215 protein-coding genes and 1 tRNA gene (2 of these 216 running past the window's edge) are annotated in these 230,686 nt (G+C 51.8%); 100 read left to right on the forward strand and 116 right to left on the reverse strand.

Annotated elements, in window-relative coordinates; genetic code table 11:
• The 11 genes from LG202_RS06970 to glyA all read right to left on the reverse strand — a co-directional run.
• On the reverse strand, positions 1 to 738 hold the 5' portion of the coding sequence (locus LG202_RS06970) for a sensor domain-containing diguanylate cyclase (protein WP_230347668.1). The gene continues 711 nt to the left of window position 1, outside the view; the window shows 738 of its 1,449 coding nt (coding positions 1-738); its start codon is at positions 736 to 738; its stop codon lies beyond the left edge, outside the window.
• Positions 739 to 752: 14 nt separating this feature from the next.
• Positions 753 to 1,079 (reverse strand): cell division protein FtsB, encoded by a 327-nt coding sequence (gene ftsB / locus LG202_RS06975; protein ID WP_230347669.1) that lies wholly within the window; start codon positions 1,077 to 1,079, stop codon positions 753 to 755.
• Positions 1,076 to 2,359, reverse strand: coding sequence for a phosphopyruvate hydratase (eno, locus tag LG202_RS06980; protein ID WP_230347670.1), 1,284 nt, complete (start codon positions 2,357 to 2,359; stop codon positions 1,076 to 1,078). Before eno ends, ftsB begins: the two co-directional genes overlap by 4 nt.
• A gap of 39 nt (positions 2,360 to 2,398) precedes the next feature.
• The gene (kdsA, locus tag LG202_RS06985; RefSeq protein ID WP_230347671.1) at positions 2,399 to 3,238 is read right to left on the reverse strand and encodes a 3-deoxy-8-phosphooctulonate synthase; all 840 of its coding nucleotides are present in this window, start codon (positions 3,236 to 3,238) and stop codon (positions 2,399 to 2,401) included.
• A gap of 2 nt (positions 3,239 to 3,240) precedes the next feature.
• The gene (locus LG202_RS06990; protein WP_230347672.1) at positions 3,241 to 4,878 is read right to left on the reverse strand and encodes a CTP synthase; all 1,638 of its coding nucleotides are present in this window, start codon (positions 4,876 to 4,878) and stop codon (positions 3,241 to 3,243) included.
• A 180-nt stretch (positions 4,879 to 5,058) separates the two neighbouring features.
• Positions 5,059 to 6,519 (reverse strand): NAD(P)H-hydrate dehydratase, encoded by a 1,461-nt coding sequence (locus LG202_RS06995; protein ID WP_230347673.1) that lies wholly within the window; start codon positions 6,517 to 6,519, stop codon positions 5,059 to 5,061.
• A gap of 29 nt (positions 6,520 to 6,548) precedes the next feature.
• Positions 6,549 to 7,652, reverse strand: coding sequence for an S-methyl-5-thioribose-1-phosphate isomerase (gene mtnA / locus LG202_RS07000; protein ID WP_230347674.1), 1,104 nt, complete (start codon positions 7,650 to 7,652; stop codon positions 6,549 to 6,551).
• A 601-nt stretch (positions 7,653 to 8,253) separates the two neighbouring features.
• Positions 8,254 to 9,054 (reverse strand): TatD family hydrolase, encoded by an 801-nt coding sequence (locus LG202_RS07005; protein WP_230347675.1) that lies wholly within the window; start codon positions 9,052 to 9,054, stop codon positions 8,254 to 8,256.
• Positions 9,055 to 9,064: 10 nt separating this feature from the next.
• Positions 9,065 to 10,189, reverse strand: a complete 1,125-nt coding sequence (ribD, locus tag LG202_RS07010) for a bifunctional diaminohydroxyphosphoribosylaminopyrimidine deaminase/5-amino-6-(5-phosphoribosylamino)uracil reductase RibD (protein WP_230347676.1) — start codon at positions 10,187 to 10,189, stop codon at positions 9,065 to 9,067.
• A 138-nt stretch (positions 10,190 to 10,327) separates the two neighbouring features.
• A complete protein-coding gene (nrdR, locus tag LG202_RS07015; RefSeq protein ID WP_230347677.1) occupies positions 10,328 to 10,774 on the reverse strand; it encodes a transcriptional regulator NrdR in 447 nt (148 codons plus the stop codon).
• A gap of 82 nt (positions 10,775 to 10,856) precedes the next feature.
• Positions 10,857 to 12,104: a serine hydroxymethyltransferase gene (gene glyA, locus LG202_RS07020; RefSeq protein ID WP_230347678.1), complete on the reverse strand. Its 1,248-nt coding sequence runs from the start codon at positions 12,102 to 12,104 to the stop codon at positions 10,857 to 10,859.
• A gap of 238 nt (positions 12,105 to 12,342) precedes the next feature.
• On the opposite strand from glyA, the gene LG202_RS07025 reads away from it, so the two are divergent.
• Genes LG202_RS07025 through LG202_RS07045 form a run of 5 tightly spaced genes read left to right on the forward strand, consistent with a single transcriptional unit; the run spans position 12,343 to position 17,091 of the window.
• The gene (locus LG202_RS07025; RefSeq protein WP_230347679.1) at positions 12,343 to 13,866 is read left to right on the forward strand and encodes a fumarate hydratase; all 1,524 of its coding nucleotides are present in this window, start codon (positions 12,343 to 12,345) and stop codon (positions 13,864 to 13,866) included.
• Positions 13,867 to 13,883: 17 nt separating this feature from the next.
• Positions 13,884 to 14,951 carry an NADH:flavin oxidoreductase/NADH oxidase gene (locus LG202_RS07030; protein WP_230347680.1) on the forward strand — a complete coding sequence of 356 codons (1,068 nt, stop codon included), beginning with the start codon at positions 13,884 to 13,886 and terminating at the stop codon, positions 14,949 to 14,951.
• A 49-nt stretch (positions 14,952 to 15,000) separates the two neighbouring features.
• Positions 15,001 to 15,195 carry a Fe-S cluster assembly protein IscX gene (gene iscX, locus LG202_RS07035; protein WP_230347681.1) on the forward strand — a complete coding sequence of 65 codons (195 nt, stop codon included), beginning with the start codon at positions 15,001 to 15,003 and terminating at the stop codon, positions 15,193 to 15,195.
• A gap of 43 nt (positions 15,196 to 15,238) precedes the next feature.
• Positions 15,239 to 16,612, forward strand: a complete 1,374-nt coding sequence (locus tag LG202_RS07040) for a phosphomannomutase/phosphoglucomutase (RefSeq protein WP_230347682.1) — start codon at positions 15,239 to 15,241, stop codon at positions 16,610 to 16,612.
• 2 nt (positions 16,613 to 16,614) lie between these two features.
• Entirely contained in the window at positions 16,615 to 17,091 is a 477-nt protein-coding gene (locus LG202_RS07045) for a retropepsin-like aspartic protease family protein (protein WP_230347683.1), read from the forward strand.
• On the opposite strand, the gene LG202_RS07050 is transcribed toward LG202_RS07045, so the two are convergent.
• Entirely contained in the window at positions 17,072 to 17,659 is a 588-nt protein-coding gene (locus LG202_RS07050; protein ID WP_230347684.1) for a GNAT family N-acetyltransferase, read from the reverse strand. The genes LG202_RS07045 and LG202_RS07050 overlap by 20 nt on opposite strands.
• Positions 17,660 to 19,291 carry an alpha-D-glucose phosphate-specific phosphoglucomutase gene (locus LG202_RS07055; protein ID WP_230347685.1) on the reverse strand — a complete coding sequence of 544 codons (1,632 nt, stop codon included), beginning with the start codon at positions 19,289 to 19,291 and terminating at the stop codon, positions 17,660 to 17,662.
• A 118-nt stretch (positions 19,292 to 19,409) separates the two neighbouring features.
• Between LG202_RS07055 and LG202_RS07060 the strand changes: the two genes are divergently transcribed.
• Positions 19,410 to 19,485, forward strand: a tRNA-Lys gene (locus LG202_RS07060).
• Between the two features lie 100 nt (positions 19,486 to 19,585).
• Here LG202_RS07060 and LG202_RS07065 read toward each other — a convergent pair.
• Together LG202_RS07065 and LG202_RS07070 are read right to left on the reverse strand one after the other, a co-directional pair.
• Positions 19,586 to 20,587, reverse strand: a complete 1,002-nt coding sequence (locus LG202_RS07065; protein ID WP_230347686.1) for a phage integrase — start codon at positions 20,585 to 20,587, stop codon at positions 19,586 to 19,588.
• 1 nt (position 20,588) lies between these two features.
• Positions 20,589 to 20,888, reverse strand: coding sequence for a hypothetical protein (locus LG202_RS07070; RefSeq protein ID WP_230347687.1), 300 nt, complete (start codon positions 20,886 to 20,888; stop codon positions 20,589 to 20,591).
• Between the two features lie 260 nt (positions 20,889 to 21,148).
• Between LG202_RS07070 and LG202_RS07075 the strand changes: the two genes are divergently transcribed.
• Entirely contained in the window at positions 21,149 to 21,856 is a 708-nt protein-coding gene (locus LG202_RS07075; RefSeq protein WP_230347688.1) for a DUF4145 domain-containing protein, read from the forward strand.
• A gap of 496 nt (positions 21,857 to 22,352) precedes the next feature.
• On the forward strand, positions 22,353 to 22,835 hold the full coding sequence (locus LG202_RS07080) for a hypothetical protein (RefSeq protein WP_230347689.1): 483 nt from the start codon (positions 22,353 to 22,355) through the stop codon (positions 22,833 to 22,835).
• A 252-nt stretch (positions 22,836 to 23,087) separates the two neighbouring features.
• Here LG202_RS07080 and LG202_RS07085 read toward each other — a convergent pair whose 3' ends face one another.
• Positions 23,088 to 23,594, reverse strand: coding sequence for a Crp/Fnr family transcriptional regulator (locus LG202_RS07085; protein ID WP_230347690.1), 507 nt, complete (start codon positions 23,592 to 23,594; stop codon positions 23,088 to 23,090).
• A gap of 180 nt (positions 23,595 to 23,774) precedes the next feature.
• Here LG202_RS07085 and epsA point away from each other — a divergent pair, with 180 nt between their 5' ends.
• Complete coding sequence (gene epsA / locus LG202_RS07090; protein ID WP_230347691.1) at positions 23,775 to 24,548, forward strand: XrtB/PEP-CTERM-associated transcriptional regulator EpsA; 774 nt, start codon at positions 23,775 to 23,777, stop codon at positions 24,546 to 24,548.
• Between the two features lie 278 nt (positions 24,549 to 24,826).
• Here epsA and cheZ read toward each other — a convergent pair whose 3' ends face one another.
• The 15 genes from cheZ to flhD form a co-directional block, all read right to left on the reverse strand.
• Positions 24,827 to 25,489: a protein phosphatase CheZ gene (cheZ, locus tag LG202_RS07095; protein ID WP_459724542.1), complete on the reverse strand. Its 663-nt coding sequence runs from the start codon at positions 25,487 to 25,489 to the stop codon at positions 24,827 to 24,829.
• 1 nt (position 25,490) lies between these two features.
• Positions 25,491 to 25,889, reverse strand: a complete 399-nt coding sequence (gene cheY, locus LG202_RS07100) for a chemotaxis response regulator CheY (protein WP_230347692.1) — start codon at positions 25,887 to 25,889, stop codon at positions 25,491 to 25,493.
• A gap of 71 nt (positions 25,890 to 25,960) precedes the next feature.
• Positions 25,961 to 27,028, reverse strand: a complete 1,068-nt coding sequence (locus LG202_RS07105; protein ID WP_268867576.1) for a protein-glutamate methylesterase/protein-glutamine glutaminase — start codon at positions 27,026 to 27,028, stop codon at positions 25,961 to 25,963.
• 58 nt (positions 27,029 to 27,086) lie between these two features.
• Entirely contained in the window at positions 27,087 to 27,698 is a 612-nt protein-coding gene (gene cheD, locus LG202_RS07110) for a chemoreceptor glutamine deamidase CheD (protein WP_230348067.1), read from the reverse strand.
• Positions 27,699 to 27,700: 2 nt separating this feature from the next.
• A complete protein-coding gene (locus LG202_RS07115; protein ID WP_459724543.1) occupies positions 27,701 to 28,579 on the reverse strand; it encodes a CheR family methyltransferase in 879 nt (292 codons plus the stop codon).
• On the reverse strand, positions 28,579 to 30,486 hold the full coding sequence (locus tag LG202_RS07120) for a methyl-accepting chemotaxis protein (RefSeq protein ID WP_230347695.1): 1,908 nt from the start codon (positions 30,484 to 30,486) through the stop codon (positions 28,579 to 28,581). The genes LG202_RS07115 and LG202_RS07120 overlap by 1 nt, the downstream gene beginning before the upstream one ends.
• Positions 30,487 to 30,550: 64 nt before the next feature.
• Positions 30,551 to 31,078, reverse strand: a complete 528-nt coding sequence (locus tag LG202_RS07125; protein ID WP_230347696.1) for a chemotaxis protein CheW — start codon at positions 31,076 to 31,078, stop codon at positions 30,551 to 30,553.
• Between the two features lie 11 nt (positions 31,079 to 31,089).
• Positions 31,090 to 33,459, reverse strand: coding sequence for a chemotaxis protein CheW (locus LG202_RS07130; protein ID WP_230347697.1), 2,370 nt, complete (start codon positions 33,457 to 33,459; stop codon positions 31,090 to 31,092).
• A 66-nt stretch (positions 33,460 to 33,525) separates the two neighbouring features.
• Positions 33,526 to 33,891 carry a response regulator gene (locus LG202_RS07135; RefSeq protein WP_230347698.1) on the reverse strand — a complete coding sequence of 122 codons (366 nt, stop codon included), beginning with the start codon at positions 33,889 to 33,891 and terminating at the stop codon, positions 33,526 to 33,528.
• Positions 33,892 to 33,964: 73 nt separating this feature from the next.
• The gene (locus LG202_RS07140) at positions 33,965 to 34,513 is read right to left on the reverse strand and encodes a chemotaxis protein (RefSeq protein ID WP_230347699.1); all 549 of its coding nucleotides are present in this window, start codon (positions 34,511 to 34,513) and stop codon (positions 33,965 to 33,967) included.
• Between the two features lie 70 nt (positions 34,514 to 34,583).
• A complete protein-coding gene (gene motB / locus LG202_RS07145; protein WP_230347700.1) occupies positions 34,584 to 35,507 on the reverse strand; it encodes a flagellar motor protein MotB in 924 nt (307 codons plus the stop codon).
• A gap of 15 nt (positions 35,508 to 35,522) precedes the next feature.
• Positions 35,523 to 36,383, reverse strand: a complete 861-nt coding sequence (motA, locus tag LG202_RS07150; RefSeq protein ID WP_230347701.1) for a flagellar motor stator protein MotA — start codon at positions 36,381 to 36,383, stop codon at positions 35,523 to 35,525.
• Between the two features lie 157 nt (positions 36,384 to 36,540).
• Positions 36,541 to 37,344, reverse strand: a complete 804-nt coding sequence (locus LG202_RS07155) for a class I SAM-dependent methyltransferase (protein ID WP_230347702.1) — start codon at positions 37,342 to 37,344, stop codon at positions 36,541 to 36,543.
• A gap of 38 nt (positions 37,345 to 37,382) precedes the next feature.
• Positions 37,383 to 37,931: a flagellar transcriptional regulator FlhC gene (gene flhC, locus LG202_RS07160; RefSeq protein WP_230348068.1), complete on the reverse strand. Its 549-nt coding sequence runs from the start codon at positions 37,929 to 37,931 to the stop codon at positions 37,383 to 37,385.
• A gap of 56 nt (positions 37,932 to 37,987) precedes the next feature.
• Positions 37,988 to 38,305 (reverse strand): flagellar transcriptional regulator FlhD, encoded by a 318-nt coding sequence (gene flhD, locus LG202_RS07165; RefSeq protein ID WP_230347703.1) that lies wholly within the window; start codon positions 38,303 to 38,305, stop codon positions 37,988 to 37,990.
• A gap of 565 nt (positions 38,306 to 38,870) precedes the next feature.
• Here flhD and flhB point away from each other — a divergent pair.
• From flhB to motD, 7 genes are read left to right on the forward strand one after another with little or no spacing between them, the layout of a single operon-like run.
• Positions 38,871 to 40,016: a flagellar biosynthesis protein FlhB gene (gene flhB / locus LG202_RS07170; protein WP_230347704.1), complete on the forward strand. Its 1,146-nt coding sequence runs from the start codon at positions 38,871 to 38,873 to the stop codon at positions 40,014 to 40,016.
• Positions 40,017 to 40,019: 3 nt separating this feature from the next.
• The gene (gene flhA, locus LG202_RS07175) at positions 40,020 to 42,092 is read left to right on the forward strand and encodes a flagellar biosynthesis protein FlhA (RefSeq protein WP_230347705.1); all 2,073 of its coding nucleotides are present in this window, start codon (positions 40,020 to 40,022) and stop codon (positions 42,090 to 42,092) included.
• Complete coding sequence (gene flhF, locus LG202_RS07180) at positions 42,089 to 43,483, forward strand: flagellar biosynthesis protein FlhF (RefSeq protein ID WP_230347706.1); 1,395 nt, start codon at positions 42,089 to 42,091, stop codon at positions 43,481 to 43,483. The genes flhA and flhF overlap by 4 nt, the downstream gene beginning before the upstream one ends.
• The gene (locus LG202_RS07185) at positions 43,480 to 44,304 is read left to right on the forward strand and encodes a MinD/ParA family ATP-binding protein (protein ID WP_230347707.1); all 825 of its coding nucleotides are present in this window, start codon (positions 43,480 to 43,482) and stop codon (positions 44,302 to 44,304) included. The genes flhF and LG202_RS07185 overlap by 4 nt, the downstream gene beginning before the upstream one ends.
• A 15-nt stretch (positions 44,305 to 44,319) precedes the next feature.
• Entirely contained in the window at positions 44,320 to 45,054 is a 735-nt protein-coding gene (locus tag LG202_RS07190; protein ID WP_230348069.1) for an RNA polymerase sigma factor FliA, read from the forward strand.
• Positions 45,036 to 45,776, forward strand: a complete 741-nt coding sequence (locus LG202_RS07195) for a flagellar motor protein (protein ID WP_230347708.1) — start codon at positions 45,036 to 45,038, stop codon at positions 45,774 to 45,776. The genes LG202_RS07190 and LG202_RS07195 overlap by 19 nt, the downstream gene beginning before the upstream one ends.
• Positions 45,777 to 45,788: 12 nt before the next feature.
• Positions 45,789 to 46,589: a flagellar motor protein MotD gene (gene motD, locus LG202_RS07200; RefSeq protein WP_230347709.1), complete on the forward strand. Its 801-nt coding sequence runs from the start codon at positions 45,789 to 45,791 to the stop codon at positions 46,587 to 46,589.
• Between the two features lie 41 nt (positions 46,590 to 46,630).
• Here motD and LG202_RS07205 read toward each other — a convergent pair whose 3' ends face one another.
• The 3 genes from LG202_RS07205 to flgA form a co-directional block, all read right to left on the reverse strand.
• A complete protein-coding gene (locus tag LG202_RS07205) occupies positions 46,631 to 47,080 on the reverse strand; it encodes a flagella synthesis protein FlgN (protein ID WP_230347710.1) in 450 nt (149 codons plus the stop codon).
• Between the two features lie 29 nt (positions 47,081 to 47,109).
• Positions 47,110 to 47,412: a flagellar biosynthesis anti-sigma factor FlgM gene (gene flgM / locus LG202_RS07210; RefSeq protein WP_230347711.1), complete on the reverse strand. Its 303-nt coding sequence runs from the start codon at positions 47,410 to 47,412 to the stop codon at positions 47,110 to 47,112.
• Positions 47,413 to 47,565: 153 nt separating this feature from the next.
• On the reverse strand, positions 47,566 to 48,273 hold the full coding sequence (gene flgA, locus LG202_RS07215) for a flagellar basal body P-ring formation chaperone FlgA (RefSeq protein WP_230347712.1): 708 nt from the start codon (positions 48,271 to 48,273) through the stop codon (positions 47,566 to 47,568).
• Between the two features lie 240 nt (positions 48,274 to 48,513).
• Between flgA and flgB the strand changes: the two genes are divergently transcribed.
• The 11 genes from flgB (at position 48,514) to flgL (ending at position 58,604) form a co-directional block, all read left to right on the forward strand.
• On the forward strand, positions 48,514 to 48,909 hold the full coding sequence (gene flgB / locus LG202_RS07220) for a flagellar basal body rod protein FlgB (protein WP_230347713.1): 396 nt from the start codon (positions 48,514 to 48,516) through the stop codon (positions 48,907 to 48,909).
• A gap of 24 nt (positions 48,910 to 48,933) precedes the next feature.
• On the forward strand, positions 48,934 to 49,338 hold the full coding sequence (flgC, locus tag LG202_RS07225) for a flagellar basal body rod protein FlgC (RefSeq protein ID WP_230347714.1): 405 nt from the start codon (positions 48,934 to 48,936) through the stop codon (positions 49,336 to 49,338).
• A gap of 31 nt (positions 49,339 to 49,369) precedes the next feature.
• Positions 49,370 to 50,056 carry a flagellar hook assembly protein FlgD gene (locus LG202_RS07230; RefSeq protein WP_230347715.1) on the forward strand — a complete coding sequence of 229 codons (687 nt, stop codon included), beginning with the start codon at positions 49,370 to 49,372 and terminating at the stop codon, positions 50,054 to 50,056.
• 33 nt (positions 50,057 to 50,089) lie between these two features.
• Positions 50,090 to 51,343 carry a flagellar hook protein FlgE gene (flgE, locus tag LG202_RS07235; RefSeq protein WP_230347716.1) on the forward strand — a complete coding sequence of 418 codons (1,254 nt, stop codon included), beginning with the start codon at positions 50,090 to 50,092 and terminating at the stop codon, positions 51,341 to 51,343.
• Positions 51,344 to 51,386: 43 nt separating this feature from the next.
• A complete protein-coding gene (gene flgF, locus LG202_RS07240) occupies positions 51,387 to 52,127 on the forward strand; it encodes a flagellar basal-body rod protein FlgF (RefSeq protein ID WP_230347717.1) in 741 nt (246 codons plus the stop codon).
• 74 nt (positions 52,128 to 52,201) lie between these two features.
• Positions 52,202 to 52,987 (forward strand): flagellar basal-body rod protein FlgG, encoded by a 786-nt coding sequence (flgG, locus tag LG202_RS07245; protein WP_230347718.1) that lies wholly within the window; start codon positions 52,202 to 52,204, stop codon positions 52,985 to 52,987.
• 26 nt (positions 52,988 to 53,013) lie between these two features.
• Positions 53,014 to 53,685 carry a flagellar basal body L-ring protein FlgH gene (locus LG202_RS07250; RefSeq protein WP_230347719.1) on the forward strand — a complete coding sequence of 224 codons (672 nt, stop codon included), beginning with the start codon at positions 53,014 to 53,016 and terminating at the stop codon, positions 53,683 to 53,685.
• A gap of 8 nt (positions 53,686 to 53,693) precedes the next feature.
• Complete coding sequence (locus LG202_RS07255) at positions 53,694 to 54,794, forward strand: flagellar basal body P-ring protein FlgI (protein WP_230347720.1); 1,101 nt, start codon at positions 53,694 to 53,696, stop codon at positions 54,792 to 54,794.
• Positions 54,795 to 54,803: 9 nt separating this feature from the next.
• Entirely contained in the window at positions 54,804 to 55,682 is an 879-nt protein-coding gene (gene flgJ, locus LG202_RS07260) for a flagellar assembly peptidoglycan hydrolase FlgJ (RefSeq protein ID WP_230347721.1), read from the forward strand.
• Positions 55,683 to 55,737: 55 nt separating this feature from the next.
• A complete protein-coding gene (gene flgK, locus LG202_RS07265; protein WP_230347722.1) occupies positions 55,738 to 57,675 on the forward strand; it encodes a flagellar hook-associated protein FlgK in 1,938 nt (645 codons plus the stop codon).
• A gap of 14 nt (positions 57,676 to 57,689) precedes the next feature.
• A complete protein-coding gene (gene flgL, locus LG202_RS07270) occupies positions 57,690 to 58,604 on the forward strand; it encodes a flagellar hook-associated protein FlgL (RefSeq protein WP_230347723.1) in 915 nt (304 codons plus the stop codon).
• Positions 58,605 to 58,654: 50 nt separating this feature from the next.
• On the opposite strand, the gene LG202_RS07275 is transcribed toward flgL, so the two are convergent.
• Positions 58,655 to 59,815, reverse strand: coding sequence for a cupin domain-containing protein (locus LG202_RS07275; protein WP_230347724.1), 1,161 nt, complete (start codon positions 59,813 to 59,815; stop codon positions 58,655 to 58,657).
• Positions 59,816 to 59,895: 80 nt separating this feature from the next.
• On the opposite strand from LG202_RS07275, the gene LG202_RS07280 reads away from it, so the two are divergent.
• On the forward strand, positions 59,896 to 60,357 hold the full coding sequence (locus LG202_RS07280; protein ID WP_230347725.1) for a peroxiredoxin: 462 nt from the start codon (positions 59,896 to 59,898) through the stop codon (positions 60,355 to 60,357).
• 14 nt (positions 60,358 to 60,371) lie between these two features.
• On the forward strand, positions 60,372 to 60,851 hold the full coding sequence (locus tag LG202_RS07285) for an FKBP-type peptidyl-prolyl cis-trans isomerase (protein ID WP_230347726.1): 480 nt from the start codon (positions 60,372 to 60,374) through the stop codon (positions 60,849 to 60,851).
• Between the two features lie 111 nt (positions 60,852 to 60,962).
• On the opposite strand, the gene LG202_RS07290 is transcribed toward LG202_RS07285, so the two are convergent.
• From LG202_RS07290 to LG202_RS07300, 3 genes are all read right to left on the reverse strand, one after another.
• The gene (locus tag LG202_RS07290; RefSeq protein ID WP_230347727.1) at positions 60,963 to 61,211 is read right to left on the reverse strand and encodes a hypothetical protein; all 249 of its coding nucleotides are present in this window, start codon (positions 61,209 to 61,211) and stop codon (positions 60,963 to 60,965) included.
• A 108-nt stretch (positions 61,212 to 61,319) separates the two neighbouring features.
• On the reverse strand, positions 61,320 to 63,845 hold the full coding sequence (gene mutS, locus LG202_RS07295) for a DNA mismatch repair protein MutS (protein ID WP_230348070.1): 2,526 nt from the start codon (positions 63,843 to 63,845) through the stop codon (positions 61,320 to 61,322).
• Between the two features lie 201 nt (positions 63,846 to 64,046).
• Positions 64,047 to 66,206 carry a TonB-dependent receptor domain-containing protein gene (locus LG202_RS07300; protein ID WP_230347728.1) on the reverse strand — a complete coding sequence of 720 codons (2,160 nt, stop codon included), beginning with the start codon at positions 66,204 to 66,206 and terminating at the stop codon, positions 64,047 to 64,049.
• 327 nt (positions 66,207 to 66,533) lie between these two features.
• On the opposite strand from LG202_RS07300, the gene LG202_RS07305 reads away from it, so the two are divergent.
• Both LG202_RS07305 and LG202_RS07310 read left to right on the forward strand, forming a co-directional pair.
• Positions 66,534 to 67,871: a histidine kinase gene (locus LG202_RS07305; protein ID WP_230347729.1), complete on the forward strand. Its 1,338-nt coding sequence runs from the start codon at positions 66,534 to 66,536 to the stop codon at positions 67,869 to 67,871.
• 5 nt (positions 67,872 to 67,876) lie between these two features.
• Positions 67,877 to 68,515 carry a response regulator gene (locus LG202_RS07310; protein ID WP_230347730.1) on the forward strand — a complete coding sequence of 213 codons (639 nt, stop codon included), beginning with the start codon at positions 67,877 to 67,879 and terminating at the stop codon, positions 68,513 to 68,515.
• Positions 68,516 to 68,735: 220 nt separating this feature from the next.
• Here LG202_RS07310 and LG202_RS07315 read toward each other — a convergent pair whose 3' ends face one another.
• From LG202_RS07315 to LG202_RS07325, 3 genes are all read right to left on the reverse strand, one after another.
• Positions 68,736 to 69,377, reverse strand: a complete 642-nt coding sequence (locus tag LG202_RS07315) for a response regulator (protein ID WP_230347731.1) — start codon at positions 69,375 to 69,377, stop codon at positions 68,736 to 68,738.
• Positions 69,374 to 70,732, reverse strand: coding sequence for an ATP-binding protein (locus LG202_RS07320; RefSeq protein ID WP_230347732.1), 1,359 nt, complete (start codon positions 70,730 to 70,732; stop codon positions 69,374 to 69,376). Before LG202_RS07320 ends, LG202_RS07315 begins: the two co-directional genes overlap by 4 nt.
• A gap of 311 nt (positions 70,733 to 71,043) precedes the next feature.
• Positions 71,044 to 71,850 carry an inositol monophosphatase family protein gene (locus tag LG202_RS07325; RefSeq protein WP_230347733.1) on the reverse strand — a complete coding sequence of 269 codons (807 nt, stop codon included), beginning with the start codon at positions 71,848 to 71,850 and terminating at the stop codon, positions 71,044 to 71,046.
• 118 nt (positions 71,851 to 71,968) lie between these two features.
• On the opposite strand from LG202_RS07325, the gene LG202_RS07330 reads away from it, so the two are divergent.
• The 10 genes from LG202_RS07330 (at position 71,969) to fdx (ending at position 80,162) form a co-directional block, all read left to right on the forward strand.
• The gene (locus LG202_RS07330; RefSeq protein WP_230347734.1) at positions 71,969 to 72,721 is read left to right on the forward strand and encodes an RNA methyltransferase; all 753 of its coding nucleotides are present in this window, start codon (positions 71,969 to 71,971) and stop codon (positions 72,719 to 72,721) included.
• A gap of 40 nt (positions 72,722 to 72,761) precedes the next feature.
• Positions 72,762 to 73,514 carry a serine O-acetyltransferase gene (cysE, locus tag LG202_RS07335; protein WP_230347735.1) on the forward strand — a complete coding sequence of 251 codons (753 nt, stop codon included), beginning with the start codon at positions 72,762 to 72,764 and terminating at the stop codon, positions 73,512 to 73,514.
• 100 nt (positions 73,515 to 73,614) lie between these two features.
• Positions 73,615 to 74,085, forward strand: a complete 471-nt coding sequence (iscR, locus tag LG202_RS07340) for a Fe-S cluster assembly transcriptional regulator IscR (RefSeq protein WP_230347736.1) — start codon at positions 73,615 to 73,617, stop codon at positions 74,083 to 74,085.
• Positions 74,086 to 74,100: 15 nt separating this feature from the next.
• Entirely contained in the window at positions 74,101 to 75,249 is a 1,149-nt protein-coding gene (locus tag LG202_RS07345) for a cysteine desulfurase family protein (protein WP_230347737.1), read from the forward strand.
• Positions 75,250 to 75,259: 10 nt separating this feature from the next.
• On the forward strand, positions 75,260 to 76,477 hold the full coding sequence (locus LG202_RS07350) for an IscS subfamily cysteine desulfurase (protein ID WP_230347738.1): 1,218 nt from the start codon (positions 75,260 to 75,262) through the stop codon (positions 76,475 to 76,477).
• Positions 76,478 to 76,599: 122 nt separating this feature from the next.
• Complete coding sequence (gene iscU / locus LG202_RS07355; RefSeq protein ID WP_230347739.1) at positions 76,600 to 77,001, forward strand: Fe-S cluster assembly scaffold IscU; 402 nt, start codon at positions 76,600 to 76,602, stop codon at positions 76,999 to 77,001.
• A gap of 14 nt (positions 77,002 to 77,015) precedes the next feature.
• The gene (iscA, locus tag LG202_RS07360; RefSeq protein WP_230347740.1) at positions 77,016 to 77,339 is read left to right on the forward strand and encodes an iron-sulfur cluster assembly protein IscA; all 324 of its coding nucleotides are present in this window, start codon (positions 77,016 to 77,018) and stop codon (positions 77,337 to 77,339) included.
• Between the two features lie 66 nt (positions 77,340 to 77,405).
• Positions 77,406 to 77,939: a Fe-S protein assembly co-chaperone HscB gene (gene hscB / locus LG202_RS07365; protein WP_230347741.1), complete on the forward strand. Its 534-nt coding sequence runs from the start codon at positions 77,406 to 77,408 to the stop codon at positions 77,937 to 77,939.
• Between the two features lie 9 nt (positions 77,940 to 77,948).
• Positions 77,949 to 79,817 carry a Fe-S protein assembly chaperone HscA gene (gene hscA / locus LG202_RS07370; RefSeq protein ID WP_230347742.1) on the forward strand — a complete coding sequence of 623 codons (1,869 nt, stop codon included), beginning with the start codon at positions 77,949 to 77,951 and terminating at the stop codon, positions 79,815 to 79,817.
• A gap of 3 nt (positions 79,818 to 79,820) precedes the next feature.
• Positions 79,821 to 80,162 carry an ISC system 2Fe-2S type ferredoxin gene (gene fdx / locus LG202_RS07375; protein ID WP_230347743.1) on the forward strand — a complete coding sequence of 114 codons (342 nt, stop codon included), beginning with the start codon at positions 79,821 to 79,823 and terminating at the stop codon, positions 80,160 to 80,162.
• 23 nt (positions 80,163 to 80,185) lie between these two features.
• Here fdx and LG202_RS07380 read toward each other — a convergent pair whose 3' ends face one another.
• Both LG202_RS07380 and LG202_RS07385 read right to left on the reverse strand, forming a co-directional pair.
• Complete coding sequence (locus tag LG202_RS07380) at positions 80,186 to 83,545, reverse strand: EAL domain-containing protein (RefSeq protein WP_230347744.1); 3,360 nt, start codon at positions 83,543 to 83,545, stop codon at positions 80,186 to 80,188.
• A gap of 153 nt (positions 83,546 to 83,698) precedes the next feature.
• Positions 83,699 to 85,123: a porin gene (locus tag LG202_RS07385; protein ID WP_230347745.1), complete on the reverse strand. Its 1,425-nt coding sequence runs from the start codon at positions 85,121 to 85,123 to the stop codon at positions 83,699 to 83,701.
• 511 nt (positions 85,124 to 85,634) lie between these two features.
• Here LG202_RS07385 and LG202_RS07390 point away from each other — a divergent pair.
• Positions 85,635 to 86,300 (forward strand): carbonic anhydrase, encoded by a 666-nt coding sequence (locus tag LG202_RS07390; protein ID WP_230347746.1) that lies wholly within the window; start codon positions 85,635 to 85,637, stop codon positions 86,298 to 86,300.
• A 39-nt stretch (positions 86,301 to 86,339) separates the two neighbouring features.
• The gene (locus LG202_RS07395; RefSeq protein ID WP_230347747.1) at positions 86,340 to 87,902 is read left to right on the forward strand and encodes a SulP family inorganic anion transporter; all 1,563 of its coding nucleotides are present in this window, start codon (positions 86,340 to 86,342) and stop codon (positions 87,900 to 87,902) included.
• Between the two features lie 62 nt (positions 87,903 to 87,964).
• On the opposite strand, the gene LG202_RS07400 is transcribed toward LG202_RS07395, so the two are convergent.
• The 3 genes from LG202_RS07400 to prfB form a co-directional block, all read right to left on the reverse strand.
• A complete protein-coding gene (locus LG202_RS07400; RefSeq protein ID WP_230347748.1) occupies positions 87,965 to 88,516 on the reverse strand; it encodes a bactofilin family protein in 552 nt (183 codons plus the stop codon).
• Between the two features lie 375 nt (positions 88,517 to 88,891).
• Positions 88,892 to 90,352 carry a lysine--tRNA ligase gene (lysS, locus tag LG202_RS07405; protein WP_268867624.1) on the reverse strand — a complete coding sequence of 487 codons (1,461 nt, stop codon included), beginning with the start codon at positions 90,350 to 90,352 and terminating at the stop codon, positions 88,892 to 88,894.
• Positions 90,353 to 90,417: 65 nt separating this feature from the next.
• A protein-coding gene (prfB, locus tag LG202_RS07410) for a peptide chain release factor 2 (RefSeq protein ID WP_230347750.1) occupies positions 90,418 to 91,522 on the reverse strand; the annotation gives its coding sequence in 2 pieces (ribosomal slippage) (positions 90,418 to 91,440 and positions 91,442 to 91,522; 1,104 coding nt in all).
• A gap of 156 nt (positions 91,523 to 91,678) precedes the next feature.
• On the opposite strand from prfB, the gene LG202_RS07415 reads away from it, so the two are divergent.
• The 5 genes from LG202_RS07415 to pstB all read left to right on the forward strand — a co-directional run bounded on the left by LG202_RS07415 (position 91,679) and on the right by pstB (position 96,469).
• Positions 91,679 to 92,557, forward strand: coding sequence for a trypsin-like serine protease (locus LG202_RS07415; RefSeq protein ID WP_230347751.1), 879 nt, complete (start codon positions 91,679 to 91,681; stop codon positions 92,555 to 92,557).
• Between the two features lie 89 nt (positions 92,558 to 92,646).
• Positions 92,647 to 93,669, forward strand: a complete 1,023-nt coding sequence (locus tag LG202_RS07420) for a PstS family phosphate ABC transporter substrate-binding protein (protein WP_230347752.1) — start codon at positions 92,647 to 92,649, stop codon at positions 93,667 to 93,669.
• 93 nt (positions 93,670 to 93,762) lie between these two features.
• Positions 93,763 to 94,704, forward strand: coding sequence for a phosphate ABC transporter permease subunit PstC (gene pstC / locus LG202_RS07425; protein WP_230347753.1), 942 nt, complete (start codon positions 93,763 to 93,765; stop codon positions 94,702 to 94,704).
• 2 nt (positions 94,705 to 94,706) lie between these two features.
• Positions 94,707 to 95,645, forward strand: coding sequence for a phosphate ABC transporter permease PstA (gene pstA, locus LG202_RS07430; RefSeq protein ID WP_230347754.1), 939 nt, complete (start codon positions 94,707 to 94,709; stop codon positions 95,643 to 95,645).
• Positions 95,646 to 95,689: 44 nt separating this feature from the next.
• Complete coding sequence (pstB, locus tag LG202_RS07435) at positions 95,690 to 96,469, forward strand: phosphate ABC transporter ATP-binding protein PstB (protein ID WP_230347755.1); 780 nt, start codon at positions 95,690 to 95,692, stop codon at positions 96,467 to 96,469.
• 93 nt (positions 96,470 to 96,562) lie between these two features.
• On the opposite strand, the gene LG202_RS07440 is transcribed toward pstB, so the two are convergent.
• From LG202_RS07440 to LG202_RS07450, 3 genes are all read right to left on the reverse strand, one after another.
• Positions 96,563 to 97,471, reverse strand: coding sequence for a GIY-YIG nuclease family protein (locus tag LG202_RS07440; protein ID WP_230347756.1), 909 nt, complete (start codon positions 97,469 to 97,471; stop codon positions 96,563 to 96,565).
• 204 nt (positions 97,472 to 97,675) lie between these two features.
• Positions 97,676 to 98,929, reverse strand: coding sequence for a D-amino acid dehydrogenase (locus tag LG202_RS07445; RefSeq protein ID WP_230347757.1), 1,254 nt, complete (start codon positions 98,927 to 98,929; stop codon positions 97,676 to 97,678).
• Between the two features lie 73 nt (positions 98,930 to 99,002).
• Positions 99,003 to 100,208: a glycosyltransferase gene (locus LG202_RS07450; RefSeq protein ID WP_230347758.1), complete on the reverse strand. Its 1,206-nt coding sequence runs from the start codon at positions 100,206 to 100,208 to the stop codon at positions 99,003 to 99,005.
• A 108-nt stretch (positions 100,209 to 100,316) separates the two neighbouring features.
• Here LG202_RS07450 and LG202_RS07455 point away from each other — a divergent pair, with 108 nt between their 5' ends.
• Positions 100,317 to 101,018: a hypothetical protein gene (locus LG202_RS07455; RefSeq protein WP_230347759.1), complete on the forward strand. Its 702-nt coding sequence runs from the start codon at positions 100,317 to 100,319 to the stop codon at positions 101,016 to 101,018.
• A 22-nt stretch (positions 101,019 to 101,040) separates the two neighbouring features.
• On the opposite strand, the gene LG202_RS07460 is transcribed toward LG202_RS07455, so the two are convergent.
• Positions 101,041 to 101,409, reverse strand: a complete 369-nt coding sequence (locus LG202_RS07460; protein ID WP_230347760.1) for a diacylglycerol kinase — start codon at positions 101,407 to 101,409, stop codon at positions 101,041 to 101,043.
• Positions 101,410 to 101,540: 131 nt separating this feature from the next.
• Here LG202_RS07460 and LG202_RS07465 point away from each other — a divergent pair, with 131 nt between their 5' ends.
• A complete protein-coding gene (locus tag LG202_RS07465) occupies positions 101,541 to 102,374 on the forward strand; it encodes a zinc dependent phospholipase C family protein (RefSeq protein ID WP_230347761.1) in 834 nt (277 codons plus the stop codon).
• Positions 102,375 to 102,878: 504 nt separating this feature from the next.
• Here the strand turns inward: LG202_RS07465 and LG202_RS07470 are convergent.
• The 5 genes from LG202_RS07470 to rlmE all read right to left on the reverse strand — a co-directional run bounded on the left by LG202_RS07470 (position 102,879) and on the right by rlmE (position 108,388).
• Positions 102,879 to 103,418 (reverse strand): phosphatase PAP2 family protein, encoded by a 540-nt coding sequence (locus LG202_RS07470; protein ID WP_230347762.1) that lies wholly within the window; start codon positions 103,416 to 103,418, stop codon positions 102,879 to 102,881.
• A gap of 62 nt (positions 103,419 to 103,480) precedes the next feature.
• Positions 103,481 to 104,842: a phosphoglucosamine mutase gene (glmM, locus tag LG202_RS07475; protein WP_230347763.1), complete on the reverse strand. Its 1,362-nt coding sequence runs from the start codon at positions 104,840 to 104,842 to the stop codon at positions 103,481 to 103,483.
• 31 nt (positions 104,843 to 104,873) lie between these two features.
• A complete protein-coding gene (gene folP / locus LG202_RS07480; RefSeq protein WP_230347764.1) occupies positions 104,874 to 105,713 on the reverse strand; it encodes a dihydropteroate synthase in 840 nt (279 codons plus the stop codon).
• 86 nt (positions 105,714 to 105,799) lie between these two features.
• Positions 105,800 to 107,692: an ATP-dependent zinc metalloprotease FtsH gene (ftsH, locus tag LG202_RS07485; RefSeq protein ID WP_230347765.1), complete on the reverse strand. Its 1,893-nt coding sequence runs from the start codon at positions 107,690 to 107,692 to the stop codon at positions 105,800 to 105,802.
• A gap of 72 nt (positions 107,693 to 107,764) precedes the next feature.
• Positions 107,765 to 108,388, reverse strand: coding sequence for a 23S rRNA (uridine(2552)-2'-O)-methyltransferase RlmE (rlmE, locus tag LG202_RS07490; protein WP_230347766.1), 624 nt, complete (start codon positions 108,386 to 108,388; stop codon positions 107,765 to 107,767).
• A 42-nt stretch (positions 108,389 to 108,430) separates the two neighbouring features.
• Between rlmE and yhbY the strand changes: the two genes are divergently transcribed.
• Positions 108,431 to 108,718: a ribosome assembly RNA-binding protein YhbY gene (gene yhbY, locus LG202_RS07495; RefSeq protein WP_268867579.1), complete on the forward strand. Its 288-nt coding sequence runs from the start codon at positions 108,431 to 108,433 to the stop codon at positions 108,716 to 108,718.
• Between the two features lie 57 nt (positions 108,719 to 108,775).
• Here the strand turns inward: yhbY and LG202_RS07500 are convergent, their stop codons facing one another.
• From LG202_RS07500 to LG202_RS07535, 8 genes are all read right to left on the reverse strand, one after another.
• Entirely contained in the window at positions 108,776 to 109,231 is a 456-nt protein-coding gene (locus tag LG202_RS07500; RefSeq protein WP_230347767.1) for a DUF4149 domain-containing protein, read from the reverse strand.
• Positions 109,232 to 109,243: 12 nt separating this feature from the next.
• On the reverse strand, positions 109,244 to 109,720 hold the full coding sequence (gene greA / locus LG202_RS07505) for a transcription elongation factor GreA (RefSeq protein ID WP_230347768.1): 477 nt from the start codon (positions 109,718 to 109,720) through the stop codon (positions 109,244 to 109,246).
• Between the two features lie 137 nt (positions 109,721 to 109,857).
• Positions 109,858 to 113,064: a carbamoyl-phosphate synthase large subunit gene (gene carB, locus LG202_RS07510; protein ID WP_230347769.1), complete on the reverse strand. Its 3,207-nt coding sequence runs from the start codon at positions 113,062 to 113,064 to the stop codon at positions 109,858 to 109,860.
• Between the two features lie 5 nt (positions 113,065 to 113,069).
• Positions 113,070 to 114,200 carry a glutamine-hydrolyzing carbamoyl-phosphate synthase small subunit gene (gene carA, locus LG202_RS07515; protein ID WP_230347770.1) on the reverse strand — a complete coding sequence of 377 codons (1,131 nt, stop codon included), beginning with the start codon at positions 114,198 to 114,200 and terminating at the stop codon, positions 113,070 to 113,072.
• A gap of 212 nt (positions 114,201 to 114,412) precedes the next feature.
• The gene (gene dapB / locus LG202_RS07520; protein WP_230347771.1) at positions 114,413 to 115,216 is read right to left on the reverse strand and encodes a 4-hydroxy-tetrahydrodipicolinate reductase; all 804 of its coding nucleotides are present in this window, start codon (positions 115,214 to 115,216) and stop codon (positions 114,413 to 114,415) included.
• A 48-nt stretch (positions 115,217 to 115,264) separates the two neighbouring features.
• Complete coding sequence (locus LG202_RS07525; RefSeq protein ID WP_230347772.1) at positions 115,265 to 115,951, reverse strand: outer membrane protein assembly factor BamE; 687 nt, start codon at positions 115,949 to 115,951, stop codon at positions 115,265 to 115,267.
• Between the two features lie 180 nt (positions 115,952 to 116,131).
• Complete coding sequence (gene recN, locus LG202_RS07530) at positions 116,132 to 117,790, reverse strand: DNA repair protein RecN (RefSeq protein WP_230347773.1); 1,659 nt, start codon at positions 117,788 to 117,790, stop codon at positions 116,132 to 116,134.
• A 55-nt stretch (positions 117,791 to 117,845) separates the two neighbouring features.
• On the reverse strand, positions 117,846 to 118,709 hold the full coding sequence (locus LG202_RS07535; RefSeq protein ID WP_230347774.1) for an NAD kinase: 864 nt from the start codon (positions 118,707 to 118,709) through the stop codon (positions 117,846 to 117,848).
• A gap of 173 nt (positions 118,710 to 118,882) precedes the next feature.
• Between LG202_RS07535 and hrcA the strand changes: the two genes are divergently transcribed.
• From hrcA to LG202_RS07575, 8 genes are all read left to right on the forward strand, one after another.
• Positions 118,883 to 119,905 carry a heat-inducible transcriptional repressor HrcA gene (gene hrcA / locus LG202_RS07540; protein WP_230347775.1) on the forward strand — a complete coding sequence of 341 codons (1,023 nt, stop codon included), beginning with the start codon at positions 118,883 to 118,885 and terminating at the stop codon, positions 119,903 to 119,905.
• A gap of 79 nt (positions 119,906 to 119,984) precedes the next feature.
• Positions 119,985 to 121,019, forward strand: a complete 1,035-nt coding sequence (gene hemH, locus LG202_RS07545; RefSeq protein WP_230347776.1) for a ferrochelatase — start codon at positions 119,985 to 119,987, stop codon at positions 121,017 to 121,019.
• A gap of 74 nt (positions 121,020 to 121,093) precedes the next feature.
• The gene (gene rfaD / locus LG202_RS07550) at positions 121,094 to 122,074 is read left to right on the forward strand and encodes an ADP-glyceromanno-heptose 6-epimerase (RefSeq protein WP_230347777.1); all 981 of its coding nucleotides are present in this window, start codon (positions 121,094 to 121,096) and stop codon (positions 122,072 to 122,074) included.
• Between the two features lie 18 nt (positions 122,075 to 122,092).
• Complete coding sequence (locus tag LG202_RS07555; protein ID WP_230347778.1) at positions 122,093 to 122,656, forward strand: D-sedoheptulose 7-phosphate isomerase; 564 nt, start codon at positions 122,093 to 122,095, stop codon at positions 122,654 to 122,656.
• 23 nt (positions 122,657 to 122,679) lie between these two features.
• Positions 122,680 to 124,146, forward strand: a complete 1,467-nt coding sequence (hldE, locus tag LG202_RS07560; protein WP_230347779.1) for a bifunctional D-glycero-beta-D-manno-heptose-7-phosphate kinase/D-glycero-beta-D-manno-heptose 1-phosphate adenylyltransferase HldE — start codon at positions 122,680 to 122,682, stop codon at positions 124,144 to 124,146.
• 3 nt (positions 124,147 to 124,149) lie between these two features.
• On the forward strand, positions 124,150 to 125,175 hold the full coding sequence (gene waaF, locus LG202_RS07565; RefSeq protein WP_230347780.1) for a lipopolysaccharide heptosyltransferase II: 1,026 nt from the start codon (positions 124,150 to 124,152) through the stop codon (positions 125,173 to 125,175).
• A 3-nt stretch (positions 125,176 to 125,178) separates the two neighbouring features.
• On the forward strand, positions 125,179 to 126,315 hold the full coding sequence (locus LG202_RS07570) for a glycosyltransferase (RefSeq protein WP_230347781.1): 1,137 nt from the start codon (positions 125,179 to 125,181) through the stop codon (positions 126,313 to 126,315).
• 11 nt (positions 126,316 to 126,326) lie between these two features.
• Positions 126,327 to 127,496, forward strand: coding sequence for a hypothetical protein (locus LG202_RS07575; RefSeq protein WP_230347782.1), 1,170 nt, complete (start codon positions 126,327 to 126,329; stop codon positions 127,494 to 127,496).
• Between the two features lie 28 nt (positions 127,497 to 127,524).
• Here LG202_RS07575 and LG202_RS07580 read toward each other — a convergent pair whose 3' ends face one another.
• From LG202_RS07580 to LG202_RS07635, 12 genes are all read right to left on the reverse strand, one after another.
• The gene (locus LG202_RS07580) at positions 127,525 to 128,580 is read right to left on the reverse strand and encodes a CgeB family protein (protein WP_230347783.1); all 1,056 of its coding nucleotides are present in this window, start codon (positions 128,578 to 128,580) and stop codon (positions 127,525 to 127,527) included.
• Complete coding sequence (locus LG202_RS07585; RefSeq protein ID WP_230347784.1) at positions 128,577 to 129,557, reverse strand: glycosyltransferase family 9 protein; 981 nt, start codon at positions 129,555 to 129,557, stop codon at positions 128,577 to 128,579. The genes LG202_RS07580 and LG202_RS07585 overlap by 4 nt, the downstream gene beginning before the upstream one ends.
• 38 nt (positions 129,558 to 129,595) lie before the next feature.
• Positions 129,596 to 130,720 carry a glycosyltransferase gene (locus tag LG202_RS07590; protein ID WP_230347785.1) on the reverse strand — a complete coding sequence of 375 codons (1,125 nt, stop codon included), beginning with the start codon at positions 130,718 to 130,720 and terminating at the stop codon, positions 129,596 to 129,598.
• Positions 130,721 to 130,724: 4 nt separating this feature from the next.
• A complete protein-coding gene (locus LG202_RS07595; protein ID WP_230347786.1) occupies positions 130,725 to 131,414 on the reverse strand; it encodes a protein kinase family protein in 690 nt (229 codons plus the stop codon).
• Complete coding sequence (locus LG202_RS07600; RefSeq protein WP_230347787.1) at positions 131,408 to 132,076, reverse strand: HAD family hydrolase; 669 nt, start codon at positions 132,074 to 132,076, stop codon at positions 131,408 to 131,410. Before LG202_RS07600 ends, LG202_RS07595 begins: the two co-directional genes overlap by 7 nt.
• 86 nt (positions 132,077 to 132,162) lie before the next feature.
• Positions 132,163 to 132,792 carry a bifunctional 4-hydroxy-2-oxoglutarate aldolase/2-dehydro-3-deoxy-phosphogluconate aldolase gene (gene eda / locus LG202_RS07605; protein ID WP_230347788.1) on the reverse strand — a complete coding sequence of 210 codons (630 nt, stop codon included), beginning with the start codon at positions 132,790 to 132,792 and terminating at the stop codon, positions 132,163 to 132,165.
• A 193-nt stretch (positions 132,793 to 132,985) separates the two neighbouring features.
• A complete protein-coding gene (gene edd / locus LG202_RS07610; RefSeq protein WP_230347789.1) occupies positions 132,986 to 134,800 on the reverse strand; it encodes a phosphogluconate dehydratase in 1,815 nt (604 codons plus the stop codon).
• A gap of 143 nt (positions 134,801 to 134,943) precedes the next feature.
• Complete coding sequence (locus tag LG202_RS07615) at positions 134,944 to 136,662, reverse strand: carbamoyltransferase family protein (RefSeq protein WP_230347790.1); 1,719 nt, start codon at positions 136,660 to 136,662, stop codon at positions 134,944 to 134,946.
• An 18-nt stretch (positions 136,663 to 136,680) separates the two neighbouring features.
• Positions 136,681 to 138,165 (reverse strand): lipopolysaccharide kinase InaA family protein, encoded by a 1,485-nt coding sequence (locus LG202_RS07620; RefSeq protein ID WP_230347791.1) that lies wholly within the window; start codon positions 138,163 to 138,165, stop codon positions 136,681 to 136,683.
• Positions 138,158 to 139,861 carry a phosphoethanolamine transferase CptA gene (cptA, locus tag LG202_RS07625; RefSeq protein WP_230347792.1) on the reverse strand — a complete coding sequence of 568 codons (1,704 nt, stop codon included), beginning with the start codon at positions 139,859 to 139,861 and terminating at the stop codon, positions 138,158 to 138,160. The genes LG202_RS07620 and cptA overlap by 8 nt, the downstream gene beginning before the upstream one ends.
• Positions 139,862 to 139,894: 33 nt before the next feature.
• Complete coding sequence (gene rfaP, locus LG202_RS07630; protein ID WP_230347793.1) at positions 139,895 to 140,731, reverse strand: lipopolysaccharide core heptose(I) kinase RfaP; 837 nt, start codon at positions 140,729 to 140,731, stop codon at positions 139,895 to 139,897.
• Positions 140,728 to 141,888 carry a glycosyltransferase family 4 protein gene (locus LG202_RS07635; RefSeq protein ID WP_230347794.1) on the reverse strand — a complete coding sequence of 387 codons (1,161 nt, stop codon included), beginning with the start codon at positions 141,886 to 141,888 and terminating at the stop codon, positions 140,728 to 140,730. The genes rfaP and LG202_RS07635 overlap by 4 nt, the downstream gene beginning before the upstream one ends.
• Before the next feature lie 70 nt (positions 141,889 to 141,958).
• Between LG202_RS07635 and waaC the strand changes: the two genes are divergently transcribed.
• The 5 genes from waaC to LG202_RS07660 all read left to right on the forward strand — a co-directional run bounded on the left by waaC (position 141,959) and on the right by LG202_RS07660 (position 148,213).
• The gene (gene waaC / locus LG202_RS07640) at positions 141,959 to 142,909 is read left to right on the forward strand and encodes a lipopolysaccharide heptosyltransferase I (RefSeq protein ID WP_230347795.1); all 951 of its coding nucleotides are present in this window, start codon (positions 141,959 to 141,961) and stop codon (positions 142,907 to 142,909) included.
• 121 nt (positions 142,910 to 143,030) lie between these two features.
• Complete coding sequence (gene grpE, locus LG202_RS07645; RefSeq protein ID WP_230347796.1) at positions 143,031 to 143,558, forward strand: nucleotide exchange factor GrpE; 528 nt, start codon at positions 143,031 to 143,033, stop codon at positions 143,556 to 143,558.
• A 122-nt stretch (positions 143,559 to 143,680) separates the two neighbouring features.
• Positions 143,681 to 145,603 carry a molecular chaperone DnaK gene (gene dnaK / locus LG202_RS07650; protein ID WP_230347797.1) on the forward strand — a complete coding sequence of 641 codons (1,923 nt, stop codon included), beginning with the start codon at positions 143,681 to 143,683 and terminating at the stop codon, positions 145,601 to 145,603.
• Between the two features lie 74 nt (positions 145,604 to 145,677).
• Entirely contained in the window at positions 145,678 to 146,805 is a 1,128-nt protein-coding gene (gene dnaJ / locus LG202_RS07655; RefSeq protein ID WP_230347798.1) for a molecular chaperone DnaJ, read from the forward strand.
• A gap of 178 nt (positions 146,806 to 146,983) precedes the next feature.
• A complete protein-coding gene (locus tag LG202_RS07660; protein ID WP_230347799.1) occupies positions 146,984 to 148,213 on the forward strand; it encodes a Bcr/CflA family multidrug efflux MFS transporter in 1,230 nt (409 codons plus the stop codon).
• A 71-nt stretch (positions 148,214 to 148,284) separates the two neighbouring features.
• Here the strand turns inward: LG202_RS07660 and hchA are convergent, their stop codons facing one another.
• From hchA to LG202_RS07735, 15 genes are all read right to left on the reverse strand, one after another.
• Positions 148,285 to 149,148, reverse strand: coding sequence for a glyoxalase III HchA (hchA, locus tag LG202_RS07665; RefSeq protein ID WP_230347800.1), 864 nt, complete (start codon positions 149,146 to 149,148; stop codon positions 148,285 to 148,287).
• Positions 149,149 to 149,392: 244 nt separating this feature from the next.
• Positions 149,393 to 151,078, reverse strand: a complete 1,686-nt coding sequence (leuA, locus tag LG202_RS07670; protein ID WP_230348072.1) for a 2-isopropylmalate synthase — start codon at positions 151,076 to 151,078, stop codon at positions 149,393 to 149,395.
• 483 nt (positions 151,079 to 151,561) lie between these two features.
• A complete protein-coding gene (locus LG202_RS07675; RefSeq protein ID WP_230347801.1) occupies positions 151,562 to 152,557 on the reverse strand; it encodes an alpha/beta hydrolase in 996 nt (331 codons plus the stop codon).
• A 97-nt stretch (positions 152,558 to 152,654) separates the two neighbouring features.
• Positions 152,655 to 154,082 (reverse strand): efflux transporter outer membrane subunit, encoded by a 1,428-nt coding sequence (locus LG202_RS07680; protein WP_230347802.1) that lies wholly within the window; start codon positions 154,080 to 154,082, stop codon positions 152,655 to 152,657.
• Positions 154,079 to 157,222: a multidrug efflux RND transporter permease subunit gene (locus LG202_RS07685; protein ID WP_459724580.1), complete on the reverse strand. Its 3,144-nt coding sequence runs from the start codon at positions 157,220 to 157,222 to the stop codon at positions 154,079 to 154,081. The genes LG202_RS07680 and LG202_RS07685 overlap by 4 nt, the downstream gene beginning before the upstream one ends.
• 34 nt (positions 157,223 to 157,256) lie before the next feature.
• Entirely contained in the window at positions 157,257 to 160,373 is a 3,117-nt protein-coding gene (locus LG202_RS07690; protein ID WP_459724581.1) for an MdtB/MuxB family multidrug efflux RND transporter permease subunit, read from the reverse strand.
• Between the two features lie 11 nt (positions 160,374 to 160,384).
• A complete protein-coding gene (locus LG202_RS07695; RefSeq protein WP_230347804.1) occupies positions 160,385 to 161,755 on the reverse strand; it encodes an MdtA/MuxA family multidrug efflux RND transporter periplasmic adaptor subunit in 1,371 nt (456 codons plus the stop codon).
• Positions 161,756 to 161,933: 178 nt separating this feature from the next.
• A complete protein-coding gene (locus tag LG202_RS07700) occupies positions 161,934 to 163,130 on the reverse strand; it encodes an acetate/propionate family kinase (protein WP_230347805.1) in 1,197 nt (398 codons plus the stop codon).
• A complete protein-coding gene (locus tag LG202_RS07705; protein ID WP_230347806.1) occupies positions 163,127 to 164,083 on the reverse strand; it encodes a bifunctional enoyl-CoA hydratase/phosphate acetyltransferase in 957 nt (318 codons plus the stop codon). The genes LG202_RS07700 and LG202_RS07705 overlap by 4 nt, the downstream gene beginning before the upstream one ends.
• A gap of 104 nt (positions 164,084 to 164,187) precedes the next feature.
• On the reverse strand, positions 164,188 to 164,586 hold the full coding sequence (gloA, locus tag LG202_RS07710) for a lactoylglutathione lyase (RefSeq protein WP_230347807.1): 399 nt from the start codon (positions 164,584 to 164,586) through the stop codon (positions 164,188 to 164,190).
• A gap of 559 nt (positions 164,587 to 165,145) precedes the next feature.
• Positions 165,146 to 165,397, reverse strand: coding sequence for a YfhL family 4Fe-4S dicluster ferredoxin (locus tag LG202_RS07715; RefSeq protein ID WP_230347808.1), 252 nt, complete (start codon positions 165,395 to 165,397; stop codon positions 165,146 to 165,148).
• Positions 165,398 to 165,416: 19 nt separating this feature from the next.
• Positions 165,417 to 165,899 (reverse strand): pantetheine-phosphate adenylyltransferase, encoded by a 483-nt coding sequence (gene coaD / locus LG202_RS07720; protein WP_230347809.1) that lies wholly within the window; start codon positions 165,897 to 165,899, stop codon positions 165,417 to 165,419.
• 49 nt (positions 165,900 to 165,948) lie between these two features.
• The gene (rsmD, locus tag LG202_RS07725; RefSeq protein ID WP_230347810.1) at positions 165,949 to 166,506 is read right to left on the reverse strand and encodes a 16S rRNA (guanine(966)-N(2))-methyltransferase RsmD; all 558 of its coding nucleotides are present in this window, start codon (positions 166,504 to 166,506) and stop codon (positions 165,949 to 165,951) included.
• A complete protein-coding gene (locus tag LG202_RS07730; protein ID WP_230347811.1) occupies positions 166,493 to 167,830 on the reverse strand; it encodes a M16 family metallopeptidase in 1,338 nt (445 codons plus the stop codon). Before LG202_RS07730 ends, rsmD begins: the two co-directional genes overlap by 14 nt.
• Positions 167,820 to 169,142, reverse strand: a complete 1,323-nt coding sequence (locus LG202_RS07735; protein ID WP_230348074.1) for a M16 family metallopeptidase — start codon at positions 169,140 to 169,142, stop codon at positions 167,820 to 167,822. Before LG202_RS07735 ends, LG202_RS07730 begins: the two co-directional genes overlap by 11 nt.
• A 327-nt stretch (positions 169,143 to 169,469) precedes the next feature.
• Between LG202_RS07735 and ftsY the strand changes: the two genes are divergently transcribed.
• Genes ftsY through LG202_RS07755 form a run of 4 tightly spaced genes read left to right on the forward strand, consistent with a single transcriptional unit; the run spans position 169,470 to position 173,137 of the window.
• Positions 169,470 to 170,480, forward strand: coding sequence for a signal recognition particle-docking protein FtsY (gene ftsY / locus LG202_RS07740; RefSeq protein WP_230347812.1), 1,011 nt, complete (start codon positions 169,470 to 169,472; stop codon positions 170,478 to 170,480).
• A gap of 24 nt (positions 170,481 to 170,504) precedes the next feature.
• On the forward strand, positions 170,505 to 171,161 hold the full coding sequence (gene ftsE / locus LG202_RS07745; protein ID WP_230347813.1) for a cell division ATP-binding protein FtsE: 657 nt from the start codon (positions 170,505 to 170,507) through the stop codon (positions 171,159 to 171,161).
• A complete protein-coding gene (gene ftsX / locus LG202_RS07750) occupies positions 171,158 to 172,057 on the forward strand; it encodes a permease-like cell division protein FtsX (RefSeq protein ID WP_230347814.1) in 900 nt (299 codons plus the stop codon). The genes ftsE and ftsX overlap by 4 nt, the downstream gene beginning before the upstream one ends.
• 30 nt (positions 172,058 to 172,087) lie before the next feature.
• Positions 172,088 to 173,137: an energy transducer TonB gene (locus tag LG202_RS07755; protein WP_230347815.1), complete on the forward strand. Its 1,050-nt coding sequence runs from the start codon at positions 172,088 to 172,090 to the stop codon at positions 173,135 to 173,137.
• 61 nt (positions 173,138 to 173,198) lie between these two features.
• Here the strand turns inward: LG202_RS07755 and LG202_RS07760 are convergent, their stop codons facing one another.
• The 4 genes from LG202_RS07760 to LG202_RS07775 form a co-directional block, all read right to left on the reverse strand.
• Entirely contained in the window at positions 173,199 to 173,705 is a 507-nt protein-coding gene (locus tag LG202_RS07760) for a GNAT family N-acetyltransferase (protein WP_230347816.1), read from the reverse strand.
• 88 nt (positions 173,706 to 173,793) lie between these two features.
• Positions 173,794 to 174,570 carry a ferredoxin--NADP reductase gene (locus LG202_RS07765; RefSeq protein WP_230347817.1) on the reverse strand — a complete coding sequence of 259 codons (777 nt, stop codon included), beginning with the start codon at positions 174,568 to 174,570 and terminating at the stop codon, positions 173,794 to 173,796.
• A 31-nt stretch (positions 174,571 to 174,601) separates the two neighbouring features.
• Entirely contained in the window at positions 174,602 to 175,531 is a 930-nt protein-coding gene (locus LG202_RS07770; protein WP_230347818.1) for an electron transfer flavoprotein subunit alpha/FixB family protein, read from the reverse strand.
• Complete coding sequence (locus LG202_RS07775) at positions 175,531 to 176,277, reverse strand: electron transfer flavoprotein subunit beta/FixA family protein (protein ID WP_230347819.1); 747 nt, start codon at positions 176,275 to 176,277, stop codon at positions 175,531 to 175,533. The genes LG202_RS07770 and LG202_RS07775 overlap by 1 nt, the downstream gene beginning before the upstream one ends.
• Before the next feature lie 113 nt (positions 176,278 to 176,390).
• On the opposite strand from LG202_RS07775, the gene LG202_RS07780 reads away from it, so the two are divergent.
• The 6 genes from LG202_RS07780 (at position 176,391) to LG202_RS07805 (ending at position 182,063) form a co-directional block, all read left to right on the forward strand.
• Positions 176,391 to 177,317 carry a LysR family transcriptional regulator gene (locus tag LG202_RS07780; RefSeq protein ID WP_230347820.1) on the forward strand — a complete coding sequence of 309 codons (927 nt, stop codon included), beginning with the start codon at positions 176,391 to 176,393 and terminating at the stop codon, positions 177,315 to 177,317.
• Between the two features lie 10 nt (positions 177,318 to 177,327).
• Positions 177,328 to 178,977, forward strand: a complete 1,650-nt coding sequence (locus LG202_RS07785) for an electron transfer flavoprotein-ubiquinone oxidoreductase (RefSeq protein WP_230347821.1) — start codon at positions 177,328 to 177,330, stop codon at positions 178,975 to 178,977.
• A 535-nt stretch (positions 178,978 to 179,512) separates the two neighbouring features.
• Positions 179,513 to 180,037 (forward strand): DUF2380 domain-containing protein, encoded by a 525-nt coding sequence (locus LG202_RS07790; RefSeq protein ID WP_230347822.1) that lies wholly within the window; start codon positions 179,513 to 179,515, stop codon positions 180,035 to 180,037.
• 96 nt (positions 180,038 to 180,133) lie between these two features.
• On the forward strand, positions 180,134 to 180,913 hold the full coding sequence (locus LG202_RS07795) for a hypothetical protein (RefSeq protein WP_230347823.1): 780 nt from the start codon (positions 180,134 to 180,136) through the stop codon (positions 180,911 to 180,913).
• A gap of 8 nt (positions 180,914 to 180,921) precedes the next feature.
• A complete protein-coding gene (locus LG202_RS07800) occupies positions 180,922 to 181,476 on the forward strand; it encodes a TetR/AcrR family transcriptional regulator (protein ID WP_230347824.1) in 555 nt (184 codons plus the stop codon).
• Positions 181,477 to 181,583: 107 nt separating this feature from the next.
• A complete protein-coding gene (locus LG202_RS07805; RefSeq protein ID WP_230347825.1) occupies positions 181,584 to 182,063 on the forward strand; it encodes a cupin domain-containing protein in 480 nt (159 codons plus the stop codon).
• Positions 182,064 to 182,174: 111 nt separating this feature from the next.
• Here the strand turns inward: LG202_RS07805 and serA are convergent, their stop codons facing one another.
• Positions 182,175 to 183,407: a phosphoglycerate dehydrogenase gene (gene serA, locus LG202_RS07810; protein WP_230347826.1), complete on the reverse strand. Its 1,233-nt coding sequence runs from the start codon at positions 183,405 to 183,407 to the stop codon at positions 182,175 to 182,177.
• A gap of 233 nt (positions 183,408 to 183,640) precedes the next feature.
• On the opposite strand from serA, the gene LG202_RS07815 reads away from it, so the two are divergent.
• The 6 genes from LG202_RS07815 (at position 183,641) to LG202_RS07840 (ending at position 191,352) form a co-directional block, all read left to right on the forward strand.
• Positions 183,641 to 185,050 (forward strand): FAD-binding oxidoreductase, encoded by a 1,410-nt coding sequence (locus LG202_RS07815; RefSeq protein ID WP_230347827.1) that lies wholly within the window; start codon positions 183,641 to 183,643, stop codon positions 185,048 to 185,050.
• A gap of 304 nt (positions 185,051 to 185,354) precedes the next feature.
• Entirely contained in the window at positions 185,355 to 185,822 is a 468-nt protein-coding gene (locus tag LG202_RS07820) for a formate dehydrogenase subunit gamma (RefSeq protein ID WP_230347828.1), read from the forward strand.
• Positions 185,819 to 187,369, forward strand: a complete 1,551-nt coding sequence (locus LG202_RS07825; protein ID WP_230347829.1) for a formate dehydrogenase beta subunit — start codon at positions 185,819 to 185,821, stop codon at positions 187,367 to 187,369. The genes LG202_RS07820 and LG202_RS07825 overlap by 4 nt, the downstream gene beginning before the upstream one ends.
• A gap of 76 nt (positions 187,370 to 187,445) precedes the next feature.
• Positions 187,446 to 190,295 (forward strand): formate dehydrogenase subunit alpha, encoded by a 2,850-nt coding sequence (gene fdhF, locus LG202_RS07830; protein ID WP_230347830.1) that lies wholly within the window; start codon positions 187,446 to 187,448, stop codon positions 190,293 to 190,295.
• 2 nt (positions 190,296 to 190,297) lie between these two features.
• Positions 190,298 to 191,134, forward strand: coding sequence for a formate dehydrogenase accessory sulfurtransferase FdhD (gene fdhD / locus LG202_RS07835; protein WP_230347831.1), 837 nt, complete (start codon positions 190,298 to 190,300; stop codon positions 191,132 to 191,134).
• A gap of 2 nt (positions 191,135 to 191,136) precedes the next feature.
• Positions 191,137 to 191,352 carry a formate dehydrogenase subunit delta gene (locus LG202_RS07840; RefSeq protein ID WP_230348075.1) on the forward strand — a complete coding sequence of 72 codons (216 nt, stop codon included), beginning with the start codon at positions 191,137 to 191,139 and terminating at the stop codon, positions 191,350 to 191,352.
• A gap of 91 nt (positions 191,353 to 191,443) precedes the next feature.
• Here LG202_RS07840 and LG202_RS07845 read toward each other — a convergent pair whose 3' ends face one another.
• Positions 191,444 to 191,944 (reverse strand): Spy/CpxP family protein refolding chaperone, encoded by a 501-nt coding sequence (locus LG202_RS07845; RefSeq protein WP_230347832.1) that lies wholly within the window; start codon positions 191,942 to 191,944, stop codon positions 191,444 to 191,446.
• Between the two features lie 207 nt (positions 191,945 to 192,151).
• Between LG202_RS07845 and LG202_RS07850 the strand changes: the two genes are divergently transcribed.
• Both LG202_RS07850 and LG202_RS07855 read left to right on the forward strand, forming a co-directional pair.
• On the forward strand, positions 192,152 to 192,850 hold the full coding sequence (locus LG202_RS07850) for a response regulator transcription factor (RefSeq protein WP_230348076.1): 699 nt from the start codon (positions 192,152 to 192,154) through the stop codon (positions 192,848 to 192,850).
• An 18-nt stretch (positions 192,851 to 192,868) separates the two neighbouring features.
• On the forward strand, positions 192,869 to 194,224 hold the full coding sequence (locus tag LG202_RS07855; RefSeq protein ID WP_230347833.1) for an ATP-binding protein: 1,356 nt from the start codon (positions 192,869 to 192,871) through the stop codon (positions 194,222 to 194,224).
• Here the strand turns inward: LG202_RS07855 and LG202_RS07860 are convergent.
• Positions 194,211 to 194,522 (reverse strand): hypothetical protein, encoded by a 312-nt coding sequence (locus LG202_RS07860; RefSeq protein ID WP_230347834.1) that lies wholly within the window; start codon positions 194,520 to 194,522, stop codon positions 194,211 to 194,213. The two genes, LG202_RS07855 and LG202_RS07860, sit on opposite strands and share 14 nt — an antisense overlap.
• Before the next feature lie 263 nt (positions 194,523 to 194,785).
• Here LG202_RS07860 and LG202_RS07865 point away from each other — a divergent pair, with 263 nt between their 5' ends.
• Both LG202_RS07865 and LG202_RS07870 read left to right on the forward strand, forming a co-directional pair.
• Positions 194,786 to 195,205, forward strand: coding sequence for a MarR family transcriptional regulator (locus LG202_RS07865; RefSeq protein WP_230347835.1), 420 nt, complete (start codon positions 194,786 to 194,788; stop codon positions 195,203 to 195,205).
• Positions 195,205 to 196,356, forward strand: a complete 1,152-nt coding sequence (locus LG202_RS07870) for an MFS transporter (protein WP_230347836.1) — start codon at positions 195,205 to 195,207, stop codon at positions 196,354 to 196,356. Before LG202_RS07865 ends, LG202_RS07870 begins: the two co-directional genes overlap by 1 nt.
• Before the next feature lie 80 nt (positions 196,357 to 196,436).
• On the opposite strand, the gene LG202_RS07875 is transcribed toward LG202_RS07870, so the two are convergent.
• Positions 196,437 to 196,766, reverse strand: coding sequence for a cupin domain-containing protein (locus tag LG202_RS07875; RefSeq protein WP_230347837.1), 330 nt, complete (start codon positions 196,764 to 196,766; stop codon positions 196,437 to 196,439).
• A 123-nt stretch (positions 196,767 to 196,889) separates the two neighbouring features.
• Here LG202_RS07875 and LG202_RS07880 point away from each other — a divergent pair, with 123 nt between their 5' ends.
• Together LG202_RS07880 and LG202_RS07885 are read left to right on the forward strand one after the other, a co-directional pair.
• Complete coding sequence (locus LG202_RS07880; protein WP_230347838.1) at positions 196,890 to 197,207, forward strand: DUF4144 domain-containing protein; 318 nt, start codon at positions 196,890 to 196,892, stop codon at positions 197,205 to 197,207.
• Positions 197,208 to 197,210: 3 nt separating this feature from the next.
• Positions 197,211 to 197,423, forward strand: coding sequence for a DUF3820 family protein (locus tag LG202_RS07885; RefSeq protein ID WP_230347839.1), 213 nt, complete (start codon positions 197,211 to 197,213; stop codon positions 197,421 to 197,423).
• An 8-nt stretch (positions 197,424 to 197,431) separates the two neighbouring features.
• Here LG202_RS07885 and LG202_RS07890 read toward each other — a convergent pair whose 3' ends face one another.
• From LG202_RS07890 to LG202_RS07910, 5 genes are all read right to left on the reverse strand, one after another.
• Positions 197,432 to 198,205, reverse strand: a complete 774-nt coding sequence (locus tag LG202_RS07890; protein WP_230347840.1) for a phosphatase PAP2 family protein — start codon at positions 198,203 to 198,205, stop codon at positions 197,432 to 197,434.
• Positions 198,192 to 200,126 carry an LTA synthase family protein gene (locus LG202_RS07895; RefSeq protein WP_459724606.1) on the reverse strand — a complete coding sequence of 645 codons (1,935 nt, stop codon included), beginning with the start codon at positions 200,124 to 200,126 and terminating at the stop codon, positions 198,192 to 198,194. Before LG202_RS07895 ends, LG202_RS07890 begins: the two co-directional genes overlap by 14 nt.
• Before the next feature lie 658 nt (positions 200,127 to 200,784).
• The gene (locus LG202_RS07900; protein WP_230347841.1) at positions 200,785 to 201,057 is read right to left on the reverse strand and encodes a RasGAP domain-containing protein; all 273 of its coding nucleotides are present in this window, start codon (positions 201,055 to 201,057) and stop codon (positions 200,785 to 200,787) included.
• A gap of 337 nt (positions 201,058 to 201,394) precedes the next feature.
• The gene (locus tag LG202_RS07905; RefSeq protein WP_230347842.1) at positions 201,395 to 202,216 is read right to left on the reverse strand and encodes a PEP-CTERM sorting domain-containing protein; all 822 of its coding nucleotides are present in this window, start codon (positions 202,214 to 202,216) and stop codon (positions 201,395 to 201,397) included.
• Between the two features lie 63 nt (positions 202,217 to 202,279).
• Positions 202,280 to 203,032: a PEP-CTERM sorting domain-containing protein gene (locus LG202_RS07910; RefSeq protein ID WP_230347843.1), complete on the reverse strand. Its 753-nt coding sequence runs from the start codon at positions 203,030 to 203,032 to the stop codon at positions 202,280 to 202,282.
• A 156-nt stretch (positions 203,033 to 203,188) separates the two neighbouring features.
• Between LG202_RS07910 and LG202_RS07915 the strand changes: the two genes are divergently transcribed.
• The 7 genes from LG202_RS07915 to rpoH all read left to right on the forward strand — a co-directional run bounded on the left by LG202_RS07915 (position 203,189) and on the right by rpoH (position 210,461).
• The gene (locus LG202_RS07915; RefSeq protein WP_230347844.1) at positions 203,189 to 205,390 is read left to right on the forward strand and encodes a TonB-dependent receptor; all 2,202 of its coding nucleotides are present in this window, start codon (positions 203,189 to 203,191) and stop codon (positions 205,388 to 205,390) included.
• A gap of 85 nt (positions 205,391 to 205,475) precedes the next feature.
• Positions 205,476 to 206,231, forward strand: coding sequence for a ZIP family metal transporter (locus LG202_RS07920; protein ID WP_230347845.1), 756 nt, complete (start codon positions 205,476 to 205,478; stop codon positions 206,229 to 206,231).
• A 45-nt stretch (positions 206,232 to 206,276) separates the two neighbouring features.
• Positions 206,277 to 206,819 carry a DUF2796 domain-containing protein gene (locus tag LG202_RS07925; RefSeq protein WP_230347846.1) on the forward strand — a complete coding sequence of 181 codons (543 nt, stop codon included), beginning with the start codon at positions 206,277 to 206,279 and terminating at the stop codon, positions 206,817 to 206,819.
• Positions 206,820 to 206,851: 32 nt separating this feature from the next.
• On the forward strand, positions 206,852 to 207,520 hold the full coding sequence (locus LG202_RS07930; protein ID WP_230347847.1) for an ATP-binding cassette domain-containing protein: 669 nt from the start codon (positions 206,852 to 206,854) through the stop codon (positions 207,518 to 207,520).
• On the forward strand, positions 207,517 to 208,785 hold the full coding sequence (locus LG202_RS07935) for an ABC transporter permease (protein ID WP_230347848.1): 1,269 nt from the start codon (positions 207,517 to 207,519) through the stop codon (positions 208,783 to 208,785). The genes LG202_RS07930 and LG202_RS07935 overlap by 4 nt, the downstream gene beginning before the upstream one ends.
• Before the next feature lie 36 nt (positions 208,786 to 208,821).
• Complete coding sequence (locus tag LG202_RS07940) at positions 208,822 to 209,430, forward strand: DUF3299 domain-containing protein (protein WP_230347849.1); 609 nt, start codon at positions 208,822 to 208,824, stop codon at positions 209,428 to 209,430.
• Positions 209,431 to 209,603: 173 nt separating this feature from the next.
• A complete protein-coding gene (gene rpoH, locus LG202_RS07945) occupies positions 209,604 to 210,461 on the forward strand; it encodes an RNA polymerase sigma factor RpoH (protein ID WP_230348078.1) in 858 nt (285 codons plus the stop codon).
• Positions 210,462 to 210,672: 211 nt separating this feature from the next.
• Here rpoH and ccoS read toward each other — a convergent pair whose 3' ends face one another.
• Positions 210,673 to 210,879 (reverse strand): cbb3-type cytochrome oxidase assembly protein CcoS, encoded by a 207-nt coding sequence (ccoS, locus tag LG202_RS07950; RefSeq protein WP_230347850.1) that lies wholly within the window; start codon positions 210,877 to 210,879, stop codon positions 210,673 to 210,675.
• On the reverse strand, positions 210,876 to 212,834 hold the full coding sequence (locus LG202_RS07955) for a dynamin family protein (protein WP_230347851.1): 1,959 nt from the start codon (positions 212,832 to 212,834) through the stop codon (positions 210,876 to 210,878). The genes ccoS and LG202_RS07955 overlap by 4 nt, the downstream gene beginning before the upstream one ends.
• Before the next feature lie 193 nt (positions 212,835 to 213,027).
• Here LG202_RS07955 and LG202_RS07960 point away from each other — a divergent pair, with 193 nt between their 5' ends.
• The 5 genes from LG202_RS07960 to LG202_RS07980 all read left to right on the forward strand — a co-directional run bounded on the left by LG202_RS07960 (position 213,028) and on the right by LG202_RS07980 (position 217,957).
• Positions 213,028 to 213,402 carry a gamma-butyrobetaine hydroxylase family protein gene (locus tag LG202_RS07960; protein ID WP_230347852.1) on the forward strand — a complete coding sequence of 125 codons (375 nt, stop codon included), beginning with the start codon at positions 213,028 to 213,030 and terminating at the stop codon, positions 213,400 to 213,402.
• 15 nt (positions 213,403 to 213,417) lie between these two features.
• Positions 213,418 to 214,158, forward strand: coding sequence for a bifunctional demethylmenaquinone methyltransferase/2-methoxy-6-polyprenyl-1,4-benzoquinol methylase UbiE (gene ubiE / locus LG202_RS07965; protein WP_230347853.1), 741 nt, complete (start codon positions 213,418 to 213,420; stop codon positions 214,156 to 214,158).
• Between the two features lie 31 nt (positions 214,159 to 214,189).
• Complete coding sequence (locus tag LG202_RS07970; protein WP_230347854.1) at positions 214,190 to 214,777, forward strand: ubiquinone biosynthesis accessory factor UbiJ; 588 nt, start codon at positions 214,190 to 214,192, stop codon at positions 214,775 to 214,777.
• An 11-nt stretch (positions 214,778 to 214,788) separates the two neighbouring features.
• Positions 214,789 to 216,333 (forward strand): ubiquinone biosynthesis regulatory protein kinase UbiB, encoded by a 1,545-nt coding sequence (gene ubiB, locus LG202_RS07975; RefSeq protein WP_230347855.1) that lies wholly within the window; start codon positions 214,789 to 214,791, stop codon positions 216,331 to 216,333.
• Between the two features lie 142 nt (positions 216,334 to 216,475).
• Positions 216,476 to 217,957 (forward strand): high affinity choline transporter 1, encoded by a 1,482-nt coding sequence (locus LG202_RS07980; RefSeq protein WP_230347856.1) that lies wholly within the window; start codon positions 216,476 to 216,478, stop codon positions 217,955 to 217,957.
• A gap of 18 nt (positions 217,958 to 217,975) precedes the next feature.
• On the opposite strand, the gene LG202_RS07985 is transcribed toward LG202_RS07980, so the two are convergent.
• The 11 genes from LG202_RS07985 to LG202_RS08035 form a co-directional block, all read right to left on the reverse strand.
• Entirely contained in the window at positions 217,976 to 218,962 is a 987-nt protein-coding gene (locus LG202_RS07985) for a vWA domain-containing protein (RefSeq protein ID WP_230347857.1), read from the reverse strand.
• On the reverse strand, positions 218,959 to 219,495 hold the full coding sequence (locus tag LG202_RS07990; RefSeq protein ID WP_230347858.1) for a hypothetical protein: 537 nt from the start codon (positions 219,493 to 219,495) through the stop codon (positions 218,959 to 218,961). Before LG202_RS07990 ends, LG202_RS07985 begins: the two co-directional genes overlap by 4 nt.
• Positions 219,480 to 220,460 carry a vWA domain-containing protein gene (locus LG202_RS07995; protein ID WP_230347859.1) on the reverse strand — a complete coding sequence of 327 codons (981 nt, stop codon included), beginning with the start codon at positions 220,458 to 220,460 and terminating at the stop codon, positions 219,480 to 219,482. The genes LG202_RS07990 and LG202_RS07995 overlap by 16 nt, the downstream gene beginning before the upstream one ends.
• Complete coding sequence (locus LG202_RS08000) at positions 220,457 to 221,362, reverse strand: nonribosomal peptide synthetase MxaA (RefSeq protein ID WP_230347860.1); 906 nt, start codon at positions 221,360 to 221,362, stop codon at positions 220,457 to 220,459. The genes LG202_RS07995 and LG202_RS08000 overlap by 4 nt, the downstream gene beginning before the upstream one ends.
• Complete coding sequence (locus LG202_RS08005) at positions 221,359 to 222,222, reverse strand: DUF58 domain-containing protein (RefSeq protein ID WP_230347861.1); 864 nt, start codon at positions 222,220 to 222,222, stop codon at positions 221,359 to 221,361. Before LG202_RS08005 ends, LG202_RS08000 begins: the two co-directional genes overlap by 4 nt.
• A 3-nt stretch (positions 222,223 to 222,225) precedes the next feature.
• Positions 222,226 to 223,257: an AAA family ATPase gene (locus LG202_RS08010; protein ID WP_230347862.1), complete on the reverse strand. Its 1,032-nt coding sequence runs from the start codon at positions 223,255 to 223,257 to the stop codon at positions 222,226 to 222,228.
• 258 nt (positions 223,258 to 223,515) lie between these two features.
• Positions 223,516 to 224,334: a bifunctional DNA-formamidopyrimidine glycosylase/DNA-(apurinic or apyrimidinic site) lyase gene (gene mutM, locus LG202_RS08015; RefSeq protein WP_230347863.1), complete on the reverse strand. Its 819-nt coding sequence runs from the start codon at positions 224,332 to 224,334 to the stop codon at positions 223,516 to 223,518.
• 9 nt (positions 224,335 to 224,343) lie between these two features.
• Positions 224,344 to 225,225 carry a DUF4340 domain-containing protein gene (locus tag LG202_RS08020; RefSeq protein WP_230347864.1) on the reverse strand — a complete coding sequence of 294 codons (882 nt, stop codon included), beginning with the start codon at positions 225,223 to 225,225 and terminating at the stop codon, positions 224,344 to 224,346.
• A complete protein-coding gene (locus tag LG202_RS08025; protein WP_230347865.1) occupies positions 225,222 to 226,595 on the reverse strand; it encodes a GldG family protein in 1,374 nt (457 codons plus the stop codon). The genes LG202_RS08020 and LG202_RS08025 overlap by 4 nt, the downstream gene beginning before the upstream one ends.
• Before the next feature lie 12 nt (positions 226,596 to 226,607).
• On the reverse strand, positions 226,608 to 227,354 hold the full coding sequence (locus LG202_RS08030) for an ABC transporter permease subunit (RefSeq protein WP_230347866.1): 747 nt from the start codon (positions 227,352 to 227,354) through the stop codon (positions 226,608 to 226,610).
• A 31-nt stretch (positions 227,355 to 227,385) separates the two neighbouring features.
• A complete protein-coding gene (locus LG202_RS08035; RefSeq protein WP_230347867.1) occupies positions 227,386 to 228,318 on the reverse strand; it encodes an ABC transporter ATP-binding protein in 933 nt (310 codons plus the stop codon).
• Between the two features lie 362 nt (positions 228,319 to 228,680).
• On the opposite strand from LG202_RS08035, the gene LG202_RS08040 reads away from it, so the two are divergent.
• Complete coding sequence (locus LG202_RS08040; RefSeq protein ID WP_230347868.1) at positions 228,681 to 230,369, forward strand: tetratricopeptide repeat protein; 1,689 nt, start codon at positions 228,681 to 228,683, stop codon at positions 230,367 to 230,369.
• A 1-nt stretch (position 230,370) separates the two neighbouring features.
• Positions 230,371 to 230,686, forward strand: the 5' portion of a protein-coding gene (lolB, locus tag LG202_RS08045) for a lipoprotein insertase outer membrane protein LolB (protein WP_230347869.1). 287 nt of this gene lie beyond the right edge of the window; the window shows 316 of its 603 coding nt (coding positions 1-316); it begins with the start codon at positions 230,371 to 230,373; its stop codon lies off the right edge, out of view.

Genomic DNA, 230,686 nt, shown 5'->3' on the forward strand with positions numbered 1-230,686 from the left:
GCTGCCTCCATGATTGCCCTCTTTTGCCAGCACTTGCTGGAAAATTCCAGCCAACCCCGGCTTTTTATGCATACTATGCCCGACAGCATGTTGCTTGCTGCCTGATAGGCGAATAACGCCATCTGGATCGACAAAATAGACATCCCGTTTGAATCTCTCCTGGTAATGGCTGATGAGCTTTTGCACCGAATCTACGGTCAGCCCAACCCCAACTGCCCCCAGATATTGACCTGCATAATCTTGTACCCGGTAATTGATGAAAATAGTTAAGGCATCGGCATGGGCCATATCCTTATCTACATTAATCTCATAGGGGTTCTGCATCTCGCGCACACGGTAATACCAGACATCCCGCTCCTCACCAGGCTTGACCTGTTTAAGGATGCCTTTGCCGTAGTAATAATTGCTAGTGCGATCAGAGACAAGGAAGGTAACGAAGGCACCATATTGTGTCTGTACTTCCTGCAAGTAACGACTGATCTTGTCTACCTCTGCCTCACCATCAAGCACCCAATCCCGCAGGAAAGTATCTGAAGCCATCATGGACGATATAAAAATCGGCCTGATCAGGTCTTTCTGGATCTCAGAATAGATATTGTCAGAGCTTAGAGGCAGTGTGCTATCAACAATGGCATTGTGGATAGACAAGCGTGATACATGGTAACTAACCAGTGAAGTGGCAATAAAGCCGGTTGCCAGAATGGCAATAATGAGGAAGATCAGCTTATGTCTGCTCATAACAGCAGGACAGCTTACTCATGTTGACCAGTTGTCGGCGCAACTGGCTGTGGTGTTGGGCTAGAGGGTATCTGGTCTATCACTTGATAGAACACTTCATCCTGCTTGATCATGCCCAGTTCACTTCGTGCCCGCTCCTCAATCGCAGTATTACCCTGCTTGAGGTCGCGCACTTCAGCATCCAAGGTATCGTTGCGCAGCTTCAACTCGGCATTGCTGCTCTTCTGCGCAACGATTTTCTGGTTTAAATCCCAGACCCTCAGCCAGCTACCTTTACCCAGCCACAGCGGATACTGTAGCAAGGCAATCAAGGCCACAAAGATGAGGGTGAGGAGTTTCACTTCAGGTTATAGAACGCTTCTTTGCCTGCATAGCTGGTGGCATCGCCCAACTCTTCCTCAATGCGCAGCAACTGGTTGTACTTGGCAATACGCTCGGAACGTGACAAGGAGCCAGTCTTGATCTGCAAGGCATTGGTTGCCACGGAGATATCAGCAATAGTGGTGTCTTCTGTCTCACCGGAGCGATGCGAAATCACTGCAGTATAGCCAGCGCGCTTGGCAGTCTCGATGGTAGTGAAAGTCTCAGTCAAGGTACCGATCTGGTTCACCTTAATCAGCACGGAGTTACCCACACCCTTCTGGATACCTTCGCGCAGGATCTTGGCATTGGTCACGAACAGATCGTCACCCACCAGCTGTACCTTCTTGCCCAGGCGGTCAGTCAACAGCTTCCAGCCATCCCAGTCGTGCTCGGACATCCCATCTTCAATGCTGACGATGGGATACTTGTCTACCCAGGTCGCCAGGTAGTCGGTGAACTGCGCGGAAGTCAGTTGCAGGCCTTCGGATTCCAGGTGATAGAGGCCATCCTTGTAGAACTCGGAACTGGCGCAATCCAGTCCCAGCAGGATGTCGCGACCTGGCTCGTAGCCAGCGGCAGTAATCGCTTGCAGGATGTATTGAATCGCAGCTTCGTTGGATGGCAGATCAGGTGCAAAGCCACCTTCGTCACCCACGGTGGTTGCCAGGCCTTCGTTGTGAAGGATTTTCTTCAAGGCGTGGAATACTTCGGCACCTGCACGCAGGGCTTCACGGAAAGTCGGCAGGCCAGCAGGAATGATCATGAACTCTTGCATGTCCACGCTGTTTTCAGCGTGTGCGCCACCGTTGATGATGTTCATCATTGGGGTAGGCAGTTGCATGAAACCAGAACCACCCAGGTAGCGGTACAACGGCAAGCCGGATTCTTCTGCAGCAGCGCGAGCGCATGCCATGGAAACAGCCAGGATCGCATTGGCGCCCAGGCGGCTCTTGTTCTCTGTACCGTCGAGATCGATCAAGGTCTGGTCGATGAAGCTCTGCTCTTCCACGTCCAGGCCAATAATAGCTTCGGTGATTTCAGTGTTGACGTTTTCAACAGCCTGCAACACGCCCTTGCCCAGGTAACGTGCAGCATCGCCATCACGCAACTCAACGGCTTCCTTGGTACCAGTAGAAGCACCGGAAGGCACGGCAGCACGGCCAATCACGCCGGATTCGAGCAGGACATCTACCTCAACAGTGGGATTACCGCGGGAATCAATAATCTCGCGGGCAATAATATCAACAATTGCACTCATGCTTTATTTCCTCAGTTTGAATTTGGATTTTGTGCCGGCTTACAGCGTATGCTCAATAAAGCCGGCTTTTTTCACCACACGGTCGAGGTCGACCAACACTTCCAGCAAAGCCTTCATCCTGGGCAGAGGCCAGGCATTGGGGCCATCGGACAAAGCCTTGGCAGGGTCAGGATGAGTTTCCATGAATACCCCTGCCACACCGCTTGCCACGGCTGCACGTGCCAACACGGGCACGAACTCGCGCTGGCCGCCACTCTTGTCCCCTTGGCCACCAGGTTGCTGGACTGAATGCGTGGCATCGAATACCACCGGGCAATTCGTCTCGCGCATAATGGCGAGTCCACGCATATCAGAGACTAAAGTATTGTACCCAAAAGAAGCACCGCGCTCGCACACCATGATGGTATCTGCGCCGCCATTAGCTTCTTTTGCCTTTTGCACTACCTGTTTCATGTCGCCGGGTGCCAAGAACTGGCCCTTCTTGATGTTCACCGGCTTGCCAGACTTGGCACAAGCAGTGATGAAATCAGTCTGGCGGCAGAGAAATGCCGGGGTTTGCAGCACATCCACCACGGCCGCCACATGCGGCACCTGATCTTCAGTATGCACATCCGTCAGGATGGGCACACCGATCTGGCGACGCACTTCATCCAGTATCTTCAGGCCCTCATCCATGCCAAAACCACGGAAGGTCTTGTTAGAGCTGCGATTGGCCTTATCGTATGAAGACTTGTAAATGAAGTTAATGCCCAAGGCAGTTGTCAGCTCTTTTAACTGGCCTGCGGTCTCGATCGCCATTTCCTGCGATTCAATCACACATGGGCCAGCAATCAGGAACAAGGGTTGGTCTATGCCCACCTCAAAACCGCAAAGTTGCATGATTAAGCCTTTCTCGCTGCCTGATTGGTCAGGGCAGCCTCAATATAGGCATTAAACAGCGGATGCCCGGTACGTGGGTTGGAGGTGAACTCGGGGTGGAACTGGCAAGCCACGAACCATGGATGCACGTTGCCTGGCAACTCCACCATCTCACATAGTTGTTCAGTGGGCGTACGTGCGGACACAATCAGGCCAGCTTTTTCCAGCTGATCAACATAGTTGTTGTTGACTTCATAACGGTGACGGTGACGCTCGTTCACTTCTGCACCGTAAATAGCAAATGCCTTGGTATCCGGCACAATAGGACACTTTTGTGCGCCCAAGCGCATGGTGCCACCCAGGTCAGAATCTTCACTGCGCTGCTCGACTTTGCCGTCTGCACCCTTCCACTCGGTAATCAAGCCAACCAACGGATGCGGGGACTTGGGATCAAACTCGGTACTGTTGGCATCCTTGAGTTTGGCGACATTACGCGCGAACTCGATCACGGCCAACTGCATGCCCAGGCAGATACCCAGGTACGGGGTCTTGCTCTCGCGTGCATAACGAATTGCAGCAATCTTGCCTTCGGTACCACGCTTGCCGAAACCGCCCGGCACCAGGATGGCATCCATCTTTTCAAGTTCAGCAGTGCCTTGCTTTTCCACATCCTCAGAATCGATATAGTGGATATTCACCTTGGACTCATTATGAATACCAGCGTGAATCAGGGCTTCGGTGAGTGACTTATAGGACTCGGTCAGATCAACATACTTGCCGACAAAAGCAATATTGACTTCGTGCTTGGGGTTCTTAAGCGTGTGGACGATACGGTTCCAGCTCGATAAATCTGCAGCACGCGCCAGCAGGTTCAGCTTGTGGCAGACGATTTCGTCCAGCATCTGCTCATGCAACATGCGGGGAATACTATAGATAGTGTCAGCATCCATCACCGAAATCACCGCTTCATGCGGCACATTGGTGAACAAGGCGATCTTGCGCTTTTCGTCTTCTGGAATGGCGCGATCAGCACGACAAAGCAGGATATCCGGCTGGATACCAATCTCACGCAACTCCTTCACGGAGTGCTGGGTAGGCTTGGTCTTGAGTTCGCCAGCGGTGGGAATCCATGGCAACAGCGTCAGGTGCATGAAACAGGTGTTATTACGGCCCTCTTCAATGCCCATCTGGCGGATAGCTTCAAGAAAAGGCAGGGACTCGATGTCACCCACGGTGCCGCCAACCTCAACGATGGCAACATCAGCGCCTTCTGCGCCACGCTTGACGTGGGCCTTGATCTCATCAGTAATGTGCGGAATAACCTGTACGGTCTTGCCCAGGTATTCACCGCGACGCTCTTTCTTGATCACGGTTTCATAAATCTGGCCGGTAGTAAAATTATTGCGCTTGCCCATGCGTGCGCTGATGAAGCGCTCATAGTGCCCAAGATCCAGGTCAGTCTCGGCACCGTCATCGGTGACGAACACTTCGCCATGCTGGAACGGGCTCATGGTGCCTGGGTCGACGTTGATATAGGGGTCAAGCTTGAGCATGGTCACCTTGATGCCACGCGATTCGAGAATTGCGCCTAAGCTGGCGGCTGCAATGCCTTTACCTAAAGAGGAAACAACCCCGCCGGTAACGAATACAAATTTGGTCATGGAATAAAAACTTTGGACATTGCGGACGGGGCTAGATTTTACTGCAAACGCCTATTACCCACAAATGGGAAATCCGCGCAACACAGTGGCAATTCAAGCCTTGTGATTAATATTCAACCAGTAAGGCCACACTCTTGCATGATTGCTTAACAAGCAATCATGCCTAGCGACTGCCTGCCTTCATTCTCGGCCATATACCCACTCATTGAGCAACGCCCGTGCAGACATCCCCACCTCACTGGCTGTTAAGCCGATGGGGCCTGTGCCACGCTCAAGCAACGCATCAGCAGCAGCGCCATGCAAATAGACGCCCAGCAGCACAGCCTGCTCCATGGGCATTGCCTGCGCAAGCAATGCAGCAATGATGCCGCACAAGGTATCGCCCATGCCCGCGCTTGCCATCCCGGGGTTGCCACTCTGGTTGATAAACCAGCGACCGTCAGGCAAGGCAATGATGCTGCCACAGCCCTTGAGCACGATGATAGCTTGATAGCTGTGCGCCAACTTCAATGCACTAGCGATACGGTCAGCCTGCACCTCAGCATTACTGCAAGCAAGCAAAGTTGCCGCCTCGCCAGGGTGCGGCGTAAGCACAGTGCTGCCCGGCGCACGTTGCCGCAGCCTGATGTGGAGTTCAGGGTGATCAGCCAGCAGGTTGAGGGCATCCGCATCCAGCACCATCGGCATGAGCTGCGGCAGTACCTCATGCAACGTCGCCAGCGCTGCACTTGAATTCCCCAAGCCGGGGCCAATCACCAACACACTGGATAGCGCGGGCACAGATGCAACATCACGCAACATCAGTTCGGCCTGTGTTGTATCCAGCGCCAGAGGTTGCTGTGAAAGCAAGCCACAATAGACGCGCCCCGCACCCAATAGCAGCGCCGCCCTGGAAGCGAGGATGGCCGCACCCACCATATATTCAGCACCACCAATCACCCCCACGCTACCATGGCTACCCTTGTGGCTGTTGCGCCTGCGTGTACGAGGCAAGGCTGGCGGCTGATCAATCAATACACCTGCAGCATCAGCATGCCCAGTATCCAAACCCAATGTATCCAGATGCACTTCCCCGACATGATCCGGGCCATCCAGGGTAAACAAGCCGGGTTTGAGGCCGATGAAACTCAAGGTATGGCTGGCATGAATAGCGGCACCCAGCACACGCCCCGTTGTCATGCATAAGCCACTGGGAATATCGAGGGCAAGCACTGGCAGTCCCAGCGTGTTCACTTGCTCAATCAGTGCACGATAGCGGCTGTCCAACGGGCGCGATAAACCAATACCAAACAATCCATCGATGACCAACTGCCAATGGCCATGTGCGGGCATCTCAGCGCATAACTCACCACCTGCAGCCAACCAGTCATCATAGGCAGCGGCGGCATTGGGAGGCAGGGTTTCCCGTTGGCCGGTAAACACCACCGTCACTTGATGCCAGGCCGCCTTGAGATGACGTGCCGCCACCAGCGCATCACCGCCATTATTCCCTGGCCCGGCCAACACCAGTACGCTGTACTCATGTGACTGCAATAGCCTACCTGCCAAGCCAGCAGCTGCAAGGCCGGCTTTTTCCATCAGACTTTCTGCAAGATGTTGCTGCTCGATTTCCCGCAGTTGCGCTAGGTCATATAGATGCATGGGCTGGTTTTACCTGAAATCAAATCGGCTTAAATTGGATCAATACGCTGCAGCATATCGTGCAAATCTTTGGGCGCATAGCAACCATGCTCGGTGATAATAGAGGTCACCAGCCTGGCAGGTGTGACATCAAACGCAGGGTTGGCGGCCGCACTGCCCTCGGGTGTTACGCGAACATACTCCACCGTACCCGCAGAGGTGAGACCAGCCATCATATGCACTTCATCTGCTGGGCGCTCCTCGATCGGGATATCCCTGATGGCATCTTCAAGCTGCCTGTCTATTGTTGGCGTAGGCACCGCCACGAAAAATGGCACTTGATTATCTGCCGCAGCCAATGCCTTAAGATATGTGCCTATCTTATTGCACACATCGCCTACCCTGCTCACACGATCTGCACCGACAATGACACAGTCCACCTGTCCACGCTGCATCAAGTGGCCACCAGCGTTATCGCAAATCACCGTGTAGGGCACGCCGTGCTGCTGCAACTCCCAGGCGGTCAGGCTGGCACCCTGGTTGCGCGGGCGGGTTTCATCCACCCACACATGAATATCCATACCCGCATCAAAAGCGGCATAAATCGGGGCCAACGCTGTCCCCCAATCCACCGTTGCCAACCAACCCGCATTGCAGTGGGTCAGAATATTCAAGCGCCCGGGCTTATCTGCTGCCAGGGCTTGCAACATGGCCAGTCCATGCTGGGCGATAGACTGATTGATACGCACATCTTCATCTGCTATCCGTGCGGCCTCTAGCCAAGCATGTTCACAGCGCAGGGCCTCCGGTATGGCCAACAGCTCGCGCATCATGCGATCCACTGCCCAGCGCAAATTGACTGCTGTCGGGCGGCTTGCCAGTAAGCTGCTAGCAGCCACCTGCAAAGCCTCATCAGTGGCAGATTGCTGACTGGCGAGTGCCATACCATAAGCCGCGGCCGCACCGATCAAGGGAGCCCCGCGCACCTGCATCCTGCGGATAGCATCGGCCATCTGTTGCACGGAGTTCAGTGTCAATATCTGCCATGCATGCGGCAAGGCTGTCTGGTCAATAATGGCGACATGGTAATGCCCGGGCAGCGCTTCATCACTCACTGGCCAGATAGTGCGAAATAATTGTTGACCTATCTTCATTTTTCTACTTGGAAACAAGAAATATTACTATCCACAAAATCTGTGGATAATTTTGTGGATAGCTGTGACTTAAAAGTGTAACCATTGTAATTACAAGGGGTTATACGCATTGCTCATTTTTTACACCAAAACACAACTCATTGATTTATATATAAAAAATATATGTACTTGGATTTATTGATATTCTCATGAAAAGTTTAAGTAATACTTGAGCTTGTGTGCACAACTTGACAAAGAACACGACCCAGATCCCACAATCAGCACAGGATGAATGAACAATTCATGGCAATCTGAGAAGCACGCAGAAAATTCCACTTCATACTTTTCACCACGACATCTTTCATGCATGGACTGACTCAATTGCAAACGTCCCTTATCGCCTCCAACCTCAGGTAATGCGTCGAAAATATCCTGAATCAGCTATTTGCTGAGCTATCCACAAAATCTGTGGATAATTGTGTGGATAGCTGTGACTTAAAAGTGTAACTTCCCAATTTATAATGCTTTTTTTTGATCGCACAAAAAATGAACTTATTTTTTATTACTTTAAAATCATGAACTTAATTCAAGTCATTGGATTGTTAACATTTTTTAACATCGCTTAAAGTATCACTTGAGGTGATGTGCATAACCGAGCAAGGTTCGGCAAAATGTCAAGCGCATTTTTTGTGGTTGAATGGATGATTGATTCAACCGGCTCTTGCCTGATCTCTGCCAGCACTTCGGCAATACGCACCAACTGATCTGGCTGGTTACGTCCTTGATGTCCCAACCATGATGGCGGGATGTCTGGCGCATCGGTTTCGAGAACAATGGACTCCAATGGCAGCACTTTAGCCAAGTGGCGTATCTTGAGTGCCCGCTCATATGTCATTGCACCGCCGAACCCGAGCTTAAACCCCAGCTTGATAAACTCCTGCGCCTGTTGCAGGCTACCATTGAAGGCATGGGCAATACCACGCACTTTAAAGCGCCGCACCTGTTTCAGCACTTGGTCCACCGAGCGCCTGACATGCAACAGCACTGGCAAGTCATATTCCCGCGCGAGCTTGAGCTGCTCAATAAAGAAAAACTCCTGACGTTCTCTATCATAATGCTCGATGAAAAAATCCAGGCCTATCTCCCCGACAGCCACTATCTCGTGACGGCATCGCTGAATTTCCTCAGCCAAAATGGCTACATCCTGCGGTTGGGATTGATCAACAAATAATGGATGTATGCCCAGAGCCATGGCACACCCCTGATACTGCGCAGCCAGCGCTTGCACTGACGAAAAATTGCGACGAAAGACAGCAGGTACCACGATAATCCCAACGCCTGCTGCCCAAGCAGCTTGTGCAACAGCTGCACGATCATGGTCAAACTCGGGAGCATCCAGGTGGCAATGGGTATCGATCAGCATTATTCCTCGGCTACATCACGGGCTTGGCGCGTATAAACCAATCCACACCCACCTGGCGAGAATCCAGTGTTTGTAATTGGATTTTCTGCTGCATGCTTTGCAACTCGGCCATCGCGAACATATTGCGGGCATCACCACCGAGCAGTATCGGCGCGTAATACAACAGCAATTCATCCACCAGCCCAGCATTTAACAGGCCGCCATTCAATACCGCCCCGGCCTCAACCATGACGTCATTAATCTGGCGCTGTGCCAGGCCATGCAGCATTGCGGCCAGATCAACTCGACCACCCTCACCAGGTAAAGCCAATAACTCAACCCCAGCGTCCTGCAAGGCTCGCTCCCGCTCGGGCAGGCTCACTGCATGCACGACCACTACTCGACCAGCCTGCAAGATGGCTGCTGTTGGTGGCATGCGTAATTGACTATCGACAATAATGCGCCATGGCTGCACGCCGTGCCGCTTTTGCAACAGATCGGTATCGCGAACAGTAAGTAGCGGATCATCCGCCAGTATGGTGCCCACACCAGTGAGTATCGCGCAAGACTGCGCACGCCATTGCTGCACATGCTGGCGAGCGTCGGGGCCAGTAATCCATTTGCTTTCCCCATTATTGAGGCCAGTCTTGCCATCCAGGCTGGCGGCAATCTTGCTGCGTACCCAGGGACGTTGCCTGGTCATGCGTGAGATAAACCCAGTATTTAATGCTTTGGCTTCATGCTCCAATAAGCCGGAAGCGACTTCAATACCATGTTCAGCCAACCGCCTCAGGCCATTGCCTGCCACCAACGGATTAGGGTCTTGTATGGCGGCAACCACACGCTTGACGCCCGCTTTTACCAACGCATCAGCACATGGCGGCGTACGCCCGAAGTGACTACACGGCTCCAAAGTTACGTATACATCAGCACCTGCTGCATACTCCCCAGCCATCCTGAGCGCATGCACCTCTGCATGCGGCTCCCCGGCCTTCAGATGCGCGCCATAGCCCACGATGTTGCCATCCTTGACGATCACGCAACCAACGCGCGGATTGGGGCTGGTGCCATATAAGCCCTTGGCTGCCTCACGCAAGGCAAGACTCATATATTGATAGTCAGCAGCAGAAAAAACAGGTGGGGTATTGATGATCATGATGGCCTCATGATAATAGCTGGCAAGGCCAAGAGACAAGACACGTGCCATCGCTATGAGTCAAAGCGGGTGATAAAAAGAAAAACGGCAGTACTCCGGCAACAAAATAATAAAGCCGACAACTGTCGGCTTTATTAATCAATCTAGGTCGCGGATGACGTTACTGAAATCGCCAACATCCTGAAAGCTTCGATAAATGGATGCAAACCGGATATAGGCGACTTTATCCATGGCTTTCAACTCCTGCATCACCATCTCACCAAGATCACGCGCAATAATTTCACGCTCTCCCTTGGCAAGGATTTTCTGGATAATGCGCTCCAAGGCATGATCTACATATTCGGTAGGCACTGGGCGTTTATGCAAGGGACGAGTAAAAGACAGGCGCAATTTGTCGCGATTGAACTCCTCGCGATTACCGTTCTGCTTGACCACCTGGGGCAAATGCAACTCTGCAGTTTCATAAGTGGTAAACCGCTTATCGCAAGCATTGCAACGGCGGCGGCGGCGAATGGAGTCACCTTCCTCGTTGACACGGGAATCGATCACTTGCGTATCGTCGGCACCGCAAAAGGGGCACTTCATGGCGTCACTTAAATCCCTAGGCTTGCAAAGAAGAGGTGAAAACCGCGCACTAGCAGCAAGCCAGTGCGCAAGTCATCAAGAGTTAAGCGCCGTAAACCGGGAAGCGTGAAGTCAAGGCATGCACCTTGGCCTTGGTCGCGGCAATCACGGATTCATCCGTCGGATTATCCAGAATATCGGCAATCAAGTTAGCCACTTCGGCAGCTTCTGCCTCTTTGAAACCACGCGTAGTGATGGCAGGCGAACCAATGCGGATGCCAGAAGTCACGAATGGGCTTTCTGGATCATTCGGAATCGCGTTCTTGTTCACGGTGATGTGTGCCTGGCCAAGATAGGCATCAGCAGCCTTGCCCGTCAGTCCCTTGGGACGCAAGTCAACCAGGAACACATGCGACTGTGTACCACCGGAGATAATACGCAAGCCACGTGCAGCCAGGGTCTTGGCCATGGTGTCGGCATTCTTCAGCACTTGCTCTTGGTAAGTCTTGAACTCAGGTTGCGCAGCTTCCAGGAAAGCCACCGCCTTACCAGCAATCACGTGCATGAGCGGACCACCCTGCAGGCTAGGGAATACGCTGGAATTCAGCGACTTCTCAAACTCTGCCTTGGCCATAATCAAGCCGCCACGCGGGCCGCGTAAGGTCTTGTGGGTAGTGGAAGTCACGAAATCCGCATGTGGCACTGGATTAGGGTAAACACCAGCAGCGATCAAGCCTGCATAGTGAGCCATATCCACCATGAAATAAGCGCCGACCTTCTTGGCGATTTCCGCCATGCGCGCCCAATCAAAACGCAGCGCATAAGCAGAAGCACCACCAATCAGCAGCTTGGGCTTGGTTTCCAGCGCAATACGCTCCATTTCGTCGTAATCAATCTCTTCCTTGTCATTGAGGCCGTAAGCCACAATATTGAACAACTTGCCGGAGAGGTTGGCTGGCGAACCATGGGTCAAGTGACCACCATGACCCAAGTTCATGCCCATGACGGTGTCACCAGGTTTAAGAATGGAGAAATACACGGCCTGATTCGCCTGGGAACCAGAATGTGGCTGGACGTTGGCATATTCAGCACCGAAGAGCTTTTTCAGGCGATCAATCGCCAGTTGCTCAATTTCGTCAACAAACTCACAGCCACCATAGAAGCGCTTGCCTGGGTAACCTTCTGCATACTTGTTGGTCAGTTGCGAACCCTGCGCCTGCATCACTGCAGGGCTGGTGTAATTTTCGGAGGCAATCAGTTCAATGTGTTCGTCCTGGCGATGACGCTCAGCTTCCACATACTTCCACAGATCGGGATCAACAACGCTCAGGTTTTTGGCCGTGCTAAACATGTTCTATATCTCGGGTATAAAAATGAATAAGCCGGATTTTAACATGTTCACCGCGCAACAGCTTTGAAACAGATTCACAGCGGATGAAAATGATTCATCATGCCCAGCAGTCAGCCACACTCCCCCGTGCTGACGCATCTGGTTTTCAAGGCGCTGTGCGGGCCTGATGTGACTAAGGGCCTTTTTCTCTCGCTCAGGTATAATTCACTATTAAATATTCCAGTTGAATTTCCGCGCCATGGCCGTCATCCGCCAAGAAGATTTCATCAGCAGCATCCACCAGGCATTGCAATACATCGCCTGCTATCACTCGCCCGACTTTCTTGCCGCCATGCACGATGCATGGCAACGTGAACCCTCTCCCACAGCGCGTGATGCCATTGGGCAAATCCTCATCAACTCCTACCTCTGTGCACAAGGGCAACGTCCACTGTGCCAGGATACCGGGATTGTGGTGGCCTTTGTTTCCATTGGCATGAGCGTGCAATGGCAGACCAGCATGAGCTTGCAGGACATGGTGGATGAAGGTGTGCGCCGCGCCTACCTTGACCCTGACAACCGACTGCGTGCTTCCATTGTGCGAGATCCGGCAGGCAAGCGCCCCAACACCCGCGATAACACGCCATCTGTCGTGCATGTCGAGATGGTGCCGGGCGATACGGTGGAAATTCATATTGCTGCCAAGGGTGGCGGCTCGGAAAACAAATCCAAGCTCGCCATGCTGGAGCCTTCTGACGACATCGTCGAATGGGTGCTGAAAACCGTCCCGGAAATGGGCGCTGGCTGGTGCCCGCCCGGTGTGCTCGGTATCGGCATTGGTGGTACCGCAGAAAAAGCCATGCTACTGGCGAAGCAATCCTTGTTTGCGCCTATCGACATCCAGGCTTTAAAAGCCCGTGGCCCACACACCCGTGCTGAAGAGCTACGGCTGGAAATTTATGAAAAAGTGAATCGCCTGGGTATTGGCGCACAAGGCCTGGGCGGCCTGACCACAGTGCTGGATGTGAAGATATTGGAAGCGCCTACCCACGCCACCTCCCTGCCTGTCGCCATCATTCCCAATTGTGCTGCCACCCGCCACGTCCACTTCACCCTGGATGGCAACGGCCCTACCCAGCTTCCCATACCGATACTGGAAGACTGGCCCCAAATTGCACTGGATGCCAGCACCCCCATGCGCCGCGTCAACCTGGACATGCTCACGCAAGCTGATATTGCAACGTGGCAGCCTGGCGAGAAACTCCTGCTTTCGGGAAAATTGCTTACGGGGCGCGATGCTGCCCACAAGCGCATCGTAGACTTGATTGCACGCAATGAACCTATGCCAGAGGGGCTGGATTTCACCAACCGCTTTATCTACTACGTTGGCCCGGTCGACCCGGTTGGGGACGAAATCATCGGCCCCGCAGGCCCCACCACGGCCACACGTATGGACCGCTTTACCGACACCATGCTGACCAAGACCGGCCTGCTCGGCATGATAGGCAAGGCCGAACGTGGCGAAGTCACGGTACAAGCGATTAAGCAACATCAGTCGGTATACCTGATTGCTATCGGCGGCGCGGCTTATCTGATCTCGCAAGCGATCAAGGCATCCCGTGTGGTCGCCTTTGCCGATTTGGGCATGGAAGCCATTTATGAGTTCACGGTTGAGGATATGCCAGTCACGGTAGCCGTGGATAGCCAAGGTCATTCCGTGCATGACTCAGGCCCCGCCGAATGGCGCCCCCGAATTGCCAACATCCCCATTTTCAGCGAATAACTTAGGACTCAAGACACATGGCCAAGCTGTTTACCCCCATTCGCTTTCGCGAGACCGAGATCAAGAACCGTATTTTTGTCGCGCCCATGTGCCAGTACTCTGCCGACGACGGCATTGCCAACCACTGGCACCTCGTACACCTGGGAGGGTTGGCAGTAGGCGGCGCAGGCCTGATTATTGTCGAAGCCACGGCTGTGGTACCCGAAGGACGTATTACTCCGCGCTGCCTGGGTTTGTGGTCTGATGCCCATACTCAAGCATTCAAGCCGATTGTCGATTTTATCAAGCAACAAGGTGCCGTCCCTGCTATCCAGATTGGCCATGCCGGACGCAAGGCCTCGTGCGATGTTCCCTGGCGCCATGGCAAGTTCCTGCCGCAAGAGCAAGGTGGCTGGCAAACCGTAGCACCATCGGCAATTGCTGTGACACTCGCGCATGGCGTACCGCTTGCGCTTGATCATGACGACATTCAGCAGATCGCAAGCCAATTCCGTGCCGCAGCCGAACGTGCATTAGAGGCAGGCTTTGAGGTACTGGAGCTGCATTGTGCCCACGGCTATCTATTGCATGAGTTTCTTTCCCCCTTGTCGAACCAGCGTGATGATGAATATGGCGGCAGCCTGGAAAATCGTTGCCGCCTGGTGCTCGACATTGCCCGTGATCTGCGTGCATTATGGCCGCAGGACAAACCGGTATTCGTACGTATTTCAGCGACTGATTGGGTCGAAGGTGGCTGGGATATTGAGCAATCGATACAACTCTCTAAATGGCTCAAAGACATCGGCATCGACCTGATAGATTGCTCCAGCGGTGGCTTGACCCTGGATGCCAAGATTCCTGCCGGGCCGGGTTACCAAACCGAATTCGCACAACGTATCCGCCATGAAGCCGGAGTTGCCAGTGGTGCCGTTGGCCTAATTACCTCTGCCCTGCAAGCTGAGCATATCCTCGTCTCAGGTCAGGCAGATGTAATCATGCTCGCACGCAAACTATTAAGCGATCCGCATTGGCCATTGCACGCGGCAAAAGAATTGCGCACGGATGTCACATGGCCAGATCAATATGTTCGTGCCAAGGATATTTAATCAATGACAGCTGCCAGCGAGCGCCGGCACGCCACTGAAAGGAAACACAATGAAATGGACTGATAGCCAGCGTATCGCTGAGGAGCTATACGATCAGTATCCGGACGTAGACCCGAAAACTATCCGCTTTACCGACCTCTATAACTGGATACTGGAGCTGGAAGACTTCGACGATGAACCAGAGAAATGCGGCGAGCGCATCCTGGAAGCTATCCAGATGGCCTGGATAGAAGAAGCAGAATAACCCACATATTCACAACGTATTCAGCATCAATCAAGGGAGCACCATGACAGCACCAAAAGAAATCTTCAAGGCTTACGATATTCGCGGCATTGTCGGCAAGACGCTTACACCTGAGATCGTCGAAGCCATTGGTCACGCGATTGGCAGCGAAGCCGCACTGCGCGACCAGAAAACCATCTGCATTGGCTATGATGGCCGCCTTTCGGGCCCCGAGCTTGCTTCAGCGCTGTCGCGCGGTATCCGCAAAAGCGGCCTGGATGTGATCAACCTTGGGCTGGTCGCCACCCCGATGGTGTACTTCGCCGCCTATCACCTCAATACTGGCTCCGGTGTCATGGTCACCGGCAGCCACAATCCACCTGAATACAACGGCCTGAAAATGGTGGTCGCTGGCGAGACGCTATCTGGCGATACCATCCAGCGTTTGCGCGCACGCATTGATAACAACGATTTCGTCCATGGTAGTGGCACAGAGAGCAGCCACGACATTGCCCCGGCCTATATCGAGCGCATTGCCTCCGACATCAAGCTCAAGCGCCCCCTCAAACTCACCGTGGATTGTGGCAACGGCGTGCCTGGCGCATTTGCTGGCAAGCTTTACCGTGCACTGGGTTGTGAGGTGGAGGAGTTATTCTGCGAAGTTGATGGACATTTCCCTAACCATCACCCGGACCCTTCAGTCCCAGAAAACCTCAAAGACCTGATCAACAACCTGCTCACAGGCCAATCAGAAATTGGCTTTGCCTTTGATGGCGATGGTGATCGCCTGGGCGTCGTCACCAAAGATGGCAAGATCATCTATCCAGACCGCCAACTGCTGCTGTTTGCAGAGGATGTGCTCAAGCGCAACCCTAAAGCCACTATCATCTACGACGTGAAATCCACACGCAACCTCGCACCTTGGATCAAGCAACGCGGCGGTGAACCGCTGATGTGGAAAACCGGGCACTCTCTGGTCAAGGCCAAGATGAAGGAAACAGGTGCCGCACTGGCAGGCGAAATGAGTGGGCATGTCTTCTTCAAGGAGCGCTGGTATGGCTTTGATGACGGTTTGTATTCCGGTGCACGCCTGCTGGAAATCCTCAGCCAGTTTGATGATCCTTCCGCTGTACTCAATGCGCTGCCAGATAGTGTCAGCACTCCAGAACAGCACATCAACATGAAGGAAGGCGAGCCGCACCAGCTGATCAGCCAGCTACAGGCCAGCGCCAAGTTTGACGGAGCCGATGAAGTCATCACGATTGACGGCCTGCGTGTGGAATACAGCGATGGCTTTGGCCTCATGCGCCCATCGAACACTACGCCCGTTATCGTACTGCGCTTTGAAGCAGATAATGCCGAAGCCCTCAAGCGCATTCAGGAACAGTTTCGCAGCGTTATTCTCGCCGCTGCGCCTGACGCCAAATTGCCATTCTAGGCATGAGCAGCGCACGCCTACTTTGGCTAGTCGTCTGGCTGGGATTGGCAAGCGCGGTCTACTATTTGGCAGATCGCGCCCTCAATCCCAACAAGCTGAGCATTCTCGGCGATGCGCCTAGCGTTACCCTGCAACGCGGGCTGGATGGCCACTATCGCTCTGAGGCACTCATTAATGGTGTGAAGGTCAATGTACTGGTAGATACTGGCGCCACCGGAGTGGCTATTTCTCAACGCATTGCAGATCGCCTGCAACTACAGAGCAAGCAGGCTATTCGCACGTCAACCGCGAATGGTGACACCGTCGCTTACATGACCCGGCTCAATAGCGTACAACTGGGCGGCGTCAAGGCTCACGATGTCGCAGCCGTGATTGCTCCTGGGCTGGATGGCGATATATTGCTGGGCATGTCATTTCTGGCTCGCATGGATGTGCGCCTGTTTCAAGGCAAGATGACAATTACCCAGGTTGAGGAATAGCCCGCTCTTCACACTGTTGCAGCCATCGCTGACGATCAAGGCGATATAGCACATGAGGTCTTAATCGCGGTATGTCGGCAACAGCAGGATGATCGAAATTACCACGACTATCCTGCTGCATGCCGAGGCGCTCCATCAAGGCGCGCGAGCGACAATTTTCCACGGTGGTAAATGCCACGATCTGTTCCAGCGCCAACTCACGAAACCCAATTCCCAGTGCAGCCTGCGCAGCCTCAGTGGCATAGCCCTGACCCCAATAGGTACGCGCCAAGCGCCAGCCAATCTCGACGCACGGCTTGAACGGTAAATCGTACGAGGGAATATGCAAACCGACGAAACCGATAAAGCAATGGCTTAGCCTTTCTTCCACAGCCCACAACCCCCAACCACGCTCTGAAATCAAACTGGCACAACGGTTTGCCATGGCATCGCTTTGCGGCCGATCAAGCACCTCCGGGAAATACGCCATCACCTCAGGGTCAGCGTTGAGTGCAGCAAATGGTGCAAAATCTTGCTCGTGCCATTGCCGCAATACCAATCTCTCTGTCGCAATCTCCAGATACTGCATTTAGGTAATGACTGTTGGTTGCTCGCGACCACTACGTTGCTTGAGCTCAGAAATTTGCTCGGCAATCCCGATCAACTCAGCAAGGGCATGCTGGGCATCCTGGTCATGCTGCGAGATATCCGCATCGAAAGACTCCAGGTAAATACGCAGCGTTGCGCCAGCCGTCCCTGTCCCGGAAAGGCGAAACACAATCCGCGACCCATCCTCGAACAAAATGCGTATACCCTGCTTCTGACTGACGCTGCCATCGACGGGATCGGTATAACTGAAATCATCGCATGTCTTTACGATATAGCGGCCCAGCGTTTTCCCAGGTAGTGAAGTAAACTGGGCACGGATGTGATCAATCAAGTCATTGGCGGCATCACTGGGCAACTCCTCGTAATCATGCCGGGAATAGACATTGCGCCCAAATCTGGCCCAATGTCGTTTGACGATGGTCTCCACTGGCTGGCGCTTGATCGCGAGAATATTGAGCCAGAACAGCACCGCCCACAGGCCGTCTTTTTCGCGCACGTGGTCAGACCCCGTGCCGAAACTTTCCTCGCCACACAACGTCACCTTGCCAGCATCCATCAAATTACCAAAGAACTTCCAGCCTGTAGGAGTTTCAAAACAGGGGATATCCAACTCCTCGGCAACCCTATCCACCGCAGCACTAGTGGGCATTGAACGCGCTACACCAGCAATCCCTTGCCCATATCCCGGAGCAAGTCTCGCATTAGCCGCAATGAGTGCCAAGCTATCCGAAGGCGTCACGAAGAACTGCTTGCCCAAAATCATGTTGCGATCACCATCACCATCCGAAGCGGCACCAAAATCTGGTGCATCATCACCGAACATGATTTCGACCAAATCATGCGCATAAGTCAAATTGGGATCAGGATGCCCGCCACCAAAATCAGGTAATGGATCAGCATTTATTACCGCACTACTAGGAGCGCCCAGGCGATCAACAAGAATAGCGCGTGCATAAGGCCCAGTCACCGCGTGCATAGCATCGAAGCGCAAGCGGAATCCACTTGCCAATAGCTGTCGAATGGCTTCAAAGTCAAACAGCGTTTCCATCAGTGCCACATAATCCGTGACAGAGTCGATGATCTCGACTTTCATGCCTGCAATCTCTGTTTCACCCACCACATCAAGTGCGACATCAGGTGCATCCACAATCTTGTACTGCGCCAACTCCTTGCTGCGTGCAAAAATCGCCTCTGTTACATTTTCTGTCGCAGGCCCGCCATTAGCAGCATTGAACTTAATGCCAAAATCCCCTTCTGGCCCACCGGGGTTATGGCTAGCAGAGAGGATAATGCCACCAAAAGTTTGATATTTGCGAATGACGCAAGATGCAGCAGGGGTAGATAATATGCCGTCTTTGCCGACCAATACACGCCCTACGCCATTGGCCGCAGCCATCTTGAGAATAATCTGTATTGCCTCAACATTATAGAAGCGTCCATCCCCCCCCACTACCAATGCTGCACCAACAGGCATTTTGACTGCATCAAAAATGCTCTGCACAAAATTTTCAAGGTAATGTGGTTGCTGAAATACTGTAACGCGTTTGCGCAAACCAGAAGTACCTGGCTTCTGATCATGAAACGCTTGTGTAGTGATGGTATGAATGGCCATAAATTGACTTTCGGGGGGTGTAGAAACAATAAAAATAAAAGAGCTAAGTTACTCGAATAATTTACCAGTTTCAAGTTGACACATGCTCAAAACCCGCGCATAATCTCGTTCCTCGATTGGGGCATTAGCTCAGTTGGTAGAGCAGCGGACTCTTAATCCGTTTGTCGTAGGTTCGACCCCTACATGCCCCACCAGTCAAAACAAAGGGTTAGCAAACGCGCTAACCCTTTCGTGTTTTCAGGGTGTCAACCTACTGACAACCCATTATAGTGGCCTAAAGACCTACAAAGCCATCTAATCCAGATTCATCATCGGGTTCAACTTCCTAGCCTCCTGTAAGTGATCGGGGGAAAGGTGTGCATAGCGCATCGTCATGGTCAGGCTGCTGTGTCCCAGTAGCCTTTGAAGAACCAGGATGTTTCCACCGTTCATCATGAAGTGGCTGGCAAAGGTATGGCGTAAGACATGCGTCATTTGCCCATCTGGCAGCGCTAGCTGCGCTCGTTTCACCGCCTCCCGGAATGCGTTATAGGAGTACTGAAACAAGCGCCCATAACCGCTCATGAGCTTGTCCTGCGCTTTCAGCTCCTTGATCAGGAACTCGGGGATCGGTACAGATCGATTCTTCCCTGACTTCGTATTGCTGAAATGCACCATCCCATCCCGCACCTGACTTGGCTTCAATTGCTCGGCCTCACTCCATCTTGCCCCTGTAGACAAACACACTTTCGCAATCAGCAAGGTATCTCGGCTCTTGGATTGTTCGAGTGCAGCCAGCAAGCGCTTGATATCCTCCTTGGACAGGTATGACAACTCCCGCTCTGGCACCTTGATCTGTCTTACTGCTGACAAAGGGTTTTCGCCATTCCAGTGTCCAAGCCGCTTGGCCTCGTTAAACACACTGCGCAGATACGCATGCTCACGGTTGATCGTATTCGGTGCAATACCGGCCTCTGCACGAGCCTTGCGATAGTGCGCAAACATCCCGGTCGTGAAACGGTCGAGGTAAGGATTGCCCAGGGCAACGCAAAGCGCTTTCAGGCGGTTGTAGGTATCCTGCCCGGCCCGTAAGTTGGCTCCATGATGCTCGTACCAAATATCAACCAGCTCGGACAACCTGCGCAGATCGCGCTTTGCAGGTTGCCACTCTGGCGTGGTCAAGACCTTGGACTTCAACCAAGCCTCATAAGCCAAAGCCTCGCTCTTGGTTCCCAGCGTCTTACGGAACCGTTTAGATCCTCGCCCACCTGGCTGAATATCGACTAGCCAGCCACCCTCCATTTTTTTAATGGCCATCTCATTGTCCTTCCTTGTGGTGCTCGCATAATTCCTCTACATGCTTGCTGATCACGTTCAGCAATACATGCTGCGCACAAAGAATGTTTTCCAGGAGCACGGGCTGCAGACCTGAATACTCATGCTCGGTATCTCGAGCCAGGTTCATTTCCGCAATGCTGCGCTCGATAAGATGGGCAACACCCATGGCGCCATACGCTGCGGTGAGGGCTTGGGCTGCTTTGTTTTGGATGTGGCGTCCGCCGTATTCGGCTTCCACCCAGAATTTCCCATTGAGGGGATTGGATTGATGACTGGTCATGATGACCTCCTGTAGTTTAGAGAGAGGCCACCCGATTGCAATACGGGGTGGCGGGCGCACTCTCGGTCTACAAGAAACCGCGTCTGGGCTTCCCTTTCGGTTTTATATACCCAGTCTCAACCCCGCCATAAAAGCAATAGACGTAAAAATAGCCGCGAGCTGACGGGGCGACAGGCCGCTTGTAGTTTTGAGAGGAGTTCAGGATAGGGTTTAATGTAAGATGTTGTCAAGCAAAGACGTGTAATGGTTAAAGGGAGTATATGAAGAATTTTTCTTGGCGCTGTCCATACTGCAATCACAATGCAACGATTACAGAAGATCACTACAGTAGTGAAATGCATTGGTTCAAACATAACAACCGATATGGCGCAATGGGCTTCATTTCGGAAATCATTACCTGCCCTAATGATGCATGTAAAGAGTTTACGGTAATGGCAACCTTATCCAAGGTTACTCATAATGGAACTCGATGGGTTGCTAAAGATAAACCGTTTTTCCATAGTTTGCTAAAACCTCAGTCGGCAGCTAAACCTTTTCCAGACTATATACCTATACAGATTATTCAAGATTATCAAGAAGCATGTGCCATTGTTGAGCTGAGTCCTAAAGCCTCAGCCACACTATCGAGGCGTTGTCTGCAAGGAATTATTAGAGATTTCTGGAAAATTTCCAAGTCAAGATTGGTTGATGAAATTGAAGCTTTAAATGGCAAGGTTGATGAAGCTACATGGCATGCAATTGACTCTGTTAGAAAAATTGGAAACATTGGCGCGCACATGGAGAAAAACATTGATCTTATTATTGATGTTGATCCAGAGGAAGCAAGAATGCTCATAGGTTTAATAGAGGTGTTGTTGGCAGAGTGGTATATCCATCGACATGAAAGAGAAGAGCAAATGAGTCGAATAGTTCAAATCGCGCAAGAAAAACAATCTGTAAAACCTGATCCCACTTTTACTAAAGCATAGCCGCCCCAGTTATCCATAGCGCAGCGCATACGACGCAAGCGCTGTGGATAACTGGAAAGGGGCGGCGGGAATAGACCTGATCAGGTAAATCCCGAAAAGCAAAGGCCGTTGCGTTGTGCCAGCCAGGGGCGGCTATACGCAACGGCCTTTTGCTATCTGGATTATCAATGAGGTCAAAACCATAAGAAATTCAAATAACCTCGTTACTCCCCTTTGTCCCCCATTAGTTTTTACCCCATTGATTCCTTCCGGTGGCAGCGCATGATATGCGCACCTATCAACGGGTTCACCCCGCCAAACAAGGAGGAGCAATGGGCAAAAAAATGCAGTTTTCGCTACACCCCATTCATTCCTCCCCCCCCCAAGGTAATACGGGGGGAAAGCCAAATCTACCGTATCTAACGTAAGGATTCAGCACTGGCGCGGCTTCTTACCCAAATCATGTATGTGCATTGCCTGTGCTAATGCATGTGCAGTGTATGTGCCGGAGAAAAGCATGAAAAAAACAGTGAATATGACGATCAGGATTAGCCCTGATTTAAAGGCTTCTGCAGATGAAGCATGTGAGTATCTGGGCCTAACGCTTTCGATGGTCATGAGGACTGCTTTGCAGAACGTGGTGAGGGACTATCACGCTAAGAGGATCAAGGACACGGAATATGCCCGGTTCTTCCACCAGGGCGATCTGGCAGAGCGTGCTCAAGCTGCTTTAGAAAGGGAGTTACAACAGGAGGCGGCTGCTGGATCACAAAAGACAGGTAAGCGGGTTGTAGCACCTACACTGAATGATCTGGTAAGGAATCAGGCAAGTGTCCAGGACGAAAAAGAACCTGAGCCTCCAAAGGTAGATCGTTATGCAAGACCCAAGCGTTATGAAAACGGGCCACGCATCAATGAAGAGGGTGAAATAGATCCTGCCACCCTGACGAGGAAAATGCGAAGGGCATGGGAACGGGATAAGGCCAAGGGTAGGATTTAGTGGCAACCAGTTGTCGACAAATTTGGAATCTATAGAGGTGGTCAGGCATCCGTAGTGCCTCAAAACCCTTGCGTAGTATAGCTTTGTGCAATGAAGAGCTTTATAAAATGACTCTCTTAATCCGTTTGTCGTAGGTTCGACCCATACATGCCCCACCAATCATAAAAAATCCCGCTTCAGCGGGATTTTTTTCGTACTTCTACTTCATTTCGCTTTAGACATAGTATGTATGTCTAAAGCGAAATAGAAAATTCAAACTAGTTCGCCAAGTGTCTTAGGCAAGAACCTATCTGAGCTCTCTCGGAAACGGGCTGTCAAAAGCTGTAGCAACCTCACCAATACCTTGTTGCCAAGTTTAGGCATATTCGCAAGCAATTGATAAAGAGAATCTCTGGTCAACACGGCAAAATCTGTTGGTTGGTTGGTCAAGCAACTCGCAGAGCGTGGCAAACCATCAATCATAGACATTTCACCAATAATAGCCCCCGCCCCCACCATGGCAATGGTCTGGATTCCTTTATTCGGGATGTCTTTGATGACATTCACCTCGCCGGTCAGGATCAAGAGTAAATAATCGCCCACATCCCCCTCTGTCAATAATTGACAGTCTCTAGGGGCGGCATAGCATTGCATGTAGGAGCACAAATACCGTACCTCTTCATCGGTAAAATCACCAAACAGCTTGATTGTATTCACAATCTCGAGGATTTCTTCGACGTATTTATCAGCACCACCCAAATGCACCAGATCAGGATACATGTAATTTTTGCCCTTGAATGAAAGGAATATATCAATTATCCGTAAACTACTTATGGTAATTATTTAGATAAATAGCCTCAAAAACTCTCATTACTCAAGTTATTTGCGTCATAATAATGCAAGAATATGGATGACACAAAAGATTAGACTTGAATTGCTTAGTAAATTATAACCGAGCACATGTCCTTAAATAAAAACTTAAACGATATCGAGAAAAGCCAATTAATTGAGCTTATGCACGAATCCTTGAGAATTCGCTCACACTTTGAGCTTTTTCTCTGGATGCAGGGAAAACTCCAGATTTTCCTTCCGCATGAAATCATGATCACGGCTTGGGGAGACTTTTCACTTGGAGTGATTTACTTCAATATTGTCTCGCCCCTGCCTGGCATTCGCTCCGATAAAATAGCCAGTCATGAAATCAACAAGTTTCTACAAAACCTGTTCATGTACTGGTTAAACAATGCCAAGGCTCCGTTCACGCTAGCAGCTGCCGATAACATCCTGCATGACTGCGAGTTCTCAAACGCTGAGTCCAATTACTATCTCAAAAACATGAAATCCGGCTTGGTACACGCCATCAAGGATCATCGTGGACGGCACGATTGCCTCTACGTGCTACTAAGCTCCAATGTGAGCTTCCCTCCGGCCTCGCGCCCTATGCTAGAAGCACTGCTTCCCTATATTGACAGCGCTCTTCGCCAAATCGAACATCTGCCAGAACAACAACCGACGACTATCAAAATAGAACCTGAGCAAAAAGACGATAGCCTCAATATTTTGTCTGGTCGAGAGTTAGAAATCATGGATTGGGTGACGAAAGGCAAAACCAATCAAGAAATTGGCATGATCCTCGACATTAGCGCTTTTACTGTCAAAAACCACCTGCAACGCATTTTCAAAAAATTGAATGTGCTCAATCGCGCACAAGCCGTTTCGAAATTTCGCAAGTAAACGCTTTCCAACAACGACACACCAAAAAAGCTGCGGTATCCACAGCTTTGCCAATATCCCAGGCCACCTACCATCCACTACTCTAGCTTATGCTTACCCTACGGAACATCCCCTGAAAAACGTGGTGTACTGCGTGCTTTTTGCACATTTTATTGTGTTACTTCTAAGTACAGATAGTCGCTGATCATCATAGGCGGAACAATAGGCCGATTGGACTAGCCACCGATCAATCATGCGCCATGCCAGCATGGCTCAAACAAGTCTCACAAAGACCAAGCTCAAAAACCAAGACTATCAAGTAAGTCATCTACTTGCTCTTGACTAGCTACAACATCAATTGCAGTTTCAGGATTAATCTGAGGACCATTCATCAGGTTATTACTTTCATTTTCTTTTTTAACGACAGCCCCTGGAGAAAAGTCTATGAGAACCTGGACTAGCTGCTGCTCTATTTCCTGCGCAAGCTCAGTAATTTTTTTGATGACTTGACCAGTTAAATCCTGAAAATCCTGAGCCATCATGATGTCAAGCAGCTGTGCCTTGGTTGCATCGGTATGACCTACAGTCTTGGTCAGGAACGCCATGGTTTCATCCGCCACCTGATCATAATCTTTTTTGAGTGAAGGAACGGTCAGGATATTTTTCCATCGCGCTTCCAGACTTGTCGCCTCCTGATTCAACTCATCTTGCAATGGGCTCGCAATGTCTGTCGCATTCAAGACTCGCTCGGCCGCCTGCTCTGTCATACGAGCGACATAATTCAATCTATCCCTCGCATCAGGAATGCCGTGTGCGGCTTGTTCCAGCAGCTTGTCGAAACCCAAGCCACGCAAACTTTCATGCAGATTGCGCGTCAACAAGCCAATACGGTGCAGCATTTCATCATGCTGCAATTGCAAGTCACCCTCGCCCTGCGATACGTTGTGAAGCGCCTCGCTCATATCAGCCCCCTGCTTTTTCAAGCTTTTCAAAGATTTTGCTCAGCTTCTCATCCAGTGTCGCTGCAGTGAAAGGTTTCACCACATAGCCATTCGCACCAGCTTGAGCGGCTGCAATAATATTTTCCTTCTTCGCTTCAGCAGTTACCATTAATACTGGTAATGATGACAGTGCTGGATCGGCGCGGATTTGCTGCAACATGGTTAATCCATCCATATTCGGCATGTTCCAATCAGACACCACAAAATCGAAACTGCCACTTCTCAACTTCGCCAAAGCCATGACACCATCTTCGGCCTCATCAACATTGTTGTAACCCAGTTCCTTCAGCAGGTTACGTACAATACGTCGCATGGTGGAAAAGTCGTCGACCACCAGAAATTTGGTATTGGGATTTGCCATTCGTTACTCCATTCAACTTTTATTTGTATTGCCAGAAATACCAAACTACTTAGTTAAACGGTATTTCAACACTAAACTCGCAATGCTCGTGCGCTATTGGCAGCAAGATACTGCAAAACCTTGCCAGGCATATCAGACAACGAACTCACCTCGTCCACGCCACCCGTAGCAATAGCCTCCTTGGGCATGCCAAACACAACGCAGCTTGCTTCATCCTGAGCATAATTGTAAGCGCCAGCCTGCTTCATTTTCAGCATGCCTTCGGCACCATCTTTACCCATGCCGGTGAGAATAACACCAATTGCATTTTTACCCGCACTGCTTGCCGCGGAACTAAACAAGACATCCACTGAAGGACGATGTCGACTGACAGGAGGCCCATCATCCAACTGAGTCACATAATTCGCCCCGCTACGCGCCAACAACAAGTGAGAATGCCCTGGTGCAATATACGCATGGCCAGGTAAAACACGTTCACCACCTTTAGCCTCCTGCACAGAGATTTTGCATAAGGTATTCAACCGATTAGCGAATGACTGCGTAAACCCCGCAGGCATATGCTGGGTAATCAATATCCCTGGACAATCCGAGGGCATTTGCATCAGGAAGGATTTGATCGCCTCCGTGCCACCTGTAGAGGCGCCGATGATGATGAGCTTTTCACTACTGATCAATGGGTTCCCAATAGAGGGCAAGCCAGCATTACCCGGTGTTGGCGTCAACGGCGTTCTAGCAATTAACCGTGCCCTTGCCGCGGCTCGGATCTTATCTGCAATCATTTCACTATATTCATGCATGCCGCTGGCAATAGACATTTTGGGCTTAGTAATAAAATCCACGGCTCCTAGCTCCATGGCGCGCATGGTAATTTCTGAACCGCGCTCTGTCAGGGAGGAAATCATTACCACTGGGGTCGGACGCAAGCGCATGAGGCGCTCCAGAAAATCCAAGCCATCCATTTTCGGCATTTCCACATCCAGAGTCAGCACATCTGGATTTTTCTGCTTGATCATTTCCCGTGCAATCAAGGGGTCTGGAGCTGCTCCCACTACCTCCAGATCAGGTTGCTGGTTGATGATTTCAGTCAATAAACTCCTAATCAGCGCTGAATCATCAATGATAAGAACTTTTATGGTCATCACATTGCCTTTTTATTGAATTATTGCGTGGCACTGGTCTCCTCCCAGTCACCATCGATTAAAACAACTCTACATCGCCAGCCACCTTGTTGGTCTTGAGCTTGTTGGCATAGCTTTCTTCACGCGATATCAGAGTATTGTTATGCATTTGTTTGAGTTTCTTGACTAAGACTCGCCCTGTTTTAGGGAAAAAATAAACTTTGCGGGGATAAATATCATTTAAATCCTCCCCCACGATGCGAATATTCTCGTCGCGCAAATATTTCTTCACAAAAACTGCATTTTTCTCGCCGACATTGATTGCAGTAAATCCACTCAACACATTGCCACCACCAAAAACTTTGGCTTCTAGGTTTTCTCTGCGTGCGCCCTGTTTCAACAATTGGTTGATCAACACTTCCATGGCATACGTTCCATAGCGAGCAGACTCTGAAACAGGATTGTTCGCATCAGCAGCGCTACCTTCAGGTAGCATGAAATGATTCATGCCTCCAATGCCTGACACCCTATCGCGAATACATGCAGAGACACAGGACCCTAGCACAGTCACAATCACGAGATCCTTGTTTGTTGTGTAATACTCTCCTGGCAAAATCTTGGCAGCTTCACAATTGAAGGTTTTATCAAAATATAAATTGGTGGCCAACTGCTCTTCTATTGGACTGGCCATACTCAACCTCCACGCTGATTGAGGGTATATACCGTCTTGCCTAGGAGCCTGAATGCATCAGTCGCATAAAGGAAGTTTTCAGAATGCCCCGCAAACAGTAAGCCGTTAGGCTTCATAAGCGGAACAAAGCGCTTGAGAATAGTGGATTGAGTTGGTTTATCAAAATAAATCATGACATTACGACAGAATATCGCGTCAAACTGACCATTAACAGGCCAACTACTACTAAGTAGATTTAATGGCTTGAAGGTGATCAATTTACGCAAATCATCGCGTACACGTACTAGGCCCTGTTGCCTACCTGTTCCTCGCAAAAAGAACTTTTTCTTCTGCTCCATGGGCAGCTTTTCAATACGGTCATCGCTATAAATTCCCGCCGCTGCAGTTGCCAAGACATTAGTATCAATATCGGTAGCAATGATCTCGACTGGGGGACGCAAAGTGCCAAATGCTTCGCACGCTGTCATGGCCAGACTGTAAGGCTCCTCACCTGTTGAACTCGCACAGCACCAAATAGAAATCGGCTGTGCTGCCTTACGAATATGTTCGGCCAGGATAGGAAAGTGATGATGTTCGCGAAAAAATGAAGTGAGATTTGTCGTCAATGCATTCGTGAATGCCTCCCACTCATCAGAGGCAGCCTCGCTTTCCAGCATATCCAGATAACGAGTGAAATTGGAAATACCTGTAGCCCTCAACCGCCTAGCTAAACGGCTATAGACCATTTCATGCTTGGAGTCTGAAAGGGAAATGCCCGCTGCTTGATAGATCAGCTTACGAACACGGGAAAAATCCGCCTCGGTAAACTCAAACTCCTTGCCAGCATTTGCCTTGGTTACTGTACTTGCACTCAATTCAGCACTCCTCTGTGCACTTACCATCAAAACTCTTCCCATTCATCACTGGAAAGATCTGGCCCAATCACTTTTTTGGGTGGTACAGATTTGGCAGCAGGAGTGGAAGCAGTACCCACGTCCTTACTCTTGGCTTTCGTCGCCATGGCTATCTTTGGTTTTGCCACTGTTGCTCCAGCCTCAATCTTCGGTTTTGCGATGGCAGTGACTTTAGCCTGTACTATGGATTGGGGCTCCTGTAACACATCCCGACCATTGCCAAGCTTGAAAACACTTGCTGCACGCTCAAGTTGGGACACATCTCCTTTCAATGCTTCTGCGGCTGCAGCCGACTCCTCAACCAAAGCAGCATTTCGCTGAGTAACTTCATCCATCTCATTCACGGCATGGTTCACTTGATCGATACCAGAACTTTGCTCGGTAGAGGCTGCGGATATTTCCGCCATGATATCGGTTACATTACGCACGGAAGACACGATTTCGGCCATGGTCGTCCCCGCTTGGTCAACAAAGACCACACCTGCTTCGACCCGCTCCACAGAATCGGAAATCAACCCCTTGATTTCCTTCGCTGCAGCGGCTGAACGTTGTGCCAGATTGCGGACTTCGCTTGCCACCACGGCGAACCCACGCCCCTGTTCGCCGGCACGGGCTGCTTCAACAGCAGCATTTAAGGCCAAGATATTGGTCTGGAAAGCGATGCCATCAATTACGCCGATAATATCCACAATCTTGCGGGAGCTTTCCTTGATCGAACCCATGGTGCTCACAACCTGATCTACCACTTGCCCACCACGTACTGCAGATTCAGAGGCTGTAATCACCAACTGGTTAGCTTGCCTTGCATTGTCAGCATTTTGACGTACGGTAGAAGTCAGCTCCTCCATAGAACTCGCTGTTTCTTCCAAGCTTGAAGCCTGTGACTCAGTACGCGAAGAGAGATCAGCATTACCAGAGGAAATTTCGCTGGTTGCCACCAGCATCGTATCTGTACTGCCTCGTACTTCTGTCACCAGCTTGCGTAACTCTTGAATCATGAAGCGAATGCCAACCAGCAACTTGCCTGGTTCATCAGACGCATTCTCGTTGATCATATCGAGCAGATCGTTCGGCCGCGGTGCCAGATCGCCCTTTGAAACACGTCCAATCACTCGAATGCCGTAATTGATCGGCTCGATGATGGAGACTGTAATAACCCTGGCAAAGATCACTCCCATCAATATAGCCACTAAGCCAAGAACAATAATCAAGATACGCCCTTGAATACTGGAACTCTTGTTGGCTGCTGCCAGCTCTTGAGCTCGGTTACGTTCATATTGCAACAACTGGCTCATCGCATCTTGATAAGCATCGCGAGCAGATTGAAATTGGCTATCTACGCTCTCATAGAATGCTTTTTCATCGGACATCAGCTTGTTGGTCACATTACGCTTTTCTTCTAGGCTTACCTGCTCATTTGTCAGCCACCGTTCAAGCGCTGCTACCCGGATATTTAACGCAACCCTCACCTTGAAAGCTTCAGTGCGTACATTGCGATAATCTTCTCGTGCCTTGTTAACTTTCTCCAGAAAAGGCTGATATTCTGGCTCTTTCATAGACTCCAAAGCTTGAGCCTGTAACTTGTCTACCTCTTTTGAATACTCATCCATCTTACGCAGGAAATAGGCCTCCTGATCTTGGCTGCGATTCCTGATATAGGCAACCGCGTTGATGATATTCATATTGGTATATAACTTCCAATCGTTCAACAGTCCTTGCTTAGTCGCAGATTCAGCAACGATGGCATCTGTACGATTGCTCATAGAAGTCATCAACACCAAGCTGAGAATCACAATGGCTCCCAGCAACACCAGCAGAGATCCAAAACCGATCACCAAGCGCCTAGTGATTTTCTGGCCATACATATAGTTCATTAATGGATTCAGTAGCTTCATTTCTAATCTCCGCCCTTCAAGTTCAATCAGGTCTGTATCTATATACTTTTTTTATAATTGGTTACTAAGCGCCAGCGACAATATGATCAACCAAGCCCATTTCAGAACTGGTCATCAGCTTGTCGATATCTACCAGGATCAGCATCCTGTCATCCAGCGTACCCAACCCAATCAGGTAATCTGTACTCAGAATAGATCCCATCTCCGGTGCTGGCTTAATCTGCTGTGGGCTCAATGTCGTCACGTCAGAAACGCTATCCACCACAATCCCGGTCACGCGATTATTGATATTGAGAATAATGACAACCGTAAACTGATCATAGGTAGGCGTCCCCAGGTTAAACCTGATACGCATATCAACAATAGGCACAATAATGCCCCGCAGGTTAATCACGCCCTTGATGAAGTCAGGCGCATTAACAATCCTGGTGACACTTTCATATCCGCGAATTTCCTGCACCTTGAGAATATCGATGCCGTACTCCTCACTTCCCAGCGTGAAAGCTAAAAACTCACTGCTTTCAACTTGCGCTGCCCCTGATGGAACCGGTTGTGACTGATTCTCTGTTTTACTGCTTGTTGGTTCTAACATGACAACACCTCTTAATGAATGGAAGCTTCCGTGATCAACTGCCTACTGGAGCGCAATAAGTTGGTCACATCAAGAATCAGGGAAACACCACCATCACCGAGAATGGTAGCGCCAGAAATACCTGCAACCTTACGGTAATTCGACTCAAGGTTTTTGACGACAACCTGCTGCTGCCCAACCAGCTCGTCCACGAATAATGCAGCCTTTTTGCCATCGGCCTGAACCACGACCAAGATACCGTCCTCAGGTTCACGATAAAGCGGCTCAATATCAAACATCTGATATAACGGAATCAAGGGGAGATAATCCTCACGCACCTTGACCAGACGGCCCTGCCCTGTCACATCTTTGACATCGCTAGCAGATGGCTGCAGTGACTCGACTACAAAGCTCAGCGGCAGAATGTATACCTCCTCACCTACACGTACCGACATACCATCAAGAATCGCCAAGGTTAACGGCAAAGAAATGGAAATCGTCGTGCCATACCCCGCAGCAGAACGAATATCTACCACGCCACCCATGGCAGTGATATTGCGCTTTACCACATCCATACCCACGCCACGACCAGAAACATCCGTGACCTTTTCCGCTGTAGAGAATCCAGGAGCAAAGATCAATTGCCAAACATCCCCGTCGGGCATGTTATCTGACACATTCAGACCAGAGGATTTTGCCTTGGCAAGAATACGCTCACGATTGAGGCCACCTCCATCATCACTCACCTCAATCACGATATTGCCGCCCTGGTGGCCCGCAGAAAGTGCAAGCCGCCCGATAGGGTTTTTGCCAGCAGCAGCACGCACCTCGGGGGACTCTACGCCATGGTCAATACTATTGCGCACCAAGTGTGTCAAAGGATCAACAATGCGCTCTATCAAGCCTTTATCCAGCTCAGTAGCTGCTCCATTGGTGACAAACTCAACCTTCTTGCCAAGCTTGCTGGCAAGATCCCGTACCATGCGGGGAAACCTGGAAAATACATAATCCATCGGCATCATACGGATCGACATTACGGCCTCTTGCAGATCCCGAGTATTACGAGTCAACTGCCCAACACTATTGAGTAATCGCTCATGCAACATGGGATCCAGTGATCCTGTGCGTTGCTCTATCATGGCTTGTGTAATGACCAACTCCCCGACCAGATTGATCAGTTGATCGACCTTCTCAATACCAACACGAATAGATGTTGTCTCCTGGCTGGCTGCGGCCTTATCTGCTTCTCGACGTGGCGCAACACGCTTATTTTCCAGCGGAGCCTCCTTCACCTGAACAACTGTTTCAGGCTTGGGCACTGGATCAGGGGCCACCTTTGCGACATGATTGGAGTCAAACAATCCAAAATCCCCCTCATCCAGAGGATTAGCTTTTGCCTGGGCTGGCTGTGGCTGGATAGCTTCCACTTCAGGAGCAGCCTCTTGCGTAGTCACCCTGATCTTATCTACATCCACGACAAATGAACTGACAGCAAGGATACTGTCGCGACTTTCCTCAGTTTCCAACCACAGAGCATGTAGGTTACCCACGACCGGCTGCACAAATACTTTGCCCAGCAACTCAAGCTCGGCTATCAAGGTCGCCCAATCCTTTTCCAGGACTTCTGGCACTTCAATCAAAAAGCCCGACTGGCCGCTAACAGTGTTTTTACCCTGAGCCTGGCTGACAAGATTATCGGCACCAAGCTCAGTAATGCTTAAATCATCGGCGTCAATAATAAAAGAGCAAATTGCCACGATATTGTCCACGCTTTCCTCCGTGGCAAGCTTAAGCACATGCCGCTTACCCTCAGGAGGTAAGGATTCCACTTCCCCAAGCAGCTTTAGCTCTTCCGTCAGGGCAATCACATCCTTTTCTGGCAACTCAGGAAGTTGCACCTGATATTGCTTGGTCGCACTATCTACCTGGGTCGCCGCCTTAGTAGGCTTGATTTCTTCAGACTTTTCTACAGCCAAAGACAATGCCTGCGGAGGGGGGGCAATCGCTTGTCCGCCTTCTTGCGCCAGGGTATGCAATGTCACCTTGATATCACTCACCGCATCCTCATCAACCGCGCTACCATTGCGATGACCATCCAACTGCATTTTCAAGATATCCTTGGCAGCGAGAAACACGTCTACATGCTCAGCCTGTAACTTCATCTCGTTCTTACGAATCCGATCAAGTAGGTTCTCAAGCACATGAGTAATTTCGGTCATGTCGGTCATGCCAAAAGTCGCCGCGCCGCCCTTGATGGAGTGTGCTGCGCGAAAAATGGCATTGAGATCCTCAGAACTCGGGTTCTCAATATCAAGTTCGAGTAGCAAACGCTCAGCTTCAGCCAGCAATTCATCCGACTCATCGAAGAACACTTGGTAAAACTGGCTCATATCAATTGTCATTGTTCAACTCCAGATTGGTTCATGCTGACTCCCCACAAGGAGACGCCTTTTTGCAATACACTCACATCATCCAATGACGCGCTGAACAACATCCAGTAAACGCTTGGGATCAAATGGCTTGACCAACCACCCTGTTGCTCCAGCAGCCTTACCTAATGCCTTCATTTCATCACTAGACTCTGTTGTTAACATTAATATCGGCACTTTCTGGTAAGAACTGAGGCTACGCAGCGATTTAATCAGCGTTAGGCCATCCATTCTCGGCATATTCTGGTCGGTCAGCACCAGATCCACGACTTGGGTCTGCGCCTTGCTCAGTGCATCCTCCCCGTCAACAGCCTCTATCACTTGATATCCAGCGGCATTCAGGCTGAATACCACCATCTGTCTCAACGACCCGGAATCATCGACAGCAAGTATTGTTTTTCCCATATCATTCAATCCTCGTTCTTGCGCGCCTGCGCGCTCCCTGGCACGTAACACCTGACATCATTAAAAGAACAAACTAAAACAGCTCAATATCACCTGCTCCCATATGCTGCTGATTCACGGATGACTGCAAATCACGATGCATAGAGGCACGTCTTTCGTTGAGGGATTCACTCATCCGTTGCAAAATAGCCGCAATATCTTCATGTGAATGCCCTGAAACCAGAGACTCATGCTGATCGGCCATGCCAAGGAGCAACAGCTTTAGCCCGCCTACACGTGCAAGTGCACGCGTTAGCAATTGGTTGGTCATGTCCTCAAACTGCATGCCCGTGACAACCCGATTGACTTCACTTTCAATCTGGCGGCTATACATCGCCACCTCGGCGATATGTTGCTGGGACAGCTGCGTACTCACACTTAAACTCAACAATATTTGCTGCTGTGCCTGGGCCGCCCGGTTGATAGACATAAAGCCATCCACCAACATGCTTATTGCCTCATGCAATAATCCATTGGCACGACTGAGGTCTGTTTCAACATGCTCAAGATGCTCTTCACCCCAGCCCCCCAGGCTGACCAGTAACTCTTTTAATTCATCTATGGGTATAGTCTGACTTACCATATAAGCTATCCTGTCCAGACTGCCTTCAGTCTGTGAAAAAACAAGAGAAAATCCTACTTGATTAATATCATCACTGGTTAAAGCTTTCCGTCAAAGCAGGGACTTCACCAGCTTTCTCTACTTCGGCAGAACCGTTGTCACTGATTGTCTCCTCTTCAGTCTTCTTGTTCATGATGATAATGCTGATTCGACGATTAACGGGATTCAATGGATTATCCTTATCGAACAACACAGCAGAGGATAACCCCACTACACGCAATACTTTTTCTTCTTTCATTCCACCAGAAACCAACTCACGACGTGAGGCATTGGCACGATCCGATGATAACTCCCAGTTACTATAAAAACGCTCGCCACTAGGATAAGGCGCTGCATCAGTATGTCCGGAAAGACTGATTTTATTGGGTACGTCATTCAGCAATTGACCAATCTCGTGCAGAATTTGCCGGGCGTATGGCTGCAACTCTGCCTTGGACGAAGCAAACATGGGGCGATTTTGCTCATCCACAATCTGGATACGCAATCCCTCTGTCGTAATATCCAGCAACAACTGCTTTTTAAAAGGTTGCAAGGTAGCACTTGAATCAATGGCTTGCTCAATGCGTTTTTTCAGCTCCTTGAGTTTCTGCATCTCAGCCTTGGCTACCGCTTCCTTTGCTGTCTTAAGGTCTGGCTTTTTCTTGGAGGTAATATCATCAGCTTTTCTGATCTGGCCTTGAGACTTAGTCATATCAGTACCACCACCCTTGAGCACACTCTCACTAGCACCAACAGATGCTCCGCCTTGCATCGCTACTTTCAGGGGTGTCTTGAAATACTCCGAAATTCCCTCAAGATCTGATTTGCTGGTGGAGCCCAACAACCACATCAAGAGAAAGAACGCCATCATTGCCGTCACAAAGTCGGCATACGCTATTTTCCACGCACCACCATGATGACCACCGCCGTGCTTGTTAACACGCTTGACGATAATTTTGACGTTTTCCTGGGCCATATTGCTCTCCGCGTACTAACGTGCCTTGGCCTGTTTTACATGGGCTTCAAGTTCAGCAAATTCTGGGCGCTCTGTCGAATACAACACTTTACGACCAAACTCCACGGCAATCGCAGGGGCATAACTGTTGAGACTGGCAAGAAAAGTGACCTTCGCACATTGAAACATCTTGGAGGACTCATCTGCCTTGCGCTCAAGCAAACTAGCCAAGGGACCTACAAAACCATACGCAAGAAGAATCCCAAGAAATGTTCCTACCAGGGCATGAGCAATCAGCATCCCCAACTCACTGGGCGGCAAGCCGACTGATTCCATGGTATGCACCACCCCCATGACCGCAGCCACGATACCGAAAGCAGGCATACCATCTCCCAAGCGAGCAATACAGTGAGAAGGCACCATACTTTCATGATGGTGAGTGTCAATTTCGTTATCCATGAGATTCTCGATCTGAAATGCATCCATGTTGCCCGACGACATCAATCGCAGATAATCACAGATAAAATCCATCAGATGATGGTCAGACAGAACATCGGGATACTTGGAAAATATCTGGCTGCTCTCAGGGTTTTCGATGTCGCTCTCGATCGACATCATCCCGTCACGGCGAATCTTGGTGAGAATTTCGAAAAGTAGCGCCAGTAAATCCATATAGCGCGATTTGGTATATTTAGAGCCCTTGAAAACAGTAGGCAAGGCTTTGAGGGTTGCCTTAATGGCTTTGGCATCATTTCCAACGAGGAATGCCCCGATAGCTGCCCCCCCGATCATGAGAAGTTCCAATGGTTGAAACAAGGCTGCCAAATGCCCTCCTGCCATGGCAAACCCACCAAAGACACTTCCCATTACTACCAGATACCCCGCTATCACCAGCATATCAGCAAGCTCCGCTCGGGTTTCACAGACCCGACTTTTAAGTTCTTTTCAGCATAGCAATCAAGCGGATGTTCTGATCGCGGTAATTGAAATGCAATAACCCTTTATATCTGAACCATCATGGCCTGACTGCCTCCTAAAGCGCAATGTTGCACGCTTATAATTCCCATACAAAAATACTGGCAGCATCTGCATCCAGCCTATCTTGAATCTGAAATTTAGGAGGCACTCCCGGAATTTCAAACTCATAGCTGATCAGCAAACTTCCTGCCTGCATTTCCTGTGCAGCTTTGTGCCAAAGATCAGGCATTGCCGCTGGGGAAAGGTACGCAAAGACGATGTCGTACTCAGAAAGGTTAACGGCCTGGTAATCACCATACTTGAATATTGCGGGGGATTTTTTTAGTGTGCCCAATAAGACGCTAATCAGCCATGGTAAAGGAGCTAGCTCAATTCCGACACATCTAGAGAGAGGACACTCTCGTGCCAGATACATCACAAGCCCCCCCATGCCACTCCCGATATCAAGCACCTTGACGGATTTGTCTTGAGGTATCAACTCCTTAACTTTGCGCCAAGTCACAGGCAGGGATGGATAAAAAGGCACCTGAGTACGGTAAGTGCTCCAAAACAAAGCCAAGGTAAAACAAAATGCCAGCAAATATATCCATGCTGGCAATTGCCATTGCAACATGACTAGAATAGCCAGTGGAAAAAACAGATGTATCAGGCGCCACCATACAGCCATTGCAGCAATAACCGACAAAGCACTGGCAAATAAGCCCTGCATCACAAACAAGCCCCAGACCGGGAAAATCTCACCCTCCAACCACCACTGGAGTTTAGATGCCCCACAGACCATGCCCAAAGCTACTAGTTGAATAAAAAAAGCCAGGATAGCGGGGGGAAACCGCTTCCTGGCACCACTCAACTTCCGGCCTACCCCTTGCTTACGCAGCACGGGCAAAATCCTTAAAAAGCTTTAACTCCATACCTGCACTATGCAATCAATGCAGCAGCCAACTCCTTGGCCTTTTTGGTCTTGCCTGCACGAGAAGGAACATGGCAAAGATTGCATTGATATTGATCATGTAAATCGTAGGCATTGACCACAAACTCGCCCCCACAGCAACTACAGCGCTGCATTTTCAACATATTGCTATCAAGGAAACGTACGAGCGTCCAAGCACGCGTTAGCGACAACACCACCTCATCGTCAGGCTCACTGCCCACTTGCTGCAAATACAGCTTATAGGCCTTCATCACGGCCGAAATCCCCGTCACTGCTGCATGCTGAATCAGGAAGTGATAAATGTTCACAAAAATAGAAGAATGAATATTAGGCTGCCAAGTGAGAAACCAGTCAGTCGAGAATGGAAGCATACCCTTAGGCGGCGACATCCCCTTGATTTCCTTATATAACTTGATCAAACGCTCACGAGACAATGTTGTCTGAGACTCAAGCAGTTGCAGCCTTGCACCCAGATGAATCATTTGAATTGCCAATTGAATTTGCTCGGCTTCATTGATGACACTCTTGCTCATGATACTCCCCAATAGCTTAATAAACTGAACGCAACAGCCGACTTTATTTTTAAAACCGATCAGGCTATTTCTTCAACACCCTGGCCTGCCATCAAGATAGCTGCATGCGCTTGCGCCTGCATCCGGTCCTTGGTGTAGCTGGTCAACATACCAAGAATCGCAGCGTCATCGAAACGGAAGCGGGTCAGCATCATATTGAAGCTGCTGAGCTTGAGAAGTTGTGCATTACTTAGGCTTTCCAGCAGGTCTGCAATGTCCTGACTCAAGCCCAGACGAAAAATTGCAGTCGCTTTATCTGCACGAATCATTTGTTGCGCAAGCATCAGATAACTGAGGTTAGCATCTTTGATTTCCGCCATGATTTCTTGTTCGTTCATTTTCCAGCTCCCTTGCTTGAAAAGTCAGCGCCGCTAAATGCAGTGCAGGTGAGGCGTACTTTGAACTTTTTAAGATGAGGCAAAAACTGGTGTTCGTCGGTTTTTTTCGTAAGACGAGCGAGCATAGCCGATACAGTGTTTGTCTTACAAACACTGTATCGGCCTTGGGAGACAAGACTTTTAAAGGAGGTGAAACGTTAATTCTTAACTACAAACTAAATTCAGCGAACTACATCCTTTAAAAAATATTTTGGCAATCATATCCACTTAACGGCATGACTAAATCAATCTTTAGGGTAAAGTTATGAAAATTTTTGATAATTTCATAAGTTATTGATTAATAATAAATAAATTGATAAATTTTTTACTCTCTTATTTGGTTAACGGCGAGGTTTTTCCAAACTTTAGGTTTTTTTGAAAATTTTTTTAAACTTTTCTATCAGGAATAACTGGTTTTCCCCCTTCTATTCTTCGATTCCATTATTTTCTTCGTGACGAATAATGCAGCCATCAATGCAAGACAGCATGTCATTCACGCTGTCTTCATCAAGAAGGATAGAAAAGCATGGCGCAAGATAGTGATTTGGAAAAAACAGAACAGCCCACGCCGCGACGCATAGAAAAGGCGCGCGGGGATGGTGATGTTCCTCGCTCACGTGAGTTTTCCACTTGTGTTGTGCTGATGACTGGAGGTTTGGGCCTAATGATGATGAGCGGCCGCCTTAATCAAGCCATGCTGAGCAATATGAGTAGCAATCTGCGCGTCAGCCGTGAGGCTGCATTTGATTTCAGTTTGTTGCTCAGCAAAATTGCCAACGGCATCCTGGATTTGCTGATCGCTTTTGCCCCATTGGTCTTGTTGTTATTGATTGTGATTGTGGGAGCCCCAGTGCTGGTCGGCGGGTGGAACTTCAGTAATAAAGCCTTTATGCCAAAGTTTGGCAAACTCAATCCACTCAATGGCATCAAGAATCTATTTTCAAAAAACTCTCTGGTTGAGTTGGTCAAGGCCGTTTTAAAAGCAACTTTAGTAGGTACGGTTTCTTATATGGTGATGTCTCACGACTTTGACACCATCCTTTCTCTAGCAACACAACCACTGGAAACAGGGATTGCCCAGGTAGATGGCATTCTGATTAAAGGCTTCCTATTTATAGTGTCCGCACTGGTATTGATTGCCCTGATTGATGTGCCTTATCAACGCTGGAGCTATACCAACAAGCTCAAGATGACTAAGGAAGAGGTCAAGCAAGAAGCGAAGGAAAGCGATGGCAACCCGCAGATCAAGGGACGTATTCGTCAGCAACAACGTGAAATTGCACGCCGCCGCATGATGTCGGAGATTCCAAAAGCAGATGTCGTGATTACCAACCCGACTCACTATGCTGTAGCGATTAAATATGATGATCACTCCATGGGTGCCCCTCGCGTCATTGCAAAGGGTGCTGATGACATTGCCCTCAAGATCAGGGAAATTGCCAGCGAGCATAAAGTGCCTACGCTGGAATCCCCGAAACTGGCACGTGCACTATTCGCTCATACGGAATTAGGCGACGAAATCCCGCAAGCCCTGTATGCAGCGGTGGCAGAAATTCTCGCCTACATCTTCCAGCTTCGTCATTACAAGACCCATGGCGGCTATTACCCCGATATGCCTAACGCACTGGATGTTCCTGATGCCATGGATCCGCACCTGAAAGGAGCAAACTAAGTCATGAATGCCTTCAAACTCCCTTCATGGTTGAATGGCGGCGCCTCCATGGCAGCTCCACTGATTATCATCATGCTGCTCGCGATGATGATTCTGCCCTTGCCAGCCATCGCTCTGGATGCCTTGTTCAGCTTCAATATTGCACTTTCTATCCTGGTATTACTGGTCGGTTTGCAAACCTCAAAACCGCTGGATTTCATTGCATTTCCTACCATTTTGCTGGTTACCACCATGCTGCGTCTTTCGCTTAACGTCGCGTCGACCCGCGTGGTATTGACGGAAGGACACACAGGCCCAGATGCAGCAGGTAAAGTAATCGAGGCATTCGGCCATTTCCTGATCGGTGGTAATTACACCGTGGGTATCGTGGTATTTATTATCCTGACGATCATCAACTTTGTCGTCGTCACCAAGGGTGCTGGCCGTATTGCCGAAGTCGGCGCACGCTTTACTCTAGATGCGATGCCCGGTAAGCAAATGGCGATTGATGCTGATTTGAATGCCGGCCTGATTGGGGAAGAAGAAGCCCGCAAGCGTCGTAAAGAGATTGGTCAAGAAGCCGAGTTTTATGGTGCGATGGACGGTGCCAGCAAGTATGTACGCGGCGATGCCGTGGCAGGCATATTGGTTATTGTAATCAATATCCTTGGCGGACTGATCGTCGGCATGATCCAGCACGACCTGAGTTTTGCCGATGCGGTGAAAAACTACACTCTGCTCGCGATTGGTGATGGCTTGGTAGCACAGATCCCAGCCCTCATCATTTCAGTGGCAGCTGGTGTGGTGGTATCCCGTGTGGCCGATGACCGCGATATCGGCAATCAATTGACGGAACAGCTCTTCGCCAATCCACGCGCCATCTATATCACCGCAGCCATTATTGCGGGCTTGGGATTGATTCCAGGTATGCCACATTTCGCCTTCCTGCTATTGGCAGGCTTACTCGCTGGCGTTGCTTATATGGCCGAGAAAAAACAGCAGACCCAGGAAGCCGAGCCTGAAAAAGCGCCCGCTCCAGTCGCTGACTCTCCTGAAGCTAGCTGGGATGATGTGATGCCTGTTGACGTGATTGGCCTGGAAGTAGGCTATCGCTTGATTCCTCTGGTAGACGTTGCCCAAGGTGGTGACTTGCTTAAGCGCATTAAGGGGTTACGCAAGAAATTTGCTCAGGAAGTTGGCTTCCTGCCACCCCCCATCCACATTCGCGACAACCTGGAACTGCGCCCTGCAGGCTATCGCATCACCTTGAAAGGTGTCGAGATCGGTAGCGGCGAATCTTTCCCAGGACAATATCTGGCGATTGATCCAGGCAATGTGACTGGCCCCTTGAGCGGCACAGCAACCACTGACCCTGCTTTTGGTTTGCCCGCTGTCTGGATTGAAGCTGGAATGCGTGATCAGGCGCAAGCCATGGGGTATACCGTGGTTGATACCAGCACCGTAATCGCTACACACCTCAATCACATGATTACATCCCATGCCGCGGAACTGTTAGGTCGCCAAGAAGTACAACAGTTGCTGGACCACGTGGGCAAGGAGTCTCCCAAACTGGTGGAAGACCTGGTGCCCAAAGCGCTCAGCCTATCCAGCGTACAGAAAGTGTTGCAGAACCTGCTGGTCGAAGGCGTGCATATCCGCGACATGCGCACCATTATCGAAACCCTGTCCGAGCATGGCCCACGCATCCAGGATACCGATGAGCTCACATCTTTAGTCCGCATTCAGCTAGGCCGTGCGATTGTGCAGCAGCTATTCCCTAGTGGTAATGAAGTACCCGTGATGACGCTGGATCACAACCTGGAGCGCTTGCTGATGCAGGCATTACAAGCCAGCGCTAATGGTGGTGCGGCCATTGAGCCTGGCTTGGCAGAAACCCTCTCCACCCAAACTGCCAATGCCGCCAAGCAACAAGAACAAATGGGCCTGGCCCCCGTGCTGCTAGTACCCGGCTCATTACGCACTGCATTATCCAAATTCCTGCGCCGTGCCACCCCGCGCTTGCGCGTGCTCTCGCATGAAGAACTTCCTGACACCAAAACCATACGCGTTACCAGCCTGATTGGAGGCCAAGCATGAACATCAAACGTTACTTCGGAAAAAACTCCCGCGAAGCCTTAAGCATGGTTAAGCAAGAACTGGGAGCCAATGCCGTCATTCTCTCCAACCGTGCCGTTGAAGGTGGTAACGAAATTCTCGCTTTCCGTGAGGAAGATATGGCCACATTGGTAGCGCGCGATAAACCAAAGCCGATAGCCGCAAAACCACAGCCCCAGACACCGGTTGGCGAAGAAACCCTGGTGTCTATGCTGAGCCGCAATCAGCGCATACTGAAAACCGCAGAGCCGCTGAATCATCAGGCATTGCAACAACAGCGTGCCCAGGCGGCCAGCAAACAAACCACACCACAAGCTCAACCGAAGGCTGTGGCTGCACAAGTCGCCAAGCCCGTGGTCAAGAACACTGCCAAACCGGTACGTGAGCAAATTGAGCAAGACAAGCTGAGCCAGCGTGAAATGGCGCAAATGATGCAAGAATTGCGTTCCATGCGTGGTGCCATCGAATCGCAGCTGACTGAGATCACTTGGGCCAATATCCAGCAGCGCGACCCTATTAAATCCAATGTGCTGAGCAAAATGATCTCCGCAGGGTTCAGTGCCGGCCTTTCTCGCCAAATTGCCGAGAAAGTACCTGCAGGCCACAGCGAAGCAGAAGCAAGCAAGTGGCTGCACAATGTGATTAGCAGCAACATTCACACCATCACCGACGAACAGCAAATCCTCGACCAGGGTGGTATTTATGCGCTGGTTGGCCCGACTGGCGTCGGCAAGACCACGACAACTGCCAAGCTGGCAGCACGCTTCGTGATGAAACATGGCGCTGGCAAGCTGGCGCTCATTACCACCGACTCCTATCGTATCGGTGGACACGAGCAATTGCGTATTTACGGCAAGATCCTCGGCGTGATGGTACATGCCGTCAAGGACGAAGCTGATCTGCGCATCGCCCTCAATGAACTCAAGGGCAAGCATACTATCCTGATCGACACCGTTGGCGTGAGTCAGCGTGATCGCATGGTGGCGGAACAAATTGCCATGCTCTCCAAGACAGGCTTGCCGATCAAGAAAATCCTGTGCATGAATGCCACCAGCTCTGGCGAAACCCTGGCTGATGTCATGGATGTCTACAAACGCTGCGGCCTCGATGGTTGCATCCTCACCAAGCTTGACGAGGCAGCGTCCATCGGCAGTGCACTCGACATCATCATGCGTGAGCGCCTCAGGCTTTATTACGTAGCCAACGGTCAGCGCGTCCCTGAAGACATCCATATTGCTAACAACACTTTCCTTGCACACCATGCCTTTAAGATGGCGCGCAAGAAGGCAGAACAATTTCAGTTTCGTGATGCAGAGATGCCATTCCTGATGGCGAATGTCGCCAGTAGCAATGTGACAGGAGACCGAGCATGATCCATGCACATAAAGATCAGGCATCAGGCCTGCGTCGCATGATGGCAGGCCCAAACCCCAGAGTCATCTCCCTGCTTTCAGCCGCCAGCAAAGCAGAACATGCCAGATTGATGACTAACCTCGCAGCGTCATTACATCGACAGGGCAACAAGGTATTGATTGTGGAAGCAACCAGCGCCTCCATGAATGAAGTCAGCCATTATGGCATTAATGGCGACCAAGGCACCCTACTCGAAGCTATCATGCGGCCAGAACTGCACCAACCATTAATAAACAATGACAGTGAGGGTTATTCTGTTGCAAAATTGCTGCCAGGAAATTCCGCCAGCCGTTTTCTGCAAAATGGCAATCTCAAACAACAAATCGAGCGGGTGTTCTCGGCCATGGCAAGCCAACACGACATCATCTTAGTTGATGCTGCGCTCACTATTCATGACACCATGCCACTAGATGTACTGCATCGTGGGGAGATACTGATACACATGACGCGAGATGTTGGCTCCATTACCCAAGCCTACACCCTGATCAAGCAATTGTGCCAACAGGTTGGTCGGCGCTCGTTTGACATCGTGGTCTCACACACAAGCGAATCCCAGGCACGTATTATCTTCAACAATATTGCAGAAGTTGCACGCCGCCACCTGCATATCGAACTCCATTTTGCTGGCCTGATTCCATCCGATGAGCATCTGGGTATCGCGGCAAAGCTGGGCCGCAGCGTCATTGAAGCATTCCCCATGACCAAGGCTTCGGCCGCATTTAAGGCATTAGCGGGCAAAATAGACCATAATCATGGTTTATTGGAAACGTCGCTCGGCTAAGAGGAATCTCAAGTGATGTACACCTTGCATGGAAAAACCAGCCCCAAGGAAGATCTTCTGAAGCAGCATGCAAGCCTGGTCAAGAAAATTGCTTATCAGCTCAAGGCCAAGTTGCCCGCCAGCGTGGATATTGATGACCTGATACAGGCAGGGATGATGGGGCTACTGGATGCCACCAACCGCTATGAAGACAACCATGGTGCACAATTCGAGACGTATGCCGCGCAGCGTATCCGCGGCTCCATGATAGATGAGCTGCGCCGTGCGGATTGGCTACCACGTAGTGTGCGCAAAAACATGCGCGATGTAGAATCAGCCGTGCACCAGTTGGAGCAGAAACTTGGCCGCCCCCCTACCGAGGGAGAAATTGCGCGCGAACTCAATCTTTCCATGGATGACTTCCATGAGATGCTGGATGACTGTAGTGGCCACCAGCTCATCTATTACGAGGATTTCAGCGAACAAGACAGTGGTGACCATTTTCTCGACCGCTATCAATCCGATGACTCTGGAGATCCGTTGAGGGCATTGCTTTCCACCGACTTCCGCGAAGCGCTGATTGATGCTATCGACTCACTGCCGGAACGTGAAAAAATCCTCATGGGTCTCTATTACGAACAAGAAATGAACCTCAAGGAAATCGGTGCCATCATGAGCGTTTCTGAATCCCGGGTTTGCCAATTACACACCCAAGCCGTTGCACGCCTGCGCGCCAACCTGAAAGAGAAGTTGTGGACTGGAGCAGCCTAGGCGGTATCTTACTCGCCCTTGCTGGCATCCTGCTGGGGCAAGCCCTTGAAGGTGGCAAGTTCAGCTCGCTCATCCAGCCAGCTGCATTCATGATTGTGCTGTTCGGCACGATTGGTGCTGTTCTCCTGCAAACACGCCCAGCTTTCTTCATTCAGGGTTTACGCTTGCTCACCTGGGTCATCCGCCCTCCAGAAGACGATAGAGTAAAACTGGCACGCCGCATCAGCACCTGGAGCCAGATTGCGCGCAAAGATGGCATTCTGCTGCTGGAAAACCATATGCACTCCGAACCAGACCTTTTTGTGAAAACCGCACTGCGCTTGGTGATTGATGGCACACCACCTGAGAAGATCCGCGACATTTGCAATGTGGATATCAACCGCTATGAAGTCGCGCAACGCAATGCCGTCAAAATATGGGAAGCAGCTGGCGGCTATGCTCCTACGATTGGCATCCTAGGGGCAGTGCTTGGCCTGATCCATGTCATGGAAAATTTATCTGACCCAAGCAAGTTGGGTAGCGGTATCGCCATTGCTTTTGTCGCCACGATTTACGGCGTAGGCTTTGCCAACCTGTTTTTCCTGCCGGTTGCAAATAAGCTCAAGGCACTTGTGCAACTGGAAACCACACGCCGCGAGATGGTGATTGAAGGAATGGTTGGCATTGCCAACGGTGAGAACCACAAAATTGTCGAAGAACGCTTGAATGCATACTTGCGTTAAACTCAGGGTAACATGGGAAGAAGAAGAAAATTTGAAGAAGAGCCAGATAACCATGACCGATGGCTCGTGTCCTATGCGGATTTCATTACCCTTCTATTTGCCTTCTTCGTGGTGATGTATGGTATTTCATCGGTAAATGACCAGAAATATAAAGAACTCACATCCGCCCTCGGTAGTGCATTCAGCGGTACAGCCGAGCTTAAGTCACCAAGCAACCCCTCTGATATGCAACCGGTAGAAAGTCAAAACCTGCAATCCTCTCCCAGCCACTCACTGATCAATGGCTTGCCTCTCACTCGCCTAGAGCAAGAAAAGTACCGCCAAGAGCAGGAAAATATCAGCGCCATCATTACCAGCCTGAATCAAACTTTGGGCTCACTCACCAGCAGCGGCAAAATCAATATCAGCAAAACCAATCGTGGCGTCAGAATTGATATTGCCGATGGCGTGCTGTTTCAGGCAGGCTCTTCCAGCATCAAGACCGAGGCAAACGCTCCCATTAATGACATTACCCAAGTACTCGCCAATCAGGAATATGCTATCCAGGTAGAAGGTCACACTGACAACCTACCCATCAGCAATGTGCAATTTGCTTCAAACTGGGAGCTTTCCGCTATGCGTGCCACCAGTGTTGTGCGCCGGATGATAGATAACGGCATTGCTGCAGATAGACTCAGCGCAACAGGTTATAGCGATACGCAACCTATTGCCGACAATGAAACCGCTGAAGGCCGCGCAAAAAATCGTCGCGTTTCTATTATGGTGCTATATAGCAAACCGGAAAAACTTCAAAAAACAGAAATTCAGGAATAAAAAAAGCCGGGATAATCCCGGCTTTTTTTATTCCAATTTTTTCACGCTTGAGCGTTATAAAGGCCAGACCCTGAACTGGCTTGACCATTAGGGCCATAAAACTGACCGGAAGCAGGAGGTCGCCCCAAAGTATCCAGCATCTGCTGATTACGGCTGAACTGCTTGTTGATCAAGATACCATTCACACGATTGAGTTCTTTAGCCTGGTCAACAAGGCCCTGGAAATGAGCCCAGGACTCTTGAACCTCAGCTATTTGTACTGCAATCCAAGCTGCAAGACCACGCTCCTCGGCACCAAATCCTAAAGCAGCAACCGCCTGGTACCGTGCCTGGGTATGAGCATTAATATCCTGCAATATCCGGGCTTTTTCATCCAGCAAGCCTTCCATGGCATCCACATCCACCTTGACCAAGCTTGCTTGCTCACGCCTTAAAAGCGTCAATAAGCTATCAGTCAATGCGATTTCACGCTCAAAGCTGGCTGTGGTCATGTCAGGATCACCTTTCTCCCTGCACAGCCTTAACGCTGGACTGTCAGCAGGTCTTTCACTGTGTTGATAAGGCCATCTGCGACCTTTTCAGAGTCAACCCTGAATTGGCCACTGGAAATGGCAGATTTGATCGCGTTCACTTTGTCCGCATCATATACTTGCTCATTCGCTCCGGCGGCTTCGATAGATTGCAATTGCGAAGCCAACGGAGACAAGGTAACACTCTCACCGGCTACGGTAGCCTTGGTCTCGCTTGCACGAGGTGCAGGCCTGTTTTCCGTCTTGTCATTGGTCAGCGCAACCGCTTTCTGAAGTGCGTCATCAATTTTCATGGCAATTCCTTAAGCTAGTTTCATCTACGGCAAAACTACATACCGATATATTGCTCTTATCGGCGGTATTTTTGTTAACTTTAGTAAAAAAGTTTAAAGCGTTCTTGCAGCATCATACCATCTGTACCAAGAACGTCCGATTGATCACCGCGCTTAGAAAATCACCTCGATCAAGCCGCCCTGTCGTGCCAAGCCACTGACGACCTGGCCATTGCCTACCTTTACCTTGACGCGCTGCCCTTCCCCGGCATTACTCAGGGCCGTGCCTTCAGCCGAGACCTTGAATCCATCGCCTATGGTATTGAGTACCACTTTTTGTCCTTGTTGCACCACTGGCAACACCCGTAACATCTCTTGACGCAATACTGTTCCCGCACTTAACGGAACATAAACAGCACGGCCCACTGCCTGGCTAATATCTGTAAACACCCCTGGCGGCAACTTGGCAAGATCACCCTGCCCCTTGATGAGGTCTTGCTCGGTAATAATGTGTCCTTGGGTCAATGGACCAGCAGCAATCAAGTATTCCGCCATCACTTGCACATTTGCCTGCACATACACTGTCCACACCTGTGGTGCATTGCAACGCACTCCAACACTGGTGCGCCCCCAGATACGACTACCTGTAGGTAGCGACATCTGGAGATTGTCACAACCGGCCAGTTTGAGGCGTGAATCAATCGCCATGGCAGATACTGATACCTTGCCAGGCAAGCTTGCACTCTGGCTCAATAGGAACTGCTCAACCTGTTGTCGCAATTGCGTCAAATCCTGGTGACCACCATTTGCAGAGGTAGGCAATACCCACAAGCAGGCAATCAGCAAGGCAATCATACGCCCTGTGATATATACTCTTTTCATTGCATCCCTCCTTCTTGGTTCCAGGCTTGGCACTATCTACCCCTTGAGGGGATAGCCTTTGCCACTTCATCTGAAGGTGCATTCTACTCAGGCATGCAAACACGCAAGCAGGAAATAACAAGGGAAAATCCCTTTTATTCGTACAATGAAATTTGCATCATCAGTCCTAGACTCGCAATCATCTAAAATAACGACAGTCTCCAGCATTTCTTGACTGCCGTTAGCAAGGGAGGTTGTACGATGAACAAGTTGGATGCTGCACTCAATTTTCATGAAACCGCATTGCGCGTGCGTGGGCAACGCCAGGAGCTGCTGGCTGCCAACATTGCCAATGCAGACACGCCTGGCTATAAGGCACGCGACATCAATTTTGCTGATACCTTCAAGCAGGCGCTCGTTGGAGCAGGGGGCGGCCTGAAAGCCGACACTACCAATCCAGCCCATATCTCCGCCACTGCCAGCCATCAGAACGGCGTGCTATTCCGCCCGATTATCCAAGGCAGCGTTGATGGCAATACTGTGGATATGGATGTAGAGCGCACACAGTTCGCGGATAACGCATTACGTTACGAAGCCAGTGCCACCATGATTAGCGGGCAGATCAGAAAACTACTCTCCGCGATACAAGGCCAGTAATCCTGATTTCCAAAGGAGACCTCCATGTCACTTTTTAATGTATTCAATATTTCTGGCTCTGCCATGAGCGCCCAAGGCCAGCGCCTGAACGTCGTCGCTAGCAATCTTGCCAATGCAGACAGTGTAACCAGTTCCAATGGTCAACCTTATCGTGCCAAGCACATTGTATTTTCAGCCGTACCCGTCAACGCCAATGGCTCACAAGGAGTGAAGGTACAGCAAGTAGTAGAAGATCAATCCGTACCGCAATTGAAGTATGACCCGAAACACCCTTTGGCTGATGCTAATGGGTATGTCGCCATGCCCAACGTCAACGTGACGGAGGAAATGGTCAACATGATATCGGCATCGCGCTCATATCAGAACAACGTAGAAACCATGAATGCAGCGAAATCTATGCTGCTCAAGACCCTGACCATCGGTCAGTAACGACCAACTACCCTGAAAGCGAGTAACCACCATGGCAAGCACCTCAGGCATTTCAGATTCATTGCTCACTACCATGAATGGTAGTAGCTCCAGTAGCACAACCAGCAGCATTTCTGAAACGCAAGATCGCTTCATGAAACTGCTGATCACGCAAATGAAGAACCAAGATCCTCTGAATCCAATGGACAATGCAGAAGTCACCAGCCAGATGGCTCAGCTTTCCACGGTCACAGGAATTGAGCGTATGAATGCATCGCTCTCTGCCTTTATCAGCAGCATGCAGGCAACTCAGGCTTTGCAGGCATCCAGCCTGATTGGCAATACCGTTTTGGTAGAAGGCAGCAGCACTTACCTCGCAGCAACTGAGACCGAAGGTGAGTCAGCTGCTTATTTTGCGGTTGAGCTACCGGTAGGCGCCGATAACCTTAAGGTCAACATCAAGGACAGCTCAGGCAAGGTCGTGAAAACAATGACTGTCACCAATCAGCAGGCTGGTATCTCGCAATTGGGCTGGAACGGATATGGTGACGATGGCAGCAAGCTGGCAGATGGTCGCTATACCATCGAAGCCACAGCCACCACTGCCAACACCACTGTTGCAGCAAACACCCTGAGTTATGAACAAGTGATGAGCGTCTCTACAGGTTCTGATGGAGTCAAGCTGAACCTGAGCAACCTTGCATCAATTACTACCGACAAGATTAAACAAATTTATTAACAACAACCCAGGTAACTTCACCAGGAGAACAACATGGCTTTCCAACAGGGTTTAAGCGGATTAAATGCTGCGTCTAAGAGTATTGAAGTGATTGGCAACAACGTTGCCAATGCCAGTACCGTGGGCTTCAAACAATCACGGACCGAATTTGCTGATGTTTATGCAAACTCCTTAGGAGGAGGTAATGCTTCCAAGATCGGCATTGGCACTAAGATAGCCGCTGTCACACAGCAATTTACACAAGGCAATATCTCAAACTCGCAAAACCCACTGGATGTTGCCATTAATGGCAACGGTTTTTTCCGCATGAGCGATAACGGTACCATCAGTTATAGCCGCAATGGACAGTTCCAGTTGAGTAAAGACGGATATATCCAGAATGCATCCGGCCAGCGCCTCACGGGATATTCCGTTGTCAACGGCGTTGTACAGACAGGTGCCCTGAGTGAACTACGCATTGATGCAGCGGATCTTGCCCCTCAAGCAACCACATCCATCACCGGGCCATTGAACCTAGATTCCCGCGCTGACATTCTAGACCCAGCTAACTTCAACATTAACGACCCCAGTACTTACAGCCACTCTACCCCGATTGAGGTTTTTGATTCGCTAGGCAACTCACATGCCGTGCAACTTTATTACTTGAAGACAGGGGTGGATACATCTGCCTCTCCTGCAACAACAACCTGGTCCATTATGGCAAGTGCAGACGGGGCTCAAACACCTGCTGGCTCACCTCCTACAGCTGTTGGGACGATGGTATTCACTGGCTCTGGCCTTAACCCCACCATTACGCCAACAACCCCCAGCATTAGCATACCGATTGGTACAGGTGGCTTGACTCCAATGTCAGTCACATTGAACTTGGCAGGTAGCACTCAATTCGCCAACTCATTCAACGAAAGTGATTTGGGGCAGGATGGCTATGGCGCAGGTCGCCTTTCCAGCTTTAGCGTAGGCTCCGATGGTTCTATCCTGGGACGTTATTCCAATGGCCAGAGCGCTGTGCTGGGCCAAGTAGCACTGGTGAACTTCCGCAACCTCAACGGCCTGCAACCATTGGGGGACAACCTATGGGCTGAAACCTCTGAATCAGGCCCCCCCATGGTTGGTACCGCCAACTCTGGCGGTTTGGGAGTTTTGCAATCCTATCGTCTGGAAGATTCCAACGTCGACCTGACGGCTGAGTTGGTCAATATGATCACAGCGCAACGGGTATACCAAGCCAATGCGCAAACCATCAAGACCGAAGACCAGATTATGCAAACCTTGGTCAACCTGCGTTAATTGAACTAAGCGCCTAAGCCATCAGCAATAGAAAGGAATCGCCATGGACCGTTTGATCTATACCGCCATGACCGGCCTGAAGCACATCATGGAGCAGCAGTCGACTACGGCCAATAACCTGGCCAACTCGACAACTACTGGCTTCCGGGCCCAGATAGACAGCTTCCGCGCCGTACCTGTCTTGAGCGATGGCTTACCCACTCGTGCTTTCGTGGTTGATGCCACGGTCGGCACCAATTTCAATAGTGGCGTTATCCAAACAACGGGGCGCGAGTTGGATGTTGCCATCCGTGATCGCGGCTGGTTTGCCGTGCAACGGGCCGATGGCACCGAAGCCTATACCCGTAATGGCAACTTCAAGCTGAATGAAAACGGCGTTCTGCAAACCCAAGACGGTCTCACTGTCGTAGGTGATGGCGGCCCACTCACCATTCCACCAGAAGGCAAGGTCGCCTTTGCCAACGATGGCACCGTCTCCGCCGTGGCTACCAATGTGGTGCCCTTGTTTACCAGCATGATTGGACGCTTGAAGTTGGTCAACCCGAATGATGGCGACTTGGTACGTGGTGCCGATGGATTGTTCGAGCCAAAGAATGGCCAGCCGCTGGCTGCAGATGCTGCTGTCAGCGTGGTAAGTGGCGCACTGGAGGGTAGCAACGTGAACGTGGTGGAAGAAATGGTCAACATGATTTCCCAGGCACGCCAGTTTGACCTGCAAACCAAGCTGATCCAGAACGCCGAGAATAACGCCACAAAAGCCGGTCAGATCTTCAGTTTAAGTTAAGCACCTCTGGAGTAGCATAGTCCTTAATTTCCAGAATACCGGCAGCTCAGGCCGCCATTGCAAAGGAGCAGACCATGATACGTTCGCTATGGATCGCCAAAACTGGCCTTGATGCCCAACAAACACAGATGGACGTCATTGCCAATAACTTGGCCAACGTCAGTACCAATGGCTTCAAGAAAACCCGTGCCGTATTCGAGGACCTGCTCTACCAAAACATCCGCCAGCCCGGTGCACAATCTTCCCAGCAAACCCAGTTGCCTTCTGGCTTGCAACTAGGTACTGGTGTGCGCCCCGTAGCTACCGAGCGTATCCACCTTCAGGGTAACCTGCAGCAAACCGGCAATAGCAAGGATGTCGCCATCAGCGGCGAAGGTTTCTTTCAAGTGCTGCTGCCGGACGGATCCACTGCTTACACGCGTGATGGTGCTTTTCAGCTTGATAATCAGGGGCAATTAGTCACCGCTAGCGGCTTTACAGTACAACCAGCGATTATCGTGCCGCCTAATGCTCTAAGCATAACGGTTGCACGTGATGGCACCGTTTCAGTGGTCTTGCCCGACAACCCGAATGCCCCTGTGCAGATTGGCACGTTCCAACTAGCCACATTCATCAATCCGGCTGGCCTGCAATCCCGTGGAGAGAACCTGTATATCGAAACAGCGGCATCCGGTGCAGCGAATATCAACCAGCCCGGCCTTAATGGCACCGGCCTGCTGATCAATCAATACCTGGAAACCTCGAACGTGAATGTCGCTGAGGAATTGGTCAGCATGATCCAGACCCAGCGCGCCTATGAAATCAACAGCAAGGCGATCTCCACATCCGATCAAATGTTGCAACGCTTATCCCAGCTCTAATCTGGGCATAGTGTAGTGAAGGAAATATGATGCAATTGCGCACTCGATCAAGAAACTGGCTGGCACTGGGCATGATGCTGTTGTTCAGCGCTTGCTCAGTCGCACCAAAAAGCATCACGCAGGCTCCCAAAACCGCTCGCCCGGCGTACCCGACACAAACGGCCTACAATAGTGGTGGCATCTACAGCCCTGCCAGCTATCGCCCCTTGCTTGAAGACAAGCGCGCACGCTTGGTAGGCGACACCATCGTCATCAATATCACGGAAAACACTACCGCCAGCAAATCAGGCACCAATTCGGCAAGCAAACAAGGTGATGTGAATGCCAGTGTCACCAGTTTTTGGGGTAAAATCTTTCCCCGCCTGAGCGCCAGTGCCAGCTCCGACAACTCTTACAATGATGCCGCAGCTGCCAATTCGCGTAACGCCTTTACTGGCACGATCAGCGCAACTGTTATTGAGGTGTTGCCCAACGGCAATATGGTTGTCAGCGGTGAGAAACAAGTCGCGTTTGACCGCGGCACTGAATTTGTTCGCATCTCAGGCGTTGTCGACCCGCTGTATATTTCCAATGGCAATACCGTGGCCTCAAGCCGTATTGCGGATGCTCGCGTGGAATATCGTACCAATAGCACGATTGATACCGCCCAAATCTTGTCTATTCTGGGTCGGTTCTTCCTGAGCCTGGCACCACTGTGAGCATTACCATGACAAAACGCCTCCTGACGCTAATCGCCATCTTCGGCATCTTCTTGTCCCTACCTGTTCATGCTGAGCGCATCAAGGACCTGACCACGATACAAGGCGTACGCTCCAACCAATTGATTGGTTATGGCTTGGTAGTAGGCCTCGACGGCACAGGCGACCAGACCACACAAACGCCCTTCACCGTGCAAAGCATCGTCAGCATGATGCAACAAATGGGGATCAACCTGCCCCCAGGCACCAACCTGCAATTACGGAATGTCGCCGCCGTGATGGTCACCGGCAGCTTGCCGCCGTTTGCCCAACCGGGCCAGAACATGGATGTAACGGTATCCTCCATGGGTAATGCGCGCAGCCTGCGTGGCGGCACCTTGCTCATGACACCGCTCAAGGGCGCTGATAATCAGGTATACGCCATGGCCCAGGGCAATTTGGTCATTGGTGGTGCAGGTGCAGGCGCAAGTGGTAGCAGCGCCCAGATCAATCACCTGAGTGCAGGCCGTATTTCTGCAGGGGCGATTGTGGAGCGTGCCGTCCCAAGCCAGCTCACCGAAACCAGCACCATCCGGCTCGAACTGAAAGAAGCCGACTTTTCCACAGCCAGCATGGTGGTCGATGCCATCAACAAACGCTTTGGCAATGGCACGGCCACGCCACTGGATGGACGCGTTATCCAAATCCAACCACCCATGGATACCAATCGCATTGCCTTTCTCGGCAACCTGGAAAACCTCGACGTCAAGCCTTCACAAGGCACAGCCAAGGTGATCCTCAATGCCCGTACTGGCTCTGTTGTGATGAATCAAGCCGTGACGCTGGATGACTGCGCGATTTCGCACGGCAATCTCTCCGTTGTGATCAACACGGCACCAGCGATCAGCCAGCCAGGCGCGTTCTCTGGCGGCCAAACAGTGGTAGCGCCCGTCTCGCAAGTCGAAATCAATAAGGAACCAGGCAAGGTGATCAAGCTGGATAAAGGCACCTCGCTCGCCGATGTCGTGAAGGCATTGAATGCCATTGGCGCCACACCGCAAGACCTGCTAGCGATCCTGCAAGCCATGAAAGCCGCTGGATCACTACGCGCCGACCTGGAAATTATCTAGGACATCATCATGACCGCCTACAATCTCAATACTGATATCAACAGCAGAATGGCGGCGGATGCCAATAGCCTGAACAACCTGAAATACGCTGCACGCGATAATAGCCCTGAATCGATCAAGGCCGCAGCCGTGCAGTTTGAGGCATTAATGGTCAACATGATGCTGAAAAGCATGCGTGACGCCACCCCCAAGGAAGGCATGTTTGATAGCGAACAAAGCCGCACTTTCGTTTCCATGCTAGACCAACAGCTCAGCCAGCAAATCGCAAGCCGTGGTACTGGCCTAGCCGACATGCTGGCACGCCAGCTACAAATCAAGCAATCCAGCGTAACACCGGAACAATTGGACTCTCTCGCCCCGACACAGAGAAACATGCCGCTCGCGACGAGCCCTACCGCAAATACCGCTTTCCAGTCTCCATCAGTCCCACAGAATGCACGTGAGTTTGTACAGCAAATGAGCCAGCACGCAGAGGCAGCCAGCCAAGATAGCGGCATTCCCGCGAATTTAATGCTAGGCCAGGCAGCACTGGAAACCGGCTGGGGCAAACGCCAGATTACTGGGACAGATGGCACTGCCAGCAATAATTTGTTTGGTATCAAGGCTACCTCAAGCTGGAAGGGCAAAACCGTTGAAGCATTGACGACGGAATACATCAATGGTGTGCCGCAAAAGCGTATTGAGAAATTCCGTGCCTATGACTCTTACGCCGACTCATTCCGTGACTTTGCCAATATGATGCGCAACAACCCGCGCTATGACAATGTGATGAGCAATACCGGAAGTACCGCTGGTTATGCCCAGGCGATGCAAGATGCAGGTTATGCCACCGATCCCCAATATGCCAGCAAGTTGCAGAGGGTGATCAACAGCATCACCACGACTTAAAGTTTCCTGTTTTTATGCCGTTCAACCATTTACGTAACCTTGATCGACACCCATCATGTCTAATATATTCAACATCGGCAAAACTGCACTGAACGCTGCCCAGGTAGGCATTAGCGTGACTGGGCACAATATTGCCAATGCCAAGACCGATGGTTACTCGCGTCAGGTAATCGTCCAATCGACCGGCCAGGCACAAAACTGGGGCTTTGGTTACTTGGGTAATGGCACGCAGATTGATACGGTCAAGCGCATCTACAACGAACTGCTATCAAGGCAGATCAGCAATAGCCAGTCTATCGCCAGTGCCATTAATACTCAGATATCCAATATCAACCAGATCAGCAATATGCTGGCAGATTCAGACGCGGGGCTTTCGCCAGCGATCCAGGATTTTTTCGATGCGATCAATGACCTATCCTCCGCACCCAACGACCCAGCATCACGTCAGGCCATGCTATCCAATGGTGAGGCTTTGGTTAGCCGATTCAACAGCCTGGGCAGCCGGTTGCAGGAGATGCAAAGTTCGGTAAATTCACAACTCACCGCCAGCGTCAAAACCGTCAATCAATATGCCAAGGAAATCGCACGCCTCAATGAAGTAATTGATATTGCGACCACCAGCACAGGCCAACCACCTAATGATCTCCTGGATCAGCGTGACCAGTTAGTATTGGCGCTCAACAAGGAAATCAAGGGCACGGTGGTTGTCCAGGATGGCAATAAATACAATGTATCGATTGGTAACGGCATTCCATTGGTGAATGGCCTCACTTCGTATTCATTAACCACGGTCAACTCGCCTACCAATCCTGGCAAACTCGAAGTCGCCTACCAAGTTGGCTCCACCGTCTCCATTCTTGCCGAGCAAAGCCTGCAAGGCGGCGTCATCGGCGGGCTTATCGAGTATCGCCGCGAATCCCTGGACAAGGCACAAAATACCCTGGGGCAGATTGCCGTTGCACTGGCACAATCCTTTAATACCCAGCATCAACAAGGCCTGACCAATAACAATGTGCAAGGCGGCAATTTTTTCAATATCCCGGTACCGCAAGTCAATGCCAGTAGCCGCAACACTGGCGATGCCAGTATTGCCAGCAGCATTACTGATGCCAACCAATTAACTGCGAGCGATTACCGGTTGCGCTACGATGGATCAAACTACATCGTCACACGCCTCAGCGATAACACAACACAATCCTTTACCAGCCTGCCACAAACCGTTGATGGCGTCAGCTTCGCGTTGGGCGGTGGCACCATTAACACAGGAGACGAGTTCCTGATCAGGCCAACCGCTAATGCAGCAAGCGACCTGTCGATGGCAGTGAAACAGATTGCAGACATCGCTGCCGGTGCCCCAGTCGTAGGTACCTCTGCCGCGACAAGTAACACAGGAAGCGGCACTATCAGTGGTGCCAAAGTGAGTAACAGCTATGCCAGCGCCCCGCTGGCCAGCCCTTTCACATTAAGTTACAACAGCGGTAACCTGAGCGGCTTCCCTGCCGGCGAGGCCATTTCCGTCACCACCAGCGCCGGTGTCACAACCACTTACCCAGCTGGCAGCACAGTGCCCTACAGCGCTGGCGCAACGATTAGCGTCGCAGGTATCAGCTTCAGCCTGAGTGGCGCTCCAGCCAATGGCGACCAGTTCACCATTGCTGCCAATAGCAGCAATGCCGCTGGCGATAATCGCAATGCCTTGCAGCTGGCCGCATTACAAGGCACCAAGATCATGCTGAATGGTACGGCGTCTTATCAGGACACATTCAACCAGCTCGTCAGCTATGTAGGTAACCGTGCGCGTGAATTGCAAGTGACCGGTGCTGCAGAAGATGAGCTATTGAACCAATCCATCACCGCCCAGCAAGGTGAATCTGGGGTAAATCTGGATGAAGAAGCTGTCAACTTGCTACGTTACCAGCAAGCCTACCAAGCTGCAGGCAAGGTCATGCAAGTGGCGAGCACCCTATTTGAAACTGTGCTGTCGATCAGATAAGCGAGGAAAGTATCATGCGTATCAGCACTAACACTATATTCCAGAACGGCCTCAATAAACTCTCGCAGTTACAGGTCTCCCAGGATCGCTTGATGCAACAGATTGCCAGCAAAAAACGTATCCTGACCCCTGCAGATGACCCGGTAGGTGCTGCCCGCTCACTCGAATTGCAGAATGCGCAACGCATTAATACCCAACTCGAGCGCAATCGCATGTTTGCCGAGAACAACATGAATGCGGTAGAGGGCAACCTGCAAAGCGTCACAGACTTGCTGATTGCCGCGAAATCCCGGCTGACCGAGGCAGGCAACGCTTCTTATGATGATGTCCAACGAGGCTATATCGCCATTGACCTCAAGAACGACCTCGAAGCATTAGTCGGCCTGGCCAATGCTAAAGATGGCAGTGGAAGCTACTTGTATTCCGGATACAGCACCAATACAGCGCCTTACACATTAAATGCTAGCGGTGCGACCTATAATGGCGACAATCAAGTACGCCAGTTACAGGTTTCCAACAGCCGCCAATTGCCTATTACAGATAATGGACCAAATGTATTCCAGGCAAATGGCAATGATGTCTTTGCGGCCCTGGCCTCTATTACCAGCTTGCTGCAGACCCCCGTCACCAGCGCTGCCGACGCCCAAGCATTGCAGGATGGATTGACGACAGCCAGCAATGCCTTGCAAGGCACGCTGGATAATGTACTTACTGTCCGCGCACGTAACGGCTCGGCGCTCAAGGAGATCACAGCCCTCAATGGCGATGGTGACAGTCGTGCGCTGCAATATGCCAAGTCATTGTCAGAACTACAAGATCTGGACTATGCAAAAGCACTGTCCGATCTCGCCAAAGAACAAACTGTGCTGGAAGCCGCGCAAAAGGCTTTCGTTGCGACCACCAGCTTATCGCTGTTCAACTTGATTTAATTAAACATTGAGATATAAATCCATACTATTCATGCTTGATCAATAGCACATCATTCCATGAGCTGTAGATAACCCGCCAAATACCAGTTATATAATTGCTGCACCAGTGCCTGATCCTTTAGTACGTCAGCATCAATACAGCTAGCTTCAAGCAGGCGATGATCTGCCAATGCCATCAATATATCTTGATGCTGTGCACAGGCAGGCAACTGTTCACCATTCATGAAAAACTTACCCTCATGGAACAACATCTGGCTTTTTCCAGACAAGGCAATGCCATGTTGAGCCAACTGTTGTACAAAGCGCTTGAGGCTCAATGCCTCATTCTCATCAAACACAATATGTGGCTTAGGCTCAGAAAGATAACGTCCAAGAAAACTTGACACGTCTTCAGGCTGCCAGCGAATCTGGTCTAGCATGTCACTAACCTTGCCCAGCATCTGCGTACCAATCTCTGCCGGATGAGTTTGCAATTGCAACTCTGGGTCTGCATACATACCCGACACCTGCAGTTTATCTTGCAGGTAATTGAGGAACTCACTCGCAAGCTCATGTGCCGATGGCGCACGAAAACCGATGGAATAGGTCATGGCATTGCCCACCGCAATCCCCCAGTGGGCCACGTGCGGCGGTAGGTAAAGCATATCTCCCGGCTCAAGTACCCACTCCTGCTCAGTCTCAAAATTTTTCAGGATACGCAATGGCGCATCGTCTACCAGGGTCAAGTCTTCTTGCTCGCTGATACGCCACAGGCGCTTGCCCTCACCTTGCAGCAGAAAAACGTCGTAAGAATCAAAATGTGGGCCTACTCCACCCTGATCAGGCGCAAAACTTACCATCAGGTCATCAAGCCTTGCATAAGGCACAAACGCAAACTGCTGCAACAAATCCATCGCCTCCGGCAGATGATGGTTGACCCCTTGCACCAGCAACGTCCAGTCGTGCTCCGGCAGTTTGGCAAAGCGTCTTTCATCTAATGGCCCGTTTTCCACCTGCCATTTTCCTCGCTTGAACGACACCAGGCGAGACTGCACATCCTCTTCACAAGCCAACCCAGCAAGCTCGTCTGGACTCAGCAAGCCATTAAATCCAGGAATCGCCTGACGAATCAGCAAAGGTTTTTTTTGCCAGTACTCAGCGAGAAATTGCTCTGCACTGATCCCACCCAATAGGGTCAAAGGTGCTGGATTTGATAATGATTGTTTTTTCATGCTCGCATCATAGCGCATTGCTTACGCTGATAAGAAATTAGGTTAGAATCTTTCCCATCGCCATCATTGCAAAGCCAGCCATGCTGCAGCCCAATACGCCAGCCCCTGACTTTTCCCTGCTTGATGCTGATATTGAAACCATCAGCCTTTCTGCATTGCGTGGTCATCACGTGGTGCTCTACTTTTACCCCAAGGACAACACGCCGAGCTGCACCTTGCAAGCCATCGAGTTTAGCGACCTGGAGGATGAATTCAAGCGACATGGCGCAGTCGTGCTTGGCATCAGTCGAGATGACTGCATGAGCCATGCCAACTTTAGAGACAAACACGGTCTGGCAGTACAGCTGCTTTCCGATGAGGATGGGGAAGTCTGCAATCAATACGGCGTTTGGCAGGAAAAAGAAAAAGACGGCATCAAAAAAATGGGTATAGTCCGTTCAACATTTGTCATTGACCGGACTGGAGTGGTACGCTTGGCACAATATGGCGTGGAAGCTAAAAATCACGCTACAGAAGTACTCAAATTTATCAAATCACTTTAAAAGAAGGATCTTTCATGCAGATCGCCATGAACACTGTTGTCACCATCACCTACGAACTGCGCGATAGCGATGGAAATATTCTGGAATCCAGCAAGGATCCAGTCAGCTATCTGCATGGCGGATATGACAATATTTTCCCACGCGTGGAAGAAGAATTGCATGGCAAGGCAGTAGGTGACTCCATCGAGTTGACTCTGGAGCCAGCCGATGCATTTGGTGACTATGATGAAGAGCTGGTACAAATAGAACCAGTCTCTGCCTTCCCAACGGAAGAACTGAAGGTCGGTATGCAGTTTGAAGGTGAAGATGAAACCGGCGATATCGTACTGTACACCGTGACCAACATTGAAGATGGCAAGGTCATTGTCGATGGTAACCACCCCTGGGCTGGCGAGCGTGTGTTATTCAAGGCTTCTGTCACTGCCGTGCGTGAAGCAGGCAAGGAAGAAGTCGAGCATGGTCATGTGCATGGCGCAGGTGGCCACCACCACTAAAAAATCTCAAGGTTGGTTCTAACTTGTGGTTAGAACCAACGCAAATAAAAAGGCAGCCATATGGCTGCCTTTTTCATATTCAGGGCGGCATTTAAAACCGCTTAACTCATATTATGCGCAGGAAACCCTACGAACTGCCTTCTTGGCACGCGCTTGCTTACGCTTGGCCAAGCGCTCATTGATACGCGACTGCCTCATGGACAATGCCCAGCTATAGCTGGTCCAACCAATTGCTACAGCCAGAGAAACGCCACCAGCGATCATTGCACCCAGCTTTTCACCGGCAAACCAGCCGATCACAGCCACGAATGATGCAAATACCACGGGAATAACTATCTTGATGAAATACTCGACTACCATATCTTCCTTTTGGGATCCTTTAATGAAAAAACCGCAGCCCCGGTAAGGACTACGGTTTATATTCTGGCAGGGAGTTGTTTCAAAAATATGTCTAATTATTTCCGATATTTATATTAATTTTTTCAATTTGTACAAAATATCCAGCGCTTGCCTTGGTGTTAATTCATCCGGCTCAATCTGGTCCAGCTCTGATACCGCAGGATGCAACTCCGGCTCGGGCGCATTTTCCACTGCAACAAACATGTCTCCCTGCCCTGCCGTTGACTGCTGTAACACCTGGCTTTGCTCCAATTGCATCAGTTTGCGCTTGGCGGCGTTCACCACCGCTCGCGGAATCCCCGCCAGCTGCGCAACTTGCAACCCATAACTCTGGCTTGCTGGGCCATCCTCTACATTATGCAAGAACACGATACCACTACCATGCTCAACAGCATCCAAATGCACATTGGCAGCATGCTTGAATTCCTCACTGATCCTGGTCAGCTCAAAGTAATGCGTGGCAAACAGGGTATAGCTACGGTTTTTTTCCAATAGCTGTTTGGCTACCGCCCATGCCAGGGACAAACCATCAAAGGTAGACGTACCACGCCCGATTTCATCTAGTAACACCAGGCTTTGTTCAGTAGCGTTGTGCAGGATATTGGCAGTCTCGGTCATTTCCACCATGAATGTGGATCGTCCGCCAGCCAGATCATCCGATGCGCCAATACGAGTAAATATACGATCTATTGGGCCAATCTTGGCTACTTTGGCCGGTACAAAACAGCCGCAGTGCGCAAGCAGAACAATCAATGCCGTTTGCCGCATATAGGTCGATTTACCACCCATATTAGGCCCAGTAATCAGTAACAACTGGCGGAACGGTGACAACACGACACTATTGGCGATAAAAGGCTGCGTCAATTGCTCGACCACCGGATGGCGGCCATCCACAATGGTAAGCCCGGCTTCGTCACTAAACTCCGGGGCAACGTACTTCAACACGTCAGCACGCTCGGCAAACGCTGCCAATACATCCAGTTGGGCCACCGCCTCCGCGTTACGTTGCCATGTAGCCAATGCGGGTTGCAATTGTTCAAGCAATGCATCAAACAAGGCTTTTTCACGCGCCAACGCACGATCATTGGCAGACAGCACTTTATCCTCGAACGTCTTCAGTTCGGGAGTAATGTACCGCTCGACATTCTTCAAGGTCTGCCGACGACGATACTCAGCAGGTACCTTTTCAGCCTGCGCCCGGCTGATCTCAATATAGAAACCATGCACACTGTTGTATTCCACCTTGAGATTGCTGATACCACTACGCTCGCGCTCCAGTGCCTCAAACTTGAGCAAGAATTCGCCGCAATTGTTCTGGATACCTCGTAGCTCATCCAGCTCTGCATCGAAACCATCAGCAATCACGCCTCCTTCGCGTAACACTGCCGCAGGCTCATCCTTCACCGCCGCGAGCAAAAGCTCCAGGGAGTCTTGTGCTACATCAAGCTGCTGCGATAGCGCATGTAATAGTCCGCTATCCGCCACTTGCAATGATTGCTGCAACAATGGCAGTTGGCGCAAACTATCACGCAAGCCTGATAAATCGCGTGGACGAGCCGTCTTCAAGGCAACGCGCGTGCTCATACGCTCAATGTCCCCGATATTGCGCAACAATGGGCGCAATACATCGTATTGCACATGCAAACTGGTCACGGCCTGCAAGCGCGCCTGAATGTCAGGTTGGTGCTGCAAAGGATGATGCAACCAATGGCGCAACAAGCGCGCGCCCATGGCTGTCACCGTGGTATTTAGCAAAGAATATAAAGTAGGGACAGACTCTCCGCGCAAGGTCTGGTCAATTTCCAGGTTACGACGCGTTGCTGCATCCAGCTGGATGAATTGGCTACCCTGTTCTACGGTGAGCCCCTGGATATGTGGCAAGCTGGTGCGCTGCGTATGCTTGACGTAATCCAGCAAAGCTCCAGCCGCCATAATGGCTGCTTGCATACCTGCACAACCAAAGCCATCCAAGTCGTAAGTATCAAACTGCTTGGTCAGGGTTTGTAATGATGAGTCCAGATCAAACTGCCAAGGTGCTAACCGTTTTTTTGAGCACTTGACCGGTGCCAGTGCAGCATGGGAAAAATCATCCGGATAAAGAATTTCAGCGGGGCTAATACGCTCTAATTCCTGTGCCAATACTCCCGAGGCTATCTCACTCAAAACAAAGCGCCCCGAAGCAAGATTGATACGTGCTAACCCTAGCACACCGTCCCCCTGAGCAATCGCCAGCAGCAGGTTATCCCGTGTATCATCCAGCAAAGCTGCATCTGTGAGCGTGCCAGGCGTCAGGATACGCGTCACCTGCCGCTCTACCGGCCCCTTGCTCTTGGCCGGGTCACCCACCTGCTCACAAATAGCGACCGCCTCACCCAGCTTAGCAAGCTTAGCCAGATACTGCTCGGCAGCATGATAAGGCACCCCTGCCATGCGTATAGGCTCCCCATTCGAGCTACCACGCTTAGTCAGCGTAATGCCCAGCAAACGTGCAGCTTTCTCAGCATCATCATGGAATAACTCATAAAAATCCCCCATGCGGTAAAACACCAGCATATCGGGATATTGCGCCTTGATACCAAGATACTGGCGCATCATTGGGGTATGTTGTTCTGAGGAATTATCTGTATGACTCAAACTGATCGCCTATTCTCACATGCCGGCCAATCGCGGCACTTCACCACAAACCGTGATTATAACGCTGCCTTCACCATGCCCACCACGCAAAAAAAACGCCCCGATAACGGGGCGTAAACACAACTACTCCAGCAAAAAGCCAGAGGAAGGATTTGTTACGCCTTAAAAATCATAGCGGATACCACCAAACACCTGACGATCACGCCCAACAAACTTTCCATCTATTCGGCTTACCAGATAATCTTTATCAGCCAAGTTGTATGCACTAACAAAGAATGTAGCCTTGCTACCGACTGGTCGATAGTTAGCAGACGCATTTAATACTGTATAAGAAGGAATAATACCTTGTGTACCGGCGGCATTTTCAATACGAGTATTGGCATTATCAACATATTGCTTGCTGACATAATCAATCCCAATACGCGCATCAATACCTACAGGATGAGAATAACCGAAAGATACAGACGCCATATCCCTTGGCGCATATGGAAGGCGATTACCCTTTTCAATGCTATCTGTCGGATTATCGCTTCTAAACTTCGCGGTAAACAGACTTGTATAATTAGCCATTGCATAAAAATTATGTGGTGTATTGTAAATAGTTCCTAAATCTATACGTCCAGCAAACTCAATCCCGGTATGTTGTGCTTTGCCAGCATTACGGAATTGCCCATTCACGGGTCCAACCACCATATTGTCAAAGTCAATATTGAATAAAGTACTTTCAAAAGTAATACCCTTGAAGTAATGACTTCTGACGCCAATTTCCGTATTAGTGCTTTTCTCGGGACCTGCTCCTAATGCGCGAGTAGGATCAAGGTCGCGGTCTGGCCTAGGAGGTGAAAATCCGCGATGAATACCAGCAAATATTGTAGTATTTGCTATTCCATTCCAAGCTAAACCGATACCTGGTAAATAAGTGGTGTCAGATGTGGAGTCACTTATTCCTGATGGATTAAAACCAACAGTATTAAGCTTATTACGCTGTTCAAGCCTCTCTACTCGAAGCCCTGGAGTAACAGCAAAATCTCCAAGATATACAGTATTTTGTCCGTACCAAGATAATGCCTTGATGTCGATATCGCTATCATCACGCAATAAAGACCCAGGATCATTTTCACGAGCTCTTGGAGTTATGCCGTTGTAACGCTTTCTATTGATCTCTTCAACGTGATAACGAAATCCAATTACAGCATCACTTTCTAAACCAAATAAGCTATGACTAAAATCTAATCTTGGCTCAATGCCATAATAGGTATAAGTTCTAGGGCGCATTTTATTACCACATAAAGATGCAGCACCCTCATAATTTGTACGTTGTGCACCTGTACAGCCTGTAGCAGGATTAGCTGTCATTTGATCTGTAGAGTCATCAGTCTGACGATAAGAGGCTCTCTCAGAGTCTACGTAGTACATCTGAGTTCTTAACTTAGCCTTTTCGCTAATATCCAACTCATGTATGAACTGCAAACTCTTTCGTGTATGTTCAAATTGATTATTACGACCAAAAGCATTGCCACGTGGATCGGCTGCATAACGTGCAGTGTCTAATCCTGCTTCAGTAATAATTGAATTTTCTTCATACCATCCCATCTTAGTGATAATACGCTGAGAATCACTAAGATTTAATTGTCCTTTGACGGTCAACTCATTAATCTCAAAGTCATGCCCTTTGCGGATGCCGTCACCGCTTTTATTAACGGCATCAATCATAATGCCACCCCAGTCTCCGCCAGTACCAATATTGACGTGACCACCTTTGAAATTATTGTTACCACCCATGACAGTTACACTTGCCTGAAATTCCTTGGGAACAGGTTTTGTAACAAAGTTAATCATGCCGCCAACTGTTTGAGGTCCATACAAGATTTGACCAGAACCTTTGACGACTTCTACGCGTTGCACACGATCCAGTGGGGTTGAATAATGGGCAGAAGGATCACCATATGGTGCCAAAAACAATGGCATACCATCTTCCATTAAAAGCGTACGCTGTGTACGGCGGGGATTTAGTCCACGGACACCAATATTCAAATTTAAACCAAAAGCTGTCTCATCAACGATATGTACACCAGGAACAGACCGTAACGCCTCAATTACTGTAAATGGGCGACGCTCCTCAAGAGTTACCTCATCTATCACATTGAAAGAACCTGGCATAGCCTCCAGGCGGTCCGGCAAAATACTGGTGACTTTAACCTTGTCTGCAACAATGCTCTCCTTACTATCCCCTGAAGCATCCTGTTGACTTGCCTGCTCAGCTGCAAATGCTGGCATGGTCAGAATCAAGGCTGCCATCCCCATCATTGGTTTTTTAATCACTTTTGAATTCCCTCTCAAAATCATTGAACGCTGGATAAAACGATGTTTCCCAGCACTTCTCCATAAATATCACCGGTATTATTTAATTGTAAAAATTTGTAACCGAAGATAGGGTGAGAGTTTCCAAGGATTGGTTCAATCCAAGAAGAGGAATTAATCACAAATAATATTGGGAATAAATCCCGAATATGTGTTGAAAATATTTCAATGTAAATAAAAATTAATCACCCACAAACTCAGGAAAAACTCACAAATCCAGGCCTAGCAAGCGATTTCAGGAAAAAATCACTTCCAAGCAATGAATGATGTCTTCACAATATCGTGATAATGAGCACCATTCCATACCGCCCCAACCTGAGCACATTCTGGACACGCATTTCTCAGTCTGCCCGTGATTTCATTGTTGCCATGATGATCATCCTGAGTGTCTTTCTCCTCTCGGCAAAACTGGATCTCTCAGAAAAATTCATTGCCTGGGCACTGGCTCACGAGTCCTTGCAATTGGATGAATTCCCCCTCGTCCTCTTCACTGCAGCATTTGTCGCTATTTGGTTCTCACGTCGGCGTATGCGCGAAGTCATGGCTGAAATCAATCGTAGGGAAGAAGCTGAACATGCTTCGCAGGAAAGCCAACGTATGTTCAAGACGTTGTTTGATCAAAGTTTATGCGGCAATTTCATTGCAGACACAAATGGCAACATTCTGTTCTGCAACCAAGCGTTTAGCACGATGTCTGGCAACAGCGAATCCACCCTGAACTTAAGAAAAGCGATTGGCAAACACTGGGATGAGCTTTGCAAGAAATTACATTCCGTAGAAAAAGTAGATATTGCAGAGCTCACTGTCGCCCGGCCAGATCATGCCCCATGGATTGTCATGGCAAGGCTGACACGCGCTTTGGATAACCCACAATTGCCCGAGAAAAATATCTATGGATTTTTTTCAGACATTACTGAACAACACCTCGCTGAGCGTGAGCTAGCAGTTTTATTGAAAGAAAATCAGGCCCTGGCACGCCATGCCATGGAAGTTCAAGAAGAAGAACGCCGTAATATCGCGCGGGAAATTCATGATGAAATGGGCCAATACCTCACAGCAATTCGCCTGGAATTAGCCAGCCTTCCCAAGGACAAACCATATCCCCTGGGAGAATTTTCTACTCGTATCCATTCACATGTAGAACATATTCAACTAGCAGTGCGTGGATTAATTCATCGCCTGCGCCCTACTGCGCTGGATGCGCATGGGCTTGTAGAAGCCATCGAACAACTGGTCAGCGAATGGCAAAAACAGCAACCTGGCATTGATTGCCAACTATCATTGGATAAAAGCTGCTTAAGCCTGCCAGAAAAAACCAGCATCGTAGCTTATCGCATTGTGCAAGAATCTTTGACCAATATTGCACGCCACGCCCAAGCCAGCCACATCTCTATCAAGCTGATGCGCACCCGCGGGATTCTCTCCGACACAGTCACAATAGAAGTACGTGATGACGGCGTTGGCTTCAACCCTCACTCTCCCAGGGCTGGCTTTGGCCTCTCAGGCATGCGCGAACGTGTTGAAGCCGAAGGCGGCGTGTTTAACGTGCACAGCAAGGTGAAAGGTGTCGTTATTTCGGCCACTCTCCCTTTTAGTACCGCCTCCAAGGCAATTCAAGAAAGTTAATAGATATGGCTCAAAAGATACTGTTGGCAGATGACCATGCAGTAGTACGTAGCGGTTTACGCACCTTATTGGAAAACGCCGGCTATCAAGTGACCGCCGAAGCAGAAAATGGCGAACGTGCCTGCACGCTATGGCAGGAACATCATCCGGACTTAGGCATTCTTGATCTGGACATGCCTGGCATTGGCGGACTGGAAACCCTGCATCGCATTATTGCGAGAGATGCGAATGCACGCCTCATTATTTTCAGCATGCATAACGACAACATCTATGCTGCCCGTGCCATGCAAGCAGGTGCCAAGGGTTATGTCGTGAAAACTGATGCGCCGGAAGTGCTGCTGGAAGCGGTAAAGCAAGTGCTACGAGGCGGGCGCTACATTGGACACGAATTGGCACAGCACCTCGCCATGGATCGCTTCACTCCTACCGAAAACCCATTGGAAAAACTCTCCCCTCGAGAGTTTGAGGTATTCCGCCGCATCGCTGAAGGCGTTTCATTGAGTGGTATCGCTGAACAATTGCATATCGGCTACAAAACTGCCGCCAACATTCAGACCCAAGTGCGCCAGAAACTCAACGTGCAGACTACAGGGCAATTGGTGCACATGGCGATACGCTTCGGCATTACTCAACAGCGCGAATAATTTGCCGACAAAAAAAAACCAGGTTTCATCCTGGTTTTGGTAAATCCTTAGTATGGAGTGAACAACAGGCTTGATGGCAGAACATCTTACGAAAAACCCAAGCTGTTAAGTCACATCGTATGCTTAAGCTAATCAATCAGCTATTGCATTAATTCCCCAAAAATATTGGGAATTACTCCCGAAAATCACATCCAGTCATTCATGCCACACTAGCGCCACATTATCCTTCAATCACGCCATGCTTGATTGCCAAGCGCACCAGTTCGATAGGACTGGTAATACCCAACTTCTGTTTCAGCAATGTCTGGTAATTGGCCACGGTTTTCTGACTGATTTTCAGAATAGTGGAAATCTCTTCGATCCCCTTACCTGCCGCCAGTAAGCGAAACACTTCAAACTCACGTGCAGACAATAATCGCGTCGGATCGTCACTACCAGAAAGCGTCTGCAGGGCAATCTGCTGTGCAATACCAGGGCTGAGATATCCCTTGCCCAGAGCAACTTCACGTACCGCCTGAACCAAGTCATCTGCCGCACCCGATTTGGCGACATATGCCCTAGCGCCGGCCCCCAATGCCTGTGATGCAAATGCTGCATTTTCATGCATGGAGAATATAATCACGCGCGCCTGAGGGTAACGCGCAATAATTCTCCGCAAGGCTTCAAGCCCACCCATGCCGGGCATGGACATGTCCATCACGACCACATCGGGCAAATGTTCGCCATAAGATTGGTAAGCCTGCTCCCCGCTGTCGGCCTCGGCAATGACCTCAACCCCATCATTCTGTTCAAGAAGGCGCCGCAAACCAGAGCGGACGACCTCATGATCATCCACCAACATGACGCGAATATTCACACTCATTGCTTTTCCCCTACTGATTCTTGTAATGGCAGCTCAACATTGATACGCGCGCCAGCAGCTAACGCACTTTCTAGTGAGAAATACCCTCCCAGGCCTTCTACACGCTCCCTCATACCAGCCAAACCAAAGCCGGATGGTAATTCTGCAGTATTAAATCCTCGCCCATTGTCCTCAACATCAATCCTCACCATATCCCCCTCAATCCCGATACGTATGTCTACCTGGCTAGCATGGGCATGTCGGGTAACATTGGTCAGACATTCCTGCACGATACGATAAATCGCAATCGCCGTGGTTTCATCCTCAACATCATCCAGTCGCTCCGGAATATCAAGATTGACAGTCACTTGCTGGTTGCGTTGCTTCCAGGTATTGACGAGATCAGTCACGGCAGTGCTAAGGCCAAACGCATCCAGACCCGAGGGGCGTAGCCTCTGCAACATATCGTGCACGATGTCCATCATTTGCCTGGCTACGACACTGATCGCTTTTGCGCTCTCCTTGGCCCCATCTATATTCTTGGCATTAAGGATGGCAGAAGCATCTACATGTACCGCCGTCAGGTATTGTCCGATTTCGTCATGTAGGTCGCGTGCGAGATTTTTACGCTCATCTTCTTGCAGACGAATCATCTGCTGGGTAAGCCGATGGTTATTATGTATGCTTTTTTCCAGGGTTTCGGCCATAGCATTGAATTTACGACTAATCCCGGCCAACTCTGGCAATTCAAACTCTGGCAACCTGGCTTGCAAGTTGCCACGCTCCAGCTCGTTCAATGCAGTCATCACGCTATCCACTGGCCGCATTGCTCGACCAACAGCCCAATACACCAAGGCATTGACCGCCACAAAAAAGATCGCGACCAACAACAGCAGCCCCATGATATCGCCGAGCACTTCCTGAATTTCATAGCTGGGGTCAGGCGTCACGACCAGCTCGCCTATCATGCGGCCATTTGCAAATATCTTGCGACGGATTTCAGGCATAGCAGGCGAAATAAATCCCATCGCCCGTACTAACCAAGAAGTTGGTTCTTGCTTATCGCCTTCAATATTGCTATCTCTTAACCGTCCATTTGCATCAAAAAACTCAATGCGTAAATGACGGACATTGCCCAGGCTGTGCAAGCGGAACATCGAGTTGGAATTTTGACCGTTGGTTTCCCGCAACCAACCAAAATCAGAGGTGTAATGCAGTATTTCTGCATCCAGTAAGTGCATGGCCAGCGTTGCAGTGGATTGCACCTCCGCACGCACATCATCCCGTGCGTTGTGGATCATCATCACTGCTGCTAGTAACAATACTGTTGCCAGCAACAAGGTAATGATCAAGTTGAGACGTAATTTTAGGTTCATCGGCGAACGTGATAGATCAGGCAGTTGCGAGTGATTGCGCAATTTAAATCAGTTCTCCGAAAACAGAAACGGGAAAAAGTCCCGACACCTATCCATTCAGCACGAAATACAAATGAACATTTCCCCACTCCCAAGTGACACATTCCTACAGCAACGCAATGATCGACTGATTAGAATGCTCCACAGAAGTTAAGAGTTCACTCCATGTTCTTTGCAACTTCTCCATAGTGTAGTGCCAGCGTGAAAACTCACGCTGGCTTTTTTTATGGAAAATCAGATGAAAAAAGGGCAACATCTGCTGCCCTCAGTTGCTACTTCTTTTGGCTCTTCAACTCTTCAGTCAAATGTGGCGCCAGCACTTGCAACATTTGCGCAAATACCTTAGGGTTGGCGGCCACGATATTGCCACTCTCCAAGAAGCCTTCATTACCCTCAAAATCGCCTACCAAGCCACCAGCCTCATGCACCAGCAAGGAACCTGCAGCAATATCCCAGGTAGACAAGCCGATTTCCCAGAACCCATCAAACCAACCCGCAGCAACATAGGCCAAATCTAGCGCAGCGGAGCCGGGGCGACGCAAGCCGGCAGTTTTCTTCACCATATCCTTGAACATGCCGAGATAGGTCTCGAAATGCGTGAAATCACGGAACGGAAAACCAGTGCCAATCAAGGAATCTTGCAACTTGGGACGATTCGTCACGCGGATGCGCTTATTGTTGAGAAACGCACCACCACCACGAATCGCGGTAAACAGATCATTACGGCTAGGATCATAGATCACAGCACGTGTGATCAGGCCCCTTTGCCTGAGCGCAATCGAAACGGAATATTGCTGGAACCCATGCAGGAAGTTGGTTGTGCCATCTAGCGGATCAATGATCCAGACATTTTCAGCGTCTTCGTCCTGCTTGCCACTTTCCTCGCCAAAAAAACCATGGTCAGGATACGCATTTTTCAGCACATCAATGATGGCGGCTTCGGCGGCGTGGTCGATTTCACTGACGAAATCGTTATAGTCCTTGCTACGCACTGTCAAGGCACCCACATCCAACGAGCCACGATTGATAATATCGCCTGCACGGCGAGCGGCCTTGACCGCATTGTTCAACAAATGCATAGATTCTTTCCGTATTGATTTCCCGGCAAGCCGGGCTGGTTTTAAAGAACAGAGGCAACTTGTGCTTTCTTAAGCACACGCCCTAAACTGGTAAAATGCTATTTTAAGCTTTATTGCCATGACATCCAAACCCAACCTGCTACAACAAATACGTATCGTGCTCTGCCAGACTAGCCATCCCGGTAATATAGGCGCAGCAGCACGCGCCATGAAGACCATGGGACTATCCCAACTGGTGCTGGTAAACCCCAAAACATTCCCCCATGCAGAGGCCATTGCCATGGCATCAGGGGCAACAGACATTCTGGAGCGTGCCTTGGTATGCGACAGTCTGACAGAAGCACTACAAGGTACCACCCTTGCTATTGGCATGAGTGCCCGTCGGCGTGAACTCTCGCATGAGTTAGTCTCCGCACACGAAGGTGTACAGCGCGCAGTAGCCACAGCCCACCACACCCCTGTTGCCATCGTGTTTGGCACGGAAATGAGCGGACTTTCCAATGCCGAGCTTGATCACTGCCAACTACTGGCTATGATTCCGGCTAACCCTGAATACTCATCACTCAATCTCGCGGCAGCGGTACAGGTGATTAGCTATGAACTACGCATGGCCACACTGAACAACCCACAGCCATCAGGTACCGAACCAGCTCCCATGGCGACCAATGACGACGTTGAGCGCTTTTACACTCACCTGGAACAAGTATTGGTTGAAATTGGCTTTCTGAACCCAGCACAGCCCAAGCGCCTGATGCAGCGTCTACGCCGGATGTATGGGCGCGCAGGGTTGGAAAAAGAGGAAGTGAATATCCTGCGCGGCATACTTAGCGCCACACAGACACCACATCCGCCAGCACCGCCTTCTCCCTGAGACATAACGCCTGCATCGCATTTCAGAGTAAAATAGTAGGATGTTCAGCAAAATCAAAGAAGACATCAATGTCGTATTCGAGCGAGACCCTGCAGCTCGCACGCGCTGGGAAATCCTGACTACCTACCCTGGCGTTCATGCCCTGCTCATCCATCGCGTCTCGCACTGGCTTTGGCAGATGCGCTTTTATTGGCTGGCGCGATTTAGCTCATATATTGCACGCTGGCTGACCGGCATTGAAATCCACCCCGGCGCTGTGATTGGCAGGCGCGTTTTCATTGACCACGGCATGGGCGTCGTGATTGGGGAAACAGCCATCATCGGCGATGACTGCACGCTTTATCATGGTGTCACCCTGGGCGGTACTTCATGGAACAAGGGTAAACGCCACCCAACATTATCAAGTGGCGTTGTGATTGGCGCAGGCGCAAAGGTGCTCGGCCCGATCACTATAGGCGCAAAAGCCAAGATTGGCTCCAATGCCGTTGTTGTCAAGGATGTGCCGGACAATGCCACAGCCGTCGGCATTCCCGCCCGACTAATTGATCAGGAAGAACCTCGCCAGCAAGATGCTGTATCAGGCAAGATCAGCTTTGCAGCTTATGCGGTGAGTGACAATATGAATGACCCTTTAAACAAGGCGATTCACACCCTGATTGAACATATTGCTCTTCAAGATGCCCAGTTACAAACCGTCAAGGAGCAGCTAGCCAAGCTAGGCGCTGACATCGAAACAGATACAGAAGTGGGACAAGCTTTTGATGTGAACTCCATCAACAAAATAGTTGACTAAAGTGTTCAGGTATTCTAGAATTTTATCCTAGAAACTTGCCATGAAACAGTCGCCACAATCCAGTAGCGGCGCACCATTCGAACAACTTTAGGAACTGAACATGCGATTAACCACCAAAGGCCGTTTTGCAGTGACTGCGATGCTGGATCTGGCCCTCAATGAAGAGGAGAAGCCAGTCACGCTTGCTGGCATTAGCGAGCGCCAAGGCATTTCCCTTTCCTATCTTGAGCAACTTTTCAGCCGCCTGCGCCGTAATGGCCTGGTAAAAAGCGTCCGCGGCCCAGGCGGCGGTTATCGCCTAGCCAAGAATCATCACGACATTTCCGTCTCTGACATCATTACCGCAGTGGACGAGTTAATTGACGCGACTCAATGTGGTGGCAAAGAAAACTGCCATGAAGGCAAGCCCTGCATGACACATGACCTCTGGTCCAGCCTGAATGCCAAGATACTTGATTACCTCTCTGGCGTTGCCCTGGCAGATTTGGTGGCTTCTCAGCGCGAAGGCAAGGAAATCCGCTTCACTGTGCGCCGCGAAAACTCACGCTCACCAGTACAGGTTGCCGCCTAAATCGAGGCCATCGAAATGCGTCGCGCCACCTACTTTGACAACAATGGCACCAGCGCCCTACACCCAAACGTGTTACAGGCGATGCTACCCTATTTGTCAGAGCAGCAAGGCAATGCCACCAGCCGCCATATCTTTGGCCGCTCAGCACGCAATGCCATTGACCAAGCCAGGGAACAGGTTGCTGATGCAGTAGGAACACACCCCTCACAAGTGATTTTCACTAGCGGGGGCACCGAGGCTGACAATCTCGCTATCACTGGTGTAGCACAAGCACTGGAAAAAGGCCGGATTGCCATCAGCAGCCTAGAACACCCGGCGGTTTCAAGGCCAGCAGAAGCACTTAGGTGGCAAGGTTGGGCACTGGATCGAGTCGGCTGCAATCTACATGGACAAGTTGAAACAAGCGCTTTAGAGACCATATTGAAAAATAAGGTCGACATTGTGTCCATAATGTTGGCCAATAACGAAACTGGTGTAATCCAAGACATTGCTGCTCTGGGTGAAATTGCCCGCCAGCACAAAGCTTATATGCATACCGATGCAGTGCAGGCATTGGGTAAGATTGACGTAGATTTCAGTCACCTGAACGTCCATGCCATGAGTCTCTCATCGCACAAGATTAATGGCCCCCAAGGTGCAGGGGCATTGATTATGGATAAGCGGATCGATATTCAACCACTGCTGTATGGCGGCGGTCAGGAAAAAGGTTTGAGAAGCGGTAGCGAGAACATTGCCGCGATTGTGGGCTTTGGTGCTGCCTGTCAATTGGCAGCCAACGAGGCGAGAGATCGTCAAGGAAAATTGGCTGTATTACGTGAGCGTCTGGAACAAGGTCTGCATCATCTAGGTGCCGTCATTTTTGGTGCTGGTGCTGAACGTCTGCCCAACACCAGCTTCTTTGCCTTTGAGGGCATTGAAGGTGAAACGTTGGTGATGGCACTGGATAAGCAGGGTTTTGCAGTAGCCAGTGGCTCCGCATGCTCCAGCGATAACACCGAGCCTAGTCATGTGTTACTCGCCATGGGCATACACCCCGACATCGCACGTGGTGCGATTCGCGTGAGCTTTGGCAATAATAATGAATTACATGAAGTGGAGGCCTTCCTGCAAGCACTGGAAGGTGAACTCACAAGATTGAGAAAGTTAACTGCTATCGCAGTTTAGGAATCGCAAAATGACAGTACGTACGCCTATTTATCTGGATTATTCAGCCACTACCCCACTTGATCCACGGGTAGCGGAAAAGATGATCCCTTACTTGACCGAACATTTCGGCAACCCCGCTTCACGCAGTCACTCTTTTGGCTGGACAGCGGAAAAAGCCGTGGAAAATGCACGTGAAGAAGTAGCCAAGTTGGTAAATGCAGACCCGCGCGAGATTGTCTGGACCTCTGGCGCCACCGAGTCCAACAATCTGGCGATCAAAGGCGCAGCCAATTTTTACAGCCCCTCCAAGGGCAAACATATCGTTACCGTACAAACCGAGCACAAAGCCGTGATCGATACAGTGCGCGAACTGGAAAGACTGGGTTACGAAGCAACATATCTGGTCCCAGAAACCAATGGCCTCGTTGACCTAGAAAAATTCAAGGCTGCCTTGCGCCCAGATACTGTACTGGCATCCGTGATGCTGGTGAATAACGAGATTGGCGTTATTCAGGATATTGAAGCACTCGGTAACATTTGTCGCGAGCAAGGCGTAATTTTCCACGTTGATGCGGCACAGGCAACTGGCAAGGTGCATATAGACCTGCAAAAACTGCCTGTGGACTTGATGAGCTTCTCTGCCCACAAGACCTATGGCCCCAAGGGTATTGGCGCGCTGTATGTACGTCGCAAGCCTCGTATACGCATTGAGGCACAAATGCACGGCGGTGGCCATGAGCGCGGCATGCGTTCCGGCACGCTGGCTACACACCAGATCGTTGGTATGGGTGAAGCATTCCGTATTGCCCGTGAGGAAATGGATAGCGAAAACGTCCGTATCCGCATATTGCGTGACCGTCTGCTCAAGGGCTTGCAGGAGATTGATGAGGTGTACGTCAATGGCGATCTGGAACATCGCGTTGCTCACAACCTGAATATCAGCTTCAACTTCGTAGAAGGTGAGTCGCTGATCATGGCAGTCAAGGACATTGCGGTTTCCAGCGGTTCCGCCTGTACTTCGGCCAGCCTGGAACCTTCTTATGTCCTGCGGGCATTGGGACGTTCAGACGAATTAGCACATAGCTCCATCCGCTTCTCTATCGGGCGCTTCACCACAGAAGAAGATATTGATTACACCGTAGAGTTGATGAAGAGCAAGATTGGCAAATTGCGTGAACTCTCCCCGCTCTGGGAAATGCACTTGGATGGTGTAGACCTGAATACGGTCGAGTGGGCAGCGCATTAAATAAGCGCCTGGGTATATGGCCTGCCGATCAAAGCGGTATTAATACATGAGATACATGACCTGCCAATATCGTTGAGACACAGTATAACTCTCGGCATATTGGCACATTAAGGAGTAAAAAAATGGCTTATTCAGACAAAGTACTCGACCACTACGAGAACCCACGTAACGTTGGCTCTATGGACAAGAACGACCCTTCTGTCGGCACTGGCATGGTTGGCGCTCCAGCCTGCGGCGACGTAATGAAACTGCAAATCAAGGTCAACGACCAAGGTATTATTGAAGATGCCAAGTTCAAGACCTATGGTTGCGGTTCCGCGATTGCTTCCAGTTCGCTCGTGACTGAACTCATCAAGGGCAAATCCCTGGACCAGGCGATGGAAATCAAGAACTCCGATATTGCCGAAGAATTGGCACTGCCACCGGTCAAGATTCACTGCTCAGTGCTGGCTGAAGACGCCATTCGCGCAGCAGTGGCTGACCTCAAAGCCAAACAAGGCACCAAGGACGAACAGGCAGCGTAAAGGACGGAACTCACATGGCAATCTCGCTCACAGAAACTGCTGCCAAACGCGTGCAGAAATTCCTTGCCAACCGCGGCAAGGGTGTTGGCCTGCGCTTGGGCGTCAAAACCACTGGCTGTTCCGGCATGGCTTATACGCTAGAGTTTGTTGATGACATCCATGCTGAAGACGTAGTGTTCGACAGTCACGATGTCAAGGTGATCGTCGACCCCAAGAGTCTAGTCTACATTGACGGTACTGAGCTGGACTTTGCCAAGGAGGGCCTTAACGAGGGGTTCAAGTTCAACAATCCTAACGTCAAGGATGAATGTGGCTGCGGTGAAAGCTTTACGGTATAAGCCGCGCCCCTCAGCTTAAGGCAGTGTGTTAACTGCACTGCCCCATTCAGTTCAAACCCTTCCTTTATGTCTAATTTACAGCAGAATTATTTTGCATTGTTTGGCTTGCCAATCCAGTTCTCACTGGATATGACCCTGTTGGATCAGCGTTATCGCAAATTGCAAGCAGAAGTACACCCAGATCGCTTTGTTGCCGCGTCACCAAGCGAGCGCATGCAGTCTATGCAATGGGCGACCCAGGCGAATGAAGCCTATCACACGCTCAAGCACCCAACTTCTCGCGCACGCTACCTGTTGCAATTACAAGGCATAGATACGCAAGAAGAGAGCAATACCACCATGCCCGCCGACTTCCTCATGCTGCAAATGGAATGGCGCGAGACTGCAGAGGATGCATTTGATGAGGGCAATATCACAGTATTGGATCGCTTGCTCAAGGATATGCGCGCAGAAGCCATGACACTAGAAGATAGCCTGGCCAATCACCTTGACCAACAACATGCATGGCAAGAAGCCTCGGGCACTGTGCGCAAATTGAGTTTCATCGACAAGATTCGTAGTGATGTCGAACACAAGATCAGCAAACTGGAAGACGAATAACCGCACGCTATGGCTTTATTACAGATATCAGAACCCGGCATGAGCGCCGCCCCCCACCAGCATCGCCTGGCGGTGGGAATAGACCTGGGCACGACCAACTCATTGGTTGCAACCGTGCGTAGCGGCCTCAGCACTGTACTGCTAGATGAAACTGGGCATGCTCTGTTGCCCTCTGTCGTGCATTACACTGCTGACGGGCAGATTGAGGTTGGCTACCCTGCCCAATTGCAGCAAAGCCAGGATCCGCAAAACACCATTGTATCGGTCAAGCGCTTCCTGGGCCGTGGCTTGAACGATATTGGCGATACCAGCCACCTACCATACCGTTTCATTGAGACACCAGGCATGGTGCAAATCGACACTCGCGCTGGGATCAAGAGCCCGGTTGAAGTGTCTGCTGACATTCTGCAAGCCCTTAAGGCCCGTGCTGAACAAGCATTAGGTGGAGAATTAACCGGTGCCGTGATTACCGTCCCAGCCTATTTTGATGATGCACAACGTCAAGCCACCAAGGATGCCGCCCGGCTGGCTGGCATCAATGTGCTGCGCCTGCTGAATGAACCCACAGCCGCCGCTGTAGCTTACGGTTTGGATAACTCATCAGAAGGTATTTATGTCATTTATGACCTTGGTGGCGGCACATTCGATGTATCCATCCTGCGCCTGAGTAAAGGGGTCTTTGAAGTGCTATCCACCAATGGGGACTCTGCCCTTGGTGGTGACGACTTTGATCGTCGTATTTTCTGCTGGATACTGGAACAAGCTCGCCTGCAACCACTCACCCCTGCGGATACGCGCCTGCTTATGACCAAGGCCAGGGAAGCCAAGGAGTGGCTCACCGAGCACGCTAGCGCAAGTATCACTGCCGTACTCAGTGACGGTGAGATCGTTGACTTGAGCCTAAGCCAGACAGAATTTCACACACTTACCCAACAATTGCTGAACCGCACATTAACCCCGATACGCAAAGCGCTGCGTGATGCCTCACTTGACGTGAAGGAAGTCCAGGGTGTGGTGCTAGTCGGTGGCGCGACACGCATGCCGCAAGTACGCCATGCCGTCACCAGCTTTTTCGGCCAAGACCCATTGACCAACCTCGATCCTGATCAAGTGGTTGCCTTAGGAGCAGCCATCCAGGCTAATATCCTGGCGGGCAATCGTCATGATGATGATTTGCTGTTGCTGGATGTCATCCCGCTTTCACTAGGTCTAGAAACCATGGGCGGTTTGGTAGAGAAAGTCATTCCTCGCAACTCCACCTTGCCAGTCGCGCGCGCCCAGGACTTTACCACCTTCAAGGATGGTCAAACAGCGATGAGTATCCATGTCTTGCAAGGTGAGCGCGAGCTAGTGTCAGACTGCCGCTCTCTCGGGAGATTTGAACTACGCGGCATTCCACCCATGGCGGCAGGTGCTGCACGCATTCGCGTCACCTTCCAAGTGGATGCCGATGGACTACTTTCCGTATCGGCACAAGAGCAAACCAGTGGCGCTCATGCCAATATCGTTGTCAAACCTTCCTATGGCTTAAGCGAAGACCAAATCACCAATATGCTACAAGCATCTTTTAGCTCGGCTGAAACGGACAAGCAAGCACGCGCCCTACAAGAAGCCAGAGTGGATGCCGCCCGGCTACTAGAGGCGATTGAAGCTGCATTGCGCCAAGATGGTGATGCACTGTTAAGCGAAGCCGAAATAACCGACATCAACCGTCAGATGGAAAGTTTGCGTCACTTGGCACAACAAGAGGATAGCGCTGCGATCACCCAGGCCGTGAACAACCTCAATCATGCGACAGAAAGCTTTGCAGCACGCCGTATGGACGCTTCGGTAAGGCAGGCACTTGCCGGGCAATCATTGAATACTCTGGAACTCTAGGCAATGGCAAAAATTACTGTTCTCCCGCATCCGGAATACTGCCCCGAAGGCAAGACATTCGAGGCGCAGCCCGACAGGTCGATCTGCCATAACCTGCACAAGCAGGATATCGACATTGATAGTGCCTGTGGTGGCGTTTGCGCCTGTACCACCTGCCATATCTATGTTCAGAAGGGCTACAGCTCGCTATCCGAACCTGAAGAAATAGAAGAAGACATGCTAGACCAAGCTTGGGGCTTGAAGCCCAACTCGCGCCTCTCATGCCAAGTTATTGTCGGCAATGAGGACATTGTAGTGGAAATCCCGATCTACTCGCTCAATCTCGCCAAGGAACCTCCTCACTAGGCCGATCAGCAGGCAACGCTTGGTCAGGCCTCCGCCAGGCCAGTTTCCTCTGCAAACTGTAAGCCATGCGCATAGGTACGGCCTGCGCGCCTTGCTGTGTCAAAGCGCAGCATGCCAAGAAAAGCTTCTGCACTCAGCGGTCGGCTGAAAATATAACCCTGTAACTGATCACAGCCTTTTGTGCGCAAGAATTCAAGTTGCGCCTGGGTTTCCACGCCCTCGGCCACGACTTTGACCTTCAGGCTATGTGCCATGGCAATGATCGCCTGCGTAATCGCCATATCATCTGCATCTTGGGGAATATCCCGGACAAAAGAGCGATCAATCTTCAATGAGTCAATCGGGAAGTGTTTGAGATAACCCAATGATGAATAACCCGTACCAAAATCATCGATCAGCACATGGGTACCCAGGTTACGGAAATGCTGCAACATCTGGCTGGCCCGCTCTGCATTCTGCATGATCATGCTTTCCGTGATTTCCAGCTCCAGGCAATCTGGCGTCAGCCCACTTTCATCCAATGCACCCAGAATCACTTTATGCAGGCTATCTTCACGGAATTGCCGCGCAGAAATATTGACCCCAACCCTGATCGGCCTGCCTGCAATCTCTTGCCAAGCATAAGCATCGCGGCAAGCCTGCTTCAACACCCACTCACCAATCTGGATAATCAAGCCAGTTTCTTCCGCGATCGGAATAAACTCCTGTGGTGAAACCATACCCAACTCGGCATGTTGCCAACGAATTAAAGCCTCCGCCCCGATAATGTACTGCCCCGTCAAATCCAGCTTTGCTTGATACAACAAAGTGAACTCATTACGCTCTAGCGCACGACGCAGACCGTTTTCAAGGGTGAGTCGGCTAACACTGCTGGCATTGCTTTCGGCAGAGTAAAAATGGAAAGTATTCTTCCCATCATCCTTGGCACGGTACATCGCCATATCTGCATTTTTCAATAATGAGAATATATCCACGCCATCCTCAGGATAGGCACTGATCCCGATACTGGCACTGATATACAACTCCTGCTGCATGAGGATAAAAGGCTGCGCCAGCGCATGCATGATCTTGCGTGCCACCGTCACCAAATATTGTTGGTCAGTGAAATCCTCGACCAGCACGACAAATTCATCCCCGCCCTGGCGCGCAATGGTATCCGTTTGACGTAAACACTCCCGGAGGCGGCTTGCTGTCTCTTGCAACAACATGTCTCCAGCTTGGTGCCCCAGGGTATCGTTGATGATCTTGAAGCGGTCAAGATCAATGAACAGCACACCAATACGCTGCTGGTAGCGCTGAGCACGCAACAAGGCTAACTCAATACGCTCCTGTAGCAAGGCCCGGTTAGGTAGCCCAGTCAAGCCATCATGAGTAGCAAGAAATTGCAGGCGCTCTTCGGACTGCTTACGCTGGCTGATATCAGTCAATACCACGATATAGTTCTGTAAAATACCGTTGCCATCGTATACAGAACTGATCGACACCCACTCCGGATAATACTCACCGCTCTTTTTTCGCCCGATGAGCTCTCCCATCCACTGGCCATGCTGCTGCACCAAGCTACCGATCGCTTGATTATCCTCGGCCACGTCATCAAGCAAAGACAAGCGCGTACCAATGCAATCCTCGCGCGCATAACCAGTCATTCCCAGATAAGCCTGGTTTACCTCCAAGATATTGCGCTCCCTATCTGTGATCAGGATCGCCTCGCTTGTATTATCAAATACCTGCTTGGAAAGGTTGAGGCCCGCTTCGGCAGCCTTGCGTGCCGTAATATCCAACATGACGCCCAGCAACTCCTGGGGCTTATTGCCACTGCGATCAGGAATCACCCGCACAATATCCTGTAGCCAGACCACCCGACCATCCGCAGCCAGCATCCGGTACTCAAACACATGATCTTGAAGCTGCTGGGTTTCCCAACTACAAAAATCTACTACCCACGCCCTATCATCCGGGTGAATTTTCTCTACCCAGAAACGGGGGTTAGCCACCCACTCCTCGAGGGGATATCCCAACAAACTTTCAGCCTCCTGACTCACAAAGGTAAAAGCCGCTTCTGGAGTGGCACGCCAGACGACAGCCTTGACCGACTCGACCAGCTCACGATATTCGGCACGGCTATGCAGCAAAGCCTCCTCAGCCTGTTTACGGCTGCTAATATCAATGATAAGTACCACGACACGCTCGCTATCATCGCGATAATTAGCCGCCGCCACCTCAATCGGTATCGGCTTACCCGATTTACTGATCCCAAGTGCCTCATATCGGCTAGGTGTAAATTCACCGCGCACCCGCTGCTCGTAATGTCGCGCTACACGCTCACGATCACTTGGGTGTATCAAGCTAAGGAAATGAGAGCCCATGGGGATATCGCGCGCATCATAGCCGCCTATCTTCCATAAAGCCTCGTTGGCATAGACAATCTTGCCATCCTCAATGACGACTACGCCTTCCCCTGCGTCAGACTGGGCATTACTCAATGCGTTGTAAAGCCCGAGCTGCTTTTTCAATTGTTCATCTGCTCGCAAACGCCCCACATGCACACCAGATAAACCGACACCAATCGACACGGTGACAAGCGCAAACAACCAATAGTTAAACAGCTCAGCGTTACTAAGCTCCATACTGAAATAGCCGTGATAACCACCACCACCCCACAACGCCGTGATGACAATCAACAACGACGCCAATGCCGCGCCTCGCTGGTGAAAACTCAATGCAGCCCATATCACCAACGGAAAGACAAGAAATGCCTTGGCCTCCAACTCGCCCGACTCAGACAAAAGTTCATTGAATGCCAGGAAACATAATCCCAGTAGCAATCCACTGAGCACCAAGGCTTCCACGATCTTTGCCCTGCTCCAGCGAATTGGTTCCGAGTGAAAAAAAGCCAGGATAGCAGGCGTCAGGAGAATAATGCCCAATGCGTCCCCCATCCACCATTGCAACCATGTCACAGACAAAAATGCGGACTGCACTATGCCAAATGCACTCAATACTAGACAACCCAAAGTCGCACTGAGCAAGGGGCTGAATATTGCCCCCACCAAAACCATGGCCAGCAAATCCTGCAAACGGGTCATCGCAGGTTCAAAATTAAAGCGCTTCAGGAGCAGGTAGGCCATCACAGCACCCGCAACATTGCCGCTCCCCACACAGAATGCTCCAAAAAAAGGAAGAGGGACCTCCACACTCCATTGTGTTGCTACCGCACCAAGCAGCAAACCAGGCACCACCCGCATACCACCAAGAATCAAAATGGCCAACGCAAATCCCGCCGGAGGCCAGATAAAGGTAGAAAATATGGCGGGAGTACCCAGTAACAAGGTGCTATGCCCAAGTAAGAAATATCCAAGGGCAATCGCGATGGAAATCAGCAAATATCGGATCGGCCTGCTTTTTTGAGCCGACTGGTGACTGGATATATACATAATCTACGCATTGTAGTAGCAAAATCTTACAAATGCGGTTAAAAATCGTTTTCTCAATAAAAAGCCCGCTCAAGGCGGGCTGTAGAGATATATCGAACCTGCTTAGAAGTTGTATTGCAACTGGAAACGCAGAATATCAGTGTTGTATTTCGCGTAAGGTGAAGCAGATAAGTTATTACGATCTAGCTTGGAATAGTAAGCCGTAAACTCAATCTCAGGGACTGGCTGCCACTCAAAACCAGCCTCCCAATCATTAACCTTATTCTGCGGAGCATTAGTTTCAAACTTTTGTGCACCATCAAAATATTGCCACTTCACGAACGGAATCATTACGCCGTAACCGTAGAAATCCTTGATGCGATACATGGCTTGAACATAACCACCATTGAGCGACTTTTCCTCAATACGTGTACGAGCATCATTCAACTCAGGACCACGTCCCCAGTTCCACTCAGCCTGCAAGCCAAAGGGTTGTGGGTACAACACGGCATGTACACCAACACGCTGATCCTTAAAACCATCTGTGGAAGGAAATGTTCTATCAATGTTAGCAATGCTCGTATTTGGCTTGAATGTACCAGAAATCGCCTGGATACCTGCTTCAAAAATCTGACCATTTTCGAACTTGACTGGATAAGTGAAGCGCGATACCAAATGTAGATTATCGTTATTCTCGGAGCGGTTGGCACCAGTACCGTTATACGCACCAAAAGCGAACATACCGTAGTTGCCAGAACCCTTCAGGCCACTGTCAACGAGATACTTGAACATATCCTGTTGTTCTTTTGGTGTGTAGTAGTAGAACACGCCTAAATCACGCTCATCCTTACAGCAGCTATTAATCGCGTCAGCACGATCCAGTGCGATACGGTTTTGGCTAGACTGCAGGTTTTCAAAGCCATAAGGAATTTTGGATTGACCAACACGCAGACGATGCACTCTATCTTTGGTCAAATAGATGTCACCATAGGCATCACGTAACTGCGCAATATTGCCAGTCTCACTTGAACCACTACCAGCGCGACTCGCAAAATCTGGTTGAATATAATAAGACAAACGTTCACCGATATCCCCGAAGAAAATCAAACGCATGCGGCGAATGAGAAAATTGGTGTTGTCGCCAATAGAGCGATCAGCCTGATGAGAAATGCTGGTCGTTGTACCTGGCATCGTTTTGTCACCACCAATGATCGGGTTGCTACGAAGCTGCATATAGCCACGCACCTTCATCGTATCGGCCCAGCTCTTGCCTGAACTAGTAGGCTTTGGCGCTGGGGCCATGGCAATCTTATCCAGCTTTTCTTCCAGCTCACGCTGTTTATGCTCAAGCTCTTGCTTCATTTCCACCAAATCAATGCTAGCGGCATTTTCACTCTTGGCTTCTGTTGCGTCCCCCACCGATTTAAAGGTGCCCATTTTTACCCGGTTAGGGCCAGGCTCGGAAAAAATCTGTTTAGTCGTAGAGTCTACATATAACTCCAGCACTTGAGCCTCCGCCATTGCAGTGGCAGAAGTTGTTGCCAGCATGACTGCTGTCATTAAAGCCTTACGGGCCATTTTCCCTGTTGTCATCGCAATCACTTTACAATTTACGCACTTGTTTTATTAGAAAGATGTATCTCAGGAGTGATACCAACTCGTGCGGCAAAGCCGCCAATCACTGATAGAAGCTAGCTCTACCAGCAATATGGCGTGCAGTATGTCGTTGCAATGTGACTGAATGATGTACTGAAAATGACAGTTTTATGACAGAAAGGTCATACCAGCATCAAAAAAGAACTAGAAAACCATGTCCCTTTCGATTATTTTTCATGCCAGCGTCATGATTTAACTGCATGATGCGATGAATAATTTGCCATGAAACTTTCAAAAACTTACATTTCTTTACAATAAGTTTTTTATAGAAACAATAAAATTTACCTATAATAATCATGTTTATATGGAACAAAAAAAATCCATAAATGTCTTTTATAGAACCAATTACGCATTATTCATTGCTCAATACGGTTATTTTTAACTTATCCGGGGAAGTAAAAATATGTACAAACACCCATTAAAAGACCGTGACAAAATGTCACCTCAAGAAGCATTGGCTATCCTGCTGGAAGGTAATCAGCGCTTCACCCAGAACATTTCGGCACATCGCGATCTACTCAACGTCGTGAATATCACCAAGGATAAACAACATCCTTTTGCTGCCATCCTGAGTTGCAGTGACTCGCGCACATCCACCGAACTGATTTTTGACCAAGGCCTGGGCGATCTCTTTAGTGTACGCTTGGCTGGAAATATCGCTTCGCGCAAGGCGATCGGCAGCTTGGAATACTCCTGCAAATATCTAGGCAGCAAGCTCATTGTCGTGCTGGGTCACAGCAACTGCGGTGCAGTCAAGGCTGCATGCGATGGTTTTTCCGGTGGGCATATTGGTGAAATCACCAAGATGATCTTCCCTGCCGTAGAGGCGGAAACACAAACCAAGGAAAACCGCTCTTCATCGAATGATGCTTTTGTTGGTCATGTGTGTGAAATCAATGTCAAGACACAGATTGATACGATCTGGAACTCCAGTGAAATCCTGCGCGAGATGCTGAACAAAGGAGACATCGGGATCGTAGGTGGTGTCTATGATTTGGCAACGGCTGAAGTCACATTCCCCAAGCAATACCAGATATTCAGCGCTGATCATCCACTCGTACAAAACTAGGATGCATCTAGGCCGCCCCTATCTTACGGATAAATTAGTATGACTACTCAAACCCCTACCGCCCCGGCACAATCCGGCAATTTCAGCAAAGACTTCTTTGCGTCCATTGTTGTTTTCCTGGTGGCGGTGCCCTTATGCCTGGGCATAGCGATTGCATCAGGCCTTCCCCCGACCGCCGGCATTATCACTGGCATTATCGGTGGCTTGGTCGTTGGCTCTATTTCAGGCTCACCTCTCACCGTCAGCGGCCCTGCGGCTGGCTTGGTAGTCATTGTGGCCGACATTGTGGCCGAATTTGGCCTGGCTATTTATGGCGTTATCGTATTAGCTGCTGGTGGAGTACAAATCCTAGCAGGTATATTCAAGTTAGGAGTTTGGTTCCGCGCTATCTCGCCTGCTGTGATCCACGGCATGCTGGGTGGTATTGGTATCCTGATCATTGGTTCACAATTTCACATCATGCTTGATCGCGACCCGCTGTCCAGTGGCATCAAGAACTTGATGGATATCCCCAATGGCTTGTTCGAGATATTCTCACTACATGGTGGCGGTAATATCTACGCAGCCATTACTGGGCTGATCACTATCATCTCGATTGTACTCTGGACACGTTTTGCCCCAGCAAAACTCAAACTGATTCCAGGGGCACTCATTGGTGTCGTGCTAGCCGTGATCATCGCCAACCTGTTCAGTTTCGATATCAAATACCTCACTGATTTATTTGATGGCCCAACTGACCTGCAAAATATCCTGGGCACGATTATTACGCCTACCATGAGCACGGTAGAAGCATCGATGACTGCAGGGGTCTTACTCGCCGTCATCTCACTCGCTTTTATTGCCAGTGCCGAGTCGTTGCTTTCTTGTGCTGCTGTTGACCAGATGCACCAGGGCGTTCGCACCAAATATGATCGCGAACTGATGGCACAAGGTGTTGGTAATGCAATTTGCGGTTTCCTGAGCGCTCTGCCTATGACTGGTGTCATTGTACGCTCCAGCGCAAACGTAGAGGCAGGCGCCACCACCCGCCGCTCCACCATCATGCATGGCTTGTGGTTGCTGCTATTTATCAGCGTGTTCCTCTTTACGCTGGAATACATCCCTGTCGCCACCCTTGCAGGCGTGTTGGTATATACCGGTTACAAGCTGGCTTATCCCAAAGTAGCCAAGGAACTCCTCTCCTATGGCAAGGCTGAGCTTGCGGTTTATATCATCACCATTGTCACTATCGTCAGCTTCAACCTGCTGGCTGGCGTGGTAACTGGTCTGGCGCTATCGATTGCCAAGCTCCTGTATGTGTTCTCCCACGTCTCCATCAAGGCAGAACACAATGCTGGTAGCAAGCAAACCACTTTGCACCTCAAGGGCTCGGCAACCCAGTTGGGCATTCCAAAGCTAGTTTCCGTGCTGGACAATCTGGAATCTGGTCGTGATGTTCACGTGCAGTTTGATGACCTGGAATATATTGACCATGCCTGCATCGAATTGCTGAGCGGCTGGCAAAAGCAATACCAGATGACTGGTGGAAATGTCACCATCGAATGGGATAGTTTGATCAGTAAGTATCACGCCAAGGAAGCCGCTGCGGCCAATGGTACTTGATGGAGATATTTAGCTAGCCAATAAAAAAGCCCCACAAGGGGCTTTTTTATTGGCATCAACTGCTATGCAGATTGAATGCGTTTGACCTTGCTATGACCCTCTTCTGAAGTAATAGAAGCAATATCACCGGACAACTCGCCGCCTTCCTCAATCAGTATCTTGCCATAACGGATTTTTCCACTTACTCGGCCAGTAGAATGAATGATCAACTGGCTGCGTGCCGTCAACTCACCTTCAAAATTGCCATGCACCTCGGCTACATCAATGCCCACTTTCCCAGAGAAGGCACCATGCTCAGCAATCTGGATCACCCGGCTATCCATAGTAGCCTCCACACGCCCTTCCACCACCAAGATGTCACAATCCTGAATCTCGGCACCTTTCAATTTAACATCCGGCCCCACAATCAGTCGGCTACCTGTTTGCGTATCCGCATGCACGCCACTGCTAGCTGGCACCTCAACCTTGCTAGCGACTGGACTACTTAACGGAGAAGTATGATGTGGTACTTGGGTGGTTTCTGGTTTGCTGTTCAGTGAAGATGAAACAGGATTGACGCTAGAGCTGTTTTGAGGAGTGGGAGTACGATTGAATAGACCTTGCTTGTTTAACATGGATGAAACCTCTCGTTTGATATGACAGACAGGCTCATTGCAACAATGAGCCAAGACCAACAAGAGTCAGCAAGGTGTATGCCACACCTTAATCTTCTTTTAAAATCATTTTGTTATGAAAAAATATTCATATTTCACAATAGATAAGCCGTGAAAATGTCGCCCAAGTACGACGTCAGTACCACTATCTTGCCGGTATTCATGTCTCCCTTACATCCTGCTGGATGAAGTCTGGGCTGAAAACAGCGCTATAAGTAGCTCACAGCCCACTTCCAGCAAAAGCGTCATCTCATCCTACAAACAAAGTGTTTGTCGCTGACAAGCAACAGTTAACAACAAGAAAAAAGGCCGGGATAACCGGCCTTGAAAGTTTTTTTAGTGCTCTGGTCGCATATGCGGGAACAAGATGACATCACGTATGCTTGGACTATCCGTCAACAGCATCACCAAGCGGTCGATACCGATACCGCATCCACCTGTCGGTGGCATGCCGTACTCCAGTGCACGGATGAAGTCAGCATCGTAATACATGGCCTCATCATCGCCTGCTTCCTTGGCTGCTACCTGAGCCTGGAAACGTGCAGCCTGATCCTCCGCATCATTTAATTCGGAGAAACCATTGGCAATCTCACGGCCTGTGATAAACAACTCGTAGCGCTCGGTAATAGCTGGATTGGTGTCAGATGCACGTGCCAGTGGTGATACTTCGACTGGGTAATCAATAATATACGTCGGGTTCCACAGTTGGCTTTCTGCTGTTTCCTCGAATAAAGCCAATTGCAACGCTCCTAAGCCCAGATGGGCAAAGGCTTCAACACCAAACTTTTTGAGCTCCTGCCGCAGAAAAGCTTCATCATTTAACTGCTCTAAGGCATATTGCGGCGCATATTTCTGGATTGCCCCAACAATCGTCAGCCGCTCAAATGGCTTGCTAAGGTCAAGCTCCCTGCCTTGATACTGCACCACGGCCGAACCACAGGCAGCAATGGCAGCAGCCCGGATACATTGCTCCGTGAAATCCATCAGCCAACGGTAATCCGTATAGGCGGCATAGAACTCCATCATGGTGAATTCTGGATTGTGGCGTACGCTCACACCTTCGTTGCGGAAATTTCGGTTGATCTCAAACACACGATCAAACCCGCCCACAATCAGGCGCTTGAGGTAAAGCTCAGGGGCGATACGCATATACATCTGCATATCCAGCGCATTGTGGTGCGTAATGAACGGCTTGGCTGATGCCCCACCAGGAATGGGATGCAACATTGGCGTTTCCACCTCCAGGAACTCGTGGCCAAGCATAAAAGCGCGTATAGCCGCGACAATCTTGCTACGCGCCATGAAGGTCTTGCGAGTGTCATCCGAAACAATCAGGTCGACATACCGCTGGCGATACTTGGTCTCTTGGTCTGCCAATCCATGGAATTTCTCCGGCAAAGGTCGCAGGGATTTGGTCAGCAGTCGCAACTCACTCACCTTAACTGACAACTCGCCAGTCTTGGTCTTGAACAAGGTGCCTCTGGCCGCAATGATGTCGCCCAGATCCCATTTCTTGAAAGCATCGTAAGTTTCTTCGCCAACGTTTTCCTTGGTCACAAATACCTGAATGCGCCCGCTCTTATCCTGCACAGTAGCAAAGCTGGCCTTGCCCATCACACGCTTCAACATCATGCGTCCGGCAATCGCCACGCTCAATGCGCGCGCTTCAAGATCTTCGCCCTCAAGGGCATCATAGCTATCATGCAGGCTTTGTGCGGCATGCTCAGGCTTGAAGTCATTGGGGAAAGCAACACCCTTTTCCCGAATCGCCTTGAGCTTCTCACGCCGCTCGGCCATGACATGGTTCTCGTCCTGTTGCACTACCTCAGTATCAGGCTTGGAATTTTGTGCGTCACTCACCCTTACACTCCCTGCTTCAAACTTTCAGAAATAAATGGATCCAGGTCGCCATCCAAGACGCCCTGGGTATTACCAACTTCGACGTTGGTGCGTAAATCCTTGATGCGCGATTGATCCAGCACATAAGAGCGGATCTGGTGGCCCCAACCGATATCGGTCTTGGCATCTTCCATCGCTTGTTTTTCTTCGTTGCGCTTGCGCAACTCCAATGCGTACAACTGCGCTTTCAACATATTCATCGCCTCATCCTTGTTGCGATGCTGCGAACGGTCATTCTGGCACTGCACCACGGTATTGGTCGGGATGTGGGTAATCCGCACTGCGGAATCGGTTTTGTTAATGTGCTGACCACCCGCGCCTGATGCCCGATAAGTATCGATGCGCAGATCAGCAGGATTGATTTCAACCACGATGGAATCATCCACCTCAGGATAAACGAATACGCTAGCAAACGAAGTATGGCGACGATTACCCGAGTCAAAAGGCGATTTACGCACTAGGCGATGTACTCCGCTTTCGGTACGCAGAAAGCCATAAGCATAGTCACCAGAGATTTTCAGCGAAGCGCTCTTGATACCAGCAACATCACCTTCGGACTCTTCCAGCACCTCAACCTTGAAGCCCTTGTTCTCGCAATAGCGCAAATACATGCGCAATAGCATGGAGGCCCAATCCTGCGCCTCGGTACCACCAGAACCAGCCTGAATATCCAGGAAGCAGTTGTTCGGGTCCATCGGGTGAGCAAACATGCGGCGAAACTCCATTTGCGCCACAACCTTTTCCAACTCCTGTGTATCGCTATCAATGCTCAACAAGGTGCTGTCATCGTTTTCTTCACGCGCCATCTCGAACAGTTCACGACTGTCCCGCACCCCGCTATCAACATCAGTCAACGATTTGACAACAAATTCCAGCTCGCGGCGCTCCTTGCCCAGCTTCTGCGAGCGCTCGTTGTCATTCCATATATTGGGATCTTCCAATAACTGGGATACTTCCTCTAGGCGCTGCTGTTTGCTTTCGAAGTCAAAGATACCCCCGTAAGGCCTGGTGACGCTCGGCAAGGTCATCCAGACGGTTGGCAATAAGATTGAGTTGTTCCGCTTCCATGCAATATCCGAACTGACTAAATTCAAAGGTCGCAATTATACATTAATGCCCTGCCACCCGCTGTTTGCCCTCCAGAATACCCATACCTACACTCGTGTATTTCTCCACTCATGCTTTATCTACAATAGGTACTTCTTAAACCCAACGAGGTTCGCTATGCATTCGTTTCACCCTGCCTGCATCATCACCGCTGCGAGCCTTGCCTTCAGCCAGCCAGCATTTGCACTGGTCGGTAGCACACCTACCACGGACTTTGGCATGGTAGGCCAAATCATCGGAGGAACGGACGGGGTACTGGTAGCACCTAACTGGGTACTGACAGCAGGCCACTCAGCCACAACGGGCAAAGTATTTTCATCCGGCTTTGGTGATGCCTTGATTGATAAGAAATTTGTGCTTCCCAACTATCAATTCCCAGGCAACGATCTGGCACTTCTACACCTAGCCACGCCAATTCTTGCCGACCGCTACACAGCCTTAAACCTGACCTATATTGAGAATGTTGAGCCTTACGGCACTGTGACACTAGCCAATGCCAGCGGAAACGGCAATGGACGCTATGTAGAAACCTCGCTAATCGACAATATTGCACACATCGGCAGCTACAATGTGCATTGGATCATTACTGACAGCACGCCTGCTGGCAATGCCATCGTGCAAGGCGGGGATAGCGGCAGCGGGTTATTCCTGGGCACACATGGTGCTGAAGATGTGATACTAGGCGGTATTGCGTCTGCCATTTGCCAGACCAATAAATCCTGCTATGTCCAGCCAGCCGCCTATCAAGACTGGCTAGATATCACGATGATGCTCTATACCCCTACCAACCCCGACGAAACCACCCGCCAGCGTCTGAACTGGATAGGTAGCACCTCTGACCCTAGCACGCTAACAAATATTTCTACATCACAGATCAGCGCCGTTCCAGAACCAGTTTCCTATAGTTTATTTATCCTTGGCATCGTGCTCCTCGCCAGCTTGCGTGTTCAAACCAGAATAACCTCAAGACATTTTGCCTATTTGTCACAAATATGAAATATTTACGCTTTATATTTGCCGGGTTGTCATGGGGGCATGCTCACATTGAGGCTCCAGGCAACAATTGACCAACCGACGGAGCCTATATGCAATTCCAATTTGTTCCAACCCAGTTATTGAAGGCAGCCGGTATTGCTGCCCTCGTTACAGCTGCATTCTCGATCCAACATGCAGACGCAGCCCCAGCAAAAAATGACATTATCCGTATCGACGGCTCCAGCACCGTCTACCCAATTACCGAAGCGGTTGCTGAAGAGTTCCAAAAAGCGAAGAAAATCAAGGTCACTGTCGGTATTTCTGGCACGGGTGGCGGCTTCAAGAAATTCTGCCGTGGCGAAACTGACATCTCCGAAGCTTCCCGTCCTATCCTGACCAAGGAAATCGAAGCATGTAAGGCTGAAGGTATTGAGTTTATCGAGCTACCAGTCGCCTACGATGCACTCACCGTTGTCGTGAACCCGAAAAACACCTTCATCAAGAGCTTCACCGTTGAAGAGCTGAAAAAGCTCTGGGAGCCAGATGCTCAAGGCAAGGTCAAGACCTGGAAGCAAGTCAACGCTGCTTGGCCTGACACCCCCGTGAAGCTGTTCGGTGCAGGCTCTGACTCCGGTACTTTCGACTACTTCACTGAAGCCATTGTCGGCAAGGCTAAATCCAGCCGTGGCGACTTCACCGCCTCTGAAGACGACAATGTCCTGGTACAAGGTGTTGCCAGCGATGTTGCCGCTACAGGCTACTTCGGCTTTGCCTACTATGAAGAAAACAGCACACGCGTTAAAGCCGTGCCAATTATCGCAAAAGCTGGCGCACCTGCAGTATTGCCATCCCGTGAAAGCGTTATGAACGGCACCTATCAGCCTTTGTCACGCCCACTGTTCATTTATATCAGTGCAAAAGCTGCTAAGGAAAATCCTAATGTGAAGGCATTTGTCGACTTCTACCTGGCAAACAGCAAGGAACTGGTTGAAGAGGTGAAGTACATTGCCCTGCCTAAGCATGAGTATGCCGCCGTGACAGAACACTGGAAGGCTCAGAAAGCCGGTACAGGTTTTGGTGGTGAGCCTGAAGTGGGCGTCAAGATCACAGATCTGTTGAAGCGTATCAAGTAATCCCCTTCATCCCGGGAAGCCAGAGATTTCAGGCTTCCCGGCATCGCCCGCATAACTGCATTCCGTTACAATGCACGGATTATCAATGTGATCATGGTCTCTCAAGTGTTAGAAAAACCCGCTGAACTCCCCATCAGTGCGCGTCTTGCCAAGAATGTGCGTCGCCACATCTTGGAACGTGTCATTGAATTTATCCTGATGCTGGCAGCACTCTCTGCCGTGGCTACCACGATTTCGATTGTCGTGATTCTGTTGTATGAATCCTTCACCTTTTTTGAACATGTCTCGCTGTGGGACTTCCTCACCGATACGGAATGGACCCCACTATTCGAGAACGCCCATTACGGCATCTTGCCGCTGGTTTCCGGCACTCTGACGACTTCTGCAATTGCGCTTGCTGTAGCGATCCCTCTCGGTACGATAGGCGCGATCTATCTTTCCGAGTTTGCGTCGCACCGCACACGTGAAATCGTCAAGCCTATCCTTGAATTGCTGGTTGGCGTACCTACAGTGGTATTCGGCTACTTTGCCTTGCTGTTCGTCACACCATTGCTGCAAAAAATCTTCCCAGAATTGCCTGGTTTCAACATGCTCGGCCCTGGCATTGTCATGGGCATCATGATCATTCCGTATATCAGTTCCATGGCAGAAGATGCCATGCGTGCCGTGCCGATGAGTATGCGCGAAGGCTCCTATGCCATGGGTGCCACCCGCTTTCAAACCGCAATCCGTGTTGTCACACCTGCTGCCATCTCCGGGATTATCGCGGCTTACATCCTCGGTATTTCACGTGCCGTAGGTGAAACCATGGTGGTAGCACTTGCTGCTGGCCAGCAACCCAACTTGACCTTCAACCCGATGGAAAGCGCCGCGACGATTACAGCTTATATCGTACAAGTGGCAATGGGCGATCTTCCACACGGCAGTATCGGTTATCAAAGTATTTTTGCGGCAGGCCTGGTGCTCATGCTGATGACGTTGACCTTTAACATTATTGGTCACATCACCCGCAAGAGATTCCGCGAGGTATATTAATCATGACAACACAAGCATCCGTACTGGAAAACCTCGCCGAAGTGCGAGCGATGATTCGCCGACACAAGCGTAATGACTTCCTTTTCTCCATCGTTGGTTTGCTGGCCTTGATGATAGGCCTGCTGACACTGCTCACCTTGTTTGTCGACTTGGTAGCAGATGGCTACCCACGCTTCAACCTGGACTTTCTCACCAACTATCCATCACGCCGCGCAGCTAGCGCAGGCTTGCTGTCTGCCTGGGTAGGCTCACTCCTCGTCATGTTGGTGACATTCTTCTCCGCAGTGCCCATGGGCGTAGCGGCAGGAGTTTATCTGGAAGAATATGCGCCCAAGAACTGGTTCTCAGACTTGATCGAGATCAACGTCACCAACTTGGCTGGCGTACCTTCCATCGTCTATGGCTTGCTGGCACTTGGCTTGTTCGTCTATGGCCTGGGTTTTGGCGAAAGCATCCTGACCGCGGGCCTGACGTTGGGCCTGTTGATCCTGCCTATCGTCATCGTCACGACACGCGAATCCATTCGCGGCATCCCGGTGTCTATCCGTGAAGCTGCCTATGCGGTTGGAGCAACCAAATGGCAAGTGGTATTCCACCATGTTCTGCACTATTCTTCCGGCGGCATCCTGACTGGCATCATCATCGGCATGGCACGTGCACTGGGTGAAACTGCACCTATCATTACCATTGGTGCATTGACCTTCATCGCCTTCTTGCCACCATCACCCGTGACAGAAGCTGCGCCATTCATCAACTTTGACTGGCTGCAATCCGGCTTCACCGTGTTGCCTATCCAGATGTTCAACTGGCTGTCGCGCCCTGACCATGCATTCCATATCAATGCTGCTGCGACTGGCGCCTTGATCATCGTCGTGACCTTGCTCATGAATGGTACGGCTATCTGGTTGCGCTACCGCATCCGTAAAAACATCAAGTGGTAAGCCACATAAAAACAGAACGAATTCAGAATCAGGATATTGACATCATGGTAACAACAACTAGCCCGATCAAAGCCGAATCTCGCGACCTGAACTTTTACTACAGCAACGGTCACAAGGCGCTCAAAGGCATCTCCATGCCCTTATATGAAAAGCGCATCACCGCCTTGATCGGCCCATCCGGCTGTGGCAAGTCCACATTCCTGCGCTGCTTCAACCGCATGCATGACCTCTACCCTGGCAATAGCTATGATGGCCAGATTGTCATGCATCCAGACAACACCAACATCCTGGATAACGGCGTAGACCCTATCGAGGTACGCATGCGTATTAGCATGGTGTTCCAGAAGCCTAACCCCTTCCCCAAATCCATCTACGAGAATGTTGCCTACGGCCTGCGCGTGCGTGGCGAGCGCAACAAGCGCGTGGTGGATGACAAGGTGGAAGAAGCGCTCAAGGGCGCTGCGCTGTGGGATGAGGTAAAGAACCGTCTGCACGACTTGGCTTTCAACCTCTCAGGCGGTCAGCAACAGCGCCTTTGTATTGCCCGCGCCTTGGCAACCGACCCTGAAATCATGCTGTTTGACGAACCCACCTCTGCGCTTGACCCGATCGCAACCGCCAACATTGAGGAGCTGATGTCCGAGTTGCGCAACAAGCTCACCATCCTGGTAGTGACACACAACATGCAACAGGCTGCCCGCGTCTCTGACTACACGGCTTATATGTATCTGGGTGAACTGATCGAGTACGACGATACCGACAAGATTTTCACCAACCCCAGCCGCAAGGAAACCGAAGACTATATTACCGGCAAGTTTGGTTAATTATTTGCAAGTATGTAATACATCAATAAAAAGCCGGAGCAATCCGGCTTTTTATTGATTAATCTCCTTAAATGCAGACAACCTCTATTAACATCAACCATAATTCACTATAGACTGCCGTTTTAGATAATCTAGAGTTTTATTGTCTTCAGTACGCCATTCAAGCCATCCATTACTACTTCTACCTAAGATCAAATCTGAAGCACCACTAGGTGTCCTAAATAGAATGTCTTCCTGGAAAACGTAATAGTTACCTTCTAAGATTAATGCCCCTGCTGCAATCAGTTTCTGCCTTCTCCGATACGCAGACGCTCCTTCAAAACTTGGCGCACCATCTACACGACTCTTTGATCCCTTTAGTACAACCATTCCTTCTTCAGTATATTGAGCTGTAGCTAAAGCTTCATCCTGCCAGTAACAATAAAATAGCTCAGCATCATTATTACTAGCATCACTACTATCAGGACTAGCAGACTTTCTAGTAATTGGAATAGCTAGGCTTTCCATGAAGTTTTGCCCCAGGGTGGAAACTAATGTACGAATCGTTTCGAAAATATCTTCACAGTCCGCCTCCAGCCATGCCGGTGTGTGAGGCTTAGTTCCAGCATTACCATTCATTACATTATAACGCTGGGCATTATTAGCTTGCTGAATACTACGCCACTCCAAATACAGTGAATGGGTTTGTGTCAAACTTTGTGTTAGAGAAATCGCAACCAATGCTCTATTCCAGAATTCTTTATTTATATGATGCTCATTTAATCGCTTACCGAGTACGCCAGTTTGCCCAATGTAGACTTTCGCTTGGCCCGTATCTTCATCCTCACCTACCAAGTAATATACTCCCACCTGTTTAGACTCTGACATAGCCTGAAAATCAGCTAATAAAGCTCTTGGTATTTCAATTACTTGGGTTATCCCTGTAGTTATTGATGCAATCTGGATACCCCTTGGATCACCTGAGGGTAAAAAAATTTGAATAGTTTTAGGTCGTAAAATCATGAAATGCTAACGTCGATAGTTGTTTGAAAATATAAATGTGAACTTACCCTGCGTTATTAGAAATTTTTCAATTTCTAATTTACGGCTACTCAAACGCCATGGAATTGGCTATGCATCATATCTGATTGCAAACTACTCCAATACACTCATAAAGATATCTCTAAACAATCATACTATTAGAGAACTACAAGATAGGATTATTACCTATTCACTATAACGACTTATCCCAAGATCATCATGCCGGATGTCCGCGTCCCTGCCGGAGATGAGATCGGCAAGCAGTTTCCCTGAACCACAAGCCATCGTCCAACCCAGTGTGCCATGACCAGTATTCAAGTAAAGATTGGCAATAGGAGTGGTACCGACAATCGGCGTACCGTCTGGCGTCATAGGCCGTAGGCCGGTCCAGAAGTTGGTCTGGCTCAAGTCAGCGGCACCTGGGAATAAATCATCCACGATCAGTTTCAAGGTGCCTTCTCGCCTTGGGCTGAGACGACGATTGAAACCAACCAGCTCAGCCATGCCTCCCACGCGAATGCGATCATCGAAGCGCGTCACGGCAGTCTTGTAGGTTTCATCCAGCACTGTCGACACAGGAGCAGAAGCCTCGTCGATGATAGGAATGGTAATTGAATAGCCCTTGACCGGGTAAACAGGCACGTCGAGCACGACTTTGAGGATATCGGTGGAGTAAGCAGCTAGGGCAACAACATAGGCATCTGCCTGCAATCGCTCGCCGTTCACCACCACACTGTTGATATTACCTGACTCAATATCAAGACCAGTAATCTCTTGTCCGTAGCGGAACTGCACTCCCTTGGCCGCGGCCATGTCTGCTAGGTGCGTTGTGAACAAATGGCAATCCCCGGTTTCATCATGTGGCAACCACAGCCCACCCGTCAGCTTGTGCTTGACGCGTTCCAGTGCAGGCTCTGCTTTGGTGAGCAAGGAAGAAGGCAACAATTCAAATGGCACATGTGCAAATCGTAGCACTTCGATATCTCGCACAGCGGCATCAAGTTGCTCCTGAGTTCGGAACAGTTGCAAAGTGCCGCGCTGCCTGCCCTCGTATTCAATCCCGGTATCAGCACGGAGCTGATCCAGGCAATCCCGGCTGTATTCTGCCAGGCGGACCATGCGCGCCTTATTCTGCTCGTAACGAGCAGGCGTGCACTGTTTCAGCAATTGCCACATCCAGCGCAATTGCTGCCAACTGCCATCCGGCTTGATGAACAAGGGAGCATGGCGACGCAGCATCCACTTGAGTGCCTTGAGGGGGATCCCAGGGGCGGCCCAGGGACTGGCGTAGCCAGGCGAGACTTGCCCGGCATTGGCGTAGCTGGTCTCAAGCGCTGGCCCAGGCTGACGATCTAGCACGATGACCTCATGCCCTGCCTCGGCAAGATACCAAGCAGTCGTGACGCCAATCACGCCACTACCCAGGATCATCACTCTCACACGACCTCCCCACCTTGCTAGATAAGGGCTAGCTTAGCATCAAGTAAGCGTGCTGAGTCGGGTGGGGTCGAGTTTAGCCGCCTCGGGCCTTGAGATTGTTGTCCATATTCATCGCATGAAATGCACTACGACTTTGCACACGCTGGTAAAACTGCAACATCCGCTCTGCTTGCAGGCGTGCAGTCCAGCGCTTTGCGACATATTGGCGTGCTGCCTGCCCAAGCTTGGCGCGCTTGCCAGGATTTGCCAGCAAACTGAATACCTTGGAAGCAAAGATTCGCTCATCCTCAGTGGCAATCATCGCGCCCTCACCTTCAATCAAGATAGACTTGGTGCCCAATTCCGCCAGCGCCACCACGGGCACACCTTGCGCCATGGCTTCCAGCAGCACTAGCCCTTGCGTCTCGGTCTTGGAGGCAAATACAAACACGTCTGCGGCTTTATAGCAGGCATTCAGTTCTGTATTGCGGTCGAGATACCCGATGAACTTGATGTTGTCGCCCAATGCCAGCTCAGCACTCAAATCCTCAAGATGCTTTTGAGCGGGCCCCTCTCCAGCGACAACCAGTAGCACATCATGTTGCTGGCGGCGCAACTCATTCGCCATGCGCAGGAGAAAATCGATATTCTTTTCATGGGCAACACGCCCAACGAAGAGCGCAACAGGTCGCTGACGCGAGATACCATAACGATCACGGAAAGCTTCACCATCCGCATCTTCAAAGCTTTTTTCTTGCAAGCCAGTGGGAATCACCTCGGCACTGGTTTTGACGCCATAACTACGTAATGCATCCAGCATAGGTTGCGATGGCGCAATCACGGCGTTAACAGCATTGCACTGTTGCCGCGAGGTATTGATCGCGATCTTGCGGGCCATGGATTTGGGTATCCAGGGCAAGTAGTGGTGCATATAGTCCTCAAAGAAGGTGTGATAGGTTTCCAGGCAGGGAATATCCAGCAATCGGGCGAGCTTGATGCCAAGATAATGCGCCACGAATGGAGTATGGATATGCACGACATCATAATTCTCGTCGCGTAGCTCCGGCAGCAACTTCAACACGGCACGATAACGCATCAACTTATCTTCAGGGTCAAAGTAAATATTGCGTGCGGGGATACGCTTGATCCAGGCCTCATCTTCCGTCGCAATGCCATAATCCGGCGCGATCAGGTGCACCTCATGACCGAGTGCCTGCATCTGGCTCACAAAAGTACGGATAGACGTAGACACCCCATTCACACGGGGAAAGTACACATCCGAGATGAATAATATCTTCACGCGTCCCACTCCACTATCAACGAATACATGAGCGTGAAGATACCTATGGATTGTGACGATTCAATGAATTGCCATGTGCGCGTCACACTTTTTGGCTAGACTGATGCCATGACTCACCTATGCCGTTTACTGCTATTGCTGCCAGCCTTGTGCCCGATGCTTGCCATGGCCGCACGCCCGATGATTACCGATGATGCCCGCGTGGTGGACCCGAATAGTTGCCAGCTTGAATCATGGGCAAAACACAACCGTGACAGTACCGAATATTGGGCCTTGCCAGGCTGCAGCCCAAGAGAGAACCTTGAGTTAACGCTAGGTGGGGCGGTCACGCGCCAGGACGGCGAATCACAAAATAGCGATCTCATGCTGCAGGCCAAGCTCTTGTTCAAACAGCTTGAAACCAACAGCTACGGTTACGGCCTAGTGGTGGGCCACGCCCAGCATCCCCGGCTGGACAACAACTCCAGCATGATAGGCAACACCTACGCGTATATTCCCGTCAGTGCCTCTTTCTTCAGCGATAAATTGATCCTGCATACCAACTTTGGCGCATTGCACGACAAGGAAAATAACCGAACTGACATGACTTGGGGCTTGGGCTCTGAGATCCCCCTCGCCAACAAATTAGACCTGATTGCAGAAACCTATGGTGACCATCGCTCTCGACCTTACTACCAAGCGGGCCTACGTTATTGGTTGGTGCCTGAGCGCGTGCAAATCGATACCACCTACGGCAACCGAATGTACAACAACAGCGATGAACGCTGGCTCAGCATAGGCTTACGCCTGCTATCTGCGCCGCTTTGGTGAAAAGACCAGACGACTTAATTGACTAACCCAGTATCAACAGACCCCAAACCACTACAAGATTAATCAGGGAAATCAATACCGCTGCACTGCCAATATCTTTAGCACGCTTGGCAAGCTGGTGATTTTCAAGAGAAATACGATCAACCGTCGCCTCAATCGCGGAATTCAGCAACTCCACGATGATCACAAGTAGCACACTGCCTATCATCAGCGCCTTCGCCACAGCGTCGTTGCCAAGATAAATTGCCAATGGCACCAGGATAATTGCCATGAGCACTTCCTGGCGAAACGCATCTTCATTGCGGTAAGCCGCAGCAAGCCCATCGACAGAATAACCAAAAGCATTGATCAGGCGACGCAAACCGGTCTTGCCCTTGTATGGACTTTCCATGAGTTTCCCAGAACAGTATGTGGATGGTAGAGCGCCGCAGTATAGCAAATTGCCGGCAACCCCCGCTATTGTCACGATAACATCATGGATTTGCCACAATCCATTCATCGCCAACCCGCACATTATGCGGCATGAATACCAGCAAGTTATTGACTTTACTGCTGTGGTTCACGCCATTCGTGGGCTACAGTGCAGAAGTCCAGGCCTGGGGCCTGGTCACCCATGTTTACTTTGCTCACTCACTGCTTTGGGCCATGCCCTTGCTTGATCCGCGCCTACAACGCGCTATCCACCGCTTCCCGCAACTGGTCATGGCAGGAGCATGCCTGCCCGACCTGGCCATCGTCTCGCCACGCTTTAACCACAGCCATTATTGGGAAAATGCCCACCAGATGCTGGCCAATGCCTGCAATGATGAAGAAATGGCCATGGCTATCGGCTATGCCAGCCACCTCTACATAGACGTCATCGCGCACAACCACTTCGTACCCGCCCATGAAGCCATGTGGATGGAAGGCAGCATGATCACGCACATCGGCGCGGAATGGGCCATGGATGCCTACCTGGCCCCTTTGCTGGAACATACGCCATCACAACTGCTACTCAACCATAAGCATGCATTGGGTCAGTTCATCGCACCTTACTTCAACTGCTCGCCCTCTGAAGCCTATTGCACCATTACCAGACTAGGACGTGCAGACCGCCTATTACGCCTGTCGCGTTTGCCAGGCATGATCTACCATGGCATGCGCTTCATGGATAAACGCCTGTTCCGCAACTTTGCTTTCTACATAGCAAGAACCCAGACCGCGCTCAGCCATATCGGCACCCTGCTACAAGGCGGCAGACCGCACTGGGAACCCGAACTAAACCATTTATCTAGCGAACAGATGCAACACTGGCGCAAGCGCTGCTTGACTGACCTCAAGCGCAGACTTAATAGCCCGATCGAGTATTTCTACTAATATTGCGGCTGCACTCAGGTGCTCCGGTATTCCAGGGCGAACACAGCAACGCCAAGTCGTTGTCGTTGTTGACCTGATTTTTGACGTTGCCTTCCCCGTTTGGCTGCGCCGAGTAGCGCAGATCTCTCTGGAAAAACAGCTTGCGGATGCTTGAACGTAGCGAGTTCCGCAAGCCCCAAAAAAGATTGAGCAACACAGGGTAGCGAAAACATGCTTCCGACGCAGACTCCGGGATCGCCTTTTGTTTGATTAAGGCCACTTTTCCAACGACCTCAACGTTATCAACCTCAACAACGCATGTTCTTCGCCCATACTGTGATTGACGAAAGAATGGGTTTCTTTTCGCAAAAAGAAACAGGGCCAAAGAAAACGAAGCTTCGGCATAGCCAAAAGGCGACCCAATTGTTTACGTCCCGGAGCCAAGCTCCGGGCAACGTCAGAAGCAACAGCAACTTAGCATTGCTGTGCGCGCCCTTGAGATGAAATAAAAAATTGAGAGTTTAACTAGACAAATAAGAAAGATAGCGACGCAATCAAGGCCCCGATTGCTGCACCGGCAAGCACATCGCTCGGATAATGCAATCCCAGCACTACACGTGATAAGGCCACGAGCACCGCAAACGGCAGGATCAACAGGCCTAGCTCCGGATAGTACGCCAACGCCACCATGCTAAAGGCAACAGCATGCAAGGTATGCCCAGATGGGAAGCTGAATTTGTCGAGTGGCTTGCCAGCTAACCAAATATCCTGGTGGACGGCGTAAGGCCGCGGGCGCAACGTCTTTCCTTTGAGCCATTTGTAGATAGCTGTGCCAATCAGCCCTACGACCATCATATGCAAGCTGGCAACAACTCCGGCCTCACCTTGCGTCAGGATGAGCCCCAGCATGATGGTATACCAGAACACGCCATCGCCCAGGCGGCTTACCAGGCGGAAGCTCCAGCGTACTAAACGATAATGGCTGCTGCGATTGACCTTGATGCACAAGGCACTATCCAGCGCACAGATACGTTCAAGATAATTTGTCAGCGGACGGTTTTGCATGGGGGCAGATTCGCATGCCTCCATGACAAAACTGTGTCATTACGCTGAATTTATAATGACAGCTATTGACCAGCAACTTGCTGCACTACGGCAGCAATATCTTCCGCCAAACGTTGTACCAAAGCCCTATCCTGGCCTTCAACCATCACGCGAATCTTGGGCTCTGTGCCGGAAGCGCGCAGCAACACGCGGCCGCTGCCACCAAGCGTATCCTCAGCACTCTTCACAGCTGCCTGCAATTCAGCATTGCCATCCAGTTCAATTCGCTGCGCGACCTTGACGTTAATCAGTACCTGCGGATACAAGGGCAAGCGATTGCCCCAATCCGCCAGCGTCGAGCCGGAGGCACGTAAGGCATGCAACACCTGCAAGGCGGCAATGATGCCATCGCCACTGCTATGCTTGTCCAAGCTCAAAATATGCCCGGAATTTTCACCGCCCAATTGCCAGTTATTGGCATTGAGCAGTTCCAGCACATAGCGATCGCCCACTTTGGCGCGCTGGAACGGGATATCCTCTTTGGCAAGTGCATGCTCTAACGCCAGGTTAGTCATCAGGGTACCAACCACTCCGCCGGCCAATTGCCCACGCTCATGACGATGATGGGCAATGATGTAAAGCAGTTGGTCGCCATCCAGCAACTGGCCTTGATTATCGACCATGACTACGCGGTCGCCATCGCCATCGAATGCGATGCCAAGGTCTGCCTGGTGCTCGACCACGGCCTGCTGCAAGGCTTCAGGGTGTGTGGAGCCGACATTGAGGTTGATATTGAGGCCATTGGGCGCGGTACCAATGCTGATGACCTCCGCACCCAGCTCGTGGAACACGGGGGGAGCAACATGATAGGTAGCGCCATTGGCACAATCAAGCACGATCTTGAGTCCACGTAAATCAAGCGCATTGGGGAAAGTGCTCTTGCAGAACTCGATATAGCGGCCTGCTGCATCGTCGATGCGCTTCACGCGGCCAATCTGCTCTGTCGGCACCAGTTCCATGGGCTGATCTAGCTCGGCCTCGATCGCCAGCTCCACTTCGTCCGGCAACTTGGTGCCCTGAGCAGAGAAAAACTTGATGCCATTATCATCAAAAGGATTATGCGAGGCGGAGATGACGATGCCCGCCTGGGCACGCTGCGCTCGTGTAACGTGGGCAATCGCAGGCGTCGGCAAGGGCCCGGTAATACGCACGTTAACGCCGCCTGCACATAGCCCGGCTACCAGTGCCGTCTCGAACATATAGCCGGAAATACGGGTGTCCTTGCCGATGATCACTAATGGCTTGGTACCTGGCGCTAGATGATGATCCATGCGGGTCAGGACACGCCCGGCAGCATAGCCCAGGCGCATGACGAAATCTGGGGTGATAGGAAATGTGCCCACCTTGCCGCGCACACCATCGGTACCAAAATATTTTCTGCTCATCTCTTTACTCGTCTTTTTATTAGTGTTGTGTTCAAGCGTTGATGACCGCATCAACCACCTTGAGCGCATCCACTGTTGCTTTCACATCGTGTACACGGACGATACGCCCGCCCTTCATTACCGAAATCACAGACGCTGCCAGGCTGGCATGTAGCCGCTGGTCAACATCGCTGCCGACGATCTGTCCTAGCACGGACTTGCGCGATAGGCCAACCAGCAAGGGTCGTCCCAGCGCCAAGATGTCAGGCAAGCCGTTGAGCAAGGCCAGGTTATGTACGGTACGCTTGCCGAAACCGAAGCCCGGATCGAGTACCACACGTTCGGCAGCAATGCCTTGGGCTAAACATGCCTCTAAACGCTCCTGCAGGAAGCCTTTCACCTCCTGCACCACATTTTCATACTGCGGGTTTTGTTGCATGGTCTGCGGCGTGCCCTGCATATGCATGATACAGATGCCAGCATCGCCCTCGGCAGCGGCTTGCACAGCTTCTGGCTCTTGCAGCCCGCGAATGTCATTGATGATGGCCGCACCGGCTTGCACGGCTGCACGCATCACTTGTGGTTTATAGGTGTCGATGGAAAGTGGCACATCTACCTCTAGTGACAAACGTTCTATCACAGGGATGACGCGATCCAGCTCCTCTTCCAGCCCGACTGGCGTAGCATTCGGGCGCGTGGACTCGCCACCGATATCAAGGATATGTGCACCATCGGCAACTAATTGCAGGGCGTGAGCGACGGCCTTCTCGGTCGAAGCATAACGACCACCATCGGAAAAAGAATCCGGTGTCACATTGACGATACCCATGACATGGGGATGCGCAAGGTCAAGCTGATACTTGCCACAATTGAATTGGTTGGAATTATGCATGTTCATTAGTCAATAGAAACAAGAAAGGCCACAAGCCCCGAATCAATTGCTTTCGAGAGGCTTGTGGCCCTGGCACTACATCAAGTTCAGGTCTTGGCCGCTGGTTGTGGAGCAGGCTCCGTTGTCGTACCACCACCATTATCGTTGTCAGCGGCAGGCTTGTTACTCACTGGCGCTGGCTTAGGTGGACGTGGCGGCTTGCCAGCCATGATGTCCTGGATTTGCTCAGCATCAATCGTTTCCCATTCGAGCAAAGCCGCGGTCATGACTTCCACCTTGTCGCGGTTTTCTTCCAGCAATTTGCGAGCTACTGAGTATTGCTCATCAAGGATACGACGGATTTCGGCATCCACCTTCTGCTGGGTTGCCTCGGACACGGTCTTGGCGGACATGCTGCCAAACATGGAGTCTTGCTCATTACCAGCATAGACCATGGTGCCCAATACATCGGACATACCATACTTGGTGACCATGTCCCGCGCAATCTTGGTGGCACGCTCGAAGTCGTTTGAAGCACCGGTCGACATCTGGTTCATGAATATCTCTTCCGCAATGCGACCACCGAACAGGATGGAGATTTCCTCCAGCATCTTGTCCTTGTAATTGCTGATGCGGTCATGCTCCGGCAATTGCCAAGTCAGGCCCAATGCCCAACCACGCGGCATGATCGTGACTTTATGCACCGGGTCTGCATGCGGCAACAACGCTGCAACAACGGCATGACCGGATTCATGATAAGCAGTGTTACGGCGCTCTTCCTCACGCATGATCATGGACTTGCGCTCAGGACCCATGAAAATCTTGTCCTTGGCATCCTCGAAATCCTGCATATCCACAGTGCGCTTGTTACGACGCGCCGCAAACAAGGCAGCTTCATTGACCAGGTTAGCCAGGTCAGCACCGGAAAAACCGGGGGTACCACGCGCCAGAATCTCGGGCTTCACATCACTGTCGATAGGAACTTTGCGCATGTGCACCTTGAGAATTTGCTCACGGCCACGGATATCAGGCAAGCCCACCATGACCTGGCGATCAAAACGGCCAGGACGCAACAAGGCCTTGTCCAACACATCGGCACGGTTGGTCGCAGCAATCACGATTACGCCGGAATTGGCCTCAAAACCATCCATCTCTACCAACATCTGGTTGAGGGTTTGCTCGCGTTCATCATTACCGCCACCGGTACCGGCACCACGATGACGGCCGACGGCATCAATTTCGTCAATAAAGATAATGCAAGGCGAATTTTTCTTGGCCTGCTCGAACATGTCGCGTACGCGAGCAGCACCCACGCCAACGAACATTTCAACGAAGTCAGAACCAGAAATCGTAAAGAATGGCACTTTGGCTTCACCTGCAATCGCCTTGGCAAGCAGCGTTTTACCAGTCCCAGGAGGACCTACCATCAGTACGCCACGCGGGATACGTCCACCTAGCTTCTGGAATTTGGTCGGGTCACGCAGGAATTCGACCAGTTCGGATACTTCCTCCTTGGCTTCGTCACAACCTGCAACATCCGCAAAAGTCGTGTGATTGGAGTTTTCATCCAACTGGCGCGCCTTGCTCTTGCCGAACGAGAACGCACCACCCTTGCCACCACCTTGCATCTGGCGCATGAAGAAAATCCAGACGCCGATCAGGAGCAACATGGGGAACCAGGAAACAAAAATACTCATGAGGATGGAAGGCTCTTCATCAGGCTTGGCTTCCACCGTCACATTATTCTTGAGCAAGTCAGATACCAACCATGGATCAGAAGGCGCATAAGTATTGAACTTGCGCCCTTCGTTGGTTACGCCGCGAAGCACCCGACCATCAATGGTGACCTTGGCAATCCGGCCCTCTTTCACCTCATTGATGAACTGGGAATAGACCACCTGGCTTTCAGAAGCGCTCTTGGGGCCAAACTGGTTGAAAACAGTCATGAGCACCAAAGCTACAATCAGCCAGATAGCAACGTTCTTTACGATGTTATTCAAAGTCCCGATCCTTATTCATATGGACATTTACTGCTTTATTCTAACCCTAATTGCGCCGTTCTGCGCCACAATTCAGGCAGGCTTGCGCTTGAGGCCCAGAAGGTAAACTTCACTGCTGCGATCACGCGATGCCTTGGGTTTGCGCGTTACCACCTTGTCAAAACTTTCACGCATGGCGAGCACAATCTCATCAAAACCTGAACCGACAAAAACTTTGACCAGGAAATTACCCCCTGGTTTCAACCAATCACGACTGAATTCCAGTGCCAACTCAGTCAGATAAGCGGCTCTCGCCTGATCGACATCACTGATGCCACTGATATTGGGGGCCATATCGGCAATTACAAGGTCTACTTGCTTGCCATTCAAGCTTTTTTCCAATAAGCGCAGGATTTCCTCTTCGCGAAAATCCCCTTGAATAAACTCCACGCCCGGCACAGGCGGCATTTCCAGGATATCAAGCGCAATCACGCGCCCTTGCCCACCAAGTCGCTGCACAGCTACTTGCGACCAACTACCCGGCGCTGAGCCTAAGTCAACAACCGTCATGCCCGGCTTGATCAATTGATCTTTTTCATCAATCTCAAGTAGCTTATAGGCAGCTCGGGCACGGTAGCCATCTCGTTGCGCACGCTTGACGAATTCGTCATTCACGTGCTCTTGCAACCAAGCTTTACTGGTAGGTCGGCGTTTCATCTGCTAAACTGCGAGCCTTTTCGAATCAACAAGATAAATCAATTGAATTCCAAACAAATCAGTTTTCTGCGTGGCTTGGGCCACGACCTGCATCCTGTGGTGATGATTGGTAATAACGGCCTGTCGGAACAGGTCTTGAAAGAGATTGAAGTCAGCCTTAAATCACACGAGCTGATCAAGATCAAGGTGTTTGGCGATGATCGGGCGGCCAGGATTGCCATGCTGGAAGAAATCTGCGCCAAGACTGGCGCCATTGCTGTACACCACATCGGCAAACAGCTGATTATCTATCGTCAGGCTGAGCAAGCCAAGATCGTCATTCCCAAATAAACATCTCGTACTACTCTAGGCAAAAGCCGCCCTTCAGCATATGAAAGGCGGCTTTTCTTATTGCCTAGCCTTGAATATCAGTACAAGGCCAAGCAAGCTCTCAATCAGGTAGCCAACACTAGATACTCCATGCCAGGTCTTGAAGCGATCAGCAAATACGCTATGCATGACATCCGCAGGCAAAGCCTGAGCCTTGAGTGAAGCCATGATGGGCTGAATGCCAAAATGACCAGCGAATGTCAGCAGTAACATTACAACGACCGTCCAGAAAAAACCTTGCCTCAAGGCGACAATACCAAAGCGCATGACACGATGCAGCAACAGGTAAAAAGCGCTGACCATGCCAATGTAAGCAACCAGTTCAAACAAGCGACCAGCTAGATTACCTGCCAACTGTTTATCAGAAGCAAGCTGGCTGAACAAACTAGGTGCTACGACATAGCCAACCGCCCATAAGGTGCCCACCCACAGGGTAATCACGATGAGCGCCAACCTGTCTGACCAAGCATTCATACCTGATCCCAACTAGATATATTGCACATTCAAGACTTCGTAGGAGCGCAAGCCACCAGGCGCAACCACCTCGGCAACATCACCCTCGACTTTACCGATTAGCGCACGCGCAATTGGCGAACCGATCGAAATCTTGCCAGCCTTGATGTCCGCCTCGTCATCACCAACGATCTGGTAGGTAGATACTTCGCCACTATCCAGTTCTTCGACCTCTACCGTAGCGCCAAATACACAGCGGCCTTCAGCATTGAGGGTAGTGGGATCAATCACCATGGCATTAGAGAGCTTGGCTTCGATCTCGGCAATCCGGCCTTCGATAAAGCTCTGGCGCTCCTTGGCAGCATCATATTCTGCATTTTCGGAAAGATCGCCCAAGGCGCGAGCCTCTGCGATAGCTTGAATCACATCGGGCCGATCCACGCTACGCAAGCGTTGCAATTCAGCCTTGAGGAGTTCGGCACCTTTGACGGTAATTGGGAATTGATTCATTTGTTATTCCTTGCAATCCACAACTTGCTATAAAAACCAGGCAGGCCTGCCGGACTGGGCCACAGGCAAGCTGCCATCAATAAAAATAAAAACCACACCTGTTTTGACAGGCGTGGTCTGATTTAGGAACTATCTTATTACTTCGTGAGCTGCTTGTGCAAGCTTTGCAAGGACTGTACTTCCAGCTCCTGCATGTGCGCCATACCGATGCAAGCAGCCTTGGCGCCAGCCAGTGTCGTGTAATACGTCACCTTCTGTTGCAAGGCGCTACGACGAATCTCGTAAGAATCAGCCACAGCACGCTTATCTTCAGTCACATTGACGATAAAGCTGATCTCACCATTCTTGATCATGTCGACAATATGCGGACGACCTTCAGCCACCTTATTCACGGGAGTCACGCTCAGGCCAGCATCAGTCAACGCGCCAGCCGTGCCACGCGTCGCCACAAGCTGAAAGCCAAGACCAGCCAGGGCTTGAGCAATCTCGACCACACGTTCGCGATCTTCACGACGGACACTGATGAAAGCCTTGCCACCCTTAGGCAGCTTGGTGCCAGAACCCAATTGCGACTTAACAAAGGCTTCTGCAAAGGTCTTGCCTACACCCATCACTTCACCGGTAGATTTCATTTCCGGGCCAAGGATAGTATCCACACCAGGGAACTTGATGAAGGGGAAAACCGCTTCCTTGACGGAATAGTAAGGTGGTACAACCTCACGAGTGACGCCTTGCTCGCTGAGCTTACGTCCTGTCATGCAACGCGCTGCGATCTTGGCTAGTTGCAAACCACAAGCCTTGGAAACGAAAGGCACAGTACGAGAGGCACGTGGGTTTACTTCCAAGACATAGACGGTTTCGCCCTGAATCGCAAACTGCACATTCATCAGCCCTACCACGCCCAGCGCCTTTGCCATCTTGACGGTTTGCTCGCGCAACTCGTCCTGCATCGCAGCAGACAAGCTGTAAGGCGGCAACGAACATGCCGAGTCACCTGAGTGCACACCTGCTTGCTCAACGTGCTCCATGATGCCGCCAATAATAACTTCTTCGCCATCAGAAAGCGCATCCACATCGACCTCTAGCGCATCGTTCAGGAAACGATCCAGCAACACGGGAGACTCATTGGAAACCTTGACCGCTTCGCGCATGTAACGCTCTAGTTGCGCCTGCTCATGCACGATTTCCATCGCACGCCCACCCAGCACGTAAGAAGGACGCACAACTAATGGATAACCAATTTCCTGCGCCAGTCGAAGCGCTTCTTCTGGTGTGCGTGCAGTGCGGTTAGGCGGTTGCTTGAGGTCAAGCTCCTGCAACATATGCTGGAAGCGCTCACGATCTTCTGCACGGTCAATTGCATCCGGGCTGGTACCGATGATAGGTACGCCAGCCTTTTCCAGGTCGCGTGCCAGCTTGAGTGGGGTTTGGCCGCCGTACTGTACGATCACGCCTTCCGGCTTTTCCAACGACACGATTTCCAGCACGTCTTCCAGCGTCAATGGCTCAAAGTAGAGGCGATCGGAAGTATCGTAGTCTGTGGAAACCGTTTCAGGATTACAGTTGACCATGATGGTTTCATAACCATCTTCGCGCATTGCAAAGGCTGCATGCACACAGCAATAATCAAACTCAATACCCTGGCCAATACGGTTAGGGCCACCGCCCAGCACCATGATCTTTTTCTTGTTGCTTGGCTGTGCCTCGCACTCTTCCTCATAGGTCGAGTACATATAGGCAGTATCAGTGGCAAACTCAGCCGCGCAAGTATCCACGCGCTTGTAAACTGGGCGCACATTCAGCGCTTGACGATAGGCACGCACGGCATGCTGATCTGTACCCAGTAGTTTGGCAAGACGCTTATCAGAGAAGCCGCGACGCTTGAGCTGGAACAAGGCATCGCGATCCAGGTCGGCAAGATGACGGCCTTTCAGAGCTTGCTCACGCTTGATGATGTCTTCAATCTGCACCAGGAACCAGCGGTCGATCTTGGACAGGTCAAACACTTGGTTAATCGTCAAACCAGCACGGAAAGCATCGCCCACATACCAGATACGTTCTGGGCCTGGCTCACCCAACTGCTTCTGGATTTCATCCAAGTCATCTGTCTTTTCATCCAGACCATTAACGCCTACTTCCAGGCCACGCAAGGCTTTCTGGAAGGATTCCTGGAAAGTGCGGCCAATCGCCATCACCTCGCCCACGGACTTCATCTGTGTGGTCAGGCGTGAATCAGCCTGCGGGAATTTTTCAAATGCAAAACGCGGAATCTTGGTGACAACATAATCGATGGAAGGCTCGAAGGAAGCAGGTGTCGCACCGCCAGTGATTTCGTTGCGCAATTCATCCAGGGTAAAGCCAACCGCAAGCTTCGCTGCCACCTTGGCGATCGGGAAGCCAGTCGCCTTGGAGGCCAGGGCGGATGAACGTGATACACGCGGGTTCATCTCAATGACGATCATGCGGCCATCATCAGGATTAATCGCGAACTGCACATTGGAACCACCAGTATCCACGCCAATCTCGCGCAATACCGCGAGAGAGGCGTTACGCATGATCTGGTATTCCTTGTCGGTCAACGTTTGTGCTGGTGCCACGGTAATCGAGTCACCAGTGTGCACGCCCATTGGATCAAGGTTTTCAATTGAGCAGATGATGATGCAGTTGTCCTTGCTATCGCGGACCACTTCCATCTCGTACTCTTTCCAGCCGAGCAGGGACTCCTCGATCAGCAGCTCACTGGTTGGAGAAGCCTCAAGACCACGCTCACAGATGGTCATGAACTCTTCACGGTTGTAAGCAATACCGCCGCCGCTGCCCCCCATGGTGAACGAAGGGCGGATAATTGCGGGATAGCCGATGGAGGCCTGTACTTGCAGTGCTTCCTCCATGCTATGTGCCACTGCAGAGCGTGCTGAACCCAGGCCGATCTTGGTCATCGCCTGCTTGAATTTTTCGCGGTCTTCAGCCTTGTCAATCGCCTCTTTGGAAGCGCCGATCAGCTCAACATTGTATTTTTCCAGCACACCATGCTTGGCCAGATCCAGCGCACAATTCAGCGCAGTCTGCCCGCCCATGGTCGGCAACAAGGCATCAGGGCGCTCAATGGCAATGATCTTCTCGACCATTTGCCACGTCACTGGCTCAATATAGGTCGCATCAGCCATGTCCGGATCGGTCATGATGGTCGCTGGGTTGGAGTTAACCAGGATAACGCGGTAACCCTCTTCGCGCAGCGCCTTACATGCCTGGGCACCAGAGTAATCGAATTCACAAGCTTGGCCGATCACGATCGGGCCAGCGCCTATGATAAGTATGGATTTAATATCGGTACGTTTTGCCATGGTATTTATTGCTTTTGCTGTTCCATCAGGTTGATGAAGCGATCAAACAGGTAGCTCATCTCGTTAGGGCCGGGGCTGGCTTCGGGATGCCCCTGGAAGCTGAACGCCGGCTTATCGGTACGTGCAATACCCTGCAAGCTGCCGTCAAACAAGGACACATGGGTAGACTTGAGGTTAGCAGGCAAGCTGTCTGGATCCACCGCAAAACCATGGTTCTGGCTGGTGATGAACACACGTTTGTCATCCAGGTCCTGCACCGGGTGGTTCGCACCATGATGCCCAAACTTCATCTTCATGGTCTTGGCACCACTCGCCAATGCGAGCAATTGATGGCCAAGACAAATGCCGAAGACAGGTACACCCTGATCGACAATGCTGCTGATCGCCTTGATAGCGTAATCGCAAGGCTCAGGATCACCAGGGCCATTTGAGAGAAAAACGCCATCAGGATTCAGCGCCAGCGCTTCTTCAGCTGTAGCTTGGGCCGGCAAGATAGTCACCTTGCACCCACGCTCCACCAGCATGCGCAGAATGTTGTGCTTCACGCCATAATCAAAAGCCACCACGTTGAACTTGGCATCACCAGGCGTTACATAGCCGGCACCTAGCTTCCACTCGCCCAACTCAAACGTGCCAACATCCTTGCGGCTCACGACCTTGGCCAAGTCCATACCGGCCAAACCTGGGAAACTGCGCGCCAACTCCAACGCACGCGCATCATCCACTTCGCCAGCGATGATACAGCCTGCCTGTGCGCCTTTTTCACGCAAAATACGGGTAAGCTTGCGAGTATCGATATCGGCAATCGCGACCACGTTATTTTCCGCGAGATATTCGGAAAGGGATTTTTCGCTACGCCAACTGCTATCGAGCAATGGCAGGTCACGAATAATGAGCCCACTAGCATAGACATGCTCGGACTCTACATCTTCGACATTCACACCGACATTCCCAATATGTGGGTAAGTCAGCGTCACGATTTGCTTGGTATAAGATGGATCGGTGAGAATCTCCTGATAACCGGTTATCGAGGTGTTGAAAACCACCTCACCAACAGTCTCACCCAAGGCACCGATTGAAATGCCCCTGAACACTGTCCCGTCTGCGAGCACAAGTACGGCTGGGGTTTGCGGCAATTCTAACTCCTTGTCACTATTTGATATTCTGCGCAAATTGAAGCGCGGAAAGCGGATGTGCAAAGCGGGACAAGCTCCCGCTTATCCCGCTTCAAATTTTGCAGAATTATAGCCTAAAGCGCCCTCCGCTTCAACGCACGCTTTAAACAATTTTCACATCCTTGCCATTCCGCACAGCAAGGACTGATCACGAAGAAGTTATTTCTTTGAAATTATTTTTTCAACCCAAGCACATCCTGCATGTCATACAAGCCGGCTTGGTGTGCGGCCAAAAACTTGGCCGCGCGCAGTGCGCCCAGCGCAAAAGTGGCGCGACTGGAAGCCTTGTGCGTCAATTCGACACGCTCACCGATACCAGCAAACAATACGGTATGGTCGCCCACCACATCACCACCGCGCACGGTCGCAAAACCAATAGTATTAGGGTCACGCTCCCCGGTCACGCCTTGGCGACCATAGATCGCCGTTTCATCCAGATCACGCCCCAAAGCCTCGGCCGCAGCTTCCCCCAGGCGCAATGCTGTGCCAGAAGGAGCATCCACCTTGAAGCGATGGTGCGCTTCGATAATTTCCACATCGTAGCCCTGGTCCAATACCTTGGCCGCAGCTTGCACCAAGTTAATCAGCAATGTAACGCCCACGCTCATGTTAGGCGCAAACACAATTGCCACATCCTTGGCCGCACGCTCAATCTGCTGCTTTTGCTCTGCACTAAAGCCCGTCGTGCCAATCACCAGCTTCACACCTGCTTGGCGACAAGCCTCCAAGTATTCGAGGCTGGGTTCAGGCCTTGTGAAATCTACCAGTGCATCAGCTCCCTGAACCGCTGCCGCAACATCAGCCGTGATCTTGACACCAGTCTCACGACCAAACTGCTCACCAGCATCGCGTCCGATTTGCAGACTATCCGCACGATCCAGCGCACCATGCAGCACTAGCTCCGCATCCGCAAAAACCCCTTCAAGCAGGGCATGACCCATGCGACCAGAACAACCAGCTATAACAATCTTTTGCATTTTCAAACCATTACTCATTCATCGATTAATCTGCCTTGCAGATAGAGATTAGAACCCGATTTTTTCCAACATACGCTCAAAGTAGCCAGGCTCATCTTCAGGCGGCAAGTCATCTTCATCATCTTCGTCTGCATCAGGCACAGACTGAGTCTTGGCCGCTGCACCCGCAGCAGGTTTCGTCACAGGCTTAGTAGATGAAGGCTGGACCGCAGGCTGTGCTTGGCGCGCTACTGGCTGGGCCGGCGCAGATGTCGCAGCAGGCGCTACGCCGGGAACCGCTAACTCTGGTGCAACCTTGCGCGGCGCAGCAGGATCTTCCTGCACCACCGGGGTGGATTGCTTCATATCATAGTACTCAGCACCAGCTGGCTTGGCCTCATCGCTCTTCCAGAACTTCAGGCGATCCAGCACGCCCTTCTTTTCTGGCACCTTGGGTTCTACCACGATAGGTGCAGCAGGCGTTGCCGCAGTTACCGCCGTATCTTCTGGCGAGGCAGGCACAACATCACCGCGCACGCGCTTCAGGGCATCACCCTCAAACTCCATGATCACGCGACGCTGTTCTATGACCTTGCCGCCCTTGCGCATCTGGTAGAAATAATCCCAGCGATCACGGTGGAAGCTATCCTGGATCAATGGCGAGCCCATAATAAAACGCACCTGAGACTTGGTCATACCAGGCCGCAATTGCAACATCATCTTGGATGTGACGACATTGCCTTGCTGGATGTCCATTTTGTAAGGCTTGAAGGAAGGCAGTGCAGAGCTGCAGGCCACGCATAACAGCGCAGCTAAAAGAATGATATGACGCATCACACGACGACTTTGGCAAGAAATGCCGTAATATACCACGACATTAAAGTCGGCTTTCAGGCAGTTTCCCGCCTTTCTGGATTTTTACATCACCAGACAAACTTACGCACCAGCCGCCAACATCTCGCTCGCATGTTGTAATGTCGTCTCAGTGATCTCCACCCCGCCCAGCATCCGCGCCACTTCGTCAATGCGCTGCGTATGCGTCAAAGCTTCAATGCGGCTCAAGGTCTGCCCATCATGCAGATGCTTGCTCACCCGCAAATGCTGCATGCCCTGCGCAGCCACTTGCGGCAAATGAGTGATAACCAATACCTGGCGCTGGTTACCCAACGTCTTGAGCAATTGCCCCACCACCTCGGCCACGCCACCACCGATACCCACATCCACCTCATCAAAGATCATGGTAGGCATATCACCCTGCTGAGCCGTTACAACCCGAATCGCCAGACTGATACGCGACAATTCACCACCTGACGCCACCTTGGATAAAGGGCGCGGCGCCACGCCGGCATGACCAGCCACCAGGAACTCAACCTGCTCACGCCCCGTCGCGGCTGGATCCTGCGCATTCAGCGATACGGAAAATTTTCCACCACTCAATGATAAGCGCTGCATTTCAGCGGTGATTTTTTCACCGAGACTAAGCGCGGCCTTTTCACGTCCGTCACTCAAGCGCTGTGCCAACACATCATAAGCGGCGCGTGCACGCGCTTCTTCTTGCCTTAATTGCTCGTTATCATGCGCGGACTCAAGCTCTGCCATGCGCAACTGCCACGACTCCAGCAGCCCCGCCAACTCTTCTGGCCTGACCCTGTATTTACGGGCTGCCGCATGCAAAGCATGAACACGGGCCTCTACTTCGTTCAAGCGCTCAGGGTCAAGGTCTGCTCGTTGCAAGTAGCGATTGAGGAAACGATCCGTTTCCTCCAGCTGTATCACCGCCCCGTCCAATATATCTAGCGCTTCCTGTAGCCCGCTGTCATATGCCACCAACTCTTGCAGCTTATGCTGCACGCTACTCAACTGCCTCATGGCAGCCACTTCGCCCTCACTCAACAACTCCCGGCATGCTTCGCCGCCTGCCAATATACTGGCGCCATGAGATAAGCGCACATGCTCTTGCTGCAACGGCTCCCACTCCTCGGCGGAAGGGGCCAACGCGGCTAGTTCGCGCACTTGGTCACGCAACTCTGCCAATTCCACCGCATGTGCTTCGGCATTTTTTTCGGCATCCACCCGCTTGTGATACAAGCCCTGCCAAATTTGGTACGCGTCAGCCAACTCCGCTGCCACCTCTTGCAGGCCACCATAGGTATCCAATACCTGCCGCTGCGAGCTCGCCTTGAGCAAAGCATGGTGCGCGTGCTGACTGTAGATATCGACGAGGAACTCGCCAATCTCTCGTAGTTGTTGAATAGTCGCCGACGAACCGTTGACAAACGCACGCGAGCGACCATCCGCATAGATCACTCGCCGCAGCAACAACTGCGCATCATCCACATCAATTTCATTTTCCCGCAGCCAAGCTTGCAAAGCTGGCAGGGCCGCAATATCAAACACCGCATTAATCTCAGCCTTTTCCGCCCCCGCCCGCGTAATCCCGCCCTCGCCGCGCGCGCCTAGCACCAAGGACAAGGCATCAATCAGAATAGATTTCCCCGCACCGGTTTCACCGGTCAGCACGGTAAAACCCGAGGAAAACTCGAGCTCAAGTGTGTCGACAATGACAAAATCGCGAATAGAGAGTGTTTGCAGCATCAGGGTCTGTTCTCGTTATATTAGCAATGCAAGCTCAAGGGCTGATGGGTGCTCCTTAGCCCCAGTGCAGCTTTTCCCGCAGGACGTCAAAATGGTTATGCTCCGGCGGATGCAATAATGTAATCGTGTTCTTGGCACGCTTCACCCGCACCCGATCACCGGGCTGCAATGCCATTTTCATTTGGCCATCAAGGTGCACACTGGCATCCTCGGCATGCACAACCTGAATCAGCACCTCACTGGTGCTACTGATAGCAATGGGCCGATTACTTAATGTATGCGGACAGATCGGCACCAAGGCAATAGCATCCAGCGTAGGGTAGAGAATGGGGCCGCCCGCTGACAAAGAGTACGCTGTAGTGCCCGTGGGAGTTGCCACGATCAGACCATCCGAACGCTGCTTCTGCACGAAATGTCCATCAATATGGATTTCCAGCTCAATCAGGCGCGCCAAGCCATTCTTGTTAACGACCACATCATTCAAGGCGTAGCCCTGCCCGACGGTAGTGCCATCACGCTCGATGCAGGCCTCCAGAAGAATACGCTGTTCGGTGTCGAACACGCCATCGAGGATAGCCGCTACGCTTTCCAGCATATGGTCGGAATTGATATCGGTGAGGAAACCGAAACGCCCGCGGTTGACCCCAACCAGCGGAATTTTGTAATCAACCAAGGCACGCGCCACAGTTAACATGGTGCCGTCCCCACCCAGCACGATCGCAAGATCAGCATAAGCGCCAATCGCGTTCATCTGTAGCGTGGTATAGCCTTTGATATTGGAGTGTTGCGCAGTCTTTTCCTCGATGAATACGCCAACTTGGCGTTCACCAAGAAAACGCGCCAAGGCAACGACCTGTTCCCGGGTTTCCGGGTTCATGTATTTGCCAATCAATGCTACTGTCTGGAACGCACTTTTCATGGCTGGCATTAAATCATAGAAGATAAGTGTGTAAAACCCTTGCCGCATGTCAAATCCATCATCGACATCAATAATAGATTGCGCAAGAGTGGCCTGTGTCGGATAATTTTTTCATGCTTAAAGCGCGTCATTACTCATTGAATTAGTCACTGCACAACTCCATCTATACCAACATGCTAGATAAACGCGCCCAGTTTCTCCTGAAAACCCTGATAGAACATTACATCAGTGACGGCCAACCTGTTGGCTCGCGCACCTTATCGCTGGCATCCGGACTGGACCTTAGTCCGGCCTCTATCCGCAACATCATGTCGGATCTGGAAGAGCATGGCTTTATTGCCAGCCCGCACACCTCTGCGGGGCGCATTCCCACCCAGCGTGGCTATCGCCTATTCGTGGATACCCTGCTAACGGTACAACCATTGCAGAATCAGGAAATCCGCAAGCTTGAGCATGTGTTGTCATCACCCGATCCGCAGGAACTGATCAACTCCGCAGCAGAGCTATTATCTAGCCTGACAGATTTCGCAGGCCTGGTGATGATCCCCAAGCGCCAAGGCATCGCATTCCGCCACCTGGAGTTCTTACCCCTATCGGAAAAACGCATCCTGCTCATCATCGTTACAACAGATGGTGCGGTGCAGAACCGCATTATCCTGGCCGACAAGCCTTACAGTGCAGCAGACCTGACCCAGGCAAGCAATTTCTTCAACCAGAACTATGCCGGCAACACCCTGGATGAAGTCAAACAAAAGTTGCATGAAGAGCTCAAACAGATGCAATCCGACATGACCCGCCTGATGGCGGCTGCTTTAGAAGCTAGCAGCAAGACCGCGGAAAACAACAAAGATGGCGTGGTGATTGCCGGAGAGCGCAACTTGCTGAATGTGCAAGACTTATCCACCAACGTCAGCTCCTTGCGCAAGCTATTCGATATGTTCGAGCGCCGTACCTCGCTGATGCAGCTTCTGGATCATAGCCAGAAGGCCAATGGCGTACAGATATTCATCGGTGGTGAATCAGGTTACCTACCACTGGATGAATGCAGCATGGTCACTGCACCTTATGAAACCAATGGGCAAACCATAGGCACCCTGGGCGTCATTGGCCCTACCCGCATGGCCTACGAGCGTGTCATCCCGATTGTGGACATCACGGCGAAACTACTTTCCAACGCATTGTCCAATAACCATTGAGCATCGGGCAGGCTGCACACATTGATGCAGCCTGCCTCGCCAGCTTATTGCAAGCGGCGACCAACCTTAAGGAACATGCATGTCTTTTTACCTAAAAGAGCCTCAGATTCCCGCGCAGGAACCAGAACGTACCGGCATACTGGTAATGAACCTGGGCACCCCCGACGCACCAACAGCCAAAGCTTTGCGGCCTTATTTGCGCCAGTTTCTCAGCGACCGACGCGTCATCGAAATTCCGCGCTTGATCTGGTGGTTTATCCTCAACGGCGTCATCCTGACCTTGCGCCCGCGCCAATCGGCGCATAAATATGCCAGCATCTGGGATAAAGAAGGCTCTCCCCTGATGGTTAACAGCCAGAAACAAGCAAGATTATTGGCTGGCTACCTGCACGAAGCGATTGCTTCGCCCTATGCAGTTGAGCTGGGCATGCGTTACGGCCAGCCTTCCTTACAATCGGCAATCGAAAAACTGAAAGCTCAGAACTGCAACCGCATCTTGCTGTTCCCGCTTTATCCGCAATATGCCGCCAGCAGCAGCGCCTCCGCGCTTGATGAAGCCATGCGGGTATTGATCCGCACGCGTAACATGCCGGAAATCCGCACCATACGCGACTATCACACACACCCTGCCTATATCCATGCGGTGGCAGAAAGTATCCGGCTTTATTGGCAGCAGCACGGCAGGCCGGAAAAACTCGTCATGAGTTTTCATGGCGTGCCACGCCGCACTTATGACTTGGGCGACCCTTATTATGATCAATGCCAAGTCAGCGGAAAATTGATCGCCCAGGCGCTGGAGCTCTCGGAAGATCAATACCTGATTGCCTTCCAATCGCGCTTTGGTGCGGCCGAGTGGCTACAGCCTTATTTCGCCCCCTCTATTGAGGCGCTGGGCAAACAAAAACTGGGCCGCGTCGATGTCGTCTGCCCAGGCTTTTCCAGCGATTGCCTGGAAACTCTGGAAGAAATCGCCATGGAAGGCAAAACCCTGTTCCTCGAAGCTGGCGGTGGCGAATATCACTACATACCAGCACTCAACGACAGGGATACCTGGATCAAGGCCATGCGCGAAATCACGCTGGACAACCTGACAGGCTGGGTAACGCTACGTTAATCTTCGTTAAAGCCCGGCCAAGAATGAATTGGCTTTTGTTATACTCTCGGATTAGCTAGAAACGGATTTAAACCATGATAGTCATTACTGGCGGCGCAGGCATGATAGGTAGCATGATGGCCTGGCATCTCAATACCGTGCTGCAACGCGACGATATTGTGATCGTGGATCGCCTCGCGCACCCTGAACAATGGCAAAACCTTTGCCACCGCCGTTATGCCAACTATCTGGACAAGGACGAGCTGTTCAACTGGCTCCCCAAGATCGGCAAAGTAGACGCCATCATCCATATGGGTGCGATCAGCGCCACCACCGAGCGCGATTTCAACAAACTGGTACAGGAGAACATCCGTTACAGCCAATTGCTGTGGAGCTGGTGTGCCGAAAACGAAGTTCCCTTCCTCTATGCCAGTTCTGCGGCCACTTATGGTGGTGGCGAATTTGGCTACGATGACGAAGAGTCCGCTATCGACCAGTTACGCCCGCTGAACGGTTACGGCTACTCCAAGCAGTTTTTCGACCAGTGGGCACTACGCCAATGCAGCGACGGCTTTGCAACACCGCCGCAATGGTGTGGCTTCAAATTCTTCAACGTCTACGGCCCCAACGAATATCACAAGGAGCGTATGGCCAGCGTTGCTTTCCATACCTTCAACCAGTTCCGCGAGCAAGGTCACGTCAAGCTGTTCAAGAGCCACAAGCCTGGCTTCGAGGATGGCATGCAGTTGCGCGATTTCGTCTACGTCAAAGACGCCGTGGCGGTGATGGCACACTTTCTGGAACAACCCCAACATTCTGGCCTGTTCAACCTCGGTACTGGTGAAGCGCGAGCTTTCAAGGATCTGGCGACGGCAGTCATGACCAGCATGGGCCGCGAACCCAATATTGAGTACATCGATATGCCGCAAGACCTGATGGGCAAGTATCAATATTTCACCGAAGCCAATATCAGCAAGCTGCGCAACGCAGGCTATACCACGCCATTCCACACCCTTGAGCAAGGTGTTCAGGATTATGTCCAGCACTACCTGCTGCAAGCAGACCCTTATTGCTGAGGCTAGCAAGGAAATCTCATGACCGCTATTGATACCCTGAAACAAGCTTTTAACGAACACCAGGCCGTGATTACGGCTCTGGAGCCCCTGCTACCGGAGATCGCCGCAGTTGCCGATGTCATGCGCAACTGCCTTGCCAATGGCGGCAAGATATTACTGTTCGGCAACGGCGGTAGCGCGGCAGACAGCCAGCATATCGCCGCAGAAATTGTTGGCCGCTACAAGAAGGAACGGCGCGGCCTGCCTGCCATCGCCTTGACCACAGATACTTCTATCCTCACCTCGGTTGGCAATGACTATGGCTTTGACTTCATTTTCTCGCGCCAGGTAGAAGCACTCTGCACGCCCGCAGATGTGGTAATTGGCTTTTCCACCTCTGGCAACAGCCGCAACGTGGTGCTGGGCATAGAAAAAGCCCGCGAGATTGGTGCTACCACTGTGGCCATGACTGGTGGCACTGGCGGCAAGCTGGCCAACCTGTGCCACCATGTCCTGACTATGCCCACCAGCGATACGCCGCGTATCCAGGAAGCTCATATCCTCATTGGTCACAGCCTGTGCGACCTAGTGGAAGCCGATTAATAGCCTACTGACGACGATCAACCATGCGCGAGTCTTTCCTCAACACCATCCAGCAACGCTTTGGCCACGACCCGGTATGGATACTGGTCATCGGCGACCTGATGCTGGATCGCTACTTGTTTGGCGACGTACAACGCATCTCACCAGAGGCACCAGTACCGGTGGTATTGCTCAAATCTGAAGATGAACGCGCCGGCGGCGCCGCCAACGTGGCCGCCAACCTGCGTGGACTGGAGATCAACACGCGGATCGCCGGAGTCGTGGGCGAAGATCGCGAAGCCCACACCCTGCTGGGTCTCATGCAAAACATCGGCGTTGATACCCGGCATATCTATCGCAGCACACGTAGGCCAACCATTACCAAGACGCGCATCCTCGGTGGACATCAGCAAATGATGCGCCTGGATCAGGAGGATGCTGCGGCATTTTCCAATGAAGAGCACACTGCCCTACATGTCATGATCAGCCAAGCCTTGGCTGACAGGCCTGCAGCCATCATTCTCTCCGACTACGCCAAAGGCGTGCTCAGCGACGCAGTATGCCAGGATGTGATTGTCCAGGCACGGGCAGCCAACATCCCTGTGCTGGTTGACCCCAAGGGTCGCGACTACCGCAAATATCAAGGTGCCACAGGGCTAACCCCCAATAAGCGTGAAACCGCAGAAGCCTGTGATGTTGGCGCTAATGACAACCAGGCTTTGCTTGCGGTGGCAGAACAGCTACGCACGCAACTTCACCTTGAATTTCTTGCCGTCACACGGGGCGAGGAAGGCATTACCGTGCTGAATACCCAAGGCAGCACTCACTTGGCCGCAACTGCGCGTCAGGTCTATGACGTTTCCGGTGCAGGGGATACCGTCATCTCCACCTTGACCGCAGGCCTGGCCCACGGCCTGCCCTTGCACGATGCCATCGAATTGGCCAATATCGCTGCTGGCATCGTGGTCGGCAAAGTAGGCACCGTACCTATCAACAAGGCCGAGCTTGAGCATGAGCTGCAATCTCAGCAATCTGCCGCACAGGCGGACAAGGTCTGCACGCTGGAAAGCCTACTGGCCCGCGTACAAGCCTGGCGCAATCGTGGCGAACGCATCGTCTTCACCAACGGCTGCTTCGACCTGCTCCACGCTGGGCACGTCACCTATCTGGAAGCTGCACACAACACAGGTGATCGACTGGTTCTGGGACTCAATACCGATCGCTCCGTAAGCGCCCTCAAAGGCCCCTCTCGCCCAGTGATCCATGAGCAAGACCGGGCTCGCGTCCTTGCTGCACTAGAATCTGTCGATGCCGTCATCCTGTTTGATGAGGATACCCCTATCGAACTGATCAAAGCCGTACGCCCCGACATCATCGTCAAGGGCAGCGACTATAGCGAGGACCAAGTCGTTGGCGGCGTAGAAGTCAAATCCTGGGGAGGTCAGGTCGCATTGATTGATGTCGTGCCTGGGCGCAGCACCAGCAACATCATCCAGAAACTCGCCTCCTGAAGCATGGCACTGCATCCAGCTGAAAAAATTCTGGTCATGGGCCCTTCATGGGTAGGTGACATGGTGCTGGCCCAAAGCCTGTTCAAAACTCTCAAGCAGCAAAAACCCGACTGCACCATCGACGTCGCAGCCCCCGCCTGGACCTTGCCATTGCTGGAGCGCATGCCGGAAGTGAATGAGGCTATTGCACTGCCCTTCAAGCACGGTCAGTTGGCATTGAAAGAGCGTATCCGCTTTGGTCGCAGCCTAAAGGAACGGCACTATACCCAATCCATTATGCTCACCAACTCCTTGAAATCCGCCATCCTGCCCGCCGCCAGCGGCATCAGGAAACGCACCGGGTTTCTGGGTGAAATGCGCTATGGCCTCCTTAACGACATCCGGCCACTGGATAAAACCCGATTACCTCGCACGGTAGATCGCTTTGTCTCTCTCGGTATCGATGCTCAGAGCAATATGCCCAGCCACATCCCTAACCCAAGCCTGGTCGCCAGCCGAGATAATGCCCTTGCCAGCCTGGAAAAACTCGGTATGGCAGCACCGCAAGCCCCCGTATTGGGGCTTTGCCCAGGCGCAGAATATGGCGAAGCCAAACGCTGGCCGCTGGAACATTATGCCGAGGTTGCCCGTGCTGCCCATGCACAGGGCTGGCATGTATGGCTGTTCGGCTCAGACAAGGATGTACCCTACACTGCAGAGATCAATCAGCTGAGCGATCAAGTGTGCGAAGATTTCGGCGGCAAAACCAAACTGGGCGATGCCATTGACCTCATGTCGCTATGCGACGCAATCGTCAGCAACGACTCAGGCCTCATGCATGTGGCCGCGGCCTTGGATAAGAAACTCATCGCCATTTACGGCTCCTCTGACCCGCACCACACACCGCCAATGAACAGCAAGGCAGTTATTGAATACCTAGGGCTGGCATGCAGCCCCTGCTTTCAACGTGAATGCCCACTGGGTCATTTGAACTGCTTGAAGCAGATTCAGCCGACGACCGTTATCTCAGCCTTGCTCACTGAATATTGAACAATGAAAAAACGCCTCAAAGTATTACAGCTACAGCCCGATTACAATGTAAAGCCCAATGACGCCTCAGATCTTGCCGAGCAAATTGTCAAAGGCTTACCTGTAGAGCAATATGAAGTGTTCTCGGGTTATTTGTCTGGACACCCATCTAGTACACAACCAAGCAGCATTGCCGAGCATATCGAATACTTTGAATTAAAGGAAAAGGACGTCACTGGCCTACGCCTGAAAGCCATGTGGAAACTGTACCGATTCTGTCAGCAGCATCGTCCTGATGTCATTATCTGCAACAGATTCAAGGTGATCAGCCTAGTACTCCAGCTCAACAAGATCATGCGCGTTCCTTTATGCATTGGCATTGCACACAGCATGGATGAATACAAACGTAAATATCGGCAATTGCAGGTCAAACTGCTAGCTGACCAGCGCTGGCGCTTTGTCGGCGTCTCAGAGACTGTGCGAGAAAAACTGATTGCATATCACTCAGGCTTCAAAACAAACAACACTGTCACTATCCAGAACGCCATCGACATAGATAAGGTGGCAACACAACAACTGGAAAAGCATATCGCGAGGGAGCGTCTCGGACTACCACAGGATGCCATCATCGTCGGCGCACTCGGTAGATTAGTGGCAGTCAAAGGCCATCGTTACCTTATTTCTGCCTTCGCCCGTATCAAGGATGAGTTTCCTGCCGCACGACTGGCAATCATTGGTAATGGCAAAGAAGAAGATGCATTGAATACACTGATTAAGGAGCTGAATATTGTTGATCGTGTAGACATGTTGGGATGGCGTGACAACGCCGCACAATATGCCAAGGCATTTGACATATGGACACTACCATCCCTCCAAGAAGGCCTGCCCTTGGCCCTCATGGAGGGAATGGCTGGGCGCCTACCGCTCATTGCCTCGGATATTCCGCAATTACGCCATATTATTCTAGGGGCTGGCGGTATCGCCGTGAGCCCTAAAGACGTCAATGGCCTTACCGATGCGTTGCGCACCTATTTATCCATGGACATCCACTCATTGCAACAAAAGGGAGAACAAGGGTTCCACTACCTAGTTCAGCACCATGGCATTGATCACTATCGCCAAAGTTACCGCCAGCTCATCGAAACCACATTAAGCATTTAAGAAAGACATTCATGAGGGTTTTCCAGTTTTTCCGCAGCCCAAGCTTTGCAATATTCTCGATTAGTGCATGGCTCATCAGCTTTCTCGTCATCGCCGGTTCACAAGCCCACAACAATGTGGGCTATCTCATCTTGTTTATTCCGGTCTTGCTTTCATTGCAACTGAAAGAAATCAAGCAACTTCTTGAGCATCCTTTAGCAAGAATACTTGTGGTCGTTATCTTGTCACTGATTTTATCCGCCTGCTTTGGTGATGGCAGCCCCTGGAAGCAAGCCAAGTTTGGCGCAGTTGTATTGTTGTTTTATCTTGCAGTCGCAAGATTGCCGCTGCTCCTTGACGAAACAGTTTATAAAGCTGCCTGGGCCTTGCTGGGGCTGCTCATTGCATACGTCATTTTCAACGCTATCCTGCAATATGCGCAAGGCAGTTGGACATTAGGCTCAAGACTTGGCGAGCTATATGCAAAACTAGAGAACGTCATTTACGTCACCAATACCATGGGAGGCATGATGGCCATCATCACACTCCTGGGCATCAGGGCTAAACGCTATCGTGAAGTACTCATCGCACACATACTGGTGCTATTTTTTGCGCTCACCATACTACAAACAAGAAGCATCATTGGTATTTGGGCATTAATCACTCTATTGGCTAGCCTATCCCTTTACCGCCAACAATTAATCAATCGCAAACTCATGGTATCGCTGACTTCCGTTGGCCTAGTATTAATCATGATGATCATTGGGCTAATCTTTTTCACCTCGATTGGTGATAGCTTACTCACACGCAAATTCTATCGCTTTGAAATATGGGGCGGCTTCATTGCAGAAACATTGCGCTGTGGCGCTTGGCTGGGCTGTGGACCGGAACATGAGTTTATTTTTATCACACAAGATCAATTACCTATCATGCACCCACATAGTGCATTCGTCACCCAGTTTTATAAAGCCGGCATAATTGGGTTCATCCCATTAGTCATGCTTACTGTGTGGGCAATCATTAGAGGTTTAAAGGCACAATCCTGGGCAGCTTGGTATTTCATGGTTGGCGCACTGGGCTTATGCTTTGATGGAAGCAGCTTGTTTCATAGTACAAGCCAGCGTTGGTTACTTTTCCATTTACCTTTAGCGTTATTGATCGCACAAGAGTTGCATGGCCCTGCAAAAACAGCAGCTACTTAGGTAGCAACTTATTAGCTGCACTTTTGGCTTATTGCAGCATGAGTATCTGCATCTCCTGCGCCCTGGCCTCCCAGGTAAAACGCTTGAGATAAGCGGCATGTCCTTGCCGGGCGATTGCCATACGCCTCTCTGGGTTGGCTAAATAAAAATGTACCTTTTCCTGTAACTCCTGGGGGCCATTGAAAGTTTCAATTTCCTCCCCAGGCTTAAAGAGCTCAGCGACTTCATCACAATAATCCGTGATCAAGAAGCAGCCTGCTGCCAGCGCCTCGAAAATTCTCAGGTTCACGCCAGTACCAGCAGCATAATAAGGACCACGTGTGACATTGAGGACAATCTTTGAGCTAGCCAGCAATTGATGTAAATCAGGCCCCCAAACCGGATGATCATCCACGCGCTTGATCAATCCTGGCGACATCAAGGGAAAATTGCGTTTCCATCGACTCCCAAAAATGGAAAGGTGGTCACGTATGCTTTCCAGGACAAAAATCCTGCGCAAATCCCCACTGCCAACGAACAACACCTCATGTTGCTTATCAGCATCAGAAACACTCGGTGCCGCGATAAAATTCGCCCCAAATGGCACAAAACTAGAATCCAGCTGCCTAGTATCCTTGAAAAAATCTGCCGTCACCTTGGAACATGAGAATATTTTTTTGTAGATTGGAAGCTCCTGCTCCAGAAAGAAAATAAACTCACGACGCTTGGTGTATAGGTTACAGCTATCCGTATCATACAAATACAAATCGACCTGATGCTGTTGAGCCAAAGCCTTTAGCGCAGCAGGGGTAATGAATTTATAGATAAAGCCCACCACTAGGATGGCATCAGGTCGTTTTTGCTTGATCAATGCCGTGATAGCCGCCAGATTGCCCTTCGGCAGATGAAAAAACGCATCCCCACTGCTATCCTTGGCTCGATTCACTAACTTTGTTACCGCCGATTTCAAGCCATACAATGGGATCTTCGGCATGCTCAACAGATTGTAATATGCGGTTTCAATGCCAATATGGCGAAAAGCCTGCGCTAACTCCTCGCCCAGTGGTACGCCAGAGATACCATCCAATATCAACAACTTTTTCATGACGAGTCTTTTCCACTGATGAGTGTTTTATCTTGATTTTCCAATAATGATTCCACCGCAAGCAATATATCTGCAGGACGAATGAAAGCGCGCCATATACCGCCTTTGAACCAAGGCAAGACAAAGCGAGGAATAACCACTTTTCCTTTGCCCCACGCAGGGCGCCAACAGAAATGACGATTACGTTTTCTGTAAATAGTAACCACAGGTACTCTCAGCATGGAAGCAAGATGGCCCCCTCCTGAATCATTGCCAATAAATGCGCCCGACTCATAAACAAAGCTTGCAAGCTGATGAATATCGCTGAATTTTGCATGTTCAAATTCACCCTTGAGTATTACATCCCATTTCTGGTGTGATACTGGGGCAACAGTGAAAACAGGTTGATACCCGCGTTCCTGCAATAACCTTGCCGTCTTGATGAATGATGCAGGTGTCCAATCCTTCTTATCTGACCAAGCCGAATCAGGACTAATAATAATCCGCCGTGGGTATCGCTGATAAACAAGATGAGGCGGCGGAGTAAGATGCACATTCCCTTGCGCATGTGTAAGCTTCATCCGCTCTCGCATAAACGCCACCACCACATCGACCAAGGAGCTGCCATCCTTAAACTTCTTGAAGCGGATTGATGGCCCACAATCCAGCAAGGGGGCTAACTGAGAAAATATCTTGCCCGGCAGTACACGCTGGCGTTCGTGCTTTAATTGCTCACTAGCCCATGTAGGAGGTGCTTTTTGGCATAGTAACTGCCAGTGGTTCCTGACATGCTCCAGCAACTCCTCATTCAAGCGCTGGCGAAATGTCTGAGGAGGACTAATGATCGCATGGTGATATTGGCTTAACTCACGATCAAGCGCATTAAAATCAGGATAAGGCTTGATGAGTATCTGCGGCATCCACTCTCGTAACTGGTACGCAATGTCCCCATACAACGTCATCTCATAACCATGCTGGCGCAGATTCTCTGCCAACATGTAATAAATCAAGCTATCCCCAAGGGAGTTGAAAGAAACTAGCGCAATACGCGCGGTGGTAGTGTCTTGTTGTGTATCCATGCGCGATCTATTAGCTCAAAGAATCTCATTCTGGCAGCTTCATCCGAAAAGCGATGTATCAGAATATCTGAGGCCAATTGTATTTTATTGTCAATTTTATAGTCAATAGAGCTTACTAACTCTCGGGATAACTCCTCTGCGCTCCCAAGGGTAAATAAAGGCGCAAAAGTCCTGACCACCTCGGCGCCACCTCCGCTATCACTACAGATAATCGGCAATTCTGCTGCCATGGCCTCAAGTAACACCATACCGAATGGCTCATGATCCGAGCTTAGAACGAAGAGATCAAACGCGCGGAAATATCGCCGTGCATCTGGCACCTGCCCAGCAAATCGAACCTGGTTAGCGACTCCCAGTGTATTCGCCAATGCCTTGAGATCCGGCTCCAGTGGGCCTTTACCCAGAATGAGCAACAAGGTATTAGCTGGCACCTGCGGCAATGCCTGGGCAAAGCCACGCAACAACGTGGCCTGGTCTTTGTCGCGGTGCAGGCGCCCGACGTTAGCAATGACATAGGTATCATCATCCAGGCCGAGAAAGCGGCGGGCCTCATGCCTAGGCAGTAAGGATTGTTTGACGGCTTCGACATCAATGCGGTTGTAGAGTGTTTGTACCTGTTCGGCAGGCCAGTGCTTAAGGTGCTGACGCATTTCATCGCGCACAGAGTCAGACACACATAGCATCAAGAGTCGTTTACGGTAAAAATTGACCAGAATACGACGGGTGAATCGTCCGTAATCATCATAGTTGTGATGCACACTGACTACAGGCAGATTGGTCGCCAGTAAGGCGACATAGGTAGGCTTGGCGCGATGAGCAATACAGAATGCAAAATCACGGCTATTCACCAGCTGGCGTATTTTTGCAATTGCGCCTAGCTTGAGCCCCCTCACCTGCTTGCTGCTATAACCGAGAAAAATCACTTCATCAGAGGCACTGCCCTGCTCCACTTCGGGGTCAGGCTTACCAGTGAGGTAAACCGTGACAACTTTGTAAGGGCTTCCCTTGAATAGGGCAGCATATTGGCGTGCGCAATCAAGAAACGGCGGGTAATAGCTGTGACAAATATGCAGGACGTACATCAGATCAAGACCCAGATAAAAACTTCAGCTTTAGTTTAAGTGCTGATGCTGTTTTGGTTGGCAATTGCGCTATAGAGAAATAACTATTGGCAAAAGCTTGGCGCTCATCCGCGGATAGGTTGCCCCAGTCAGCCTGATATCGCTGCAGGTGACGGAAATTACGCGCACGATGCCAATAGCTCAGGTTGTGTCGGTATATCTTGAGATCGGCTATATCAATCAGGCCCAGCGCACCCTCTGCAGTTTTGACGACATTACCAAAATGCAGGGAACGAAAATATACGCCACGCTGGTGCAGGTGTGCGACAAATTGACCAAAACGCTCCATTAGCGCTTGATCCAGCAAGCCTGAGATATTCAATTGCCGTAATGTATAGCCTGGTAGTGGCCGATAGATGACAGCAGTATTAGTGCTATCCTCAAAATGGAACAGTTGCACAATTTCCACCGTGGGAATCCCTAACTGCTTGAGCTTATCTGCATTGCGGCAAAAATGGCGGGCGTAGGAATAAACCCGCGCAAGGCTCAGTGTGCGCCGCACACGAAACACCTTGAGAATATTGCCATTCCCCATTTGCAGCACTTTGACACCACGCTCGTCCTGCTCCAGCACCTTGGCATTAAGGCTGAGCTGTGCAAAGTCTTCCGGCGTAAGCAGGTGGCTATTACGAATTTTCAGTCTAGGAATCAGCATACGTCATTTAACAAAGCCTGGATATCAGGCAACGTAGTAATGCGCTGGCTGTCACAATAGCTCTGCCACTCGGGGAAATCAGTCCAGGCATGCAGAAAGACAAAATCCAGGCCAGCGCGGCTAGATGACTCATGATCATAACGGCTATCACCGATAAACAATGCAGGTTGACGGATATTATCACGGCTGATTTCACGCGCCATGATCTCGTCCTTGTTATCAGGGCTGCCGAAAATGCCACCATCGAATAATGCCGTCAGTTCACGCTCGGCAAAAATACTATGCAATTCGGCTTGATCTCCGCCTGAAATCACCAACCAGTTGCTGACTGCAGTTTTTTCCCGCAATGCCTGCAGCCCGGGGGCGATCTCACAGTGTGATAAACGCTCACGCACCTCACGTCCAAAATCCTCCAGAAGGAAATCTACATCTTTCTGGGTCGCAGGCCGCTGCAGGATATCCTGGAGAAAATATTCAAATTTCACAAAGCGGGAAATTCCACCGAGCTTGATGTGGTAATCCACCAATGCCTGCGCCTGCTGGTCATTGGCACCAAAATTCTTGGCGGTCGCGAAATATGCCTCGATCTTGAGATGATTGGAGTTGAGAATGACACCATCACAATCAAACACCAAGGTGTGATATTGCTCTAGATTCAGCATGGCACTACCTAAAGGTTGATACGATTGGCATGCAAAAGATGCCAGGAAGGATGAAAGCAAACAGGCCCCGAGGGGCCTGTGATGGATTAGGCTGCTGCCTTGATCGCGCTGGCTTCACGAGCCAGCTTGGTGATATGCGCCCAGTCCTTGCGTGCTACAGCATCCGCAGGCGTGAGCCAGGTACCGCCACAGACCACGACGTTGGGCAATGCCAGGAATTGCGGGGCAGATTCAACAGTTACACCACCTGTGGGGCAGAACTTCACATCCCCAAATGGACCAGCAAAGCCTTTCAGCAGATTGATACCACCCACGGCAACAGCCGGGAACAACTTGAGGAAGTAGTAATCATCAGCATTAGCCTGCATGATTTCGCTACCAGTGGAAACGCCAGGCAACAGTGGCAGGCCGATTTCACGGGCTGCACGACCCAACTCACTAGTGTAGCCCGGGCTAACGGCAAACTGGCAACCAACATCCTTACAGTTTTGCGCATCCCTGATGTTACGCACAGTACCAGCGCCAACAATCGCATCAGGCACAGCCTTGGCAATCGCTTCCATGGCTTGTAATGCCACAGGCGTACGCAAGGTCACTTCCAGCACCTTGATGCCGCCTTCGAGCAAGGCTTCTGCCATCGGCACAGCATCTTCCACCTTGTTGATGACAATAACCGGAATCACCGGGCCATGGTTGGCTAAATCGAGAGTGCTCATATTCTATATACCTATGTATTGATTATTAAAAAGCTACGAATGCTATTCCAAAACCAGGTGGAGACGAAACGCCGTTTTGCAATGCTCATCCATTGCCATTTCAAAACCAGGCCAGGCTAGGCGCTTGAGCAGAGCCAGTACTACAGTACTGGCAAGCGAAAGCAAAGACGCATGGCCTGCATTTTCAAATGGCTTAAAGCCAGGTGACGGCACCTTCTTCGGCACTATGCACATTCTTGCGCATGCCGCCAAACAACTCACGACCGATGCCATGGCCATTGTTATTACGCTGCGCCTCGGTCATCACTGCCACAGTGCGTGCCTGCCACTCTTCGTCGTCGACAAGCGCATTCAGGGTGCCAACAATCGCATTGAGGCGAATCATGTCACCAGTGCGAATCTTGCCGATTGCACCGCCAGCCACAGCTTCTGGGCTCAAATGGATCGCCGCAGGCACTTTGCCTGATGCACCGCTCATGCGGCCATCGGTCACGATGGCGACGCGGAAGCCCTTGCCCTGCAATACGGACAATGGTGGGGTCAGCTTATGCAGTTCAGGCATACCATTGGCACGCGGGCCTTGGAAGCGCACAACCGCAATAAAATCTTTTTCTAGCTCGCCGCGCTCAAATGCTGCCAGCAATTCTTCCTGACCATTAAACACAATAGCAGGTGCTTCAATGATCTGACGGTCTTCCGGCACAGCTGAGCTCTTGATCACGGAACGTCCCAAATTACCAGTCAACAAACGTAAGCCGCCTGACGCGCTGAATGGCTTGGAAGCGTTACGCACAATAGTTTCGTCTGGGCTTTCCTTGGGCAAATCGACCCAGATCAGACTGTCATCGGACTTGATAGGTTTCTTGCCGAAATCACGCAAACCACCGATCACGACAGAATTCACATCACCGTGCATATAACCAGCATCGACCAATTCGCGAATCACGAAGCTTGGGCCACCTGCTTCCTGGAACTGGTTCACGTCAGCCGTACCGTTAGGATAGACACGTGCCAGCAATGGCGTATTTTGCGACAACTTGGAGAAGTCCGACCAGTCAATGATGATACCTGCCGCACGCGCAACAGCTACCCAGTGAATGAGGTGGTTAGTACTGCCACCAGTCGCCAGCAATGCCACGATAGCGTTAACGATCACACGTTCATCCACCATTTGACCAATCGGGGTAAAGCGTTGGCCTTTGGTGATGGAAAGCACGGTCTTGACCGATTCACGGGTCAACATCTCACGCATGTCATCGTGTGGATGCACAAAAGCTGCGCCTGGTACATGCAAGCCCATGGCCTCGATCAGCATCTGGTTGCTGTTGGCGGTACCGAAGAAAGTACAGGTACCTGCACCGTGGTAAGCCGCAGATTCAGAAGCCAGTAGCTCCTCACGACCAACCAAGCCTTGTGCGTACTTCTCGCGCACCTTGGACTTAGTGGTATTGTCGATACCCGTCGCCATTGGGCCAGCAGGCACGAATACGGTAGGTAAGTGGCCAAAATGCAAAGCACCAATCAAAAGACCAGGCACGATCTTGTCACAAACACCCAGCAACAAAGCCGCATCAAATACATCGTGAGACAGTGAAACTGCCGTACTCATGGCGATGGTATCGCGTGAGAACAAGCTCAGCTCCATGCCTGGCTCACCCTGGGTAATACCATCACACATCGCGGGCACGCCACCTGCCACCTGCACTGTCGCACCATGCTTGCGTGCTTCGTCGCGGATGATGGCAGGATAGGTTTCATAAGGCTGATGTGCAGACAACATGTCGTTGTAAGCAGTCACGATGCCAATATGAGGGGCTTTCTCTGCGACAACACGGAATTTGTCGTTGCTGGGCAACGCTGCAAAAGCATGCGCCACATTGGCACAGCCGAGACGATCAGCACCGCGGGTGCGGTTGATAATCTGGTCTATGCGTTGCAGGTAGGCCTTGCGGGTAGGTGCACTACGTTCCCGAATGCGCTCGGTGACTTCTATCAGGGTTTGTGTCATTAATTTTGCGCTGCTGAAAAGTTGAATTTAGCCGGGAATTATCGCTGAAAGCGCTAGGCATCGTCAAATTAACCACGACTGGGATAAGGTAAAAAAACCATGGAGTTGCACCACCTGCGTTGTGGCTGCAACCCCTATATTGCCTAGTTTTTGGTGACGAGCACGTCTTCCATCAGGAGATACTCAAGATCACAGCCGTAGAACATGTTGAGCGCATCAGTTGGACTGCAAATCATGGGTTCGCCACGACGGTTCAATGAGGTATTGAGCACTACCGGCACATTGCGCAGGCGCTCCAACTCCTCAATCAAGGCGTAATAACGTGGATTAGTTTCCTTGGTCACGATCTGTGCACGCGCAGTACCGTCCTCGTGCACCACCTCGGGAATACGCGGCTTCCAGTGATCTGCGACATCGAAGGTAAAGGTCATGTAAGGTGCAGGATGATCTGTCTGCAAAATATCTGCCGCCACGCGATCCAGCATGCTGGGACAAAATGGCCGCCAGCGCTCGCGATACTTGATCTGCGCATTGATACGGTCTGCCACGCCAGGATGGCTAGGGTCACCCAAGATACTGCGGCAGCCCAAAGCACGTGGGCCAAACTCCATGCGTCCCTGGAACCAGGCCAGCGGATTGCCAGCAGCCAGTAGCTCAGCACCCGTTTTAGGTGCATTCTCGACCCGTTGGAACTTGGGTTTCGCAGGGTGCGCCTCACAGGCAGCAATACACTCTTCCGTCGTAAACGATGGGCCTAGGTAAGCATGTGGCATAGGCTCCAGCGGCTCGCCCATCTCGGCAGCCACGTAGCTGGCCGCGCCCAGGGAAGTACCATTGTCACCTGAGGCAGGCTGCACGAACAGCTCCTTCACATGCGGCAAGGCAATAATGCGCTGGTTGAGCTTGACGTTGAGCGCCACGCCACCAGCCATAGCAATACGGCCAGTTTCACGGATGATGTCGCCGAGGTAATACTCGATCATCTCCAAGGCAATGTCTTCCAGCAACTGTTGCACCGAGGCAGCGTAATGAATGTAAGGATCATCGATCTCATCGCCATTGCGCTTGGGGCCCAGCCATTCGATCAGCTTGGGCGTAAAGTAAAAGCCCTTGCCTTTTTCCTTGTAGCGGCGCAAACCAACAACGTTCACATAATCAGTATTGATCTTGAGCTCGCCATCCTCGAACTTCGCAAGACGCGACAAGTCGTAACGCTTGGGATCGCCATAAGGTGCCATGCCCATGACCTTGAACTCGCCATCCAGCATCTCGAAACCAAGATACTCGGTAATCGCGCCATACATGCCGCCCAGAGAATCCGGGTCGTAGAACTCCTTGATCTTGTGAATCTTGCCGTTTTCACCATAGCCAAAGAAGGTCGTGGCATATTCACCTTTGCCGTCGATACCAACGATTGCGGTTTTTTCCTTGAAGCCACTCAGGTGGTAAGCACTGCTGGCGTGCGCCAAGTGATGCTCAACCGGCACAAAACGTGCCTTGGTCAGGCCTAGCTGTCGCATCAGATCGAGTGATTTGTCGCGATTGCGACGGAAACGGCGATTACCGTTAAAAATGGCATCCAGGGCGCGATCGGGTGCATACCAGTAACGCTTGGCATAATGCCAGCGCGCTTCACTGCTCAATGGAATTTCGCCATAAGGGAAAGCCACTATATCCACCTGCTCGGACTTTACTCCAGCCTCACGCAGGCAGTACCTTGCCGCTTCCAGCGGGAAAGTGTTCTTGGCGTGCTTGTCGCGGATGAAACGCTCTTCTTCCGCTGCCGCGACAATTTTTCCATCGACAATAATGGCAGCCGAAGCATCATGCCCCAGTGCACCTGATAAACCTAGAATGATCATTCGTCTTTCACTTTGTACTTAATTCGCGATGCCCGCCCGCTGCAGCACACAGGCATCTGTATAAACCGTCTTGAACGCGCTCATCAGCAGCTGTCGCGTTACCAGATCTGACCGCCAGTTCCTGAAAAAACGCTTCACGTCACGCACATGCCGACGCAGAAAACTTCGCTTGCATGCATGTTGCTGCATGCTATCCAGGTCGATCAACAAAGGCTTCTGATCCTGAATCAAAAGATTGGTTGCCTTGAAATCACCATGCTCCAGTTGCAGGCAATATAACTGATAAAACAACTGGGCAATACGTTGCGCCACCAGGGCTCGCACCGTATCAGGCATACCGTGATCCGCAAAGAACTCGACCGCATCCCTGGCATCCACAAACTCCGTGAGTAGATATGCCTCTTGGCGAAAGCCCCAGCGCCGGCGTTCCATGACTGCCACCGAAACCGGTGTCGCAATGCCCTTCAATTGCAAGCGAAAGGCATTGGCCCATGACACCACGGCCCTTGATGGACGCCATGCGCGGCCAAGGCCATGCCAAAAACTCTTGATATTGTACCTTTTGATCACCAGTTTGCGCTGATCAATTTCTGTTGCAACCACGGTGCAAGTATTCCCGCTTTTCAATCGGCGCATCCCCGGACCATCCAGCAAGGCATCGGGCGCTAGCAAAGCTGCGTGCAAGCCTGGGCTATCGTAAGGACGGTTGATGGCGATGTAGTCGGTTGCAGTGCTCAAGGTGCGCACATCGGTGCATGTACGCTGCACCTTGTGGGCATAATCCTGCATTTCCTGCTGCCAAAACCGTGTAATGCGCCGTTGCATCCCAGAAAATTCTGGCGGTGGCTCATTCATCACACTGGCATATTGCTGCAGCAAGGCAGGCAACCAGGCACCAATATGCGCTACATCCAGCTTGGAAAGCAGTACTGCCAGATTGTTCAGCCGCTTGCCACGTCGCCCCAAGCCGCTCAATCGCCGTATGCCGTCTCCATCTAGGGTATGAATGGCCTCACCATCCACGAGAAAGTTTTTGAGATATAAATCCGTCTGCAACAATCCAGCACGGTGATGTTCTGCCACAGCTTCTACTAGGCGCATGGCCAGTGGCAGGCGCTGATCCTCTGGCGTTGCTTGCCATACCTGCTCGGCATTGCTCGCAGATATCGCCTCATATACCAGCACGCTCGCCCCTTGCTGCACAATCGCGGACTCCAGCAGCAAGGCTGGGGTAGCAAGCCCCGCCTCCGCCAGCCAGGTCGCACCACGCTTATCACGTGCAGCATATTGTGCGGCACGCCGCCCAATGAAGCATTTGGCATAGACAGGCTTGCCATTCAGCACTCCCCGCCCAACCACACGCTTGGCAGGCACGCGCCTGACGACGGCTTCTACTTGCAGCAAGCTGCCATCGTCCAGCCTTAAGCCAAATGGTTCCGTCAGGGTCCCATTGGCATAGGACAGCAAATCAGGGGCAGTCGCCACATGGTTGGCATTACTCATGCACGTGAATATCCAACGGACGAATAGTATTAGGTTGATACGGGTCGCCGATCAGCAGAGGATGCTCCTTGAACTGAGGATTCACCAAACTAAAGGCAGGGTCAAATCCATCAAAATTCAAGCCAACCAGATCCGCCCAAGTATGGATGAAGTGCGCATTGCTATAAGGCCGATCCAACATACCGTCAAATGCCATCTCATGCCCAGCCCGCCATTCTGGTGAAGCCCAGATCATGAAGGGGATCGCATACATGGCGATTGTGGGCTTGGCCTCATTGCGACCCAGCATGTTATATCCAGGACCATCGTAAACATCCTCTCCATGATCGGAGAAATACACCATCAGACTATTGCCTGCCTGCTGTCGCAACTTACTGATCAATGTCGCAATGACGTGATCGTTATAACGCACAGCATTGTCATATTGGTTATAGACCTTAGCCTGATCCTTGCTCAGCACACTAGGCACACCCTCACGATCAGTAAATACTTCAAACTCTGGAGGGTAACGATATTCATATTTCATGTGCGTGCCCAGCAAATGCACAATAATGAACTTGCGAGGTGCAGGGTCAGCCAGAACTTCGTCAAATGGCTCAAACACGTTTTCATCGTACTCACGTGAATTCTGCGCCCGGCTGTTGTTCATGTAGAACTGCTTATCCGTTTGCTTGGAAAAATTGGCCAGCATGGTGTTGCGCTTGCTGATCGTCTGGTGATTGGTGATCCAGTAAGAGGTATAGCCTGCCTGCCGCATCATGTTCATAAGCGATGGCTTGGTGAGATACAAGTCTGGATGCAGTTGATCCGAGAAACTCAATACCTGCGTCAATGCCTCTATCGTGTAAGGCCGGGTCGTCACCACGTTGGTAAAGAGATTAAGCTCATCCTTGATAGCATCAAGTTCTGGGGTTGTATCGCGCTGGTAACCATATAAGCTCATGCGCAACCGATTGGTCGACTCACCCAACACCAACACCAGCGTGGCAGGCTTGCCAGCGTTGGCATCCTTCAAGTTGGATAACGGTGGGATCTTGCTGTTCTGCTCCAGCAAGGCCTCCATATTGGCCAACTGTTTGCGATAGTGCACATAGCCAATCACCATTTGCCATGGCACCGCAGGCTCCATGCGCAATTGCAGCTTTTCCACGGCGTCATCCAAGCTCGCATGATTGACCACCAACTGCTTGAACATCGGATATACGAATAGCAACAATAAAATGGCCACCGTCGCCGACCATGCTAAGCGACGGGTGACTTGCAAGGGTCGCAGTCGACGCCAGAGCCAGAACGCAACAGCGCTATGCACCAGCAGTACCGGGATCATCCACCAGACAAAATAGTGGGCAATGAATTCTTTGGATTCAGCTGGGTTGGACTCGAAAATCGTAAACATCACGCTTTGCGAGAATTCCTGCCCATAAATACAGAAATACCCCAGGCTGATCAGCGAGAATACCCACAACACCAAGCCAATGCCAGCCGCCATCTGGCGCGAGAACCTTGGTACCAGCATCACGGGAATCAGCCAAAGTAGGCTCATTACGATCGCCTGGCGCATGCCGACAAAAATCGTGGTGCCGCTGATTTGCAGCAGGATGTGGGTAATGCCAGAAAAATAGAAGAAAAACAGGTAATAGCTGAACAAAGCGCCCCAGTCAGAGCGCTTGGAACCAAACTTGATCGATGTCTGCATAAATATCCCGACTATATGCCGGCCTGACACACGCTAGGCGATGATGCTGCCGAGCTGGCGTAGTTCTGGCGCGACTTTATGTAATTTGACGTAGAGCTTGATCGCGCGGGACTGCACCTGCCTCCAGAAATCCCGTTCCTCATGTATGACCTGCCTGATCGGCTTGCCACGATAGCGGCGCAGGAAACGCAAGTAATCCCTGGGAGCTAGTCCCGCATTCATCGCAGAGAAATATAAAGCTGCCATATCCTTCATACGATCCTGGGGCCGGATTGTCTCACGAATACCAACCCGGTGCAGGTCGATGAGATATAAATGGATATTGCCCTGTCTTAACTGCGGCAAATCCAGGCAGATATGGCAGATATAGAAATCACGGTGGTTAAGGCCACTATCATGCAGCCGTGCCGCCAAGGACGCCACCTCCAGCAGTAGATGTCGCTTAAAGCTTGGCTCTGGTGGCGATAGTAGCCATTGGTCTGCCAGCGTTTCCAGGGAAAGGATATCGCCCAGGTCTTTTGTGATCAGGAACGATTGCCTGCTGGCGGGATTACAGCCACAGCTACCAAAACCCGCCAACGGAGTGGTAGCGATGCCGATCTCGCCCAGCTTTTCTATCGCCCGCTTCTCGGTGATTGCACTCACCACTGGCACCTTGAATGCCAGCAGGTTCTTGAAAATCTCGCCCCAACCTACACCGAAATGCTGCTTGATGAAATACGGCTGGCCAGCCAGTTGCACACGTATGGTTTTGCGCCCCCTCACATCACGAAACACCTCGCCACCCAACGCCATCACACGAGAGAACACATCCTGATCACCCAGCGCCTGCTGCAACGTTGGCGACAATTCCAATTCGTCACAACTCATGCACTACTCCCGGTCTTGTGCTGTGCCAGATGCAACATGATCTTGGCCTCGGCATCGCCATCATTTTCAGTCATCAACTTGCGGGCATACTGCAAGCCATTGTCGCGCCAAACTTGTAATTGCCTATCTTGCGATAGCGTCAGGGACACCATGTCGGCCAGCATCTTATTCAAGGTTGCTTGCTCAAAAGGCACCGGCACCACTCGTCCAGCCTCGGCTGCCTGCACATGCACGGCATAGCCGCAACTGGCCGTTGCCAGCACCGGCAGGCCGCTGGCCATGGCTTCGAGAATCACCAAGCCAGTATTCTCCCGATAGGCCGGATGCAGGTAGAAATCCGCCCCTTGCATCAATTGCGGGATATCAGGCCGACCACGCGAGATGATGAGATTTTCCGAGACGTTGAGCTTACGTGCCATCTTGATAAAAGGTGCAGGTTTATCCTGGCCAATCGCAATCAATTTGAAGTTTTGCCGCATATCGGCAGGGAGGCTAGCCAGCGCATGCACCGCCCTGTCCAAGCCTTTCATATAAAAGCCAGAACCGACCAACAACGCCACACGGGTTTGCGCAGGCAAGTTAAAAGCCTGGCGCAAATAGGCTTGCATTTCCGCACGGTCATGCAATTGCAGACGCTCGCTGGAAAGATAAGGTGGAATGTAATGAAAGCGCTCATCCTGAGTGCGATACCAGCGCTGGAACACGGCCTTCTCTGCCATATCCACCATCAACATCTGCGTACTGGCCTGTGGCGAGAAAATCGCTTGCTCTATCGCCTGGAACCAGCGATAGCGCGGTGTCAGGCGATAGAGCCAATTACGCTGCTTGTGCGCTCGCTCGATAAAACAGGGGTCAGCCGCAAAATAGACATCCAGGCCGCCCATACGGTTATACCCCACGACCAGATCCACACTGAATTCATGCGTAATACGGGCTTGTGCCTGACGAATGAAGTCATCATATTTCTGCACATTGAACCACCCCTTGCCCGGCATGACATGTATGCGGACATTCCCTCCTGGCAATTGACCATCCCATGACATAGTGAAAATATCTACAGAATGTCCCGCCTCAGCCAGGCGTGTGGCGGTGCGCAGCATATCGCGCTGCATGCCGCCATAAGGAAAGTACTTGAAGATGAGGAAGGCAAACTTCAACGGCTCAGGCTTTCAATTGGGAAAAGAAGCTGAATTGTATGCGAAAATGCCGCCCATGCCTCGTTTGCTCATGATCAAAACCACCTCTCTGGGTGATGTCATCCATAATCTGCCGGTCATTACGGACATCAAGGCCGCATTCCCAGAGATGCAGATAGACTGGGTGGTGGAAGAAAGTTTTGCCGACATTCCACGCCTACACCCTGGCGTTGATGACATTATTACCGTCGCCGTTCGCCGATGGCGCAAACACCTATTACAGATGGGCACTTGGCACGAAATCCGTCAAATGCGCCATCAACTGCATATACATCAGTACGATGCCATCATCGATACCCAAGGCCTGCTAAAAAGTGCCTTGATAGGCAAGCAAGCAAGCGGCATCTACCACGGACAAGATCGAGCTTCGGCGCGTGAGCCCTGGGCCTCCTGGCTTTACCAGCATCGCCACGCCGTATTGCGTGGGCAACATGCCGTGACGCGTAACCGCGAGCTTGCAGCACGTGCCTTAGGCTACGCGGTCCCCACTACCCCACCCGATTACGGCATCCATGCGGGAACACCTGATGCCAGACTGCAATTGCCCAGCCGCTATATTGTCGGATTACACGCTACCAGCCGTGATTCCAAATTGTGGCCAGAACAACATTGGATAGCCTTGGGCAACGCCTTGCTTCAGCAAGGCCTGACATTGGTTCTCCCTTGGGGCAATGCCAGCGAAGAAGCCCGCGCACAGCGCATTGCCAGCGCGGTTGCTAGCAGTGTGGTGCTACCCCGCTTACCCCTCACTCAACTCGCAGCCGTCATTGACCATAGCCAGGCAGCGATTGGTGTCGATACCGGCCTCGTGCACCTTGCCGCAGCCCTTAACCTGCCTACGGTCGCGATCTATACCGACACAGACCCCAAGCTGACAGGCGTACTGGCTCAACATGCAGAAAAAATCTGCAACCTGGGCGGTCAAGGCCAGGTGCCAGCAGTGAGCGCTGTACTGGAAGCGTTGGCACAAGTCACACATTAACGATATGGCCTCAGCCACTCGCCTTTCGCTGCAGCCTGAATAAAATTACCCTTCCCCTCTTGTAATCCGGGCAGATACCCCCATTTGCTTCGTTGTTACATCATTACCAACAGGGACTATCATGCAACACGAAGACAAGACGCCAGAAACCGACCTGCAAGACAATGTATCCACCGGCCAACAAGACGCTGGTGCCGCAGGCTCGATTGATGACAGGATTGCTGCACTGGAAGCCCAGATTGCCGAACAACAGGCTGCCGTGCTTTACGCCAAGGCCGAGGGTGAAAACATCCGTCGCCGTGCCGCAGACGATATCGACAAGGCGCGTAAATTCGCGCTGGAGAAATTCTCCAACGAACTGCTCGCCGTCAAGGACAGCCTGGATGCCGCGTTAAATGTAGGCTCCGCCACACTGGAAAGCTATCGCGATGGCGTTGAACTGACTGCCAAGCAACTCACTTCCGTATTCGAGAAATTCAGCATTGCCGAAATCAATCCAGTAGGTGAAAAGTTCGACCCGAACAAGCACCAAGCGATTGGCACTGTCGACAGCGATGCCGAAGCCAACACCGTCGTCAATGTGCTGCAAAAGGGCTACACCTTGAATGAGCGCGTATTGCGCCCAGCCTTGGTCATGGTAGCCAAATAAATCATTGAGGTTGCCAACGGGGATTTTTTACAGAGATAAGGCTTGAAATCGCAGCGCCTATCCCCATTTTGGCAACATAGTTATCCACTTTCAGAGTTAAAAGAACACAAGGAATCAAGACAATGGGAAAAATTATTGGTATTGACTTAGGCACCACCAACTCCTGCGTATCCGTCATGGAAGGTGGCAAGCCACGCGTGATCGAGAACGCCGAAGGCGCACGCACCACACCCTCCATCATCGCTTATCAGGAAGATGGTGAAATCCTCGTAGGTGCGCCAGCCAAGCGCCAGGCAGTGACCAACCCAAAGAACACGCTTTACGCAGTTAAGCGCCTGATTGGCCGCCGCTTTGAAGAAAAAGAAGTGCAGAAGGACATCGGCCTGATGCCTTACACCATCACCAAGGCTGACAATGGCGATGCTTGGGTGGAAGTGCGCAATGACAAACTGGCACCTCCGCAAATCTCCGCAGAAGTACTGCGCAAGATGAAGAAGACTGCCGAAGACTACCTAGGTGAAGAAGTCACCGAGGCCGTCATCACCGTGCCTGCTTACTTCAACGATGCCCAGCGCCAAGCGACCAAGGATGCAGGCCGTATTGCAGGCCTGGACGTTAAGCGTATTATCAATGAGCCAACGGCGGCTGCACTGGCCTTTGGTCTCGACAAGCAGGAAGGCGACCGCAAGATTGCCGTGTATGACTTGGGCGGCGGTACTTTCGATATTTCCATCATCGAAATCTCCGAAATCGATGGCGAGCACCAGTTTGAAGTATTGTCCACCAACGGTGATACCTTCCTCGGTGGTGAAGACTTCGACAATCGCCTGATCGACTTCCTTGCAGACGAATTCAAGAAGGAAAACGGCCTTGACCTGCGCAACGACCTGCTGGCCAAGCAACGCCTGAAGGAAGCCGCTGAAAAGGCCAAGATCGAGCTATCCTCCAGCACCCAGACTGAAGTTAACCTGCCATACATCACGGCAGATGCTTCTGGTCCCAAGCACTTGGTGGTCAAGATCACTCGTGCCAAGTTCGAAAGCCTGGTGGAAGACCTCATCGAACGCTCCATCAAGCCTTGCGAAGTAGCCTTGAAGGATGCTGGCGTCAAGATTACCGACATTCAGGACGTGATCCTGGTTGGTGGTCAGACCCGTATGCCTAAGGTGCAGGAAAAGGTAAAAGAATTCTTCGGCAAGGAACCACGTAAGGATGTGAACCCTGACGAAGCCGTGGCTGTTGGCGCATCCATTCAAGGCGGCGTATTGCAAGGCGACGTGAAGGATGTATTGCTGCTGGATGTGACACCACTCTCCCTTGGTATCGAAACCCTGGGCGGCGTGATGACCAAGCTGATCCAGAAGAACACCACGATCCCGACCAAGGCATCGCAAGTGTTCTCTACCGCCGACGACAACCAGTCCGCTGTGACCATTCACGTGTTGCAGGGCGAGCGTGAAGTCGCTTCCGGCAACAAGAGCCTGGGCCAGTTCAACCTGAGCGACATTCCGCCAGCACCACGCGGCATGCCACAAATCGAAGTTACCTTCGACATCGACGCCAACGGCATCCTGCACGTATCTGCCAAGGACAAGGCAACCGGCAAGGAAAACAAGATTACCATCAAGGCCAACTCCGGTTTGTCTGATGAAGAGATCAAGCGCATGGAAGAAGATGCCGCCAAGTACGCCGACGAAGACAAGAAGCTGCGTGAACTCGTCGATGCACGTAACAGTGCCGATGGCGCGATCCACAGCGTGAAGAAATCCCTGGCTGACCACGGTGACAAGCTTGATGCCGCAGAGAAGGAAGCGATTGAAAAGGCCGTGCAAGAGCTGGAAGACGTCGTCAAGGGTGACGACAAGGAAGCCATCGAGAGCAAGACCAATGCCCTGATGGAAGCCTCCCAGAAGCTTGGTGAGAAGGTCTACGCTGCGAGCCAGGCGGAAGCTGGTGCTGCTGAACAAGGCGAACCACAGGAAAAGACTGTGGACGCCGAAGTGGTGGATGCCGAGTTCGAAGAAGTCAAGGATGACAAGAAGTAATTCCTTTACCATGTAACCTCATGAGGCACACAGGATTTTCCCTGATGTGCCTCATTTATTGTTAGCAGAGAAATATGGCAAAAAGAGATTATTACGAGGTATTGGGCGTCAACCGCGATGCTTCGGATGATGAAATCAAGAAGGCTTACCGCAAGCTGGCGATGAAATATCATCCGGACCGCAACCCGGACAACCCCAAGGCCGAAGAAAGCTTCAAGGAAGCCAAGGAAGCCTACGAAATCCTGTCGGATGACCAGAAGCGTGGCGCTTACGACCAATATGGCCATGCTGGTGTAGACCCAAGCGCGGGCGCTGGTGCTGGCGGTGCTGGCTTCGGTAACTTTGCCGATGCCTTTGGCGACATCTTTGGTGATATTTTCGGCGGTGGCGGCGGTGGAGGCAATCGACGTTCCAACGTCTACCGTGGTGCAGATCTGCGCTACAACATGGAAATCTCGCTTGAGGATGCTGCACGCGGCACCGAGACCAAGATACGTATTCCCGTCATGGCAGAATGCGAAACCTGTCATGGTTCAGGCGCTCGCCCCGGCACACAACCCGTCACCTGCACCACCTGTGGCGGCCACGGCCAGGTGCGTATGCAGCAAGGCTTCTTCTCCGTACAACAGACCTGCCCCAAGTGCCACGGCTCCGGCAAGATGGTGAAAGAGCCATGCCCCACCTGCCACGGTGGTGGTCGCGTCAAGCAGCACAAAACACTGTCGGTCAAGATTCCAGCCGGTGTGGACGAAGGTGATCGCATCCGCCTATCAGGCGAAGGCGAAGCTGGCGTCAACGGCGGCCCTCCTGGCGACCTCTATGTCGTAGTGCATTTGAAGAAGCACGAAATCTTCGAGCGTGACGGCGCTAACCTGCATTGCGAAATGCCGATCAGCTTCACCACTGCAGCACTAGGTGGCGAGATCGAAATCCCGACCCTGGATGGCCACGCCAAGATGAAGGTGCCAGCAGAAACGCAAACCGGCGCGGTATTCCGCCTACGCGGTAAGGGCATCAAACCTTTACGCAGCAGCGACATGGGCGACCTCATGTGCCACGTCGTGGTGGAAACCCCGGTCAAGCTGACCGAACGGCAAAAGGAACTGCTGAAAGAGCTGGAAGACATTAACCAGCAGGATTCCGGGAAACACAGCCCTCGGGCAAAATCCTGGATGACCAAGGTGAAAGACTTCTTTCAGTAAATCCTGAATGACTAGCAAAAAGGCACGATTTTATCGTGCCTTTTTTATTGGCTCAAACCATGCCCTGTAACTTGCATACACAGATATACCCATTATCTCTATGTTATCCAACATGCATCCTTGCAATCTCAGGGCCACCCTGTAGTATGAAATACTAAGAAAAATACTATTACACCGCATGCCCAGACAACCCTATTCAACTACATCCCTATCCCTTCTGAGTGGCTGGCTGCTCCTATTAGGTGCCCTCACCGGCCTTGCTCCACTATCCATCGATATGTACCTGCCAGGCTTTCCTGCAATTGAGAAAAGTCTATTGGCGCAAGCTGGTAGTGCAGAACTGACCTTGGCGAGCTATTTTATTGGCCTGGCAATTGGGCAGCTGTTCTATGGCCCGCTCAGTGACCGTTTCGGACGTCGGCTGCCATTGATGGCGGGGCTGGTGATTTATATCGCAGCGTCCATTGGCTGTGCCTTTGCAGGCAGTATTCCGGAACTGATTATCTGGCGCTTTCTGCAAGCGCTGGGCGGCTGTGCAGGCATGGTTGTGACACTGGCTATCATCCGTGACCGCTGTAGTGCCAACGATGCGGCACGTGCCTTATCCATGCTGATGCTCGTCATGGGGTTGGCACCCATTCTGGCACCACTGATCGGTGGCTGGATCGTAACCACATTTGATTGGCGCGCCTTGTTCCTCACCTTGGCATTCGCAGGTAGTCTGGGATTATTAGCTGTGTACTTCAAGCTTGAGGAAACGCATGACACGGGCAATGAGCCTCCGTTGGTATTAAGCCGCGTCCTGCGTAACTATGGCAGGCTGATGATAGACCGCAGTTTTATCGGCTATACCTTGAGCGGGGGCCTGGCCCGTGCCGGGATGTTTGCCTATATCGCAGGCTCACCATTTGTTTTTATTGAATATTATGAAATTCCTGCGCAGCACTATGGCTGGATTTTCGGCATCAATGCAGCCGGGTTGATCCTGTTTAGCCAGATCAATGCCTGGCGCCTGAAAAAACATGATGCCACAGTGTTACTATCGCGGGCTTTGTGGCTGCCTGGCGGTATTGGCCTTGTCCTGCTCGGCTTATCGCTGACGGGCCATATCACCTTGCCATTATTGCTGGTCGGCATTTTCTGCTTCGTTTCCAGCATCGGCTACATCGGCCCCAACTCTAGCGCCGCCACCTTGGCAACCCATGGACAACAGGCGGGCACGGCTTCGGCCTTGATGGGCTCGCTGCAATTCGGGCTTGCCACAGTGGCAGGTGGCCTCGTCAATGTGTTTCACGATGGCACCACATTCCCGATGGCAATCGTGATGGCAGGGTGCGGGATAGGAGCCTGGCTGACACACCGTTTGATCGTTGCCCCGAAACAGTCAGCGAGACACATGCAATATTAATGCACGGGCAGTTCAGGCTGTTTGCTGCATTCAATCTGGACCAGCTATCGCCATGTCGTGTCAGGCCACAGTCAACGCTTATGCACCTCCTGTAATAGCGCGGTGGCAGCCAGCTTGCCCAACGTGTTGCCTGCCAGTGGGCTGTCTCCCGTCAATAGTTTGCGATCCTGACAGGTTTCCCCAGAAATCTTGTCATTCACAATCTCGAAGCCAAGCGCTTTCAACTTTTCCCCAAACTTCCAGGTTAGATGCCCTGGCATGTAGCCAATATCAGGAGTCATTTCATCCAGCACATCTGGAAAAGCACAGATTTTGTAGCCTTGATAAATAGGGCTGTCATTGACGGCAAGAAAAGCTGCTGGTCCGTGGCATAAGGAAATGACAAATTTGTCATTCGCCGCCGCCCACTCCAACACAGCTTTAACCTCCTCACTTTCAGGCAAGCCGATCAATGCGCCGTGGCCGCCGGGTATAAATACGCCGATGTAGTCTGCATCCTCGCCTAGCGAATGTTTGATAACGTCAGTCAGTTTGAGCGGCTGTTTAAACTGATGAGCATACTTGCGGAATAAGCCAATAACTTCTTCATCTTCGGATGGCATGGCCCAAAACTCAAACTTCACTGGATTACCCGAAATTGTAGCGATATCAAATCCGAAACCCGCTTTATCCATGTGATACATAGGCAAAAGCGTTTCCACAGGATGATTGCCAGTTGAGAACATCGTGCCATTAGCAGTCATCAAATAACGCTCATCTGCACCAATGACCAGTATTTTCCAACGGCCACCAGTATATGGCTGAGGATACTCAGCTCCACTCAAGTCGGACTTAGGCGCGGTAAATTGACTCAAAGAATAAGGAGATGGAAAAAACGCATTATCCTCCGCAGGGTCTGGTGTCGGGCGCTTGTCTACTGATTGCTGTGTGCTCATCCATCTTCTCCAAAATCAATATTGAGTCGGCTTAGTCTATCCAATCATCGTTATCGCTAGAAATCAGGGATTTCCCCTCAATCACTCTATAGTTTCGATCAACAGTTTCAAAGTAGTGTTTAGCATAAAAGGTATTTAATATACGCCAAGATCAGCATGAAGCCTGCATTGGTAAACGACTAAAACTCTCAAAAAAAAGCCCACAAGGTATATCTTGTGGGCTTGTCTCAAAATCAACGTAATATCACTGCGGTAAGAACGACTGCCGGGCATTGGCATCAAGACGTTGATACAAGCGATTGATACCGCTGATCACAGCCAAGATTGAAGCAGTCACCAGATTATCGTGAATGCCTGCACCGTACACCGTGCCTGGCTGTCCGTCCTTCTCCAGCTCGGCAAATGCCACTGCCTTGGCTGCAGCGCCTGCGCCGAGCGCTCGCTCTTCATAATCATGAATACGGAATTTGCTGCCGAAAGCCTGTGCCAGGGCATCAATCGGCCCATTACCCTTACCTTCAAGTACGGTTTCCACACCATGGATACGTGCCGTGAGCTTGATATGCTGGCTGCCACCCTGCTCGTCCAGTACGTGGTCGATGTAGTGCACAGGATCATCTGCGGCAATGTATTCATCGTTGAACAATTGCCAGATGCCTTCCGCCGTCACTTCCTGCCCGCTACGGTCAGTAAGGCGCTGCACAGCGCTACTGAACTCGACCTGCATGCGGCGCGGCATGGCCAGGCCGTAGCCCGACTCAAGCAAGTAAGCAATGCCGCCCTTGCCTGATTGGCTGTTGACGCGAATGATCGAATCATAGGTACGGCCCACATCATGCGGATCTATCGGCAAATACGGCACCTGCCAAAGCGTATCCGGTTGTTGTACAACAAAGCCTTTCTTGATCGCATCCTGGTGTGAGCCGGAAAATGCGGTGAAGACCAGGTCACCGGCATAAGGGTGACGCGCATGCACGGGCAACTGTGTGCAGTCTTCGACAGTGCGGGCAATGCTGTTGATCTGGGAAAAATCCAGGCCGGGATCAACACCCTGAGTATAAAGATTGAGCGCCAGGGTGACGAGGTCGACATTACCAGTACGCTCACCATGCCCAAATAAACAACCTTCGATACGGTCTGCGCCCGCCATCACGGCCAATTCGGCTGCCGCCACTGCGGTGCCTCGGTCATTGTGTGGGTGCACACTAATGATGACGCTATCGCGCCGAGCGAGGTTGGTATGCATCCACTCAATCTGGTCGGCATAGTAGTTAGGCGTACCCACTTCAACTGTAGCGGGCAGGTTGAGGATGACCTTACGCTCAGGTGTCGCCTGCCAGATATCGGTCACGGCATCGCACACATCCTTGGCGAAATCCAGCTCGGTGGCAGTAAAGGTTTCCGGGCTGTACTCGAACACCCATTCGGTTTCGGGACGTTCATCAGCCAATTGCTTGATCAGGCGGGCGCTATCCGTCGCGATTTTCTTTGCGCCGGCCTTGTCGGTACGAAACACGGTCTCGCGGAACACAGGCGAAATAGCATTATAGACATGCACAATGGCACGGCGCGCCCCACGCAAGGATTCAAAGGTACGACGGATCAAGTCTTCACGCGCCTGCGTCAGCACCTCGATGGTCACATCATCGGGAATATGCCCATTCTCGATCAAGTTTCGCACAAAATCGAAGTCGGTCTGCGATGCGGAAGGAAATGCCACCTCGATTTCCTTGAAGCCAATTTCAACCAGCATCTTGAACATGCGCAATTTGCGTTCAGCGTTCATGGGCTCGAACAAGGCCTGGTTACCATCGCGCAGGTCTGTGCTCATCCAAATAGGAGCACGGGTAATGGTGCGCGTCGGCCATTGGCGATTTGGCAAGTTAATCGGCGTAAATGGGCGGTATTTGCTACTTGGATTCTTCAACATCATATTTCTCTCAAAAGTTCAGTTCACGGACTGCGGTATCTAGATCGTGATCCAGGGCTGCCAGGCTACCGCTCACGCAAGGCCTGACAACCGCGTGGCAGTCGGAACACTCTTAAACAATATGCTATGTGACACATGATGCAAATATCCTATGGGATGAAGCGAAACTCAATTAATCGTTATTGCCCTCTGTACAACAAGGACAACTCAATAAAACCGGCAGGAGGAGGTAAGTTAGATGCGCGCGGAGCGCAGCAGCAGACCTAGGCTTAGGAGAGCCAGGGCGGAAAACACAAACAATGTGGTCTGCTGGATTTGCATAGTGGGGCCATGATAAACAGAAGGCATACTGACTGTCAAACCCCAAGACGCTTGAGATAGGTGCGCTAACTTGCAGCGCATTGCGCCAAGGCGAACGTGGTTGTGCATTGACTAGGCACAGGCACAGCCACGTCCGTCTGATGCAGGATATTGAGCAATATGCTAGATATGCTTACGTATCTCGCCCGCTGCCTGCATGATGGCAGCATAGGTTTGCGGGGTCTTGGCGAGCGGATTCAGCAAGCCAAAATCGTGGATAGCTCCCAGGTAACGCGTACAAGTGACGCTCACCCCGGCATCGGTCAACAGATGCGCATAGGCCTCTGCCTCGTCACGCAGCACGTCGAACTCTGCCGTCTGTATTAATGCTGGCGGCAGGTCAGCCAAGTGCTCCAGGCTGGCATTCAGCGGTGAGGCATAGGGCTCCTCACGGGCATCTTTATTTTCCAGATAGTTGTCCCAGAACCACTTCATCATCTCGCGGGTAAGGAAATACCCATCCGCAAATTGCTGGTAGGACTCGGTATTGAACCTTGCATCGGTCACTGGCCAGAACAAGGTTTGGTGTTTGATGAATGGCTCGCGCTTTTCCTTTGCCATCATGCAAACCACGGTGGCCATGTTCCCGCCGACACTATTGCCAGCCACGGCCAGACGCTGGCTATCTACACCGATCTCGTCACCATACTGCGCCACCCATTTGGTGGCAAGATAGCACTCGACGATGGCCGTTGGATACTTGGCCTCTGGAGAACGCGTGTAATCAACAAACACCACGGCACAGTTGGAGGCCACGCAGAGATCGTGCACCAAGCGCTGGTGTGTAGGAAAATCCCCCAGTACCCAACCGCCACCATGGAAGAACATGATGACGGGGGGCTTGATGGCAATGTCAGCAGGCTTAACGATGAAGAGATGGATGGAATGGCCTTCAATGGCGACCTCACACTCCTCAACACTGACACCATCTAGCTTGACATCTACACTGGCCTGCAAATCACTCAAGACCTTGCGAGCCTCGTCAGGCGCCAGCTCTTCTACTGGCGTACTGTCTGCAGTTGCCAACTCTTCGAGAAAGGCACGGGTACGCGGCTCCATGCCGCTATATTCCTGTTTATCAGAAGCAAATGTATGCAGAATGGGGTCGAGAATATTCACGGTACATCTCCTGTACAGGTGGTGGTGAATATTCATTTTGCGCCCATGATGCAGCGTAGTATGTCAGCAGGACGCTGACATACTTGTAGGAAGCGGGCTATTGCTGCTCAGGCAAACCTTCCCAGCCACCACCCAGCGCAGCGATCAACTGGACGCTGTTGATCAGCCGACTTTGTTGCAAGGTCAGCAAGGTACGCTCGCTGCTGAGCGCAGTGGTTTGCGCAGTGACGACATCAAGAAAACCAATCAGCCCCACGCGGTATTGATTGGTATATTGCTTCAGCGCCTTGCGCGCTGCGGCGACGGACTCTTCACGCAATGCAGACTCCTCACTCAGTGTATGCAAAGCCACAAGGTAATCCTCCACCTCCTTGAATGCGGTCAAGACTGTCTGGCGGTAACTGGCTACCGCCGCATCATAGCTAGCCTCGGATTGCACAACGTTATATTTGTTCTGCAAGCCGTTGAACAAGGTCATCGCCAATTGCGGCCCAACAGACCAATACCGGTTCGGTAATGTCATCCAATCGTTGAACGTGCTGCTGCGATAACCAGCGGTAGCGGATAAACTCAGGCTGGGATAATACGCCGACTTTGCCACGCCAATATTGGCATTCGCTGCCATGACGGAGCGCTCCGCAGAGGCCACATCTGGCCTACGCTCCAGCAATTGGCTAGGCACGGAAGCAGGAATGACAGGCAATTGCGGCACGGCATCGCTTTCGGCCAGATTGTAATCCGCGGGCGGTACACCAATCAGCACAGCAATGGCGTTTTCCAGTTGTGCCCGCTGCCAGACCAAATCGACCAAGTCAGCTTCTGCATTCTTGAGCTGCGTGGTTGCCGCCGCCACATCTGCACTGGCCACAACACCACGCTTATACTGGCTTTCCGTCAATTGCACCACACGACGGTAGGTATCGACGGTTTCCTGCAATAGACGCTTCTGCTGGTCCATCACGCGGATCTGCAAATAGTTCTGCACCAGCTCGGATTGCATGCTGAGCCGCATGGCAGCCAATGTCGCAAAACTAGCGTCGGCACTAGCGCTATTGGCCTCCAGGGTACGCCTGAGCTTACCCCAGATATCCAGCTCCCAGCTAGCATTGAGCGCGGCGTTATAAGTGGTGCGTATACCGCTGGTTTGCACAGCCTGGCTTGAGGTAGAGCTACCCGTTCCCTGCCCGGCACGTGTCTTGCCAACGGTAGCATCCAGTTGCGGCCACAAGGCACCACGTGCGCTCTGGGCTAAGGCAAAGGCTTGACGATATTGCGCCTCATACTGGGCTACAGTCTGGTTACTATCATTCAGCCGCGCCACCAGCTGGTTAAGTTCTGTATCACCATAACGCGCCCACCATTGCCCTTTGGGCATTTCATCTGCCGGTGTCGCTACACTCCAGCCTTCTTGATGCTTGAATGCAGTGGGCACACTACTCTCGGGCCTATGATAATCCGGGCCTACCATGCAGGCCGACAACAGGACGGACAAGCTGACGATACCAAACTTGGCAGTGGTACTCATTCCATTTTCTCCAACATTGCAGCCTCAGGTTTGCGACGCAAGACCCACAGGCGTAAACGATCCAGGTAAAGATAAACCACCGGGGTGGTGTAAAGGGTAAGCAACTGGCTCAGCAATAAGCCACCTACGATAGCGATACCCAGCGGACGCCTGAGCGGCGCATCGCCATCAGTACCGAGGATCAGCGGAATGGCACCCAGCAAAGCCGCCATGGTAGTCATAAGGATGGGGCGCAGACGCTGCTGGCAAGCCTCCATGATGGCATCCCTGGATGAGAGTCCATGCTCACGCTCTGCCACCAAGGCAAAATCGATCATGAGGATGGCATTTTTCTTGACGATGCCGATCAAGAGAATAATGCCAATCAACGCGATCAGCGTCAGCGGCGTATCGAACAGGATCAGCGCCAGCAAAGCCCCTACCCCGGCAGATGGCAGCGTGGATAGGATAGTAAGCGGATGTACATAGCTCTCATATAACATGCCAAGCACGATATAGACAGAGACCAGCGCCGCCAGGATCAGCCACGGCATCTGCTTCAGCACCTTATCCTGTGCGCTTGCAGTGCCGGAAAAGGTTGCCTGCACGTTGAGCGGCATCTTGAGGTCGGCCAGCGCCTGCTTGATTGCCTGCTTGGCCTGCTCTAGGTTGCCCCCTTCCGGCAGATTGAAGGAATAGGTAATCGAGGCAAACTGCCCCTCATGCTGTACCGAGGCAGGGGCCGTGTTATAGCCCAGCGTGACGATATTGGACAATGGCACGCGCGCACCACTGCTAGTCAAGACATAAAGGCTGGAAAGAATATCTGGGCTCTGCATGTATTGATCGGCGACCCCCATGACAACCCGATATTGGTTCTGATCTTCATAAATGGTGGAAATCTGGCGCTGCGCATAGGAGTTGTTCAGCAGCGCAATGACCATCTCTACATCAATACCGAGACGCCTGGCCGCTGCGCGGTCTATATCGAGATAAACCTGCACGGAGCGGCTACGCCCCCCCCCGCTGACATCGGTAATGCCAGGCACGGACTGCAAGGTATCCAACACCTTGGTTTCCCAGGTACGCAGGTCCTTCACATCATCGCTTTTCAGGGTCATCTGATAGCTGGAATCTGCCGAACGGCCACCGATACGCAAATCCTGCATATTGACAAGGAATATCGAGGCACCCGGCACTTGGGCTAGCTTGGGCCGCAGTCTGGCGATCACGGTTTCTGCCGACTCACGTTGCTTGATGTCCTTGAGGATGATGATGAAGTTGCCGGAGTTACTCGATGCCCCCGGCCCGCGACCACTACCCGACATCCCCATTACCTGATCCACGGCTGGGTCAGTCAGCAGGATGCTGCGGAATGCCTCCAGTTTTTTTTGTAACTCGCTGAAAGAAACACCTTGGTCAGCACGTGCCATACCGAACAGGCGTCCCGTATCCTGATCAGGAAACATGCCCTTGGGGATAGCAATATAGAGATAAACATTGACAGCGATCGTAAACAGCAGCACCACTAGCATCAAGCCAGCATGGTCCAGTGCCCAGGCCAGGCTTTGCTGGTATCTGCGTTGTACACGCTCGAACAAACCGGGGCGCTGTTGAGACGTTGGTGTGGTGCCCTCGAGGGCCAATGCATCCTTGCGCCTGAGCAAGTAGGCACACAGCATCGGCGTCAATGTCAGCGACACAAACAGGGATATCAGGATAGCCACGGAGAGCGTCACGGCAAATTCGCGGAACAGGCGGCCAGTAATATCCCCCATGAACAATAGCGGAATAAATACTGCCACCAGCGATATGCTCATCGACACCACGGTAAAACCGACCTCGCGGGCACCTCGTAGCGATGCACGGAAAGGATGATCGCCTTGCTCAATTAGCTTGCTGATATGCTCCACCACGACGATGGCATCATCGACGATAAAACCCGTAGAGATGATCAGTGCCATCAAGGTGAGGTTGTTAAGCGAATAGCCGCAGAGATACATGGCAGCAAAGGTGGAAATCAGTGATACCGGCACTGCCAGCGCCGGTATCAGCGTGGCTCTGCCATTCCTCAGGAACAGGAATACGACAAGAATCACCAATGCCACGGCAATCGCGAGCGTGAGCTCGGCCTCATGCAACGATGCGCGGATATTTGGGCTACGATCCTCAACCACAGTCAGCTTGATGTCATCGCCAATGCTGCTCTGGATGCTAGGCAACTCCGCGCGGATGCGGTCTATCATTTCGATGATATTGGCTCCAGACTCGCGACTCACCATCAGCAGGATGGCACGCTGGTTATTATGGAAACCAACATTGCGGATATCCTCCACCGAATCATAGACACGTGCCACATCACTCAGACGCGTCACCGCACCGTTGTTACGCGCAATAATCAGCGAGCGATAATCCTTGGCACGTAGCAAGCGGTCATCCGCATCCAGCTGCCAGCTATATTCGTCATTCTGCAAATACCCCTTGGGCCCACTGCCATTCGCTGCACTGATGGCGCTGCGCACATCGTCAAGCGCCAAGCCTTGCTGCACCAAGGCATCCGGATTGATATCCACGCGCACCGCGGGTAAGGAGCTGCCTGCCACATTGACTTGGCTCACGCCTTGCACCTGGGCAATCTTGCGCGACACGCGATTAGATGCCAGATCGTAAAGCTCCCCCATGCTCTTGGTCTTGGAGGTCATGGTCAGCACCATGCTAGGCATATCCGACGGGTTCATCTTGCGATAGCTGGGCCGGGTTGGCATCCCCGTCGGCAGCATACTCGCTGCGGCATTAATGGCAGCCTGTACCTCACGTGCCGCCACATTGATATCCTTGCTGAGATCAAACTGCAAGGTGATCGACGTACTGCCTTGTGAGCTGGAGGAAGTGATTTCGCTGATGCCAGAAATGCGCCCTAGGCTACGCTCCAACGGCGTGGCCACTGAGGAAGCCATGGTTTCCGGACTAGCTCCCGCGAGTGAAGCGGTAACATTGATGGTCGGAAAATCCACCTGCGGCAACGGTGCGATTGGCAGCAAGCCAAACGCCATCCAACCGGCCAGCATCATGGCGAGCGACACCAGCAGCGTCATCACCGGACGCAGGATGAACAAGGAGGCAGGGCCACGCTCATCCATCTTTAGCCTGCTCCACGACATGATGCGCCTCATGCGCCTGCGCTCCCGCACTGCATCATGCCAGCTCCTCGTCCGCATCAGTGATGCGGGTTTGCACCTTGGCACGACGGCGCGCCAACCGATCAAACAGCAGATAGATCACGGGCGTGGTAAAGATGGTCAACAATTGTGACAGCAGCAAACCGCCCACCATGGTGATACCGAGCGGCTGGCGCAATTCAGCCCCTGCGCCGCTGGCAAACATCAACGGCAAAGCACCAAACAAGGCCGCCATGGTGGTCATGAGGATGGGGCGGAAACGCAACAGGCAGGCCTGGTAGATCGCATCTACAGGCTTTAGCCCTTGTTCGCGCTCGGCAGCCAGGGCAAAGTCAATCATCATGATCGCGTTTTTCTTGACGATGCCGATCAGGAGAATGATGCCGATGATCGCCACCATGCCAATCTCCTGCCCATGTACCCACAAAGCCAGCAAGGCCCCCACGGTCGCTGATGGCAAGGTAGAGAGGATAGTAACGGGATGGATGAAGCTTTCATAAAGAATGCCCAGCACGATATACATGCACACCAGTGCAGCCAGGATAAGGAACAGCGTATTCGACAAGGAAGCCTCAAACGCCAGCGCTGCACCCTGGAAGCGCGTCTGCACACTGCCCGGCAACTCTAACTCATCAACAGCAGTGCGGATGGCTGCCACCGCATGCCCCAACGCGACATTGTCAGCAAGGTTGAAGGAGACCGTCGCCGCGGGGAACTGGGCAATATGGTTGATCGTCAGCAAGGTATTGCGCTCTTCCACCCGCACTAGGGCAGTCAGCGGCACCTGCGTTGTCACCACATTGCCTGCACTATCCGTACTACTACCGGGGATATACAGATTGGCAAGCGCCTCTGGGCCATTGCGGAAATTAGGCGGCACCTCCATCACCACGCGATACTGGCTGGCCTGCGTGTAGATAGTGGAAATCAGGCGCTGGCCAAACGCGTTGTACAAGGCAGCATTGATGCTAGACACAGTCACGCCGAGCCGGGCGGCATTGTCGCGGTCTATCACCAGGTAAGCCTGCAAGCCCTTATCCTGCAAATCACTCGCCACATCGGTAATTTCCGGCAGTTGGCGCAATTTTTCCATCACGCGTGGCATGGCCGATTGCAACACGGCAATATCAGGGTCAGTGAGCAGGAAACGATACTGCGTGCGGCTGGTCTTGTCTTCTATGCTCAAATCCTGCACGGCTTGCAGGTAAAGCTTGAAATCCGGGATGTCTGCGGTGGCCTGCTTCAGGCGTGCAATAACCTGGCTGGCGGTCACGTTACGCTCCGCATGCGGCTTGAGGTTGATCAGCACCCGGCCAGTGTTCAGTGCCTCATTGGTGCCATCAACACCAATATAGGACGACACACTTTCCACTGCAGGATCTTGCTTGATGATACGGGCAAGTTGCTCCTGCTTCTTTGCCATGGCAGCAAACGAAACCGATTGCGGTGCCTCACTGACGCCCTGAATCAAACCGGTATCCTGGGTAGGGAAAAAGCCCTTGGGCAAATAAAGATAAAACAACACCGTAATCACCAACGTCACCAGCGCCACCATCAGGGTTAAGACCTGGTGCGCCAGCACCCATTTCAAGGCTTTGCCATATCGATCAATCAGACCTTGCATCATGCGTGCGCCAGCACTGGCAAAACGGCCTTTCTCGCTGGCAGGCGCATGCTTGAGCCACAACGCGCAGAGCATGGGTGTCAAGGTGAGGGAAATCAGCATGGACACCAGGATGGCAATCGCCAATGTCAAGGCAAACTCACGGAACAAGCGGCCCGCCACATCGCTCATGAACAGCAGCGGAATCAACACCGCCACCAGCGAAATGGTCAGCGAGATGATGGTGAAACTGATCTGCCTGGAGCCCTTGAGCGCCGCCTGCAAGGGATGATCGCCCTGCTCAATGTAGCGCTCAATATTTTCCAGCATCACAATCGCATCATCGATGACAAAACCGGTCGCAATCGTCAGCGCCATCAGCGTCAGGTTATTGATGGAAAAACCCGCCAGGTACATGACGCCAAATGTCCCGATCAATGATAACGGCACAGCCACCGAGGGAATCAGCGTCGCCCGTCCATCTTGCAGGAAGAAGAAAGTCACCAGCACCACCAGTGCAATCGCCAGTAACAGCTCGAACTGCGTATCCTTGACCGATGCCTGGATGGTCTGGCTACGATCACTGAGGATAGACACCTGCACGTTTTCCGGCAGGCTTTCCTCCAGCGCGGGCAACATCTCCCGCACACGCTCCACCACGTCAATCACATTCGCCCCAGGCTGGCGCTGGATATTGACGATCACGGCAGGCTTTTCGTTAGCCCAGGCGGCGAGATATTCATTCTCGGCCCCATCATAGGCCTGCGCCACATCTTTGAGGCGTATCGGTGCGCCATTCTGGTAGCTCAACACCAGGTTGCGGTACTCCTCCGCGCTGCGCATCTGGTCATTGGCATCGATGGTCGTGGAGCGTGTCGCCCCATTGAAGCTGCCTTTGGAACCATTGAGATTATTGCTAGCGATTGCCGTGCGTATAGACTCCAGGCTAAGGCCATATGCCGCCAGGGCGGTAGAGTTTGCACTCACCCGCACCGCAGGGCGTTGCCCTCCGCTGATGCTCACCATGCCCACGCCTGAAATCTGCGCAATCTTCTGCGCTAGCCGTGTATCAACCAAATCCTGCACCTTAGGCATGGATAGCGCTTCCGAGGTCACCGCCAGCGTGAGGACCGGCACATCCGCAGGGTTGACCTTGCTATACACCGGCTGGCTGGGCAAATCGCTGGGCAACAGGTTGGAAGCCGTATTGATCGCTGCCTGCACGCCCTGCTCGGCAATGCCCAGGCTGGTATTGAGATTGAAGCGCAAGGTGATGACTGATGCGCCACCTGCACTGCTGGATGACATTTCATCCAGCCCGGCAATCCGTCCCAACTGGCTTTCCAATGGCGCTGTGACCATGGCATTGATGACTTCCGGGCTGGCCCCGGGATACAGGGTTTTGACCTGCATCGTCGGATACTCCACCTCAGGTAATGAGGCAACGGGCAGCAAGCGATAACCGAGGATGCCCGAAATCAATAGGGCGAGCATCAGCAACGTGGTCGCCACCGGCCTTTCAATGAACATCCGCGAGGGGTTCATGAACGTGGGCCTCTACCCTGCCTCATTGAAGCGCCATCACCGCCACGACCCTGTCCGCCTTGCTGCCATGCGCCACCGTGCTTACCCTCGCCACCATGGCCCGCCGCAGCCTGTGCATCATCCTCACCTGACACACGCACCGTCATGCCGTCAGATAGGCGGTCTACACCATCAATGACGATACGCTGCCCTGCATTCAAGCCCTGGCGGATTTCCACCTGCTCTGCCTGGCTGATACCTACCGTCACGCGTTGCTTCGCCACGGTTTTTTCTGCATCAATCACGTAGACATACGTGCCTTGGTCATCGCGTTGCAAAGCGCCACTCGGGATCAGTAAGGCCTTGGCTAACTCGGCCGCATGCAGGCGCACGTTAACGAACTGGTTGGGATAAAGACTGTCGTCGCCATTGTCAAAACGTGCCCGTAGCTTGAATGTACCAGTCGTTACATCAATCTGGTTATCAATACTCGCCACCTTACCTGAAGCAAGGCGCACCTGACGCTGGCGACCCAGCGCTTCCACCACCAATTTATCGGGATTCTGCTTGAGCTGGCGCCGCACAGTAGATAATTGCTGTTCCGGCAAGCTGAACACCACGCTGATCGGACGTGCTTGCGTCAACACCGTAATCGGGGTCGTCGCATTCACAGTCACCTGGTTACCCACGTCAACTTGGCGCAAACCAATACGACCACTGATAGGCGCACGTACCTGAGTGAATTCTAAGTTAAGCTTTGCCGCCTCCAGCTGCCCCAAGGCATTATCAAGATTGCCCTGGTATTGGCGCACCAATGCCGCTTGCGTATCCAGGGTTTGAACGGCGATGGAGTCCTCATCCTTGAGTTCCTGATAACGCGCTAAGTCTATCTCGGCGTTCTTGAGCTGGGCGCGATACTGGCTCACCACACCCTCAGCCTGCTTGAGGGCCGCCAGGTAAGGGCGCGGGTCGATTTCGGCCAGCACGTCCCCTTGCTTCACCTCTTGCCCCTCGGTAAACAATATGCGGGTTAATTGCCCTTCCACGCGGGCCGTCACATTCACGGTATTCAGCGAAGTCACCGTTCCCACCGCATCCAATTGCACCGAGAGCGGTGCCTCCACCACCTGCCCCACACTCACCAGCATACTCTCACCGAACATGCCGCGATGACCACCACCGGGGAAACCACCGCTTGGCCTTGGCCTGGATGCCCCACCGCCAGGGCCACCCGGCCCACCAGGTGGCATAGCCTGTCCCATTCCTGGAGGACCCTGGTTAGTAGAGGAGTTCAAAGGCACATACTTCCACAGCGCATACCCAACAGCAGCCAGTATAAGTAGCAAGATGAGCCAGGGACGCAGGGTTTTTAATAGTGGTCTAGACATAAGATATGATGCATCTGCATTGGATGGTTAAACTAGCTGCTATGCCTGTCAAACATGCATAGCCAGCCAATAGTAGGGGTAGTTGAGAACAATAGTATTGTCCCCTAGGAATCGCCGCAATTGAATTTACACAACCCTACACAGCCACCGGCTTAGTGCTGTCAACGCTTACAAAGGCTTACACTTCGCTCAAGCCGGGCTTTAACAAGCGCTGCGCGTGGCTAGCTGCCATCCACTCTTCGTTGGTCAAGGCCACCAGCACGGGGATAGCGCTGGCAGCAGAGGAAATCACCGTGGCATCGGCTTGATTGGCAGCAAGCTCAATCTGAACACCTAGAAACGCCAGCCCTTGGATGATGCGCAGACGGATTTCGGCATTGTGCTCGCCAATGCCAGCCGTGAATACCAGCAAATCCAGCCCGCCAAGTGCTGCCACCATGGAGCCAATCTCGCGCACGATACGCCGCACATACAACGCCAACGCCAAGCGCGCACGCGGCTCTGTTGCCTCGCATTGCAGCAACATGCGTGGATCAGCAGCAATACCAGAGACGCCGAGCAAACCTGATTCGTGGTACAGCATTTCCCCCACCCTGGCAGGTGTCAGGTGCTCCACCTCCATCATGTGCAGCAACACACCAGGATCAAGCGCACCACTACGCGTACCCATCATCAAGCCATCTAGCGCAGAAAAGCTCATGGTGGTCGCTACGCTCTGCAAGTCATGCATGCCACACAAACTGGCGCCGCTCCCCAGATGGGCAACAATGACACGCCCCCTGGCATGATCGCCAGCCAGTTCAGGCAGGTGCACTGCCATATACTCGTAAGACAAGCCATGAAATCCATAACGCCTGATGCCGCGCTCGAATGCAGCATAGGGCAACGGCAGGACTTGCTCGACTTCGGGCAGGGTATGGTGAAAAGCGGTATCGAAACAAGCGACCAGCGGTAGGCTGGGGTCGATTTCCAGCAACCGCTCTATCGCTTCCAGCGCAAAAGGCTGGTGCAGTGGTGCCAGGGGGATGTAGCTACGTAAATCACGCAGAACCTCATCATTAACAAGCACGGGCTTGAAGTAACGGCTGCCACCATGCACCACACGGTGCGCAATCGCCACGAGAACATCATCCTGTAGTTGTACCTGGGTGCGCTCAATGATATGACGCAATGCCTCTGAGTAAGGATGCTCGCTACCCAGCGCTATGGCGTGTGGCGTTGTCACGCTATCGCCATAGGTCGGGCCGGAGCCAAGAATGCCATCCACCTTGCCGTTCCAGCGCGGCTTACGTGGGATCACGGCCTGGCTGATATCGAACAAGCCAAACTTGATGCTGGAAGAACCGCAGTTCAGCACCAACACCCATTGGCTCATGGCGGGCTCTCACGGTAATGATCGGCGAGTATGACTGCCACGGCGCAGGAGGCCAAACGACTGGGCTTGGGATCAGCACGACTAGTCAGCACCACCGGCACCTTGACCCCAAGCACAATGCCCGCGCTGTGGGCATTGCCCAAATATTCCAGTTGTTTGGCGAGCATATTGCCACTTTCGAGGTCTGGCGCGACCAAAATATCTGCTACACCAGCAACCTCGGAGCGTATGCCCTTGATCTGTGCTGCCTCGCTGGAAACTGCATTATCAAATGCCAGCGGCCCATCCAGCACGCCGCCAGTGATCTGCCCACGGTCCGCCATCTTGCATAGCACAGCAGCATCCAATGTTGCTGGCATATTTGGCGAAACCGTTTCCACTGCTGCCAGCAATGCCACCTTGGGAGAAGCCACACCAAGTACATGTGCAAGATCGATGGCGTTTTGCACGATATCGGCCTTGGCCAGCAGGTCAGGCGCAATATTGATGGCGGCATCGGTAATAATGAAGGCACGCGGATAAGTCGGCACGTGCATAAGGAAGCAATGCGAAACACGGCGCTTGGTGCGCAAGCCCGCACTGGAAGGCAAGATGGCGGACATCAGCTCATCGGTATGCAGGCTGCCCTTCATCAACGCCTGCACCTTTCCTGCCGCCGCAAGCTCTGCACCTCGGGCAGCTGCTGCATGGCTATGCGGCACATCGTCAATCTCGACACCATCCAGCGCAAGCCCATGCTGCGCAGCCACAGCCTCAAGACGCGCACGCGGCCCGATCAGCACAGGCGTGATCAGGCCGAGCGCCTTGGCCTCCAACGCCGCTTCCAGGCTGACAGCATCACAAGGGTGCACTACCCCGGTACGCACCGAGGGCAAAGCTTGCGCGTAAGCAATCAACTCCTGCAACAAATCCTGGGAATGCCCTGGATTAGCCAGGGGTAAGGCTTGTAACATCAGTAGCTCCTTACGACATAAATGGCAGTGGATGTATCACGCAGACAATCTGTGATTGAGAGGATACGCCGCGAGCAAGGCCGCCTTATCTCCTAGGCATCCGCTCACGCAGGCGTCCAAGTGCCCTTCTGAATGAATTCCACTTTGTACCCATCCGGGTCTTCAACAAAAGCAATCACCGTCGTGCCATGCATCATCGGCCCAGCCTCACGTACTACCTTGCCGCCCGCCTGCTTGACCGCCTCACAGGCTGCATAGGCATCGTCAACTTCAATCGCGATGTGGCCATAGGCATTACCCTTGTCATAACTTTCGGTGCCCCAGTTATAGGTCAACTCAATCACAGCTTGATCGGCCTCGCTACCATACCCGACAAATGCCAAGGTGAATTGGCCATCAGGATACTCATGCCGGCGCAACAACTTCATGCCTAGCACATTGGTATAAAAGGTAATGGATTTTTCCAGATCACCTACCCGCAACATGGTATGTAATATACGCACGGCACCTTCTCCATACTGATTCAAAGCTTCATTATAACCATACTGAATTCAGGCTTTATGAGAGAAAACCTTATCTTTTATGTTTAATATGGCTTCAGTCAGATTGACTTAGCTCAATCTCATCCAATACGATTGCGCCCATCATAAAATTATAGTTATGAGTAAAATAGCTAACGATGGCGAATAATTGGAATATCCCTGATTGGCTGGAAATCGAGGTTCGTGCGAGAGACAAGGTATGCGTGTATTGCAGTACTCCCTTCACGCATTCGCAAGTTTCAAGAAAATCCGCTGCAAGCTGGGAACATATAATTAACGATGAAAAAATAATCACCAGAGAAAACATCGCTCTTTGCTGTTGTGGATGCAACGCAAGCAAAGGACAAAAGCAGCTTTCTGTGTGGTTGCAGTCGAACTACTGTCAAGAACGTGGAATAACTAAAGAATCTGTGGCTCTAATAATCAAACAAGCAATTGCTAATGGGTTATAAATTTCGCTATTCCCTACGCAAGTAGCAACATAATTGAAAAACTAAAAAACAACCTCACTATCCCAAATCTACTTCACCAAAATAATCTGCAAATACTTTTGGTAAAGCTGATCATGGGTTTCCACCCGGTTGGGGTCATGCGGAATACACGCCACCGGGCAGACATCCTGGCATTGCGGGTTGTTGAAATGGCCGACACACTCGGTGCATAGATTGGGATTAATCTCGTAGATTTCCTGGCCTTGATAAATGGCACCGTTGGGGCATTCTGGCTCGCAAACATCGCAGTTGATGCATTCGTCAGTGATCATCAAGGCCATGTTAGGACTCCTGCTCCGCTCACGCCAACTTGAGCGCGATACGCTCCTGCACCAGCGGGGAGACGAACTTGCTGACATCACCCTTGAGTTGGGCAATCTCGCGCACCAAGCTGGCAGAGACAAACATGTATTGTTCAGCCGGGGTAAGGAAGATGGTTTCCATCTCGGGGAATAATTGGCGGTTCATGCCAGCCAATTGGAATTCATATTCAAAATCTGACACGGCGCGCAACCCGCGCACCACAGCACGCGCGCCCTGTTCGCGTACAAATTGCATTAATAAACCAGAGAAACCTAGCACTTCGACATTGGGGCAGTCAGACAATACACTAGAGGCAAGTTCCACACGTTCATCCAACGAGAACATGGGGTTTTTACCTGTGCTTTTGGCAACCGCGACAATGACGTGGTCAAACAAGCCTGCGGCACGGCGCACGATATCTTCGTGGCCTCGGGTAATGGGGTCAAATGTCCCTGGATATACAACTTTCAACTGGCTCAAAAACAATCCTTGCAAGGCGATGTTGGCAAGCTGCTGCCTGCCAACAGGGTCAATCGGTTGATCTATCTGCCAATTTTAACAGGTGATAGAAAACATTGCCTGCCTTGCCATGTTTGATGACTTGCCAGTGCTCGTCATCATGAAGCTCAAATTCCGCTTCTATATACACCAAGCCATCTTCGGCCAAGTGTGCGGCCAGATGAGGTAACAACTTGGGAATCCAGCCTTGCTGATAAGGCGGATCAACAAAAATCACGTCAAATTGCTCGCGATTCTGCGCCAGAAACTGGGTAGCATCTTGCGCCAACACACGTGCTTGTTCTGCCTTGAGCAAGGTCTTGTTTTGCTGGAGAAATTTTGCAGCAGCAGGAGATTTTTCCACCAGCACCACCGCACTTGCCCCACGAGACAGCGCCTCAAACCCCATCACGCCTGTTCCGGCAAACAAGTCCAGACACCGGCGACCATGCATGTCCTGCCCCAACCAATTAAATACGGTCTGGCGCACGCGGTCTGGCGTGGGGCGTAACCCGGCGACATCAGGAAAACTCAGCAGGCGGCTACGCCACTCGCCGCCGCTGATGCGTACACGATTACTTGCTGCCACTATCAGTGCCACCCACCACCACGGTAACCAGTTTGTTTGGGTCTATGCGGCGGCTGAACGCATCCTTGATTTGGGCAGCCGTCACCGCCTCCACCTTGCCGTTGAACTCATCGAGATAATTCAGCGGCAACTTGTAGAAACCAATCACGGCAAGATAATCGAGGATCTTGCTGTTGCTATCGATACGCAGCGGGAAACCACCGATGATGTTCTGCTTGGCGGCTTTAAGCTCGGCCTCGGTCACGCCCTGGCTAATAAATTTGTCCAGGGTTTCGCGCACCAGCTTGAGTGCATCCTCGGCCTGGTCACGCTTGGTCTGCAAACCGATCTGAAACTGCCCCAATTGCTGCATGGGGATGAAATAGCTATAAACGCTGTACACTAGGCCCCGCTTCTCACGCACCTCTTCAGTCAAGCGCGAAACAAAGCCACCACCACCGAGGATGTAATTGCCAACATACAGTGCAAAGTAATCTGCATCACCACGCTTCACGCCAGGATAAGCTAGCAAAATATGTGACTGGCTGGCAGGGTGTGGAATACGGCGCTCCACCGCAGCCTGCGGATAACTCACTTCCGGCAGCTCGGCAACGGCAGGACTATCAGGCAAGCCAGCGGAAATACGCTCGGCGATAGCCTTGGCTTGCTCCGGCGTCATATCGCCCATCAAGGCAATCACGGCATTCTTTGCGCCATAGTATTGGCGATAGAACTGCTGCAAATCTGCTGCAGCCAATGCATTGACCGACTCAGGTTCGCCCTCTTCGTCCACCGCATATGGATGATTGCCATACAAGGCTTTCAGCAAGGCGCGATTGGCAATGCTCGCTGGCTGGGTAGCGGCTTCCTTCAGGCCTGCAATGATGCGCGCCTTTTCACGTGCCAGCGTAGCCTGGGGGAAATCAGGTTGGTGCAGTATCTTGGTATAGATATCTAATGCAGCATTCTGCTCGCGCACGCTGCTCAAGGTACGCAGCTTGAGGGCTGCACGGTCTGCATCCAGCTCACCCCCGAGCACCGCACCAACATCCGCCATGCCATTGGAAATCTGTTGATCGGTCAGGCCACCAGCCCCCAAGGTCATGAGATAGCGTGTAATGCCTGCCAGGCCTGGCTTGCCAGCATCGCGTGCACTGCCTGCGGCAAAATTGGTGCTGATATCAATGATGGGCAGGTCATGATTCTCGACAAAATACACTTCACTGCCCTGACTGGTTTGCCAGTGCTGGATGTTAAGGGCAGCATGGGCTTGCAGGGCAACCAGCCCAGCAGCAACGACGAGCGCCTGCTGCGCGCGCCGGACAAGGGAAAGATTAATGCGCATGTGGCTTGCCTTTTGGTTTTGCATTGGGGTCTATCGGTTGTGGGTCTAGCGTGGCAACGGTCATGCTGTCCCTGACCAGGTATTTACGCGCCACCTCCTGCACCTGCTGTGGCGTTACCGCCTGCAACTTGGCAGGGTAAGTTTGCAACGTGCGCCATGAAAAGCCGGTAGTCTCCAGCCGGCCAATCTGCATGGCCTGGTAGAACACGGAATCACGCTGGTACACATCAGCGGCAATCACCTGCGCCTTGACGCGCTGCAACTCTTCCTCAGTAACACCATCCTGCTTGATACGCTCCACTTCATTAATCAGCGCGGCTTCCAGCTCAACTACAGTCTTGCCTTCGCTTGGGGTACCTTCCAGCTCGAACAAGCCCACTTGTCCCCGTTGAATCAGGTCATACCCAGCGCCTACATCGACAGCAAGCTGCTGTTGACGTACGAGGTTTTGATTCAAGCGTGCCGAGGCATTCCCATCCAGCACACCGGCGAGGATTTCCAGGGCATAAGGCTCCCAGTCTTTGTCGGCATCCCGTAACACCGGCACATGAAAACCCAGGCGCACATAAGGCAGCTCGGCCGGCACCTTCACGACCAGGCGGCGCTCGCCTATCTGCTGCGGCTCAAGCTGTGGTTTGCGTGCAGGCAGAGCATGTGGCTTGATTACGCCAAAATGCTGCTTGGCCAACTTGAGTACGGCTTGTGCATCCACATCGCCCGCCACCACCAGGATGGCGTTGCTGGGCGTGTACCAGGTCTGGTACCACTCGCGAGCATCTTCTACCGTCATGTTCTCGAGATCATTCATCCAGCCAACAATAGGACGGCCATAAGGGTGCGCCTGATAGGCTACGGCACTGAATTGCTCATTGAGCATGCCCTGTGGCTTGTCATCGGTACGCCAGCGGCGCTCTTCCATCACCACCTTGATTTCCTTGGAGAACTCCTCCTTGGTCAGTTGCAAGTTGGCCATGCGGTCGGCCTCCAGCTTGATTGCCAGAGGCAATTGCGACTTTTCCAGCTGTTGGTAATAAGCGGTGTAATCAGTACCGGTAAAGGCATTTTCACGCCCCCCCGCCGCGGCTATCAAGCGCGAGAATTGCCCTGGCGGCACCGCCTTGGTGCCTTTGAACATCATGTGCTCCAGCACATGCGCAACACCGGTCTTGCCGTTAACCTCATCCACGCTGCCTGCGCGATACCATACTTGCGATACCACGACCGGCGCCCGGTGATCCTCCTGCACGATAACGCGCATGCCATTATCGAGCTTGAACTCATGCGTATCTGCTGCCTGGGCGGCGATTGGCATCAATGCCAGTGCCAGCCACACTCCTCGAATAAACACCTTGCGATTCTCCTTTAGCCGCATTATTCATGCATTATAGCGGCAGTGCCTGATTGCCTGCACCACCAGCGCTACCAAGTTCCAGATGACAACAACCTGTCATACAACCATGCTCTGACCCAGCCGTTTCAGCATTAGTTCTTATAGCTGAGGCATATATGCATGAGAGATGTAGCAAGCCAATGACGGCTGGGCAAAATACTTGAAGATATGCCTAGAATATCCCGCTTATGCCAGTGCAAGCGCCTTGTTTTGCTTTAAAATATCGGCTTATTGCTAAAAACACACTCCATGTTCGATTTTTTCAAAAAAGATAAAACCCCGCCTGTGCCAGCTCCTGAACCGGAGAAAATAGCGCCAGTCACACCTCAGGTACCCACCCAGGAAAAACCCACCCTGAGCTGGACAGAGCGACTCAAGCGCGGCTTGGCCAAGACCCGCAGCCAATTGGGCCTGCAACTGGCAAGCCTGTTTGGTGGCGGCAAGATTGATGAGGATGTCTATGAGGAGCTGGAAACTATCCTCCTCACCTCCGATGTCGGCATCGCAGCAACTCAGGCACTGCTTGAGCAGATTCGTACCCGTGTCAAGCGCCAGAACCTCAACGACACCAGCCAGCTCAAGGAAGCACTCAAGCAATCCTTGCTGGAACTGCTGGCCCCGCTGGAAAAGCCACTAGACAGCACGACGGCAAAACCTTTCGTCATCATGCTGGCTGGCGTTAATGGCGCTGGCAAGACCACCACGATAGGCAAGCTTGCCAACCTGTTCCAGGCGCAAGGCAAGTCAGTACTGATCGCGGCAGGCGATACCTTCCGTGCCGCAGCACGTGAACAGTTGCAAGCCTGGGGCGAACGCAACAATGTGCATGTCGTTGCCCAGGAAAGCGGCGACCCGGCTGCCGTGATTTTTGATGCCGTGAATTCCGCCAAGGCCAAGGGCATCGACATTGTGCTGGCAGACACCGCAGGCCGCTTGCCCACCCAGCTCAACCTGATGGAAGAAATCCGCAAGGTGCAGCGCGTAATCGATAAAGCCTTGCCTGGCGCGCCGCACGAGGTACTGTTGGTGCTGGATTCCAACACCGGACAAAATGCCGTCACCCAGGTAAAAGCGTTTGACGATGCCTTAGGCGTCACAGGGCTGGTATTGAGCAAGCTGGATGGGACTGCCAAGGGTGGCGTCATTGCAGCGATTGCTCAATCTCGTCCGATTCCTATCCGCTATATTGGCGTAGGCGAGTCGATTGACGATTTGCGCCCGTTCAAGGCCAGCGAGTTTATTGATGCATTGTTTGAATAACCAGCAAAAGGAAACTAGGCGCGCATGATACGTTTCGACCAGGTCAACAAGCGTTACCGCGGCAGCGACGATATCTTGCGCAATGTGACTTTTGCCATTGAGCCAGGCGAGCTGGTATTCGTCACCGGCCATTCCGGCGCGGGTAAGAGCACCTTGCTCAAACTGATGGCAGGCATAGAGCGTCCGACCAGTGGCACCGTATTGATAGGCAACCAGAACATCAGCAAGCTGCGTCCGCGCATGCTGCCCTACCTGCGCCGCAAATTCGGCCTGGTATTCCAGGATCACAAGCTGCTTTATGATCGCAACTGCTTCGAAAATGTCGCCCTGCCGCTTTACATCAACGGCATCACTGGCCACGAAGCTGCCAAGCGCATCCGTGCTGCACTCGATAAAGTAGGGTTACTTGCCAAGGAAAAAGCTATCCCGGTCACCTTGTCCGGCGGAGAGCAGCAACGGCTGGCGATTGCTCGCGCCGTGGTCAGCCGTCCTGCGATCCTCATCGCGGACGAGCCCACCGGCAATCTCGACGAGGAATACGCCACTGACATCATGACGCTATTCCGCGCGTTTCAGCAAGTTGGCGCTACCGTGATTATCGCTACGCACGATGCGCACAGCATTCAGAATATCCCGGCAAAAATCCTGCACCTTGATCATGGAAAGCTCTCGGTATCATGAAACACTGGATCAACCAGCACACCCAGGTCTGGCGTCTCGTTTTGTCGCGCATCATGCGCAACAAGCTCTCCACCATCATGATATGGAGCGTGATTGGTATCGCGCTGAGCCTTCCAGCCATTCTCTACGTCGTGATCGACAACCTCAACCAACTGGCAGGTGAGGTCAAGAACGAACCACAGATCAGCGTCTTCATGAAGCTGGATGTGACATCAGCCGCATTGCAGGACTTCAAGAAAAAGCTGGAGCAGCATCCAGGTATCGCAAAACAGCAGTTTGTCAGCAGGGATACTGCGTGGAAAGAGATGCAAGAAGCGCAAAGCGTCGCCAGCCAGCTGGAGAAAAATCCCCTGCCAGATGCCTTTTTTATCGAGCCCAAAGATCATTCGCCAGACGCGATTTCCCGGTTACAACATGAAATCGAGGGCTGGCCAGGGGTAGAACATGTGCTGGCAGATGCAGATTGGGCAAAGCGCCTTTATGCTGTGCTACAGCTAGGCAAGAAAGCCGTTGGGATACTTTCTTGCCTGCTTGGGTTTGCCCTGATCGCCATCATTGGCAATACCATTCGGTTGCAAATTGCCACCCAGCGCGAAGAGATTGAAGTCAGCAAGCTGATCGGTGCCACCGATGGCTTCATCCGCCGCCCCTTCCTTTATGCCGGCACGCTGTATGGCCTTGGCGGCAGTCTGCTTGGACTCGGGTTCGTCAACGGCATCCTTACAATCTTTAACCACTCTGTGGCCGATTTGGCAGAACTTTATGGCAGCAGCTTCATCTTAGTGTTACCCGGCTGGGAAATCAGCCTGGGAGTAATCGCATGCGCTATTGTGCTGGGTTGGCTGGGCTCTTATATTGCCGTCAACCGCTCACTGGCAAGCCTCAACCCCAACTAATCAACCCAAGAACCCCGGACTACATTTACCGTGGCTGCACCGCGCCTGTTTCGCCATATCACTGCATGGATTACGAGCCATTTCGGCAAGGCGCCCTCTCAGCCCGGCACAGCCAATCTCCCTTGGGAAACACCTGCTGACCACGAGCAATTTATCGAGTTTCGCATCAGTCGCCGTACGCTGTATGCACTGATCTTCTCGCTAATTCTGCACCTGATCTTGTTCTTTGGTTTCATTATGCCCACCATGGACCAAGGGGAAGAAGCCGACAAGGAAGGCGGACAAAAAGAGCTGGTAGTCAGCTTGGCTCAGCCCGAGAAAAAGCCACAACAGGAGATGGCACCACCACCAGCCTCTGCACCACCACCGGTGGCAAAACCTAGTAAGACACAGAAACAGCCACGCCCATCCAGCAAGCAGCCCAAGGTAATTACAGGCAAAGACAAACCGGTGCCGCAACCCGTAGAAAGGCCCACCCCGGCTCCAGCACCTGTGCCAACGCCGCCACGCCAGCAGGCACCCGATCCATCGCAATATTCAGATATGGCTTCATACATGAATGCGATGCGCGAATACCGCAGCTCCACTGACAGCAACTATGCCGCCATGATGGAAAACCAGCGCGCGCAGCGTGAATCAGGCAACCGCTCACTCTCAGAAGAAGAAAAGCGCGACGAAACCATCAAGAAGAACCTGTCCTCAGGTGCAAGCGGGGTGTTCCGTATCCTCAGCATGAGCAATTACACCTCCACGTTCGAGTTCCGTGGCTGGATCAACGATTTCAGTACCGCCAAGCGTGAAGTGTTCCAGATTGAAGCCAAGGCAGGCGAAGACATCCAGCGCGCTACCGTGCGCAAGATGATAGAGCTGATTCGCCGCCACTACTCGGGCGACTTCAACTGGGAATCGCGACAACTCGGACGTGTGGTCGTACTCTCCGCCCGCATGGAAGACAGCGCCGGATTGGAGGACTTTCTGATCAAGGAATTCTTCGGCGATGGCGACATGCGCTACCTGGATATGCAGCGCCGCCGTCCACCAGGGCCGCCACCTGGACCACCGCGCTATCCGGTACCTTAGTAGCAGGCGCTTTTACTCGCCAGCATCATGCCTTGCGCATGCGATGACAATGAGGCAAACACTAATTGGCTGAAAGAATAACCGCCCAACGCTCATGATCACGCCATTGGCCGTGAATCTTGAGATATTGCGGCGAATATCCCTCAAGAGAAAATCCGCATTTCTTCACCAAAGCAATTGATGGCGCATTATCAGGCTGGATATTGGCTTCCAAACGATGCAAACCAAGCTTGTCGCGAGCGTGAGTCATCACGCTCAGCAACCCTTCTTGCATGAGCCCCTGACGCTCATAACCCGCAAATGCGTAATAGCCAAGGTAGGCACTACAAAATGCCCCCAGAATAATGTTGGTGATATTCACCACACCGACAATTTCATCAGAAGCAGCATGACAAATCAAAAAAGCAGCACTATTGATCGTGTGCCTCTTCTCCAGATACAAGCCAAATTGCTCAGTAGTAGCAGGTGGGCTGACCCACGCTGCATGTAACCCGGAACTATTACGTACCTTTTCCAAAAACTCGGCCTGATCCGTCATCAGGGGCTGCCTGAGATATACCCTATTCATGTGCACCTTCTTCGACATTAGATAATAAAAAAGCTGGCATATCACTATGCCAGCTTTCTATTGATGCTTGATACAAGGCTGCTAAAGATTACTTCTCTGCAAACGCTCGTTCGATCACGTAATCAGCCACATCACCAATACGCTCGGAAATCTTCAAGCCACCAGCGTCCAGCACCTTGCAGGTATCAATCAGCATTTGCGGGCTACCGCACAACATGGCGCGATCAGTCTCGGGGTTGAGTGGTGGCAGGCCAATATCGGCGAACAGCTTGCCGTTTTCCATGAGGTCGGTCAGACGGCCCTGGTTACGGAACTCTTCACGCGTCACGGTAGGGTAGTAGATCAACTGGTTCTTGACCTGCTCACCGAAGAATTCGTTTTCCGGCAATTCTTTGGTGATGAACTCTTCGTAAGCCAAATCGTTCACATGACGCACGCCATGTACCAAAATCACTTTTTCAAAACGCTCGTAGATTTCAGGATCTTGAATCAGGCAAATGAAAGGAGCCAAACCTGTACCAGTGGAAAGCAGGTAAAGGTGCTTGCCTGGCTTCAAGTCAGACAACAACAACGTACCTGTTGGCTTGCGGCTCACCAGCAGATCATCCCCAACTTGCAAGTGTTGCAGGCGTGAAGTCAGCGGGCCATTCGGCACCTTGATGCTGAAGAACTCGAGGTGCTCAGCATAATTGGGGCTGGCGATACTATAAGCACGCATCAGCGGCTTGCCATCGACTTGCAGGCCAATCATCACAAACTGACCGTTTTCGAAGCGCAAAGCGTCATTGCGGGTGGTGGTAAAGCTGAACAAGCTGTCGTTCCAGTGCTTAACGCTCAGGACTTTCTCGGTATTGAATGCACTCATGTAGATTCTATTCTCTTTACGATTTTGAATATTATTGGTTCAGAGCCTGTGTCAGCTCGGGCACGGCATCAAACAGGTTTGCCACCAGGCCGTAATCTGCATACTGGAAGATAGGCGCATCGGGATCGTGGTTGATGGCCACGATGATCTTGCTGTCCTTCATCCCGGCCAAGTGTTGCATCGCACCGGAAATACCGATCGCGAAATACAGCTCTGGCGCCACGATAGTACCCGTTTGGCCGACCTGGATGTCATTGGGGGCAAAGCCTGCATCAACGGCGGCACGAGTCGCACCCAATGCACCACCGAAACGGTGGGCAAGCGGCTCAAGAAGCTCGTTGAAACGCTCCGCCAGACTACGCCCACCGGAAACAACAACCCGCGCTGAGGACAGCTCAGGGCGGTCAGAGACATTTTTGTCTTCCTTGACCCAGCGACTGAGTCCAGTCGCCGCAGGTGAGGCAGTTGCCGCTACTTCCGCACTACCGCCATCAGCAGCAGCTACAAACGAGGTTGCACGAATAGTCACGACCTGGATTGCATCGCTACTTTCCACTGTCGCCAGCACATTGCCGGCATAGATCGGGCGCACATAAGTAGCAGGAGCCGTAATACTGATGGCATCAGACACCATACCAACATCAAGCAATGCTGCCACACGTGGCAGTACGCTCTTGCTGAATGCCGTGTGAGCGGAAAGAATGGCTTTGTAATCTTTACCCAGCTGTACCAACAAGGCAGAGACATCCTCAGCCAATGGATGTGCAAAGTGGTCAGCATCGGCTTGCAATACCTTGGCAACACCAGCAATACCAGCCGCTTGCGCGGCGATTTCAGCCGTATTGGCACCAATAACCAAAAGATGGATAGGCAATTGCCATGCGCCAGCAGCGGTCACTGCCTGGCGAGTGGATTGCTTGATGTGTTTGCCGTCGTGTTCGGCGAGAATCAGGATACTCATTACAGGACTTCCGCAAGACGTAGTTTTTCGACGAGTTCAGCAACATTGGCGACCTTGATGCCAGGCTTGCGCGCCTCAGGATCAGCCACCTTGTGCTGCTTGAGGCGCGGATTGATATCAATGCCAAGCTCTGCCGCCTTGATGGTCTCAATTGGTTTTTTCTTTGCCATCATCAACGCTGGTAGCTTGATGAAACGCGGTTCATTAAGGCGTAAGTCAGTCGTCACCACGGCTGGTAGCTTGAGTGCCACGACATCGGTACCACCATCGACTTCACGCGTCACCTCGATCTCATCACCCTTCACATCAATAACAGAGGCAAATGTGCCTTGGCCAGCGTTGATCAAGGCCGCCAGCATCTGGCCGGTCTGGCCCAGATCATCATCGATAGCCTGCTTACCCAGAATGATCAAACCAGGTTGCTCACGCTCGATAACTGACCTCAACAGCTTGGCCACTGCCAATGGCTGCATTTCGACATCAGTCTCAATCAATACAGCCTTGTCGGCACCCATCGCCAGCGCATGGCGCAAGCTATCTTGACTATTGGTCTTGCCAATTGTGACAGCCACCACCTCAGTCGCGATGCCACGCTCTTTCAGGCGTATCGCCTCTTCCACGGCGATTTCATCGAACGGGTTGATACTCAACTTCACCCCGGCGATATCCACATCAGATCCATCAGCCTTGACGCGTGGCTTGATGTTGTAATCCACCACATGCTTTACCGCAACTAACACTTTCATATTGTGATCCCACTCCATCATTTGCCGCGTATTTTAATCAGCGGTAAAATATCTGTTAAATCAATTATCAGTATATCACATATCTATTATATCGATATGAGAATCATTCTCAGGTGAAGCATACCCTACGACAACTAGAAGTGTTTGTTGCCATTGCACGCCTGGAGAATGTGTCACGAGCGGCCGAGGATTTGTCTTTGTCGCAATCGGCTGCCAGCACTGCACTTGCCGAACTGGAACGACAGTTTGACTGCAAACTGTTTGACCGCATGGGTAAAGTGCTGAAACTCAATGAGCTAGGCCGCAGCCTGCTGCCAATGGCAGCCGAGGTGCTTTCCCGAGCCACTGAAATAGAGAGTATTTTACAGGGAAAATCCACCTTTGGCTTGCTAAAAGTGGGGGCCACGCTAACCATAGGCAACTACCTCGCAACCCTGCTGATCGGCTCATTCATGAAGCAGCATCAGGATTGCCAAGTACAATTGCACGTGCAGAATACAAACTCGGTAATGCAACAGGTTGCCCAGTATGATCTTGACCTTGGCCTGATAGAGGGCAATTGCCATCACCCAGACTTGCAAGTAGAGCCATGGATAGAAGATGAGTTAACCGTATTCTGCTCACCACAGCATGCACTTGCCAAACAAGGCAGCGCCAGCCTGGATGAACTGCTCACCTCAAGCTGGGTATTGCGCGAACAAGGCTCAGGCACGCGGGAAACCTTTGATCATGCCTTGCGCCACCATCAAAGCCGCTTGGACGTACGCATGGTGCTGGAGCATACCGAAGCCATCAAACGTGCAGTCGAATCCGGCATTGGCCTGGCCTGCATTTCCCGCCTCGCCCTCAAGGATGATATTGCCCGGGGCAATCTGGTGGCATTGGCAACCCCCGAACTGGACTTGAAACGCCAGTTCATGTTTGTCTGGCATAAGAAAAAATACCAGACAGCTGCAGTACGCGCATTCTTAAATCATTGTCGACTGCTGACCCGCGATGTGCGGCGCAGTGACGAAATCAACATACCGTATATTCCATGAAAGTTTTAGCATGCAACGCGATGTAATGAATTATGACGTACTGATCGTCGGCGCAGGTCCTTCCGGGCTTTCTGCCGCGATCCGCATCAAGCAACTGGCACTGGAGCAAGCGCGTGAAATCAGCGTCTGCGTGCTGGAAAAAGGCGCCGAGGTAGGCGCTCACATCTTGTCCGGCGCTGTGATCGACCCGATTGCCCTCAACGAACTAATCCCCGATTGGAAAGAAAAAGGGGCTCCCCTGCACACACCAGTCACGGATGATCACTTCTTGGTCTTGGGCCAGGAAAAAAGCTGGCAGATTCCCACCAAGCTGATTCCGCCACTCATGAATAACCATGGCAATTACATTGTGAGCCTGGGTGATGTATGCCGCTGGCTGGGTGAGCAGGCCGAAGCACTGGGTGTGGAAATTTACCCAGGCTTCAGCGCCGCAGAAGTCATCTATGACGAAGCTGGTGCAGTACAAGGCGTGATCACTGGCGATATGGGTCGCGACAAGCAAGGCAACGAAAAGCCAGGCTTTGCGCTGGGCATGGAATTACGTGCGCATTACACGCTGTTTGCCGAGGGCGCGCGCGGCTCGTTAACCAAAGACCTCACCGAGCACTTCCAGCTACGCGCCCTGTCCGAGCCACAGAAATTCGGCATAGGGTTCAAGGAAATCTGGCAGATTGCACCAGAGAAATCACAACCTGGCCTGGTCACTCATTCACAGGGCTGGCCGCTGGATAACAGCACGGGTGGCGGCTCGTTCATCTATCACCTCAAGGAAAACACCGTTGCTATCGGCTTCGTGGTGCACCTTAACTACAGCAACCCGCACCTGAGCCCGTTTGACGAGTTCCAGCGTTTCAAGACGCACCCTGCCATCCGCCCGCTGCTGGAAGGCGGCAAGCGCATCAGCTATGGCGCCCGCGCCCTCACCGAGGGCGGTCTGCAATCCATCCCACGCCTAGCCTTCCCCGGCGGCTTATTGATCGGTTGCACTGCTGGCTTCATGAATGTACCGCGCATCAAGGGTTCGCATAACGCCATGAAGTCCGGCATGCTTGCGGCAGAAGCAGTCGTGGAGGCTCTGGCACAGGAAAAAATCGGTGCCACACTGGAAAGTTACCCAGAAAAAATCCGCGCCTCCTGGATTTGGAAAGACCTGGAAGCCGTGCGCAACGTCAAGCCAGCGCTCTCACGCTTCGGCAACATCCTTGGTAGCATCTTCGGCGGCATGGAAATGTGGCTGGCTTCGTTCGGCATCACCACGCCATGGACGCTTAAGCATGGCAAAGCAGATCATGAAAGCCTGAAGCCTGCCGCCTCCAGCCCCAAGATCGCCTACCCAAAACCTGATGGCGTAGTAAGCTTCGACAAGCTATCGTCGGTCTACCTCACCAATGTCATGCATGAGGAAGACCAACCCTGCCACCTGGTGCTGCGTGATCAAAGCATTCCAATTGATATCAACCTGCCGCAATACGATGCACCTGAACAACGCTATTGCCCGGCGGGCGTCTATGAAATCGTCACTACCGAAGGCAACCCACGCCTTCAAATCAATGCCGCCAATTGCATTCATTGCAAAACCTGCGACATCAAGGACCCATTGCAGAACATCAATTGGCGCACACCCGAAGGTGGCGGTGGCCCAACCTACATAGGGATGTAGCCTATCCTGCCCAGGGTAGACAGAAGGCACGACCTCCGTGAATGTTGCTGTTTGCCCTGGATTTACATGACCAGGCACCCAGTCACACCAACACAATTTCAGCTCATGCCCGTATGGGCCAAGCCAGGTGCCTGCCGCATTACTCTGCCAGCATAGACCTCTCCCCACCACAGTGATAGCCCTGTCGCAGCATTAGGGCTCTCGACTTCATCTGCAGACGTTTCAGCCAAGATACATAGATAGCTTTGCTTGATTAATCGCTTGCTTCCCTCACGTGTCACCTACCTAGCAATACAGTAAAAACTAGCACTTCTACGCCTAGTGCAAACCATGCAGCACACAATGTCAGATTCAGACAACACATTTTCCATCTCACTTTTTAAATTCTTCCTACCCACTATCCGTATTGAATTCTTAATACTTCCTTGCAAACATTTTTCAAAAGTGTACTATTTAGTACATATTCATACTAAACAGTTTAGTATTGTCATTTGTACTATTTCGCTGCGCTCGCTTGTTTCATCATGGAGAATCAATGCACTCACTGTTGAAATTACTGAAAGCACTCTTACTCCTAAGTGTTTTCATTTCCTCAGCCGCCAACGCAGGCCCCAGAGTCATCGTCCTGGCCTTTGAACTGGATGATATGACCGACCTGCCCAATGCGCCTGAAGAGCTCAAGCGCATCGCCTTGCTGTCAACCACATTCAAGGAAAGCCTGAAGAATCAGGGAATAAATGTGTTGCCTGTAGACACGAAGGTACAAGCAGAAATCGAGAAACATTCCCCCACTTATCTTTACGACAATGTGGACACCGCTATCGAGCTTAATAAAGACATGGGGGCTGACTACCTAGTAATAGGTGTAGCACTCAAGCCTACCTATTTGTTTGTCTACCCCCGGCTGATCATCGTCGATGTCAACACCAAGACTGTAGTGGTGTCCAATTCCGCACAACTGGAAAGTTCATGGACAGATGAGCGCACCACCATACGCACAGCTGAGAAGCTAGCCCAAGTGGTGAAACAGCGCTTAGATGCGCTTGATGTTAAAAAGTAGCACGCAAATTGCAGCCAAAGATACGCATTGCAGACAGCAAAATAAACTGCATAGATATAACACCCTGAACATTGCAATTCACACTGGAAACGCCACATGATCGAATTTCTCAATAGTGCCTGGCTGATTCGCATGATAGAGCAAGCTGGCACTCAACCTAGTGCCAAGATGCTCGCCTTGTACAACTTGCTGGAAACCTGGCTACAGGCCCCTGGCGTGCGCACAGCTGTCTATCAAGCGCACGCCAACAACCCGGATCTATTGCATGCCTGCCCAACACTCACTGCCCACCTGCTCTCATTAGCCACCATGGCCAAGCTACGGCATCCTTCAGTGGTCGTGAGCCAGATGATGATCCTGCTGCAAGGTGCTATCGCAGAGGAGTTACGCAATCCCGGAATGGGGGCACTACAAGCCGCGCAAAGTGCTGCCAGCGCAGTCATCACACAAGCGAAACCTCCCCGGATGGCAAGACTGAATCAAGCCATACGCACTAGTGGTTATGCCGCAGCAGGCCTGGCCACCGTGATATTGGCCATGCATTTCTGGCCTCATCCTCTGCCCCCTGCTAACCACTATGCTCAGCAGGATGCTGGCGACGAGCTCGTCACCACAAGCATAGCGCCGGACTTGTTGCTCAAGGCGTTTGCGCTGCGCAAAAGCATGGAAGCTGGCACCTGTCCTACCCCCAATTTCTTTAGCATGCCCAAGGAACAGATACCGGTCTATCTAGAGGTAGCGCATTCCAGGTTATCCGGCAACCCTAATATCGATAACCAAAAGCTAGCCAATTTCCTGGCCTGGTATGAACAACAACGTGCCTGGGAGTGCTACCCCAAGGCCCAGATCAAGCAACGATTTATCTCAAGGATATAAGGATTTATATGTCATCTAGAATGCGCGATTACATTCTCGAAGCCGCAGGCGATCTTTTCTCGCGCCAGGGTTTCAACTCCACCAGCGTAGACAATATTGCCGCCCAGGCACAGGTCGCCAAGGTCACGCTCTACAAATATTTCAAATCCAAGGAGTTGCTGATCATCGAGTATCTGCGCGAACAGGATGCCAAGCTCTGGAAGAAACTTGCTGCATCATCGCAACAGGAAAATGCACTGGCTGAGCTAGAGTCTTTGGTGCAGCAACTGCTGGATGTCATTGCCGATCAGGATTTCAAGGGGTTTGCCTCATTGAATGCCGAAGTTGAATTTCCACAGCACGATAACCCGGTCAACCAAACTGCAAAAGAATTCTCCAGGCAATTACGCGAGCAGATTGCCAGCTTGGCAACACGTGCTGGCATCAAGCAAGCAGAAGTACTAGCCCTGCAGTTGGCCTTGGTTATAGAAGGCACCTCAATCACGGGACGCCAGCAACAAGGCAATCCATCCATTCAGCACGCGCACAGCTTGGTGCAAACGCTGATCAAGTCAGCTCAATAACAAAAGGAGGGCTCAAGACTCATTGCATTATGTCCAGCTTCATTCGTTCTTGTAAAAACTGTTTAGCACCTGTAAAGCGTGCATTCATCAAATAGAGGAGAGTAGCAATGAAATCCATATTCATCACCCTGTGTCTTGCTCTGACAACCTTGAGCGCACAAGCAGGGGATCAGATTGAGCGTATGACGGCAGACAAGATGCAGTCTTACAAAGCGGCCAACATCACTTGGAAAGACGAATCCCTTCTGCCTAAAGGTGCCAAGAGTGCCCTCATTCTCGGCGATCCATCCAAGCCAGGGGTATTTATCGCCTGGCTGAAATTCCCCCCCAACTACCCTATCCCGGCACATACCCACCCTTATACCGAAGTCATCACCGTGCTCAAGGGCAAACTTGGCAATGGTATGGGCGAAGTCCTGGATAAGAACAAGGGTGAAACGCTGAAGGTAGGAGAAAGCTTTGTGTTGCCCGCCGGCCATGCGCATTACGTATGGACCGAAAAAGAGGAAACCATCGTCGAACTGATTGCCACAGGGCCTTGGGATATTAGCTATTCCAACCCCAAGGATGATCCGAGGAAGAAATAAGATACAGGTGTCTTGTTTAACACTGCCCCCTTCATTCTGGCAACCAGAATGAAGGGGCATCAAATAAAGCGCTGTTGCAAACTGTTCTTAAAGCAAAGTAGTGCTTAAAGCCTAGTACAGCACGCGTGTACGCAAAGTACCTTCCACGGTCTGCAAGGCCTCAATGGCAGCGTTGGAGGCTGAGGCTTCTACATCCATGATCATGTAGCCGATATCGCCCTTGGTCATCATGCTTTGCGCGGCAATATTGATGTTATTACGCGCAAACAAGCTGTTCACCGCAGACAATACGCCCGGGACATTGCGATGGATATGCAATAAGCGATGCGTACCAGGCTGTTGCGGAATGGCAACTTCGGGGAAATTCACCGCTGTCACGGTAGAACCCGCATCGGAATAACGCACGAACTTCTCGCCAACCTCAATGCCGATATTGGCTTGCGCCTCCTGGGTAGAGCCACCAATGTGAGGCGTCAAAATGACATTCTCGAAAGTGCGCAACGGTGAAAGGAACTCTTCATCGTTCGCCTTAGGCTCAACCGGGAACACGTCAATGGCCGCACCAGCAAGGTGCTTGGAATCAATGGCATTTGCCAAGGCGTCAATATCTACGCAGGTACCGCGCGCCGCATTGATAAAAATGCCACCCTTTTTCATCTGGGCGAACTGTTCCGCACGCATCATGTTCATGGTGGAAGGCAACTCAGGCACGTGCAACGACACCACATCCGCCTGCGACAGCAACTCTTCCATGGAACCAACCTGGCGCGCATTGCCCAATGGCAGCTTGGCAATCACGTCGAAGTAGATCACCTTCATGCCCAGGCTTTCCGCCAATACGGACAATTGCGAACCGATAGAACCGTAACCCACAATGCCCAGGGTCTTGCCACGTGCTTCAAATGAACCCTCTGCCGATTTTGTCCAGCCGCCCTTGTGCACCAAGGCATTCTTCTCGGGAATGCCGCGCAACAGCAGTATAGTCTGGGCCAGCACCAACTCAGCCACAGAGCGGGTATTGGAATAAGGTGCATTGAATACCGGGATGCCTCGCTCCAGCGCACCATCCAGATCAACCTGGTTGGTACCGATGCAGAAGCAGCCGATGGCGGTCAGCTTATTGGCAGCATCCAGCACCTTGGTGGTGATCTGGGTGCGGGAGCGGATGCCGATAAAGTGCACATCCTTGATCGCCTCGATCAGGACATCTTCATCCAGTGCAGTCTTGCGATAATCAATGTTGTGATAGCCTGCGGCATTCAACACTTCAACCGCATTCTGGTGCACACCTTCAAGCAACAGAAAGCGGATCTTGTCTTTTGGCAGGGATAATTGTTGGGTCATTACAGCTCCGAGAAAAGGCCAAAAATCAGTCATCCTAGCATAGCAGCAGACTTATTAAACCCTGATGAAGCAAGGGATACAGCCTGAACTGCCTCATGATCAAACCAGCAAAGATAAAACTGAGATCGGGAATCAATATCAATTGTAAAAGCTGCTAGAATAACTCACCAGATCGCCCGATCGTTGACAATCTTGCAATAAATTTTTCACTGCTATTTCCAGGGTCACATTGAATGAATGCTCCAGCCAGCCTTCCACCAGCACTGCTGCAACAACTGCACGCCATCGTGGGCGAACAACGCGTCAAAACAGATGAAGACAGCCTCAAGACCTGGGGTGTAGACTGGACCAAGCATTTCGAGCCTAAGCCTTCCGTCATCGTGTTTCCTGGCAGCACCGACGAAGTACAGGCCATCGTCAAGCTTGCTAACAAATACAATATCCCGGTCACCCCGAGTGGTGGTCGCACCGGGCTTTCTGCTGGTGCCGTGGCTACCAATGGTGAAATTGTCATCAGCCTGGATCGCATGAACAAGGTGCTGGATTTCCTGCCTGCTGATCGCCTCGTCAAGATACAAGCTGGAGTAGTGACCGAGCAGTTGCAACAATACGCCGAGCAGCAAGGGCTTTATTACCCCGTGGATTTTGCCGCAGCTGGCTCCAGCCAGATGGGTGGAAACATTGGCACCAATGCCGGTGGCATCAAGGTCATTCACTACGGCATGACACGTGAGTGGGTATTAGGCCTCACGGTGGTCACCGGCAAGGGCGATGTACTACACCTAAACAAGGGCATGATCAAAAACGCTACGGGCTATGCATTGCACCAACTCTTTATTGGCTCAGAAGGTACATTGGGTATCGTCACCGAAGCTGAGATCAAGCTCACACGCGCACCACAAGACTTGAAAGTCTTGGTGTTGAGCGTGCCAGATTTTGCTGCCGTCATGCCCATCCTGCATGCCTTTCAGCAACGCATCGACCTCACGGCATTCGAATTTTTCAACCAGGTGGCCCTGGAAAAAGTCTTGGCCCATGGTCACGCGGCACGCCCATTTGATACAGAGTCACCACTCTATGTACTACTGGAATTTGAAGGCCGTTTTGAAGCGGTGGTGGATGATGCCATGAGCATCTTCGAGCACTGCATGGAACAAGGCTGGATCCTCGATGGCGTCATGAGCCAGTCGCAAGCGCAGGCCCAGGCATTATGGCATTTGCGCGAAGGCATCTCTGAAACCATCGCGCCGTTCACACCCTACAAGAACGACATCTCGGTGCTAATCACCCACGTGCCTGCATTCATTGCAGATATTGATGCCGTGGTCAGCGCCAATTACCCAGACTTTGAAGTCTGCTGGTTTGGTCATATTGGCGATGGCAATCTGCACCTAAACATCCTTAAGCCTGCGAACCTAAGCAAGGATGAGTTCTTCGAGAAGTGCAAGGTCGTCAACCAATTTGTCTTTGAAACCGTACAGAAATACAACGGGTCCATTTCAGCAGAACACGGCGTTGGCATGACCAAGAAAGATTACCTTGCCTACACCCGTGACCCAATTGAAATCGGCTACATGCGAGAACTCAAGAAAGTATTCGACCCCAATGGCATCATGAACCCAGGTAAGATTTTCGACCTTTAGGCCATACAGTTATATCTTCCTAAGCCCTGTTCTACACAACAGGGCTTTTTTATTCCCCAAACTATCATCACATCCAACTGTCTTATAGGCACAGACATACAGGTATAGCCACAATGGGTACAGCCGCCTTTGGATATTTTATTGACGGTGGGAAATCCGTTATATAAAGCTAGGAATAGCCATTTTCCATATCAGGTTTTTTGCTGCCCTACTGTGTACAATTCGGTATATAGTTCGTACTATAAGCAGTAGAAGCAATAACAATAACGTAGTCCGTAGTGAATATGGATTCGAGGAGAAAGTAATGCATGACCAGATGGCACGCATTAAATCGCACATCGAATCACATCAACACATGGCTGGTGCGTTGCTGCCTTTGTTGCATGCGATTCAAGACGATTTAGGCTATATCCCAGAGGAGTGCTACGGCAATATCGCCAAGGCACTGAATCTTTCTGTTGCAGAAGTCCACGGGGTGGTGTCCTTTTATCACCATTTCCGCACACACCCTCCAGGCAAGCATGTATTGCAGGTATGCCGTGCTGAATCTTGCCAAGCCATGGGTTGCAATGCACTGGAATCTCACGTCAAGTCCACGCTGGGCATTGATTATCACGAGACCACCAGCGATGGCAGCATCACCCTAGAACCTGTCTACTGCCTTGGCAACTGTGCCTGCTCCCCCGCCATCATGCTTGACGATGAAATTTATGGTCGCGTCAGTCCTCAGCAAGTCGAGCAATTGCTCGCCAACGCCAGGAGGGCATCATGAAAACAGTTTATATCCCGCGCGATTCCAGCGCACTCTCTCTAGGCGCTAATCTAGTTGCTGCCGCCATTGCCAAGGAAGCCGAGGCCCGCCACATACCATTACACATTGTACGCAATGGTTCACGCGGCATGTTCTGGCTGGAACCATTGGTTGAAGTTGTCACACCGCAAGGACGCATGGCTTACGGGCCAGTCACGCAAGATCAAGTCAGTGCATTGTTTGATGCCAATTTTCTTGATGGTGGCAATCACCCTCTCAGCTTAGGCCTGACAGAAGAACTGCCATGGATGAAACAGCAAGAGCGCCTGACTTTTGCCCGCGTCGGCATTACTGACCCGGTGTCGCTACCTGACTACATCGCCCATGAGGGCTATCAAGGCCTGCGCAATGCAATCACCATGGCACCGCAAGACATCGTACAACAAGTCACGGATTCCGGCCTGCGTGGACGCGGCGGTGCTGCATTCCCGACCGGCATCAAGTGGAAAACGGTGCTGGATGCCCAAGCCGAGCAAAAATATATTGTCTGTAATGCCGACGAAGGCGACTCCGGCACCTTTTCTGACCGCATGATCATGGAGGGCGACCCATTTGTACTGATCGAAGGCATGACCATTGCCGGGATCGCTGTCGGTGCAACCCAGGGTTATATTTATGTACGCTCTGAGTATCCCCACTCTATCGCCGCGCTCAACCTTGCCATCAAGAGCGCTTATGAATCGGGCTATCTCGGACGCGGCATTCTCGGTAGCGAATACGATTTTTACCTAGAAGTACGCAGAGCTGCCGGCGCTTACGTGTGCGGTGAAGAAACTGCGCTCCTGGAAAGCCTGGAAGGCAAGCGCGGCCTGGTTCGCTTCAAGCCACCATTGCCCGCGATTGAGGGCCTATTTGGCAAGCCAACCGTGATCAATAACGTGATCTCGCTTGCCAGCATCCCCATCATTCTTGATAAAGGCAGCACCTATTATCGCGATTACGGCATGGGCCGCTCACGCGGCACCTTGCCCATCCAGCTCGCTGGCAATATCAAACACGGCGGGCTGGTAGAGAAAGCCTTTGGCGTGACGCTGCGCGAGTTACTCTACGATTACGGCGGCGGCTCTGCCTCGGGCAGGCCAATCAAGGCGGTACAGGTGGGTGGGCCATTGGGCGCTTACCTGCCTGAGTCGCAATTCGACACACCTCTCGATTACGAAGCATTCAGCAAGCTCTGGGCAGTGCTTGGTCACGGCGGCATCGTCGCCTTTGACGACACGGTGGATATGGCCCACATGGCGCGCTATGCACTGGAATTCTGCGCGATTGAATCTTGCGGCAAATGTACGCCGTGCCGCATCGGCTCCACACGCGGCGTTGAGGTCATGGACAAGATCATCGCAGGCACCGATCACGCCAGGCAGATCGCCCTGGTACGCGATCTCAGCGACACCATGTTGAATGGCTCGCTGTGCGCGTTAGGGGGCATGACGCCTTATCCGGTATTAAGTGCGCTTAACCATTTCCCCGAGGATTTTGGCATCAGCAAGAAGGAACGTGCGGCATGAGTTAGTGCAGTGAATAGCGGCAGGCATCCCCAATAAAAACCCGGAGCCTGTCAAAGAAGTTTTAGAGGAGAAAGTGATGGACAAGCAAGCGGATTACGGCACACCAGCGAGCCGGACAACTGAGCAGCAAGTCACGCTGGAAATTGACGGAAAACAGATTACCGTCGCCAAAGGCACATCGATCATGCGTGCCGCCATGGAGGCAGGAGTCAGCATTCCCAAACTCTGCGCTACCGACAGCTTGGAGCCTTTTGGCTCCTGTCGGTTATGCCTGGTGGAAATTGAGGGCAGGCGCGGCTACCCTGCCTCATGTACGACCCCGGTGGATGAAGGTCTCAAAGTACACACCCAAACCGCCAAGCTAGCCGACATCCGTCGCGGCGTCATGGAGCTCTATATCTCTGACCATCCCCTGGATTGCCTGACCTGTTCTGCCAATGGCGACTGCGAACTGCAAGACATGGCAGGAGCAGTCGGCCTACGTGAAGTACGGTATGGCTATGAAGGTGAGAATCACCTGGCCGCCCCCAAGGACATCAGCAACCCCTACTTCCAGTTTGACGCTTCCAAGTGCATTGTGTGCTCGCGTTGCGTGCGTGCGTGTGAAGAAACCCAGGGCACATTTGCACTGACTATTCAAGGCCGCGGCTTTGACTCCAAGGTGGCGGCTGGCAATTTTGATAACTTCCTGGATTCCGAATGCGTTTCCTGCGGTGCTTGCGTTGCCGCCTGCCCTACCGCGACACTGATAGAAAAGACCGTGGTTGAGCATGGGCAGCCTGAGCATAGTGTGGTCACCACTTGCGCCTATTGCGGCGTCGGCTGTTCTTTCCGTGCCGAAATGAAGGGAGAGCAAGTCGTGCGCATGGTGCCGGACAAGAACGGTGGTGCCAATCATGGCCACTCCTGCGTCAAGGGCCGTTTTGCCTGGGGCTATGCCACCCATCGCGACCGCATCACCACGCCGATGATACGCAAACATATCAGCGACCCATGGCAAGAAGTCTCTTGGGAAGAAGCAATCAGCTACGCTGCCAGCGAACTCAAGCGCATTCAGGGCAAGCATGGGCGCAACTCCATCGGTGCGATCACCTCGTCCCGTTGTACCAATGAGGAAACTTACCTAGTACAGAAACTAGTGCGGGCAGCCTTTGGCAACAACAATGTCGATACCTGCGCCCGCGTCTGCCACTCCCCGACCGGCTATGGATTGAAGCAAACCTTGGGTGAATCCGCTGGCACACAGACGTTTGACTCCATTATGAAATCCGATGTCATCATGGTGATTGGTGCCAACCCAACCGATGGCCACCCGGTATTCGGCTCGCAAATGAAGCGGAGATTACGTCAAGGCGCTAAGCTCATTATTGCAGACCCTCGCGCCATTGATCTGGTATCAAGCCCCCACGTCAAGGCTGATTACCACCTGAAACTACGGCCCGGTACCAACGTGGCGCTGATCACAGCCATGGCCCATGTAGTCGTGACCGAAGGCCTGGTCGACGAAGCATTTGTCCGTGAGCGTTGCGAGTGGGACTCATACCAATACTGGAGCGAGTTCGTCGCCCAACCGGAAAACTCGCCGGAGGCCTTGCAAGAGGCAACTGGCGTTTCTGCTGCCGATATACGCGCTGCTGCACGCTTATTTGCCACTGGTGGCAATGCCGCGATCTACTATGGCTTGGGCGTTACCGAGCACAGCCAAGGCTCGACCATGGTCATGGGCATCGCCAACCTAGCCATGGCCACGGGTAACATTGGGCGCGAAGGCGTAGGAGTAAATCCACTACGCGGCCAGAACAATGTGCAGGGCTCTTGCGACATGGGCTCCTTCCCACATGAGTTTCCTGGCTACCGCCACGTCTCGGATGATACCACCCGTGCATTGTTTGAGGCAGCCTGGGGCCGGCCACTTGATAACGAGCCGGGCTTGCGCATTCCCAACATGCTGGACTTCGCGATTGATGGCAGCTTCAAGGCGCTGTATTGCGAAGGTGAGGATATTGCCCAATCCGACCCCAATACCCAGCATGTCACTCATGCCCTGTCCTCCATGGAGTGCGTTATCGTGCAGGATTTATTCCTCAACGAAACCGCGATGTACGCCCACGTGTTCCTGCCTGGCTGCTCCTTCCTGGAAAAGAGCGGCACCTTCACCAATGCCGAGCGCCGTATCTCGCCCGTACGCCGCGTGATGACACCGAAAAATGGATACGAAGATTGGCAGATTACCGCCATGCTTTCCGAGGCGCTGGGCTATCCCATGCCTTACCAGCATGCGTCTGAGATCATGGATGAAATTGCCAGGCTCACGCCTACCTTCCATGGTGTCAGCTTCAAGAAACTGGAGGAGATGGGCAGCATTCAGTGGCCATGCAACGAAGATCATCCTGATGGCACCCCTATCATGCATGTGGATGAGTTTGTCCGCGGCAAGGGGCGCTTCATGATCACGGAATATGTGCCTACTTCTGAAAAGGTCAACAACAAGTACCCTCTCATCCTCACCACCGGGCGTATACTGTCGCACTACAATGTTGGCGCCCAGACACGCCGCACCGACAATGTCGCCTGGCACCCCGAGGATGTGGTGGAAATTCATCCACAGGACGCCGAAGATCGCGGCATCAAGGATGGCGACTGGGTAGGTGTGACCAGCCGGGCCGGGAATACTGTGCTACGTGCCAAGATTACCGAGCGCGTACAACCTGGCGTGATTTACACCACATTCCACCACCCCGAATCTGGTGCCAATGTCATCACTACCGATAACTCAGACTGGGCAACCAACTGTCCTGAATTCAAGGTAACTGCGGTACAGGTCACCCGTGTATCGCAACTGTCAGAATGGCAGCGCAACTACCAGGAATTCAGCAGCGACCAGATTGCCCTGGTCCAACAACGGGATACAGCCCGTGTGGAATAAGGATGAAAGTACCAGAGTTTTTGATTGAAGCCGAAGCAACCGATAGCTGCGTCACCGTGCTCAAGTACGAGCATGGTGAGCTGCAGGAGCGGCAAGACCAAGTTGCAGAGGAAGTGCCGATTGCCATGATCTACAACGGCATCTCGCATGCCGTGATGCTGGCAACCCCGGATGATCTCGCCGACTTTGCACTGGGTTTTTCGCTCTGCGAAGGTATATTGTCCAGCCCACAGGACTTGTATGGCGTTGACATCGTCGAGCGCGTCAACGGCATAGAGTTGCAGATGGAAATTTCGACAGAGCGCTTTGTTCATCTCAAGGAGCGCAGGCGCAGCATGGCTGGACGTACTGGCTGCGGCTTGTGTGGTTCCGAAAGCCTGGACCAGGCGATTCGGGTACCCAGGAAAATACAAGCGACTGAGATCACATTTGATGCCGAAGCCATTTACCGTGCCCAACGGGAATTGCAGGAGCAGCAAGCATTGCAGGGTCGCACTGGTGCCACTCATGCTACGGCCTGGGCAGACCGGGAAGGCCGGGTTTTGCTGGTACGAGAAGACGTCGGACGCCACAATGCCCTGGACAAACTGATAGGCGCACTTGCCGAGCAAGCATTGCCGCATGACGGTTTCGTATTGACCTCCAGCCGGGCCAGCTATGAAATGGTGCAAAAAGCAGCCAGCGCGGATATCCCCATGTTGGTCGCTATCTCTGCACCAACCGGGCTGGCCATCAGAATGGCCCAAGGTTGTGGGCTTACCCTGGTAGGGTTTGCACGCAAAGAACAGCATGTGGTGTATAGCGTGACAGAGCGTTTGTTACACAAGGAGCTGGTATGAGCATGAACGTAGAACACTTGGTAAAAATGGCTAACCAGATCGGTGATTTCTTTCGATCCTACCCTGACCCTGAGCAAGCAAAGAAAGATATTGCCAGCCATTTGCAACGCTTCTGGGCTCCGCAGATGCGTCAGCAAATTGTGCGATATATCGGCGAGCATCCCGACACCGGACTCAGCCCCCTGGTGCTAAGCGCCATCAAGGAGCACATGCATTAAGGTGCATGACACTGAAATTAGAATGCCCGGCAACACCGGGCATTCTAATTTTATGTGATCAAAAATGCGTCAGAGATACTGCACTCAAACCTCAAGCTTTCTCATCATGCTTGGGGCGTACCTTAGATTGAAACTCGCTCCATTTCTGCTTCTGCTCGGGCGTCAGCACTTGATAGACCTCATGCAAGGTATTACTACGTAACACCAGCAAATCTGCCTGCAGCTTGGCCTGCTCTCCAGCTAAAGCTTGTATTTTCTGTTGATCATATTGTTCACTGGTCGAAGCCGAAGTGAGGGCTTTAAAGGATGCATGCAAGACCTGGCGCTTTTCTGCCAGCAATGGCTTCTGCTGGTCGACAATCTTACTGACCTCAGCTTGCTGTTGGTCAGTAAGATTCAGCTTGCTGAGTTTATGTTCCAGCAAGTGTCCTTCGGAAAAGCCATGATGCTGGCCAAATGCTCCATGCTGCTTGCCCTTATCACACTTGCTGTCGCCCGATCCCGACTCGGCATGCACGGCTACCATACCCATCGCCAATACCGAAGAGGCCAAGATAAAAGATGGAACCAGCAACTTGCGTAGCTTGATCATGATCAATACTCCTTTTGCTTGTTAAAAATAATCGTCACATAACAAATAAACTTGTCTGCATACTATGATCCAGCACCTGGCTAAATGTTTGTTGCCTTAGGTCAAATCGGTGTAATTGTGCGTAAAACTTTGTAAGATGCTGATTCTCCAAGCCATGCCTACGGCAGAATGCCATGTGCAATATGAAAGAAGTGAAAGGTGAAAACAGTGCTACGTATCTTGCTCATCGATGATGACGTCGAACTCTGCCAGATGATGGAAGAATATTTGGGTGCGGAGGATTTCACCTTGACCATTGCCCATGATGGGGAAGAAGGTGCCCGCCTGGCCCTTTCTGGCGAATATGATCTTGTGGTGCTAGACGTCATGATGCCGCGCTTCAATGGCTTTGACACCTTGCGCCTCATCCGTACCAGCAGCCAGATCCCGGTGATTATGCTGACAGCCAAAGGGGATGAGATAGACCGTATTGTTGGCTTGGAATTGGGCGCGGATGACTACCTCTCAAAACCATTCAATCCACGTGAATTGGTCGCCAGGCTACGTGCGATACAGCGTCGCGTCGTCGTCAGGGATGAGGCCATGCACAGCCAAAACACGCCGAACATCACACGCGTCGGCAAGATCGCCATCTACCCCTCGGAACGCATCATTGAATGGAAAGGCGAACCGCTAGACATCACCACCAGCGAATATGCACTACTGGAAGTGCTGGCACGAAATGCCGGACGCGTTGTCAGCAAAGCCGACTTATTCACCCAGGCATTAGGGCGAGCAGAAACGCGTTATGACCGCAGCGTAGATGTACATGTGAGCAATTTGCGCCAAAAGCTAGGCCTACTGGAAGATGGTCGCTCCCCAATCCAGACCGTACGTGGCGTGGGCTATCAATTCATCGCGAGCTAATACTAGCGAGGCATCTGTATGGGCAAGTTATTCTGGAAAATATTCCTTGGTTTTTCACTGACACTGCTGGTCACGCTGGCAGGCGTAGGCGGCGTCATCTACCTCAATGAAAAAACGCTATCAGGTGAAGAAGGTTTCTTGCGAGACCGCAGGGCAGATTTCGTCGTCGGCATTGCCGCCAATGCCCTGCAATATGGTGGTGAGGCTGGTGCCAAAGCCTTGTTTGAGAGCTGGCCTGGGCATCGCTCCCCCACGGTCCTGGTCATCAACCAGGAGCATCAGGACATCCTTGGGCGTAGCGTGCCACCCGAAGCATTGCAACAAGCCATCCTTGCGCTGGATCAGACTCCCCCCATTCCCAGTGTGCGTCGCGTCAAAGCCAGCAACCATCATGAATACATCTTGTTTATTCCAGCCACCAGCGCTGAATCAGCGGGGCCACCTCGCTACAACTTACAACTGCAAATATTCATCGCCCTACTTGCCAGCCTGCTATTTAGTGCAGGTTTCGCTCTTTACCTCAGTCGACCGATCAAGTTGCTACGCAAGGCCAGTCGCAGGCTTGCCGAGGGTGACTTAAGCGTACGGGTCAGCCCGGAACTGGGGAATCGGAACGATGAGCTGATCGAGTTGGGAGCAGACTTCGACTATATGGCGACGCGACTGCAAACCCTGCTGGACGCACAACGTCTGCTATTACACGATGTATCGCATGAGCTACGCTCGCCAGTGGCCCGCATGCGGCTGGCAGTGGGCCTAGCACAACAACAGCCAGAAAAACTGGCATCTGCCTTGAGTCGCATTGAGCGTGAAACCGAGAGACTGGACGAGCTATTAGGCCAGATGCTGACGCTGTCGCGCCTGGAATCTGGTATCAGTAGCGAAAGCAGTGAAAAACTGAGCCTCAATGACTTATTAGCCACCATTGTGCAGGATGCCAATTTTGAGGCACAAGCGATGGGTAGCAATATCCAGTTCAAAGCATCGCATGAAGTCATCCTGCATGGACATTATGAATTGCTACGCCGCGCTTTCGAGAACATCATTCGCAACGCGCTCAAATACAATCAGGCTGGCGAATCTATAGAAGTTTCCATCCGCCAGGATCATCAAGCCCTGACAGTAGAAGTACGAGATCATGGGCCTGGCCTGCCGGATACAGAGACGCAATCCGTGTTTCAACCTTTTTACCGCGTACAAGGCACGGATAAGCCAGGCCATATCGGCTATGGACTAGGGCTGGCCATTGCGAAACGAGCAATTGAGCATCATCAAGGCAATATCGTGCTAAGTAACTGCGAGGATGGCGGGCTATGCGTACGTTGCTCATTCCCCTTATCCATCACCAGTAACTCTTCGCCTATTGCAGGGTAAAGGTGTAATTAGGGCTGAGCTCCAATGCATAACCATGCGGGATTTCCGCACTATGCCGCGCCGTACGTAACTGCCCTGGCAATGCACGTGGCAGTAAGTATTCGTAATGTAGAGAGTCATCGGTTGACTGCAGTTGCGCTTTGGGGACTCTTAACACGCGCTCCGGACGCTTGCTGTCATGAGCGGGTTCATGAATCCAGCGCAATGCCAGGCAAATATCATCCTGATGCTCGAATGCATCGCTAAGATAGATGTCATCGGCATCATCAAATGCCACACACACCTTGAACAACTCCATGTCGCTTTCCATTTTTGCTGTTATTTATAGGTAGCGACATCATCCACAAATCTGATGCTATTCGCAGTCAGCAAGGACTGAAGCTGATGTAGGACAATACTGATAGAAATAGACAGCTTGCTTGGCTGATGCATTTATCTTAACATTAAGATAACTTATCTTTACATTAAGATATTATGCCCACATCCAACCAACCCCAAGACCATATTGACGACCTGATTAACGATTGGAAGCATATTGCACCAAGCAGGAACTATGCTGACATGGAACTGGCCACACGCTTGCTTCGCAGCGTCACGCTTCTCGTCAAACACATCATGCCAGTTATTCAGGATGCAGGCCTGAACCAAGGAGAGTTTGATGTGCTTGCCACGTTAAGCCGCAATGGCGGCACACTTTCTCCCACCGAGCTATATCAGCGCCTGCTTATCACCTCAGGTGCCATGACCAACCGCCTGGACTGCCTCGAAAACAAAGGCTTGGTTCAACGCCGGGCAAATCCGGCTGATAAACGCAGTATGGAAGTCAAGCTGACTCCCGAGGGGCGCATGCTATTTGAACCTTTGCTAGAGCTTTACCTGGCCAAGCTGGCCAGTACATTCAACCCGCTTGAACAAGCGGATAAAACCGCGATCAATCATGGCTTGCGCCAGCTATTGCTCAGCCTCGAAGGGGAACAATAATGCACAAGCTCCCCGTCATCCTCTTGCTAGTATTATTAGGGCTCAACTTACGCCCGGTGATGGCTTCTATCGGCCCACTGACTGAATACCTGCTGCAAAGCTGGCACCTAAGTTATAGCTGGATTTCCCTGCTCAATGGCCTACCCATCGTCATGATGGGGCTGGGAGCACTTAGCAGCCAATGGCTACTAAGCCGAGCTGACTTGCGACGTTTGCTCGCCCTGGCCTTGATCATACTGGGCATCAGCACATTGAGTCGCCTGTTCAATCAAAACCCAGCCAGCATGATTTTATCCTCCATCATTGCAGGCCTAGGCATTGCCTTGGTACAAGCATTTCTGCCTATCGTCATCAAACGCCAATGGCCAGCACAAACAGCATCCTTGATGGGGATGTATGTCTCGGCCATCATGGCCGGGGCAGCCATATCAGCCGCACTCGCCCCGCAGATACTGCATGTGAGTAATATCGCCTGGGCATTGGGAGGCTGGGGCTTGTTGGCACTCCCTACCCTATTGCTGTTGCTATGGTTGGTACCTGCCATGCCACATACTGCCGCCGCAAATGCCAAGGTCACATTGAAGCCCGGGCGTTTCTGGCGACTGGCTGGCTTTTTTGGCTTGGGAACGTCAGGCTTCACTTGCATGCTAGCCTGGCTACCGCCGCACTTCATTGATCTTGGCTATGATGCCACGACAGCAGGGTTGGCGTTATCACTACTCAGCGCCACTGAAGTCATCTCTGGCTTACTGCTATCGCAACTTGCCGCCAAGTCTCCAGACAGGCGTCCCTGGATCATACTGGCACTGCTACTGGCGATTGCAGGTATGCTCTGCCTAAATGCCGGAGCACAGATGGCGTGGGCAGGGGTGATTCTGGCAGGATGTGGTGTAGGAGCATTATTTCCCTTGAGCTTAATCGCCTGCATGGATCACCTGGAAGACGCGCAATCTGCCGGGATATTGACCGCGAACGTGCAAGGGGTAGGCTATTTGATTGCGGGAGCGTCACCAATACTGGCAGGCATGCTGCGCGATGCATTGCATGATTTCAGCATGGTCTGGCTTGGCTTAGCGCTCATCTTCGTCATCACCATGGGACTAGGCTGTGGGTTTGATCCGAAGCGATACGCCTTGCATATCAGGCACTAACGCAATTTGTGAAGCGATCCAGTCAGTGACACTATCACTAGGCTGGATCGTAAAGGAATTGATACTGTTTCTATACTGGCTTACTTGGTGAAAAAAAGCTTGATGCGACGATAGATGCGACCAACCAAGTTGCCATCCAGTTGATAATGCTTGTGCAGTGGCTGCTTGACTTCCCAGGTGCAGCGCAATCCAGCGGGGAAAGTCACCAGATCGCCCTTGCGGAAAGTGACGGAAGCGCTGCCATCATTCGGCGTGATCACGACTTCACCTTCGAGGATATAAGCAATTTCCTGCTCAGGGAACACCCAGGGAAATGTCGACACTTCCTTGGACCAGGTAGGCCACTTGGTGACTCCTAAGGTTTCCAGGCGGGTGGAGGATGGCTTGTTTTCAATGACAATCTTGCTCATGCTAGCTGCTTTCGGTCTTGCCTCTTCCTGCTTGGGCCAGAGGCGTTAAAATGATCCTGACAACGCCAGGGAAAAGGCGTTATGGTAACGCCCTATTGCGCAAAGACCAACCACCCCATATACATGACAACCTCAACTATTCATTGGCCAGCATTGATCCAGCATCTTGGTGATGCTGAATTAGCCTTGCTGAATGACGCCGCAGCTTTCGCCACCTGGCCTATGCCTACCACATCAACAAGGTTGATAGATGCCACAGGCCAGATACTCATACCAAGTCCGGATAAGCATTTGACCGTCAATGGTCAAGCTACGTTAAGTGAAATACTGACGCTCATCCGTCAGCATGCCCTGCTAGAGGGTGTTTGCTGCACATCCAAACTAGGCGCAGCCAGCATCCCCGAGGCCTTTGCAATACTCGCCAGCCTGATAAAGGATTAAGGCATGAATCAGCACGACCTTGAGCTACTGGTCACCCGCACCATGCCATTCGGCAAATACAAAGGCCGCTTGATTGCCGACCTACCCGGCAACTACCTCAATTGGTTTGCACGAGAGGGCTTTCCTCCCGGTGAATTGGGCAAGTTGCTAGCCTTGATGCAAGAGCTCGACCACAATGGCCTTGCTGATCTGCTGAAGCCTTTGCGCAACCAATAAGTCTCTCATCAAGATGGGCGCCTATTAACGCTGGTCAAGCTTCTCAAGCGTGTTAGCCAGGTGCAAGCTGGCATTTGTGCGTGCAATCGCAACTGACGCTGATAAGCCAAGACCAGCAGTAGCAGCGTTACACTGGCTAACCAGCCCGACCATAAAGTATGGCTCAGGAAATGTGCACCCCGCATTTGCTGAATCCAGCCCATGGCAAGACCCACCGACAACCCAGCAAAAAACACGCCCAACGCCCGGCGTGGGTGATGAGGCAGCCAAAACACACAAAGTGATGCCAGCCACAACCCAGTGCTGGCATGCCCAGCTGGGAAGCAATGGCCAGGTACCCACCCTGCAGGCACATGATCAAACATCTTGAGGTATGGCACATGACCGCCATAACGGTCTATATCCCACGGGCAATTCAGGGCCGATGTACGCTTGATGCCACGAATCACGGCTGGCACTAGGATAGAAGCCCAAGCGACAATCTGCAGGCGATAGCGCCAGAAATCCGGCATACGGCGAATGCGCCAGATTTTGTCGATCAGCATTACCACCAGCAAGATGGTCCCACTGTTGATAATGAAATTTTTCAGGCTGCCATGGGCAAAATCCGTGGCAAACCAGCTGTTGCGCCAAGGGAAGTCATGCAAGGCTGCATCAAAAAACCAATCCTCCAGCCACACATCAATATGAGTGAAATGTTCCAATGCCAACATTGCCAGCGCTGCCAGGAATAGTGTAGCCAAAATAGGCCGTAAAGGCACAATACTGTTAGCCATGCGCATGACGGACCCCTTCTGCCAGCAAGCGCCCAGGTAGCACATACTTGAGGGCACCGCGCTGGAATGCATGTGACGCACTCTGGTAATAGGCAATGGCTTCCTGCCTTAGCCCCTCATCTACCGCAATCGGCGTCGCCTCAAAATCTGTTGGATTAATGCTAAATGCTGTCACCTTGCCTTTGGGCGACAATACGATCAACTGGTCACGCTTGTAATAACCCAAATCCTGATAATTGCTGATGAACGCTCGTGGCTCGCTTAAATTTTCCGCAAACATCGACTCACCGAAAAACCCTTGCTGGGGCAAGCCAAGTACCTGCATCAGGGTCGGCGCAATATCAATCTGGCTGGCCATACGGTCATAACTACCCGCGACCAACAAGTCGGGCGCATAAAAAATCAAGGGAATATGGTAACGAGCAACAGGCAGACTGGTTTTCCCCGCAACCGAGGCGCAATGATCCGCCACAATCACGAACAGGGTGTCCTTAAACCAGGGCTTGCTACGCGCCTGCTCAATGAAATGACCGATCGCATAATCGGTATAAGCCACAGCACCGCTACGCGTCCCCTGCTCCGCCTGTACACGACCATCAGGGAAGGTATAAGGGCGATGGTTGCTGGTCGTCATCACCTGTGCCATAAAAGGCTTGCCTTGCGCATAGGCTGCATCCAGCGTGGTCAAGGTATTGGCAAACAGACTTTCATCCGCAACGCCCCAAATGTTTTCTGCTGCAATAGTATTGGCAGGAAAATCGGTGCGATCAACTACCCGATAATCATTATTCCGGAAGTAATAATTCATATTGTCGAACACACCATAGCCGCCGTAGATAAAGTAACTAGCCATATCATGGCTTTGCAGTTGCTCTCCCAGGGTAACCAAGTGCTCATTATTCGGGCGATGGATTACCGCCTGCCCCGGAATAGGCGGCGTACCGAGCGAGAGCGCTTCCAGGCCCCTTACCGTGCGCGTACCACTGGCATAAAGGTGGGTAAATTTCAGCCCTTCAGTAGCCAATTTATCCAAAGCAGGTGTCAAGCCAGCTTGACCACCGAAACTGGCAAGATAATCAGCCGATAAACTCTCCACGGTCACCAGCACAATATTCTTCGGCCTACGCTTGAAATTGGCTGGCAGGCCACCCACTGAACGTATCGTAGATGCATCGAGACTAGCCAAGTGCATCGCACCCTGGCCATCCCCCACGTGCAGCCCCACTGACGCCAACACTTGCGAGGCCTGCTGCTCTGGCAACGTGGCATAAAAGCGATCATAGTCAAGCTCATTACGGCGCATCGCCGCAGCCAATGCAAACACACCATTGCTCGCCAACTCTTGTGCGTAATGGTTACGACTCTCGGCCTGATCAAGGTTGGCAAACTGTGTTGCCGCCATAGGCAACGCAATCGCGGTAGCGACCAAAGCAATACGGGTACGCCAGCCATGTGGGCTGGCCTTGATGGTCAATATGCGTCCTAAGCCCCAGGTCAAACCTGTTGCCACCATGGCGATGGCCGCCAAAATGGCAGGAACAGGATACGACTCCCAAATATTACCTAGCACTTCATGGGTGTAGACCAGATAATCCACCGCGATAAAATTAAAGCGCGTGGTGAATTCCTGCCAGAAAATGAACTCAGCCACCACACCAAACATCAGCAAGGCCGTCACCGCCCCTAATAGCCACCACCTGAACACTGTTGCAGCACGACTGATTCTGAGACGATTAGGTAGCACGCCACTCAGTAACAATAACGGTGCTAGGAGATATGTCAGTGTCCAAGTATCAAACCAAGCCCCCAAGGCCAGCACATGAAAAGCATCCCCCCATCCTGGGCCGACCTTGCCTAAATCTAGCCACAGCACCATGCGCAATATCAACCAGAGCATCATGGCCACCATGGCCAATACGACACTCAACGACCATGTGCGCTTTGTCCGTGATAGGCCCCGAGAAAATTGAGGAGTTGGCATCGATTCATTCCCTTAAACAAGATATGTCTAAGAGGGCAAATGCCATTCCACTTCATCAGCGTGATTGATAAAGAAAGGCAGCAATCCTTAACATGATGATTATTTAAATAATTTTACATATGTAAAATCCAGTCTAAACTTACCAAGCTCTTGAAAAAACTCATGATCAACAAAACATGCAGGTATTTTTTGCAGAGTGCAGCTATCGAGACTGCAATAAATGAAGTACTAATGATGGATTGTGAAGGACACAGAAATGAAAACGCCGGGCAAAAGCCCGGCGTTGGATTGTGAGTCTTCCGCCAGGGGGGGATGGCTTGGACTCGATAGTCTAAAATAGACTAGTACTTCACTGGAACATATAGCATCATTCATGCCAACCAACATAACAAATTGATTTTAAATATAATATTTAAATTTATTAGCGACCCTGGCAATCTTAACTCGTCTCAAAAAAGAGACATACCCCCCGCAACTTATGACACTACAATTCAATATCTCATTGTTTTAAATACAAAACATGTCGTCTCAAAAAAGAGACACCCCGGTAACATCTAAATGAAACATGGTGCAATATCTCAGCTGGGGCCCATGACACAATGCCTCAATTGACAGTGGCAGGACTAGTCAATGGAGTGCCCTGGGAAAGCCATACCTGCTCTTGCTGGCGGAGCTGCGCCACTCGTTGACGCCATTCCTGTAGCTGCTCGTCCTCAATCTGCAACTGGATAGCCAATATTTCGTGAGGCGAATAAGCATCCCGTAACAGCTCAGAATATAAACACACACTCATACGGGACAACAGGCGCTCTGCCTTTTTCTCGCTCAGCTCGGATGCCTTAGTGAAATATTCTGCCTGGTATGTATAAGCTCTCATGATCAATCTCCTTTGCAAAAACCGAAGCTCACCCTTGAGCCTGAAACAAGGAAGTTAACCCAGCTTGATGTCATTTAGATGACAATCATATGTCACGAGAACTAATCCAACACGCCTTTGCAAGCATTGTAAAATCAGGAAAATTGAAGGGTTGCATAAAAACAACGCAGCAAATCCGGGCTTGATGCAAGACCTGCAAATGTATTTCAGCGGATAAGTCAAATGAAGGAAGCTTGAGAATCCTGAGGTGGCAACATGCTTGAGCAGGAAATAACTAAAGGTATTTATATTAAAACCCCCACCCAAAAATCAGGGTGGGTCTCAACAGGCATACCGGCTACTGCTTTAATTTCAGGCGCCAACCGACCATCAGCATCAAGCCGACTAATAACATCGCCCAGGTATCAGCCTCAGGAACTGCCGCAGCAATGCGCAGGTTGAAGGCTTCATCGTATTGCGCCTGGCTGATGCCGGCCGACTTGAACAATACATGGAAAGGGTCCGAGTCTATGTATTTCTGTTGACCATTTTCCATGACCGGCGACCATATCTGCAGCGTTACAAGATAGGCCCCTGCCGGTGCGGAATCAGATAGCTTCCAATCTAGATGGGAGTGGAAAGCCCCATTCCGGCTAGCTGCATCGATTGCAGCAGTTTGCGGCCCGCCAATGCCGTCCGCACTGTAGACAGTACCTCCTGCATAGTAGTTATACTGCGCCGCATAAGTGGCATTGCCCGGATTCAGCATGTAGTTGATCCAGACATCGGTCGGGATCGCGCCATAAAGTGCCACCGTTGCACCTCTTGCCGCATCGCCCCAGAATCCAGTATTCGGATTCCAGTATGAAAGGGTTCCCAACGCCCTAAAATGGATCTGCTCTCCATACAGCAAAGTATTGGAAAAAGATTGAAAACCAGGGTCGTCAGTCACACGAGGCCCGCCTTCCAAGTCGTCGAAATATCCCGAAAAGACTTTGTACCCGGTCTGGCCATCCACGGGCAACTTGCCGACTAGGTCGAAATCACCGTAGAAATCAATTCCCAGCTTGCTGCCGGCAACAGGTCCATGGCTGGTGTCGATGCGTACGTCGTAATGCACGGCGGCCTGGGCAAAGACGGCATAGCACAGCATGGCAAGCGCCAATATAGAAGACTTCATCACATTTGCTCCTTGATGGTTACGCAAAGAAAAGCACCCCGCAGGGTGCTTTTCTCACCGCTTTTAAGCCTGTTGACGACGGCGCAACTGCCACCCCATCAACCCTAAACCAGCCAGAAACATGGCGTAAGTGCTTGGCTCTGGAACCGCAGCCACATCAGCCAAACCATGCACGGCCGCGTGGAAATCGCTGGAACTCAAACCATTGTTGAATATCAGGTAGAACGGATCGGAACTTGCATACTTGTTGTTAGGCACAATGCCATCGAAAGCGCTGTTGAGATCGGCGGACAATAACTGCAGAGTAATGTAGTAGGCTCCTTCGGTCGGCAGGCCGCTCGCGGAAGAAATTGCAAACGTGAGGTGCTCGTGGATATTGCCGCTGCTGCCGGCCTGCCCAAGAGTGCCGACGGCATCACCGCTGACGCCAGCCGTGCCCCAAACGGTATTTTCCCCCAAATTACCGCCCAGGCTGATGGTTTCACCATTGAGTACGGTGCTGGCCCAACTACTGCCATTCCAGGACCACAAGCTGCCGACTGCTTGATATCCAATAATATCGTTTTGGTCGAATGTACCGGCATGGCTATCAAACCCTGGCGCATTAGTACGGTATGGTCCGCCTGCAAGATCGCGGAAATCCGCCTCGAAAATCGCATATCCAGTTGCATCCTGGTAATGGCCTGCTCCATGAGTACCCAGCTTGCCGCTTTCTATCTCAATCTCGATATCTCCCGCATGCACATGGCCCTCCGCATAGACGGACGCACTGAATAGACTGGCACTGACAAACATGGTTGCAATCAAATGACGCATGGTATTACTCCCTTTATAAACAAGAAGATATAAATCCACACCCAGATACACTATCTGGGCTTCAATTCATAATATACAACACTGTTGCATTATGCAACACAGTAGCATTACAATACTAGGCGCAATGAATACTTCAGATAATACATTGGCTTAGATGTGCGCCCACCTGTCAAATCATCCCGATCCTGCCGCCTTGCCGCACTGATTTCCCTGGCTTTTCCTGGCGCTTTTGTATCAGCACTGGCATTTGCTGCCGAAAAGGCAAATGAAGAAGATCCATCAATTGTGCTGGATGCCATTGAAGTACAGGCTGCGCCGGAAGAACTGGCAAACTCGCTGGATCCATCAAGCACACTTTCCGGCAAGGATCTGATGCTGAAAAGCGCGGCGACACTCGGCGCTACGCTGCAGGACGAACTGGGCGTGGCAAACGCCACATTCGGCCCGAACGTGGGCCTGCCGCTGATCCGCGGGCAGCACGGCCCGCGCACCCGGGTCATGGTCAACGGCGTAGGCACGCATGACGCTTCCGGCATGAGCCCGGACCACGGCACCACGGTGGAATCCCTGCTGGCCAAGGAAATCAAGGTATTGCGCGGTCCGGCCACGATACGCAACGGCGGCGGCGCCATCGGCGGCGCGGTGGAAATCACGGACGGCCGTATCCCGGAACGCCTGCCGGCCAAGACCAAGATCACGACGCAACTACGCTTCAACACCAACCATGACGAGCGTACCATGGCGACCGAGCTACTCACCAAGGCGGGCCGGGTCGCTCTCCATGCCGACTTACACGGGAGGGAAAGCAACAATATTCACGTGCCGGGCATGGCGATCGACCAAGGCACGATCACCCAGTTGTTTGGTGGCCAATTGCCGACCAACACCCATGGCTATGTCGACAACACCAACGCTCGTAGCAAGGGCGGCAGCATCGGTGCCAGCGTCTTCGGCGAGATGGGCTACATCGGCGTATCACTCAGCCATTACGCCAACAACTACGGCATTCCCATGGGGCCATCCCATAGCCACGGTGGCGGGCCGGTCGAGAAGGCAGAACGCGTGCGCATCGATATGCAGCAAGACCGCATCGACCTCAAGGGAGAGTTATTCCTGCCCTATGATTGGCTGGAAAGCATTTCGCTGCGTATCGGTAAATCCAATTACCATCACGACGAGATCAGCAACGGCATCGCGCAAACCCGCTTCAGCAACGATGTGGTTGAACACCGGCTGGAATTTAACCACCGACTATTCTCTAATCTTGCTGGCACCTTGGGATTCCATGGCATCAACCGCGATTTTTCCGCACAGGGCATGGAAGCATTTGTGCCAACATCCAAGATAGACTCGAAAGGGCTTTATCTGATTGAAACTCTGGATATCAATCCTTGGCAGTTGGAATTCGGTTTTCGCAAGGAAAAAAACAATACCAATGCGGGCGCCCAGACTGTCTGGGCCACGCCTAGGGATGTGCCTATGCCCATTTCCTACGTCATCCCGGCTGCAAAAAAGGATTTCAGCCCGGAGAGCTATTCGCTAGCGCTGAAGCGCGCCTACAAGACTGGTAGCATCACTATCAACCGCTGGATTGCCAGAAGAGCTCCCGATATACAGGAACTTGGATCGTATGGCCCGCACCTGGCGACAAGAACGTACGACATCGGCTCCAGAGCACTCGACATCGAAACCCTGAATGGCTGGGATATCCGCCTACAGCAAAAGCTCGGCAAGCTGGACGCCAACCTCAACCTGTTCAAGTACTCTGCCGAAAACTATATCTACCAGGAAAACGTCGGCGTCATCAAAATGAACTCCATCCTGCTGAGGCCCCAGGCCATCGGTACTTGCGGTCTGCAGGACCAATGCCTGATCACAATGCAGTACAAGCAACAGGATGCACGCTTTCACGGCTATGAAGCCGAAGTCGGGCTTCCCTTGCAAATCCCCGGCATGCGCAAATTCCGCGCCAGCGTATTTGCCGACCAAGTGCGCGGCATGCTGGACGACAACACCCATGTGCCGCGCCTCACGCCAGCCCGGCATGGCTTGTTGATACAAGCAGGCATGGGCAGATGGGATGGCGATGTCCGCCTGACCCATGTCAGCGCGCAGAAGCGTACCGGCACCATGCCGGTGGGCGACGAAATGCTGCCTGAACCAGGCACCGACAGCTATAACCGGGTCGATATCGCATTGCGCCGCAGCATCGAAGTACCCAATTGGTTCACCGGAGACCTCTTCATCAATATGCGCAACGTCACCAATGCTGAAATCCGCAACAGCACCTCATTCCTGCGCTACTACACACCCGAGCTAGGCCGTAATGTCGAGATCGGCATGCGGATTGACCTTTGATGTGGCCTGCCAGGAATATCACATGCACCAAAGCAATAATGAGCACTTGCCCTCATTGGCAAAGATGAATTAGCGTCGCGGCTCTATGCTCCTACTCTCAATCTGCATTGCCACCTTGTTGGGCGGCGTCGTTTCAGTCCTGATCTCCTCTGTCGTCTCGCTCACCATCCTGGCACGGGTCGCGGACAAGATGGTGGCATTCGCCGTCGGGATCTTGCTGGCCTTCGCCTTGACCGACATCCTGCCTGAGGCCATCGAGTCGGGCTTATCACCCCATGACGCTGGCTGGATATTGCTGGCCGGCATCTTGGCGTTCTTCCTGCTGGAGAAAATGGCATTATGGCGACACGACCACCGGCATACGCACGGCGAGGCCCATGAAACCGTTCTTGATCAGAAGGTGTCCATGATCGTGATCGGGGACGGATTACATAATTTTGTCGATGGTGTACTGATCGCAGCCGCCTTCTTGACCGAGCCGGCATTAGGCTGGGCGATGGCTGTCACAGTCATGCTGCACGAGATACCTCAGGAAGTATCGGACTTCATGGTATTGCTGAGTGCTGGCCTGTCAAAAAGCCGAGCCCTGTTGCTCAATGCCATGTCAGGCGCGGCCATGATCCTGGGCGGCTTTCTGGGCTGGCTGTCATTGGGTATCATGCAAACTGCGATCCCTGTGATACTAGTCGTCGCGGCATCCAGCTTCATCTATATTGCCGTCGCGGACCTAGTCCCAGAATTGCAGCGTCAACGCTCGTTGAAGGATGGAGTAGTCCAGGTTGCATTCATACTCGGCGGGGTTACCGTGTCATTAGCGGCCCAGCATCTTCACCACCACTAATCACGGCATTGGCGTGGGCAGGGGCAAGATCAGGAAGGAGACTTAATGCATTTATATTCTGGGTTATTCATATATGGATTATTCATCAGCATCGGCAGCCTGTTTTTCGCCGCGACGCCCGCACTCGCCCACAAGCAGCATGCCCATGTGCACGGAGCCGCCAAACTGAACATCGTCATGGAGGGCAAGGTATTGATCCTCGCGCTGGAAAGCCCGATGGAAAGCTTGCTGGGCTTCGAGCATGCTCCCCGCAACCCGCAAGAGCAGGCAGCAGTGGACGCATTGAAAAAACAGCTGTCCATACCCGCCCAGCTATTTGACCTGCCAGACAAGGCTGGTTGCAAAAGTACGAAAACAACCCTGGAATCGCCATTGTTCGAAAATAACGAACATCAGCACGATACGCATCATGCCGACCTCGATGCCGAGTTTGCCTATGAGTGTAACCAACCGAGTGAATTGAAAGGCTTGATCGTGCGATTGTTCGAACAGTTCCCTCACCTCTACAAAATCGACGTTCAGGTTGTAGCCGGGCAAACCCAAAAAATCGCTAGGCTCTCCCCTGGGCAAAACCAAGTCGCATGGTAGACATGTCGTTACCAGCCATTCACTTGGAAAACATGCGGTTTGAATGGACTCCAGGGCAACCCTGCCTTGATATCGCGCACCTGGACATCATGCCGGGTGAGCATATCTTCCTGCACGGATCGAGCGGCAGTGGCAAAAGCACTTTGCTGGGCATCCTCGGGGGCGTACATTTAGCCCAGGCAGGCATGGTCAGCATATTGGGCCAGCGTCTGGACACACTGAGTAGCGCAGCGCGAGATCGATTCCGTGCTGATCATATCGGCTTTCTATTTCAGCAATTTAACCTGATCCCCTATCTATCTGTACTGGAAAACGTCCTGCTACCATGCGGCTTTTCCCGCTATCGCCACAGCAACCTTCGAGAAAGCGCCCCAACTGAGGCATATCGCCTGCTGGCCGCCCTGGGCATAGATGCCACGCTGTGGTCACGCAGGGTCACTAGCCTGAGCATTGGCCAACAACAACGTGTTGCAGCAGTACGAGCATTGATCGGGAGCCCAGAAATCATCATTGCAGATGAACCAACATCTGCCTTGGATGCACACCACCAACTCCACTTTCTACACCTACTAAAACAAGAGTGCCTTGCCAACCAGGCAACTCTGCTTTTTGTTAGCCACGATCATAGGCTAGCCTCAAACTTTCACCGCAGCATTGCCTTGAGCGACCTCAATCAAGCAGGAAAGCAGGCACTTGTATGAACTTGAAATACCTGCTCACGCTGGCCATACATAGTGCATGGAACCGCAAGCTCACCCTGGGCATGACCATGATGGCGGTTGCCTTGAGCGTCATGCTACTAGTTGGGGTTGAACGCCTGCGTGAGCAGATACATCAGGGCTTTGGCCTATCTATTTCCGGCACCGATCTGGTAATCGGCGCACGCACCAGCCCAGTACAACTGATGCTATATGCTGTATTCCGCGTGGGAGAGCCCACCAACAACATCAGCTGGGCAAGCTTTGAAAGGCTGCAACAAAACCCCATGGTGGCGTGGAGCATTCCGATTTCTCTGGGTGATTCGCACCGTGGCTTTGCTGTCTTGGGCACGAATCAAGATTATTTCACACATTATCACTATGGAGACCGCCTTGCACTGAAATTTGCAGAGGGAAAGCCCTTCTATCAGGTTTTTGATACCGTCATCGGCTCCGAGGTAGCAAAGAAACTAGGCTACTCACTTGGCAGCCACATCACACTTAGCCATGGTACAGGGCTGGGACATCATGCTGACCACGCCGACAAACCATTTATCGTCAGCGGCATCCTCAAACCCACCGGCACACCTGTTGACCACACCCTACACGTGAGTCTGGAGGCGCTCAGCGCCATTCACCTTGACTGGGTAGGAGGAACACAATTACCGGGATTTCATATTCCACCAGAATATGTGCAGAAATTTGACCTGCAACCCAAGGAAATTACCGCGGCATTCATCGGCTTGAAAAGCCGTGCTGCAGTATTTCGCATGCAAAGACTGATCAATGACTTCAAAGATGAACCTCTGCTGGCTACCATGCCAGGCGTGGCATTAGAGCAATTATGGCAGGTAGTAGGTGTAGCAGAAAAAAGCCTGATGGCAGTTTCAGCCATTGTGGTTGTCGTCAGCTTGACGGGGCTAGTCGCCATTATGATCTCCGGGCTCAATGAACGACGCAGAGAGTTAGCCATTTTGCGTGCAGTAGGTGCACAACCTAGAGAAATTCTTTTGCTGCTCTTGTATGAAGGGATGTTTGTCACCCTGCTCAGCATCGTCACCGGCCTGACCGCATTGACCCTTGCCTCATTGCTAGCAGCCCCACTGATGCAAGCTCATTTCGGCATCACGATGACACTACATTGGCTGAGTGCAGAAGAGCTCCAACTACTCGCGATCATTGCATTGGTAGGCCTGTTTGCCAGCCTGTTCCCGGCATATATGGCCTACAGACTATCGCTCGCAGATGGCCTGACTCCCAGACTCTAGACATTGACAACCCATACCACAGGCGCGAGGACAAGCATGTTTTCCCGGATATTTGCCACATTACTTGCCGTCATGGCATGCACCCACGTTATAGGGGCAGATTATCAAGTAGGCGAACGCATCAGCGACACCAAGCACACAACAAAACCTGGCACGAGTTACCAGCCGCTCGACTGGGATGACATGATGCCCGCCGATTGGGACCCCATGAAATCGATCAAAGGCCTGAACCTGGACAAGCTAGATGATGCCGATCCTCGTGCCATCAAGGCTCTTGAGCAAATGCGCAATGCTTGGAACGATGCACCCATTGTGCCCAAGCTCAATAAACAGCGAGTACAGATTCCAGGCTTTGTGGTGCCGCTGGATATGAATGGCACACAAGTGCAAGAGTTCTTGCTCGTCCCTTACTTTGGAGCATGCATTCATGTGCCGCCGCCTCCAAGCAACCAGGTCATTCATGTGATTCTCCCTAAGGCTTTCCCCAAGAACCAGCAAAAAACACTTAACCAGGCCGCGCGGCAATATGGCCCTATTTCGGTCAGCGGCCTACTTGAAACCGTGCCCAGCCATACCACAATGGGCACCTCCGGTTACCGCATCAAGGCTGACCAACTGCTACCATATTCCCTGAAAAATAATTAAGCCCACGCGCCCAATACAAGGCAAAATAAGTCACAGCAAGTCACCAGCAATAACCGCCTCACAGGCCAACAGATTTACCTCTCGTAAAAACACTCACCTTACTTGAAACTTTTATCCTCTAGCACTCTCAAAGAGTGAGTGCTAGAATCATTTTCATGAGAGAGGTTTCCAACATGACCAACAGCATGACATTACCTGCGATTTCATCTTACGATAGCCTTGATCAGTACATGCGTGCGATCAAGAGCTTCCCTGTGCTAAGCGCGGAAGAGGAATATCAACTTGCTACCAGCCTCAAAAAGGAAAATGACCTGGAAGCGGCTAAGAAGCTCGTTGTTTCACACTTGCGCCTAGTGGCTAGCATCGCACGTAACTACTCAGGTTATGGCCTGCCACAATCAGACCTGATACAGGAAGGCAATATAGGACTGATGAAGGCAGTACGTCGCTTTGACCCTGAACGCGGAGTACGCCTGGTATCTTTTGCCATGCACTGGATCAAGGCCGAGATTCACGAATATATCGTGCGCAACTGGCGCTTGGTGAAAGTGGCTACCACCAAGGCTCAGCGCAAGCTCTTCTTCAACTTGCGCAGCATGAAAAGTGATAAATCTGCCAGCCTACAATCTGAAGAGGTCGCACATATTGCGCGAGAGTTGAACGTCAAGCCTGAAGATGTGCTGGAGATGGAATCTCGTATGTCCGGGCATGAAATTTCGCTTGAGGGCAACGCGGATGATGAGAGTGAGGATGTCTTCGCCCCCATCTCTTACTTGCAAGCGACACAGGCTGAACCTTCCGAGATTCTAGAAGAACAGGAAATCGAACATCTGCATACGGCCGGTCTTTCGACCGCACTTGCCAAGCTGGATGATCGCAGCCGCCGTATCTTGGAGGCACGCTGGTTACAGGACGACAGTGGCGCAACCCTGCATGACTTGGCTGAAGAATTTGGCGTTTCTGCCGAACGTATCCGTCAGATTGAACAGAAGGCCATGAAACAGATGAAGGGTTTTTTAACCCCGGCATAATTCAATCTCGTACCACAATAAAAAGGCTGCAATCGCAGCCTTTTTCTCCAATTCGCGTTATCTTACCCAAAAAAGATAACTGACAACGCGCTCAACCAAGACATGATAATGAGGCCTATCGTGATCGTGAGCGGCAGATTTGCAAAAGTAAAATAGGACTTGAGACCCTCGTCCGCATTATTGGTAGTAGCCATTCAAATTCCCCAGCAAGTTATTTGGTTATTTTATTCTGATTAGCCCCACTCTTCAAGTGGTTAAATGGAATCATGGGATCATCATCATCCATTAATATCCGTTGTGCAGGTCCTTCAAGATCATCGTACTGACCACTTCTAATTGCCCATAGAATACCCGCAGCCGCAAAACCGATAAACACAAATGTCAGGCCCAGCTGCAACACTAGGCTGGTTAGATTCATGCCGCTTCATCCTCAACTCTATTTTCAAAAACCAGCGCATTATGCATGTGCTGGCGTAACACCTTGAGGTCAGCCATCTGGCCCAAGATGCTTTTCTCGATGACTTCCAGCTCGCCGATACGGTCTTCCAGTGTATCTGTTGCCTTGTAGATACGCTTGATACTTTCCAGGCGCCGGCGCAACTGCAATTGATGCTCGCGCACCTGCGACTCCATTGGGGCAATCACCGCTTTCAACCAATTTTCAACGTCATGATTAGCCACTTCGTACACATGGATCACTCGGCTGGCGAGTGTCTCAAAGAACTTTGACGTCAATGTCATCTTTTCGTTCGTCAACATATTCAACGTCGTATTGAATTGTTCACGATAGGCGCGCTCGAGCTTGCCAAGCTCCTTCTGGTAACGCAGTGTTGAAAACGCAGGTGGTTCAGCCTTGCGCAGGCCATGCTCTTCGGCAAACTTGTCGTACATCGCATCCATCATGCGCTTGATTTCGTCAATCTGAGCCTCAGATTTCACTAGACGATCACGCAAATCAGCAAAGAACCCATCCATCGCACTACGGATACTTTTGGTAAAGCTGGCATTGATCATGGTACTGCGGGTATTGGTCACCTGCACGCGCAAGGTTTCCATACCTAATAAGGTAAACAATTTGTTGGTCTGCTGAGAGAACACACTGCGTAGCGCCTGGAACCGCTGTAAGCCCTTCTCAAAAATTTCCTTGTCCACCTTGACCTTGTTCATCATGTGCTCGATGACATCTTCATTCTTACCTCGCAGCCCACGCAACTCGTCTAATTGCTCATTGAGGCTAGCAAGACGGGCATCCAGAAGAATATTCGAGTTTTTTACCAGTTCATCGACTTCACTCAGCGTATTGTCGCGCACGATCTCGCGCTTGGAGGGAATCAGTTCATCAGACAAAGCCTTTTCTAATGCAGGCAAGCCAGTACGCGCCAATAAGGCATCATCCTTGGCAATCTTTGCCAGCAAGCCTTTTTGCGCCGAAATCGGGAAAATCTGTTCCTCATCCAGCCCAAGCAACTCGGCACTGGTCTTGATCTGCTTGGCTATTTCACGGTCTATCTCTGACTCGTTACGCAATTCATCCCATAGACCATCAATTTTGTTCAATACAGCCAGCCTGCCCTTTTGCTTCCAGCGCGTACCACTGATGTACTGGCGCCATACATCGATCTCGGACTTGGTCACACCAGTGTCAGCAGAAAGCAGGAAAAGCACGGCATGCGCGTTCGGCAGCATGTTGAGGGTAAGCTCCGGCTCGGTACCAATCGCATTGAGGCCTGGGGTATCCAGAATCACCAGCCCCTGCTCCAGCAAAGGATGAGGAAAATTGATGACTGCATACCGCCAGCAAGGAATATCAACGGTGCCATCGGCATTCACCGCCAGCGCATCATCCGCACTATTCGTATCGAACAATCCATAACGCTCGGCATCTTCCACCGATACACGCTTGGTACGGCTGACTTCCCTGAACACCTCCACCATATTGTCGCTATTGCTGACATCAAATGGCAGGATGGTCCATTCTTCGGGGTAACGCTTGTATTCGGTAGTGGTTGCATCTGAAGTCCGGGTTTCTACCGGCAGGAGCTGCAACGAAGTGGGTTTTGATGGATCGTAGAGTAGCTCAGTGGGGCACATGGTGGTGCGGCCGGCACTGGATGGTAGCAAACGCTGCCCATATGCCGCAAAGAAGATGGCATTGATCAGCTCAGATTTTCCACGCGAAAACTCAGCGACGAAAGCCACATTGAGTTTGTCCTCGCGCAAGCGCTCCAACAACTGCTGCAATCGTAGGTCTATCTGGGCATCATTGAGCTCCTGCTCATTGAGCCAGCTACGATAGTCACTAATGGTGTCCACCAAGGCTTTGCGCCAATCGGCATATGCCTGAAAGTGGCGTTCAAGCTTGTTTTCCGCCATAGCACCCCCCGATGCTTTTTATTTAAGCGCTACTCTAGCACGCCTGTGTAAATTATCAAACGAATCAGCTGCCTAAATCCGTTTCCACAGGCCGATTCACCACATATTATGCACAACGATCATGACGGTATTTTGAAGCGCATGAATACATTCTGCTATCATCGCTTTTTGAGTAAATTCCGGCATTTGGCAGATGAGCGGCTTAAGCCCAGACACTCCACTTCCCACCGATATCCGCTTGCATCAGGTTTCTCGCACGCTGGAAATCACCTTCGATAATGGTGTCAGCGGCATGCTGCCTTGCGAATTCTTGCGGGTATATTCACCTTCAGCCGAGGTACAAGGGCATGGCAACCCCGTGCTGCAAACCGGCAAGCGGGATGTGAACATCACCGGCATCGAACCGGTCGGCCATTACGCCGTGAAACTGGTTTTCAGCGATGGGCACAATACCGGTCTTTACTCCTGGGATTATCTTTACGGATTGCTGCAACGACACGATACCTTGTGGCAAGAATATCTCGAACGGCTTGCACAGGCAGGTGCCAGCCGTGACGCTGAACATTGATTTAAGGCAAATATCATGAGCGACAACGCCAAGACACACTTCGGCTTCCAGACTGTGGATGAGCGCGAAAAAGCCGGTAAAGTCGGTGAAGTATTCCACTCCGTGGCACGCAAGTATGACCTCATGAATGATGTCATGTCTGCCGGCCTTCACCGCGCCTGGAAGCGCTTCACCATTGAAGTGAGCGGCGTGAGGCCTGGAGATCGCGTGCTGGACGTGGCTGGCGGTAGCGGCGACTTATCGCGCCTATTTTCCAACAAGGTCGGCCCGACAGGGCAAGTGATCCTCACCGACATCAATGCTTCAATGCTGGCCGTGGGGCGCGATCGCTTGATTGATGACGGCAAGGCTGTTCCAGCGTTGCAATGCGATGCAGAAAAGTTGCCTTTCCCTGACCAATATTTTGACTGTGTCATCGTCGCGTTCGGCCTGCGCAACATGACGCACAAAGACAAGGCGCTGGCTGAAATGCAGCGTGTACTCAAGTCTGGTGGTCGCCTGCTGGTGCTGGAGTTCTCCCAGGTATGGAAGCCCTTGGCGCCGCTTTATGATGCTTACTCCTTCAAGCTGCTACCTATCATGGGCAAACTGTTTGCGAATGATGCAGACAGTTACCGTTACCTGGCCGAATCTATCCGCATGCATCCCGATCAGGAAACCCTGAAGCAAATGATGCTGGATGCAGGCCTAGGCAAAGTCGACTACTACAATCTGGCTGCTGGCGTTGTTGCCCTGCACAAAGGCTGGAAAACCTGATCACCCTGCATCAGCCTGGACTAAACTCATCATGCTGAAACCATTGCTTACTCGCCTGTTAAACCATTTATTAGCGCAAAACAGCTGGGCTGCGGAAGCTTTGCAACCATTCGGCGGCAAGCATGCGCGCATGATCCTGCCACCATTCAGCGCCACCATCGTCGTGCTGGAAGATGGTGGTCTCGCGCTTGCGGGCGAAACAGCCAATATCGACGCCACTATTACCGTGCCGCCGTCAGTAGCCCTTCGTATCCTGGCAGGCGATGACCATGTAGGCACATCTGCATCCATTACGGGCGATACCGAATTTGCTGCTGGCCTCGCCAGGGTGCTGCAAGGGATGAGCTGGGAGTACGAAGAAGACCTCAGCCGCATCGTCGGTGATATTCCGGCACATGAAATCGCCAAGTTTGGTCGCAGTGCGGTTGAGAGAACCAAACGCCAAGCCCACAATGTGGCCAGCATGCTGGCCGAATACTGGCAGGAAGAGCAGCCACTACTAGCCAAGCAACGTCATGTGACGCAATTCATCAAGGATGTGGACATCCTGCAAGAAGATACGGAACGCTTGGCAAAACGCATTAACAAACTGAAACACCGCCTGCAGGCGGATGAATAGAAAGAGTCCGCATGCATTGGTTGCGCCTGCTTAAGATTATTATTGTCACCCTGCGCTTTGGCCTAGACGAATTCATTCTGAGCCATACCAAGCTGCGCCCCTTGCAGCGTCCAGTCAATATGCTGCTCTTCTGGCGCAATACTTCACAACCTAGAGGTGAGCGCTTGCGCTTGGCTTTGGAATCTCTCGGTCCAATCTTCGTCAAGTTCGGCCAGATGCTTTCCACGCGGCGCGACCTGATTCCGCTAGATCTCGCTGACGAGCTGGCAAAGTTGCAGGATCGTGTTCCTGCCTTTCCCTACCAAGACGTAGAAATTATCCTCAAACAAGCTTATGGCAAGGAAGTGCTGGATGTGTTCCAGAGCTTCGATGTCGAACCGATCGCCAGCGCGTCTGTCGCCCAGGTACATTTTGCCCAGTTGCCCGATGGCAAGCCGGTAGCCGTCAAGATTCTGCGTCCAGGCATAGGCAAGACCATCGCAAAAGACCTCAAGCTGCTTGATGGTGCAGCATGGTTATTGCACACGCTGTCATCCGATGGCAAACGCCTGAAACCACGAGAGGTAGTCGCCGAATTTGCACGCCACATCCATAGCGAGCTCGACCTCATGCTGGAAGCTGCCAACTGCAGCCTGTTGGGCCGCAACTTTGCCGACAAGCGCCTGCTTATCGTGCCAGAGGTTTATTGGGACTGGTGCCATGAACAAGTAATGGTGATGGAACGCATGGTCAGCACCCCCATCAGTCAAGTGGCCTATCTGCGCGAGATTGGCGTCGATATTCCTAAGCTGGCACGCGATGGCGTGGAGATATTCTTCACACAGGTATTCCGTGATGGCTTCTTCCATGCTGACATGCACCCAGGCAATGTGCAGGTCGCCGATGATGGCCGTTATGTCGCACTGGATTTCGGCATCATGGGCAGCCTCAATGATGAAGACAAGCAATACCTCGCGCGCAACTTCCTCGCTTTCTTCCGCCGTGATTACCGTGAAGTAGCAAAAGCACACATTGAATCAGGCTGGGCACCCAAGGATACGCCGATCGACGAATTCGAGACCGCGATCCGCGCCGTGTGCGAGCCTATCTTCGACAAACCACTCAAGGAAATCTCGTTTGGCAAGGTACTGCTGCGCCTGTTCCAGACCTCGCGCCGCTTTGGTGTTGAAATCCAGCCACAGCTTGCCATGCTGCAGAAAACCCTGCTCAATGTTGAAGGCCTGGGCCGCGACCTGGACCCTAATCTGGACTTGTGGAAGACCGCTCGCCCCTATTTGGAGCGTTGGATGTCAGAGCAAGTAGGCTGGCGTAGTGCTATCGACAACCTCAAGGCAGAGCTACCTTATTGGAGCAAGATACTGCCGCAAATGCCACGCCTGATTCACCAGCATCTTGAACACGGCCTGCAAACGCCTGTACGCTCGGCCGAGTTGCAACACCTTCTCGGTGAACACCAACGCCAGACACGTTGGCTGCGCCTGCTCTCGGTGGCATTGATCTTGCTCGTGTTATTGCAAAGTGCAGCGCTATTGGCTTGGTGGCTAAGCCAGCGTTAAACCTGCTTGACTAACATTCACAAACCCATTGATTTTGAGCAACAAAGCCCACTTTCAGGATAAGTTTTTGCTAAAATCTGCCTGCCTTTGAACAGGCCACTTTTTTATTCATCTTTCAACCTCATAGCAAAGGGCTGGTTTAGTGCTGATCTGGTTTGTCATTCTCTACGTCATGGTGTCGATCAGCATCGGCCTATTTGCCGCCACCCGCGTCAAGACCACCAAGGATTACGCCGTAGCTGGACGCCACTTGCCGCTGCCCGTGGTCATGGCAACCGTGTTCGCCACCTGGTTTGGCGCAGAAGCTGTGTTCGGCGTTTCTGCCACCTTCGTCAAGGATGGCCTCAACGGCATTGTTGCCGATCCATTTGGCTCCAGCATGTGCCTGGTGATTGCAGGCTTCTTCTTCGCAACCAAGCTCTACAAGCTCAACATCATTACCCTAGGCGACTTCTACCGCATGCGCTACAACCGCACCGTGGAAGTGCTCACTACGATTGCCATCGTCATTTCCTACCTGGGCTGGGTTGCCGCGCAAATCAAGGCATTAGGTCTGATTTTCCACATCATCACTGACGGCGCGGTGAGCGAGGAAGCCGGCATGATCCTCGGCACCGCCATCGTGCTCACCTACACTACCCTGGGCGGCATGCTCTCGGTCGCCATCCTGGATTTCGTTCAAATGAGCGTCATCATCGGCGGCATGCTCTATATCGCCTACATGGTCTCAGGCATGACCGGCGGCGTTGCGCCCGTCATCGAGCATGCGCGTCTGGCCGGCAAGCTGGACTTCTTCCCGCCAGCCGACCCCTGGCTCTGGGTCACCTTCATCGGCGCCTGGATGACCATGATGTTGGGCTCCATTCCGCAGCAGGACGTCTTCCAGCGCATCACCTCGGCCAAGAGCGCCAAGGTCGCCATCTGGGGCTCCGTCCTGGGCGCCTCGGTCTACTTCTGCTTCACCTTCGTGCCCATGTTCATCGCTTACTCGGCCACCTTGATCGACCCCGGTTTCTTCAATACCCTGATCGACCAGGACTCACAGCGCGTATTGCCTACGCTAGTGCTACAGCATATGCCGATCGCCGCCCAGGTGATTTTCTTCGGCGCCGTGCTATCGGCGATCATGAGCTGCTCGTCCGCTACCTTGCTCGCACCCTCTATCTCGTTCGCAGAGAACATCGTGCGTGGTTACCTCCCACACCTGGATGATCGCGGCTTCCTCAAGATCATGCGTATTTGCTTGCTGGGCTTTGCCAGCTGCGTGCTCGTCTATGCGTTAAACACCAATCTTTCTATCTTCCGCATGGTGGAATCTGCCTACAAGATCACGCTAGCGGGTGCATTTGTGCCGCTGTTCTTCGGCGTATTCTGGAAACGTGCGACCAATCAGGGCGCCCTGGCCGCCATCATTGGCGGCATCAGCACCTGGGTGTTGGTGGAAGTATTGGTGGGTGAGGAAAGCTTGATACCACCACAATTGCTAGGGCTAGGCGTCAGCATCATCGGCATGGTGGCAGGCTCACTGTTACCGCAGAAGATCGCCCCACAGCGCCGCCATGAGCAAGCAAGTTACCTGCATAATCATGCCGCGCATCCTCACGTACCGCATAAGGGTAGTTAACAATGCCTGTAAGCCTTATTAAGCTTGGGTAGGCTCTGCTTTTAGTCTCTGACGGATATACGGCCAATAACTGGCAAGAATCAATACCAAGGCCAGCAAGAGATAGGCCCAGCGCAATGAATAAGCCGTGACAAAGCTGGCGACTGGTTTCTGCTTCTGCACGAAGGTGTAGAAATCAGGCTTGTCCTGTCCATGTACGTACTGTGCATTGATTTCCTCGGCCAGCTCCTGCAAATATGCCTCTTCCAGCTTGGAAAGATAGCGGTCATATTCCGCCGAAGCTACCACTGGGTCAGGGTCGTCACGGCTGGTATCGTTATAGGTAACGCCGACCGCACCGGCCGAATTCTCCTTGGCATCGGAGGACCAATAGCCCACCCACTTGTTGCTGGAGTTATAACGCGGAATCGGCACATCTTCGCTGCCACCGACGCCGACGAAGACGATATTCTCGCCAATCTGCACGTCATCGAGCTTGAGCTTGTTGATCGCATTCACCTTGGGCGCCTCGTCGCCATCGGTGAAGAACAACAGACGCGCAGGCGCATTGAGCGAGTCGAAGGCCTTGGCGGCACCCTTGACGCCAAAACTAATGCGGCTGTTGCCGCGCCAGGACATGCGCCACTCCAGGTGCTCGATCGCATCGACGATGATGTCATAGTTGGCACAGGTTTCCAGCGGCGTGAACAACAACGCAACATCTTCAGCGGCAAATACGCCGAGACTGAAATAAGTACCGCAAGGCGAATTCTCCACCAGCTTGCGCATCAGGTGGCGCGTATAGGCCATGCGACTCACCTGCTTGCCGTTGAGGCTGACGTCCTCAGCGTTCATGCTTTGCGAGACATCAGCAAGCAAGAGGTAGTTGTGCACGCGCTGCTTGAGTTGTATTTCCGGCTTGAATATTGCCAGCAACAGTAATACGACCACCAACAGGTACAGCCCAGACTCGTAATGATCCTTGACCCAGCGCCAGCCATGGCGCAGCCTCAACTGCCACTTCATGGCAGGCCCACCGGGATGTTACTGAGCTCCATGCCTTCCTGTTCCTTTTTCAACCCCTCAATGCCATTGGGTTGCACCAGCAGCATCAGGCTGAGGTTGAACTTTGCCTGCCTGAATGCGGGATCTAGCCGCAAGGCTTGCTCATAGGCAATCTGCGCTTGGGACAAGTCATATTTTGCCTCGTCCTTGAGGCTGCCATCATCATTGAGGCGGCGCTTCAGGCCGGACTGCAGGAGGTTGTTGCCAATGTTGTACTGCACCAGCGCCTGCTGCGGCTGGTTCAACCCGGTTTCGAGCAGTTGGCTGTAGCTTTGCACCGCGTGCTTGTAATCGCCGGACTCTCCCAGTTTGTAAGCCGCCATGAACTTCTGTTCGAAACCATAGCTGTCGTGAGTGACCAATGTGCCGGCCTGTATCTGACGGTTAGCATCATGGCGCTGCACCAGTGCATTGCCTTCGTAGACGCTGCCCGCCAACCCGGCAACGGTCAGCAGTCCAAACAGCAGGTTGAGGCCTTTTATGCGGATTCCCATGCTTTTACCCTGAAATTTTTAATGACGAACATGCCCAGGCTCAACACCAGGGCCACTACAATCAAGTCGCGCGCATAATCGCGCCCCGGCACGGTGATGGCATACTGAATCGTATTCTTCTCGCGGCTGTCGATATCCTGGATCGCCATTTGCAGCGCCACGGGATTGTCCGCCTCGTAAGCCTTGTAGGTGATCTTGAGCGACTTGAAGAAACGGTCGAGCTGGATTGCCGCAGGCCCCCTGTCCTCCTCGAATACGCGGTTGCCGAATATGCTCACGTCGTCCGGTTCGCGCAACACGATCCAATAGAGCTTGATACCCTTGTCCTTAAGCTCCTCCCTGATCCGCGCCTTGACGCGAGGGCTCAGCTTGCCTGCCCCGTCGGACAACAGGATGATGGCGCGCGATCCCGAGTTCTGGATGCTGTCGAACAGGCTGGCCGCCTGGGTGATGCCCGCACCAATATTGGTCTGGTTGATGCCGGCGCTGGTCGCGGCGTTGATCGCGGCATGGATGGCATCGCGGTTGGCCGTGATCTTGACGCCGTAAAAGGCGGAATTGGTAAACGCCACCACACCCATCATGTCATCGGGCCTGGAGTCGATGAACTGCGTGATCAGCCGGCGTGCGGCGCCGGACTTGATTTCCCCGGCGCGGCCGCTGGTAGCGTCCCCGGCAAAAGGATGGTCCATACTCACGCTGCGATCGATCACCATCACGGTCTGCGCGCCCTTGCCGACGCGGTTCACGATCTTGTCGCTGCCTTGCGGTGCTGCCAGGGCCAGCACGAGGCTAGCAATGATGATGGCCGTCACCACCTTGAGCAGCAAGACGATATTGTCCGAGAACGGGTCTTCCGGCACCATCTCCAGCCAGGAGTAGCGTTGCCCCTGCAGGCTCCTGAGCCAGAAAGGTATCAGCACAAGCGGCAATAACAGCAAGGCCCAGGGATTGAGCAAACTCATGCGATTCCCCGTTCACAATCCCTCAGGCGACGGCAAAGCTGCTGCAGCTCCTTGACCAGGGCTGGACTGTCTGCGTTTTCGCCGGTGAACAACAAAGTCTCGGAGCGCTGGAAAAAGCTATCGATATCTTTTGCGAGCGGCTGGTACTGTGGATGCTGCGCAAAGAACTCACCCAATTGCCGCCGGAACAAGGTGCTTCCATGCACCTGATTGAATGCCTGATGCACGTAACCAAGCGCCTGCGCCTGGTGCCCGGCTTGCGCAGGCGTCTTGCGCAGCTTTCGATAAGCCTGGGCGAAGCTGCCGCCCATCCACGGCAGCCAGCGACGGTCGGCGTTGATGTAGACCAGCCCGACGATGCCTACCAGGAGCACGGCCAACGCAAGCGCCAGGCGCTCCGGCCCGGTATCGAGTAAGGTCGGTTTGCGTTGCGGCTGCGCATTGCTGCGCGCGGTGTGGATGTTGCCCGCTGCCAGCGGCGAGTTCCAGAAATGCCAGGCAGGCACGCTCACCTCCGCTGGTGTATCGCCGCCGCCTAGCGCCAACGTCAAGGCAGGCAGGCGCATGACGCTGGGCTTGCTTGCAGCAGCGAACACTTGGTAGCTGAGCTTGACTTCATAGCGCTGGATGCCAGCCGTCTTTTCGCCCTGCAATGCAACGCCCACCAACTCGATGCCATCGACACGCTCGCCCTTGAGCGGCAAGGCCGATTTGGGCAACTCATAGGGAGAGCTGGCCTCGATCACCAGCCTGCGCTCTAGTACGTCGCCTATGGTGATGCCTGTCGCGATGCGCGGGTTGTCCAGGCTGACCAGGGCGGCTTCCGCTGCATGCGCCATAGCTCCCGCGCAAAGGCTGATAGGAAACAGGCAGATGGAAAACAAGGTCGTCAGTTTTTTCATGCTGTCAGGTATTTCTCAAAATAATGCGTCATTGCCTCGGCCTCGAATATCCCGCTGATGAAATGCGGCGGGCTCTCGAAAGCCAGGAACAGGTCTTCCAGCGCCGCCCGGCGCTGCTCGAATGCGCTAATGAATTTGGCACGGATCGACTCGCGGAAGAAAATCGTGCGATCGCGCCCGGTCTCGGGATCCAGCATCGTGCCCAGGCCGAAGCGCGGCAGGCGCCGGTACTCCTCCTCCTCCCACAGCACGACCGGCACCACCTGGTGACGAGAAAACATGTTCATGGCCTGAATGATGGTGTCGAACGGCATGTGGAAATCCGATATCCAGAACACCAGTCCCTTGTTCTGGCTCAACAGTGGGCCTACCTCCAGAATGCCATTCGAGCCTCGCCCGAGCGCGTCTATGCCGGTAAAAGCATCGATACGCTCCAGCGCTTCATGCACCTGGTAGCCAAGCGGCAGCACGTAATCATCGAGCACATGCTGGTCGTAGCCGATCAGGCTAAATACGTCGTTCTCGGCCGATACCGAATACGCGATTGATGCCGCCACCTCCTGCACCAGCTCGATCTTGCGACGGCCGCCCTTGTACTGCATGGAGCTGGACAAGTCGCACACCGCATACACAGGCGTGATCGAGTCATGGTAAAACAGGCGCACCTGCACCTGCTCGTAGGGGTCGCGTAGGCTCTGGCGCAAATCCATGCGGCGCAGGTCGGGATAATCGACCAGCGAGGCGTTACCCTTGTACTCGAACCCCAGCCCGCGCTGTATGCCTAGGTGGTCGCCAGCATGAACGCTGGAAGACTTCCAGGGGATCTGGTAGGAAAACGGCTTGATATATGACGGCAGCATGACTCAGGACGGCACCGCCACGGTTTGCAGTATCTTGGCAGTCAATTCGCGGGCCAGCACCGTGCGGCGGCTTTCGTACATGGAATTGAACACGAGGCGATGCGCGATCACCTCGTGGAACACCGCATGGATATCCTCGGGATAGACATATTCCCGCTCCATGAGCCACGCATGCACGCGGGCCGCCTTGAGCAGCATGCCCATGCCGCGCGGGCTAGCCCCAGCCTGGATCAGGCGCTGCATGTCGACGCCCTCGAGCGTGATGCCGAAATCCTGCGGCTTTTGCGTGGCGTCCCAGAGGTCGATCACGTAATCTTCCAGTGCCTGGGAAGACTGCACATGGTTCTGCAACACGTCGGAGAAATCATTGAGCATGTTGAATGGCAGCAGGCCACTCTCGACAGTACGCGTCAATTGCTCGGCATGCTGGAAGCGGGTATCGAACACCAGCGATTTGCGCAGCGCCTTGTCCTCCGGCACATTGATCGGGATTTCCATCATGAAGCGGTCACGCGCAGCAGCAGGAATCTCGAACGTCTCATTCTTTTCGACCTGATTGCGATCAGCAAACACGATCATATGTGGCAAGCGATATTCACGCTTGAACGCATGCAAATGGCGTTCAGCCATCACGCGCAGCATCAAGGCGTGGACTTGCGGGCGGGCACGGTTGATTTCGTTGAAGAAGAACACCGAGAGATTTTCCCCTGCGCGCAACAAGGGACCCTCGTCGATCTGCGGACGACCCTCGGGCCCGAGAAAGGTATGGTAGACCAGGTCATTCGGCATCAGATCCACCGTACCTTCGATACGCTCATAAGCACCGCCAATGCCCCGCGCTACCGATTGCAGCAATGTGGTCTTACCGACACCTACCCCGCCTTCCAGCATGACATGTCCACGTGCAAAGATTGCGATATTGATCAGGCGTATTGCTGCATCCTGCCCCACAATCACACTCTTAACAGCATCCTCCAACTTCAGAGCACGCGTTCTCCAGTCTGCCAATTGACCTTCCGTTGCTGCAATTGCCATAGCCATCCTCAAATCGCACATTAATATACAGATCTGTATATTTTGAAAGATGGATTAACTTTTGGCAATGATTTTTAGAAAAATTCCTGAATGATGGGATTTAATCCCAGCGCGTCATCTGATAATCATTGACAAGAAACCTCACCAAACACAAATTTTTACCAAGCAAGATGAGAGAAAAATGACAATACGGTATAGATTACCAAGATACCTAACCGTAGATCAGCTCATGCCAATCCATGGCACAGCAATACAGGATTAACGGCTTTTTTGACAGGAAGGGCAGTAGAAGGTCGACCGTTGACCCAAGCGCAGCACTTGAATTGGGGTATTACACACTAAGCAAGGTTGATGCGTGCGCCCATAGACAAAATAGGTTTGCTGAAAATAGCCAGGGTTGCCATCTGCGCCAAAAAAGTCACGCAAACTGCTTCCTCCGGCATTCAAGGCATCCTGCAACGTCAGCTTGATCTCGCCAACCAGTCGCTGGCATTGCGCTAGCGTCAATGCCTTTGCGGGCGTTTCAGGATGTATGCCGGCCCGAAACAGTGACTCGCTGGCGTAAATATTCCCCACACCAACGACCAGGTGACTATCCATCACTACCACCTTGATTGGTGAAGATCGACTACGAATAGCCCCATACAAAAACTCGCCGGTAAACACATCATCCAGCGGCTCCGGCCCAAGCACATTGAGCAACGCATGCTCATTGGGCTGCTCTCCCGCCCATAATACGGCACCAAACCTGCGCGGATCGCGCAAGCGCATAACGCGCCCATCGGCAAAATGCAGGTCAAAATGATCGTGCTTTTCAGCGGGAATATCCTGCTCGAGCAGGCACAGTCGCCCAGACATCCCCAAATGCAGAATCAGGCAACCGCGCTCAAAGCGGGCAATGATGTATTTGCCGCGCCGAGTAAGCTCCAGCAATTGACTGCCATGGAGCAACGAGGGCAAATCAGCGGGAATCGGCCAGCGCATCGCAGGCTGGCGAATGACGACTTGCGTCACGGTAGCACCCACCAAGGGCACCAAACCGCGACGCGTTACTTCAACCTCTGGTAATTCAGGCATGGCCTCTGTTTAATTACCCAGCCCCACTGGTGGGTTGAGTAGAGTAAAACCAACATCGGCAGGGAAATAATAACGCATCCCTTCATCCGGACGCCCCAGTATCAGTTGCGGCGACTCTTGCAGCTTATCAAAATTCACCTGCTTGCCATCCTTGAGCTTTACCGAAAACGAAGGATAGTTGGCCTTGCGATCTGGCGTATATGGCTCCACCGACAGCGCACGAATTTTTGTCCAATACTCGTCAAACCAGGCATTCATATCATCCTGCTTTGGTTTGGCATTAGCCACAGACATCTGCCATTTTCCATTGGTATCCATGTCTAGCTGCAGGCGCACATCTTCCCATTGCTCTAGGCGCGAGAAATCAAAGCCAACTATCTCCTCCTTCGGTTTCAGCGGGCTCTTGTCGAGCATTTCCAGCAATTGGGTGGAAGCTGTTTCCGCATATAGGCCAGAGAGAAGATAAACGCCATCCTTGTAGGCCACATATTGCTCCGCAGTCACCGGGTTATAGAGCCCAAAAATGAACTCCTCATCATTAAGCTTGATCTTGAGGCGTGGATTATCCAGCCCAAATCGTGCAGGGTCTGCCGCAGAAAACTTCTCACGGCTAGTTGCAGCCACAATCGAGACAATACGCTGCACAGTCACCTGATCGGCACGAGCAGGATACGGCTGCACCAAGTACCAAAAGCCGTCCTTCTTCTCGAAAGTCACAGGCGCCTTGGCAGGGAATTCCAGGCTTAGCTTGTTGAAATCAGCCAGCTTGAGGCTGGATACTTCATATGTTGCGGCCTGCTCTTCCTGCTCCTGAGGCTTTAGATACAGGAATGCCACAATCCCTGCCACTAATAGCAGCAGCACCAGATTTACGATCCATCTTGACCTCATGCCTTGCGACGCCTCCACCAGATCACAATGCCAATTACGATCAAGCCGATAGGCAAGATGCGGCTAAAGCCAATGAAGACGAATTGTGCCAACAAATTGGCCCAGCCTTCGGATGGGATCACGATGTTCACATCCTTACGTGGCTTGGGCTGTATAGTGATCAGCCTATCGTCACCGGCCAGCCAATTGACCATGTTCAAACCCAGGTCTAGGTTGCCACCGTTGGACAGGAAAGTATTGGCAAGGAAGTTACCATTCCCCACCACGACGACGCGCTGGCCTTTTTCGCCGTACTTACGTTCCAGCGCCACTGCGATGTTGATCGGTCCAGGCAAGTCCTTCTTGTTATCAAAACTGACGTTGTCATCCACCTTGCCGGTTTCCAGCCAGCCATTGGGTGCCACTTCTACCAAGTTGGACGCACGCCAGCCATTATCAAAGGAATCCTCAGCGTGAATCATGCGCGCCTCTGGGAACAAGGTACGCAGCATGAAATTCTTGGTGATCGCATGTACGCCATATTGGTTAGCAAATGCCACCTTGGCATCCGCACCATAGCGAGTTGCAGACAAATCAACCACCATGCCTGGCGTCAGTTGCAGGCCTAGGTATTCGGCAATCGGCTGCAAGCCATGTAGATTAACCTCGTCGTCAATCAACCACAGCAAATTACCGCCTTTTTCCAGATACTGCTTGATCTTCTGTACTTCAACCTCGGTCACATCCACAGCGGGACTGGCAATCACCAACATGGAGCCATTACTTGGCACCTCTTGCGCTAGCAGCAAGTCAGGATTGGAAAGCTTGAAACCCTTCTTTTCCAGATGGCGACCAAAGTCTCCCAAGTCATGATTCTTGACGCCAATGAGGCTACGTTCACCATGCCCATCCAGGAACATGATGGCGTTCTGGTTAGTGCGTGACAGGCGCACCAGCAGGTTAGTCATGTCTTGCTCAACAAAAGCCTGCGGCGGTACGATATGCTCGGTACGCTGGTTGTACTCTACCACCAGCTCAATCTCAGCCTTCACGCCAGCTTCCTGAGTCGCCTTGGGCTCCTCGGTGGGGCTAATAAAGCTCAGATTGATGTCCGGCTTGATACGCTTGTAGCGCTCAACGAATTTGTTGATGTACTTGCGGGTGTCATTGTCCTTGACGACGTAGGCCGTGATATTGATCGGCCCCTTCATTTCTTTCAGGACATTGACACTGCCCTCGGTCAGGGTATTGCGTCCACCCTGCGTCACGTCACGGCTCACGTGGTATTGGTAAGTCAGGAAGCCGAGCAGGAATACCAGCACCAGGAACAGCACCACGAAAAAGCTGTTTTGTACGAATAATTGAAAGCGTAGTTTGCGATTGGTTTTCATAAATTCTCTCGATCAGCCACGCAAGCGATCTGCATCCAGCCTACGAATAGTCAGAGTCAGAAAAGTAACAATAAACAACAGGAAATAAGCAATATCGCGGGTATCCAGCATGCCGCGTGAAAATGGCTCAAAGTGACGCATCAGGGAGAAGTTAGCCACCGTGTTGCTTGGATCACCAGCAAGGAAATACTCGATCAACTGCAATGCAAGCAAGGCAACAAAAGTAATGATGGCGGCAACCACCGGCTGTTGCGTGGTGCTGGAGACATAGGTTCCTAATGCACAGTAACTCGCCAACAACAGGAACAAGCCCAGCAGGTTGGCCAGCAAATAGCCGAAATCAATATCCGCCCACAGGTTGAGCGAGAACACCATGGCACCGATCAGCAAGACGTTGATGGAGAGGAAAGACAATAACCCTACAAACTTGCCGAGGACGATTTCAGTCAGCGACAAGGGAGCGCTGAACAGGAAAGGCAGCGTTTGCTGGCGGCGTTCCTCGCTGATCAGGCGCATCGAGAGCAATGGCACCGCAAACAGCATGATAAAAGGCGCGATACCGAAAACGCTGCCGCCAACGAACTCGGTAACACCGATACGCTGGTCTGGCCGCATGGCACCTGACATAGTGAGGAAATATTGATCCACACCCATCAGGTAGAAAGTGGCAAACACAAACTGCAACAGGGCAAGAATCACCCAGCCCATCGGCGAGGAAAACAAGCCCTTCAATTCTTTTCTGGCGATATTGACGATCATGAGAAATCCTTAAAACACACACTGCCTGCCATCAGGCAGCAGCTTCCTGGAATGTAAGCTGGACAAAGACCTCTTCCAGCGAGGTCTGGTCAGGATTGATCTGGAACAGGCCCCAGTTCTGGCTAACGGCAGCCTGCACCAATGCCTCCGACGGCGCTTCGCCAGGGGTATGGCGGAGTCGCAACAGATTGCCTTCCAAGGCCTCGACTGACTCCACGCCTGGAATAGCCAACAAAGCTTCGTGGGCGGGAGGCTGCTTGAGGCCCACCAACAAACGATTGCCATGGCGTTGCTGCTTGAGGATATCAATACCGCCATTGAACACAAGACTGCCTTTATGGATGATCTGCACACGATCACATACCATTTCAACTTCCGGCAAGATATGGGTAGAAAGAATCACGCTATGCTCGCCGCCCAACTCCTTGATCAAGGCACGAATATCGCGAATCTGGATCGGATCCAGGCCCACGGTCGGCTCATCCAGGATCACCACCATCGGGTTATGAATGATGGCTTGAGCAATACCCACGCGTTGCTGATAACCCTTGGATAGGTTCTCGATCAGGCGCTGGCCCATCTCTGTCAGGCCGCAACGCTGTTTGGCAATGTCGACCGCCTTCTTGATATGCTGGCGGCTAACACGATGTAGCCGCGCTGCAATGGTCAGGAATTCATCAACAGTCAGCTCACGGTACAAGGGAGGCTGCTCGGGCAAGTAGCCAATCAACGCCTTGGCATCCTTGGGGCGCTCCATCATATCGATACCGCAAATCTTCACCGAACCATTGCTGGGAGCCAGGTTGCCCGTCAGCATCTTCATGGTGGTGGATTTGCCTGCGCCATTAGGCCCAAGAAAGCCCAGCACCTCGCCCTTATGCAGGGTAAAACTGACATCGCTGACCGCAGCACGGCTGCCATACTTACGGGTTAACTCTGAAGCCTCTACGGTAATAGTCGTCATATATGAGTGAATTATCCGGTTTTAAGGGGTGCTAAGTTAGAAAAACATCACTCGCCTGTCAAGTTTGTCTCGTCATTGCAACCCATCTGCATTGCAAGAAAACCCTGACTTAATTGAAATATCGCATTCAACATCACGCTAGCAACAATACAAAGCCAAGCACTAAATCATACAGATAGGTAAACCCCACCTGCATAGCGCAAAGTTTATAGCATCGCGCATTATGGGTGAACTTGTGTGTACTGTCACGGACTAAGAAATACGGTGAAAAATGATGCAAAACTTGCATCCACCCCATTGAAAACAAGCCCGGCAGGCCTCAATATGCTATTTAACCAATCCGCCACGAGATTTCCTTGAAAATGCCTATCAGCAAAAAGATCGTACTTGCAGTTGCCTGCGCAGCCATGTCACTAGGCATGGGAAATAGCGCAAGTGCAGCCACCAAGACAGCAAACCCTGAGCCTACGCTCACAGGCGAGTTCGTCTACAAATACCTGATTGGCGAAATTGCTGGGCAGCGTGGGCAGTTTGACCTAGCCAGCGCATTATTCCTTGATCTTGCCCAAACTAGCCAAGACTCACGCTTAGCGGAGCGTGCTGCCAAGACTGCGGTCATGGGCAATGATGGTCGTACTGCGATTGATGCAGCCAACCTGTGGTCGCAACTGGACCCAGCCTCCACCGAGGCACACCAGGCGTTGACCCAGATGCTGATCAACACTGGCAAGCTCAATGAAGCAAAACCCCACCTGAAGGCCTTACTGGCTAATGAAGAGGGGCGCGCCAGTGGCTTCATGTTCCTCAACAACCTGCTTTCTCGCCAGCAAAACAAGACGGTGGTATTGACCCTGGTGCAGGATCTGGCGCGTGACTACCCTGACCTCCCCGAAGCTCATTTTGCCATTGCCCACGCTGCCTGGAATGCAGGCAATACCGAGCTAGCACTCAACGAACTTAACCAGGCAAACAAGCTACGCCCCGGTTGGGAAATGGCAGCACTCATGCAAGGCCAGGTTCTGCTGGGCAAGTCTCCAGCACAAGCCGTGGACTTTTACCGCAGCTTTCTTTCCCAGCATAACGATGCCAACGAGGTGCGCCTGGCTCTAGCGCGCATCCTGGCTGCGCAGAAAAAGTTTGACGAGGCCAAGAGCGAGTTCATCAAGCTCATTGAGGCGTCCAACGGCAATCCAGAAATCCTGGTCGTCGTCGGCCTGCTCTCGCTACAAGCCAATGAACTGCCTGATGCAGAGAAATACTTCAAGGATGCGCTAGGCAAGGGATTCAAGGATAAAGACCAAATCTATATTTACCTCGGGCAGATCGCGGAAAAAAACCGCAATGACGATGAGGCTCTGCAATGGTATAGCAAGGTTGCCCCTGGCGAGGTGCGCTATGTAGATGCCCAGCTTGGTGTCGCGAACATTATCTCCAAACGCGAAGGCATTGATGCAGCCATCCAGTCACTGGAAAACCTGCCAGACCTGACCGATGCGCAGCGCGCAGCCGTCGTGCACTCCCAGGCGAATGTACTCACACAGGCCAAGCGCTACCAGGAAGCATATTCCCGGCTGGAAAATGCTATCAACACGCTGCCCAACTCACCTGAACTGGTGTATGACTTTGCCATGGCAGCGGAACGCGTCAATAAAATCGACGTGATGGAACGTGAGTTGCGCAAGCTGATCAAGATGCAGCCAGAATTCTCCCAGGCCTACAACGCCCTCGGCTACTCCCTGGCTGACCGCAACGTACGCCTGGAAGAGGCAAGGGTACTCATTGAAAAAGCCCATGAATTAAGCCCCGAAGATCATTACATCCTCGACAGCCTGGGCTGGGTATATTACCGCCTGGGCAATCTGGACAAGGCCTTGGATTACCTACGCCGCGCCTACTCGCAACAACCCGATCCAGAAATTGCCGCTCACCTAGGAGAGGTACTCTGGAAACAAGGCAAACGCGATGAAGCCGTCAAGACCTGGGAAGCCGCCATTTCCGCCTTCCCAGAGAATGAAGTCCTGCTCAATACCAACAGGAAATTCAAGCGTTAAGATGCCGTTCGTTACACGCTGGTTATTGCTAGGCGCGGCATTGGCGCTGACTAGCTGTGCCAGCCTACCTCCCACCATCAGCCCAAGTACGCCTGAAATACATCAGGAACACTTGGACAGCTTGACTGGTATCGACCAATTCCAGCTCAAGGGACGTATCGGCGTGCAAACCGATACCAAGGGTTTCTCTGGCTCCACTCAGTGGCAACACACAGCAGATCAGGATACTGTCGCTTTATTTTCGCCGTTAGGAAGCCAGGCCGCCTCCATCACGCGAACGACAGAAAAGGTTAGCCTGATGACCAGCGACAATAAGT

This window comes from Methylobacillus methanolivorans, from assembly GCF_054588515.1.

Excerpts from the sequence above, each read along its gene's own strand:
- eno (WP_230347670.1), bottom strand. The coding sequence starts at position 2,359 with ATGAGTGCAATTGTTGATATTATTGCCCGCGAGATTATTGATTCCCGC.
- kdsA (WP_230347671.1), bottom strand. The coding sequence starts at position 3,238 with ATGCAACTTTGCGGTTTTGAGGTGGGCATAGACCAACCCTTGTTCCTG.
- LG202_RS06990 (WP_230347672.1), bottom strand. The coding sequence starts at position 4,878 with ATGACCAAATTTGTATTCGTTACCGGCGGGGTTGTTTCCTCTTTAGGT.
- LG202_RS06995 (WP_230347673.1), bottom strand. The coding sequence starts at position 6,519 with ATGCATCTATATGACCTAGCGCAACTGCGGGAAATCGAGCAGCAACAT.
- mtnA (WP_230347674.1), bottom strand. The coding sequence starts at position 7,652 with ATGAAGATAGGTCAACAATTATTTCGCACTATCTGGCCAGTGAGTGAT.
- LG202_RS07005 (WP_230347675.1), bottom strand. The coding sequence starts at position 9,054 with ATGCTGATCGATACCCATTGCCACCTGGATGCTCCCGAGTTTGACCAT.
- ribD (WP_230347676.1), bottom strand. The coding sequence starts at position 10,189 with ATGATCATCAATACCCCACCTGTTTTTTCTGCTGCTGACTATCAATAT.
- nrdR (WP_230347677.1), bottom strand. The coding sequence starts at position 10,774 with ATGAAGTGCCCCTTTTGCGGTGCCGACGATACGCAAGTGATCGATTCC.
- glyA (WP_230347678.1), bottom strand. The coding sequence starts at position 12,104 with ATGTTTAGCACGGCCAAAAACCTGAGCGTTGTTGATCCCGATCTGTGG.
- LG202_RS07025 (WP_230347679.1), top strand. The coding sequence starts at position 12,343 with ATGGCCGTCATCCGCCAAGAAGATTTCATCAGCAGCATCCACCAGGCA.
- LG202_RS07030 (WP_230347680.1), top strand. The coding sequence starts at position 13,884 with ATGGCCAAGCTGTTTACCCCCATTCGCTTTCGCGAGACCGAGATCAAG.
- iscX (WP_230347681.1), top strand. The coding sequence starts at position 15,001 with ATGAAATGGACTGATAGCCAGCGTATCGCTGAGGAGCTATACGATCAG.
- LG202_RS07040 (WP_230347682.1), top strand. The coding sequence starts at position 15,239 with ATGACAGCACCAAAAGAAATCTTCAAGGCTTACGATATTCGCGGCATT.
- LG202_RS07045 (WP_230347683.1), top strand. The coding sequence starts at position 16,615 with ATGAGCAGCGCACGCCTACTTTGGCTAGTCGTCTGGCTGGGATTGGCA.
- LG202_RS07050 (WP_230347684.1), bottom strand. The coding sequence starts at position 17,659 with ATGCAGTATCTGGAGATTGCGACAGAGAGATTGGTATTGCGGCAATGG.
- LG202_RS07055 (WP_230347685.1), bottom strand. The coding sequence starts at position 19,291 with ATGGCCATTCATACCATCACTACACAAGCGTTTCATGATCAGAAGCCA.
- LG202_RS07065 (WP_230347686.1), bottom strand. The coding sequence starts at position 20,587 with ATGGCCATTAAAAAAATGGAGGGTGGCTGGCTAGTCGATATTCAGCCA.
- LG202_RS07070 (WP_230347687.1), bottom strand. The coding sequence starts at position 20,888 with ATGACCAGTCATCAATCCAATCCCCTCAATGGGAAATTCTGGGTGGAA.
- LG202_RS07075 (WP_230347688.1), top strand. The coding sequence starts at position 21,149 with ATGAAGAATTTTTCTTGGCGCTGTCCATACTGCAATCACAATGCAACG.
- LG202_RS07080 (WP_230347689.1), top strand. The coding sequence starts at position 22,353 with ATGAAAAAAACAGTGAATATGACGATCAGGATTAGCCCTGATTTAAAG.
- LG202_RS07085 (WP_230347690.1), bottom strand. The coding sequence starts at position 23,594 with ATGTATCCTGATCTGGTGCATTTGGGTGGTGCTGATAAATACGTCGAA.
- epsA (WP_230347691.1), top strand. The coding sequence starts at position 23,775 with ATGTCCTTAAATAAAAACTTAAACGATATCGAGAAAAGCCAATTAATT.
- cheZ (WP_459724542.1), bottom strand. The coding sequence starts at position 25,489 with ATGAGCGAGGCGCTTCACAACGTATCGCAGGGCGAGGGTGACTTGCAA.
- cheY (WP_230347692.1), bottom strand. The coding sequence starts at position 25,889 with ATGGCAAATCCCAATACCAAATTTCTGGTGGTCGACGACTTTTCCACC.
- LG202_RS07105 (WP_268867576.1), bottom strand. The coding sequence starts at position 27,028 with ATGACCATAAAAGTTCTTATCATTGATGATTCAGCGCTGATTAGGAGT.
- cheD (WP_230348067.1), bottom strand. The coding sequence starts at position 27,698 with ATGGCCAGTCCAATAGAAGAGCAGTTGGCCACCAATTTATATTTTGAT.
- LG202_RS07115 (WP_459724543.1), bottom strand. The coding sequence starts at position 28,579 with ATGGTAAGTGCACAGAGGAGTGCTGAATTGAGTGCAAGTACAGTAACC.
- LG202_RS07120 (WP_230347695.1), bottom strand. The coding sequence starts at position 30,486 with ATGAAGCTACTGAATCCATTAATGAACTATATGTATGGCCAGAAAATC.
- LG202_RS07125 (WP_230347696.1), bottom strand. The coding sequence starts at position 31,078 with ATGTTAGAACCAACAAGCAGTAAAACAGAGAATCAGTCACAACCGGTT.
- LG202_RS07130 (WP_230347697.1), bottom strand. The coding sequence starts at position 33,459 with ATGACAATTGATATGAGCCAGTTTTACCAAGTGTTCTTCGATGAGTCG.
- LG202_RS07135 (WP_230347698.1), bottom strand. The coding sequence starts at position 33,891 with ATGGGAAAAACAATACTTGCTGTCGATGATTCCGGGTCGTTGAGACAG.
- LG202_RS07140 (WP_230347699.1), bottom strand. The coding sequence starts at position 34,513 with ATGGTAAGTCAGACTATACCCATAGATGAATTAAAAGAGTTACTGGTC.
- motB (WP_230347700.1), bottom strand. The coding sequence starts at position 35,507 with ATGGCCCAGGAAAACGTCAAAATTATCGTCAAGCGTGTTAACAAGCAC.
- motA (WP_230347701.1), bottom strand. The coding sequence starts at position 36,383 with ATGCTGGTGATAGCGGGGTATCTGGTAGTAATGGGAAGTGTCTTTGGT.
- flhD (WP_230347703.1), bottom strand. The coding sequence starts at position 38,305 with ATGAACGAACAAGAAATCATGGCGGAAATCAAAGATGCTAACCTCAGT.
- flhB (WP_230347704.1), top strand. The coding sequence starts at position 38,871 with ATGGCGCAAGATAGTGATTTGGAAAAAACAGAACAGCCCACGCCGCGA.
- flhA (WP_230347705.1), top strand. The coding sequence starts at position 40,020 with ATGAATGCCTTCAAACTCCCTTCATGGTTGAATGGCGGCGCCTCCATG.
- flhF (WP_230347706.1), top strand. The coding sequence starts at position 42,089 with ATGAACATCAAACGTTACTTCGGAAAAAACTCCCGCGAAGCCTTAAGC.
- LG202_RS07185 (WP_230347707.1), top strand. The coding sequence starts at position 43,480 with ATGATCCATGCACATAAAGATCAGGCATCAGGCCTGCGTCGCATGATG.
- LG202_RS07190 (WP_230348069.1), top strand. The coding sequence starts at position 44,320 with ATGTACACCTTGCATGGAAAAACCAGCCCCAAGGAAGATCTTCTGAAG.
- motD (WP_230347709.1), top strand. The coding sequence starts at position 45,789 with ATGGGAAGAAGAAGAAAATTTGAAGAAGAGCCAGATAACCATGACCGA.
- LG202_RS07205 (WP_230347710.1), bottom strand. The coding sequence starts at position 47,080 with ATGACCACAGCCAGCTTTGAGCGTGAAATCGCATTGACTGATAGCTTA.
- flgM (WP_230347711.1), bottom strand. The coding sequence starts at position 47,412 with ATGAAAATTGATGACGCACTTCAGAAAGCGGTTGCGCTGACCAATGAC.
- flgA (WP_230347712.1), bottom strand. The coding sequence starts at position 48,273 with ATGAAAAGAGTATATATCACAGGGCGTATGATTGCCTTGCTGATTGCC.
- flgB (WP_230347713.1), top strand. The coding sequence starts at position 48,514 with ATGAACAAGTTGGATGCTGCACTCAATTTTCATGAAACCGCATTGCGC.
- flgC (WP_230347714.1), top strand. The coding sequence starts at position 48,934 with ATGTCACTTTTTAATGTATTCAATATTTCTGGCTCTGCCATGAGCGCC.
- LG202_RS07230 (WP_230347715.1), top strand. The coding sequence starts at position 49,370 with ATGGCAAGCACCTCAGGCATTTCAGATTCATTGCTCACTACCATGAAT.
- flgE (WP_230347716.1), top strand. The coding sequence starts at position 50,090 with ATGGCTTTCCAACAGGGTTTAAGCGGATTAAATGCTGCGTCTAAGAGT.
- flgF (WP_230347717.1), top strand. The coding sequence starts at position 51,387 with ATGGACCGTTTGATCTATACCGCCATGACCGGCCTGAAGCACATCATG.
- flgG (WP_230347718.1), top strand. The coding sequence starts at position 52,202 with ATGATACGTTCGCTATGGATCGCCAAAACTGGCCTTGATGCCCAACAA.
- LG202_RS07250 (WP_230347719.1), top strand. The coding sequence starts at position 53,014 with ATGATGCAATTGCGCACTCGATCAAGAAACTGGCTGGCACTGGGCATG.
- LG202_RS07255 (WP_230347720.1), top strand. The coding sequence starts at position 53,694 with ATGACAAAACGCCTCCTGACGCTAATCGCCATCTTCGGCATCTTCTTG.
- flgJ (WP_230347721.1), top strand. The coding sequence starts at position 54,804 with ATGACCGCCTACAATCTCAATACTGATATCAACAGCAGAATGGCGGCG.
- flgK (WP_230347722.1), top strand. The coding sequence starts at position 55,738 with ATGTCTAATATATTCAACATCGGCAAAACTGCACTGAACGCTGCCCAG.
- flgL (WP_230347723.1), top strand. The coding sequence starts at position 57,690 with ATGCGTATCAGCACTAACACTATATTCCAGAACGGCCTCAATAAACTC.
- LG202_RS07275 (WP_230347724.1), bottom strand. The coding sequence starts at position 59,815 with ATGAAAAAACAATCATTATCAAATCCAGCACCTTTGACCCTATTGGGT.
- LG202_RS07280 (WP_230347725.1), top strand. The coding sequence starts at position 59,896 with ATGCTGCAGCCCAATACGCCAGCCCCTGACTTTTCCCTGCTTGATGCT.
- LG202_RS07285 (WP_230347726.1), top strand. The coding sequence starts at position 60,372 with ATGCAGATCGCCATGAACACTGTTGTCACCATCACCTACGAACTGCGC.
- LG202_RS07290 (WP_230347727.1), bottom strand. The coding sequence starts at position 61,211 with ATGGTAGTCGAGTATTTCATCAAGATAGTTATTCCCGTGGTATTTGCA.
- mutS (WP_230348070.1), bottom strand. The coding sequence starts at position 63,845 with ATGATGCGCCAGTATCTTGGTATCAAGGCGCAATATCCCGATATGCTG.
- LG202_RS07305 (WP_230347729.1), top strand. The coding sequence starts at position 66,534 with ATGAGCACCATTCCATACCGCCCCAACCTGAGCACATTCTGGACACGC.
- LG202_RS07310 (WP_230347730.1), top strand. The coding sequence starts at position 67,877 with ATGGCTCAAAAGATACTGTTGGCAGATGACCATGCAGTAGTACGTAGC.
- LG202_RS07315 (WP_230347731.1), bottom strand. The coding sequence starts at position 69,377 with ATGAGTGTGAATATTCGCGTCATGTTGGTGGATGATCATGAGGTCGTC.
- LG202_RS07320 (WP_230347732.1), bottom strand. The coding sequence starts at position 70,732 with ATGAACCTAAAATTACGTCTCAACTTGATCATTACCTTGTTGCTGGCA.
- LG202_RS07325 (WP_230347733.1), bottom strand. The coding sequence starts at position 71,850 with ATGCATTTGTTGAACAATGCGGTCAAGGCCGCTCGCCGTGCAGGCGAT.
- LG202_RS07330 (WP_230347734.1), top strand. The coding sequence starts at position 71,969 with ATGACATCCAAACCCAACCTGCTACAACAAATACGTATCGTGCTCTGC.
- cysE (WP_230347735.1), top strand. The coding sequence starts at position 72,762 with ATGTTCAGCAAAATCAAAGAAGACATCAATGTCGTATTCGAGCGAGAC.
- iscR (WP_230347736.1), top strand. The coding sequence starts at position 73,615 with ATGCGATTAACCACCAAAGGCCGTTTTGCAGTGACTGCGATGCTGGAT.
- LG202_RS07345 (WP_230347737.1), top strand. The coding sequence starts at position 74,101 with ATGCGTCGCGCCACCTACTTTGACAACAATGGCACCAGCGCCCTACAC.
- LG202_RS07350 (WP_230347738.1), top strand. The coding sequence starts at position 75,260 with ATGACAGTACGTACGCCTATTTATCTGGATTATTCAGCCACTACCCCA.
- iscU (WP_230347739.1), top strand. The coding sequence starts at position 76,600 with ATGGCTTATTCAGACAAAGTACTCGACCACTACGAGAACCCACGTAAC.
- iscA (WP_230347740.1), top strand. The coding sequence starts at position 77,016 with ATGGCAATCTCGCTCACAGAAACTGCTGCCAAACGCGTGCAGAAATTC.
- hscB (WP_230347741.1), top strand. The coding sequence starts at position 77,406 with ATGTCTAATTTACAGCAGAATTATTTTGCATTGTTTGGCTTGCCAATC.
- hscA (WP_230347742.1), top strand. The coding sequence starts at position 77,949 with ATGGCTTTATTACAGATATCAGAACCCGGCATGAGCGCCGCCCCCCAC.
- fdx (WP_230347743.1), top strand. The coding sequence starts at position 79,821 with ATGGCAAAAATTACTGTTCTCCCGCATCCGGAATACTGCCCCGAAGGC.
- LG202_RS07385 (WP_230347745.1), bottom strand. The coding sequence starts at position 85,123 with ATGCTGGCAACAACTTCTGCCACTGCAATGGCGGAGGCTCAAGTGCTG.
- LG202_RS07390 (WP_230347746.1), top strand. The coding sequence starts at position 85,635 with ATGTACAAACACCCATTAAAAGACCGTGACAAAATGTCACCTCAAGAA.
- LG202_RS07395 (WP_230347747.1), top strand. The coding sequence starts at position 86,340 with ATGACTACTCAAACCCCTACCGCCCCGGCACAATCCGGCAATTTCAGC.
- LG202_RS07400 (WP_230347748.1), bottom strand. The coding sequence starts at position 88,516 with ATGTTAAACAAGCAAGGTCTATTCAATCGTACTCCCACTCCTCAAAAC.
- lysS (WP_268867624.1), bottom strand. The coding sequence starts at position 90,352 with ATGGCCGAGCGGCGTGAGAAGCTCAAGGCGATTCGGGAAAAGGGTGTT.
- LG202_RS07415 (WP_230347751.1), top strand. The coding sequence starts at position 91,679 with ATGCATTCGTTTCACCCTGCCTGCATCATCACCGCTGCGAGCCTTGCC.
- LG202_RS07420 (WP_230347752.1), top strand. The coding sequence starts at position 92,647 with ATGCAATTCCAATTTGTTCCAACCCAGTTATTGAAGGCAGCCGGTATT.
- pstC (WP_230347753.1), top strand. The coding sequence starts at position 93,763 with ATGGTCTCTCAAGTGTTAGAAAAACCCGCTGAACTCCCCATCAGTGCG.
- pstA (WP_230347754.1), top strand. The coding sequence starts at position 94,707 with ATGACAACACAAGCATCCGTACTGGAAAACCTCGCCGAAGTGCGAGCG.
- pstB (WP_230347755.1), top strand. The coding sequence starts at position 95,690 with ATGGTAACAACAACTAGCCCGATCAAAGCCGAATCTCGCGACCTGAAC.
- LG202_RS07440 (WP_230347756.1), bottom strand. The coding sequence starts at position 97,471 with ATGATTTTACGACCTAAAACTATTCAAATTTTTTTACCCTCAGGTGAT.
- LG202_RS07455 (WP_230347759.1), top strand. The coding sequence starts at position 100,317 with ATGACTCACCTATGCCGTTTACTGCTATTGCTGCCAGCCTTGTGCCCG.
- LG202_RS07460 (WP_230347760.1), bottom strand. The coding sequence starts at position 101,409 with ATGGAAAGTCCATACAAGGGCAAGACCGGTTTGCGTCGCCTGATCAAT.
- LG202_RS07465 (WP_230347761.1), top strand. The coding sequence starts at position 101,541 with ATGAATACCAGCAAGTTATTGACTTTACTGCTGTGGTTCACGCCATTC.
- LG202_RS07470 (WP_230347762.1), bottom strand. The coding sequence starts at position 103,418 with ATGCAAAACCGTCCGCTGACAAATTATCTTGAACGTATCTGTGCGCTG.
- glmM (WP_230347763.1), bottom strand. The coding sequence starts at position 104,842 with ATGAGCAGAAAATATTTTGGTACCGATGGTGTGCGCGGCAAGGTGGGC.
- folP (WP_230347764.1), bottom strand. The coding sequence starts at position 105,713 with ATGCATAATTCCAACCAATTCAATTGTGGCAAGTATCAGCTTGACCTT.
- rlmE (WP_230347766.1), bottom strand. The coding sequence starts at position 108,388 with ATGAAACGCCGACCTACCAGTAAAGCTTGGTTGCAAGAGCACGTGAAT.
- LG202_RS07500 (WP_230347767.1), bottom strand. The coding sequence starts at position 109,231 with ATGAATGCTTGGTCAGACAGGTTGGCGCTCATCGTGATTACCCTGTGG.
- greA (WP_230347768.1), bottom strand. The coding sequence starts at position 109,720 with ATGAATCAATTCCCAATTACCGTCAAAGGTGCCGAACTCCTCAAGGCT.
- carB (WP_230347769.1), bottom strand. The coding sequence starts at position 113,064 with ATGGCAAAACGTACCGATATTAAATCCATACTTATCATAGGCGCTGGC.
- dapB (WP_230347771.1), bottom strand. The coding sequence starts at position 115,216 with ATGCAAAAGATTGTTATAGCTGGTTGTTCTGGTCGCATGGGTCATGCC.
- LG202_RS07525 (WP_230347772.1), bottom strand. The coding sequence starts at position 115,951 with ATGGACATCCAGCAAGGCAATGTCGTCACATCCAAGATGATGTTGCAA.
- recN (WP_230347773.1), bottom strand. The coding sequence starts at position 117,790 with ATGCTGCAAACACTCTCTATTCGCGATTTTGTCATTGTCGACACACTT.
- LG202_RS07535 (WP_230347774.1), bottom strand. The coding sequence starts at position 118,709 with ATGAAAAGTGCGTTCCAGACAGTAGCATTGATTGGCAAATACATGAAC.
- hrcA (WP_230347775.1), top strand. The coding sequence starts at position 118,883 with ATGCTAGATAAACGCGCCCAGTTTCTCCTGAAAACCCTGATAGAACAT.
- hemH (WP_230347776.1), top strand. The coding sequence starts at position 119,985 with ATGTCTTTTTACCTAAAAGAGCCTCAGATTCCCGCGCAGGAACCAGAA.
- rfaD (WP_230347777.1), top strand. The coding sequence starts at position 121,094 with ATGATAGTCATTACTGGCGGCGCAGGCATGATAGGTAGCATGATGGCC.
- LG202_RS07555 (WP_230347778.1), top strand. The coding sequence starts at position 122,093 with ATGACCGCTATTGATACCCTGAAACAAGCTTTTAACGAACACCAGGCC.
- hldE (WP_230347779.1), top strand. The coding sequence starts at position 122,680 with ATGCGCGAGTCTTTCCTCAACACCATCCAGCAACGCTTTGGCCACGAC.
- waaF (WP_230347780.1), top strand. The coding sequence starts at position 124,150 with ATGGCACTGCATCCAGCTGAAAAAATTCTGGTCATGGGCCCTTCATGG.
- LG202_RS07570 (WP_230347781.1), top strand. The coding sequence starts at position 125,179 with ATGAAAAAACGCCTCAAAGTATTACAGCTACAGCCCGATTACAATGTA.
- LG202_RS07575 (WP_230347782.1), top strand. The coding sequence starts at position 126,327 with ATGAGGGTTTTCCAGTTTTTCCGCAGCCCAAGCTTTGCAATATTCTCG.
- LG202_RS07580 (WP_230347783.1), bottom strand. The coding sequence starts at position 128,580 with ATGAAAAAGTTGTTGATATTGGATGGTATCTCTGGCGTACCACTGGGC.
- LG202_RS07585 (WP_230347784.1), bottom strand. The coding sequence starts at position 129,557 with ATGTTGGCAGAGAATCTGCGCCAGCATGGTTATGAGATGACGTTGTAT.
- LG202_RS07590 (WP_230347785.1), bottom strand. The coding sequence starts at position 130,720 with ATGTACGTCCTGCATATTTGTCACAGCTATTACCCGCCGTTTCTTGAT.
- LG202_RS07595 (WP_230347786.1), bottom strand. The coding sequence starts at position 131,414 with ATGCTGATTCCTAGACTGAAAATTCGTAATAGCCACCTGCTTACGCCG.
- LG202_RS07600 (WP_230347787.1), bottom strand. The coding sequence starts at position 132,076 with ATGCTGAATCTAGAGCAATATCACACCTTGGTGTTTGATTGTGATGGT.
- eda (WP_230347788.1), bottom strand. The coding sequence starts at position 132,792 with ATGAGCACTCTCGATTTAGCCAACCATGGCCCGGTGATTCCGGTTATT.
- edd (WP_230347789.1), bottom strand. The coding sequence starts at position 134,800 with ATGACACAAACCCTGATAGAAGTCACCGAGCGCATTCGGGAACGTAGT.
- LG202_RS07615 (WP_230347790.1), bottom strand. The coding sequence starts at position 136,662 with ATGATCATTCTAGGTTTATCAGGTGCACTGGGGCATGATGCTTCGGCT.
- LG202_RS07620 (WP_230347791.1), bottom strand. The coding sequence starts at position 138,165 with ATGAGTAATGCCAACCATGTGGCGACTGCCCCTGATTTGCTGTCCTAT.
- cptA (WP_230347792.1), bottom strand. The coding sequence starts at position 139,861 with ATGCAGACATCGATCAAGTTTGGTTCCAAGCGCTCTGACTGGGGCGCT.
- rfaP (WP_230347793.1), bottom strand. The coding sequence starts at position 140,731 with ATGAGTTGTGACGAATTGGAATTGTCGCCAACGTTGCAGCAGGCGCTG.
- waaC (WP_230347795.1), top strand. The coding sequence starts at position 141,959 with ATGATCAAAACCACCTCTCTGGGTGATGTCATCCATAATCTGCCGGTC.
- grpE (WP_230347796.1), top strand. The coding sequence starts at position 143,031 with ATGCAACACGAAGACAAGACGCCAGAAACCGACCTGCAAGACAATGTA.
- dnaK (WP_230347797.1), top strand. The coding sequence starts at position 143,681 with ATGGGAAAAATTATTGGTATTGACTTAGGCACCACCAACTCCTGCGTA.
- dnaJ (WP_230347798.1), top strand. The coding sequence starts at position 145,678 with ATGGCAAAAAGAGATTATTACGAGGTATTGGGCGTCAACCGCGATGCT.
- LG202_RS07660 (WP_230347799.1), top strand. The coding sequence starts at position 146,984 with ATGCCCAGACAACCCTATTCAACTACATCCCTATCCCTTCTGAGTGGC.
- hchA (WP_230347800.1), bottom strand. The coding sequence starts at position 149,148 with ATGAGCACACAGCAATCAGTAGACAAGCGCCCGACACCAGACCCTGCG.
- leuA (WP_230348072.1), bottom strand. The coding sequence starts at position 151,078 with ATGTTGAAGAATCCAAGTAGCAAATACCGCCCATTTACGCCGATTAAC.
- LG202_RS07680 (WP_230347802.1), bottom strand. The coding sequence starts at position 154,082 with ATGAGTACCACTGCCAAGTTTGGTATCGTCAGCTTGTCCGTCCTGTTG.
- LG202_RS07685 (WP_459724580.1), bottom strand. The coding sequence starts at position 157,222 with ATGTCGTGGAGCAGGCTAAAGATGGATGAGCGTGGCCCTGCCTCCTTG.
- LG202_RS07690 (WP_459724581.1), bottom strand. The coding sequence starts at position 160,373 with ATGTTCATTGAAAGGCCGGTGGCGACCACGTTGCTGATGCTCGCCCTA.
- LG202_RS07695 (WP_230347804.1), bottom strand. The coding sequence starts at position 161,755 with ATGTCTAGACCACTATTAAAAACCCTGCGTCCCTGGCTCATCTTGCTA.
- LG202_RS07700 (WP_230347805.1), bottom strand. The coding sequence starts at position 163,130 with ATGAGCCAATGGGTGTTGGTGCTGAACTGCGGTTCTTCCAGCATCAAG.
- LG202_RS07705 (WP_230347806.1), bottom strand. The coding sequence starts at position 164,083 with ATGTTACAAGCCTTACCCCTGGCTAATCCAGGGCATTCCCAGGATTTG.
- LG202_RS07715 (WP_230347808.1), bottom strand. The coding sequence starts at position 165,397 with ATGGCCTTGATGATCACTGACGAATGCATCAACTGCGATGTTTGCGAG.
- LG202_RS07730 (WP_230347811.1), bottom strand. The coding sequence starts at position 167,830 with ATGCGCATTAATCTTTCCCTTGTCCGGCGCGCGCAGCAGGCGCTCGTC.
- LG202_RS07735 (WP_230348074.1), bottom strand. The coding sequence starts at position 169,142 with ATGCCAATCGCCGCCCAGGCAGCAGATACGCATGAGTTCAAGCTCGAT.
- ftsY (WP_230347812.1), top strand. The coding sequence starts at position 169,470 with ATGTTCGATTTTTTCAAAAAAGATAAAACCCCGCCTGTGCCAGCTCCT.
- ftsE (WP_230347813.1), top strand. The coding sequence starts at position 170,505 with ATGATACGTTTCGACCAGGTCAACAAGCGTTACCGCGGCAGCGACGAT.
- ftsX (WP_230347814.1), top strand. The coding sequence starts at position 171,158 with ATGAAACACTGGATCAACCAGCACACCCAGGTCTGGCGTCTCGTTTTG.
- LG202_RS07760 (WP_230347816.1), bottom strand. The coding sequence starts at position 173,705 with ATGAATAGGGTATATCTCAGGCAGCCCCTGATGACGGATCAGGCCGAG.
- LG202_RS07765 (WP_230347817.1), bottom strand. The coding sequence starts at position 174,570 with ATGAGTGCATTCAATACCGAGAAAGTCCTGAGCGTTAAGCACTGGAAC.
- LG202_RS07770 (WP_230347818.1), bottom strand. The coding sequence starts at position 175,531 with ATGAGTATCCTGATTCTCGCCGAACACGACGGCAAACACATCAAGCAA.
- LG202_RS07775 (WP_230347819.1), bottom strand. The coding sequence starts at position 176,277 with ATGAAAGTGTTAGTTGCGGTAAAGCATGTGGTGGATTACAACATCAAG.
- LG202_RS07785 (WP_230347821.1), top strand. The coding sequence starts at position 177,328 with ATGCAACGCGATGTAATGAATTATGACGTACTGATCGTCGGCGCAGGT.
- LG202_RS07790 (WP_230347822.1), top strand. The coding sequence starts at position 179,513 with ATGCACTCACTGTTGAAATTACTGAAAGCACTCTTACTCCTAAGTGTT.
- LG202_RS07795 (WP_230347823.1), top strand. The coding sequence starts at position 180,134 with ATGATCGAATTTCTCAATAGTGCCTGGCTGATTCGCATGATAGAGCAA.
- LG202_RS07800 (WP_230347824.1), top strand. The coding sequence starts at position 180,922 with ATGTCATCTAGAATGCGCGATTACATTCTCGAAGCCGCAGGCGATCTT.
- LG202_RS07805 (WP_230347825.1), top strand. The coding sequence starts at position 181,584 with ATGAAATCCATATTCATCACCCTGTGTCTTGCTCTGACAACCTTGAGC.
- serA (WP_230347826.1), bottom strand. The coding sequence starts at position 183,407 with ATGACCCAACAATTATCCCTGCCAAAAGACAAGATCCGCTTTCTGTTG.
- LG202_RS07815 (WP_230347827.1), top strand. The coding sequence starts at position 183,641 with ATGAATGCTCCAGCCAGCCTTCCACCAGCACTGCTGCAACAACTGCAC.
- LG202_RS07820 (WP_230347828.1), top strand. The coding sequence starts at position 185,355 with ATGCATGACCAGATGGCACGCATTAAATCGCACATCGAATCACATCAA.
- LG202_RS07825 (WP_230347829.1), top strand. The coding sequence starts at position 185,819 with ATGAAAACAGTTTATATCCCGCGCGATTCCAGCGCACTCTCTCTAGGC.
- fdhF (WP_230347830.1), top strand. The coding sequence starts at position 187,446 with ATGGACAAGCAAGCGGATTACGGCACACCAGCGAGCCGGACAACTGAG.
- fdhD (WP_230347831.1), top strand. The coding sequence starts at position 190,298 with ATGAAAGTACCAGAGTTTTTGATTGAAGCCGAAGCAACCGATAGCTGC.
- LG202_RS07840 (WP_230348075.1), top strand. The coding sequence starts at position 191,137 with ATGAACGTAGAACACTTGGTAAAAATGGCTAACCAGATCGGTGATTTC.
- LG202_RS07845 (WP_230347832.1), bottom strand. The coding sequence starts at position 191,944 with ATGATCAAGCTACGCAAGTTGCTGGTTCCATCTTTTATCTTGGCCTCT.
- LG202_RS07855 (WP_230347833.1), top strand. The coding sequence starts at position 192,869 with ATGGGCAAGTTATTCTGGAAAATATTCCTTGGTTTTTCACTGACACTG.
- LG202_RS07860 (WP_230347834.1), bottom strand. The coding sequence starts at position 194,522 with ATGGAGTTGTTCAAGGTGTGTGTGGCATTTGATGATGCCGATGACATC.
- LG202_RS07865 (WP_230347835.1), top strand. The coding sequence starts at position 194,786 with ATGGAACTGGCCACACGCTTGCTTCGCAGCGTCACGCTTCTCGTCAAA.
- LG202_RS07870 (WP_230347836.1), top strand. The coding sequence starts at position 195,205 with ATGCACAAGCTCCCCGTCATCCTCTTGCTAGTATTATTAGGGCTCAAC.
- LG202_RS07875 (WP_230347837.1), bottom strand. The coding sequence starts at position 196,766 with ATGAGCAAGATTGTCATTGAAAACAAGCCATCCTCCACCCGCCTGGAA.
- LG202_RS07880 (WP_230347838.1), top strand. The coding sequence starts at position 196,890 with ATGACAACCTCAACTATTCATTGGCCAGCATTGATCCAGCATCTTGGT.
- LG202_RS07885 (WP_230347839.1), top strand. The coding sequence starts at position 197,211 with ATGAATCAGCACGACCTTGAGCTACTGGTCACCCGCACCATGCCATTC.
- LG202_RS07890 (WP_230347840.1), bottom strand. The coding sequence starts at position 198,205 with ATGCGCATGGCTAACAGTATTGTGCCTTTACGGCCTATTTTGGCTACA.
- LG202_RS07900 (WP_230347841.1), bottom strand. The coding sequence starts at position 201,057 with ATGAGAGCTTATACATACCAGGCAGAATATTTCACTAAGGCATCCGAG.
- LG202_RS07905 (WP_230347842.1), bottom strand. The coding sequence starts at position 202,216 with ATGAAGTCTTCTATATTGGCGCTTGCCATGCTGTGCTATGCCGTCTTT.
- LG202_RS07910 (WP_230347843.1), bottom strand. The coding sequence starts at position 203,032 with ATGCGTCATTTGATTGCAACCATGTTTGTCAGTGCCAGTCTATTCAGT.
- LG202_RS07920 (WP_230347845.1), top strand. The coding sequence starts at position 205,476 with ATGCTCCTACTCTCAATCTGCATTGCCACCTTGTTGGGCGGCGTCGTT.
- LG202_RS07925 (WP_230347846.1), top strand. The coding sequence starts at position 206,277 with ATGCATTTATATTCTGGGTTATTCATATATGGATTATTCATCAGCATC.
- LG202_RS07930 (WP_230347847.1), top strand. The coding sequence starts at position 206,852 with ATGCGGTTTGAATGGACTCCAGGGCAACCCTGCCTTGATATCGCGCAC.
- LG202_RS07935 (WP_230347848.1), top strand. The coding sequence starts at position 207,517 with ATGAACTTGAAATACCTGCTCACGCTGGCCATACATAGTGCATGGAAC.
- LG202_RS07940 (WP_230347849.1), top strand. The coding sequence starts at position 208,822 with ATGTTTTCCCGGATATTTGCCACATTACTTGCCGTCATGGCATGCACC.
- rpoH (WP_230348078.1), top strand. The coding sequence starts at position 209,604 with ATGACCAACAGCATGACATTACCTGCGATTTCATCTTACGATAGCCTT.
- ccoS (WP_230347850.1), bottom strand. The coding sequence starts at position 210,879 with ATGAATCTAACCAGCCTAGTGTTGCAGCTGGGCCTGACATTTGTGTTT.
- LG202_RS07955 (WP_230347851.1), bottom strand. The coding sequence starts at position 212,834 with ATGGCGGAAAACAAGCTTGAACGCCACTTTCAGGCATATGCCGATTGG.
- LG202_RS07960 (WP_230347852.1), top strand. The coding sequence starts at position 213,028 with ATGAGCGGCTTAAGCCCAGACACTCCACTTCCCACCGATATCCGCTTG.
- ubiE (WP_230347853.1), top strand. The coding sequence starts at position 213,418 with ATGAGCGACAACGCCAAGACACACTTCGGCTTCCAGACTGTGGATGAG.
- LG202_RS07970 (WP_230347854.1), top strand. The coding sequence starts at position 214,190 with ATGCTGAAACCATTGCTTACTCGCCTGTTAAACCATTTATTAGCGCAA.
- ubiB (WP_230347855.1), top strand. The coding sequence starts at position 214,789 with ATGCATTGGTTGCGCCTGCTTAAGATTATTATTGTCACCCTGCGCTTT.
- LG202_RS07985 (WP_230347857.1), bottom strand. The coding sequence starts at position 218,962 with ATGAAGTGGCAGTTGAGGCTGCGCCATGGCTGGCGCTGGGTCAAGGAT.
- LG202_RS07990 (WP_230347858.1), bottom strand. The coding sequence starts at position 219,495 with ATGGGAATCCGCATAAAAGGCCTCAACCTGCTGTTTGGACTGCTGACC.
- LG202_RS07995 (WP_230347859.1), bottom strand. The coding sequence starts at position 220,460 with ATGAGTTTGCTCAATCCCTGGGCCTTGCTGTTATTGCCGCTTGTGCTG.
- LG202_RS08000 (WP_230347860.1), bottom strand. The coding sequence starts at position 221,362 with ATGAAAAAACTGACGACCTTGTTTTCCATCTGCCTGTTTCCTATCAGC.
- LG202_RS08005 (WP_230347861.1), bottom strand. The coding sequence starts at position 222,222 with ATGCTGCCGTCATATATCAAGCCGTTTTCCTACCAGATCCCCTGGAAG.
- LG202_RS08010 (WP_230347862.1), bottom strand. The coding sequence starts at position 223,257 with ATGGCAATTGCAGCAACGGAAGGTCAATTGGCAGACTGGAGAACGCGT.
- mutM (WP_230347863.1), bottom strand. The coding sequence starts at position 224,334 with ATGCCTGAATTACCAGAGGTTGAAGTAACGCGTCGCGGTTTGGTGCCC.
- LG202_RS08020 (WP_230347864.1), bottom strand. The coding sequence starts at position 225,225 with ATGAGGTCAAGATGGATCGTAAATCTGGTGCTGCTGCTATTAGTGGCA.
- LG202_RS08025 (WP_230347865.1), bottom strand. The coding sequence starts at position 226,595 with ATGAAAACCAATCGCAAACTACGCTTTCAATTATTCGTACAAAACAGC.
- LG202_RS08030 (WP_230347866.1), bottom strand. The coding sequence starts at position 227,354 with ATGATCGTCAATATCGCCAGAAAAGAATTGAAGGGCTTGTTTTCCTCG.
- LG202_RS08035 (WP_230347867.1), bottom strand. The coding sequence starts at position 228,318 with ATGACGACTATTACCGTAGAGGCTTCAGAGTTAACCCGTAAGTATGGC.
- LG202_RS08040 (WP_230347868.1), top strand. The coding sequence starts at position 228,681 with ATGCCTATCAGCAAAAAGATCGTACTTGCAGTTGCCTGCGCAGCCATG.